The organism is Pseudomonas sp. GT1P32 (assembly GCF_054897805.1).
In genome coordinates this window covers 3860607-4091292 of sequence record NZ_CM142704.1, presented here as the reverse complement: position 1 = coordinate 4091292, position 230686 = coordinate 3860607, and the positions used below count along the sequence as shown (strand labels likewise).

193 protein-coding genes, 1 tRNA gene, 4 pseudogenes and 1 riboswitch (2 of these 199 only partly in view) are annotated in these 230686 nt (G+C 60.2%); of the genes and pseudogenes, 112 read left to right on the top strand and 86 right to left on the bottom strand.

Features of this window, described 5'->3' with window-relative positions; all coding sequences use genetic code 11:
- The 4 genes from ACYZUC_RS18675 to ACYZUC_RS18660 all read right to left on the bottom strand — a co-directional run.
- A protein-coding gene (locus ACYZUC_RS18675) for a hypothetical protein (protein ID WP_461989621.1) crosses the window boundary here: on the bottom strand, positions 1-385 show its 5' portion. Its footprint begins 68 nt before the window's first position; 385 of the gene's 453 nt are visible here — the first part of the coding sequence; its start codon is at positions 383-385; its stop codon lies beyond the left edge, outside the window.
- Positions 386-391: 6 nt separating this feature from the next.
- A complete protein-coding gene (locus ACYZUC_RS18670; protein ID WP_008041027.1) occupies positions 392-808 on the bottom strand; it encodes a hypothetical protein in 417 nt (138 codons plus the stop codon).
- 19 nt (positions 809-827) lie between these two features.
- A complete protein-coding gene (locus tag ACYZUC_RS18665; protein ID WP_461989620.1) occupies positions 828-1796 on the bottom strand; it encodes an alpha/beta hydrolase family protein in 969 nt (322 codons plus the stop codon).
- 69 nt (positions 1797-1865) lie between these two features.
- Positions 1866-2924 carry a PDDEXK nuclease domain-containing protein gene (locus ACYZUC_RS18660; RefSeq protein WP_461989619.1) on the bottom strand — a complete coding sequence of 353 codons (1059 nt, stop codon included), beginning with the start codon at positions 2922-2924 and terminating at the stop codon, positions 1866-1868.
- Positions 2925-3185: 261 nt separating this feature from the next.
- On the opposite strand from ACYZUC_RS18660, the gene ACYZUC_RS18655 reads away from it, so the two are divergent.
- Entirely contained in the window at positions 3186-3635 is a 450-nt protein-coding gene (locus tag ACYZUC_RS18655) for a carboxypeptidase regulatory-like domain-containing protein (RefSeq protein ID WP_461989618.1), read from the top strand.
- 81 nt (positions 3636-3716) lie between these two features.
- Here the strand turns inward: ACYZUC_RS18655 and ACYZUC_RS18650 are convergent, their stop codons facing one another.
- The 6 genes from ACYZUC_RS18650 to ACYZUC_RS18625 all read right to left on the bottom strand — a co-directional run bounded on the left by ACYZUC_RS18650 (position 3717) and on the right by ACYZUC_RS18625 (position 8709).
- Positions 3717-4178 carry a hypothetical protein gene (locus tag ACYZUC_RS18650; RefSeq protein ID WP_461989617.1) on the bottom strand — a complete coding sequence of 154 codons (462 nt, stop codon included), beginning with the start codon at positions 4176-4178 and terminating at the stop codon, positions 3717-3719.
- Between the two features lie 318 nt (positions 4179-4496).
- Positions 4497-4572 (bottom strand) — tRNA-Phe (locus ACYZUC_RS18645).
- Positions 4573-4675: 103 nt separating this feature from the next.
- Complete coding sequence (locus tag ACYZUC_RS18640; RefSeq protein WP_008024947.1) at positions 4676-4948, bottom strand: oxidative damage protection protein; 273 nt, start codon at positions 4946-4948, stop codon at positions 4676-4678.
- Complete coding sequence (mutY, locus tag ACYZUC_RS18635; protein ID WP_461989616.1) at positions 4945-6012, bottom strand: A/G-specific adenine glycosylase; 1068 nt, start codon at positions 6010-6012, stop codon at positions 4945-4947. Before mutY ends, ACYZUC_RS18640 begins: the two co-directional genes overlap by 4 nt.
- Positions 6009-8234 (bottom strand): AsmA family protein, encoded by a 2226-nt coding sequence (locus ACYZUC_RS18630; protein WP_461989615.1) that lies wholly within the window; start codon positions 8232-8234, stop codon positions 6009-6011. The genes mutY and ACYZUC_RS18630 overlap by 4 nt, the downstream gene beginning before the upstream one ends.
- Before the next feature lie 70 nt (positions 8235-8304).
- Positions 8305-8709, bottom strand: coding sequence for an acetyl-CoA sensor PanZ family protein (locus ACYZUC_RS18625; RefSeq protein WP_461989614.1), 405 nt, complete (start codon positions 8707-8709; stop codon positions 8305-8307).
- A 224-nt stretch (positions 8710-8933) separates the two neighbouring features.
- Here ACYZUC_RS18625 and ACYZUC_RS18620 point away from each other — a divergent pair, with 224 nt between their 5' ends.
- From ACYZUC_RS18620 to ACYZUC_RS18590, 7 genes are all read left to right on the top strand, one after another.
- Positions 8934-10598 carry an OFA family MFS transporter gene (locus ACYZUC_RS18620; RefSeq protein ID WP_461989613.1) on the top strand — a complete coding sequence of 555 codons (1665 nt, stop codon included), beginning with the start codon at positions 8934-8936 and terminating at the stop codon, positions 10596-10598.
- A gap of 264 nt (positions 10599-10862) precedes the next feature.
- The gene (gene hisB, locus ACYZUC_RS18615; RefSeq protein ID WP_003218037.1) at positions 10863-11456 is read left to right on the top strand and encodes an imidazoleglycerol-phosphate dehydratase HisB; all 594 of its coding nucleotides are present in this window, start codon (positions 10863-10865) and stop codon (positions 11454-11456) included.
- A complete protein-coding gene (gene hisH / locus ACYZUC_RS18610; RefSeq protein ID WP_008024932.1) occupies positions 11456-12094 on the top strand; it encodes an imidazole glycerol phosphate synthase subunit HisH in 639 nt (212 codons plus the stop codon). Before hisB ends, hisH begins: the two co-directional genes overlap by 1 nt.
- A complete protein-coding gene (locus tag ACYZUC_RS18605) occupies positions 12095-12352 on the top strand; it encodes a DUF2164 domain-containing protein (RefSeq protein ID WP_008024930.1) in 258 nt (85 codons plus the stop codon).
- A gap of 42 nt (positions 12353-12394) precedes the next feature.
- Entirely contained in the window at positions 12395-13132 is a 738-nt protein-coding gene (gene hisA, locus ACYZUC_RS18600; protein WP_017336056.1) for a 1-(5-phosphoribosyl)-5-[(5-phosphoribosylamino)methylideneamino]imidazole-4-carboxamide isomerase, read from the top strand.
- Positions 13133-13141: 9 nt separating this feature from the next.
- The gene (gene hisF / locus ACYZUC_RS18595; protein ID WP_007972752.1) at positions 13142-13912 is read left to right on the top strand and encodes an imidazole glycerol phosphate synthase subunit HisF; all 771 of its coding nucleotides are present in this window, start codon (positions 13142-13144) and stop codon (positions 13910-13912) included.
- A gap of 77 nt (positions 13913-13989) precedes the next feature.
- The gene (locus ACYZUC_RS18590; RefSeq protein ID WP_461989612.1) at positions 13990-14745 is read left to right on the top strand and encodes a substrate-binding periplasmic protein; all 756 of its coding nucleotides are present in this window, start codon (positions 13990-13992) and stop codon (positions 14743-14745) included.
- 113 nt (positions 14746-14858) lie between these two features.
- Here the strand turns inward: ACYZUC_RS18590 and ACYZUC_RS18585 are convergent, their stop codons facing one another.
- From ACYZUC_RS18585 to gpmI, 4 genes are all read right to left on the bottom strand, one after another.
- A complete protein-coding gene (locus tag ACYZUC_RS18585; RefSeq protein ID WP_461989611.1) occupies positions 14859-15626 on the bottom strand; it encodes a divergent polysaccharide deacetylase family protein in 768 nt (255 codons plus the stop codon).
- A gap of 1 nt (position 15627) precedes the next feature.
- Positions 15628-16947 (bottom strand): S41 family peptidase, encoded by a 1320-nt coding sequence (locus ACYZUC_RS18580; RefSeq protein ID WP_461989610.1) that lies wholly within the window; start codon positions 16945-16947, stop codon positions 15628-15630.
- Between the two features lie 34 nt (positions 16948-16981).
- Positions 16982-18280 (bottom strand): murein hydrolase activator EnvC family protein, encoded by a 1299-nt coding sequence (locus ACYZUC_RS18575; protein ID WP_461989609.1) that lies wholly within the window; start codon positions 18278-18280, stop codon positions 16982-16984.
- A 230-nt stretch (positions 18281-18510) separates the two neighbouring features.
- Positions 18511-20040 (bottom strand): 2,3-bisphosphoglycerate-independent phosphoglycerate mutase, encoded by a 1530-nt coding sequence (gpmI, locus tag ACYZUC_RS18570; RefSeq protein ID WP_461989608.1) that lies wholly within the window; start codon positions 20038-20040, stop codon positions 18511-18513.
- A 153-nt stretch (positions 20041-20193) separates the two neighbouring features.
- Between gpmI and ACYZUC_RS18565 the strand changes: the two genes are divergently transcribed.
- Genes ACYZUC_RS18565 through secB form a run of 3 tightly spaced genes read left to right on the top strand, consistent with a single transcriptional unit; the run spans position 20194 to position 21390 of the window.
- Positions 20194-20607 carry a rhodanese-like domain-containing protein gene (locus tag ACYZUC_RS18565; protein ID WP_392893444.1) on the top strand — a complete coding sequence of 138 codons (414 nt, stop codon included), beginning with the start codon at positions 20194-20196 and terminating at the stop codon, positions 20605-20607.
- A gap of 1 nt (position 20608) precedes the next feature.
- Entirely contained in the window at positions 20609-20863 is a 255-nt protein-coding gene (gene grxC / locus ACYZUC_RS18560) for a glutaredoxin 3 (protein ID WP_008024917.1), read from the top strand.
- 41 nt (positions 20864-20904) lie between these two features.
- Positions 20905-21390: a protein-export chaperone SecB gene (gene secB / locus ACYZUC_RS18555; RefSeq protein ID WP_007897410.1), complete on the top strand. Its 486-nt coding sequence runs from the start codon at positions 20905-20907 to the stop codon at positions 21388-21390.
- A 122-nt stretch (positions 21391-21512) separates the two neighbouring features.
- On the opposite strand, the gene trmL is transcribed toward secB, so the two are convergent.
- A complete protein-coding gene (gene trmL / locus ACYZUC_RS18550) occupies positions 21513-21968 on the bottom strand; it encodes a tRNA (uridine(34)/cytosine(34)/5-carboxymethylaminomethyluridine(34)-2'-O)-methyltransferase TrmL (protein ID WP_008040998.1) in 456 nt (151 codons plus the stop codon).
- Between trmL and ACYZUC_RS18545 the strand changes: the two genes are divergently transcribed.
- Positions 21967-22407, top strand: coding sequence for a hypothetical protein (locus tag ACYZUC_RS18545; protein WP_280162712.1), 441 nt, complete (start codon positions 21967-21969; stop codon positions 22405-22407). The genes trmL and ACYZUC_RS18545 overlap by 2 nt on opposite strands.
- A gap of 525 nt (positions 22408-22932) precedes the next feature.
- On the opposite strand, the gene ntrC is transcribed toward ACYZUC_RS18545, so the two are convergent.
- The 5 genes from ntrC to glnA all read right to left on the bottom strand — a co-directional run bounded on the left by ntrC (position 22933) and on the right by glnA (position 28514).
- Complete coding sequence (gene ntrC, locus ACYZUC_RS18540) at positions 22933-24369, bottom strand: nitrogen regulation protein NR(I) (RefSeq protein ID WP_064675450.1); 1437 nt, start codon at positions 24367-24369, stop codon at positions 22933-22935.
- A complete protein-coding gene (gene glnL / locus ACYZUC_RS18535) occupies positions 24366-25451 on the bottom strand; it encodes a nitrogen regulation protein NR(II) (RefSeq protein ID WP_008024908.1) in 1086 nt (361 codons plus the stop codon). Before glnL ends, ntrC begins: the two co-directional genes overlap by 4 nt.
- A 230-nt stretch (positions 25452-25681) precedes the next feature.
- Positions 25682-26302 (bottom strand): DUF4124 domain-containing protein, encoded by a 621-nt coding sequence (locus ACYZUC_RS18530; RefSeq protein WP_461989607.1) that lies wholly within the window; start codon positions 26300-26302, stop codon positions 25682-25684.
- Complete coding sequence (locus ACYZUC_RS18525) at positions 26299-26808, bottom strand: DUF4124 domain-containing protein (protein ID WP_461989606.1); 510 nt, start codon at positions 26806-26808, stop codon at positions 26299-26301. Before ACYZUC_RS18525 ends, ACYZUC_RS18530 begins: the two co-directional genes overlap by 4 nt.
- Before the next feature lie 299 nt (positions 26809-27107).
- Positions 27108-28514: a type I glutamate--ammonia ligase gene (gene glnA, locus ACYZUC_RS18520; protein WP_192417192.1), complete on the bottom strand. Its 1407-nt coding sequence runs from the start codon at positions 28512-28514 to the stop codon at positions 27108-27110.
- A 330-nt stretch (positions 28515-28844) separates the two neighbouring features.
- Between glnA and thiI the strand changes: the two genes are divergently transcribed.
- Entirely contained in the window at positions 28845-30299 is a 1455-nt protein-coding gene (gene thiI / locus ACYZUC_RS18515) for a tRNA uracil 4-sulfurtransferase ThiI (RefSeq protein ID WP_008040995.1), read from the top strand.
- Between the two features lie 139 nt (positions 30300-30438).
- Entirely contained in the window at positions 30439-32259 is a 1821-nt protein-coding gene (typA, locus tag ACYZUC_RS18510) for a translational GTPase TypA (RefSeq protein ID WP_461989605.1), read from the top strand.
- Between the two features lie 188 nt (positions 32260-32447).
- Here the strand turns inward: typA and ACYZUC_RS18505 are convergent, their stop codons facing one another.
- Positions 32448-32888, bottom strand: coding sequence for a YkgJ family cysteine cluster protein (locus tag ACYZUC_RS18505; protein ID WP_085988407.1), 441 nt, complete (start codon positions 32886-32888; stop codon positions 32448-32450).
- A 259-nt stretch (positions 32889-33147) separates the two neighbouring features.
- On the opposite strand from ACYZUC_RS18505, the gene ACYZUC_RS18500 reads away from it, so the two are divergent.
- From ACYZUC_RS18500 to ACYZUC_RS18480, 5 genes are all read left to right on the top strand, one after another.
- On the top strand, positions 33148-35598 hold the full coding sequence (locus tag ACYZUC_RS18500; RefSeq protein WP_461989604.1) for a glycogen/starch/alpha-glucan phosphorylase: 2451 nt from the start codon (positions 33148-33150) through the stop codon (positions 35596-35598).
- 219 nt (positions 35599-35817) lie between these two features.
- On the top strand, positions 35818-39411 hold the full coding sequence (locus ACYZUC_RS18495) for a DUF2339 domain-containing protein (RefSeq protein WP_461989603.1): 3594 nt from the start codon (positions 35818-35820) through the stop codon (positions 39409-39411).
- Positions 39408-40781, top strand: a complete 1374-nt coding sequence (locus ACYZUC_RS18490) for a DUF3999 domain-containing protein (protein WP_461989602.1) — start codon at positions 39408-39410, stop codon at positions 40779-40781. Before ACYZUC_RS18495 ends, ACYZUC_RS18490 begins: the two co-directional genes overlap by 4 nt.
- A 271-nt stretch (positions 40782-41052) precedes the next feature.
- The gene (locus tag ACYZUC_RS18485) at positions 41053-42063 is read left to right on the top strand and encodes a class 1 fructose-bisphosphatase (RefSeq protein ID WP_008028035.1); all 1011 of its coding nucleotides are present in this window, start codon (positions 41053-41055) and stop codon (positions 42061-42063) included.
- A 2-nt stretch (positions 42064-42065) separates the two neighbouring features.
- The gene (locus ACYZUC_RS18480) at positions 42066-42668 is read left to right on the top strand and encodes a DUF924 family protein (RefSeq protein ID WP_461989601.1); all 603 of its coding nucleotides are present in this window, start codon (positions 42066-42068) and stop codon (positions 42666-42668) included.
- Between the two features lie 122 nt (positions 42669-42790).
- Here the strand turns inward: ACYZUC_RS18480 and ACYZUC_RS18475 are convergent, their stop codons facing one another.
- Together ACYZUC_RS18475 and ACYZUC_RS18470 are read right to left on the bottom strand one after the other, a co-directional pair.
- Positions 42791-43555 (bottom strand): methyl-accepting chemotaxis protein, encoded by a 765-nt coding sequence (locus ACYZUC_RS18475; protein WP_371927683.1) that lies wholly within the window; start codon positions 43553-43555, stop codon positions 42791-42793.
- Between the two features lie 93 nt (positions 43556-43648).
- A pseudogene (locus ACYZUC_RS18470) lies at positions 43649-44671 on the bottom strand (HAMP domain-containing protein); the annotation flags it as partial.
- Positions 44672-44966: 295 nt separating this feature from the next.
- Here ACYZUC_RS18470 and ACYZUC_RS18465 point away from each other — a divergent pair.
- Together ACYZUC_RS18465 and ACYZUC_RS18460 are read left to right on the top strand one after the other, a co-directional pair.
- Positions 44967-45221 carry a hypothetical protein gene (locus tag ACYZUC_RS18465; protein ID WP_008028040.1) on the top strand — a complete coding sequence of 85 codons (255 nt, stop codon included), beginning with the start codon at positions 44967-44969 and terminating at the stop codon, positions 45219-45221.
- Positions 45222-45252: 31 nt separating this feature from the next.
- Positions 45253-45822: a lipocalin family protein gene (locus ACYZUC_RS18460; protein WP_461989600.1), complete on the top strand. Its 570-nt coding sequence runs from the start codon at positions 45253-45255 to the stop codon at positions 45820-45822.
- 113 nt (positions 45823-45935) lie between these two features.
- On the opposite strand, the gene ACYZUC_RS18455 is transcribed toward ACYZUC_RS18460, so the two are convergent.
- Positions 45936-47300 carry a formimidoylglutamate deiminase gene (locus ACYZUC_RS18455; protein ID WP_008036578.1) on the bottom strand — a complete coding sequence of 455 codons (1365 nt, stop codon included), beginning with the start codon at positions 47298-47300 and terminating at the stop codon, positions 45936-45938.
- A 200-nt stretch (positions 47301-47500) separates the two neighbouring features.
- On the opposite strand from ACYZUC_RS18455, the gene hutC reads away from it, so the two are divergent.
- From hutC to ACYZUC_RS18355, 20 genes are all read left to right on the top strand, one after another.
- The gene (gene hutC, locus ACYZUC_RS18450; RefSeq protein ID WP_231987162.1) at positions 47501-48169 is read left to right on the top strand and encodes a histidine utilization repressor; all 669 of its coding nucleotides are present in this window, start codon (positions 47501-47503) and stop codon (positions 48167-48169) included.
- Positions 48166-48735 (top strand): HutD/Ves family protein, encoded by a 570-nt coding sequence (locus ACYZUC_RS18445; protein ID WP_461989599.1) that lies wholly within the window; start codon positions 48166-48168, stop codon positions 48733-48735. The genes hutC and ACYZUC_RS18445 overlap by 4 nt, the downstream gene beginning before the upstream one ends.
- A 451-nt stretch (positions 48736-49186) precedes the next feature.
- The gene (gene hutU, locus ACYZUC_RS18440; RefSeq protein ID WP_461989598.1) at positions 49187-50875 is read left to right on the top strand and encodes a urocanate hydratase; all 1689 of its coding nucleotides are present in this window, start codon (positions 49187-49189) and stop codon (positions 50873-50875) included.
- A 142-nt stretch (positions 50876-51017) separates the two neighbouring features.
- Positions 51018-52487, top strand: a complete 1470-nt coding sequence (locus tag ACYZUC_RS18435) for a purine-cytosine permease family protein (protein ID WP_461989597.1) — start codon at positions 51018-51020, stop codon at positions 52485-52487.
- 69 nt (positions 52488-52556) lie between these two features.
- On the top strand, positions 52557-53525 hold the full coding sequence (locus ACYZUC_RS18430) for an ABC transporter substrate-binding protein (RefSeq protein WP_461989596.1): 969 nt from the start codon (positions 52557-52559) through the stop codon (positions 53523-53525).
- A 70-nt stretch (positions 53526-53595) separates the two neighbouring features.
- Entirely contained in the window at positions 53596-54447 is an 852-nt protein-coding gene (locus ACYZUC_RS18425; RefSeq protein WP_461989595.1) for an ABC transporter permease, read from the top strand.
- Positions 54444-55274 carry a quaternary amine ABC transporter ATP-binding protein gene (locus ACYZUC_RS18420; protein WP_461989594.1) on the top strand — a complete coding sequence of 277 codons (831 nt, stop codon included), beginning with the start codon at positions 54444-54446 and terminating at the stop codon, positions 55272-55274. Before ACYZUC_RS18425 ends, ACYZUC_RS18420 begins: the two co-directional genes overlap by 4 nt.
- A 144-nt stretch (positions 55275-55418) precedes the next feature.
- Entirely contained in the window at positions 55419-56942 is a 1524-nt protein-coding gene (gene hutH, locus ACYZUC_RS18415) for a histidine ammonia-lyase (RefSeq protein WP_461996731.1), read from the top strand.
- A gap of 131 nt (positions 56943-57073) precedes the next feature.
- Positions 57074-58606 (top strand): histidine ammonia-lyase, encoded by a 1533-nt coding sequence (gene hutH, locus ACYZUC_RS18410; protein WP_461989593.1) that lies wholly within the window; start codon positions 57074-57076, stop codon positions 58604-58606.
- Positions 58607-58700: 94 nt separating this feature from the next.
- Positions 58701-59906, top strand: coding sequence for an imidazolonepropionase (hutI, locus tag ACYZUC_RS18405; protein WP_192226838.1), 1206 nt, complete (start codon positions 58701-58703; stop codon positions 59904-59906).
- A 10-nt stretch (positions 59907-59916) separates the two neighbouring features.
- Entirely contained in the window at positions 59917-60720 is an 804-nt protein-coding gene (gene hutG / locus ACYZUC_RS18400; RefSeq protein ID WP_461989592.1) for an N-formylglutamate deformylase, read from the top strand.
- A 267-nt stretch (positions 60721-60987) separates the two neighbouring features.
- On the top strand, positions 60988-61935 hold the full coding sequence (locus ACYZUC_RS18395; protein ID WP_461989591.1) for a choline ABC transporter substrate-binding protein: 948 nt from the start codon (positions 60988-60990) through the stop codon (positions 61933-61935).
- A 147-nt stretch (positions 61936-62082) separates the two neighbouring features.
- A complete protein-coding gene (locus tag ACYZUC_RS18390; RefSeq protein WP_461989590.1) occupies positions 62083-63012 on the top strand; it encodes an alpha/beta hydrolase in 930 nt (309 codons plus the stop codon).
- A 104-nt stretch (positions 63013-63116) separates the two neighbouring features.
- On the top strand, positions 63117-64088 hold the full coding sequence (gene pip / locus ACYZUC_RS18385; protein ID WP_017336093.1) for a prolyl aminopeptidase: 972 nt from the start codon (positions 63117-63119) through the stop codon (positions 64086-64088).
- The gene (dtd, locus tag ACYZUC_RS18380) at positions 64085-64522 is read left to right on the top strand and encodes a D-aminoacyl-tRNA deacylase (RefSeq protein WP_008025248.1); all 438 of its coding nucleotides are present in this window, start codon (positions 64085-64087) and stop codon (positions 64520-64522) included. Before pip ends, dtd begins: the two co-directional genes overlap by 4 nt.
- 321 nt (positions 64523-64843) lie before the next feature.
- Positions 64844-66661 (top strand): glucan biosynthesis protein G, encoded by a 1818-nt coding sequence (locus ACYZUC_RS18375; RefSeq protein ID WP_461989589.1) that lies wholly within the window; start codon positions 64844-64846, stop codon positions 66659-66661.
- Positions 66654-69224 (top strand): glucans biosynthesis glucosyltransferase MdoH, encoded by a 2571-nt coding sequence (mdoH, locus tag ACYZUC_RS18370; RefSeq protein WP_461989588.1) that lies wholly within the window; start codon positions 66654-66656, stop codon positions 69222-69224. Before ACYZUC_RS18375 ends, mdoH begins: the two co-directional genes overlap by 8 nt.
- A gap of 189 nt (positions 69225-69413) precedes the next feature.
- Positions 69414-70211 (top strand): transporter substrate-binding domain-containing protein, encoded by a 798-nt coding sequence (locus tag ACYZUC_RS18365; RefSeq protein ID WP_461989587.1) that lies wholly within the window; start codon positions 69414-69416, stop codon positions 70209-70211.
- A 160-nt stretch (positions 70212-70371) separates the two neighbouring features.
- Entirely contained in the window at positions 70372-71331 is a 960-nt protein-coding gene (locus ACYZUC_RS18360; RefSeq protein ID WP_008025242.1) for an amino acid ABC transporter permease, read from the top strand.
- Positions 71324-72058: an amino acid ABC transporter ATP-binding protein gene (locus tag ACYZUC_RS18355; RefSeq protein WP_008025241.1), complete on the top strand. Its 735-nt coding sequence runs from the start codon at positions 71324-71326 to the stop codon at positions 72056-72058. Before ACYZUC_RS18360 ends, ACYZUC_RS18355 begins: the two co-directional genes overlap by 8 nt.
- 101 nt (positions 72059-72159) lie before the next feature.
- Here the strand turns inward: ACYZUC_RS18355 and ACYZUC_RS18350 are convergent, their stop codons facing one another.
- The 11 genes and pseudogenes from ACYZUC_RS18350 to ubiE all read right to left on the bottom strand — a co-directional run bounded on the left by ACYZUC_RS18350 (position 72160) and on the right by ubiE (position 80220).
- A complete protein-coding gene (locus ACYZUC_RS18350; RefSeq protein WP_461996730.1) occupies positions 72160-72873 on the bottom strand; it encodes a methyl-accepting chemotaxis protein in 714 nt (237 codons plus the stop codon).
- Between the two features lie 144 nt (positions 72874-73017).
- Positions 73018-74076 (bottom strand): annotated as a pseudogene (locus tag ACYZUC_RS18345) (methyl-accepting chemotaxis protein); the annotation flags it as partial.
- A gap of 80 nt (positions 74077-74156) precedes the next feature.
- Positions 74157-74864 (bottom strand): 16S rRNA (uracil(1498)-N(3))-methyltransferase, encoded by a 708-nt coding sequence (locus ACYZUC_RS18340; protein WP_223452997.1) that lies wholly within the window; start codon positions 74862-74864, stop codon positions 74157-74159.
- The gene (gene tatC / locus ACYZUC_RS18335; RefSeq protein ID WP_461989586.1) at positions 74861-75655 is read right to left on the bottom strand and encodes a twin-arginine translocase subunit TatC; all 795 of its coding nucleotides are present in this window, start codon (positions 75653-75655) and stop codon (positions 74861-74863) included. The genes ACYZUC_RS18340 and tatC overlap by 4 nt, the downstream gene beginning before the upstream one ends.
- Positions 75652-76110, bottom strand: a complete 459-nt coding sequence (tatB, locus tag ACYZUC_RS18330) for a Sec-independent protein translocase protein TatB (RefSeq protein WP_461989585.1) — start codon at positions 76108-76110, stop codon at positions 75652-75654. Before tatB ends, tatC begins: the two co-directional genes overlap by 4 nt.
- Before the next feature lie 10 nt (positions 76111-76120).
- A complete protein-coding gene (locus ACYZUC_RS18325) occupies positions 76121-76393 on the bottom strand; it encodes a twin-arginine translocase TatA/TatE family subunit (RefSeq protein ID WP_008025233.1) in 273 nt (90 codons plus the stop codon).
- A gap of 25 nt (positions 76394-76418) precedes the next feature.
- On the bottom strand, positions 76419-76751 hold the full coding sequence (locus tag ACYZUC_RS18320; protein WP_008025232.1) for a phosphoribosyl-ATP diphosphatase: 333 nt from the start codon (positions 76749-76751) through the stop codon (positions 76419-76421).
- Positions 76744-77145 (bottom strand): phosphoribosyl-AMP cyclohydrolase, encoded by a 402-nt coding sequence (hisI, locus tag ACYZUC_RS18315; protein WP_007899278.1) that lies wholly within the window; start codon positions 77143-77145, stop codon positions 76744-76746. Before hisI ends, ACYZUC_RS18320 begins: the two co-directional genes overlap by 8 nt.
- Before the next feature lie 80 nt (positions 77146-77225).
- The gene (gene ubiB, locus ACYZUC_RS18310; RefSeq protein ID WP_461989584.1) at positions 77226-78830 is read right to left on the bottom strand and encodes a ubiquinone biosynthesis regulatory protein kinase UbiB; all 1605 of its coding nucleotides are present in this window, start codon (positions 78828-78830) and stop codon (positions 77226-77228) included.
- Complete coding sequence (locus tag ACYZUC_RS18305; RefSeq protein ID WP_008025228.1) at positions 78827-79450, bottom strand: ubiquinone biosynthesis accessory factor UbiJ; 624 nt, start codon at positions 79448-79450, stop codon at positions 78827-78829. The genes ubiB and ACYZUC_RS18305 overlap by 4 nt, the downstream gene beginning before the upstream one ends.
- Positions 79450-80220, bottom strand: coding sequence for a bifunctional demethylmenaquinone methyltransferase/2-methoxy-6-polyprenyl-1,4-benzoquinol methylase UbiE (ubiE, locus tag ACYZUC_RS18300; protein ID WP_007948968.1), 771 nt, complete (start codon positions 80218-80220; stop codon positions 79450-79452). Before ubiE ends, ACYZUC_RS18305 begins: the two co-directional genes overlap by 1 nt.
- A gap of 155 nt (positions 80221-80375) precedes the next feature.
- Between ubiE and ACYZUC_RS18295 the strand changes: the two genes are divergently transcribed.
- The 3 genes from ACYZUC_RS18295 (at position 80376) to ACYZUC_RS18285 (ending at position 82184) form a co-directional block, all read left to right on the top strand.
- Positions 80376-80651 carry a polyhydroxyalkanoic acid system family protein gene (locus ACYZUC_RS18295; RefSeq protein ID WP_461989583.1) on the top strand — a complete coding sequence of 92 codons (276 nt, stop codon included), beginning with the start codon at positions 80376-80378 and terminating at the stop codon, positions 80649-80651.
- 251 nt (positions 80652-80902) lie between these two features.
- Entirely contained in the window at positions 80903-81325 is a 423-nt protein-coding gene (locus tag ACYZUC_RS18290) for a phasin family protein (protein WP_008025226.1), read from the top strand.
- A gap of 10 nt (positions 81326-81335) precedes the next feature.
- Entirely contained in the window at positions 81336-82184 is an 849-nt protein-coding gene (locus tag ACYZUC_RS18285; RefSeq protein ID WP_461989582.1) for a phasin family protein, read from the top strand.
- A gap of 172 nt (positions 82185-82356) precedes the next feature.
- Here the strand turns inward: ACYZUC_RS18285 and ACYZUC_RS18280 are convergent, their stop codons facing one another.
- The 10 genes from ACYZUC_RS18280 to ACYZUC_RS18235 all read right to left on the bottom strand — a co-directional run bounded on the left by ACYZUC_RS18280 (position 82357) and on the right by ACYZUC_RS18235 (position 95471).
- Positions 82357-82977, bottom strand: a complete 621-nt coding sequence (locus ACYZUC_RS18280) for a TetR/AcrR family transcriptional regulator (RefSeq protein ID WP_461989581.1) — start codon at positions 82975-82977, stop codon at positions 82357-82359.
- 165 nt (positions 82978-83142) lie between these two features.
- A complete protein-coding gene (phaC, locus tag ACYZUC_RS18275; protein WP_461989580.1) occupies positions 83143-84825 on the bottom strand; it encodes a class II poly(R)-hydroxyalkanoic acid synthase in 1683 nt (560 codons plus the stop codon).
- 114 nt (positions 84826-84939) lie between these two features.
- A complete protein-coding gene (gene phaZ / locus ACYZUC_RS18270) occupies positions 84940-85794 on the bottom strand; it encodes a poly(3-hydroxyalkanoate) depolymerase (protein WP_008025220.1) in 855 nt (284 codons plus the stop codon).
- Positions 85795-85938: 144 nt separating this feature from the next.
- On the bottom strand, positions 85939-87618 hold the full coding sequence (phaC, locus tag ACYZUC_RS18265; protein ID WP_461989579.1) for a class II poly(R)-hydroxyalkanoic acid synthase: 1680 nt from the start codon (positions 87616-87618) through the stop codon (positions 85939-85941).
- 258 nt (positions 87619-87876) lie between these two features.
- On the bottom strand, positions 87877-88254 hold the full coding sequence (locus tag ACYZUC_RS18260; RefSeq protein ID WP_461989578.1) for a gamma-butyrobetaine hydroxylase family protein: 378 nt from the start codon (positions 88252-88254) through the stop codon (positions 87877-87879).
- A 119-nt stretch (positions 88255-88373) separates the two neighbouring features.
- Complete coding sequence (gene hslU, locus ACYZUC_RS18255; RefSeq protein WP_461989577.1) at positions 88374-89711, bottom strand: ATP-dependent protease ATPase subunit HslU; 1338 nt, start codon at positions 89709-89711, stop codon at positions 88374-88376.
- 55 nt (positions 89712-89766) lie between these two features.
- Entirely contained in the window at positions 89767-90297 is a 531-nt protein-coding gene (gene hslV / locus ACYZUC_RS18250; protein ID WP_007899242.1) for an ATP-dependent protease subunit HslV, read from the bottom strand.
- Between the two features lie 289 nt (positions 90298-90586).
- A complete protein-coding gene (locus tag ACYZUC_RS18245) occupies positions 90587-91285 on the bottom strand; it encodes an SPOR domain-containing protein (RefSeq protein ID WP_461989576.1) in 699 nt (232 codons plus the stop codon).
- Position 91286: 1 nt separating this feature from the next.
- Positions 91287-93023 carry an arginine--tRNA ligase gene (argS, locus tag ACYZUC_RS18240; protein ID WP_032832667.1) on the bottom strand — a complete coding sequence of 579 codons (1737 nt, stop codon included), beginning with the start codon at positions 93021-93023 and terminating at the stop codon, positions 91287-91289.
- A 228-nt stretch (positions 93024-93251) separates the two neighbouring features.
- The gene (locus ACYZUC_RS18235; protein WP_461989575.1) at positions 93252-95471 is read right to left on the bottom strand and encodes a primosomal protein N'; all 2220 of its coding nucleotides are present in this window, start codon (positions 95469-95471) and stop codon (positions 93252-93254) included.
- Between the two features lie 286 nt (positions 95472-95757).
- Between ACYZUC_RS18235 and rpmE the strand changes: the two genes are divergently transcribed.
- From rpmE to ACYZUC_RS18220, 3 genes are all read left to right on the top strand, one after another.
- Complete coding sequence (rpmE, locus tag ACYZUC_RS18230; protein ID WP_461989574.1) at positions 95758-95988, top strand: 50S ribosomal protein L31; 231 nt, start codon at positions 95758-95760, stop codon at positions 95986-95988.
- 64 nt (positions 95989-96052) lie between these two features.
- A complete protein-coding gene (locus ACYZUC_RS18225; protein WP_461989573.1) occupies positions 96053-96802 on the top strand; it encodes a thermonuclease family protein in 750 nt (249 codons plus the stop codon).
- 183 nt (positions 96803-96985) lie between these two features.
- Positions 96986-98254 (top strand): malic enzyme-like NAD(P)-binding protein, encoded by a 1269-nt coding sequence (locus ACYZUC_RS18220; RefSeq protein ID WP_008025204.1) that lies wholly within the window; start codon positions 96986-96988, stop codon positions 98252-98254.
- Between the two features lie 281 nt (positions 98255-98535).
- Here the strand turns inward: ACYZUC_RS18220 and ACYZUC_RS18215 are convergent, their stop codons facing one another.
- Positions 98536-100971 carry a penicillin-binding protein 1A gene (locus ACYZUC_RS18215; protein ID WP_461996729.1) on the bottom strand — a complete coding sequence of 812 codons (2436 nt, stop codon included), beginning with the start codon at positions 100969-100971 and terminating at the stop codon, positions 98536-98538.
- Positions 100972-101189: 218 nt separating this feature from the next.
- Between ACYZUC_RS18215 and ACYZUC_RS18210 the strand changes: the two genes are divergently transcribed.
- The 23 genes from ACYZUC_RS18210 (at position 101190) to gspM (ending at position 128272) form a co-directional block, all read left to right on the top strand.
- On the top strand, positions 101190-102254 hold the full coding sequence (locus tag ACYZUC_RS18210; protein WP_461989572.1) for a pilus assembly protein PilM: 1065 nt from the start codon (positions 101190-101192) through the stop codon (positions 102252-102254).
- Positions 102254-102820 carry a PilN domain-containing protein gene (locus ACYZUC_RS18205; RefSeq protein WP_461989571.1) on the top strand — a complete coding sequence of 189 codons (567 nt, stop codon included), beginning with the start codon at positions 102254-102256 and terminating at the stop codon, positions 102818-102820. The genes ACYZUC_RS18210 and ACYZUC_RS18205 overlap by 1 nt, the downstream gene beginning before the upstream one ends.
- Positions 102817-103440, top strand: a complete 624-nt coding sequence (gene pilO, locus ACYZUC_RS18200) for a type 4a pilus biogenesis protein PilO (protein WP_461989570.1) — start codon at positions 102817-102819, stop codon at positions 103438-103440. Before ACYZUC_RS18205 ends, pilO begins: the two co-directional genes overlap by 4 nt.
- Positions 103437-103964 carry a pilus assembly protein PilP gene (locus tag ACYZUC_RS18195; RefSeq protein ID WP_461989569.1) on the top strand — a complete coding sequence of 176 codons (528 nt, stop codon included), beginning with the start codon at positions 103437-103439 and terminating at the stop codon, positions 103962-103964. The genes pilO and ACYZUC_RS18195 overlap by 4 nt, the downstream gene beginning before the upstream one ends.
- Before the next feature lie 13 nt (positions 103965-103977).
- Positions 103978-106062 (top strand): type IV pilus secretin PilQ, encoded by a 2085-nt coding sequence (gene pilQ / locus ACYZUC_RS18190; RefSeq protein WP_461989568.1) that lies wholly within the window; start codon positions 103978-103980, stop codon positions 106060-106062.
- 4 nt (positions 106063-106066) lie between these two features.
- A complete protein-coding gene (gene aroK / locus ACYZUC_RS18185; RefSeq protein WP_032828585.1) occupies positions 106067-106585 on the top strand; it encodes a shikimate kinase AroK in 519 nt (172 codons plus the stop codon).
- Between the two features lie 151 nt (positions 106586-106736).
- Complete coding sequence (aroB, locus tag ACYZUC_RS18180; RefSeq protein ID WP_214380306.1) at positions 106737-107837, top strand: 3-dehydroquinate synthase; 1101 nt, start codon at positions 106737-106739, stop codon at positions 107835-107837.
- Positions 107838-107847: 10 nt separating this feature from the next.
- Entirely contained in the window at positions 107848-109449 is a 1602-nt protein-coding gene (locus ACYZUC_RS18175; protein ID WP_461989567.1) for an AAA family ATPase, read from the top strand.
- A gap of 350 nt (positions 109450-109799) precedes the next feature.
- Positions 109800-114245, top strand: a complete 4446-nt coding sequence (gene gltB / locus ACYZUC_RS18170; protein ID WP_461989566.1) for a glutamate synthase large subunit — start codon at positions 109800-109802, stop codon at positions 114243-114245.
- A 33-nt stretch (positions 114246-114278) separates the two neighbouring features.
- Positions 114279-115697 carry an FAD-dependent oxidoreductase gene (locus ACYZUC_RS18165; protein WP_192226859.1) on the top strand — a complete coding sequence of 473 codons (1419 nt, stop codon included), beginning with the start codon at positions 114279-114281 and terminating at the stop codon, positions 115695-115697.
- A 254-nt stretch (positions 115698-115951) separates the two neighbouring features.
- A complete protein-coding gene (gene hemE / locus ACYZUC_RS18160; protein ID WP_008025187.1) occupies positions 115952-117019 on the top strand; it encodes a uroporphyrinogen decarboxylase in 1068 nt (355 codons plus the stop codon).
- 291 nt (positions 117020-117310) lie between these two features.
- Positions 117311-118777 (top strand): N-acetylglucosamine-binding protein GbpA, encoded by a 1467-nt coding sequence (gbpA, locus tag ACYZUC_RS18155; protein WP_461989565.1) that lies wholly within the window; start codon positions 117311-117313, stop codon positions 118775-118777.
- A gap of 76 nt (positions 118778-118853) precedes the next feature.
- Entirely contained in the window at positions 118854-119426 is a 573-nt protein-coding gene (locus tag ACYZUC_RS18150) for a type II secretion system protein N (RefSeq protein WP_461989564.1), read from the top strand.
- Positions 119427-119433: 7 nt separating this feature from the next.
- Positions 119434-121362, top strand: a complete 1929-nt coding sequence (gene gspD, locus ACYZUC_RS18145; RefSeq protein WP_461989563.1) for a type II secretion system secretin GspD — start codon at positions 119434-119436, stop codon at positions 121360-121362.
- A complete protein-coding gene (gene gspE, locus ACYZUC_RS18140) occupies positions 121359-122840 on the top strand; it encodes a type II secretion system ATPase GspE (RefSeq protein ID WP_461989562.1) in 1482 nt (493 codons plus the stop codon). Before gspD ends, gspE begins: the two co-directional genes overlap by 4 nt.
- A 3-nt stretch (positions 122841-122843) precedes the next feature.
- Positions 122844-124052 (top strand): type II secretion system inner membrane protein GspF, encoded by a 1209-nt coding sequence (gene gspF, locus ACYZUC_RS18135; RefSeq protein ID WP_461989561.1) that lies wholly within the window; start codon positions 122844-122846, stop codon positions 124050-124052.
- Positions 124053-124055: 3 nt separating this feature from the next.
- Positions 124056-124511: a type II secretion system major pseudopilin GspG gene (gene gspG / locus ACYZUC_RS18130; RefSeq protein ID WP_461989560.1), complete on the top strand. Its 456-nt coding sequence runs from the start codon at positions 124056-124058 to the stop codon at positions 124509-124511.
- A 3-nt stretch (positions 124512-124514) separates the two neighbouring features.
- Positions 124515-124982: a type II secretion system minor pseudopilin GspH gene (gene gspH / locus ACYZUC_RS18125; RefSeq protein ID WP_461989559.1), complete on the top strand. Its 468-nt coding sequence runs from the start codon at positions 124515-124517 to the stop codon at positions 124980-124982.
- The gene (gspI, locus tag ACYZUC_RS18120; RefSeq protein ID WP_461989558.1) at positions 124975-125358 is read left to right on the top strand and encodes a type II secretion system minor pseudopilin GspI; all 384 of its coding nucleotides are present in this window, start codon (positions 124975-124977) and stop codon (positions 125356-125358) included. The genes gspH and gspI overlap by 8 nt, the downstream gene beginning before the upstream one ends.
- Positions 125351-125893: a type II secretion system protein GspJ gene (locus ACYZUC_RS18115; RefSeq protein ID WP_461989557.1), complete on the top strand. Its 543-nt coding sequence runs from the start codon at positions 125351-125353 to the stop codon at positions 125891-125893. Before gspI ends, ACYZUC_RS18115 begins: the two co-directional genes overlap by 8 nt.
- Positions 125890-126741, top strand: a complete 852-nt coding sequence (locus ACYZUC_RS18110) for a type II secretion system protein GspK (RefSeq protein WP_461989556.1) — start codon at positions 125890-125892, stop codon at positions 126739-126741. Before ACYZUC_RS18115 ends, ACYZUC_RS18110 begins: the two co-directional genes overlap by 4 nt.
- Complete coding sequence (gene gspL, locus ACYZUC_RS18105; protein ID WP_461989555.1) at positions 126738-127844, top strand: type II secretion system protein GspL; 1107 nt, start codon at positions 126738-126740, stop codon at positions 127842-127844. The genes ACYZUC_RS18110 and gspL overlap by 4 nt, the downstream gene beginning before the upstream one ends.
- Positions 127841-128272 (top strand): type II secretion system protein GspM, encoded by a 432-nt coding sequence (gene gspM / locus ACYZUC_RS18100; RefSeq protein ID WP_461989554.1) that lies wholly within the window; start codon positions 127841-127843, stop codon positions 128270-128272. Before gspL ends, gspM begins: the two co-directional genes overlap by 4 nt.
- On the opposite strand, the gene ACYZUC_RS18095 is transcribed toward gspM, so the two are convergent.
- A complete protein-coding gene (locus ACYZUC_RS18095) occupies positions 128265-129497 on the bottom strand; it encodes an MFS transporter (RefSeq protein ID WP_461996728.1) in 1233 nt (410 codons plus the stop codon). The two genes, gspM and ACYZUC_RS18095, sit on opposite strands and share 8 nt — an antisense overlap.
- A 167-nt stretch (positions 129498-129664) precedes the next feature.
- Here ACYZUC_RS18095 and ACYZUC_RS18090 point away from each other — a divergent pair, with 167 nt between their 5' ends.
- A complete protein-coding gene (locus ACYZUC_RS18090; RefSeq protein WP_461989553.1) occupies positions 129665-130567 on the top strand; it encodes a LysR family transcriptional regulator in 903 nt (300 codons plus the stop codon).
- A gap of 249 nt (positions 130568-130816) precedes the next feature.
- Here the strand turns inward: ACYZUC_RS18090 and ACYZUC_RS18085 are convergent, their stop codons facing one another.
- The 20 genes from ACYZUC_RS18085 to ACYZUC_RS17990 all read right to left on the bottom strand — a co-directional run bounded on the left by ACYZUC_RS18085 (position 130817) and on the right by ACYZUC_RS17990 (position 149084).
- Positions 130817-132043: a beta-ketoacyl-ACP synthase gene (locus ACYZUC_RS18085; RefSeq protein ID WP_461989552.1), complete on the bottom strand. Its 1227-nt coding sequence runs from the start codon at positions 132041-132043 to the stop codon at positions 130817-130819.
- Complete coding sequence (gene fabG / locus ACYZUC_RS18080; protein ID WP_461989551.1) at positions 132043-132771, bottom strand: 3-oxoacyl-ACP reductase FabG; 729 nt, start codon at positions 132769-132771, stop codon at positions 132043-132045. Before fabG ends, ACYZUC_RS18085 begins: the two co-directional genes overlap by 1 nt.
- Positions 132768-133256 (bottom strand): hotdog family protein, encoded by a 489-nt coding sequence (locus ACYZUC_RS18075; RefSeq protein WP_461989550.1) that lies wholly within the window; start codon positions 133254-133256, stop codon positions 132768-132770. Before ACYZUC_RS18075 ends, fabG begins: the two co-directional genes overlap by 4 nt.
- A complete protein-coding gene (locus ACYZUC_RS18070) occupies positions 133253-134449 on the bottom strand; it encodes a beta-ketoacyl-[acyl-carrier-protein] synthase family protein (protein WP_461989548.1) in 1197 nt (398 codons plus the stop codon). Before ACYZUC_RS18070 ends, ACYZUC_RS18075 begins: the two co-directional genes overlap by 4 nt.
- A complete protein-coding gene (locus ACYZUC_RS18065) occupies positions 134446-134961 on the bottom strand; it encodes a hypothetical protein (RefSeq protein ID WP_461989547.1) in 516 nt (171 codons plus the stop codon). Before ACYZUC_RS18065 ends, ACYZUC_RS18070 begins: the two co-directional genes overlap by 4 nt.
- On the bottom strand, positions 134961-135686 hold the full coding sequence (locus tag ACYZUC_RS18060) for a class I SAM-dependent methyltransferase (RefSeq protein WP_461989546.1): 726 nt from the start codon (positions 135684-135686) through the stop codon (positions 134961-134963). The genes ACYZUC_RS18065 and ACYZUC_RS18060 overlap by 1 nt, the downstream gene beginning before the upstream one ends.
- Positions 135683-136930: an NAD(P)/FAD-dependent oxidoreductase gene (locus ACYZUC_RS18055; RefSeq protein ID WP_461989545.1), complete on the bottom strand. Its 1248-nt coding sequence runs from the start codon at positions 136928-136930 to the stop codon at positions 135683-135685. The genes ACYZUC_RS18060 and ACYZUC_RS18055 overlap by 4 nt, the downstream gene beginning before the upstream one ends.
- Positions 136917-138074 (bottom strand): cation:proton antiporter, encoded by a 1158-nt coding sequence (locus ACYZUC_RS18050; protein ID WP_461996727.1) that lies wholly within the window; start codon positions 138072-138074, stop codon positions 136917-136919. The genes ACYZUC_RS18055 and ACYZUC_RS18050 overlap by 14 nt, the downstream gene beginning before the upstream one ends.
- The gene (locus ACYZUC_RS18045; protein WP_461989544.1) at positions 138074-140413 is read right to left on the bottom strand and encodes an MMPL family transporter; all 2340 of its coding nucleotides are present in this window, start codon (positions 140411-140413) and stop codon (positions 138074-138076) included. The genes ACYZUC_RS18050 and ACYZUC_RS18045 overlap by 1 nt, the downstream gene beginning before the upstream one ends.
- Positions 140397-141101, bottom strand: a complete 705-nt coding sequence (locus ACYZUC_RS18040) for an outer membrane lipoprotein carrier protein LolA (protein ID WP_461989543.1) — start codon at positions 141099-141101, stop codon at positions 140397-140399. Before ACYZUC_RS18040 ends, ACYZUC_RS18045 begins: the two co-directional genes overlap by 17 nt.
- On the bottom strand, positions 141098-141523 hold the full coding sequence (locus ACYZUC_RS18035; protein WP_223480700.1) for an acyl-CoA thioesterase: 426 nt from the start codon (positions 141521-141523) through the stop codon (positions 141098-141100). The genes ACYZUC_RS18040 and ACYZUC_RS18035 overlap by 4 nt, the downstream gene beginning before the upstream one ends.
- A complete protein-coding gene (locus ACYZUC_RS18030; protein WP_461989542.1) occupies positions 141516-143060 on the bottom strand; it encodes an HAL/PAL/TAL family ammonia-lyase in 1545 nt (514 codons plus the stop codon). The genes ACYZUC_RS18035 and ACYZUC_RS18030 overlap by 8 nt, the downstream gene beginning before the upstream one ends.
- Positions 143041-143988: an LpxL/LpxP family acyltransferase gene (locus ACYZUC_RS18025; RefSeq protein ID WP_461989541.1), complete on the bottom strand. Its 948-nt coding sequence runs from the start codon at positions 143986-143988 to the stop codon at positions 143041-143043. The genes ACYZUC_RS18030 and ACYZUC_RS18025 overlap by 20 nt, the downstream gene beginning before the upstream one ends.
- Entirely contained in the window at positions 143985-144719 is a 735-nt protein-coding gene (locus ACYZUC_RS18020; RefSeq protein WP_008025129.1) for a glycosyltransferase family 2 protein, read from the bottom strand. The genes ACYZUC_RS18025 and ACYZUC_RS18020 overlap by 4 nt, the downstream gene beginning before the upstream one ends.
- Positions 144720-144847: 128 nt before the next feature.
- The gene (locus ACYZUC_RS18015) at positions 144848-146530 is read right to left on the bottom strand and encodes an AMP-binding protein (protein ID WP_461989540.1); all 1683 of its coding nucleotides are present in this window, start codon (positions 146528-146530) and stop codon (positions 144848-144850) included.
- On the bottom strand, positions 146527-147072 hold the full coding sequence (locus ACYZUC_RS18010) for a COG4648 family protein (RefSeq protein WP_008025126.1): 546 nt from the start codon (positions 147070-147072) through the stop codon (positions 146527-146529). Before ACYZUC_RS18010 ends, ACYZUC_RS18015 begins: the two co-directional genes overlap by 4 nt.
- The gene (locus ACYZUC_RS18005) at positions 147069-147323 is read right to left on the bottom strand and encodes an acyl carrier protein (protein WP_008025124.1); all 255 of its coding nucleotides are present in this window, start codon (positions 147321-147323) and stop codon (positions 147069-147071) included. Before ACYZUC_RS18005 ends, ACYZUC_RS18010 begins: the two co-directional genes overlap by 4 nt.
- Before the next feature lie 9 nt (positions 147324-147332).
- Positions 147333-147593, bottom strand: coding sequence for a phosphopantetheine-binding protein (locus ACYZUC_RS18000; protein ID WP_461989538.1), 261 nt, complete (start codon positions 147591-147593; stop codon positions 147333-147335).
- Complete coding sequence (locus ACYZUC_RS17995) at positions 147574-148383, bottom strand: lysophospholipid acyltransferase family protein (protein WP_461989537.1); 810 nt, start codon at positions 148381-148383, stop codon at positions 147574-147576. Before ACYZUC_RS17995 ends, ACYZUC_RS18000 begins: the two co-directional genes overlap by 20 nt.
- Complete coding sequence (locus ACYZUC_RS17990; protein WP_461989536.1) at positions 148359-149084, bottom strand: beta-ketoacyl synthase chain length factor; 726 nt, start codon at positions 149082-149084, stop codon at positions 148359-148361. Before ACYZUC_RS17990 ends, ACYZUC_RS17995 begins: the two co-directional genes overlap by 25 nt.
- Before the next feature lie 355 nt (positions 149085-149439).
- Between ACYZUC_RS17990 and ACYZUC_RS17985 the strand changes: the two genes are divergently transcribed.
- The gene (locus tag ACYZUC_RS17985) at positions 149440-150210 is read left to right on the top strand and encodes a ParA family protein (protein WP_461989535.1); all 771 of its coding nucleotides are present in this window, start codon (positions 149440-149442) and stop codon (positions 150208-150210) included.
- Between the two features lie 141 nt (positions 150211-150351).
- On the opposite strand, the gene trxC is transcribed toward ACYZUC_RS17985, so the two are convergent.
- Positions 150352-150792, bottom strand: coding sequence for a thioredoxin TrxC (gene trxC, locus ACYZUC_RS17980; protein WP_461989533.1), 441 nt, complete (start codon positions 150790-150792; stop codon positions 150352-150354).
- 265 nt (positions 150793-151057) lie between these two features.
- On the opposite strand from trxC, the gene mazE reads away from it, so the two are divergent.
- Positions 151058-151327: a type II toxin-antitoxin system antitoxin MazE gene (gene mazE, locus ACYZUC_RS17975; RefSeq protein ID WP_461989532.1), complete on the top strand. Its 270-nt coding sequence runs from the start codon at positions 151058-151060 to the stop codon at positions 151325-151327.
- The gene (gene mazF / locus ACYZUC_RS17970) at positions 151327-151689 is read left to right on the top strand and encodes a type II toxin-antitoxin system toxin MazF (RefSeq protein WP_461989531.1); all 363 of its coding nucleotides are present in this window, start codon (positions 151327-151329) and stop codon (positions 151687-151689) included. The genes mazE and mazF overlap by 1 nt, the downstream gene beginning before the upstream one ends.
- A 6-nt stretch (positions 151690-151695) precedes the next feature.
- Here mazF and selO read toward each other — a convergent pair whose 3' ends face one another.
- From selO to ACYZUC_RS17945, 5 genes and pseudogenes are all read right to left on the bottom strand, one after another.
- Entirely contained in the window at positions 151696-153159 is a 1464-nt protein-coding gene (gene selO / locus ACYZUC_RS17965) for a protein adenylyltransferase SelO (RefSeq protein ID WP_461989530.1), read from the bottom strand.
- Between the two features lie 48 nt (positions 153160-153207).
- Positions 153208-156558 (bottom strand): mechanosensitive channel MscK, encoded by a 3351-nt coding sequence (gene mscK, locus ACYZUC_RS17960; RefSeq protein WP_461989529.1) that lies wholly within the window; start codon positions 156556-156558, stop codon positions 153208-153210.
- A gap of 34 nt (positions 156559-156592) precedes the next feature.
- Positions 156593-158335, bottom strand: coding sequence for a potassium/proton antiporter (locus tag ACYZUC_RS17955; RefSeq protein ID WP_461989528.1), 1743 nt, complete (start codon positions 158333-158335; stop codon positions 156593-156595).
- 252 nt (positions 158336-158587) lie between these two features.
- The gene (locus tag ACYZUC_RS17950; RefSeq protein ID WP_407013414.1) at positions 158588-159451 is read right to left on the bottom strand and encodes a methyl-accepting chemotaxis protein; all 864 of its coding nucleotides are present in this window, start codon (positions 159449-159451) and stop codon (positions 158588-158590) included.
- Positions 159443-160198: pseudogene (locus tag ACYZUC_RS17945) on the bottom strand (MCP four helix bundle domain-containing protein); the annotation flags it as partial. The gene ACYZUC_RS17950 and the pseudogene ACYZUC_RS17945, both read right to left, overlap by 9 nt.
- Before the next feature lie 404 nt (positions 160199-160602).
- Between ACYZUC_RS17945 and ACYZUC_RS17940 the strand changes: the two are divergent.
- The 3 genes from ACYZUC_RS17940 (at position 160603) to ACYZUC_RS17930 (ending at position 163167) form a co-directional block, all read left to right on the top strand.
- Positions 160603-160833 carry a hypothetical protein gene (locus ACYZUC_RS17940; protein WP_077045075.1) on the top strand — a complete coding sequence of 77 codons (231 nt, stop codon included), beginning with the start codon at positions 160603-160605 and terminating at the stop codon, positions 160831-160833.
- The gene (locus ACYZUC_RS17935; RefSeq protein WP_461989527.1) at positions 160830-161132 is read left to right on the top strand and encodes a cell division protein ZapA; all 303 of its coding nucleotides are present in this window, start codon (positions 160830-160832) and stop codon (positions 161130-161132) included. Before ACYZUC_RS17940 ends, ACYZUC_RS17935 begins: the two co-directional genes overlap by 4 nt.
- Positions 161133-161232: 100 nt before the next feature.
- The gene (locus ACYZUC_RS17930) at positions 161233-163167 is read left to right on the top strand and encodes a methyl-accepting chemotaxis protein (RefSeq protein ID WP_461989526.1); all 1935 of its coding nucleotides are present in this window, start codon (positions 161233-161235) and stop codon (positions 163165-163167) included.
- A gap of 138 nt (positions 163168-163305) precedes the next feature.
- On the opposite strand, the gene ACYZUC_RS17925 is transcribed toward ACYZUC_RS17930, so the two are convergent.
- Together ACYZUC_RS17925 and putA are read right to left on the bottom strand one after the other, a co-directional pair.
- Positions 163306-165108 (bottom strand): acyl-CoA dehydrogenase, encoded by a 1803-nt coding sequence (locus ACYZUC_RS17925; RefSeq protein WP_461989525.1) that lies wholly within the window; start codon positions 165106-165108, stop codon positions 163306-163308.
- A 267-nt stretch (positions 165109-165375) separates the two neighbouring features.
- Positions 165376-169329, bottom strand: a complete 3954-nt coding sequence (gene putA, locus ACYZUC_RS17920) for a trifunctional transcriptional regulator/proline dehydrogenase/L-glutamate gamma-semialdehyde dehydrogenase (RefSeq protein ID WP_461989524.1) — start codon at positions 169327-169329, stop codon at positions 165376-165378.
- 463 nt (positions 169330-169792) lie between these two features.
- On the opposite strand from putA, the gene putP reads away from it, so the two are divergent.
- The 11 genes and pseudogenes from putP (at position 169793) to ACYZUC_RS17865 (ending at position 183414) form a co-directional block, all read left to right on the top strand.
- Positions 169793-171277: a sodium/proline symporter PutP gene (gene putP, locus ACYZUC_RS17915; protein ID WP_461989523.1), complete on the top strand. Its 1485-nt coding sequence runs from the start codon at positions 169793-169795 to the stop codon at positions 171275-171277.
- A gap of 356 nt (positions 171278-171633) precedes the next feature.
- Positions 171634-173550, top strand: a complete 1917-nt coding sequence (locus ACYZUC_RS17910) for a type VI secretion system Vgr family protein (RefSeq protein WP_461989521.1) — start codon at positions 171634-171636, stop codon at positions 173548-173550.
- 4 nt (positions 173551-173554) lie between these two features.
- The gene (locus tag ACYZUC_RS17905) at positions 173555-174277 is read left to right on the top strand and encodes a DUF4123 domain-containing protein (RefSeq protein ID WP_461989520.1); all 723 of its coding nucleotides are present in this window, start codon (positions 173555-173557) and stop codon (positions 174275-174277) included.
- A pseudogene (locus ACYZUC_RS17900) lies at positions 174277-179064 on the top strand (RHS repeat-associated core domain-containing protein). Before ACYZUC_RS17905 ends, ACYZUC_RS17900 begins: the two are co-directional and overlap by 1 nt.
- Positions 179064-179423, top strand: a complete 360-nt coding sequence (locus tag ACYZUC_RS17895; RefSeq protein WP_461989519.1) for a hypothetical protein — start codon at positions 179064-179066, stop codon at positions 179421-179423. The pseudogene ACYZUC_RS17900 and the gene ACYZUC_RS17895 overlap by 1 nt, the downstream one beginning before the upstream one ends.
- A 165-nt stretch (positions 179424-179588) precedes the next feature.
- Positions 179589-179885 carry a contact-dependent growth inhibition system immunity protein gene (locus ACYZUC_RS17890; protein WP_461989518.1) on the top strand — a complete coding sequence of 99 codons (297 nt, stop codon included), beginning with the start codon at positions 179589-179591 and terminating at the stop codon, positions 179883-179885.
- 45 nt (positions 179886-179930) lie between these two features.
- A complete protein-coding gene (locus ACYZUC_RS17885; protein ID WP_461989517.1) occupies positions 179931-180239 on the top strand; it encodes a contact-dependent growth inhibition system immunity protein in 309 nt (102 codons plus the stop codon).
- A 524-nt stretch (positions 180240-180763) separates the two neighbouring features.
- Positions 180764-181222 (top strand): hypothetical protein, encoded by a 459-nt coding sequence (locus ACYZUC_RS17880; protein ID WP_461989516.1) that lies wholly within the window; start codon positions 180764-180766, stop codon positions 181220-181222.
- Positions 181223-181639 carry a hypothetical protein gene (locus ACYZUC_RS17875; RefSeq protein ID WP_461989515.1) on the top strand — a complete coding sequence of 139 codons (417 nt, stop codon included), beginning with the start codon at positions 181223-181225 and terminating at the stop codon, positions 181637-181639.
- A gap of 497 nt (positions 181640-182136) precedes the next feature.
- Positions 182137-182460: a hypothetical protein gene (locus ACYZUC_RS17870; protein WP_461989514.1), complete on the top strand. Its 324-nt coding sequence runs from the start codon at positions 182137-182139 to the stop codon at positions 182458-182460.
- A 117-nt stretch (positions 182461-182577) separates the two neighbouring features.
- On the top strand, positions 182578-183414 hold the full coding sequence (locus ACYZUC_RS17865) for a 23S rRNA (adenine(2030)-N(6))-methyltransferase RlmJ (protein WP_008025084.1): 837 nt from the start codon (positions 182578-182580) through the stop codon (positions 183412-183414).
- Positions 183415-184049: 635 nt separating this feature from the next.
- On the opposite strand, the gene msrA is transcribed toward ACYZUC_RS17865, so the two are convergent.
- From msrA to aceE, 5 genes are all read right to left on the bottom strand, one after another.
- Positions 184050-184697, bottom strand: coding sequence for a peptide-methionine (S)-S-oxide reductase MsrA (gene msrA, locus ACYZUC_RS17860; RefSeq protein ID WP_461989513.1), 648 nt, complete (start codon positions 184695-184697; stop codon positions 184050-184052).
- A gap of 124 nt (positions 184698-184821) precedes the next feature.
- The gene (locus ACYZUC_RS17855) at positions 184822-187515 is read right to left on the bottom strand and encodes a putative bifunctional diguanylate cyclase/phosphodiesterase (protein WP_461989512.1); all 2694 of its coding nucleotides are present in this window, start codon (positions 187513-187515) and stop codon (positions 184822-184824) included.
- Positions 187516-188302: 787 nt separating this feature from the next.
- On the bottom strand, positions 188303-189697 hold the full coding sequence (locus ACYZUC_RS17850; protein ID WP_461996726.1) for an alkaline phosphatase D family protein: 1395 nt from the start codon (positions 189695-189697) through the stop codon (positions 188303-188305).
- Between the two features lie 271 nt (positions 189698-189968).
- On the bottom strand, positions 189969-191933 hold the full coding sequence (gene aceF / locus ACYZUC_RS17845; protein WP_461989511.1) for a dihydrolipoyllysine-residue acetyltransferase: 1965 nt from the start codon (positions 191931-191933) through the stop codon (positions 189969-189971).
- 11 nt (positions 191934-191944) lie between these two features.
- Positions 191945-194590, bottom strand: a complete 2646-nt coding sequence (aceE, locus tag ACYZUC_RS17840) for a pyruvate dehydrogenase (acetyl-transferring), homodimeric type (protein ID WP_461989510.1) — start codon at positions 194588-194590, stop codon at positions 191945-191947.
- A gap of 384 nt (positions 194591-194974) precedes the next feature.
- Here aceE and glnE point away from each other — a divergent pair, with 384 nt between their 5' ends.
- The 16 genes from glnE to ACYZUC_RS17760 all read left to right on the top strand — a co-directional run bounded on the left by glnE (position 194975) and on the right by ACYZUC_RS17760 (position 213993).
- Complete coding sequence (gene glnE, locus ACYZUC_RS17835) at positions 194975-197914, top strand: bifunctional [glutamate--ammonia ligase]-adenylyl-L-tyrosine phosphorylase/[glutamate--ammonia-ligase] adenylyltransferase (RefSeq protein ID WP_461989509.1); 2940 nt, start codon at positions 194975-194977, stop codon at positions 197912-197914.
- A gap of 282 nt (positions 197915-198196) precedes the next feature.
- On the top strand, positions 198197-199231 hold the full coding sequence (gene waaF, locus ACYZUC_RS17830; protein ID WP_461989508.1) for a lipopolysaccharide heptosyltransferase II: 1035 nt from the start codon (positions 198197-198199) through the stop codon (positions 199229-199231).
- Position 199232: 1 nt separating this feature from the next.
- Positions 199233-200294, top strand: a complete 1062-nt coding sequence (gene waaC / locus ACYZUC_RS17825; protein WP_461989507.1) for a lipopolysaccharide heptosyltransferase I — start codon at positions 199233-199235, stop codon at positions 200292-200294.
- Positions 200294-201418 carry a glycosyltransferase family 4 protein gene (locus ACYZUC_RS17820; protein ID WP_461989506.1) on the top strand — a complete coding sequence of 375 codons (1125 nt, stop codon included), beginning with the start codon at positions 200294-200296 and terminating at the stop codon, positions 201416-201418. Before waaC ends, ACYZUC_RS17820 begins: the two co-directional genes overlap by 1 nt.
- Positions 201415-202221: a lipopolysaccharide core heptose(I) kinase RfaP gene (rfaP, locus tag ACYZUC_RS17815; RefSeq protein ID WP_461989505.1), complete on the top strand. Its 807-nt coding sequence runs from the start codon at positions 201415-201417 to the stop codon at positions 202219-202221. The genes ACYZUC_RS17820 and rfaP overlap by 4 nt, the downstream gene beginning before the upstream one ends.
- On the top strand, positions 202221-202955 hold the full coding sequence (locus ACYZUC_RS17810) for a lipopolysaccharide kinase InaA family protein (protein WP_461989504.1): 735 nt from the start codon (positions 202221-202223) through the stop codon (positions 202953-202955). Before rfaP ends, ACYZUC_RS17810 begins: the two co-directional genes overlap by 1 nt.
- Positions 202952-203704 (top strand): lipopolysaccharide kinase InaA family protein, encoded by a 753-nt coding sequence (locus tag ACYZUC_RS17805; RefSeq protein WP_461989503.1) that lies wholly within the window; start codon positions 202952-202954, stop codon positions 203702-203704. Before ACYZUC_RS17810 ends, ACYZUC_RS17805 begins: the two co-directional genes overlap by 4 nt.
- Positions 203704-205155 (top strand): lipopolysaccharide kinase InaA family protein, encoded by a 1452-nt coding sequence (locus ACYZUC_RS17800; RefSeq protein ID WP_461989502.1) that lies wholly within the window; start codon positions 203704-203706, stop codon positions 205153-205155. Before ACYZUC_RS17805 ends, ACYZUC_RS17800 begins: the two co-directional genes overlap by 1 nt.
- A 206-nt stretch (positions 205156-205361) precedes the next feature.
- Positions 205362-205697, top strand: a complete 336-nt coding sequence (locus ACYZUC_RS17795; RefSeq protein ID WP_461989501.1) for a YceK/YidQ family lipoprotein — start codon at positions 205362-205364, stop codon at positions 205695-205697.
- A gap of 174 nt (positions 205698-205871) precedes the next feature.
- Positions 205872-207629, top strand: coding sequence for a carbamoyltransferase family protein (locus ACYZUC_RS17790; protein ID WP_008027860.1), 1758 nt, complete (start codon positions 205872-205874; stop codon positions 207627-207629).
- Positions 207613-208743, top strand: coding sequence for a glycosyltransferase (locus tag ACYZUC_RS17785; protein ID WP_461989500.1), 1131 nt, complete (start codon positions 207613-207615; stop codon positions 208741-208743). The genes ACYZUC_RS17790 and ACYZUC_RS17785 overlap by 17 nt, the downstream gene beginning before the upstream one ends.
- Positions 208743-209639, top strand: a complete 897-nt coding sequence (locus ACYZUC_RS17780; RefSeq protein WP_008040364.1) for an antimicrobial resistance protein Mig-14 — start codon at positions 208743-208745, stop codon at positions 209637-209639. The genes ACYZUC_RS17785 and ACYZUC_RS17780 overlap by 1 nt, the downstream gene beginning before the upstream one ends.
- An 8-nt stretch (positions 209640-209647) precedes the next feature.
- Positions 209648-211078: a PIG-L deacetylase family protein gene (locus tag ACYZUC_RS17775; protein WP_461989499.1), complete on the top strand. Its 1431-nt coding sequence runs from the start codon at positions 209648-209650 to the stop codon at positions 211076-211078.
- The gene (locus ACYZUC_RS17770) at positions 211075-212031 is read left to right on the top strand and encodes a glycosyltransferase family protein (protein WP_461989498.1); all 957 of its coding nucleotides are present in this window, start codon (positions 211075-211077) and stop codon (positions 212029-212031) included. Before ACYZUC_RS17775 ends, ACYZUC_RS17770 begins: the two co-directional genes overlap by 4 nt.
- 38 nt (positions 212032-212069) lie before the next feature.
- Positions 212070-212837, top strand: a complete 768-nt coding sequence (locus ACYZUC_RS17765) for a glycosyltransferase family 2 protein (protein WP_461989497.1) — start codon at positions 212070-212072, stop codon at positions 212835-212837.
- A 4-nt stretch (positions 212838-212841) separates the two neighbouring features.
- Positions 212842-213993, top strand: coding sequence for an O-antigen ligase family protein (locus tag ACYZUC_RS17760; protein ID WP_461989496.1), 1152 nt, complete (start codon positions 212842-212844; stop codon positions 213991-213993).
- 43 nt (positions 213994-214036) lie between these two features.
- On the opposite strand, the gene ACYZUC_RS17755 is transcribed toward ACYZUC_RS17760, so the two are convergent.
- Positions 214037-214678: a BUD32 family EKC/KEOPS complex subunit gene (locus tag ACYZUC_RS17755; protein ID WP_461989495.1), complete on the bottom strand. Its 642-nt coding sequence runs from the start codon at positions 214676-214678 to the stop codon at positions 214037-214039.
- Positions 214679-214793: 115 nt separating this feature from the next.
- Here ACYZUC_RS17755 and msbA point away from each other — a divergent pair, with 115 nt between their 5' ends.
- The 4 genes from msbA (at position 214794) to hldE (ending at position 219608) form a co-directional block, all read left to right on the top strand.
- The gene (gene msbA, locus ACYZUC_RS17750; protein ID WP_461989494.1) at positions 214794-216593 is read left to right on the top strand and encodes a lipid A export permease/ATP-binding protein MsbA; all 1800 of its coding nucleotides are present in this window, start codon (positions 214794-214796) and stop codon (positions 216591-216593) included.
- Positions 216594-216778: 185 nt separating this feature from the next.
- Positions 216779-217483 carry a sulfotransferase family 2 domain-containing protein gene (locus tag ACYZUC_RS17745; protein ID WP_461989493.1) on the top strand — a complete coding sequence of 235 codons (705 nt, stop codon included), beginning with the start codon at positions 216779-216781 and terminating at the stop codon, positions 217481-217483.
- A complete protein-coding gene (gene cysC, locus ACYZUC_RS17740; RefSeq protein WP_461989492.1) occupies positions 217476-218081 on the top strand; it encodes an adenylyl-sulfate kinase in 606 nt (201 codons plus the stop codon). Before ACYZUC_RS17745 ends, cysC begins: the two co-directional genes overlap by 8 nt.
- A gap of 102 nt (positions 218082-218183) precedes the next feature.
- Positions 218184-219608 carry a bifunctional D-glycero-beta-D-manno-heptose-7-phosphate kinase/D-glycero-beta-D-manno-heptose 1-phosphate adenylyltransferase HldE gene (gene hldE / locus ACYZUC_RS17735; protein WP_131058771.1) on the top strand — a complete coding sequence of 475 codons (1425 nt, stop codon included), beginning with the start codon at positions 218184-218186 and terminating at the stop codon, positions 219606-219608.
- A gap of 135 nt (positions 219609-219743) precedes the next feature.
- Here the strand turns inward: hldE and ACYZUC_RS17730 are convergent, their stop codons facing one another.
- The 4 genes from ACYZUC_RS17730 to ACYZUC_RS17715 all read right to left on the bottom strand — a co-directional run bounded on the left by ACYZUC_RS17730 (position 219744) and on the right by ACYZUC_RS17715 (position 223216).
- On the bottom strand, positions 219744-220712 hold the full coding sequence (locus ACYZUC_RS17730; RefSeq protein ID WP_461989491.1) for a metal ABC transporter ATPase: 969 nt from the start codon (positions 220710-220712) through the stop codon (positions 219744-219746).
- A 33-nt stretch (positions 220713-220745) separates the two neighbouring features.
- Positions 220746-221558 carry an aldo/keto reductase gene (locus ACYZUC_RS17725; RefSeq protein ID WP_461989490.1) on the bottom strand — a complete coding sequence of 271 codons (813 nt, stop codon included), beginning with the start codon at positions 221556-221558 and terminating at the stop codon, positions 220746-220748.
- Positions 221555-222730 carry an NAD(P)/FAD-dependent oxidoreductase gene (locus ACYZUC_RS17720; protein WP_192226910.1) on the bottom strand — a complete coding sequence of 392 codons (1176 nt, stop codon included), beginning with the start codon at positions 222728-222730 and terminating at the stop codon, positions 221555-221557. Before ACYZUC_RS17720 ends, ACYZUC_RS17725 begins: the two co-directional genes overlap by 4 nt.
- Positions 222731-222883: 153 nt before the next feature.
- Positions 222884-223216: a DMT family transporter gene (locus tag ACYZUC_RS17715; RefSeq protein WP_008027887.1), complete on the bottom strand. Its 333-nt coding sequence runs from the start codon at positions 223214-223216 to the stop codon at positions 222884-222886.
- A gap of 102 nt (positions 223217-223318) precedes the next feature.
- Between ACYZUC_RS17715 and ACYZUC_RS17710 the strand changes: the two genes are divergently transcribed.
- Complete coding sequence (locus ACYZUC_RS17710; RefSeq protein WP_008040402.1) at positions 223319-224239, top strand: LysR family transcriptional regulator; 921 nt, start codon at positions 223319-223321, stop codon at positions 224237-224239.
- The gene (gene waaA / locus ACYZUC_RS17705) at positions 224232-225509 is read left to right on the top strand and encodes a lipid IV(A) 3-deoxy-D-manno-octulosonic acid transferase (RefSeq protein WP_461989489.1); all 1278 of its coding nucleotides are present in this window, start codon (positions 224232-224234) and stop codon (positions 225507-225509) included. The genes ACYZUC_RS17710 and waaA overlap by 8 nt, the downstream gene beginning before the upstream one ends.
- 217 nt (positions 225510-225726) lie before the next feature.
- Here the strand turns inward: waaA and ACYZUC_RS17700 are convergent, their stop codons facing one another.
- Positions 225727-227166, bottom strand: a complete 1440-nt coding sequence (locus ACYZUC_RS17700; RefSeq protein WP_461989488.1) for a TolC family outer membrane protein — start codon at positions 227164-227166, stop codon at positions 225727-225729.
- A gap of 192 nt (positions 227167-227358) precedes the next feature.
- A riboswitch (TPP riboswitch) is annotated at positions 227359-227464 on the top strand.
- Positions 227465-227627: 163 nt separating this feature from the next.
- Here ACYZUC_RS17700 and thiC point away from each other — a divergent pair.
- Both thiC and cytX read left to right on the top strand, forming a co-directional pair.
- On the top strand, positions 227628-229517 hold the full coding sequence (gene thiC, locus ACYZUC_RS17695) for a phosphomethylpyrimidine synthase ThiC (protein WP_461989487.1): 1890 nt from the start codon (positions 227628-227630) through the stop codon (positions 229515-229517).
- A 159-nt stretch (positions 229518-229676) separates the two neighbouring features.
- On the top strand, positions 229677-230686 hold the 5' portion of the coding sequence (cytX, locus tag ACYZUC_RS17690) for a putative hydroxymethylpyrimidine transporter CytX (protein ID WP_461989486.1). The gene runs 283 nt beyond the window's last position; only the first 1010 of its 1293 coding nucleotides appear in the window; the start codon lies at positions 229677-229679; its stop codon lies beyond the right edge, outside the window.

The following is a 230686-nucleotide window of genomic DNA, read 5'->3' as shown; positions in this document are numbered from 1 at the left end:
TGATGAATTGCGGGTCGGTCAGCCATGCCTGGGCGGTCTCGCGATCCATGCCGTCGGCCCACATGCGGTAGTCGATCAACATGTCGGCGGCCAGGTGAGTGGCGGCCATGCCTTCGTCGTCGGCGTTTTCCATGTCCAGCAGTTCTGGATGGTCAATGATGATAAAGGCGAGGTTCGTCAGCAGCACGGAGAGCATTTCACTGCGGCTGACAGCTTCGGCGTCGCGCATCTTGCTGAACATCGCCAGGGTGTATTCCGGGATCGGCTCGCCGATTTCACCCAGATCGTCATCCAGCGCGGCGGGTTTTCTGCCGTGGATGTTGATCTGCTTGGCTTTGATCTTGGCGCGCTTGGCGCGTTTCTGTTGCTTGTTCAGGGAGGCCATGGGAACTCAGTTCGGTTTCTGTTGGGTTTGGGCTGCGATGATGTCGGAGGCCGCTACATAGTCGGCCTGGAAGGCCGGGGATTCGATCCATGCCAGGGCGCCGGCTTCATCGACCTCGGTGGACCATTGGCGGTACTCGATCAGCGCGGCGAGGATGAAGTCCATCGCGCCTTCTTCGCCTTCCTGCTCGTACACCAGTTCCAGCAATGGGTCTTCAAGGAAAGCGATGCACATGGCTTGCTGACTGGTTTTTTCAGCGTCGATCATTTTCTTGAACAGCTCGGTGAGGTCCACCGATTCGAAGTCGATGCGATCATCGTTCGGGTCCAGCTCGACCGGCGCGGCAGCCCGTTGGGTGCGGTTCTGCTTGGCCTTGGCTTTGGCGCGGGTGGCGCGTTTTTGCTGCTTGTTGGCGGAGGCCATGGTTTTGATCCGTCGTGCGTTAAAAGGACTCGCTGCGCGGTACTGTCCGCCCGGGGGTATCGGGGGGCAGTTCACCGCTCTGCAGCCAGGACAATGCAATGGGCCATAGTGTGGCTTGGTATGCGCTGCGAAAAAAGGCGAAATGTCCGACTTCTGCTTCGCCGATGTCATCGGGGGCGATTCGCCAGTGGGTGTTCGTACCGCCGCTGAAGTAGCCGAGCAGGCGTTCGATGGCCGGGATTGTGCCGTAAGGATCGTCTGTGATGCTGATGGCCAGGGTTTTGGCATTCATCGTCGCCCCTGGTTTTGCGGCAAGCGTGCGACCGCTGGGCCGCGTTTCATATCGGCGGGTGGGCGTGCTCCAGTCCCGAACTACACCGGCGGGCGTGTCTTCCAGCCAGCCAAGACGCTTTCCGGGGAAGTAGCCATAGATCATTGTGATCAGCGGCATCACCACATGCCACTTGCCGAACATCCTCCAGCGATGAGCGGGCGCGTAGTCGCGCCAGTAGGCGAATTGTGCACCGACGGTGACCAGGCGCCGAATCAGCTGCCCTGAGGCTCCCAGGCCCGCCGCACAGCCGCCAAAGCTGTGGCCGACGACGTCGATGGGCTGGCCAGGAAATTCGCGCTGAGCGCGCTTGAGCATCGCCTCGAAATCCAGCGCGCCCCAGTCTGACCAGGAGGCTTCAAATCCTTTCAAGGATTCGGGGCGCGACTCGCCGATGCCACGGTAGTCATAGGTGATGACATCGAAGCCGTTGGCGAACAGGTAGTCGGCGAAGCGCGAATAGTGACGGCAGCGGACTGACGTGGCGGCGTTGATGATGACGACCGGGCGCACGAGGTCCTGAAAGGCGTGCCGCCAGGTGAAACCGCCGAGGATGAAGCCGTCTGCGGCGGGCTCTTTGAACGGTTCGCCGGAAACGGGAGTTGGCAGCGGCAACTCGATTTGAGTGGGGGCCAGTGACATGTCCTGCAAATTCATCGGCTTCAGACCTTTGCGGGTAGCTGCCAACGATAGTCTTCGTGCGGCTGGTGGACAATCCATCTGTGTTCACAGGGGGATCTGATCGAGCAGTCGCTCCTCGATTGCCGCCTGCTCCCGGTCCAGTTCAGTGCGGAGTTCGTCTTCGCTGGGCAGGACTGTTTTGTATTTGCTGGCGAAGAGTTGTTCGTTGTCTTTCAGCACTGAATAGCGCACCACTGATTCATCTTTTTTCGCACAGAGAATGATGCCGACGGTGGGGCCATCTTCCGGTCCGCGCTTGAGGTCGTCGTACATGCGTACGTACATGTCCATCTGGCCAACATCCTGATGAGTCAGTTCGCCGCGCTTCAGATCGAAGATGACGAAGCACTTGAGTACGTAGTTGTAAAACACCAGATCGATGTAGAAGTCTTTGCTCTCGGTACTGATGCGTTGCTGGCGAGCGAGGAAGGCAAAGCCTCTACCCAGTTCCAGCAGGAAGGCTTGAAGTTGATGGATCAATGCTTGCTCCAGATTGGTTTCTTGAGTCAAACCTGCGTTGGTTGAGCCAAGAAACTCCAGCATCACTGGATCCCTGATGAAGTCTCGTGGGTGTGCTTTCATTTTCTGGATGTTGGTGGCGGCTTCCTGCCGCACAGCAGGTCGATCGCGGCTTGTGAGCAGGCGCTCGTAATAGAGGGTGTCGATCTGGCGTTCCAGGGCGCGGCTTGACCAGTTTTGGTTGGCGGCTTCGTCCATATACCATTGGCGTGCCGTGTCACTATCGACGCGCAGCAGCCTGCGGTAGTGGGTCCAGCTCAATTCGTGACGCAGTGCGTCACGAATTGGGAATGCTTGGTAAAACAGGCGCATGTAGCGAAGATTAGAGTTATCAAAGCCCTTCCCGAATTCTGCTGTCAGGCTCTGCGCCAGCGTTGCCAGCAATTGCTTTCCGTAACCCGCCCGTCGAGCCCCTTCCTGCTCGAACACGACAATATGCCTCCCAATCTGCCAGCAAGTTTGTACCTGGACCGTATCGACCGTGCGTAGCACTTTCTGCCGCGCATCACGAATCAGTTCCCCAAGATTGCCGAGTAGTGAGGCGAGTTGTGCATCCTGAGTGTTACCGGGTTTGAGTGAGCTCATGGAGTCTTCTGCAAAGGAATGAACAGGCAGAAGAGGATGGCAGCGGAGGTGGGGGCGGCGATGTCGGGCGTGGCTGGTAAGCCGGAAGGAAAGCCCGATTGGGTTTGCGGGATCGCTCCGACGGCAAGTCGTGCTTCAGGAATACAACGCGTAGTCCATTTCGCAGTGAGCCCAAGTACCAATCAATCTAAAACCCGGGCGTTCGACAGGAAATCTAAAAGGCATGACAAATGGGTTCCATGGAGCCCGGGAGGCGTGATCATGAAGTACGTGCATTCCCTTGCGTTGCCCATCGCCGCGGTGGGTATGTTGATGTTCCCGGTGATGTCATCTGCCGCCAGTCTTGAACCAATCGACAGCGCTGGCGTGCAAGTTCAACCGCAGGAGCAAAACGGAATTACTTATCTGTCCGGCGGTATCGGCGAGGATGAGTCGAAGGCCATCCAGCAAACGACTGGCTATAACTTGCACATGACGTTTTCGGTCGGGCCGGAGAATAAGTACATTCCCGATGTCGACGTGGTCATTCAGAAAGCCCAAGGGCAAACCGTGCTGACGCTGAACGAGGCTGGCCCGCTGGTTTATGTCCAGCTACCGCCCGGCAAGTACACCGTGGTTGCTACGCGAAATGGAGAAGTGCGGCGTGACAGTGCCGAGGTGGGAAGTGGCCCTGCGCGTAATCTGGTCTTTCACTGGGCCGGTGAAAGCTAGCAGTTTGCCGGAGTTGACCGGCCGATGCCTTTGTTCCAGCAATGGGCGGCAGAGAATCATCTGTCCGCCCATTGCGTGGCTTTAGGCTTGAGCGGTCTGGCCTCTCAGGATCTGCTGCTTACGCTGTTCTTCCGGCAGATCGTTGATGCAGTAGTTGATGTAGTACACGTTGAACAGGAACGTGTAGAAGGCGTTCATTCGCAGGTCGATCTTGTGCTCGCTGAGGGCATATTCCGTCAGTGCCGTTTTGGCTTTGAATGCCCATACGATGTACAGCACGCCGCTGGCAAGGCCGAGAATTGCGGACGTAAAATCCAGAGCAACGTTGCCCAGATTGGAGAACGTGCCACTTAAGCCGGCGCATACAGCGATCCAGATAATGTAAACGTCATCTACCAGCCGGACTTTGGTGGTGTCGCTGATGATTTTGCTGTTTTTGTATAGCCACAAAATAAGATAGATCCCTGCAGTGGCGATGGAGAGCAGCACCAGGTTCCAGGTCTTCGTGTTGATCTTGTCTTTTAGTTCGTTGATTGTTGACATAACTTTTCCATGTCCTTTGGCTTAAGGGGATGTGTAGCGCTGGTGTTTACTGCGGGGGGAGGCATTCCTTGCGTTGTTACCTGTCCTTTTGGGTGCGTATTCCAACTGCGCCGTAGGGCAGTGGATTGCATTGATATCAGCCGGACGAATTTCCGTGGCACCGGTTGAATTTGTGGCACAACGCTACTACAGAGCTCTGCTAGAGGCGAGTGTTGTTTTCGGATCGTCGATCCGTCGTTCCCGCTGCCGAATGCCGGGCTTCATTAAATCGCAGGCATAAAAAAACCCTGAATCTTGCGATTCAGGGTTTTCGGTATTTGGTGCCCAGAGACGGAATCGAACCGCCGACACGGGGATTTTCAATCCCCTGCTCTACCGACTGAGCTATCTGGGCAACGGGGCGCATTAAACTGGTTTTTCAGGGGGTCGTCAAGCAAGTTTTCAAAAAATATTTAATTATTACCGTCGCTTACGATCCGACCCCCGATAAAGCGGGATTATTCTGCAGGCGGAACGTAGCCTTCAGCCTTGGCGTATTCCTCGCCGGAGAAGTACTTGTCCATCTCGCCCTGCAGATATTTGCGGTCTTCGGCGTTCATCATGTTCAGGCGTTTTTCGTTGATCAGCAGGGTTTGGTGTTTCTGCCAGTCGGCCCAGGCCTTCGCCGAGACGTGGTCAAAAATGTCCTGACCTTTGGCGCCCGGGAATGGAGCGCGCTCCAGGGCTGGCAATTCTTCTTTGTACTTGCGGCACATGATGGTGCGGGTCATGACGACTCTCCTGCGTTCAATACGGCGGCCGCGCGTTCGAGCAAGGTTTTGACCGGGGCGGCAAGGCCCAGGCGCGGCGGGGTGGCGAGGTTATACCAGAGCCAGTCGGCCTCGGCCACGTGATGGCCGGCCTCCTGGACCTGAACCAGCCAGGGTTCGATGGATAACTGAAAATGGCTGAAGGTATGTACGAGGCTCGGCAGCGCTTGTTGGCTGCCCAGCTCCAGCGAGTGCTGCGAGGCCAGATGCTGCAGGTCGTCGAGGTCGTCGAGTTCCGGCAGGCTCCACAGGCCGCCCCACAAGCCCGTGGAAGGGCGACGGTAAAGCAGAATCGCGCCTTCACCGTTGGCGAGCATCGGCATCAGCGTGCGCTTCTGTGGCACGGCTTTGCGTGGCTTCGGGATCGGGTAGCGGGTTTCCAGGCCGAGCATGTGCGCTTCGCAGCCCTTTTCCAGCGGGCAGAGCAGGCAACTCGGTTTGCTGCGAGTGCAAAGCGTAGCGCCCAGATCCATCATCGCCTGGGTGTAGGCGTTGACCCGATCATGCGGCGTGAAGCGCTCAGCGTTGGCCCACAGCTGTTTGGCGACCTTCGGCTCGCCCGGATAACCCTCTTGCGCCGTAAAGCGCGCCAGGACGCGTTTGACGTTGCCGTCGAGGATCGGTGCCCGCAGGCCCATGCTCAGGCTGGCGATGGCGCCCGCCGTGGACAGGCCGATCCCCGGCAGCTCGACCAGCTTTTCCACATCCCGCGGAAATTCGCCGCCGTACTCAGCGACGACGATCTTCGCGGTCTTCTGTAAATTGCGCGCGCGGGTGTAGTAACCGAGGCCGGTCCACAGGTGCAGCACTTCGTCTTCCGGCGCGGCGGCCAGGGCTTCGACCGTCGGCAGCGAGGCAATGAACCGGTCGAAGTAATTCAGCACGGTGCTGACCTGGGTTTGCTGCAACATGATCTCCGAGACCCACACCCGATACGGTGTGATGCCTTGCTGCCAAGGCAAATCGTGGCGGCCGTGGCGGTCGTACCAGTCCAGCACCGCCGATGAAAACTGCTCGGATCTCATCGCTTGAACAGCCCCTTCAGTGCGTTTTTCAGCTCGGGACTGACTTTGTCGCCAAGCTTCTCGTCGATTTTTTCGCTGATTTTGTCGCCCGCCAGTTTGGTCGCGACCTGGCCCATACGTTCGTTGTCGAGGCGGCAAGCCTTGGCGCCGAGCTCCAGCGGACCACGGCAGCGCAGCGGCCATTCGATGCCGACAAATTTGTCGCCGACCTGACAGGCCGGATCCGGCATGGCGCTCGTATCGCCTTCGACGATGATGCCAACGCGGTAGTCCATGCCCAATACCCGCAGGTCGACGTCGCCGTCACCATTCACTGTCATGCCCGGGATGCGCACTTTCAGGTCCGGGTTGCTGGCCACGCCGTTACGGAAGGTCAGGTTGCCCTTGAGCTCCTGGAACGGCGTGTCCTTGCCGCGTGGTTCGCCGCTGAGTGATTTACGATTGAGCGTGGCGATGCCTTTGCACAGTTGCTGTTCGAGGTTGGCATTGAGCAGCACGCCGTTGTTGATGGCGAAACTGGCATTGCCGTTGAGGGTTTCGATCAGCGCTTTCTGGCTGTTGCCATTGCCGGTCAGATTGCTGTCGAGCGTGACCAAGCCTTTGACCGGTGGATTTTTACCCTGGCTTTCGAGGATTTTTTCCACAGGCACTTTGCTGATGCGCGTCTGCATGTTCAGCGCCGGTGTCTGCTGGCGCACGTCGAGGGTGCCCTTGGATTCGAAGGTGCCGTCGTACAGGTCGCCACGCAGGTTCTCAAGCGTCAGCAGACCTTCCTTGCCAGTGGCCTTGAGCGCCGCGTTCTGGATCGGCAGCTTGTCGAGGGTCAATTGGCCAAAGGTCAGGTCAGCATCCACGTCGAGTTTGCTCAGGCGTTCCACCGGCAGCAGGCGCTCGTTGCTCCACGCATCTTTGGTGGGCTTGTCCGGCAGCGGTGTGCTGCCTGCGCCGGCCATGGCATCGGCTTCGGTGCTGGCCACTTCGGCCTGGCGCACTTGCGTCGCGCTATTGGCTTCGGCGGATTTTGGCGGCAGGTAGCGGTCGACGTTGAAGGTGTCAGCCTTGAGTACGGTGCGCAGCGATTGCTTGGCGAAATCCTCGACGGCGATACGACCGCTGAAGGTGCTGTCATCGATTTTCAGGTTGATGTTGTCGAGCACCAGACTGGTCGGCGTACCGGCAATGCGGCTGACCAGTTCAACTTTGCTCAAACTGCCTTCAGCCATCGCCGGGAGTTTCTGGCCGATGCTGTCGACGAATTTCGCCAGGTCGAATTGGGCAATCGAAAGGCCGCCGTTGATTTGCGGCGTTTTGTCGAGGTCGTTGATCTTAAGTTCGCCCAGGGCACGCAACTGGTTGGCGGAAATCTTGATGCCAGTCCATTCGGCAACGTTCGCTGCTTTATCCAGCAGCAACTGGCCTTGGGCGGCGAAGGTCACGGTCTTGCCTTGCAGCGGATCGCCGGCGACTTCGCCGGACAGCTTCATGTCTTCGAACTTGTAGCGTTGCAAGGCGCGTTCAAAACGCAGCTCGCCATTGAGCTCGGTGCGGACCCGCAGAACTGGCTGATTGGTGCCCAGGAACGCGGTGAGCTTGACCGGGATGTTGGTCGAATCGTGGACCGGCCCGGTGCTCAGCTGGATGCTTTCGGCGCTGAAATGCTGGCCGGTCTTTTCGTCGCTGTATTCAACGCGGGCGTTGTTGACGGTCAGGCTGTCGATGTCCAGGCGGATCGGCTGCGCCGGTTTTTCCACTTGAACGGTGGTTTGCGGTGCAGGTTCGCCAGGAGTGACCGCAGGAGCAGTCGAGTTGGCAGTCGCCGGCACCTTGCCGATGTCTTCCCAGTTGCCGTGACCGTCCTTGTCGCGGTTCAGGCGCAGGTTCAGGCCTTCGACGCGCACGTCGCTCATCTGCACTTCACGGCGCAGCAGCGGCAGCACGCGTACCGACAGGCCGAGCATCTGCAAGTCAGCGAACGGTTCGGTGGGCTTGGCCAGGGTCGCGACACTGGCTTCGTGCAATTCCAGGCCCAGCCACGGGAACAGGCTCCAGCCGATGTCGCCATTGAGCGTCAGCTCGATGTGGGCCTTGTCGCGGGCAATCTGGCGAATCTCGTCTTTATAGTCGTTGGGATCGAAGAGGTGGGTCAGGGCAAAGCCCAGCGCCACAATGATCAGCAACAGCCCGAGAAGTACCAGACCCAGGATTTTGCCGAACGCTTTCATGGGCGAGTCCTTGTAGTTAGTCGATTTAGCCGGGGAGTATAGCGCTCAGAAGTGGACGACCGGTCAGCGATCAACCCGGCAGCACATCCAGTGGCACTTTCAGTTTGGCCGCCAGCGCCTGGGACTCAAGGTGCCCGGCAGGCGCCAGCAGGCGCAATGTCGCACCCGATTGCGACGCCAGTTTCTGCGCTTCGTTCACCATTCGCTCGGCAACCCCACGACGACGGGTGATTTTTCGTACGCATAGTTGGGACAGATGCCAGACGTCCTGGTGCCTTTGCAAGCGTGCCGCACCTAGCAGGCGATCATTGAAACGCCCGGCGATCAACGAGCCGTCCCGCAGGCAGCCTTCGATCAACTGCGCATCATCGGCAAACGGCGCGAACAGCCAATCCGGCGCATCGCGGTAAATCTTCTGCAAATCCTGCTGGTCCTGATAGGTGGCTTCGTTCAGCGGCTCGACGATGACGGGCATGGCGGTTCCTTCAGTGGTACGAGAACAGATGACTTGCAAAAACGTGATATCAGTTTGGTTTTTCTGTCACGTGCAAATGGTAACCTCTGCCCGTTCGTCCGTCCTTCTGCGACGTGATGTCGCACCAAAATGGAGCTTTACCTCAAAAAAACAGTCATGCGTGCGCATAAAGGCTGGAGGTGAGCAGTGGCTGGCGAACCATACTAATAATTGGGGGATACACAATGACCACGAGCATTACGGCGGACGGCCTCAGCGCCGATCAGCCTGCGTTCCTGTCCAAGGAGCGCATCATCGCCAAGCCCGGTTTCAACCGTTGGCTGGTGCCACCGGCCGCACTGGCCATCCACCTCTGCATCGGCATGGCCTACGGTTTCTCGGTGTTCTGGTTGCCGTTGTCCAAAGCCCTGGGCGTGACCAAGGCGGTGACCTGTGCGCCGGACATGAGCTTCATCTCGCAAGTGTTCTCGTCGCAATGCGACTGGCCGATCTCGATGCTCGGCTGGATCTACACCCTGTTCTTCATCTTCCTCGGCTGCTCGGCCGCGATCTGGGGTGGTTGGCTGGAACACGCCGGGCCGCGCAAGGCTGGCGTTGTGTCGGCACTGTGCTGGTGTGGTGGTCTGCTGATTTCAGCACTGGGTGTGTACACGCACCAGATCTGGCTGATGTGGATCGGCTCCGGGGTCATTGGCGGTATCGGCCTGGGCCTGGGTTACATCTCGCCGGTCTCGACCCTGATCAAGTGGTTCCCGGACAAGCGCGGCATGGCGACCGGCATGGCGATCATGGGGTTCGGCGGTGGCGCGATGGTCGGTGCTCCGCTGGCCGCAGCCTTGATGGGGCACTTCGCTTCGGCAGACAGCGTGGGCGTGTGGCAGAGCTTCCTGGTGATGGCCGCGATCTACTTCGTGTTCATGATCGGCGGCGCACTGTCCTACCGCGTTCCGCCAACCGGCTGGAAGCCTGAAGGCTGGACCGCTCCGGCGAAAAAAGCTTCGAACGCAATGATCACCCATCGTCACGTGCACGTGAATGTGGCGTGGAAAACTCCGCAATTCCGTCTGGTATGGCTGGTGCTGTGCCTGAACGTGTCCGCCGGCATCGGCATCCTCGGCATGGCTTCGCCGTTGTTGCAGGAAGTGTTCGCCGGCAAATTGCTCGGCACCGACCAGACGTTTGGTCAGCTCGACGCGGGCCAACTGGCCTCGATTGCCGCGATTGCTGCCGGCTTCACCGGTTTGCTGAGCCTGTTCAACATTGGTGGCCGATTCTTCTGGGCATCGTTCTCGGATTACCTGGGCCGTAAAAACACCTATTTCGTGTTCTTCGCCCTCGGTTTTGCGCTGTACGCGTTGATCCCGAACCTTGGTCACCTGGGCAACGTTGCGCTGTTCGTGGCGGCGTTCTGCATCATCCTGTCGATGTATGGCGGCGGTTTTGCGACGGTTCCGGCTTACCTGGCGGACCTGTTCGGTACGCAAATGGTCGGTGCGATCCATGGTCGTCTGTTGACCGCCTGGGCGGCAGCGGGTGTGTTGGGTCCGGTGTTGGTGAACTACCTGCGTGAGTATCAGCTGAGCATCGGCGTTGAACGCGCTGCGGCTTACGACATCACGCTGTACATCCTTGCGGGCCTGCTGGTGCTGGGTTTCATCTGCAACCTGCTGGTGCGTCCGGTGGCCGACAAGTACTTCATGACCGACGCTGAACTGGCCGCCGAACAGGCGCTGGGCCACGACAAGGGTGCTGATGCCAGCACCTCGCTGGAGTGGAAAGCGGCGTCGGGCACCAAGCCGTTGGCGGTTGCCGCGTGGCTGGTGGTGGGGATTCCGTTGGCGTGGGGTGTTTGGGTGACGCTTCAGAAGACTGCGGTCCTCTTCCACTAAGTAAGCGCATTACCCCTTGTGGGAGCGAGCCTGCTCGCGAATGCGGTCTGACCGTCGACAGAGATGTTGAATGTGCAGCCCCTTTCGCGAGCAGGCTCGCTCCCACATTTGTTTTGTGGTGCCTGAAAATGGCTTGTATGGACATGTCTATCGCTGACGTCACGCAATTCACTCCGTCAGCGATATCACCTCTCGTGTTTCTGTTTCCCGCCCGCGCCCCTATAATGGCTGCCTTTTTCGCCCAATGATTTTGCGGAGCTGGTGATGGCCGAACGTAAGGCGTCAGTCGAGCGCGACACTCTGGAAACCCAGATCAAAGCCTCGATCAACCTGGATGGCACCGGAAAGGCCCGATTTGATATCGGTGTTCCTTTTCTTGAGCACATGCTGGACCAGATCGCCCGTCACGGGCTGATCGACCTAGATATCGTCAGCAAGGGCGACCTGCATATCGACGACCACCACACCGTGGAAGACGTTGGTATCACTTTGGGTCAGGCTTTCGCCAAAGCCATCGGCGACAAGAAAGGCATCCGTCGCTACGGCCACGCCTACGTGCCGCTCGATGAAGCGCTGTCGCGCGTGGTGATCGACTTCTCCGGCCGTCCTGGCCTGCAGATGCATGTTCCCTATACCCGCGCCACCGTCGGCGGTTTCGATGTTGACCTGTTCCAGGAATTCTTCCAGGGCTTCGTCAACCACGCGCTCGTCAGCCTGCACATCGACAACCTGCGTGGCACCAACACCCACCACCAGATCGAAACCGTGTTCAAGGCTTTCGGCCGCGCACTGCGCATGGCCGTAGAGCTCGATGACCGCATGGCCGGTCAGATGCCATCGACCAAAGGCGTTCTGTAATGCAGACGGTCGCGGTTATCGATTACGGCATGGGCAACCTGCACTCGGTGGCCAAGGCCCTCGAGCACGTCGGTGCCGGCAAGGTCTTGATCACCAGTGATGCCGACGTGATTCGCGAAGCTGACCGGGTGGTTTTCCCTGGCGTCGGCGCGATTCGCGATTGCATGGCGGAGATCCGTCGCCTTGGTTTCGACTCACTGGTGCGTGAAGTCAGCCAGGACCGTCCGTTCCTCGGCATCTGCGTCGGCATGCAAGCCTTGCTCGACAGCAGTGAAGAGAACGACGGCGTCGACTGCATCGGCCTGTTCCCGGGCGCGGTGAAATTCTTCGGCAAAGGCCTTGTTGAAGACGGCGAACACCTGAAAGTCCCGCACATGGGCTGGAACGAAGTGAAGCAGACGGTGAGTCACCCGCTGTGGCACAACATTCCGGACCTGGCGCGTTTTTACTTCGTGCACAGCTACTACATCGCTGCCGGCAACGCGCGGCAGGTGGTCGGTGGCGGTCACTACGGTGTCGATTTCGCTGCGGCGCTGGCCGATGGCTCGCGTTTCGCCGTGCAGTTCCACCCGGAGAAGAGCCATACCCATGGCCTGCAATTGCTGCAGAACTTCGCTGCGTGGGATGGTCGCTGGTAAATGGCCGTCAAGAAGAAGCCGCCGATCCTGACCCTCACTCCCGAGCAGGAGAACGAGGCCAATCACAAGATCAAACGCTTCATGGAGGATCGCTTCGAACTGGACCTGGGTTCGTTCGAAGCGGCCGAAATCCTTGAGTTGTTTACCCGTGAAATTGCGCCGCACTATTACAACAGGGCGATTTTCGATGTGCAGACGCACCTTAAAGAAAGGTTCGAAAGCATCGAAAGCGACTTGTGGGCGCTCGAGAAAAACTGATTTCCGAGCGAAGCTGAACACTCGAATTTGAAGGTTTGCCAGATGCTGATTATTCCCGCTATCGATCTCAAAGACGGTGCCTGTGTTCGTCTGCGCCAGGGCCGCATGGAAGATTCCACGGTGTTCTCCGATGACCCGGTGAGCATGGCCGCCAAGTGGGTGGAGGGCGGTTGCCGTCGTCTGCATCTGGTCGACCTGAACGGCGCCTTCGAAGGCCAGCCGGTCAACGGCGAAGTGGTCACCGCCATCGCCAAGCGCTACCCGAACCTGCCGATCCAGATCGGCGGTGGTATCCGCTCGCTGGAAACCATCGAGCACTACGTCAAAGCGGGCGTGAGCTACGTGATCATCGGCACCAAAGCCGTGAAAGATCCGGCTTTCGTTGCTGAAGCCTGCCGCGCGTTCCCGGGCAAAGTGATCGTCGGCCTGGATGCCAAGGACGGTTTCGTCGCCACCGATGGCTGGGCTGAAATCAGCACCGTTCAGGTCATCGACCTGGCCAAGCAATTCGAAGCCGACGGCGTGTCTGCAATCGTTTATACCGACATCGCCAAAGACGGCATGATGCAGGGCTGCAACGTGCCGTTCACCGCTGCGCTGGCCGCTGCCACGCGCATTCCGGTGATCGCTTCCGGCGGTATCCACAACCTGGGTGACATCAAGTCGCTGCTCGACGCCAAGGCACCGGGCATCATCGGCGCGATCACCGGCCGGGCGATCTACGAAGGCACCCTCGACGTCGCTGAAGCGCAAGCTTTCTGCGATTCGTACAAAGGCTGAGGACTGACCATGGCGCTGGCCAAACGCATCATCCCTTGCCTGGACGTGGATAACGGCCGGGTCGTCAAAGGTGTGAAGTTCGAAAACATCCGCGATGCCGGCGACCCGGTGGAAATCGCCCGTCGTTACGACGAGCAGGGTGCCGACGAGATTACTTTTCTCGACATCACTGCCAGCGTCGACGGTCGCGACACCACGCTGCATACCGTTGAGCGCATGGCCAGCCAGGTGTTTATTCCGCTGACCGTTGGCGGCGGCGTGCGCACCGTGCAGGACATTCGCAACCTGCTGAATGCCGGCGCGGACAAGGTCTCGATCAACACCGCAGCCGTTTTCAACCCGGAATTCGTGGGTGAGGCAGCGCAGCATTTCGGTTCGCAGTGCATCGTGGTTGCCATCGACGCGAAGAAGGTCTCCGGTCCGGGCGAAACCCCGCGCTGGGAAATCTTCACTCACGGCGGGCGCAAGCCGACCGGTCTCGACGCCGTCGAGTGGGCGAAGAAAATGGAAGGCCTAGGTGCCGGCGAAATCCTGCTGACCAGCATGGACCAGGACGGCATGAAAAACGGCTTCGACCTGGGCGTTACCCGTGCGATCAGCGATGCGCTGGGGATTCCGGTGATCGCCTCCGGCGGCGTCGGCAACCTGCAGCATTTGGCCGACGGCATTATCGAAGGTCACGCCAGCGCCGTTCTGGCCGCGAGTATTTTCCATTTCGGCGAATACACCGTGCAGGAAGCCAAGGCCTACATGGCCCATCGCGGCATCGTGATGCGCTAAACAAACGATACAGGCCAGTGGACATCATGGCGGGCTCAAGGCACTCTTGGGTACGCCATGGATCTCGGTAGCCAGACATGCTCAAACGCCTTCTTCTTGCCCTCGCCAGCGCTTCTCTATTGCAGATCAGTGGCGTGCACGCCGTCGAAAATCCCGACGCCGACCTGGTGCTGCTGACGGAAAACTTCCCGCCTTACAACATGGCCAAGAACGGCAAGAACTTCGCTCAGGACGAGAACATCAACGGCATCGCCGTGGACATCGTCCGCGAGATGTTCAAGCGCGCCGACATTACCTACAGCCTGACCCTGCGTTTCCCTTGGGAGCGAATCTACAAACTCGCCCTCGAGAAACCCGGGTATGGCGTGTTTGTGATGGCGCGGTTGCCGGATCGCGAAAAGCTCTTCAAGTGGGTTGGCCCGATTGGTCCGGATGACTGGATCATGCTGGCCAAGGCAGACAGCAAGATCAGCCTGGAAACGCTGGAAGATGCGCGCAAATACAAGATCGGTGCGTACAAGGGCGACGCGATTGCCGAGACACTGGCCAAGCAAGGGTTGAAGCCGATTGTCGTGCTGCGGGATCAGGACAACGCGAAGAAACTGACCAGCGGCCAGATCGACTTGTGGGCCACGGGCGACCCGGCCGGGCGTTACCTGGCGCGTCAGGACGGTGTCACCGGGCTCAAGACCGTGCTGCGCTTCAACAGTGCGGAGTTGTATTTGGCGCTGAACAAAGACGTGCCGGATGAAACCGTCGCCAAGTTGCAAGCTGCGCTGGATCAGCTGCGTAAGGAAGGCGTGGTGGACGAGATCATGGGGCGGTATCTCTAACCGTCCACCCAATCCTTGTAGGAGCCGGCTTGCTGGCGATAGCGGCAGTGAAATCGATGCATGATTCGAGGCCGCCATCGCCAGCAAGGCGGCTCCTACAGTGGTTCCGTTGATTAGCGGTAAACGCCGTCCTTGCCATGCGCAGTCGTTGCGCGGTTACTGCGTACGCTGATCATCAACTTGATATCAATCCAGTCAATGCCCTGAACTTTCAGCTTCGGCAATTCGCGCTCCAGTACTGCCAGCGTCTGCGGATACGGATGCCCGATCATCACTGCCGAACCCTGTTTGTGCGCCAGATTGATCGCGGTCTGTAGCTGAGTGAAGATCGCCGCTTCCGTGCGCTCATCATCCAGAAACACATCCCGGGAAACACTCGCCAACCCGATCTTCTGCGCTTCGGCCGCTGCCACGGTTTGCGCGCTGGTGCGGCTGTCGACGAAGAACTTGTGCCGCCGCTGCAACTCCGCCATCAACCAGGCCATGGCGGGTTGCTGTGCGGTCATGCGACTGCCCATGTGATTGTTGATGCCACTTGTGTACGGGACCATTTTGAACGCCGCGTCGAGGCGCTTCTCCAACTCTTCGATGGGCAGGTCGGGATGCCAGGCGAACGGCCCTGTGGCGGGGTCCATCGGCATGTGCAGGATGACGATTTTTCCGGCGCGATGAGCTTCGCGAGCGAATTCGGTGGCGTGGGGGGTGTCGGGCATGATCGCCGTAGTCACCGGGCCGGGCAGGGCCAGCACGCGGCGATCCCGGGGCAGGTTCTGCCCCAGGTCATCGATGATCAGGCTGATATAGGCTTTTTGAGGGGCGGGCGCCGCATGAGCAACACCCGCCAGACAGCACAACAGACCGAGAACTAACCGCAGGCGCATCTCAGCGGCCGGAGGTGATGCTCAACCCTTTGAGCAGGCTCAGGGCCTGGGCCAACTGGTAGTCATCGTCCTGCGGCATCGCCTTGGCCTTGGCGCTGGACCCGGTCGGTTTGTCGGCGCCGCCGTTGCCATTGCCCAAGTGACCTTGCAGATCGGCTTCCTTGAAGTATTCGCTGTCCTGCTCGCTGGTGATCTTGGCCTTGCGTACTTCGATATCCGGGACGATGCCCTGGGCCTGGATCGAGCGGCCGTTCGGCGTGTAATACAGCGCCGTGGTGATCTTCAGCGCGCGGTCGTTGTTCAGCGGCAGCACGGTTTGCACCGAGCCCTTGCCGAAACTGGTGGTGCCCATGACCACCGCGCGTTTCTGATCCTGCAGGGCGCCGGCCACAATTTCCGAGGCCGAGGCGCTGCCGCCGTTGATCAGCGCAACCATTGGCACCGCTTCGCTTTCGTCTTTGCCGGTAGCGGAGAAGCGCAGCTCGGAGTTGGCGATGCGGCCCTTGGTGTAAACGATCAGGCCCTTGGTGATGAAATGGTCGACCACTTCCACCGCTGCCTGCAGCACGCCGCCCGGGTTGTTACGCAGGTCGAGGATGATGCCTTTGAGCTTCTTGCCGTTGTCCTTGCGCAACTTGGCCAGTGCCTTGGAGACTTCTTCGCCGGTCTTGACCTGGAACTGGGTGATGCGGATGTAGCCGTAGCCGGACTCCAGCAGCTGGCTCTTCACGCTCTTCACCTGAATGATGGCGCGGGACAGGGTCACGTCGAACGGCGTGCCGCCATCGCGAACCAGGGTCAGGGTGATTTTCTGGCCGATCTTGCCGCGCATCTTGTCGACGGCTTCGGTCATGCTCTGGCCGCGAGTCGGCTGGCCGTTGATCTTGACGATGAAGTCGCCGGCCTGAATGCCGGCCTTCGAGGCGGGTGTGTCATCGATAGGCGAAACCACCTTGATGAAACCGTCTTCGGCGCCGACTTCGATGCCCAGGCCGCCAAATTCGCCGCTGGTGCTTTCCTGCAATTCAGCGAAGTCTTCCGGGCCCAGGTAGGCGGAGTGCGGGTCGAGGTTGCTGAGCATGCCTTTGATGGCGTTTTCCAGCAGGGTCTTGTCGTCCACCGGTTCGACATAGGCTGCCTTGATCCGGTCCATGACCTCGGCAAAGGTGCGCAACTCTTCCAGCGGCAGCGGCGCCTTGGTAGTCGCAGCAGTGCCCGCAGGCGCGACCGCCGGAGCCGGTTGAGCAGCGAACGCCAGAGGCGCGCCGATCACCAGGGCGATCGTCAGGGCCAGCGAGGTAAGACGGGACAAATGCAGCATGTCGAACGAACTCCTAATGTAGGTGACTCAACGCCTATCCTTGCGCGCGGCACCATTGCGCCGGATCACTCGGGTGACCCTGCTGACGAATTGCGAAATACAGTGCTGGAGTGTCCTGCCCGCCGCTGTTACCGACAGTGGAGATGGACTCACCGGCTTTCACCACGTCACCCGCAGACTTGAGCAGCGTCTGGTTGTGACCGTAAAGACTCAAATAACCGTTGCCGTGGTCAAGGATCACCAGCAAGCCGGCACCGCGCAGCCAGTCGGCAAACACCACGCGACCACCGTGCACGGCGTGCACCTGGCTGCCGGCGGAGGCGCTGATCATCACGCCGTCCCACTTCGTGCGGGCGTCGTCGCCACGGGTTTCGCCAAAGCGTGCCAGCAGTCGACCATCAACCGGCCATGGAAGTTTTCCCCGGCTGGAAGCAAACGGGCCGCCAAACGTCTCGCCTGAGCTTGATACCAGGGCGCCGGGTGTCGATTTAACGGGTTTGCGTGGGGCGTCAGTGGCGTCTGCATCTGCTGCCGCCTGAGCCTCACGTAAACGCTTTTTTTCGGCTTCCTGCTGGGCAATCAGCGCTTTTTGCCGCGCTTCTTCTACCTCACGAGCCTGGCGGGCCAGGGTTTCTTCGATGGTTTTAAGGACTTTAGACAGGTCTGCCTGATCTTGCTCGCGGGCGGCCAGCTTCTGATCGCGAGCCTTTACGTCATCGCTCAGCTTGGCGAGGACTTGCTGGCGTTCCTGACGGACTTTGTCGAGTTCATCGCGCTGGCTGTCGAGGCTGCTCTTTTGCACCAGCAACTGCGCTTGTTGCAGGGCGATGTCTTTTTCGACATTGGCCAGTTGACGCAAGGTTTCGTTGAAACTCTTCAACTGCTCCAGGCGAGCCTGGCTCAGGTAATCGTAATAGGTGAGGGTGCGGGCGAATTTTTCCGGATTCTGCTGGTTGAGCAGCAGCTTCAAATACTCCTGACGGCCGTTCTGATAGGCCGCGCGGGCCTGAATGGCGATCAGTCTTTGCTGTTCAATGCGCGCGCTCTGGAGTTTTTTTTTCTCACCATCGAGACGCTGCAGCTCGGATTCGCTTTTCTTCAGCTCTTTTTGCAGGGCTTCAACCTGCTTCTCGAGCTTGCCCATCTCGGTCTCGGTGCCCTTGAGGTCTTTCTGCACGCCGGATTTTTCTTCCTGGAGCTTGCCCAGCAGTTTTTTCAGCTCGGCGATGTCCTGACGCGTGGCGTCCAACTGTTGTTGGGTTTGCGCGCGCTCGTCAGCAAAGGCCGGTTGGAGCAGGCAAGTCAGGGCAAGGGCTATCAGGACGCGAAGCATAGAGGCGGGCGACACCAGGGAAAGGGACGGCCTAGTATGCCCGCCCCACGCTGCAAAAAAAACGCCCAATTGGGGCTGTGTGATAACCGGCCCGAAAAACCACGCAAAACCAATGTGGGAGCGGGCTTGCTCGCGAAAGCGGTGTGTCAGTCGACATCAACGTTGACTGACACACCGCTTTCGCGAGCAAGCCCGCTCCCACAGGGTTTTTCGGTGTTTGGAGGAGCGGGTTACACCAGAATCGAAGTCCCGGTCATTTCAGCCGGTTTTTCCAGGCCCAACAGCTTCAGCATGGTCGGCGCCACATCGGCCAGCACGCCGCCTTCACGCACCTTCAAGTCGCGCTTGCCGACATAAATGAACGGCACCGGCTCGGTGGTGTGCGCGGTATGCGCCTGGCCGGTGGTTTCGTCGGACATTTGCTCGACGTTGCCGTGGTCGGCCGTGATCAGCGCTTCGCCGCCGACTTTGTCCAGCGCATCGACGATGCGACCAACGCACAGGTCCAGGCATTCCACGGCTTTCACCGCTGCTTCGAACACGCCGCTGTGGCCGACCATGTCGCCGTTGGCGTAGTTGACCACGATCACGTCGTAACGCTGGTTTTCGATGGCATCGACGATGCGGTCGGTGACTTCCGGCGCGCTCATTTCCGGCTGCAAGTCATAAGTGGCGACTTTCGGCGACGGGATCAGGATGCGTTCTTCGCCCGGAAACGGTTCTTCACGACCGCCGGAGAAGAAGAAGGTCACGTGGGCATACTTCTCGGTTTCGGCGATGCGCAGCTGCGTCTTGCCGTTTTTCGCCAGGTAGTCGCCGAGCACGTTGTCCAGGCTGCCGGCGGCGAAGGCTGATGGCGCAGGAATGCTGGCGGCGTACTGGGTGAGCATGACGAAGCCGGCCAGTTTTGGCTGGCGCGCACGTTCGAATTCCTTGAAACCGTCTTCGACGAAGACGCGGGTCAGTTCGCGGGCTCGGTCGGCGCGGAAGTTCATGAACACTACGGCGTCGCCGTCTTCGACTTTCACCGGCTCACCGATGGAGGTGGCTTTGACGAATTCGTCGCTCTCGCCACGCTCGTACGCGGCCTGCAGGCCTTCCTGGGCGGTGGCGGCGTTGAATTCGCCGTTGCCGTCGACAATCAGGTTGTAAGCCTGGGACACGCGGTCCCAACGGTTGTCGCGGTCCATGGCGAAGTAACGGCCAATGATGCTGGCGATCCGGCCTTTGCCGAGGGCCTGGAAAGACGCGTCGAGCAGTTCGATTGACGACTGGGCGCTTTTCGGTGGCGTGTCGCGGCCATCGAGGAAGGCGTGCAGGTAGATTTTTTCCGCGCCGCGTTTGGCAGCCAATTCAGCCATGGCAACCAGGTGATCCTGGTGGCTGTGAACGCCGCCATCGGACAGCAGGCCCATGAAGTGCACGGCTTTGCCGGCGGCAACGGCTTTATCCACAGCCGCGCAGATGGTCGGGTTCTCGAAGAACTCGCCGTCGCGGATCGATTTGGTCACGCGAGTAAAGTCTTGATACACAACACGGCCGGCACCGAGGTTCATGTGGCCGACTTCGGAGTTGCCCATCTGGCCATCCGGCAGGCCGACGTCCATGCCACTACCCGAGATCAGACCGTTCGGCACGGTGGCCCACAGACGGTCCAGTACGGGCTTCTTCGCCGCATAGATAGCGTTGGATTCAGGGCTCTCACTGTGACCGAAGCCGTCGAGAATAATCAGGACCAAAGGTTTAGGCGTGGTAGTCATGGATTCCACTCGTGGCTGAGTTAAAAGAGGGCAATGGAAAAGGGAGTGGCAGTTTAAAGCGAAGTTCCGACGGCGTCACCGCCGGACGGGGTTTGGCCCACCATAGTGGCTGTGTATACTGGCCGACATTTTAACGCCCTGGAACCTCCTTCGATGGTTGCTCACCTGATTGAATTTGCCACTAACCACTATCTGCTCGTCGGTATCTTCGTGGTACTGCTGGCGTTGCTGATCGCCTATCAGATGCAAGGCGGCGGCCGCAGCCTGAGCACCGGTGAACTGACCGGCCTGGTCAACAAGGACGCGGGCGTTGTGATCGACATTCGTCCAACCAAGGATTTCGCCGCCGGTCATATTGTCGGTGCAGTGAACATTCCTCACGACAAACTGGCTGCACGCGTCGGTGAACTGGAAAAGCACAAGGCCAAGACCATTATTCTGGTCGACGCCATGGGCCAGACCGCCGGCACTCACGCTCGCGAACTGATGAAGTCCGGCTTCACCGCCGCCAAGCTGTCCGGCGGTATTTCCAGCTGGAAAGGCGACAACCTGCCGCTGGTGAAGTGATATGAGCAACGTCGTCGTCTATTCCAGCGATTACTGCCCTTACTGCTCGCGAGCCAAGTACCTGCTCGAGAACAAAGGCGTGGCCTTCGAAGAGATCAAGGTCGATGGCAAGCCGCAGGTGCGCGCCGCCATGGCCCAGAAGGCCGGACGCACGTCCGTGCCGCAGATCTGGATCGGTGAGCGCCACGTTGGCGGTTGTGATGATTTGTTTGCCCTTGAGCGCGCCGGCAAGCTCGACGCCATGCTCAAGGCCTGAATGCCTTCCCTATAAGACCCCAAGATCAGAAAGGATCTGAGATGACTGACCAACAGAACACTGCAGCTAGCGAAGAAGAAACCGCACCGCAATTCTCCTTGCAGCGCATCTACGTACGTGACTTGTCGTTCGAAGCCCCGAAAAGCCCGGCGATCTTCCGCCAGCAGTGGGAACCAAGCGTCGGTCTGGATCTGAACACTCGCCAGAAGGCACTGGAAGGCGACTTCCACGAAGTCGTGCTGACCCTGTCCGTGACCGTGAAAAACGGTGAAGAAGTAGCGTTCATCGCTGAAGTGCAACAGGCCGGGATCTTCCTGATCAAGAACCTGGACGACGCTTCGATGAGCCACACCCTCGGCGCGTTCTGCCCGAACATCCTGTTCCCGTACGCTCGCGAAACCCTGGACAGCCTGGTGACCCGTGGTTCGTTCCCGGCCCTGATGCTGGCTCCGGTCAACTTCGACGCGCTGTACGCGCAAGAACTGCAACGCATGCAGGCGGCTGGCGAGACTCCGACCGTTCAATAAGCAGTGCAGCGACACCCATGTGGGAGTGAGCCTGCTCGCGATGGCGGTGTGTCAGATGACATCAATGTCAGCTGACACACCGCCATCGCGAGCAGGCTCACTCCCACATTTGTTATGGGGTGTTATTTGAAGTCGTTCTGCCGCCACGCTTCGTAGACGGCAACCGCCACAGTGTTCGACAGGTTCAGGCTGCGACAGCCTTCGCGCATCGGCAAACGCAGGCGTTGTTCGCCGGGCAGGGCATCCAGCACTTCCGCCGGCAAGCCTCGGCTTTCCGGGCCGAACAGAAAGGCATCGCCTTCGGCGAAGCTTGCGTCGTGGAATGGCCGCGAACCCTTGGTGGTAAACGCGAACACCCTTGGATGACCAAGGCTCTCCAGACAACTGGCGAGGTCCGCATGGCGTTGCAGGGTGGCATACTCGTGGTAATCGAGGCCGGCCCGGCGCAGGCGCTTGTCGTCCATCTCGAAGCCCAGCGGTTCGATCAAATGCAGGTGGCAGCCACTGTTGGCGCACAGCCTGATAACGTTGCCGGTATTCGGCGGAATTTCTGGTTGAAAAAGGATGACGTGAAACATGCACGGCTCCGAAGGTAAAGATGACGGGCATTCTACGCCGCAAGCGGATCCCCGTTCGAAACTATTCCCGCGCGTGATGGGTTCGCTGGCGATTGTCGGGGTAATGGTGGGGCTGATGATCGGTCGCCTGACCACGCCCGACCCCAGTGAATTGCAGCAGATCGAGGTGACGAACGACGGCCTGGTGGTGTGGTTCAACAACGAACCCAAGTCCCACGGCGAGTTTGTCGACGGCAGCCTGGCGTTGCTGTTCGAGGCGGAGGGCAAGACGCAGAAAGGCCAGCTCAAGCTCAACGACAAGAACGTGAACTGGCGGGTGCGTTTGAGTGATGGGGGGTTGTTGCTGTCGGTGGTGGCGGCCCGGCCACTGCAAGGTGAGTGGGCCGGTAGTGAGGTCGATGACCGCTGGCGGCTGGAGATCCATCTCCGGGAGCAATAAAAGAGGGAATCCCCGGCCTGCCTGTACCAAGGCTCCCAAAACGGCAGGGCTCGCGCATTGCGTCGTGAGCCCGGTGTAAAGAAGGAACCCCTGACCTGCCTGTATCAAGGGCCCCAAAACTGTTTGGGCTCGTCGCAAGTGCGGTGTGAGCCCGATGTAAAGAGGGGAATCCCCGGCCTGCCTGTACCAAGGTCCCCGAAACCGGGTAGTGAACTGAATCACTGAATGGACTATTGCAGGGGGCGTGCCAGGTTTTAACAGCTTGAAACAATCACGCGCTCTGAAACGCCAAAAGCCCCGTAATACGGGGCTTTCGTGTTTTTTCGCCAGGGGTTCGATTGCGAACGCAGGCGGGGTTTTGGATCAGTTGGTGTGCGCGATTGCGGTTCACGGTGCATTCAGTCGGTGCACGTTGGCCCCAAAAGCTTCGCGGGCAAGCCTCGCTCCTACAGGTTCATAAAAATCCTGTAGGAGCGAGGCTTGCCCGCGAATGGATCTATGCAACGATGATGATCTAAAGGCTAATTAACCCTCTTCCCCCTCATCATCATCCCCACCATCCACCTTCATCCCCAATTCCTTGATCTTGCGCGTCAGGGTATTACGCCCCCAACCCAGCAAAACCGCAGCATCGCGACGACGGCCAGCGGTGTGCTTGAGCGCAGTCTCGATCATGATCCGCTCAAACGCCGGCACCGCGCTGTCGAGCAGGCTCGACTGACCACGCGCCAACGCCTGATCGGCCCACTGGCGCAGTGCTTGCTCCCAGTTGGTCACCGGCGCCGAATCCTGCGGCAGGCTCAGCAGCTCTGGCGGCAGGTCGCTGATGTGCACTTCGCGACCCGAAGCCATCACCGTGATCCAGCGGCAGGTGTTCTCCAACTGACGGACGTTGCCGCCCCACGGCAGGTTCTTCAGGTACTCCTCGGTTTCGCTTTTCAACAGCTTCGGCTCGACCGCCAGTTCTTGCGCGGCGCGGCTGAGGAAGTGCTTGGCGAGGGTCGGGATGTCTTCGCGACGGTCCGACAACCGTGGAATATGAATGCGGATTACGTTGAGGCGGTGGAACAAGTCTTCACGGAATTTCCCGGCGTGTACCAGGGTTTCCAGGTTCTGGTGGGTCGCGGCGATGATTCGCACGTCGACTTTGACCGGAACGTGGCCGCCGACGCGGTAGAACTCGCCGTCTGCCAGCACGCGCAGCAAACGGGTCTGCGTGTCCGCCGGCATGTCGCCGATTTCATCAAGGAACAGCGTGCCGCCATCCGCCTGTTCGAATCGTCCGCGACGCAGGTTGGCCGCACCGGTGAACGCGCCTTTTTCATGGCCGAACAGCTCGGATTCCATCAGGTCTTTCGGGATGGCCGCCATGTTCAGCGCAATGAATGGCGAGGCCGCCCGTGGACTGTGACGGTGCAGGGCATGGGCGACCAGCTCTTTACCCGTACCCGATTCACCGTTGATCAGCACGGTAATGTTGGAGTGGCTCAAGCGCCCGATGGCGCGAAACACTTCCTGCATCGCCGGCGCTTCGCCAATGATTTCGGGGGTGCGGGTCAGGGCGACCGGGACTTCCAGGCCTTGCTGTTCCTGAGCGTGCTGGTTGGCGCGTTTGACCAGGGACACCGCTTCGTCGACATCGAACGGCTTGGGCAGGTATTCGAACGCGCCGCCCTGATAGGACGCGACAGCGCTGTCCAGATCGGAGTGCGCAGTCATGATGATCACTGGCAGCCGTGGGTGTTGCTCGCGAATCCGCGCCAGAAGGTCCAGACCGCTGGCACCCGGCATGCGAATGTCGGAGATGATCACGTCCGGCTGCTGGCGCGCCAGGCGGCTCATCACGCCATCGGCGCTGTCGAAGCTTTGCGTGGTCATGCCTTCCTGCTGCAAGGCTTTTTCCAGGACCCAACGGATAGAACGGTCGTCATCGACGATCCACACGGTTTCACTACGGCTCATGTCGATGTGGCTCCTTGTTCCAGTGGCAGAAAGATCGAGAAGGTGGTGTGGCCTGGATGGCTGTCACATTCGATCAGGCCCTGGTGCTGGCTGATGATGTTCTGGGTAATGGCCAGGCCGAGCCCGGTACCGTCCGGGCGTCCGCTGACCATGGGAAAGAAGATGGTTTCCTGAAGTTCCGCAGGAATGCCGGGGCCGTTGTCGATGATTTCGATCTTGGTCACCAGGCGATGGCGCACGTGGCCGATGGTGAACTGGCGCATGGCGCGGGTGCGCAGGCTGATGCGGCCCAGGCGCAGCTCGTTCTGGCTGCTGATGGCCTGCATCGCGTTGCGCACGATATTCAGGACGGCCTGAATCATCTGTTCGCGGTCGATCAGCACGTCGGGAATGCTTGGGTCGTAGTCGCGCACCAATGTGATGCAGCCCTGGCTTTCGGCCTCGACCAAGTGGCAGACGCGTTCCAGCACTTCGTGGACGTTGCACATGGCCAGCGATGGCAGCTTGTTGGAGCCGAGCATGCGATCGACCAGGTTTCGCAGGCGGTCGGCTTCTTCAATGATGACGTTGGTGTAGTCGCGCAGGCTTTCTTCCGGCAGTTCGCGGGCGAGCAACTGGGCCGCACCGCGAATCCCGCCGAGCGGATTCTTGATCTCGTGAGCGAGGCCGCGCACCAGCATCTTGCTGGTTTCCTGCTTCGACAGCTGCGCCTCTTCCTTGGTGATCCGCAGCAAGCGGTCGCGCGGGTGGACTTCCAGCAGCAGCATGGTGGCGCCGTTGGCCAGGATCGGTGTGACCGCGTAATCGACGGTCAGCGTCTGGCCGGTCAGGGCGGTGAGCATCGCTTCGCGTTTGGTGAATGGATGCGCCTGCTCGACCGCCTGACGCAAGGAATTCAAGGCTTCAGTGGATTCGGTAAACAACTCACTGATGAACTGCCCATGGCTGCGCTGGCCGCTGATGGCCAGCAGCATCTCCGCCGCCGGGTTCATGTACTCGAGGCGCAGTTCGGCGTCGAGCAGGATGGTGGCAGTGGTCAGGTTGTCGAGCAGCAATCGATGCAGTGCGTCGCTAATGGTCATCAGGACCTCTTTTGGAGCAGGGCATGCGCGTGAATAACGCGCCGATATGAGGAAAATGCAAAAACCAAACCAAGGCTCCGAAAAGAAGCGCTAAAGGCCTGAAACGGGCGTTTGACGCTCGATTGCGTGGCGTTCTGCCAGCTTTTGCGGGTACTTTCGAACCAAAATGGGTTGATATGTGGGTACGGTGCAACCTATTGCACCAATATAGTGCGCAAAGCTGAACGAGGTTAGAAGAAACGCAGGAAGGGATTTTTTGGTTCGATGAGCTTGTCCTTGAGCGGACATTCCGGTCGTTGACCGTAGTCGGTCAACGCGCAGGGTTTGACCTGGCGTTTTTGTGCGAGGGAGATTCGCAGCATGTGGAACGGTTGATTGGCGGTGCGCTCGACGATGCGGCCTTGTTCGTCGAGGATTTCCACGGACAAGTTGTGGCTGCCACGATCAATGTTGCTCAAAGCGAACACCGGGCTCGGACCAGGTTCAGCCGTGGGCTGCCCGTCCAGCAACAAACGGTAGCGATGGCCTCGTTGCAGGCCGGGCTCGCTGGTGACGCTGACGATCAGCTCGCCGGCACTGCTGCGGATTGTGGCGTCGGGCTCGGGCACCAGCACTCGCAGCATGTCGTAGCGGAACAGGGGTTTGGTTTCGGTTCGCTTCTCGGCAATCATCGGCGCTGCGCCGGTCGGGTTGGCGGACATGCGGTTGCTCGTCGCCAGCGGTACGCGTTTGGCGTTGCCAGTGCCAGGCTGGTCGGTGAAGACCCGATTGCCCTGGGCATCGATGTAGGTGAAGACTTCGGCCGATGCGGACAACGCGATCAGGCATGCGGCCAGCAGCCATAACCTCATGGCTTGTGCACCCGCTGTACCGTGAAGGTCACGGTCGGACTCTGCTGCACGATGTCTTCCCCTTCGATCACCTGCACCGCGAGGCTGTGAGTGCCGCGATCAATATTGACCAGTTGCAGGATCGGCACGTTGCTTGGTTGGCCGTAAGGCTGGTCGTCCAGCAGCAGCCTGAAGAGATGCGGACCTTGCAAGCGCGGTTTGATCAACACGTTGACGGTGAAGGTGCCGTTGTTGGCCCGCAGCGCTTCGGTGGTGGGCAAGTTGGTCAGCTCCAGCACCTCGTAGGCGCTGCGCGACTGTTCGCGGCTGGTGGCTTCTGCGGGTGGGACAGGAGGCGCCTGGCGCTCGACGCTGTTGAGCGGCGGCAGTTCGACCGGCTGAGCCTTCACACCGTCGGGTGGTTGATTGCTGTAGGCGGTGTTGCCGGCGGCGTCGGTGTACTTATAAATCTGCGCGGCGACGGGCAGGGCGATCAACAACAGGATGAACGGAAAACCACGACCCATAAAATCGACCAGAAACGAAAGCGTTGGGTTGCAGCATAGGTCAGGGCTGGCGATTGACCCAAGTTGTAAACATTCGGGCATGATTTCCTGCAATGCATCAGGCGGCGCAAGTCCCTGTGGGAGCGAGCCTGCTCGCGAAAGCGGTGCGTCATTCAAAATCAATGTTGGATGTGACGACCCCTTCGCGAGCAGGCTCGCTCCCACAGAAAAGCGGGGCCATCCGCGGAATCGCGGGCATAAAAAAGGCCTCCCGAAGGAGGCCTCTTTTTTGTCACGCCGCGTGCCGCGGCGCTACCGGATCAGCAGCTGTAGTACAGCTCGTATTCCAGTGGGTGTACGAAGGTACGTACCTTGATTTCTTCTTCGCTTTTCAGAGCGATGTAAGCGTCGATGAAGTCATCGGAGAACACGCCGCCTTTGGTCAGGAACGCACGACCTTTGTCCAGCTCTTCCAGGGCTTCTTTCAGGCTGCCGCAAACTTGTGGGATCTCTTTCGCCTCTTCAGGCGGCAGGTCGTACAGGTTTTTGTCAGCCGCGTCGCCAGGGTGGATCTTGTTCTGGATACCGTCCAGGCCAGCCATCATCAGTGCTGCGAAGCACAGGTATGGGTTGGCAGCCGGATCCGGGAAGCGCGCTTCGATACGGCGGCCTTTCGGGCTCGACACGTAAGGAATACGGATCGAAGCGGAGCGGTTACGGGCCGAGTAGGCCAGCATCACTGGAGCTTCGAAGCCTGGAACCAGACGCTTGTAGGAGTTGGTCGCCGGGTTGGTGAAGCCGTTCAGGGCCTTACCGTGTTTGATGATGCCGCCGATGAAGTACAGAGCGGTGTCGGACAGACCGGCATAGCCTTCGCCAGCGAAGGTGTTCTTGCCGTCTTTCCAGATGGACATGTGCACGTGCATGCCCGAGCCGTTGTCGCCGTACAGAGGCTTAGGCATGAAGGTAGCGGTGCGGCCGTAGGCATCGGCCACGTTGTGCACGACGTACTTCAGGGTTTGGGTTTCGTCGGCTTTCTTCACCAGGGTGTTGAACTTGACGCCGATTTCGTTCTGGCCGGCAGTTGCCACTTCGTGGTGGTGAACTTCTACGGTCAGGCCCATTTCTTCCAGTGCGTTGCACATGGAGGTACGGATTTCGTGGTCGTGGTCGAACGGTGGAACAGGGAAGTAACCGCCTTTGACGCCTGGACGGTGGCCACGGTTGCCGCCTTCCACGTCCTGGTCGGACATCCACGAGCCTTGTTCAGAGTAGATCTTGAACATGGAACCGGAGATGTCGGACTTGAACTTCACTTGGTCGAAGATGAAGAACTCTGGCTCCGGACCGGCATACACAGTGTCGCCGATGGCGGTGGACTTGAGGTATTCCTCTGCGCGCTTGGCGATCGCACGTGGGTCGCGATCGTAGCCTTGCATGCTCGAAGGTTCGATGATGTCGCAGACCAGGATCAGGGTCGGCTCTTCGGTGAACGGGTCCAGTACGGCAGTGCTGTCGTCCGGCAGCAGGATCATGTCGGAGGCTTCGATGCCTTTCCAGCCAGCGATGGAGGAACCGTCGAACATCTTGCCGACTTCGAAGAAGTCTTCATCCAGCGCGTCGCGAGCCGGCATGGTCACGTGGTGCTGGGTGCCTTTGGTGTCCGTGAAGCGCAGATCAATCCACTTGACGTCATGATCTTTGATGAGTTGAACCGACTTCGACATAGTGTCCTCCGGGTGGCTTCGGGCTTAGTAGTGGATGCCCTTAGAATGTGGGTGATGCCGGCGCGAATACTCTGCCAAGGCAACCTGCCTCACAAGGGAGCAAATTGCATGCCAGTGCCCCACCATGGGTTTTTTGCCCCAATATCACGCTTATAAAGGTGCGTAGCGCATTAATGGAGAAAATCCCGCCCTACAATGTGGCGTAAAAATTGGTAAATGACCTGTTTTGGTGCGCGAAAAACCTTCTGCACATTAACTGGTTAAACCTTGAGCAATTTCCGCTATAATCCGCGCCCCCCTTTTTCGGCAGGCCTCGCGCGCGCTGTTTCCATGAAATTAATCGTAAAAGTCTTCCCAGAGATCACCATCAAGAGCCGCCCGGTACGGATGCGTTTCATCCGCCAGTTGGCCAAGAACATCCGTGCCGTGCTCCGCGATCTGGATCCGGCTGTGGTGGTGAACGGCGTGTGGGACAACCTCGAGCTGGAAACCCGCGTCAGCGATCCCAAGGCTCTGAAGGAGATGGGCGAGCGTCTGAGCTGCATGCCGGGCGTCGCGCACTTCCTGCAAATCGATGAGTACCCGCTGGGTGATTTCGACGACATCGTTGAAAAATGCAAGCAGCACTACGGTGATGCACTGGCCGGCAAGATTTTCTCGGTGCGTTGCAAACGCGCCGGCAAGCACCCATTCAGCTCGATAGATATTGAGAAATACGTCGGCAGCCAGTTGCGCCGCCAGTGCGGTGCCGCCGGGATCGACCTGAAAAAACCTGAAATCGAAGTCCGAATCGAAGTTCGCGACCAACGGTTGTTCGTGATCCACAGTCAGCACAACGGCATCGGCGGTTATCCGCTGGGTGCACTGGAGCAGACACTTGTGCTGATGTCCGGCGGCTTCGACTCCACTGTGGCGGCCTACCAGATCATGCGTCGCGGCCTGATGGCCCACTTCTGCTTCTTCAATCTGGGCGGAAGGGCCCACGAACTGGGCGTGATGGAAGTCGCGCACTTCATCTGGAAGAAGTACGGCAGCTCCCAACGCGTGTTATTTGTCAGTGTGCCGTTCGAGGAAGTACTGGGAGAAATTCTCGGTAAAGTCGATAACAGTCATATGGGCGTAGTATTGAAGCGTATGATGTTGCGCGCTGCGACCCAAATTGCCGATCGACTGCAAATCGAAGCGCTGGTGACCGGGGAGGCGATCTCCCAGGTGTCGAGCCAGACATTGCCGAATCTGAACGTGATCGACTGCGTGACCGAGAAGCTGGTGCTGCGCCCGCTGATCGCCAGTCACAAGCAGGACATCATCGATCTGGCCAACGAAATCGGTACCGCCGATTTCGCCCGGCACATGCCGGAGTATTGCGGGGTCATTTCAGTCAACCCGAAGACGGCTGCCAAGCGCCACCGGGTGGAGCATGAAGAGAAAGAATTCGACATGGCAGTCCTTGAGCGTGCGCTCGAGAACGCCAAACTGGTGCCGATCGATCGCGTGATCGACGAATTGGGCCAGGATTTGCAGATCGAAGAAGTCAGCGAAGCACTGGCGGGGCAGATCATCATCGACATCCGTCACCCGGATGCCGCTGAAGACGAGCCGCTGGAACTCGGTGGCATTGAGGTGCAGACGATGCCGTTTTATGCATTGAACGCTCGTTTCAAGGAACTGGACCCTACTCGCCAGTACCTGCTGTATTGCGACAAAGGCGTGATGAGTCGCCTGCATGCCCACCATTTGCTCAGTGAGGGGCATGCCAATGTGCGCGTTTATCGACCGAGCTAAGAGCCCGGGGCTGTTTGCCTGTGGCCTGCGTCATCGGCCCCCCGACTCTGCCGTCAAGCTGTAACGGCAAGGCCTGACTCTACTGTTAATCGCTGCCAAGACTTGTCAGCACACCGAATCCTCTGATCGAGATACACAAGTGATCGAAAATCTACGCAACATCGCCATCATTGCTCACGTTGACCATGGTAAAACCACCCTGGTAGACAAACTCTTGCGTCAATCCGGCACCCTGGAGCGCAACGAGCTCAACGACGAGCGCGTGATGGACTCCAACGACCAGGAGAAAGAGCGCGGTATTACCATTCTGGCGAAAAACACCGCCATCAACTGGAACGGCTACCACATCAACATCGTGGACACCCCGGGCCACGCCGACTTCGGCGGCGAAGTTGAACGCGTAATGTCGATGGTTGACTCCGTTCTGCTGCTGGTTGACGCTCAAGACGGCCCTATGCCGCAAACCCGTTTCGTGACCAAGAAGGCTTTCGAAGCCGGCCTGCGTCCAATCGTGGTCATCAACAAGGTTGACCGTCCAGGCGCGCGTCCGGACTGGGTTCTGGACCAGATCTTCGACCTGTTCGACAACCTGGGTGCCACCGAAGAACAGCTGGACTTCAAAGTCGTCTACGCCTCGGCCCTGAACGGTATTGCCGGTCTGGACCACACCGACATGGCTGAAGACATGACCCCGCTGTACCAGTCGATCGTCGACAACGTACCTGCGCCGCAAGTCGACCGTGACGGTCCGTTCCAGATGCAAATCTCCGCTCTGGACTACAACAGCTTCCTGGGTGTTATCGGCGTTGGCCGTATCGCTCGTGGTCGCATCAAGCCGAACACTCCGGTTGTCGCTATCGACGCCGACGGCAAGAAGCGTAACGGCCGTATCCTGAAGCTGATGGGTCACCACGGTCTGCACCGTATCGACGTTGAAGAAGCAGCTGCCGGCGACATCGTCTGCATCAGCGGCTTCGACCAGCTGTTCATCTCCGACACTCTGTGCGATCCACTGAACGTCGAAGCGATGAAGCCGCTGACCGTTGACGAACCAACCGTTTCCATGACCTTCCAGGTAAACGACTCGCCTTTCTGCGGTAAAGAAGGCAAGTTCGTGACTTCCCGTAACATCAAGGAACGTCTGGACAAAGAGCTGCTGTACAACGTTGCCCTGCGCGTTGAAGAAGGCGACTCCGCTGACAAGTTCAAAGTCTCCGGCCGTGGTGAGCTGCACCTCTCGGTACTGATCGAAACCATGCGTCGCGAAGGCTTCGAAATGGGTGTTGGTCGTCCGGAAGTGATCATCCGTATGGTTGACGGCGTTAAGCACGAACCGTACGAAAACGTGACCATCGACCTGCCGGAAGAATCGCAAGGTTCGATCATGGAACAGATCGGTATCCGTAAAGGCGACCTGACCAACATGGTTCCGGATGGCAAGGGCCGTGTGCGCCTTGAGTACAACATCCCGGCGCGTGGCCTGATCGGTTTCCGTAACGAGTTCCTGACCCTGACCTCCGGTGCAGGCATCCTGACCTCGATCTTCGACCGTTACGACGTGATGAAGTCCGGCGACATGTCCGGCCGTCAGAACGGCGTGCTGGTTTCGGTTGCTACCGGTAAGGCTCTGACTTACTCGCTGGAAACCCTGCAAGCTCGCGGCAAACTGTTCCTGGGTCACGGTGAAGACGTGTACGAAGGTCAAATCGTCGGCATCAACAGCCGCGACAACGACCTGGGCGTCAACCCAACCAAAGGCAAGAAGCTCGACAACATGCGTGCTTCGGGTAAAGACGAAACCATCGCTCTGGTTCCGCCTATCCGTTTCACCCTGGAACAAGCTCTGGAATTCGTTCAAGAAGACGAATTGTGCGAAGTCACTCCTAAGTCCATCCGTCTTCGCAAGAAGATCCTGGGCGAAAGCGAGCGTACCCGCGCTGCCAAGAAGTCCGGTAACTAAGTCACTTAGTTAGCAGACAAAAAAACGCCCCCGACCGCAAGGTCGGGGGCGTTTTTGTTTGTCTGGGGTTTATGCGGTGATTGTTCGGGCCCCTTCGCGGGCAAGCCTCGCTCCTACAGATGATGTGCCGCCCTTGTAGGAGCGAGGCTTGCCCGCGAAGGCGCCCGTTCAGGTACCGATATTCTGGATCAAAACTTCTCGAGGGGGCGACGGCTGCTGCTCGTCTCGCGCGCCACTTCTTTCGGCTTGTAAGCGCAATACCCCGGTCGCGGCCCGATCTTCGGGTGGTTGCGGCAAGTATCCGGGCGCTTTTCATAAATAGTGCACAGACGGCTCTTACGATCCAGGTACAGGCAATCGTTGTTGCTCATGCGCTGGAGGGTGAAGATCTCGGTCTTCTGGCTGTAACGCTCGACGATCCCTTCCTTCTGCAAACGCTTGGCGATGTTCTTCGCCGGTTCGCCGCGCTCGAACTCGTCGACGATGCCAATGCGGATCAGATCCTTGATCTTGACCTCGACCGGCAGGGTGCAGCAGCTGGATATGCAAGAACCGCACATCGGCGCAGAGTATTTGGCCCAGGTATCGAGACGATCGATCTCTGCGGCGGCGATCAGGTTGGGCTTCATCATCGGTTGTTACCAGCGTGTGCATCAGGGCGCGCGATCATACCGGGACTGGTGGATTTTTGAACAACCTTTCGCCAGATTTTTTTAACTGTGGTCAACAACCCTTGAATTCCGGCACGGCCCCTGCATTGATTCAGGTACACGACAAGGTAATGCCGACCTATCTCGCACTAACAGGAAAAACTGCCGAACCAGAGCCTCTACCGCCTGTCAGACCGTCTAGGCTCAGACAACTCAAAGCTCGCTCGAGGTCTTATCGATGACTCAAGAACCACTTGTTCGCGAAGCAGAGGTGGCCGCATTCCGCGACGCCGTCTTGACCAAACTCACCTACGCGGTGGGTAAAGACCCGGATCACGCCTTCGACCACGACTGGTTCGAAGCCATTGCGCTGGCAGCGCGCGATCACATGGTCGAGCACTGGATGGATCACACCCGGCAGATCTACCGCAAAGGTCAGAAGCGGGTTTATTACCTCTCCCTGGAATTTCTCATCGGCCGGCTGCTCTACGACAGCCTGAGCAACCTCGGCCTGCTCGACGTCGCCCGTGAAGCGCTGACCGAGCTCGGCGTCGACCTCGAACGCATCCGCCTGCTGGAGCCCGACGCCGCCCTGGGCAACGGCGGCCTCGGTCGTCTGGCGGCGTGCTTCATGGAAAGCATGTCGACCCTCGGCATCGCCGGCCACGGCTACGGCATTCGTTACGAGCACGGCTTGTTCCGCCAGGCAATTGTCGATGGCTGGCAGCAGGAGCAGACCGAACACTGGCTGGATTTCGGCAACCCGTGGGAATTCGAACGGCCAGAAGTGGTTTACCCGATCGGCTTCGGCGGCAGCGTCGAAACCGTGACCGACGCAAACGGCAAGTCCAAGCAGGTCTGGTCCCCGGCGGAAACCGTGCGCGCCATTGCTTATGACACTCCGGTAGTCGGCTGGCGCGGGGCGAGCGTCAACACGCTACGCCTGTGGCGTGCCCGCGCGATGGAAGACTTGCACCTTGAGCGCTTCAACGCCGGCGACCACCTCGGCGCAGTCGCTGAAGTGGCGCGGGCAGAAAGTATCTCCCGCGTGCTGTACCCGGCGGACAGCACCGAAGCCGGCCAGGAATTGCGCCTGCGCCAGGAATACTTCTTTGTCGCGGCATCTCTCCAGGATTTGCTGCGCCGTCATCGCAACATGCACACCTCGGTGCTGACCCTGGGCGATCACGCGGCAATCCAGCTCAACGACACTCACCCCTCGATTGCCGTGGCCGAGCTGATGCGTCAATTGGTCGATGTCTACGACGTGGCGTGGGACGCCGCGTGGCAGGTCACCGTCGACACGCTTTCGTACACCAACCACACGCTGTTGCCGGAAGCGCTGGAAACCTGGCCGGTCGGTTTGATGGAGCGGATGCTGCCGCGGCACATGCAGATCATTTACCTGATCAACGCCCAGCACATCGACTCGCTGCGCGCCAAAGGCATTCACGATTTTGACGTGCTGCGCGCGGTATCGCTGATCGAAGAGGACAACGGTCGCCGTGTGCGTATGGGCAACCTCGCGTTTCTCGGCTCCCACAGCGTCAACGGCGTGTCCGGGCTGCACACGCAACTGATGCGCAAAACCGTGTTCTCGGAACTGCACAAGCTCTATCCGGAGCGGATCAACAACAAGACCAACGGCATTACTTTCCGCCGCTGGTTGTATCAGGCCAACTCGGAATTGACCTCGATGCTGGTTGATGCCCTCGGCCCTGATCTGTTGGATAACCCGGAAGAGCGCTTGCTCGATCTGGAACCGTTCGCGGAAAAAGCCGCGTTCCGCAAGGCCTTCGCCGAACAGCGCCTGCACAGCAAAAAAGCGCTGGCGTACATCATTCACGAGCGCCTTGGGGTCGCGGTCAACCCGGCGGCGATGTTCGACGTGCAGGTCAAACGGATCCACGAATACAAACGTCAGTTGCTCAACTTGTTGCACACCGTCGCGCTGTATCAGGCGATTCGCGCCGAACCGGAAATCGACTGGGTGCCGCGGGTGAAGATCTTCGCCGGCAAGGCCGCCGCCAGTTATCACCAGGCCAAGCTGATCATCAAACTGACCAACGACATCGCCCGGGTGGTGAATAACGACCCGACCGTGCGCGGCTTGCTCAAAGTGGTGTTCTTGCCCAACTACAACGTCAGCCTGGCGGAGAGCATCATTCCGGCGGCGGATTTGTCCGAGCAGATTTCCACCGCAGGCTTCGAAGCGTCGGGCACCAGTAACATGAAGTTCGGCCTCAACGGCGCGCTGACGATTGGCACGCTGGACGGCGCCAACGTGGAAATGTGCGAGCGCATCGGCGCCGAGCACATGTTCATCTTCGGCCTCAGCGCGCAGCAGGTGGAAGCGCGCAAGCAGAACCATGAGTTCAGCGCGGTGCCCGACATTGCCGCGTCCCATCGGCTCAATGACGTGCTGCAAGCGATTCGTGGCGGGGTGTTCTCGCCGGATGATCCGTCCCGTTACACCGGCTTGATCGATTCGCTGATCGACTACGACCGCTTCCTGGTCTGCGCCGATTTCGATTCCTACTGGGACGCGCAGATGCGTGTTGAGGCGCATTGGCACGATTCGAACGAGTGGTGGCGTTCGGCGGTGCTGAACACGTCCCGGATGGGCTGGTTCTCCTCGGACCGGACCATTCGCGAGTACGCGACGGATATCTGGAAGGCATTGGAGTAACTTTTAGCCACAAATGTGCGCAAGGTCCGACGGTTGTTGGGCCTGGCCGATATACTAAGCACCAGTTTCAGTGAGTGCTGCGCGCTCATTCGCGGGCAAGTCGGATCGCCGCACCGCTCGCTCCTACAGGATTTACGCATAACCTGTAGGAGCGAGGCTTGCCCGCGAAAGCATCAGCGCAGACACCACAAGGCAATGGGCCGCTTAGGGATATCGACCATGCAATGGATGTTCATGCTGATTGGGCTGGTGCTGGGCTGGATACTCGACGAGTCGTTCAGCGACGCGCTGTTGGGTGCGTTACTCGGGTTGGGTATCGGCCAGACCATTCGCATCGGCCGTTTGGGTTCACAGGCAGTTGAGCAACGCGCTCTGCTGGAGCAGGCGCAGGTGGCGCTGAATGCGGTCCAGCAACGTCTGGCATTGCTGGAGGTGTCTGGGGTCAAGGCGTCCGAAACCAGCGAGCCACTTGCCGAGGAACCGCTTGCCAGCGAACCGGCCCCGTCCCCTGTATTCATTCTCGAAGAAGTCCCTGTCTCGACCCCGGAGATGGTCTGGGAACTCCCGCCCGAACTCGAACCGATCACCGCGACAGCGACGCAAACCAGCCGTCCGCTGCCCGACGATGCCTGGAAGCCCGAGCCGGTTGCCCGAGAACCCGCCGTCCCGCGTGGCCCTAACTTCATCGAGCGCGCCATCAGCGGCGCCCGTAACTGGCTGTTCGGTGGCAACACCGTGCTGCGGGTCGGTGTGGTGCTGCTGTTCCTCGGTCTGGCGTTTCTGCTGCGTTATGCCACCGAAGGCATGGTGGTGCCGATCGAACTGCGTTACGCCGGGGTGGCGGCGGCTGCGTTGGCCCTGCTCGGTCTGGGCTGGTGGCTGCGTCATCGCAACACTAACTATGCGTTGATGCTGCAAGGCACCGGGATCGCCGTGTTGTACCTGACGGTGTTCGCGGCCATGCGTTTGCATCCGCTGCTTGATCCGACGGCGGCGCTCGGGCTGCTGGTGGCGGTGACGGTGTTCTCGGCCATTCTGGCCATCACTCAAGACTCACTGGCACTGGCCTGCGCCGCAGCGTTGGGCGGTTTCGCCGCGCCGATCCTGACGTCCACCGGCGCCGGCAACCATGTCGCGCTGTTCAGCTATTTCGCCTTGCTCAACGCCGGCATCCTCGCCATCGCCTGGTTCAAGGCCTGGCGGCTGCTCAATCTGATCGGTTTTGTCGGCACCTTCGGCATCGGTTTCGCTTGGGGCCTGCGCTCCTACACGCCGGACCTGCTGTGGAGCACCGAGCCGTTCCTGATTGTGTTTTTCCTGATGTACCTGGCCATCGGGCTACTGTTTGCACGGCGCAAGTTGCTGGAAATGAGCGACGCGCCCGAGGACGACAGTCGCGAGGCGCTGCTGCACTGGTCGGCGCGCAAAGGCGACTACGTCGACGGCACGATGCTGTTCGGCCCGCCGCTGGTGGGTTTCGGTTTGCAGTTCGCGCTGGTCCAGCATCTGGAGTTCGCTGCCGCTTTCAGTGCATTGGCGCTGGGCATGATTTACATGGGCCTGGCCCGCCTGCTGATGGGTGGCCGAGCGTTGTTGCTGGCGGAAACCTGTCTGGCGCTGGGTGTGATCTTCGCCAGCCTGGCGATCCCGTTGGGGCTTGATGCGCGCTGGACAGCGGCCGCTTGGGCCGTGGAAGGCGCCGGGATTTTCTGGCTCGGATTGCGTCAGCAACGACCGCTGGCGCGCGCCTTTGCATTGCTGCTGCAACTGGGCTCGGCGCTGGCGTTCCTCAGTGAGCTGCGGTTTGGCGAAAGCAGCTTGCTGGAAGGTGCGCCGCTGGGCGCGTTGATGCTCGGCGTGGCGCTGCTGTTCAGTTTCTACCAATTGCGCAACGCCTTGCCTGAGCAGACGTTGGCGTGGGAGCGCAAAGGCTTGCCGGTGCTGGCCTGCCTCGGTTTGACCTTCCTCTATCTGCTGGCGCCGCTGTTCTTCTTTACCCACGGCACGGCGATCAGTTGGGCGCTGGCCGGTCTGGCGACGTTGTTTGTCGGTCTGCGTCTGCAATCGCGCACCTTCCTCTTCACCGCGTTCGCTGTGCAATTGCTGGGCGGCGCGCTGTTCCTGCTGCGGCTGCAAGGTGCGAGCGGTGAGTCTGGCGCGGTGTTCAGCGCGGGTTGGAGCGGTTTGCTCAGCGCGTCGCTGATCGGCCTGGCGTTGATCGCCGGTATGTTGTTGGCCGCCCGCGATGACATGGTGCGCAGCGATGTTCGGCTGTTACGCGGTTTGTCGGTGGTGTTGCTGGCCGGCCTGGTGCTGATCAACCTCGCCGTTCTGTTCGTGCTTCCGTGGCAAACCGCAAGTGCGGTGTGGGCGGCCAGTGGTCTGTTCATTATCTGGCTGAGCCTTTACCTGAAGCAGCGCGTGAGTTTCGTCTTCGGTCTGCTGTTGCAGGTGATTGGCGGGGCGGCGTTCCTGTTCGCCGGGCCGGAACTGCTGGGGCCGCTGGCCAGCGAAGGGCTCAAACCATTGGCGCATAGCGGTTTCTGGACGCCGTTGGTGCTGGGCCTGGCGGCGCTGGTCGGCGCCTGGCGCTTGCAGCTCGGCAACCATGCATCGGCGTTCGATGTCCTGAGTTTGCAGCGTTTGTCCGAAGTGCTGCTGGTGTGGGGCGCGGGTTGGTGGGCGCTGGCGTGGATCAGTGAAGTGCTGCGCTTTGCACCGATGAATCTTCAGACGACGTTGTTGCTGGCAGTCGCGGCGCTGAGCGTCGCAGTGTGGGCCGTGTTGGCGTTGCGCCTGAAATGGCCGTCGCTGGGTTTGCTCTGCACCTTGTTGATCCCTGCGGCTGGCGTGGTATTGCTCGGGGCATGGCACGCGCGTTACCACCCGGCGGCCGACTTCGGCTGGCTCGTCTGGGCGGCGGTGTTCGTCGTGCATTTCGTCTCGCTGCGGCGTCTGGCGCCGATGTTGCCGGCTCGTGCCTTGAGTACGGCTCATGTGCTCGGTTGCTGGTTGTTGATCGGTGTACTGGCGCTGGAGTTGCGTTACGGCTTGCTGCTGTTGTCCGAGCAATACAACGCCTGGCGTTGGTTGGGTTGGGCGATTCTGCCGAGTGTTTATCTGGTGTTGATGGCCGCACCGCGTGCCTGGCCGTGGCCGGTGTCGGCTTATCCGCGCGAGTATCGACTGTACGCGGCGGCACCGCTGGCCTTGCTCATGCTCGGCTGGTTCTGGCTGGCGAACATTGTCAGCGACGGCACCGCCGAGCCGCTGCCCTATGTGCCGCTGATCAATCCGCTGGAGTTGGGGCTGCTGTTTGCGCTGTTCGGCGTTTATGTGTGGGCCCGCAGCGCCGTAACGCAATTGGCGATCCGCAAGGACATCTTCGATCACGCCACGCAGCTGATTGCGGGGGTTTCGCTGTTCGCGTTTTTCACCGCGCTGGTGAATCGCACGGCTCACCATTGGGGCGGCGTGCCGTTCGAGCTGGATTTGCTGCTCGCGTCGATGCAGGTGCAGGCCGGTCTGTCGATCGTCTGGACCTTGATGGCGCTGAGTCTGATGATCGGTGGCCATCTGCGTCATCGTCGCGAAGTCTGGCTGATTGGCGCGGCGCTGATCGGCGTGGTGGTCGCGAAACTGTTCTTTGTCGAATTGAGTAACCGTGGCGGACTCGCCCGGATCGTCTCGTTTATCGGTGTTGGCGTGTTGCTGTTGGTGGTGGGCTATTTCGCCCCGTCGCCGCCCAAGCGCGTCGATGCTGCGCCGGAATCTGAAAAACCGGCCCCGGAAACCGAAGGAGTGTCGTCTTGAGTCAGAAGCTGAACCTGGTCTGGTTGGGCGCTGTTGCGTTGGGCGTGGCGCTGTCGGCCAACGCGCAGGAAAAACCGGCGGATTTCGCCACGCAAGTGCCGTTGACCGTGAGCGGCGAAGGTCCGTGGTATCGCCTTGAATTGCCTTTGGCCGTGCAACTGAATGCGCGACAAACCGACCTCAGCGATGTGCGCGTGTTCAACGCGGCCGGTGAGGCTCAGGCCTACGCCGTGGCGCGGGAGACCGCGAAAACCGGCGAAACCCCCACCCTGACCGACGTGAAATGGTTCCCGTTGTACAACTCGGCGGACGCCACCGAGCGCGCGCCGAGTGTGCGGGTGCAATCGAGCGCCAACGGCACGCTGGTCGAGGTGCAGCCATCCAGTCAACTGGAGGCGGGCGAAGAAGTGCTGCGCGGTTGGCTGCTCGACGCCAGCGGCATCAAGGCGCCGTTGCAGCAACTGATCCTCGACTGGACCAGCGAGCGCGATGGCTTCCAGCGTTTCAGCATCGAAGCCAGCGACGATTTGCAGCATTGGCAGTCGTGGGGTGACGGGCAGGTGGCGCGATTGACGTTTGCCGACGAACGGGTCGAGCAGCATGAAGTCGGCTTGCCGGGACAATCGGCGCGTTATCTGCGTTTGTTGTGGAACACGCCACAATCGGCGCCGATATTGACCTCGGCGCAAGTGCAAAGCGCCAGCACGCGCAGCCTGCCGCTGCCATTGGTCTGGTCGCAGCCGTTGGCGGGCACCAGCGTGAAGGCGGGTGAATACACCTGGCAATTGCCGATGGGATTGAACGTCGAGCGCTTGCAGGTCGAGCTGAATCAGCCGAACAGCCTGGCGCCGGTGACGCTGTCCGGTCGCCGGGAAAGCAGCCTGCCGTGGCAGCCGTTGAGCAGTGGTTTGCTCTACCGCCTGACCCAGAGTGGCCAGGACGTGGTGCAGAATGAATTGCAGCTGTCGGGGCAAACCGTGCAGCAGTTGAAGTTGACGGTGGACGAGCGCGGCGGTGGCTTGGGCGCTGAGGCGCCGACGGTGCGTTTCGCTGTGCGTTCGACGCAACTGGTGTTCCTGGCGCGCGGCGCCGGGCCTTATACGCTGGCGCTGGGCAATGCGACGGTGAAAGCGGCGAACCTGCCGCTGGCAACGCTGATTCCGGATTACAGCGCGGCGAAGTGGGCGGCGTTGGGCAAGGCGACGGTGTCGGGCGGGGTGGTAGAGACGCCGACCTCGCCAGTCACGTCGACTGCGCAGGTTGAACCCAACTGGAAGAAGTTCGGGTTGTGGGCGGTGTTGTTGCTGGGTGTTCTGTTTTTGGCGGCGATGGCGTTCAGCTTGTTGCGTAAACCCCCGGCCAATTCCTGAGAATGGCTGGCGCTGCGCGCCATTCGCGGGCAAGCCCGCTCCCACAGATGCGTAAACCTGTAGGAGCGAGGCTTGCCCGCGAAGACGGACTGTCAGGCAGCAAAAATCTCAAAACTGCCACCTGTCGCCGGCCCACATCCGGCCTGTTTCGAACTACGCTAAACCCGGCACATGAACTCTGTGGGACGTATCACGTCTGATAGGAGGAAATGCGCCCCGACTCGCGTTAAACTGCGCGGGTTTTTAGCCCCCCATTCCACCGGAGCCTTCCATGTCCCGCGTTACCCTGAGTCGCTATTTGATTGAGCAGACCCGTAGCAACAACACCCCTGCCGATCTGCGTTTCCTGATCGAAGTGGTGGCGCGCGCCTGTAAAGAAATCAGCCACGCCGTCTCCAAAGGCGCCCTGGGTGGTGTTCTGGGCAGCATGGGCACTGAAAACGTCCAAGGTGAAGTGCAGAAGAAGCTGGACGTGATGTCCAACGACATCCTGCTCGAAGCCAACGAATGGGGCGGTCACCTGGCCGGCATGGCGTCCGAAGAAATGGACAATGCCTACCAGATCCCGGGCAAATACCCGAAGGGCGCGTACCTGCTGGTATTCGACCCGCTGGACGGTTCGTCGAACATCGACATCAACGCGCCGGTCGGTACGATCTTCTCGGTGCTGCGTTGCCCGAACGAATACCTGACCCAGAACGAGCCTTTGAACGAAAAGGCCTTCCTGCAGCCAGGCGCTCAGCAGGTTGCCGCCGGTTACGCGATCTACGGTCCACAGACCATGCTGGTGCTGACCCTGGGTAATGGCGTCAAAGGCTTCACCCTGGACCGTGAAATGGGCAGCTTCGTACTGACCCATGAAGACATCACGATCCCTGAGTCCACTCAGGAATTCGCGATCAACGCCTCCAACCAGCGTCACTGGGAAGCCCCGGTACAGCGTTACGTCAGCGAATTGCTGGCTGGCGATGAAGGCCCGTTGAAAAAGAACTACAACATGCGCTGGGTTGCCGCGATGGTTGCCGACGTGCACCGCATCCTGACCCGTGGCGGTCTGTTCATGTACCCACGCGACAGCCGCGAGCCGTCGAAGCCGGGCAAACTGCGCCTGATGTACGAAGCCAACCCGATGTCGTTCCTGGTTGAACAGGCGGGCGGCGCGTCCACCGACGGCCATCAGCGCATCCTCGACATTCAACCGGAAGGCCTGCACCAGCGCGTAGCGGTGTTCCTCGGTTCGAAAGAAGAAGTCGCACGCGTCACGGCTTACCACCAGGAGTAAACATGACCGCGCCCTGGCAGCCGTTGCTCGAATGGTGGTTCGGACACTCTGAATCACCGAAAGAAGTAGCGGCTGAGAAGGGCAGGTTATGGTTCGGCAAGCACGACAGCCAGGACCTCGAAGCGCAGACGCGTTTCGGGGACTGGGTCGAGCAGGCACTGGCCGGCGGATTGACTGACTGGGCGCAACGCCCGGAAGGTTGGCTGGCCTTGGTGCTGCTGCTCGATCAACTGCCGCGAATGATCTTTCGCGAAACACCCAAATCCTTTGCAGGCGATCCCAGGGCTCAGGCTCTCGTAGCGCAAGGCATTGCTGCGGATTTTGAAAGGCAATTGCGGCCGATTCAGCGGGTGTTCATCTATCTGGTGTTCGAGCACTGCGAGAATCTGGCGGTGCAGAATGAGGCCGTCTCACGCTATATCGATCTGGTGGGGCAACAGCCGGAGGGCGACCGGGCGCTGTTCGGCGATTATCTGAATTATGCCGAGAAGCATCAGCAGGTGATTGCGCGGTTTGGACGGTTTCCGCATCGCAATGCGGTGTTGGGGAGGGAGTCTACGGCGGAGGAGTTGGTGTTTCTTTCGCAGCCTGGGTCAAGGTTCTAAATCTTTATCGCGTCTGAAGCCGTCTTCGCGGGCAAGCCTCGCTCCTACAGGGGTAGCGTGAACCCGTAGGAGCGAGCGGTGCGACGATTCGACTTGCCCGCGAAGGGGCCCGCAAGAGCGCCTTAAATTCTGAAACTGCCGACCAATTGCTTAAGACGCGCTGCCTGTTGCTCCAGATCGGAACACGCACGCAACGTCGCCTGCAGGTTCTCCACCCCTTCCTGGTTCAGCGTGTTGATCTCGGTAATGTCGACATTGATCGACTCCACCACCGCAGTCTGCTCCTCCGTCGCCGTTGCCACGGACTGGTTCATCCCGTCGATCTCACCAATGCGCTGCGTCACGCTACCCAGGCGCTCGCCCGCCTGATTGGCGATGCCGACGCTGCTTTCGCTCTGACGCTGGCTGTCGGTCATGGTGCTCACCGCTTCACGGGCGCCGACTTGCAGTTCTTCGATCATCTTCTGCACTTGCTGCGCCGAGTCCTGGGTGCGGTGGGCGAGGTTGCGCACTTCGTCGGCGACCACGGCAAAACCGCGACCGGCTTCACCGGCACGGGCGGCTTCGATGGCGGCGTTCAGGGCCAACAGGTTGGTCTGCTGCGAGATGCTGGTGATCACTTCCAGAATCTGCCCGATGTTCACCGTGTTGCTGTTGAGCGTTTCGATGTTGCCGCACGAATCGCTGATCTTCGCCGAGAGCTGCTGCATCGCCGCGATGGTTTTATCCACCACTTGCTGACCGTCTTCGGCCAATGCGCGCGCATCGCTGGAATGCTGCGAGGCGAGGGCGGCGTTCTGGGCAATTTCCTGGGCGGCGGCGCCCAGTTCATTGATGGCGGCGGCCACGCTGCTGGTGCGCGAGGCTTGCTGGTCGGAGTTGAACATCGACGAGTTGGACGCGGCGACAACACGCAGGGCGACCTCGTTGACCTGGCCGGTGGCCGAGGACACTTCGCGGATCGAGGTGTGAATACGCTCGACAAAGCGGTTGAACGAAGTACCCAGCGCGCCGAATTCGTCGTGACCGTGAATGGTCAGGCGTTTGGTCAGGTCGCCTTCACCTTCGGCGATGTCATGCATGGCGCGGCCCATGGTCAGCAGCGGCTGCATCAGGAAACTGATCAGCATGCCCAGCAACGCGATGATGATCACTACCGCGATAACCATGGCAATGAACGCGGAAGTGCGGAATTCGCTGAGCATCGAGAACGCGGTGTCCTGATCCAGCACCAGCGCCACGTACCAGTTTGCCGACGGCACGCCGTTGACGTGGGTGAAGGAGATGAACTGGCGCTTGCCGTCGATCTCGACTTCTTTCATCCCCGGGCTGACTTGCGGCGCGCCGTTCGGGTAGGCGTCGGCCAGATTTTTGAGGACCAGTTTGCTGTCCGGGTGAATCAGGATCTTGCCGTCGGCGCTGACGATGAACGCATGGCCGTGACCGCCGAAGTTCAGCGAGTTGATGATCGCGCTGACGCTGGACAGGTCAATGTCGGCGCCGGCGACGCCGATCATTTGGCCCTGGCGCTGCACCGGTGTGGCGACGGTGATCACCAGTTTGCCGGAGGACGCGGCAATGTAGGGCTCGGTGACGATGGTCTGTTGTGCGCTGTTTGCTGCCTTGTACCAGCCGCGTGCGCGAGGGTCGTAGTCCGCAGCACGATTGCCGGCCGGGATCGAAAACATCACGCCATCAGTGCCGCCGAAGTAGCTCAGCTGGAAATTGCTGGTGTAGGCCGGCAGGTCGATGGCGCGCTTGAGGCTGGCCTGGGCGCTGCCGTCCACGGCGATCTGTTGGGACAACGATTGCAGCAGCTGGATGCGGCTTTCCAGCCAGGTTTGAATGTTGCTGGTGGTCAGGCTGCCGAGTTCCTGCATCGACGATTCGGTACTGCTGCGCAAGGTCTGGCGCTGGCGGTAGTCGTTGAACAGGATAAAACAGGCGAATGCAACGGCCACCACGAGGGCAGCAGCCAACAGGATTTTGTGGCTGAACTTCATGTTTCTGGTCATTAAATGAACTACCGCGGAGGTGCTGGTCGACAAGGGGCGTCAATTTGCCACAGGAACGGGCTTTGCGCTGCCTTTTATGTCGACTGAGCGGCGCCAAAGATTAGGCGGATTCTGTCAAAACCGACGAAATGCTCAACAACGCGAGAAAGTGGCTGATTTTTCGGCAAAAGGCAGACGAGCGGCCCGATAAATAGGCGCTCGGTCAGGGAACCAGACAGGGGTTTTCTCTTCTAAGCTTCAGCTTGGCAGTCATGCCATTCCCCTTTGTCCCAGGAGCTACACAATGTCGCTGCGTTCCATCGCCCTGCTTTCGTTCTGCGTGTTGCTGGCCGCGTGCGGCAAAATCAATCAGGAAAACTACTCCAAGTTGTCGACAGGCATGGCCAAGGCCGAGGTTGAAACCTTGCTGGGCAAACCTACCGACTGCGCGGGCGCGCTCGGCATGTCCAGTTGCACCTGGGGCGACAAGAACAGCTTTATCAGCGTGCAGTACGCCGGTGACAAAGTGTTGATGTTTTCCGGCCAAGGCCTGAAGTAAACCGGGGCGATACGCCCACGGGAGAAAAACAATGAAGCGGTTATTGATCCTCCTTTTTGCCAGCCTGGTATTGGCCGGCTGCGCCACTTCTGGTGAAGATCCGTTGGCGCCGAAAACGGTCAACAGCGTCAATCTCAAGAAGTACCAAGGGACCTGGTACGAGTTGGCGCGTCTGCCGATGTATTTCCAGCGCAACTGTGCGCAATCCGAAGCGCATTACACGCTCAAGCCGGACGGCAACATCCTGGTGCTGAATCGCTGCCTGACGGCGGATTGGCAATGGGAAGAGGCCAAGGGCACGGCTTATCCACAGGTGCCGGGCAAGACCGACAAGTTGTGGGTCGAGTTCGATACCTGGTTTTCGCGGTTGATACCGGGCGTGGCGAAGGGCGAATACTGGGTGTTGTTCGTCAGCGACGACTACAAGACCGCAATCGTCGGCGACCCGAGCCGCCGCTATCTGTGGTTGCTGTCGCGAACCCCGACGGTCAACGGTGTAGTGCGCGAAGAACTGCTGAGCAAGGCGCGTCAGCAGGGGTATGACACCACGCGGTTGATCTGGCGTGCGACGGATACGCAGATGGCCAAGACCTCGAATTGATTACATATCCCGTGTAGGAGCCGGCTTGCCGGCGATGGGGCCGTCATGTTCAACATCACTGTTGATAGACAGTCCGCCATCGCCAGCAAGCCGGCTCCTACAGGTGGTTTGTGTCAGCCCAAGAGATCGCGCAGGACTTGGGTGAACGCGCGGTTACTTTCTTCTTCTGCGGCATGTCGCCCATCGCGCACAACCCACTGGCCATTGACCAGCACATCGCGCACCTGGCGATCGCCGCCGGCAAACAACCAACGATTGAGAATCCCGTCGCCACTGGCGGTCGCCAGGTACGGATCGTTGCCGTCCAGCACCAGCCAATCTGCCCGTTTGCCCACTTCCAGCGCACCGATCGGCTGTCCCATCGCCTGCGCGCCGCCATCGAGTGCTGCGTCGTACAGCGTACGGCCGACCATCGGCTGATCTGCGCCATACAACCGGTTACGCCGCTGATCGCGCAGGCGTTGGCCGTATTCCAGCCAACGCAATTCTTCCACCACGCTCAGCGACACATGGCTGTCAGAACCGATGCCCATGCGCCCGCCTTGAGCGAGGAAGTCCACCGCCGGGAAAATCCCGTCGCCGAGGTTGGCTTCGGTGGTCAGGCACAAACCGGCAATGGCGCGACTCTTGGCCATCAGCGTCACTTCTTCCGGGTTGGCGTGGGTCGCGTGGACCAGGCACCAGCGTTGGTCGACTTCAGTGTTTTCGTACAGCCATTGCAGCGGCCGGCGACCGCTCCAGCTCAGGCAGTCGTCGACTTCCTTCTGCTGCTCGGCGATGTGAATGTGCACCGGGCACTGCTTGTCGCTGGCCGCCAGCACTTCGCTGATCTGCTGCGGTGTTACCGCACGCAACGAGTGGAAACACAGGCCCAGCGATTGCGCCGGTTGCTGCGCCAGGATCGGCTGCAAGCGCGATTGAAGCTTGAGGTAGTTTTCAGTGCTGTTGATAAAGCGCCGCTGACCGTCGTTCGGCGTCTGGCCGCCGAAACCGGAATGGCTGTAGAGCACCGGTAGCAGAGTCAAACCGATGCCGGCGGAGCTGGCCGCCTGGCTGATGCGCAGCGCCAGTTCGGCCGGATCTGCATACGGTTGGCCACTTGTGTCGTGGTGCACGTAATGAAATTCCGCCACCGAGGTGTAGCCGGCCTTGAGCATTTCGATGTACAGCTGACGGGCGATTACGCCGAGTTGATCCGGGCTGATTTTTCCGACGAGACGGTACATCAAATCGCGCCAGGTCCAGAAACTGTCGTTCGGATTGCCTGCCACTTCCGCCAGCCCGGCCATCGCTCGCTGGAACGCGTGGGAGTGCAGATTCGGCATGCCTGGCAGCAGCGGACCGCTTAGCCGTTCGGCGCCATCTGCGTGGGAATCGGCCTGGATATGGGTCAAAACGCCGTCGGCGCTGACCTCAAGACGTACATTGTTGGCCCATCCACTAGGCAGCAGCGCGCGTTCGGCAAAGAAGGCGGACATGGTTCAGCACCCCATCGTGTGTTATTTGTATATACATATACAGACGTTTGCCTGCCCGGTAAACTCCGGCAAGCTAGTAGCCCTCAACAAATGAACAAGGATTAACCGTGCCAACTCCGTCTGCCACATTGCCGCCGAATGCCAATCTGAGCGCCAATCTGGGCGACAGTCCGGCGCCCTTGTACGCCCGCGTCAAACAGATGATCACCCAGCAAATCGACAGTGGAAACTGGCCGCCGCACTACCGCGTTCCGTCGGAAAGCGAGCTGGTCAGCCAACTCGGTTTCAGCCGCATGACCATCAACCGCGCGTTGCGCGAGATGACTGCCGACGGTCTGTTGGTGCGTATGCAAGGCGTCGGCACGTTCGTCGCCGAACCGAAAAGCCAGTCCGCGCTGTTCGAAGTGCACAACATCGCCGACGAAATCGCCTCCCGTGGCCATCGCCATACCTGCAAGGTCATTACCCTTGAAGAAGAGGCCGCCGGTTCCGAGCGCGCTTTGGCGCTGGACATGCGTGAAGGTCAAAAGGTCTTCCACTCGCTGATCGTGCATTTCGAAAACGATATTCCGGTACAAATCGAAGACCGTTTCGTCAACGCGCTGGTCGCCCCGGACTACCTCAAGCAGGACTTCACCCTGCAAACGCCTTACGCCTATCTGAACCAGGTCGCGCCGCTGACCGAAGGCGAGCATGTGGTCGAGGCGATTCTGGCCGAGGCCAGCGAATGCAAGTTGCTGCAGATTGAGAAAGGCGAGCCGTGCCTGCTGATTCGTCGCCGCACCTGGTCTGGTCGTCAGCCGGTGACCGCCGCCCGTTTGATCCACCCCGGTTCCCGTCATCGTCTGGAAGGTCGGTTCCATAAATGAATGAGCTGAAAGTTTTACGTGCCAAAGATTACCCGCGCATGCCGTGGAAAAACGGCGGCGGCAGCACCGAAGAAATCACTCGCGATGCGGGAACAGGCCTCGACGGTTTCGGCTGGCGCCTGTCGATTGCCGATATTGGTGAGTCGGGCGGGTTTTCCACCTTCGCTGGTTACGAGCGGATCATCACCGTGCTGCAAGGCGACGGCATGACCTTGTCGGTTGATGGCCAGATCACGCGTTCACTGTTACCGCTCGATCCATTTGCCTTTAGTGGCGAGAGCCAGGTGTCCTGCACCTTGCTCGGCGGGGCGATCCGAGATTTCAACCTGATTTATGCTCCGCAGCGTTACAGCGCACGGCTGCAATGGCTGAGCGGTGAACAGCGGTTTTTCAGCGAAGCGGGGACTGTGCTGGTTTTCAGCGTTAGCGATACGCTGGAAGTGAAGGTCGGTAACAATGCCCAGCAATTGGGTCGCCATGATTGCCTGCAACTTGTTGGTAACGCCGGCCTGCTGGAAGTTTCCAGCAGCGGCGCGTGCTGCGTGATTGAGCTGACTGCACGCTGATCCAGAACTCAAGCGACACTATCGCGGGCAAGCCCGCTCCCACAGGTCCGGTGAATATCCTGTGGGAGCGGGCTTGCCCGCGATGCTTTTCGGCACCATAAATTCGTTCCCCAACGCGCACCAACTTGTTACCGAACGCCCCAGCGTGGCGCAAAACCACGCTCAAGTAACAACAGTCCTCCCCTCCGCAAAATCCTCCCGAAAAATTTCATCTTCTCCAAAACCCTTGATCCAAGGGCCTTCCAGCCTTCAAAAAACTTTTCTTGAACACCCATCCAACAAGTTGGCCGCTTGATTGCATATGCTTGTATGTACAAGTAAAGACGTATGCGTATGAGTCGATCGAGACTCTCCGCAGCGTCCACTGATTCGCTTGTGTCGCTTTCACGCGCACAGGCTGGCTTGCCCACCGCCAGGGTTGGTTTGAATTGATCGCTGAGGAGTCTTTTTCGTGACTGACAATACCCAGAAACCTACTAAGTTTCGTGACGTTGAAATCCGTGCCGCCCGCGGTAATAAGCTGACCGCCAAGAGCTGGCTGACTGAAGCGCCGCTGCGCATGCTGATGAACAACCTCGACCCGGAAGTCGCCGAGAACCCTAAAGAGCTGGTGGTTTACGGTGGTATCGGTCGTGCGGCACGTAACTGGGAATGCTACGACAAGATCGTCGAAAGCCTGACCAACCTGAACGACGACGAGACCCTGCTGGTGCAATCCGGCAAGCCGGTCGGCGTGTTCAAGACCCACACCAACGCCCCGCGCGTACTGATCGCCAACTCCAACCTGGTGCCACACTGGGCGAGCTGGGAACACTTCAACGAACTCGACGCCAAAGGCCTGGCCATGTACGGCCAGATGACCGCCGGCAGCTGGATCTACATCGGCAGCCAAGGCATCGTTCAAGGCACCTACGAAACCTTCGTCGAAGCCGGTCGCCAACACTACAACGATGACCTCAAAGGTCGTTGGGTCCTGACCGCAGGCCTCGGCGGCATGGGCGGCGCTCAGCCTCTGGCTGCAACTTTGGCCGGCGCTTGCTCGCTGAACATCGAATGCCAACAGGTCAGCATCGACTTCCGTCTGAACAGCCGTTACGTCGACGAGCAAGCCAAAGACCTCGACGACGCTCTGGCCCGCATCGAGAAATACACCAAGGAAGGCAAAGCGATTTCCATCGCCCTGCTGGGTAACGCCGCTGAAATCCTGCCGGAACTGGTCCGCCGCGGTGTGCGCCCGGACATGGTCACCGACCAGACCAGCGCCCACGACCCGCTCAACGGTTACCTGCCGGCCGGCTGGACCTGGGAAGAGTATCGCGCTCGTGCCAAGACCGAGCCTGCTGCCGTGGTGAAAGCCGCCAAGCAATCGATGGCCGTGCACGTTAAAGCGATGCTGGATTTCCAGAAAATGGGCATCCCGACTTTCGACTACGGCAACAACATCCGTCAGATGGCCCAGGAAGAAGGCGTGGAAAACGCATTCGACTTCCCAGGCTTCGTACCGGCTTACATCCGTCCACTGTTCTGCCGTGGCATCGGCCCGTTCCGTTGGGCTGCACTGTCGGGCAACGCCGAAGACATCTACAAAACCGACGCCAAGGTCAAAGAGCTGATCCCGGACGACGCCCACCTGCACAACTGGCTGGACATGGCGCGCGAGCGCATCAGCTTCCAGGGTCTGCCGGCGCGTATCTGCTGGGTTGGCCTGGGTCTGCGCGCCAAGCTCGGTCTGGCATTCAACGAAATGGTACGCAGCGGTGAATTGTCCGCGCCAATCGTTATCGGTCGCGACCACCTGGACTCCGGTTCGGTGTCGAGCCCGAACCGCGAAACCGAATCGATGCAAGACGGTTCCGATGCCGTGTCCGACTGGCCACTGCTCAACGCCCTGCTGAACACCGCGAGCGGCGCGACCTGGGTTTCCCTGCACCACGGCGGCGGCGTCGGCATGGGCTTCTCCCAGCACTCCGGCATGGTGATTGTCTGCGACGGTACTGACGAAGCGGCCGAGCGTATTGCTCGCGTTCTGCACAACGACCCGGCCACCGGCGTTATGCGTCACGCCGATGCGGGTTACCAGATCGCGATCGACTGCGCCAAGGAACAAGGGCTGAACCTGCCGATGATTACCGGTAAATAAAACAGCCTTAGGCACTACGCAAAACCTGTAGGAGCGAGGCTTGCCCGCGAAGGCGTCTTTACTGACCCACCGCGGTTCGCGGGCAAGCCTCGCTCCTACAGGAGATCACCAACCCGGAAGAACAATCCACAGAGGTTGAATCATGGCTGTTAACAACGATCGTGCAGGCAGCAAACCGTTGATCGAGAAACGCTCGATCGACTACATCCCGGAAGCGGAAAGACACGGTCGTCTGTTCAGCCAGTTCACGCTGTGGATGGGTGCCAACCTGCAAATCACCGCGATTGTCACCGGGGCCCTGGCCGTGGTGCTGGGCGGTGACGTGTTCTGGTCGTTGATCGGTCTGTTGATCGGTCAACTGCTCGGCGGCGGGGTGATGGCGCTGCACGCTGCGCAAGGGCCCAAGCTTGGGCTGCCGCAGATGATCTCCAGCCGTGTGCAGTTCGGCGTTTATGGCGCGGCGATCCCGATCGTGCTGGTGTGCCTGATGTACCTGGGTTTCACCGCAACGGGCACCGTGCTGTCCGGTCAGGCGCTGGGCCAGTTGTTTGGCGTCAGTGACACCGTCGGTATCCTCATCTTCGCCAGTGTCATCGTGCTGGTCACGGTGCTGGGCTATCGGGTGATCCATTGGATTGGTCGTATTGCCAGCGTCATTGGTGTGATTGCCTTCGTTTACCTGTTCAGTCGTTTGATGAGCCAGACTGACGTTGGCGCTCTTCTGCAAATCCGCCACTTCAGCTGGAGCAGCTTTCTGCTTGCGGTGTCGCTCGCGGCGTCCTGGCAGATCGCCTTCGGTCCTTACGTGGCTGACTATTCACGCTACTTGCCGAGCAAGACTTCCTCGGTGAAAACCTTTTTCGCCGCGGGTGCAGGTTCGGTCATTGGCGCGCAGGTGGCGATGATCCTCGGCGTGTTTGCCGCCGCTTCGGCCAATGGGCAATTCGCCGGTCACGAAGTGGCCTACATCGTGGGTCTGGGTGGTACCGGTGCCACCGCGGCGCTGCTGTATTTCAGCATTGCGTTTGGCAAGGTCACCATCTCCACGCTGAACTCCTACGGCAGCTTCATGTGCATCGCGACCATCATCAGCGGTTTCCGTGGTGACCTGAAAGTAACGCGCTTGCAGCGTCTGCTGTTTGTGCTGGTCATCGTCGGTACGGCGACCCTGATGGCGTTGCTCGGCCAGCACTCGTTCCTCGGTGCGTTCAAGTCCTTCATCCTGTTCTTGCTGGCGTTCTTTACCCCATGGAGCGCGATCAACCTGGTGGACTACTACTGCATCACCCGCGAGCGCTATGACGTGCCGGCGCTGTCCGATCCGAACGGTCGTTACGGTCGTTGGAACGTTCTGGGTATCAGCGTCTATGTTTTCGGTGTGCTGGTTCAGCTGCCGTTCATCTCCAGCAAGTTCTATACGGGTCCGCTGGTGGCCGCTCTGGGTGATGTGGATATCTCCTGGATCATCGGCCTGGTGATTCCCGCCGCCCTGTATTACGTGTGTGCAAAAAAATGGCACGGCACAGTGCCCGATCAACTGATCCTGCCGGTCGAGCAGGACGTTATCACCGAACAAAAGCTGAATGTCGGTCGCGCTGCGGCGCAGGCCTGATTGGACGTGGACAGGGCTGGATGCCTCTTGACTGCCGTAAGCCAATTCATGATTAGGAGCGTCACAACAATGAAATCGAACAAGACCCTGCTGACCACATTGCTTTCCATGGGCCTGCTGGCCAGCGCCGGCGCCACTCAGGCAGCCGGTTGGTGCGAATCGGGCAAACCGGTGAAATTTGCCGGCCTGAACTGGGAAAGCGCCATGCTCCTGACCGACGTGCTGCAAGTCGTGCTGGAGAAAGGCTACGACTGCAAGACCGACAGCCTGCCAGGCAACTCCATCACCATGGAAAACGCCCTTAGCAGCAACGACATTCAAGTGTTTGCCGAAGAGTGGGTCGGCCGCAGTGAAGTCTGGAACAAGGCCGAGAAGGCCGGCAAAGTTGTCGGTGTTGGCGCTCCGGTTGTCGGCGCTGTCGAAGGCTGGTACGTGCCGCGTTACGTGATTGAAGGCGATGCCAAGCGCAAACTGGAAGCCAAGGCGCCGGACCTGAAAAACATTGCTGACCTCGGCAAGTATGCCGCTGTGTTCAAGGACGCCGAAGAGCCAGCCAAGGGCCGTTTCTACAACTGCCCGGCGGGTTGGACCTGTGAGCTGGACAACAGCGAAATGCTGAAAAGCTACGGCCTGGAAAGCAGCTACACCAACTTCCGTCCGGGCACCGGCCCGGCACTGGATGCCGCAGTGCTGTCGAGCTACAAGCGTGGCGAGCCGATCCTGTTCTACTACTGGTCGCCAACGCCGCTGATGGGCCAGGTTGACCTGGTGAAACTCGAAGAGAAGCCGGGCGTGGACAAGCGCGTGACCATCAAAGTCGGCCTGTCCAAGACCTTCCACGAGCAAGCCCCGGAACTGGTGGCCGTGCTGGAAAAGGTCAACCTGCCGATCGACCTGCTGAACCAGAACCTCGGGCGTATGGCCAAAGAGCGGATCGAGTCACCAAAACTGGCCAAGATCTTCTTGAAGGAACATCCTGAAGTCTGGCACGCATGGGTGAGCGACGACGCAGCCAAGAAAATCGACGCGGCCTTGTAGGTTAAGCCTCTCCGACTGCCGTCAGCGGCAGTCGGACGCTTGATCGCAACCCCTTGATTGAGAGTCTCTTATGTTTCCCGAAAGCTTTACCTTTTCCATCGCCGACTGGGTCAACGGTTGGGTCGATTCGCTGGTCACCAACTACGGCGACGTGTTCCGGCACATCTCCGACACCCTGTTGTGGGCCATCGTCAATCTTGAAGGGCTGCTGCGTGCGGCGCCCTGGTGGCTGATGCTGGCGATCGTGGCGGGCGTTGCCTGGCACGCCACCCGCAAGGTCGTCACCACCGCCGTGATCGTTGGTTTGTTGTTCCTGGTGGGCGCGGTCGGCCTCTGGGACAAGCTGATGCAGACTCTCGCGCTGATGATGGTGGCGACGGTCATTTCGGTGTTGATCGGCATTCCGCTGGGCATTCTCTCGGCACGCAGCAATCGCCTGCGTTCGATACTGATGCCGTTGCTGGACATCATGCAGACCATGCCGAGCTTCGTGTACCTGATCCCGGTACTGATGTTGTTCGGTCTGGGCAAGGTCCCGGCGATTTTCGCTACCGTGATCTACGCCGCGCCGCCGCTGATCCGCCTGACTGATCTGGGTATCCGCCAGGTCGACGGTGAAGTGATGGAAGCGATCAACGCCTTCGGTGCCAACCGCTGGCAGCAGTTGTTTGGTGTGCAACTGCCGCTGGCCCTGCCGAGCATCATGGCCGGGATCAACCAGACCACCATGATGGCCCTGTCGATGGTGGTGATTGCCTCGATGATCGGTGCCCGTGGCCTGGGTGAAGATGTGTTGGTGGGGATTCAGACCCTCAACGTCGGACGTGGCCTTGAAGCCGGTCTGGCGATCGTGATTCTGGCAGTGGTGATCGACCGCATTACACAGGCGTACGGTCGTGCACGGCATGAGGTGAGCAAATGAGCAACGAAGCCATCAGCAAAATCGAAGTCAAAAACGTCTTCAAGATTTTCGGCAACCGTTCCAAGGAAGCGCTGGGCATGATCGGCCAGGGCAAAACGAAGGATCAGGTGCTGGCCGAAACCGGCTGCGTGGTCGGCGTGAACGACCTGTCGTTGAGCATCGGCAGCGGCGAGATCTTCGTGATCATGGGCCTGTCCGGTTCCGGCAAATCGACCCTGGTGCGCCACTTCAACCGCCTGATTGACCCGACCAGCGGCGCGATCCTGGTGGATGGCGTGGACATCCTGCAATACGACATGGAAGCCCTGCGCGAATTTCGTCGTCGCAAGATCAGCATGGTGTTCCAGAGCTTCGGCCTGTTGCCGCACAAGACCGTGGTGGACAACGTCGCCTACGGCCTGAAAGTGCGCGGCGAGAGCAAGCAGATGTGCACTGAACGCGCGCTGCACTGGATCAACACCGTGGGCCTCAAGGGCTACGAAAACAAGTACCCGCATCAGCTCTCGGGTGGTATGCGTCAGCGTGTAGGCCTGGCGCGTGCGTTGGCGGCGGACACCGACATCATCCTGATGGACGAAGCCTTCAGTGCGCTCGATCCGCTGATTCGCGCCGAGATGCAGGACCAGTTGCTGGAGCTGCAAAAGACCCTGCACAAGACCATCGTCTTCATCACCCACGACCTCGACGAGGCCGTGCGCATCGGCAACCGCATCGCGATCCTCAAGGATGGCCGCCTGATTCAGGTCGGCACGCCGCGAGAGATCCTGCATTCACCGGCGGATGAGTATGTCGACCGGTTCGTACAGCGACGGGCGGCAGTGGTTTAAAGAGATTTGCGGTGCTTGTGCTGGCCTCTTCGCGGGCAAGCCTCGCTCCTACAGGTCTGCGCTGAACCTTGTAGGAGCGAGGCTTGCCCGCGAAGGCGCCGGTGAAGCTGCATCAATATTCAGGTTGTACGCATGAGGTTAATGATGTCCCAGGCTGAAAAAATCGTTATCGCCGATGCCCCGCTGCGTTGGCAGGATGTGGTCGCGGTAGCCCGTCACGGCGCACAACTCGAGCTGTCGGCCCAGACCTGGGCACGCATCGACAATGCCCAGGCGATCGTCCAGCGCATCGTCACCAGCGGTGAACGCGCCTATGGCGTCAACACCGGTCTGGGCGCACTTTGCAACGTTTCGCTCAAAGACGAACAGCTCAGCCAACTGTCGCGCAATACTTTGCTCAGCCACGCCTGTGGCGTCGGCGCACCACTGACCGACGAGCAGACCCGCGCGATCATGTGCGCAGCGATCCGCAATTACAGCCACGGTAAATCCGGCATTCATCGCCGGGTGGTCGAAGCGCTGCTGGCGCTGCTCAATCGCGGCATCACCCCGCAAGTGCCGTCCCAGGGTTCGGTCGGTTACCTGACCCACATGGCACACATCGGCATCGCACTGCTGGGTGTCGGCAATGTCAGCTATCGCGGGCAAATTGTTTCCGCTCAACAGGCGCTGGCTGAAGAAGGCCTGCAACCTGTTCAACTCGGTGCCAAGGACGGTTTGTGCCTGGTCAACGGTACGCCGTGCATGAGCGGCCTCAGCTGCCTGGCGATTGCCGATGCGACGCGTCTGGTGCAATGGGCCGACGTGATAGGCGCCATGAGCTTCGAAGCCCAGCGTGGTCAGATCGCTGCGTTCGACGCCGAGATCATCGCCCTGAAACCGCACCCGGGAATGCAACAGGTCGGGATCAACCTGCGCTCGCTGCTCGATGGCAGCGAAGTGATTGCCAGCAGCAAAGGCATTCGTACGCAGGATGCGCTGAGCATCCGGTCGATCCCGCAAGTCCACGGCGCCGCACGGGATCAACTGGCCCACGCGATTCAACAGATCGAAACCGAGCTCAACGGCTGCACCGACAACCCGTTGCTGCTGGGCACGCCGGATGACTTCCGCGTCATGTCCCAAGCCAACCCGCACGGTCAGTCCGTGGCCATGGCAGCTGATTTGCTGGCCATCGCCATGGCCGAAATCGGTTCCATCGCCGAACGACGTCTGGACCGTTTGATCAACCCGCACGTCAGCGGTCTGCCGGCGTTCCTGGTGGCCAATCCGGGGGTGAATTCCGGGATGATGATCGTGCAATACGTCGCCGCTTCGCTGTGTGCGGAAAACCGCCAGTTGGCGCAACCGGCGGTGCTCGACAACTACGTCACTTCCGGCTTGCAGGAAGACCACCTGAGCATGGGCACCAACGCCGCGCTGAAGCTGCACCGCGCGCTGGAAAACTGCACGCAGATCCTCGCCATCGAGTACTTGCTGGCGGCCCAGGCGTTTGAGTTCCTCAAAGAGCAACGCTTCGGCGCCGGCACCGATGCGGCGTGGCGTCTGCTGCGTGAGCGTGTTCCGGCCTACGACCAGGATCGCTGGCTGGCGCCGGACATCGCCGCCGCTGCCGGCGTATTGAAAGACTCGAATTTGCTGCACAAGGCTTTACCGAATCTGAACTGATTTCCACACAACACCAACGTGCCAAGGCGCGGCTCCCAAAAAGCGAGTCGCGACGGACAACGGATATCTCCGGAGCGTCTGGTGAGTCTTCTTCGTTTATGAAGAATAAAAACTCTCAAAAGGAGCACAAAATGACTGCACTAAACCTGATCCCCGGCCAACTGAGCCTTGCCCAACTGCGTGATGTCTATCAGCAACCGGTCAAAATCACCCTCGATAACAGCGCTGCTGCCCAGATTGAAGCCAGCGTTGCCTGCGTGGAACAGATCCTCGCCGAGAACCGCACCGCTTACGGCATCAACACCGGTTTCGGCCTGCTGGCCTCGACCCGCATCGCCAGCGAAGACCTGGAAAACCTGCAGCGCTCGCTGGTGCTGTCCCACGCCGCTGGCGTCGGCGAGCCGATCAGCGACGCGTTGGTGCGTCTGGTCATGGTGCTCAAGGTCAACAGCCTGAGCCGTGGTTTCTCCGGTATTCGTCGCGTGGTCATCGACGCGCTGATCGCCCTGATCAACGCTGAGGTTTACCCGCACATTCCATTGAAAGGTTCGGTCGGTGCCTCCGGCGACCTGGCGCCATTGGCCCACATGTCGCTGGTGCTGCTGGGTGAAGGCAAGGCTCGTTACAAAGGCGAGTGGATGGAAGCGACCGAAGCGCTGAAAGTCGCCGGTCTGACCCCGCTGACCCTGGCCGCGAAAGAAGGCCTGGCGCTGCTCAACGGTACTCAGGTGTCCACCGCTTACGCATTGCGCGGTCTGTTTGAAGGTGAAGATCTGTTCGCGGGCGCCCTGGCGCTGGGCGGCCTGACCGTCGAAGCGGTGCTGGGTTCGCGCTCGCCGTTCGACGCCCGTATCCACGCCGCCCGTGGCCAGAAAGGCCAGATCGACGCCGCTGCCGCTTACCGCGACCTGCTGGGCGAGCGCAGTGAAGTGTCCGATTCGCACGAGAACTGCGAAAAGGTCCAGGACCCGTACTCCCTGCGCTGCCAGCCGCAAGTCATGGGCGCCTGCCTGACCCAGTTCCGTCAGGCTGCCGAAGTGCTCGCCGTCGAAGCCAACGCCGTTTCGGATAACCCGCTGGTGTTCGCTGCTGAAGGTGACGTGATCTCTGGCGGTAACTTCCACGCCGAACCTGTCGCGATGGCCGCCGACAACATGGCCCTGGCCATCGCTGAAATCGGCTCGTTGAGCGAACGCCGCATCTCGCTGATGATGGACAAGCACATGTCGCAACTGCCGCCGTTCCTGGTGGCCAATGGCGGCGTGAACTCCGGTTTCATGATCGCCCAGGTGACCGCTGCGGCACTCGCCAGCGAGAACAAGGCGTTGTCCCATCCGCATTCGGTGGATAGCCTGCCGACGTCGGCGAACCAGGAAGACCACGTGTCGATGGCTCCGGCTGCCGGCAAGCGTCTGTGGGAAATGGCGGAAAACACCCGCGGCGTTCTGGCGGTGGAATGGTTGGCCGCGGCTCAAGGCCTGGACCTGCGTGAAGGTCTGAAGACCTCGCCAAAACTGGAAAAGGTTCGGGCGATTCTGCGTAAAGAAGTGCCGTTTTATGAGAAGGACCGCTTCTTTGCGCCGGATATCAATGCGGCGACTGAGTTGTTGGCGACGCGTTGCCTGAATGAACTGGTGACGGCGAAGTTGCTGCCTAGCCTGTAAGGGCGCCATCGCCAGCAAGCCGGCTCCTACAGTATTGACCCTGTAGGAGCCGGCTTGCTGGCGATACGATTTTGAACATTGTGGAGATTACGGGATGAAAACTCTCTGGCAACACTGCCACGTCGCAACCATGGCGCAAGGCGTCTACTCGATCATCGAGGACGCGGCCATCGTGACGTCCGGTGCGCACATTGAGTGGATCGGCCCACGTGCTGAACTGCCGGCGGGTGAATACCCGGCCGTCAACGATTTGAACGGGGCCTGGGTTACGCCGGGCCTGATCGACTGCCACACCCACACGGTGTTCGGCGGTAACCGCAGCGGTGAATTCGAACAGCGTCTGCAAGGCGTCAGCTATGCGGAAATCGCCGCGGCCGGCGGTGGTATCGCCAGCACCGTGCGCGCCACGCGGGCGGCCAGTGAAGACGAGTTGTTCGCCAGCGCCGCCAAGCGGTTGAAGAGTTTGATGCGCGATGGCGTGACCAGCATCGAAATCAAATCCGGCTACGGTCTCGACCTGGCCAACGAACGCAAGATGCTGCGCGTGGCCCGCCGTCTCGGGGCCGAACTGCCGATCAGCGTGCGCAGCACCTGCCTGGCAGCCCACGCCTTGCCACCGGAATACAAGGATCGCGCCGACGACTACATCGATCACATCTGCGCCGAGATGCTCCCGGCCCTGGCCGCCGAAGGGCTGGTGGATGCGGTGGACGCGTTTTGCGAATACCTGGCGTTCTCGCCCGCACAGGTCGAGCGCGTGTTCGTCACTGCGCAAAAACTGGGCTTGCCGGTGAAGCTGCATGCCGAGCAACTGTCGTCGTTGCACGGTTCGAGCCTGGCGGCGCGTTATCACGCTCTGTCCGCCGATCACCTGGAATTCATGACCGAAGAAGACGCCATCGCCATGGCCGCGTCCGGCACGGTCGCCGTGTTGTTGCCCGGCGCGTTCTACTTCCTGCGCGAAACCCAATTGCCGCCGATGGATGCGTTGCGCAAACACGGGGTGAAAATCGCCATCGCCAGCGACCTCAACCCCGGCACGTCACCGGCGTTGTCGCTGCGTTTGATGCTGAACATGGCTTGCACCTGTTTCCGCATGACCCCGGAAGAAGCCCTGGCCGGTGCGACGATTCATGCCGCCACCGCGCTGGGCATGGCCGACACCCATGGTTCGCTGGAAGCCGGCAAGGTTGCTGACTTCGTCGCCTGGCAAATCGATCGTCCCGCCGACCTGTCGTACTGGCTGGGCGGTGACCTGGAAAAACGCGTCGTGCGTCACGGCGTCGAAACAAGCGTTTAGGAGAGCAGTTGTGGATAAGGTTCTGAACTTCAAACAAGGCCGCGTGCCGCTGCTGATCAGCATGCCTCACGCTGGCGTGCGCCTGACCCCGGCGGTTGAAGCCGGGTTGATCCCCGACGCGAAAAGCTTGCCGGACACTGACTGGCACATCCCGACACTCTACGAATTCGCTGCCGAACTGGGCGCCAGCACCCTGGCTGCCGAGTACTCGCGGTTTGTCATCGACCTGAACCGACCGTCCGACGACAAACCTTTGTATGTCGGCGCCACGACTGGTCTGTATCCGGCGACGCTGTTCGACGGCATTCCGTTGTTCCGTGAAGGCATGGAACCGTCGGCGGCTGAGCGCGCGACATATCTGGAGCAGGTCTGGACGCCGTATCACAGCACGTTGCAGAACGAGCTGGCGCGTATGAAAGCCGAATTCGGTTATGCACTGCTGTTTGATGCGCACTCGATCCGCTCGATCATCCCGCACCTGTTTGATGGCAAGCTGCCGGACTTCAACCTCGGCACGTTCAACGGCGCCAGTTGCGATCCACAGTTGGCGACTCAACTGGAAGCGATCTGCGCCAGCCACACCGATTACAGCCATGTGCTGAACGGACGCTTCAAGGGCGGCCACATCACCCGGCACTATGGCAATCCGGCGCAAAACATCCACGCCGTGCAACTGGAGTTGGGCCAGTGCACCTACATGGAAGAGTTCGAGCCGTTCCGTTATCGCCCGGATCTGGCAGAGCCGACACAAGTGGTGCTCAAGGAGCTGCTGCAAGGGCTGCTGTCCTGGGGCCAAAAACACTACAACGCTTAACCCTGGTGGGAGCGGCGGTGCGACGATTCGACTTGCTCGCGAAGGCGGTGTGTCAGACACCATTGATGTCGACTGACACACCGCCTTCGCGAGCAAGTCGAATCGTCGCACCGCCGCTCCCACAGGTGAAGCGTTCACTTTAGTCGCCACCGTGCAAATCTCGGTCGCTACAGTTCGCTTTTGGTCTCTCACTGCTGCGTAATGTTCTGGACACGGTGCATCAAGACACCGGACTCATAATAATTCTGCCGCACGAGATCATTCCCAATGAAAAGACTGTTGACCTGCTGTCTCTCAATCCTCTGCGGTACCGCTCTCCTGAGCACCCCTGTCCTGGCCAGTGAGGACGCTTCCTGCAAAGCCGTGCGCATGGGTGTGGTCAACTGGACCGACGTCATCGCCACCAGCGGCATGGCCGACGTGCTGCTCAACGGCCTTGGCTACGAAAGCAAGCAAACCAGCGCCGTGCAGCAAATCATCTTCGCCGGCATCCGCGATAAGCGCCTGGACATCTTCCTCGGTTACTGGAAACCGGCGATGGACAAGAACATCGCGCCGTTCCTGGCCGCCAATCAAGTGAAGGTCCTGGAAAAACCGAGCCTGGCCGACGCCCAGGCAACCCTCGCCGTGCCGGAATACGTGGCCGAGGCAGGGCTGAAAACCTTCGCCGATATCGCCAAATTCAAAGATCAGCTCGGCGGCAAAATCTATGGCATCGAGCCGGGCAGTGGCGCCAACACCACGATCAAAACCATGATCGAGTCCAATCAGTTCGGCCTGAAGGATTTCAAACTGATCGAGTCCGGTGAGGCCGGCATGCTTGCCGCTGTGCAACGGGCGGTGAATCGCAAGGAGTTCGTGGTGTTCGTCGGCTGGACTCCGCACCCGATGAACATCAACATGAAAATCGCTTACCTGACCGGCAGCGAAGACGTTTACGGGCCGAACGAAGGCGCGGCGACGGTCTCCACCGTGACGTCTCCGGACTACGCCGAGCGTTGCCCGAACGTGAACCGCTTGCTGGAAAACCTGACCTTCACCGCGTCGCAGGAAAGTCAGCTGATGGTGCCGATCATGGAGCGCAAGACGCCGCAGGATGTGGCCAAGCAGTGGCTGCGTGATCATCCGCAAGACCTGCAGCGCTGGTTGGCCGGTGTCAGCAGTTTTGATGGCAAGGATGGTGTTGCAACCGTCCAGGCCAGCCTGAAAAACTGACCATCACCGCAAAAAAACTGTGGGAGCGGGCTTGCTCGCGAAGAGGGAGTGTCAGGCAGCATTAATGTTGCCTGACACTCCCTCTTCGCGAGCAAGCCCGCTCCCACAGGGTTATCCCACTCTCCACAAAACCGCGGCGGCAGATCCATGGAAACTTATCCCCTTTCTGACGCGATGACGGCATTCGTCGAGAAAACCGTCAGCTTCAACGCCACCGACACCAGCCTCGCCGGACTGCGCCAGGCCTACAGCGAGATGTGCCGGGCGTTCACCCCGCCGCGTCCCGCCGGGCTATACGTAGTGGATGTTGTATTGGCCGGTGTACCGATTCGGTCCTATCAGCCCGCAGCTTTGCCTTCGACCGACGGTAGCCCGTGCATTGTGTATCTGCACGGCGGCGGTTGGGTGGTGGGGGATCTGGATTCCCACGACTTCATCTGCGCCGAACTGGCGTCGACGCTCGGCGTGTTGGTGATCGCGGTGGACTATCGTCTGGCACCGGAGCATCCGTTTCCAGCGGGGTTCGATGACTGCCTGAAGGTCTGGCGAGCGCTGCGCTCCGGGCCGTTTCAGCTGGACCCCGCACATACGCTGGTGGCGGGCGACAGCGCCGGTGGCAATCTCGCCGCCGCGCTATGCCTGGCACTGCGCGATGCGGGCGAACCACTGCCGGCGGCGCAAGTCCTGATCTATCCCGGCCTCGGTGGCGATCACCGTTTGCCTTCACGCAGTGAATGCAGCGACGCCCCGCTGCTCAGCAGCAGTGACGTGGATTGTTATCACGCCTTGTATTTGCGCGGCACTCAAACGCCTGGCACCTATGCCATGCCGTTGCTCGCCGGGGATTTGCGCGGATTGCCGCCGGCATTGATCGCGGTGGCGCAGTTCGACCCGCTGCGCGATGACGGCGTGCTGTACGCCGAGCGCCTGAACGCTGCGGGCGTGGCCGCGACGCTTTATTACGGGGAAGGGCTGGTTCATGGCTGTCTACGGGCGCGGGGTCAGGTCGCGGAGGTCGATGCGCTCTACGAAACGCTGCTCGGTTATTTGGCAAAAAAACGGGTGGCAAAACTCTGACTCTGCATGGGCATGCTCATTGACGTAAATCGGGTTTATGATGCCCAACGGCAGAATAATAGAAGTCCCCCCAGGGATGACCTCGACCCCTTACGGAGCGCGCAATGCAGACTTTGTACCCGCAGATCAAACCCCACGCCCGGCACGATCTGGCTGTCGATGAAACCCACACCCTGTATGTAGACGAAAGCGGTTCACCGGAAGGTTTGCCGGTGGTGTTCATCCACGGCGGCCCCGGTGCCGGGTGTGATGCTCAGAGTCGCTGCTTTTTTGATCCGAACCTGTATCGCATCGTCACCTTCGACCAGCGCGGTTGTGGTCGCTCCACGCCCCACGCCAGCCTGGAAAACAACACCACCTGGGATCTGGTCGCCGATCTTGAGCGGATTCGCCAGCATCTGGGCATCGATAAATGGGTGCTGTTCGGTGGTTCGTGGGGCTCGACCCTGGCGCTGGCCTACGCGCAAACCCATCCGGAGCGTGTGCACGGTCTGATCCTGCGTGGGATTTTTCTCTGCCGTCCGCAGGAAATCGAGTGGTTCTATCAGGCGGGCGCCAGTCGTCTGTTCCCTGATTACTGGCAAGACTACATTGCGCCGATCCCGCTGGATGAGCGCGAAGACTTGCTCAGCGCTTTCCACAAGCGCCTGACCGGCAACGATCAGATCGCCCAGATGCACGCGGCCAAAGCCTGGTCCACCTGGGAAGGGCGGACCGCGACCTTGCGTCCGAACCCGTTGGTGGTCGATCGTTTCTCCGAACCGCAACGCGCGTTGTCCATCGCGCGCATCGAATGTCACTACTTCACCAACAATGCGTTCCTCGAGCCGAATCAGTTGATCCGCGACATGGGCAAGATCGCCCATCTGCCGGGCGTGATCGTTCACGGTCGCTACGACGTGATTTGCCCGCTGGATAACGCCTGGGAACTGCATCAGAACTGGCCGAACAGTGAGCTGCAGGTCATCCGTGATGCCGGGCATGCCGCCTCCGAACCCGGCATTACCGATGCCTTGGTGCGCGCCGCCGATCAGATGGCCCGGCGCCTGCTCGACCTGTCCCCAGAAGAAGCATGAAGGGCCTGTTGCAGCGCGTGCGTGGCGCGCGCGTCGAGGTAGCGGGGGAGGTGGTCGGTGCCGTCGATCAGGGTTTGTTGGTATTGGTGGCGGTCGAGCCCGAGGACACTCGGGCCAGCGCCGACAAACTTCTGCATAAGCTGCTTAACTATCGTGTGTTCAGTGACGCCGAGGGCAAGATGAATCTGTCCCTGGCGGATGTCGGGGGCGGGTTGCTGCTGGTCTCTCAGTTCACCCTGGCCGCCGACACCAAAAACGGGTTGCGCCCGAGTTTTTCAACCGCTGCCCCTCCGGCGCTGGGCGAGGAGCTTTTCGACTATCTATTAGAGAAAGCGAAACAGGTGCATGGCACAGTGGCATCAGGTAGATTCGGCGCGGATATGCAGGTGCACCTGGTCAATGATGGCCCGGTAACCTTCCTGTTACAGACCTGAAAGCGCTTGAAACAAGTTTTTAAGCGCTTTTTCACTGAAAACAGGGGTTTTTCGCGAGAAATACTTTGTTGCGCCTGATGCGTTGTAACGCGGCCTACTAGATAATCGCGCGCTACGGGGATCAGCGTTCGTTGGTCCGTTTTGACTTAGGTAGAGACTTGTCCTGGGCCTGTTGGGGAATCATTTAGCCCCATAGGAGTCGGAACAATGCTCGCCAACTTGGCAAGAGTGGTTTGTAGGGACGGGTTTTTCATCCCGTTTACCTCACAGGCCCTTTAACTGGCCGTTGGTTTTTTGATCTGTTTTCGGCGAGGGTTGCTCGTGATTGTTAGTCCCTGTAATGCACCAAGATTGTCAGCCAAACGGCTACGAAACGCACTGGTAGCGGGCTCTGCACTGCTCTGCCTGTTCAGCGCCGGCCAGCTTTGGGCATTCAATCTGGATGATGTATCGGTCAAGGCAAAAGAGCTGGCCGGGCAGAAATTCGAAGCCCCGCGCAGTAACCTGCCGAACGAATTCCGTGAGATGAAATTCGCGGACTATCAAAAAATTCGTTTCCTGACCGAAAAAGCCGAATGGGCCGATCAGAAAACCCCGTTCAAGCTTTCGTTCTATCACCAGGGTATGCATTTCGATACGCCGGTGAAAATCAACGAAATCACGGCCAACACCGTCGAAGAGATCAAATACGACCCGTCTCGTTTCGATTTCGGCGACCTGAAATTTGATCCTAAAGCCACCGAACAACTGGGTTATGCCGGTTTCCGTGTGCTGTACCCGATCAACAAGGCCGACAAGCAAGACGAAATCATGACCATGCTCGGCGCGAGTTACTTCCGCGTTGTCGGCAAGGGTCACACGTATGGCTTGTCCGCTCGCGGCATGGCAATCGATACCGCGTTGCCGTCCGGCGAAGAATTCCCGCGTTTCCGTGAGTTCTGGATTCAACAGCCGAAGCCGGGCGACAAGCACCTGGTGATCTTCGCGCTGCTGGATTCGCCACGCGCCACCGGTGCCTATCGCCTGACCCTGCGTCCGGGCAGCGACACCATTGTCGACGTCAAGGCGCAGATGTTCCTGCGTGACAAAGTCACCAAGCTTGGCGTTGCGCCGCTGACCAGCATGTTCCTGTTCGGCGCCAACCAGCCGTCGAAAGTGCTGAACTACCGCCGCGAACTGCACGACTCCAGCGGCCTGTCGATCCATGCCGGCAACGGCGAGTGGATCTGGCGCCCGCTGAACAACCCGAAACACCTGGCGGTGAGCAACTTCTCGATCGAGAACCCGCGCGGTTTCGGCTTGCTGCAACGTGGCCGTGACTTCAGCCACTACGAAGACCTCGATGACCGCTACGACAAGCGTCCAAGTGCCTGGATCGAGCCAAAAGGCGATTGGGGCAAGGGTTCTGTCGACCTGGTCGAAATTCCGACTGCCGACGAAACCAACGACAACATCGTTGCCTTCTGGAGCCCGGAAAAACTGCCTGAGCCTGGTCAGCCGCTGGAGTTCGGCTACCGCCTGCACTGGACCATGGACGAAGCGGCGATTCACGCACCGGACAGCGCCTGGGTCAAACAGACCTTGCGTTCCACCGGCGACGTCAAGCAGTCCAACCTGATTCGTCAGCCGGACGGCAGCGTTGCCTATCTGGTGGATTTCGAAGGTCCGTCCCTGGCGGCGTTGCCGGCCGATGCCGACGTTCGCAGTCAGGTCAGCGTGGGTGATAATGCCGAGCTGGTCGAGAACAGCGTGCGCTACAACCCTGAAACCAAGGGCTGGCGCCTGACCCTGCGGATGAAAATCAAGGATCCGGGCAAGTCCACCGAAATGCGTGCCGCACTGGTGCAGAACATCGTGCCTGAAGACCTGGCCAAGACTTCGATCCCATCGTCCACCTCTTCCGTTGCCAAGGCCGACAAGGTCGCTGCCAAGCAAGCGGAGAAAGCGGACAAGGAAGCGAAGGCCGCCGAGGCCAAGCAGGCCGAAGCCAAGCCAGTTGCAGATGCCAAGGACAAGGCGAACAACAAAGACGCCAAGCAGCCTGTTGCTGCCGACGCGGCCCCAGCCACACCGGAATCGACAGCGACTGAAGAAGTCCTGACCGAGACCTGGAGCTATCAGTTGCCTGCCGATGAGTAATTCTCAAGTTCAGCCAGAAACTCTTGCCGAGTATCTGGCGCATCTGCCGATGACCGACGAGCAGCGCGCGGAACTCGCGGGCTGCAAGTCGTTCAGCGAACTCCACGAGCGTCTGTCGTCCTCGACGTTCGATGCACCGGTCGAGGCGGCTCAAGCCTCGGTCGGCCGTCGTTTGACCCTGAACACCGCTGAAGAGCTGGAAGAAGCGGAAATGCTGGTGCTCGACGCCAGCGGTCGTGTTTGCCTCAAGGCAACCCCGCCGATCCGCCGGACCAAAGTCGTACCGGAGCCGTGGCGCACCAACATTCTGGTGCGTGGCTGGCGGCGTCTGACCGGTCGCACCAATCCGCCGGCCCCGCCGAAAGACGAGAACGTGCTGCCGGCGGCCCGCTGGCGCACTGTGGGTTCGATCCGCCGTTACATCTTGCTGGTACTGATGCTCGGTCAAACCATCGTCGCCGGCTGGTACATGAAAGGCATCATGCCGTACCAGGGCTGGTCGTTCGTCGACCTCAACGAAGTCCTGCATCAACCCCTGATGCAAACCGTCACGCAAGTGCTGCCGTATGCGCTGCAGACCACCATCCTGATCATGTTCGGGATTCTGTTCTGCTGGGTCTCGGCCGGTTTCTGGACCGCGCTGATGGGCTTCCTCGAGTTGCTCACCGGTCACGATAAATACCGTATCTCCGGTAAAAGTGCCGGCAACGAGCCGATCCCCAAAGACGCTCGCACCGCACTGGTGATGCCGATCTGCAACGAAGACGTGCCACGGGTGTTCGCCGGTCTGCGCGCGACGTTCGAGTCGGTCGCTGCCACGGGTGACCTGGACCGCTTCGACTTCTTCGTCCTCAGCGACAGTAACGATGCGGACATCTGCGTCGCCGAACAGCAGGCCTGGCTGGACGTCTGCCGCGAAGCCAAGGGTTTCGGCAAGATCTTCTATCGCCGCCGTCGCCGTCGCGTAAAACGCAAAAGCGGCAACCTCGACGACTTCTGCCGTCGCTGGGGCGGTGACTACAAGTACATGGTCGTGCTCGACGCTGACTCCGTGATGAGCGGCGAATGCCTGACCAGTCTGGTGCGCCTGATGGAAGCCACGCCGGACGCCGGGATCATCCAGACCGCGCCGCGTGCGTCGGGCATGGACACTCTTTATGCGCGTATGCAGCAGTTTGCGACCCGCGTGTACGGTCCGCTGTTCACTGCCGGTCTGCACTTCTGGCAGTTGGGCGAATCGCACTACTGGGGCCACAACGCGATCATCCGCATGAAGCCGTTCATCGAGCACTGCGCCTTGGCGCCGTTGCCCGGTAAAGGCGCGTTCGCCGGTGCGATTCTGTCCCACGACTTCGTTGAAGCCGCGCTGATGCGCCGTGCCGGTTGGGGCGTGTGGATTGCCTACGACTTGCCGGGCAGCTACGAAGAATTGCCGCCGAACCTGCTGGACGAACTCAAGCGTGACCGTCGCTGGTGCCACGGTAACCTGATGAACTTCCGCCTGTTCCTGGTCAAGGGCATGCACCCGGTTCACCGTGCGGTATTCCTCACCGGCGTGATGTCTTACCTGTCGGCGCCGTTGTGGTTCTTCTTCCTCGTGCTGTCGACGGCGCTGCTGGCGGTCAACACGTTGATGGAGCCGCAGTACTTCCTTGAACCGCGCCAGCTCTATCCGCTGTGGCCACAATGGCACCCGGACAAGGCCATTGCGCTGTTCTCGACCACCATCGTGCTGCTGTTCCTGCCGAAGCTCTTGAGCATCATCCTGATCTGGGCCAAGGGCGCGAAAGAGTTCGGTGGCAAGTTCAAGGTGACCCTGTCGATGCTGCTGGAGATGTTGTTCTCCATGCTGCTGGCGCCGGTGCGGATGATTTTCCACACCCGTTTCGTACTCGCCGCGTTCCTCGGCTGGGCCGCGACCTGGAACTCGCCGCAACGTGACGACGACTCCACGCCATGGAGCGAAGCGGTCAAGCGCCACGGCCCGCAAACCCTGCTGGGCTTCTTCTGGGCCCTGTTGGTGATCTGGCTGAACCCGAGCTTCCTCTGGTGGCTGGTGCCGATCGTCGGTTCGTTGATGCTGTCGATCCCGGTTTCCGTGATCTCCAGTCGTGTTGGCCTGGGCCTGAAGTCCCGTGACGAGAGCCTGTTCCTGATCCCTGAGGAATACAATCCGCCACAGGCGTTGCTGGCGACTGACCAGTACACCCATGAAAACCGTTGGCATGCGCTGAAAGACGGCTTCGTCCGGTCGGTGGTCGATCCACAGCAGAACGCTTTGGCGTGCTCGCTGGCGACATCGCGCCACGGTCAGGCCGAGCCAATCGAGTGGCTGCGGATCGAGCGGGTTCGTCATGCGTTGAAAGTCGGGCCTGAAGGTCTGACCAACAATGAGCGTGTGCAACTGCTGAGCGACCCGGTAGCACTGGCTCGTTTGCATGAGCAGGTCTGGAGCGAAGGTCACCCCGAGTGGCTGGAAGCCTGGCGCAAATCGGTGAAATCCGATCCCCATGCGCCGTTGCTGCCGCTCAAGCCGCTGAGTGCGCAACCGCAGTTGGCATAACAAAGAGAACCCCGCGAAAGCGGGGGTTTTTTTGCGTCATCGCTCCCAAACACTTGTGCAAACGAGCGAGTGCGTTAGCATCCGTCCCCGAATTGGTGCGCCCGGATAATTTTTGTCCGTATCGATGCGTTTCCTGAGGGGAGCCGCCGTTTGCGCGCCTCATAACGCACTGGGTTTGGGGACATGAAGATGAAGAAGTATCTCTCGATGCTGCTGGTCGGCGTCACGGCATTGGTTGCAGTCAGCGCGGCGCAGGCCGGTGCCATCGATGACGCGGTCAAGCGCGGCACGCTGAAAGTCGGCATGGACCCGACCTACATGCCGTTCGAAATGACCAACAAGCGCGGCGAGATCATCGGCTTCGAAGTCGACATCCTCAAAGCCATGACCAAGGCCATGGGCGTCAAGCTGGAGCTGGTGTCCACTGGCTACGACGGCATTATCCCGGCCCTGCTCACTGACAAGTTCGACATGATCGGCAGCGGCATGACCCTGACTCAGGAACGCAACCTGCGCCTGAACTTCAGCGAACCGTTCATCGTGGTCGGCCAGACGCTGCTGATTCGCAAAGAGCTGGAAGGCACCATCAAGTCCTACAAAGACCTGAACACCGCCGACTACCGCATCACCTCCAAGCTCGGCACCACCGGCGAGATGGTCGCCAAGAAGCTGATCTCCAAAGCCAAGTACCACGGCTACGACAACGAGCAGGAAGCAGTGCTCGACGTGGTCAACGGCAAGGCCGACGCCTTCATCTACGACGCCCCGTACAACGTCGTGGCGGTGAGCAAGGTCGGCAATGGCAAACTGGTGTTCCTCGACAAGCCGTTCACCTACGAGCCGCTGGCCTTTGGTCTGAAGAAGGGTGACTACGACAGCATCAACTTCATCAACAACTTCCTGCACCAGATCCACGAAGACGGCACCTACGATCGCATCCATGACAAGTGGTTCAAAGACACCGCTTGGCTCAAGGATATGGAATAAGGCCCGGTCAGATAGACCGCGTCGCTCCCATTCGCGGGCAAGCCTCGCTCCTACAGGCGGGATTGGGGTTATCCCAATCCCGCGCAAACACGATCCCTTGTAGGAGCGAGGCTTGCCCGCGAAGGCGGCCTCCCTGGCGACACAGAATCCGGAACCTGCAATGAAACAGAAAAAAGCCCAATGGCCCTGGCACGTGTTGACCGTGCTGGTGCTGATCGGCCTGGCCGGCGCGTTGTACTACGCCACCTCGCTGATGTCCTACGAATGGCGCTGGAACCGCGTGCCGCAGTACTTCGCCTACCACGCCGAAGAATCCCAGCGCGCTGCCGACATCTCCACCGTCAGCGAACTGGTGCGCAAAGGCGACAAGGCTGAAGTTACCTTGCGCAACGACGCGGGTGACGAGCAACGCGTGACCGTCGACGACAACAGCCTGCAAGTCGCCCAAGGCGATGATGTGGCCGAAGGCGACGTGATCGGCGTGACTCGCCATTGGGCTGCCGGACCGCTGATGTGGGGGCTCTGGACCACCCTGTGGTTGTCCGTGGTGTCTGGCGTGCTCGGTCTGCTGATCGGCCTCGCCACGGGCTTGTGCCGTCTCTCGAACAATCCGACTCTGCGCGATCTCTCGACGATTTACGTCGAACTGGTGCGCGGTACGCCGCTGCTGGTGCAGATTTTCATTTTCTACTTCTTCATCGGCACCGTGATGAACCTGTCCCGGGAGTTCGCCGGGATCGCCGCACTGTCGCTGTTCACCGGCGCCTACGTGGCGGAAATCATCCGCTCCGGCGTGCAATCCATCGCCCGTGGCCAGAACGAAGCCGCGCGCTCCCTGGGTTTGAGCGCGGGTCAGTCGATGCGCCACGTGGTGCTGCCGCAAGCGTTCAAACGCGTGCTGCCGCCGCTTGCCGGGCAGTTCATCAGCCTGGTCAAAGACACCTCGCTGGTGTCGGTGATTGCGATTACCGAGCTGTTGAAAAGCGGCCGCGAAGTCATCACCACCTCGTTTTCGCCATTCGAAATCCTGTTCTGCGTGGCTGGCCTGTATTTGTTGATCAACCTGCCGCTGTCGAAAATTGCCAGCCGGCTTGAGCGGAGGCTCGCGCAAAGTGATTGAAGTCCGCGATCTGGTAAAAGTCTTCGACACCCGTGGCCACGTGGTGCGTGCGGTGGATAACGTCTCCACCCAAGTGGCGAAGGGCGAAGTATTGGTGGTGATCGGTCCGTCCGGCTCCGGCAAATCGACCTTCCTGCGCTGCCTCAATGGCCTGGAAGAGTTCGATTCGGGCTCGGTGAGCATCGACGGCCTGCAACTGGCCGATCCGAAAACCGACGTGAATGCCTACCGCCGCGAAGTCGGCATGGTGTTCCAGCATTTCAACCTGTTCCCGCACATGACCGTGCTGGAAAACCTCTGCCTCGCCCAGAAAGTCGTGCGCAAGCGCGGCAAGAAAGAGCGTGAAGCCAAGGCCTTGGCGTTGCTGGAAAAGGTTGGCATTGCGCAGAAGGCCAACGAGTTTCCGTCACGCCTGTCCGGCGGTCAGCAGCAGCGCGTGGCGATTGCACGGGCGCTGGCCATGGAGCCGAAGGTCATGTTGTTCGATGAGCCGACCTCGGCGCTCGATCCGGAAATGGTCGGTGAAGTGCTGGATGTGATGAAAACCCTGGCCGTGGAAGGCATGACCATGGTCTGTGTCACCCACGAAATGGGCTTTGCGCGGGAAGTGGCGGATCGGGTGCTGTTTTTCGATCACGGCAAATTGCTGGAAGACGCCTCGCCGGCGGAGTTCTTCGATGCGCCGAAGGATCCGCGGGCGCAGGCTTTCCTTCGTCAGGTCCTCTGACGCCTTCGCGGGCAAGCCTCGCTCCTACAGGGATCTGCGATTAACTGTAGGAGCGAGCGATGCGGCGACCCGACTTGCCCGCGAAGGGGGGCGACTCGGTTTTAAACCTTGAACTTGCCCACCAGCATCTGCAAATGCGTCCCCAGCCGCGCCAGCTCGACGCTGGACGCCGCGGTTTCTTCACTGGCTGCCGAGGTCTGCTCGGACACATCGCGCACGTTCAGTACGCTGCGGTTGATCTCTTCCGCCACCGCGCTTTGCTGTTCGGCAGCGGCGGCAATCTGCTGGTTCATCGACTGAATCGCCGACACGGTGCGAGTGATGCTTTCCAGCGAGCCACCGGCGCGGCGGGTCAGTTCGACGCTGCTGTCGGTCAGGGTGCGGCTGTTGTCCATGATGGTCGCGACTTGCTGGGTGCCGCTCTGCAGGCCGACGATCAACTCTTCGATTTCTTCGGTGGACTTCTGGGTGCGCTGCGCCAGGCTGCGGACTTCGTCGGCGACCACCGCAAAACCACGTCCGGCTTCACCGGCGCGAGCGGCTTCAATGGCCGCGTTGAGCGCCAGCAGGTTGGTTTGCTGAGCCACGGATTTGATCACGTCGAGCACACTGCCGATCTTGTCGCTTTCGCGTTTGAGATGCCCCATGGCTTCAGTGGAGTTGCCGACTTCCTTGGCCAGGCGTTCGATTTGAGCGATGGCTTCGCCGACCACCTTGTCGCCTTCGCGGGCCTGCTGATCGGCGGCGAGCGCGGCTTCGGAGGCTTCTTCGGCGTTACGTGCGACTTCCTGCACGGTGGCGGTCATTTCGTTCATCGCGGTCGCCACCTGGTCGGTCTCGACCTTCTGGCTGTTGACGCCGGCGCTGGTCTGCTCGGTGACTGCGGACAACTCTTCAGCAGCGCTGGCGATTTGCGTGACGCCGTCGCTGATGCCGCCGATCAATTCGCGCAGGCCCAGGGTCATGCTCTGTATCGCCCGCTGGAGCTGACCGAGTTCGTCCTGACGCTCGGAAACGAGGTTCTGAGTCAGGTCACCGGCGGCGATGCGCTCGGCCACTTTCAGCGTCTGGCCCAGTGGAACGACGATCTGCCGGGTGATAGCCCATGCCGCGAACAGGCCGAAGACCAACGCCAGGGCGGTGGCCAGCAACAGCATGTTCTTGGCGTGCGCGGCGTCAGTGTCACGGATGACGGTTTGCGAGGCAGTGAGCTTTTTGCTGACGTCGAACAGGATGTCGCCTTGAGCGGCCATGCGTTTCAACGCGGCGGCGCTGGCGACCTGAGAGTCACGGAACTGGCTGACGGCGGCGCGGTAGGCTTTGAGTGAATCGCTGGCTTGTTGCAGGTTGGCGATGTGCTGTTGCGGCAATCTGGACGGCAGGCTTTCGAGGTTTTTCAACGCATTGTCGATGGCGTCCAGCGCTGGTTGTTCGGCTTCGGTCTTGCCGCTGTAGGTATAGCCGCGCACCTGGAAGCGAGCTTGCTGGATCAGCTTGCTCAGGTCGATAACGCTGTTGAAATCGGCGACGCTGTCGCCTTGCAGCATGGATTTCTCGACTTCACCCACGCGTAACACGGCGTTATCGGCCGTGGCGCCGAGTTTGCTGCGAGCATCTTCGCGGTTGGCGCCGGCCTGGGTCATGGCGGCGAAGGCTTGTTTGTACTCGCTGACCGCGGCCAGTTGCTGATCGACCATGGCCGCGTCGGCAGGTTGCTCGATCAGTGTGCGGGCGGTTTTCAACCCGGTGTCGAGTTGGCCGAGCAGGTCGTTGACGGCGCCCGGGCCTTGTTCGCCACGGCGCATTTCGTAGTCCAGGCGGGCCAGGCGCAGGTCTTTGGTCAGTTCATTGAGGCTGGCAATGAACCCGAGCTTGTCGCCGCGATTCACCACGTCACTCAGGCCGGTCCAGCCCGTGACGGTGATCAACAATGTCAGCAGCAGCACCAGACCGAAGCCGACACCCAGTTTGCGATTGACGCTGACGTTCCCCAGTTTCTCGGCTAGCCATCGGTACATGCTGCAACTCCCACGGACCACAAGTTGGTTTTATGGGAACTGTATCGGCAGGCGGGCAGGATTCTGTAGGAGCGTAATGGCTAGAAGAGGCGGGCGAGCAGCGCGGTGACGGCGGTCTCGACGCGCAGGATACGCTCGCCGAGCTGCACCGGTTGCAGGCCAGACTTGGCCAGCAGGTCGATTTCGTAGGGAATCCAGCCGCCTTCCGGGCCGATGGCCAACGTGACCGGCTCGTCGAGGCCACGGGGGCAGGGCGGGTAATTGCCCGGATGGCCGACCAGGCCGAGGGTGCCTTCGGCAATCGCTGGCAGTCGATCTTCGACAAACGGCTTGAAGCGCTTCTCGATGACAATTTCAGGCAACACGCTGTCACGAGCCTGTTCGAGGCCGAGGATCAGTTGCTCGCGAATCGCTTCCGGTTCCAGGAACGGGGTCTGCCAGAAGCTCTTCTCGACGCGATAGCTGTTCACCAGCACGATCCGCGGCACACCCATGGCCGCCACGGTCTGAAACACCCGACGCAGCATTTTGGGGCGTGGCAGGGCCAGCACCAGGGTCAGCGGCAGCTTGGCCGGTGGCGGTTGGTCGAGGGTGACGCGCAGTTCGGCTTCATCGGCGTCCAGGCGCAGCACTTCGGCCGAACCCATCAGGCCGCCGATACGCCCGACGCGCATGCTGTCACCCACTTCACAGCGGTGGACTTCCTGCATGTGCGTCAACCGGCGATCACGCAGGATCACCCGGTCGGCCGCAATAAAATCGGCCTCTTCGAGGAGCAGCAGGTTCACGCTTGGGTCGCTGGCGGCTGGTCGTTGTGATCGTCAACCGGTTGGTCGTCCGGATGGTCGCCGCGCTTGCTGATCAGGCCGCCGAACAGGATGCCGATTTCAAACAGCAGCCACATCGGTACGGCCAGCAGCGTCTGCGAGAAGATGTCCGGCGGCGTCAGGATCATGCCGACCACGAAGCAGCCGATGACCACGTACGGACGGATTTTCTTCAGGTATTTGACGTCGACCACGCCGATCCACACCAGCAGCACCACGGCCACCGGAATCTCGAACGCCACGCCGAAGGCGAAGAACAGCGTCATGACGAAGTCGAGGTAGCTGCTGATATCGGTCATCATTTCCACGCCGGCCGGGGTGGCGGCGGCGAAGAATTTGAAGATCAGCGGGAATACCAGGTAATAGGCGAATGCCATGCCGGCGTAGAACAGCATGATGCTCGATACCAGCAACGGCACCGCGATGCGTTTTTCATGCTTGTACAGGCCCGGCGCAATGAAGCCCCAGATCTGATGCAGGATCACCGGGATCGCCAGGAACAGCGACACCATCATGGTCAGCTTCAGTGGCGTCAGGAAAGGCGACGACACGTCGGTGGCGATCATCGTCGCGCCCACAGGCAGATACTGGCGCAGCGGCGTGGAGACGAAGGTGTAGATCTGCTGGGTAAACGCAAACAACCCGGCGAAGATGATGAAGATCGCCGCTACGCAGCGCAGCAGACGGGTACGCAACTCGGTGAGGTGCGAAACCAGCGGCATGTGCTGGTCGTTTTCTGGGAGATCGCTCATGAGGCTCGCGGCGGCAAAGTGGTGTCGTGAGGAGCCGGCGTTGTCGGCGCGGCGGCAGGAGCAACGGGTTCTACGTGCGCCACGACCGGCGCCGCTTCAACCGTTTCCACCGCTTTCACGGTTTCCGTCGGCGCAGCAGGCGCGGATTCTGTCGTCGATGCAGGGATCGTCTGCTCCGCCACCGGCTGAACCGGAGTGGCTTCCTGCTGGGTCGGCGTGAAAATCTTCCGCGCCTCCTGTTCCAGCGACAGAATGTGCTCGTTGTGCAGTTGCCGACGAATCTCGTCGGCACCGATTTCACGCTCAACTTCCTGTTTGATCGCATTGAAGCTGCGCTTCAGGCGACCGACCCACAGGCCGGCGGTGCGCGCAGCACCCGGCAGACGCTCGGGGCCCAGCACCAGCAGGGCCACGAGGCCGACGAGCAGCAGTTCAGAGAAGCTGATACCAAACATTAGTCAGTGCTCACACGTCTTTGCGGATCGGCTCTTCGACTTTTTGCGCCTGCACGTCGATGGTGTGCGGCTGGTTCACGGACTGCGTGGTCTGTGGCTGAACAGGTGGAACCGGTTGTGCCGCTGCCGGATCGGCCGGTTTTTCGTCGTCGTTCATGGCTTTCTTGAAGCCCTTGATCGATTCGCCGACGTCAGTGCCGAGGTTTTTCAGTTTCTTGGTGCCGAACACCAGCACGACAACAACCAGGATGACGATCCAGTGTTTCCAGTCAAAAATGCCCATGTTGCTGCTCCTCTCTAATAGTTGTTCAGGCGGACGGGCGCGAGGCTTTCTCTGCGTGTCCGGACAGACCGAAACGACGGTCCAGTTCATCGAGTACAGCCTGTGGATGCTGCCCCAGTTGGGCGAGCATGACCATGCTGTGGAACCACAAATCGGCGGTCTCGTAGATCACATCGCTGCAGTCGCCGCTGATGGCGGCATCCTTGGCGGCAATGATGGTTTCGACCGACTCTTCGCCGACTTTTTCCAGAATCTTGTTCAAGCCCTTGTGGTACAGGCTGGCGACGTACGAGCTGTCGGCGGCGGCGCCTTTGCGCGCTTCCAGTACCTCGGCCAGTCGGGTCAGAGTGTCACTCATGTGTGTGTCCTGCGGAATAGATGGCGTGCGGATCTTTGAGAACCGGGTCGACGGTTTTCCAGTCGCCGTTCTCGAAGACGCGATAGAAGCAGCTCTGCCGACCGGTATGGCAGGCGATGTCGCCGATCTGCTCGACCATCAGGATGATCACGTCGGCGTCACAGTCCAGGCGCATCTCATGCAGCGTCTGCACGTGGCCGGACTCTTCGCCTTTGCGCCACAACTTGCCACGGGAACGTGACCAGTAAATGGCGCGGTTTTCGGCAGCGGTCAGTTCCAGCGCTTCGCGGTTCATCCAGGCCATCATCAGGACGCGCCCGGTCTTGTGATCCTGGGCGATTGCCGGCACCAGGCCGTCGGCGTCCCACTTGATCTCGTCCAGCCAGTTTTTCATCTTCGACTCCGACAGCGGGCTCCGCACTTCATGAGCAGAGTCCAACGTTGAAACAGTGTGCCAGTGGATCACACAACTGGCTATCGGCGAACGACCAGATACAAACCGACCGCCATCATGATTCCCGCCGGCCAGTAGGCCAGTTCGTTCAACGGCCCGGCCATGGCCAGTATTGCGCCGCCGGCCAGGTGCGCGGTACCGAGCAGGCGCAGAAACCAGTCGTCCCGGCGTCGATGCCACGGTGGCGGCTGGTCGTAAGCGTGGGGATGCGACATGCGTTCGAGCAGATCGCGCGCCATGTTGGCCAGGTGCGGCAGTTGTTCGAACTGGCTCTGCACGTTGCCGAGCAAGGCTTTGGGGCTGACGCGCTCGCGCATCCAGCGTTCGAGGAACGGCTGGGCGGTGTTCCACAGATCGAGGTCCGGGTACAGCTGACGGCCCAGGCCTTCGATGTTCAACAGGGTTTTTTGCAGCAAAACGAGTTGTGGCTGCACTTCCATGTTGAAGCGTCGAGCGGTCTGGAACAGGCGCATCAGCACCTGACCGAAGGAAATATCTTTTAACGGTTTTTCGAAGATAGGCTCGCAAACGGTACGGATCGCCGCTTCGAATTCGTTGAGTTTGGTTTCCGCCGGCACCCAACCCGAATCGATGTGCAGTTGCGCCACACGCCGGTAATCGCGTTTGAAGAACGCGAACAGGTTGCGCGCCAGGTAATCCTGGTCTTCCGGGGTCAGGCTGCCGACGATGCCGCAGTCGATCGCAATGTACTGCGGGCTCCACGGGTTGACGGTGCTGACGAAGATGTTGCCCGGGTGCATGTCGGCGTGGAAGAAACTGTCGCGGAACACCTGGGTGAAAAAGATCTCGACGCCGCGCTCGGCGAGCATTTTCATGTCGGTGCGCTGGTCGGCCAGGGTTGCGAGGTCGGTGACCTGAATGCCGTAGATGCGCTCCATCACCAGCACTTTCGGCCGGCACCAGTCCCAATAGACTTGTGGCACGTACAGCAGCGGCGAACCGTCGAAGTTACGCTTCAACTGGCTGGCGTTGGCCGCCTCGCGCAACAGGTCGAGTTCGTCGTAGATGGTTTTTTCGTAGTCGCTGACCACGTCCACCGGGTGCAGCAGACGCGCGTCGGCAGAGAGTTTTTCCGCGGCGCGGGCGAGGATGAACAACCACGCCAGGTCTTGCGCGATGATCGGTTTCAGTCCGGGGCGGATAACTTTGACAACGACTTCTTCACCGGTTTTCAACTGTGCGGCATGCACCTGCGCCACCGAAGCCGAGGCCAGCGGTTCGACGTCGAAACGGCTGAATACTTCACTGATCTTTTTGCCGAGCTGTTCTTCGATCAACTTGACCGACACTTGCGAATCGAACGGCGGCACGCGGTCCTGCAGCTTCATCAGCTCATCGGCGATGTCTTCCGGCAACAGGTCGCGGCGGGTGGACAGGATCTGCCCGAACTTGATGAAAATCGGTCCGAGGTCCTGCAGCGCCAGGCGCAATCGCGCGCCACGGCTCAGGTCCAGCGGCTTGCGCGGGAACCAGCGCCACGGCAACGCGTAGCGCAGCGCCAGCAGAAACCACGGCAGCGGCAGGGCGAACAGCAGGTCATCGAGGCGGTAGCGAATCACAACGCGCTGGATGCGCAACAAACGGCGGACGGCAAGCAGCTTCATGCGTTATCGCTTGGGTCGAGGGATCGGGAAAGGCGCTCGAAACGCGCCTCGAGACGTTCCAGATCGAGTTTGATCTGGTCCAGTTCACTGAATCGGGCTTCGGCTTCGCGCTGACCGACGAGGGTGCGCGATTCTTCGGCCAGGTATTCGCCCAGGTTCTGGCCCAGGCTGGCAAATCCTTGCTGATACCAGCGTGCGCGACTGCGCAGGTGACCGCCGACCAGTTGCGTGGCCACGGGTCCCAGCCAGCGCGAAAGTTCGTATTCCCAGTCCAGCTCCAGGTCCTGGAGGATCGCGGCCAGTTCCAGCAGCACGCCGCTGTCGCCGTCGAGTTCGACTTCAGGGGCATGCAAAACGGAGGTCTTGTCCTTGCTCATCGCCAGTTTCAACAGGCTGGAAGCCGGTGCACGCAAGGTGCAGTCGGCGCCGGTTTCCCAGTGGGTCGCCAACATCAAGCCTTCGTCGCTGGGCAGGATGAACAGTTGCAGTGCCGGGCTGCGGCAATCGACGGCAATCACCCGGCCGCTCAAATGCGCCAGCCGCGGCAGCGCCGTGCTGTCGAGACGCAGCACCCGGTTCAGGCCGAGTTCAATGCTGGCGAGCAGACCGGCCAGCAACATCAGGGTTTGATGCCACGGTGCAGGGCCACGATGCCTGCGGTCATGTTGTGGTAGGTCACGCGGTCGAAACCGGCCTCGACCATCATCGACTTTAGGGTTTCCTGGTTCGGGTGCATGCGGATCGATTCGGCCAGGTAGCGATAGCTTTCCGAGTCGTTGGTGATCAGCTTGCCCATCAACGGCATGAAGGCGAACGAGTAGGCGTCATAGGCTTTGGACATCAGCGCGTTGGTCGGCTTGGAGAATTCCAGCACCAGCAAACGGCCGCCCGGCTTGAGTACGCGCAGCATCGAGCGCAGTGCGTCTTCTTTATGCGTCACGTTGCGCAGGCCGAAAGCGATGGTCACGCAGTCGAAATGGTTGTCCGGGAACGGCAGCTTTTCAGCGTCGGCCTGAACGAATTCGACGTTGCCGGCCACACCCAGGTCCAGCAGGCGGTCACGACCGACCTTGAGCATGGATTCGTTGATGTCGGCCAACACCACCTGGCCGGTCGGGCCCACGAGGTGCGAGAATTTTTTGGTCAGGTCGCCGGTGCCGCCGGCAATGTCCAGCACGCGGTTGCCGGTGCGAACGCCCGACAGCTCGATCGCAAAACGCTTCCACAAACGGTGCATGCCGCCCGACAGGAGGTCGTTCATCAAGTCGTACTTGGCGGCTACCGAGTGGAAAACCTCAGCGACTTTTTCCGCTTTTTGGCTTTCCGGAACGTTTTTGAAACCGAAGTGCGTGGTGGGTTCGGCATCGCTGCCTTTGCGCTGATCAGTCATATCGCTGTCACCAGAAGAGAATGCGGGACATTCTAATCCCGGTGGCCTGCTTTGTCTTGGCAAGGCTGAAGGTAAGATGTAGAACCGCCGGGACGTTTTGCCGCAGGCGCGGTCAAGATGCTTCAGGAAAGTATTCATAAAGCAGGAGTCATTCGATGGCCCGTATTAGTGTTGAACGTGCCCACGGCCTGGGCAAGGAAGCGGCCCGCGAGAAGGCCGACCAGTTGGCGCAGAAACTGTCCGATCAATATGGTCTGGAGCCGCAGTGGTCCGGCGACACCCTGAACCTCAAGCGTTCCGGGGTGAAAGGCGCGGTGCATGTGGGAGAGGATTCGATCAAGGTCGATGTAGAACTTGGCCTGATGATGTCGGCCATGAGTGGCATGATCAAATCGGAAATCGAAAAGGCCCTCGATAAAGCGTTGTCCTGATTCGCACTGAATTTGTGAGTGCATTCCCTGTGGGAGCGAGCCTGCTCGCGAAGACGGAGTGTCAGTCGACATCGAAGTCGGATGATGTACCGCTATCGCGAGCAGGCTCGCTCCCACAGTTTTTTGTTGTGGTGCGCCCGAGGTTTTATGTCAGTTGTTAGGGTGCCGTTTCTAATTTTTCTCCCTACTTTGTGCATGAGCCCGACACTTTCGCGGGCAGTTCCTCAAACCTTCTGCGCGTGAGGTGCACCATGGCCAAAGTTATTTTGAAGAAAAAAATCGACGCTTCGACAACCGCTCTGAGCGACGTCAAATCCTATGCCCGCAAGATCTGGCTGGCAGGCCTGGGTGCCTACGCCAAGGTCGGCCAAGAGGGCAGCGATTACTTTCAAGAGTTGATCAAGGCTGGTCAAACTGTTGAAAAGAAAGGCAAAAAGGTAGTTGCCGAGAAACTTGAAGCAGCTAACGCCGAGATCGATGAAGCCAAGAGCGAAGTAAGCACTTTCAAAGGCAAGGTCGAAGTTCAACTCGACAAGGTCGAGAAGGCTTTTGACTCGCGTGTCGCAAGTACCTTGAATCGTATTGGCATTCCGTCTAAACATGACGTTGAGGCACTCTCTGCTAAGCTCGATGAGCTGACGGCATTGCTCGAACGCGTCGCGCGTAAATCTTAAGGAGAACGGGATGGCTGGTAAAAAGAACACCGAAAAAGAAGGCAGCTCGTGGATCGGGAAAGTCGAAGACTACTCCCGCAAAATCTGGCTTGCTGGTTTAGGCGTGTACTCGAAGATCGACACTGACGGCAGCAAGCTCTTCGATACATTGGTCAAAGACGGCGAGAAAGCCGAGAAGCTAACCAAGAGCGCTGTCGGCAAGAAAGTCGATGCCGCCAAGGACTCCGCTACCTCTGCCAAATCGCGCATCACTGGCGTGAAAGATCGTGCGCTGGGCAAGTGGGATGAGCTGGAAGGGGCTTTCGACAAGCGCCTGAACAGCGCCATTTCGCGCCTGGGTGTCCCGAGCCGTAACGAAGTGAAAGCGCTGCACAGCAAGGTCGATACCCTGACCAAGCAAATCGAAAAACTCACCGGTGCCAAGGTTGCGCCTGTTGCGGCGAAAACCGCAGCAGCCAAACCAGCGGCTAAAACCGCTGCCAAGCCACTGGTAAAAGCTGCCGCTAAACCGGCTGCAAAACCCGCCGCGAAAGCAGCGGCCAAGCCAGCTGCCAAAACGGCCGCCGCAAAACCTGCCGTAGCCAAGCCAGCGGCAAAACCGGTTGCCGCCAAAGCCGCCGCTAAACCGACTGCCAAAACTGCAGCAGCCAAGCCTGCGGCAAAACCTGCCGCCGCGAAAAAACCAGCAGTGAAAAAACCGGCAGCGCCGAAAGCTGCTGCTCCAAAACCAGCAGTGGCTGCCGCCAAACCGGCAACCCCGTCGACTCCGGTGAGCAGCTCGAACTCTGCTACCGCGCCGACCCCTGCTGTAACCCCGACTGCCGCGCCAGCTCCATCGACGCCAACCAGTCAGTCCTGATTTCAGGGCTCAAAAAAACGCCCGGCCTGCAAAGGTCGGGCGTTTTTGTTTGTGCACGATCCTGCAAACACCGCCGCCCTTGTAGGAGCAAGCTTGCTCGCGATGGCATCAACGCGGTGAAACTGAAATACCGAGGAGCCTGCATCGCGAGCAAGCTTGCTCCTACAAAAAGCTATTCGTGTTCCTCAAGATATTGGAGTGCCAACTGCTCCGTCGCCACCTTGATTGGCGGCAGCAGATGCGGCGCCACCAGCATCATGATCTGATACACCACCAGCCTCACTTCGCCCTCGCGATCCAGAATCCGCTGATAATCCAGCGAAAACAGCAGCGTCATGGTGATCTGTTCCACCAACTGCCCCAACGCCTGCGTGTCGCTGACCAACTGCCCCCGAGCCTTCAACCGCGCCAGCAATGAAGCCAGTGTGCGCTTCAGCGCATTGAGCAGGTTGCGTATCCCCTTGGCCAGTTTCGGCAGGCGCCCGGCGAGGTTCGACAGGTCCTGAAAGAGAAACCGATAGTGCGACAGGCGCTCGACGATCAGGTGCAGGAACAGCCAGTAATCTTCCGGTGCCAATTCCACATCGGACGGCGGATCGAGCAGCGGCGCAAGCTCTGCCTGGAAGCGCTCGAACAACCCGAGAATCAGCGGTTCCTTGCCGTGAAAGTGGTAGTAGAGGTTGCCCGGGCTGATGCCCATTTCGTTGGCAACTTCCATGGTGGAGACGTTCGGTTCGCCCTTCTGATTGAACAACTGCAGGGCACATTCGAGGATCCGGTCGCGGGTTTTCATCCAGTCTTCTTAATGATCATTCCAATCCAACCTCCTCCCTGTAGGAGCGAGCCTGCTCGCGATGGACGTTAACGATAGCGCGTGCTGCCTGGATGAACGCGTTGCCTAAACGTTTTTCGCGAGCAGGCTCGCTCCTACAGGGGGAAGACCGTGGTGTGTTGGGTGTCAGCGTACGCGCACGTAAGTACCGGGCGCGGCCTCCATCGGTGGATAGTTCTGGTTGCCAAGGGCCATGTGGGTTTCTTTCTGCGCGCCCGAGCGTTCCTGAATCCAGCTCAGCCATTGCGTCCACCAGCTGCCATCGACTTGCTTGGCGTCGTAATACCAGGCCCGCGGATCGCTGCTCAGTTTTGTGCTTTCGATGAAGTTGGCTTTCGGGTTGGACGGCGGGTTGAGGATGCTCTGCACATGACCGCTGTTGGACAGCACGAAGCGTCGCTCGCCCCCCAGGAGCAGCGTCGAGCGATACACCGCATCCCACGGCGTGATGTGGTCGTTGATGCCCGCCACGCTGAAGCTGTCGACGGTGACTTTCTGCAAGTCAATCGGCGTGCCGCACACTTCCAGGCCCCCCGGATGACTCAGCGGGTTGTGCTTGAAGAAGTCCAGCAGGTCGCCGTGAAAGGCGGCCGGCAGGCGTGTGTTGTCGTTGTTCCAGTAGAGGATGTCGAACGCCGGCGGCTCTTTGCCCAACAGGTAGTTGTTGACGAAGTAGCTCCAGATCAAATCGTTGGGGCGCATCCAGGCGAAGACCTTGGCCATGTCGCGACCGTCCAGCACGCCCTTCTGATAGGACCGACGCTTGGCCGCTTCCAGGGTCTGTTCGTCGGCGAACAGGGTCGCGGGACTCTCCATCTGGCTGTCGAGCAGGCTCACCAGATAGGTTGCGCTGGATACACGGCGCAGTTGCCGCTTCGCCTGCAAATGACCTTGCAGCGCGGCAATGGTCAGCCCGCCGGCGCAGGCACCCATCAGATTGACTTCCCGGGCGCCGGTGATCGCCCGGCATACATTCATCGCTTCCTCGACGGCTTCGACGTAGGTCGAAAGGCCCCATTCGCGATGGCGCACATCGGGGTTGCGCCAGCTGATCATGAAGGTTTGCAGGCCGTTTTTCAGGGCGAACTGGACGAAGCTGTTGCTCGGGCTCAGGTCAAAAATGTAGTACTTGTTGATCTGCGGCGGCACCACCAGCAGCGGTTTGGAATACTGCTTTTCGCTCATCGGCTTGTACTGGATCAGCTCCAGCAGCTCATTGCGAAACACCACGGAGCCGGTGGTGGTGGCGACCGTCTTGCCGACCTCGAAGGCCTGTTTGGTCACTTGCCTGGGCAGGCCGTCGTTGTGCAGGAAATCATCGACCAGGTGACTGATGCCACGCACCAGGCTGTTGCCGCCGGAGTTGAAGATTTCCTTGATCGCCAACGGATTGAGCAGGGTGTTGGACGGTGACACCGCGTCATTGAGCAACGCGAACGCGAAGTGGGCGCGGGCGCGATCGTCCGGGTCCATGTTGCTCTCGTCGATCCAGCTTTTGACCTGTTTCTGCCAGCTCAGGTAGGCCTGCAAACTGCGGCGATATAACGGGTTGAGGCTCCATGCGGGGTCGGCAAAGCGATTGTCGTTGGGGTTGGTCGGGTGCAGGGTTTCGCCCAGCAACACGCGCCCCAGTTGACCGCCCAGCTTCAACGCATGGCGGGCGCTGTGCACGGGGTTGCGCAAACCATGGGCGGCAACGCTGCGCAGGGTCGAAAACAGATCCCGACCACGCAGGCCGGTAATCGCACTCTGTGCGTTGATGAACGCTGCGGGAGTCGGTAAAGATTCCCTCGCTGGCTTGTCGCGCATGACTCAACACTCCTTCGTCTTCAGGCCAAATACAAACACACCGAACCAGAACACCATAGACGCTGTAACGGGTTGTTGCGCGGCGCGGCGTCCTGCCGACCGACGATAAGTCGGTTAACCGCCTGATGGCGCCGGATGCGGATGCATCACGGCGCGCTGCCGTTCTTCCTCGAGAAACTTCATGATGATCGGCGCCACGGCCTCGGCGCGGGTGATCAGGAACAGGTGCCCGTCATCGATGATGTGCAACTGGGCATTGGGAATCCGCCAGGCCAGCAAGCGCATGTTGATCAGCGGGATCAGCGGGTCATCGTCGCCGGCCAGCACCAGCGTCGGCTGGTGGATCTTGTGCAACCAGTGAATGCTGGTCCAGCCGAGCCCGGCGAACAGCTGCCAGTAATAACCGAGCTTGCCCGCCGAGCGCACCTTCGCCGCATGGCTGGCCGCCAGTGTCGGATCGCGACGGAACGAGCCGCCGTAGATCATCGGCGCAATGCGGATCACGTGCGATGGCTGGATGTAGCGCCGTGGGCTGGCCATCATCCATAGCACTTTCGGTTTGCCCGGCACCATCACCGCGCCCGCCGCCGTCGCTGCCAGCACCAGTTTCTTGCAGCGCTCGGGGTAGTCGTATGCAAACTGTTGGGCGAGGGCGCCACCCCACGACACACCGATCACGTTCACTTGCCCGTAATCGAGATAATCGAGCATGCGCGCTGTGAGTTTGGCCAGGCCCGGAAAACGATACGGACGGTTCGGCGTCGACGAACCGCCGACACCGGGCACGTCGAACGCGATGACTTCGAGGTCCGGGTCCAATGCGGCGACGAACGGAAACACCAGCTCCAGGTTGGCGCCGATGCCGTTGAAAATCAGCAAGGGCGTCAAGTGAGGCTTGCCGGGGCGTACTGCCGTGCGGAGGGTTTGGCCATCCAGGTCGACGGTACGAAAAATGAACGGTTGCGGCATGCTTCAAGCCCTGTGGGTTAATTATCCCGGTCCTCTGTAGGAGCGAAGCTTGCTCGCGAAGGCGTCAGATCAGTCGAAATCTACGTTGAATGAATGACCGCTTTCGCGAGCAAGCTTCGCTCCTACGGGGGGCGGGTGTGTCAGTTACCGTTCGTGTACGTAAGTGCCCGGTGCTGCTTCACCTTCGGGATAAGCCTTGTTGCCCAGTTTTGTCGGGGCTTTTTTCAATTCGCCCGAACGTTCCGCTTGCCAGGCTTGCCAGTGCAGCCACCAGGAATCGGTGTGCTTGGTGGAGTTTTCCTGCCACTCCTCAGCCTTCAATGGCATCTCGGCGCTCGTCATGTAGCGCGATTTCGGGTTGCCCGGCGGGTTCAGAATGCTCTGGATATGCCCGCTGCTGGACAGCACGAACTCAACCTTGCCGCCGAACAGTTGCGCCGACTTGTAGCAGGACTTCCACGGGGTGATGTGGTCGTTGGTGCCGGCCAGGGAAAAGATGTCGGCCGTGACCTGCTTCAGGTCGATCGGCGTGCCGCACACTTCCAGTGCATCCGGGCGGATCAGCGGATTGTTTTTGAACATCTCGATCAGGTCGCCGTGGAACGCGGCGGGCAACCGGGTGGTGTCATTGTTCCAGAACAGAATGTCGAACACCGGCGGCTCGTTGCCGAGCAGGTAGTTGTTGACCCAGTAGTTCCAGATCAGATCGTTGGGGCGCATCCAGGCGAACACTTTCGCCATGTCGCGGCCTTCCAGTACACCGGCCTGATAGGAATGGCGTTTGGCGGCTTCAAGCGTCTGCTCGTCGACGAACAGTGCCACGTCGCTGTCCAGGGTGGTGTCCAGCACGCTGACCAGCAGTGTCAGGGCGTTGACCTTGTTTTCGCCAATCGCCGCGTAGTGACCCAGCAACGCGGTGCAGGTGATGCCGCCGGAGCAGGCGCCGAGCATGTTCACGTCTTTACTGCCGGTGATCGCGGTGACCACATCAACCGCTTCCTTGAGCGCTTCGATGTAGGTCGACAGACCCCATTCGCGTTGCTCCTTGGTCGGGTTGCGCCAGCTGACGATGAAGGTCTGCACGTGATTGCGCAGGCAGAAACGCGCCAGGCTTTTGTCCGGGCTCAGGTCGAAAACGTAGAACTTGTTGATCTGTGGCGGCACCACCAGCAATGGACGCTCATGCACTTGCTCGGTGGTCGGCCGGTACTGGATCAGCTCCAGTACGTCGTTACGGAAAACCACCGCACCTTCGGTCACGCCCAGGCTCTTGCCGACTTCGAATGCGCCCATGTTGACCTGGCTCGGCATGCCGCCGTTGTGCACCAGATCCTTGGCCAGGTGCGAGAGGCCGTCGAGCAGGCTCTTGCCACCGGTTTCGAAGAAGCGTTTGACCGCTGCCGGGTTGGCCGCCGTGTTGGTCGGGGCCATGGCTTCGGTCATGAGGTTGATCACGAAATGCCCGCGTGCCGTATCCTTGGGCCCGAGGTTACTGTCGTCGATCCAGTCGTGGAGTTCCTTGCGCCACGCCAGGTAGGTTTGCAAATAACGTTTGTAGAGCGGGTTCTGGCTCCAGGCCGGATCGGCGAAACGACGGTCATCGCTAGTCGGTAGCAGCTCGGATTTGCCGAACAGCACGTTCTTCAGTTCAAGACCGAAATGAGCGACATGCTTCGCACTGTGAATCGGTTGTTTAATGGCCTGCCTGAGCACCATTCGAGCAGAAGCCAGTAGATCCTTTCCACGCAGCCCAACGACAGGATTAAGCCCCAAGGTGTTTTCCGAGGCTTGATACTTCAAGTCATCGTTATTCTTGTTACTCATCTACGACGCTCCATTGTCCTGAGACGAGTACCTGAGTCCAGCCGTGTAGTCACACAGCCAATGCCAGGTACTACTGCTCGGGTGACCGATAATTCTGCATCGCTGCTTTTTAGTTCAGAGAGCACTGCAGGTAACTTGCCAGCTCCATTGGTTACCCGAGTTTAATTTTTTTCGCAAGCAGGCTAATGACTGACCTTGCGGCCAAGCATTCAAACAGATGAAATTAGAAAATGCCTTCTAATGCGCAAGAGGCGCGGGTTAGAGCATCAGCTTGACGACAGATTCGTTAGGGTCGCGGGTCTTTCCGGCCGCTTTCAGTTCGGCAAGATAATCGTTCCAGAGATCCTCTTGGCGCACGCCCAACTGGTACAGATATTCCCAAGTGAACAGGCCGCTGTCGTGGCCGTCGTCGAAGGTCAATTTCAGTGCGTACTGACCGGCCGGTTCTACTTTGGTCAGGCCTACGCCGATCTTGCCAAATTGCAGGATAGGTTTGCCGTGGCCCTGGACCTCGGCGGAAGGAGAGTGCACGCGCAGGAACTCTGCGGGCAGGTGATATTCCTCGCCGGACGCGTATTTCAGCGACAGGGTTTTCGAGGCTTTGTGCAGTTTGATGTCGGTGGGGAGTTGGGTCATGACCTGATGTCCGTCAATGTGGAACTCTCGCGGTCCCTTGTAGGAGCCGGCTTGCCGGCGATGGGGACCTTGAGATCGCCATCGCCGGCAAGCCGGCTCCTACACAGGTCTCACATGACCTACAGGATATAACGGGACAGGTCTTCGTTCTGCGCCAATTCGCCGAGGTGGCTGTTGACGTAGTCGGCGTCGATCAGGATCACCTTGCCGTCGTGAGCGCTGGCCAGGTCGCCGGCGCTGAACGACACCTCTTCAAGCAGACGCTCAAGCAGCGTGTGCAGGCGACGGGCACCGATGTTCTCGGTTTTCTCGTTGACCTGCCAGGCGATCTCGGCGATGCGCTTGATGCCGTCCGGCTGGAACTCGATGGCCAGGCCTTCGGTTTTCAGCAGTGCGCAATATTGCTCGGTGAGCGATGCGTGCGGTTCGCTGAGGATGCGTTCGAAGTCTTCCGGCGTCAGCGCCTTCAGCTCGACACGAATCGGCAGACGGCCTTGCAGCTCAGGCACCAGATCGCTCGGCTTGCTCAAGTGGAACGCGCCAGAAGCGATGAACAGGATGTGGTCAGTCTTGACCATGCCCAGTTTGGTGTTGACGGTGCAGCCTTCGATCAGCGGCAACAAGTCGCGTTGCACGCCTTCACGGGACACGTCGACGCCACCGGAGTTACCGCGCTTGGCAACCTTGTCGATTTCGTCGATGAACACAATGCCGTGCTGCTCGACCGCTTCCAGCGCCTTGGCCTTCAGCTCTTCATCGTTGACCAGGCGGCTGGCTTCTTCGTCGCGGACCAGTTTCAGCGCTTCCTTGACCTTGAGCTTGCGGCTCTTGCGTTTGCCCTTGCCCATGTTGGCGAACAGGCTCTGCAACTGGTTGGTCATTTCTTCCATGCCCGGTGGCGCGGAGATATCGACGCCGGACACTTCGGCGACTTCGATTTCGATCTCCTTGTCATCCAGCTGACCTTCGCGCAGGCGCTTGCGGAACAGCTGGCGGGTGTTGGAGTCGGTCGACGGGGCGTCATCGTTGTTGAAGCCCATGCGCGCCGGTGGCAGCAGGGCGTCGAGGATGCGCTCTTCGGCGGCGTCTTCGGCACGGTGGCGAACCTTGGTCATTTCCTGTTCGCGCAGCAGTTTGATGGCGGCGTCGGCCAGGTCACGAATGATCGATTCGACGTCGCGGCCAACGTAGCCGACTTCGGTGAACTTGGTCGCTTCGACTTTGATGAACGGTGCGTTGGCCAGTTTCGCCAGGCGACGGGCGATCTCGGTTTTGCCGACACCGGTCGGACCGATCATCAGGATGTTCTTCGGCGTTACTTCAACGCGCAGCTCTTCCGGCAGTTGCATCCGGCGCCAGCGGTTACGCAGAGCGATGGCGACGGCGCGTTTGGCATCGTCCTGGCCGATGATATGGCGGTTGAGTTCGTGGACGATTTCACGGGGAGTCATGGACATAGTAATTGGCGGTCCTCAAGCAAAAGTGAGCCGTGGCGCTAAGGCCGGAACAGGCTTACTCGGCGAGGTCCTGCTCCTCAATGGTGAAGGTGTGGTTGGTGAATACGCAGATGTCGCCGGCGATGCCGAGCGCGGTTTCGACGATTTCGCGGGCTGACAGATCGGTTTTCTTCAGCAGCGCGCTGGCAGCAGCCTGTGCGTAACCGCCACCGGAACCCATGGCGATCAGGCCTTCTTCGGGTTCGACCACGTCGCCGTTGCCGGTGATGATCAGGGACGCGTCTTTGTTGGCGACCGCGAGCATGGCTTCGAGGCGGCTGAGGGAGCGGTCGGTGCGCCATTCTTTGGCAAGTTCGACGGCGGCACGAACCAGATGGCCCTGATGTTTCTCGAGCTGGCCTTCGAAACGCTCGAAGAGGGTGAAGGCGTCAGCGGTGGCCCCGGCAAAACCGGCGATCACCTGGCCGTGGTACAGGCGACGAACTTTCTTCGCATTGCCTTTCATCACGGTATTACCGAGAGAAACCTGGCCGTCGCCGCCCATGACGACTTTGCCGTGGCGGCGAACTGAAACGATGGTGGTCAAGGGAGAGTCTCCACGCAGCGGGGCGAAAATGCCTTATGCAAACTCATATGGGGGTGGTGGAGCGTTTTTCAACTGCGGGGCGGGAGAGGGGACGAGTGGTGTTGCGCGGGGGAATGTGTGTTGTCTGGTCTGACGCCTTCGCGGGCAAGCCTCGCTCCTACAGGTAATGCACCGTTCACAAATACGGCGAACGGTGCATTTTACGGCGTTCGCAATATCGCAAACGCCCCGTTACCTGTAGGAGCGAGGCTTGCCCGCGAAGAACGATAACGCGGTCTTGCGGACGGGATCAGCGGTTCTGGCGTTGTTGTAACAACAGGTTGCTGAACCCGGCGCCGGACAGTTGTTTCTGCGCGGTGGTCAGTTGTTCGCGGTTGCTGAACGGCCCGACCAACACCCGATACCAGGTCTCGTCCTTCACCGTGCCGGACTCAACCGCCACAGCCTGACCGAGCAGGATGATCTGCGCGCGCACCTTGTCTGCATCAGCCTCCTTGCGGAACGAACCGGCCTGCAGGAAGAACTTGGTCACCGGTGCCGCCTTGGCCACGGGTGGCGGTGGCGGCGGGGTGATGCCAGCCAATGCCGCTTGAGCCCGCGCCGTGTCGATCTTCGCCGCTTCTGCCGGGGTTACCGGCGTGGTCGGTACAGCCGGCGTCGGCGGGGTTTTCTCCGGCACGGCATCCGGCGGCACGATAACTTCCGATTCCGGCAGCAAGGTGTAGAAGTCGTACTTCGGCTTCACCGGTTGCGTCGGGCTCGGCGGGGTCTTGTTGGCCTCGGCGACCTTGGTGGCTTTCTGCTGCTCGATCTTCTCGCGCTTGACGCTGTCGCTGCCCTTGCCCGGTTCCAGCTTCATCAGGAACACAATGAACGCGCCGACCGTCAGGCCGATGGCCATCCACAGCCAGCCCGGGATCGGTTGCTTTGCAGGAGCTTGGTAACGGCTGGCGCCACGCTTGGGTGCAGGTTTTTTCTTGGCAGCCAACTTACATACGCTCCAGAGTTTCCAGACCCAAGAGTTCCAGGCCTTGCTTGAGAGTGCGACCGGTCAGCGCGGCAAGACGCAGGCGGCTTTGCATTTGCGCCGGGGTTTCGGCGCTGAGGATCGGGCAGTTCTCGTAGAAACTGGAGAACAGGCCGGCAACGTCGTACAGGTAGGTGCAGAGGATGTGCGGCGTGCCTTTCTCGGACACGTTGTTCAGGATTTCGCCGAATTGCGCGAGTTTGGCCGCCAGCTCATGTTCATGCGCGGCTTCCAGGACGATCTGGCCTTCGACTTCGCTGAAGTCCTTGCCGAGCTTGCGGAACACGCCCGCCACGCGGGTGTACGCGTACAGCAGGTACGGCGCGGTGTTGCCTTCGAAGTTCAGCATCAGGTCGAAGTTGAAGCTGTAGTCGCTGGTACGGTGCTTGGACAGGTCGGCGTATTTCACTGCGCCGATGCCCACGACCTTGGCGATGTTGCGCAGCTCGTCTTCGGCCAGCTCCGGGTTTTTCTCTTTGACCAGGTTGTAGGCGCGCTCCTGGGCTTCGGTCAGCAGGTCGATCAGCTTCACGGTGCCGCCGTCGCGGGTCTTGAACGGACGGCCATCGGCGCCGTTCATGGTGCCGAAGCCCATGTGTTCCATTTCCATCGGGTGCGTCACGAAGCCGGCCTTGCGGGCGACAGCGAACACTTGCTGGAAGTGCAGGGCCTGGCGCTGGTCGACAAAGTACAGCGCGCGATCAGCCTTCAGTTTGCCACTGCGATAACGCACGGCCGCCAGGTCGGTGGTGGCGTAGAGGTAGCCGCCGTCCGCCTTGACGATGATCACCGGCAGCGGGTCGCCGTCAGCGTTCTTGAACTCGTCGAGGAACACGCACTGCGCGCCATTACTCTCGACCAGCATGCCCGCAGCCTTGAGGTCGTTGACCACGTTGATCAGGTCGTCGTTGTAGGCGCTTTCGCCCATCACGTCGGCCATGGTCAGTTTGACGTTCAGCAGTTCGTAGATTTTCTGGCAGTGCGACAGCGAGATGTCCTTGAACTTGGTCCACAGCGCCAGGCAATCCGGGTCGCCGGCTTGCAGCTTGACCACCAGGCCACGGGCGCGGTCGGCGAACTCTTCGGATTCGTCAAAGCGTCCCTTGGCGGCGCGGTAGAAGTTTTCCAGGTCCGACAGCTCGTCGCTGGTGATCGGGTTTTCTTGCAGGTACGCCATCAGCATGCCGAACTGGGTGCCCCAGTCGCCCACGTGGTTCTGACGGATCACTTCGTCGCCGAGGAACTCCAGCACGCGAGCCACGCCGTCGCCGATGATGGTCGAACGCAAGTGGCCGACGTGCATCTCCTTGGCGAGGTTGGGTGCCGACAGGTCGACCACGGTGCGTTGCGCCGGGCCGGCCTTGCGCACGCCGATGTGCTCGTCGGCCAGTGCGGCGTCGAGGCGGGTGGCCAGGGCGTCGGTGTTCTGGAAGAAATTCAGAAAGCCAGGACCGGCGATTTCGGTCTTGGTGACGTTTTCGTCAGCCGGCAGCGCGGCGATGATTTTCTCGGCCAGATCGCGCGGCTTCATGCCGGCCGGCTTGGCCAGCATCATGGCGATGTTGCTGGCGAAGTCGCCGTTCTTCTTGTCACGGGAGTTTTCCACCTGGATCGCCGGCGTCAGGCCTTCAGGCAACACACCTTCGTTGACGAGTTGGGTGATGGCTTGTTGGATCAACTGGCGAATGGTGTCTTTCATGGTCTTCTCTTTCGACCGCAAGCGCGGCGGCGCTTCGATGCGCTGGTGGAAAAACTGGGCATTATCCGTTGCGAAGGCGGGCTTGCCAACTATAGCGGGCAGGTTGTGGATATGTGGTGACAAATAGACCGCCTTCGCGGGCAAGTCGGATCGCCGCACCGCTCGCTCCTACAGAGGCCAAGCGCATACCTGTAGGAGCGAGGCTTGCCCGCGAAGGCAATATTGAAATCAATACAAATCGACCGGGTCGACATCCAGAGACCAACGCACCGCCCGCCCACTCGGCATCTGCTCCAGCACCAGCAACCAACTGGCCAGCAACCGGTGCAGCGGCGCCCGAGCCGTCGCCTGCAACAACAATTGCGCGCGATAACGCCCGGCCCGACGTTCCATCGGAGCGGGCACCGGCCCGAGCAATTCGATCCCGGTCAGGTTCTGTTCGGCTAGTAAACGCTCGGCCTCGTTGCACGCCTCGTCGAGAAACCCTTCCGCCTGCCCCGGTTTGTGCGCTTCGGCCCGCAGCAGCGCCAAATGCGCAAACGGCGGCAAACCGGCGGCGCGTCGTTCGCTCAGCGCCTGCTCGGCGAACGCGAAGTAGCCCTGTTCGGTCAGTTGCACCAGCAGCGGATGGTCCGCCAGATGGGTCTGGATAATCACTTTGCCCGGCTCTTCGGCCCGCCCCGCGCGGCCGGCGACCTGCACGATCAGTTGCGCCATGCGCTCACTGGCGCGGAAGTCGCCGGAGAACAATCCGCCGTCGGCATCGAGAATCGACACCAGCGTCACCCGGGGAAAGTGATGCCCTTTGGCAAGCATTTGCGTGCCCACCAAAATGCACGGGTGACCCTTCTGAATGGTCGCGAACAGCTGATTCATCGCGTCCTTGCGCGACGTGCTGTCGCGGTCGACTCGCAGCACCGGAACATCCGGGAACAAAATGGCCAGGCGTTCTTCGGCGCGCTCGGTGCCGGCGCCCACCGGTCGCAAATCCACTTTGCCGCACTTCGGGCAGTGCCGGGGCACGCGTTCGACGTAGCCGCAATGGTGGCAGCGCAGTTCGCCGGAGCGCTGGTGCACGGTCATTCGCGCATCGCAGCGCTGGCATTCGGACATCCAGCCGCAGTCGTGGCACAGCAGCGTCGGGGCGAAACCTCGACGGTTGAGGAACACCAATACTTGCTGGCCGGCCGCGAGTGTCTGACCGATGGCTTGGTGCATCGGCCCGGAAATGCCGCTGTCGAGTGGGCGACTTTTCACATCCAGGCGCAGGAAGCGCGGCTGCTTGGCGCCGCCAGCACGCTCATTGAGGCGTAGGAGGCCGTAACGCCCGGTGTAGGCGTTGTGCAGGCTTTCCAGCGAAGGCGTGGCGGAACCGAGCACGATCGGGATGTTTTCCTGCCGTGCGCGCACCAATGCCAGGTCTCGGGCGTGATAGCGCAGGCCTTCCTGCTGTTTATAAGAGCCGTCGTGCTCTTCGTCGATGATGATCAGGCCGGGATTTTTCATCGGCGTGAACAGCGCCGAACGGGTGCCGATAATAATGTCGGCGTCGCCATCACGCGCGGCGAGCCAGGCTTCGAGGCGCTCGCGATCGTTGACCGCCGAGTGGATCAGCGCAATCCGCGCATTGAACCGTTGTTCGAAGCGCGCCAGGGTTTGCGGGCCGAGGTTGATCTCCGGGATCAACACCAGTGCTTGCTTGCCGGCTTCGAGGGTTTCGCGGATCAACTGCAAATAGACTTCGGTCTTGCCGCTGCCGGTGACCCCGGCCAGCAGGAACGCGTGATAACTGTCGAACCCGGCGCGAATTGCTTCATAGGCGGCGCGTTGTTCAGGGTTGAGCGGTAATTCGGGTTGCGCCAGCCAATGCTCGTGACGGGCGCCGGGGGCGTGCTTGCGGATCTCCACTTGCACCAGATCCTTGGCCAGCAGCAGATCCAGGCTGTCCTTGCTCAGCATCAACTTGCTCAGCAATTGATGGGCGACACCATGAGGATGCTGCGCCAGGGTCGCCAACGCCTCGCGCTGACGCGGGGCCCGGGCGATGCGCGGGTCATCGAGGCTGGCGCCAGGCGCGGCGGACCAGAAACGTTCCTGGCGCGCTTCGGCCAGCTCGCCTTGACGCAACAGCACCGGCAGCGCCCAGCTCAAGGTGTCGCCGAGGCTGTGCTGATAATACTGAGAGGTCCACAGGCACAGCTTGAACAGCGCTGGCGGCAAGGGCGGCGTGGCGTCGAGCAGGGCCAGGGCCGGTTTGAGCTTTTCTGCTGGCACTTCGCTGGTGTCGGTGACCTCTACCAGAATCCCGATCATCTCCCTTCGGCCGAAAGGCACGCGCAGGCGCATGCCCGGTTGCAACTGGGCGCGCAGGACACCGGCCGGGGCACGGTAATCGAACAGGCGGCGCAGGGGCGAAGGCAGGGCGAGGCGCAAAATGGCGTCGGGCACGCGGGGGGGTCTCGATCAACAAACAATAGGGGGCGTGACATATAACCTGTGGGAGTGAGCCTGCTCGCGATAGCAATCTTGCAGTCAACATTGCGGCGACTGGCAGACCGCTATCGCGAGCAGGCTCACTCCTACAGGGGATCGCGTATTGGGTCGGGAGCCTAGCAGACGGTCGGTCTAAGCGACAGCTTGCGTGATTGAGATTGTCTGGTAGAATCCGCGGCCTAATTACGTGCGGTATTCAACAATAGTGTTGGGTGGCGGCACGCAGCCCGAGGAAGACACCATGAAAGCTGATATCCATCCAGAATACCCAGCCATTGCTGTTACTTGCAGCTGTGGCAACAAGTTCGAAACCCGTTCGACCTTCGGCAAAGCCCTGGCGATCGACGTTTGCAACGAGTGCCACCCGTTCTACACCGGTAAGCAAAAGACTCTGGACACTGGCGGCCGCGTTCAGCGCTTCGCAGACCGTTTCGGTGCTTTCGGCAAGAAACCTGCTCCAGCAGCAGAGTAAGGTTCGAAAGCCCCATGGGCTTTTCCTTGCTAATAAAAAGGCGTCCCTTGCGGGCGCCTTTTTTGTGTCTGCGATTTGGCTGTCCGGCGCCCAGGCCTTCTGTCCAGTGCCAAGTGGCCTGACGCAAGTCGCGGTGCAGCGCGTGGTCGATGGCGACACGCTGCGCCTGAGCGATGGACGCAGTGTGCGCATGATCGGCCTGAACACGCCTGAGCTGGGCAAGCAGGGCCGTTCCGACGAGCCCTTCGCCGTGGCAGCGCGCAAGCGACTGGAAGCCTTGGTCGCCGCCAGCGGCGGGCGGGTCGGTGTGCTGCCGGGTAAAGAGAGCAAGGATCACTACGGTCGTACCCTTGCGCATCTTTATGGTGCCGATGGCGCCAACCTCGAAGCGCAGATGCTCGCAGAAGGGCTCGGTTTCCAGGTGGCGGTCGCCCCGAATGTTGATCTGGTGGCCTGTCAGCAAGCAGCGGAACGCAGTGCGCGGCAAGCCGGGCTCGGTGTGTGGCGCCAGTCGCCTGTACTGAAAGCGGAGCAGATCAACACGTCCGGCTTCGCGGTGGTCAGTGGGCGTGTGAGCAAGGTTCAGCGCAATCGCGGTGGTGTTTGGATCGAGTTGCAGGATTCTCTTGTACTGCGTGTTGCGCCCAATGTGCTGGGGCAATTTGATGGTGCGGCGCTGGAGCGCCTGAAAGGCAAGCAGGTCGAGGCCCGTGGCTGGATCGTGGACCGTTCGCGCCGTGGCGGATTGCAAGCGGGGCAAGCGCGCTGGCTCCTTCCATTGACCGATCCGGCGATGTTGCAAGCGGCGCCTTGATAAAAAAATTGTAGACATTTTTACTGTTGATTGTGAACAGTCTATCCCTTGTGTTCCGTGGCTCTTGGCCCAAAGTCGTAGGGCGGGGCGCTTGACAGGGGTGACTGGTCAGTCTTGTGGGGACTTTGCGAGGCGCGTATCCTCGCTGACCAGTCTGTCCAACAGTAAAAGCGGAATGCCCCCATGTCTGATCTGAAAACTGCCGCTCTCGAATATCACGCCCATCCTCGTCCAGGTAAGCTGAGTGTCGAGCTCACCAAGGCCACCGCTACCGCCCGCGACCTGTCGCTGGCCTACAGCCCCGGCGTAGCCGAACCAGTACGCGAAATCGCCCGCGATCCTGAACTGGCCTACAAATACACCGGTAAAGGCAACCTGGTTGCAGTCATTTCCGATGGCACCGCGATTCTGGGCCTGGGTAACCTCGGCCCATTGGCTTCCAAGCCAGTGATGGAAGGTAAGGGCGTGCTGTTCAAGCGCTTCGCCGGCATCGACGTTTTCGACATCGAAGTCGACTCCGAAAGCCCGCAAGCCTTCATCGACACCGTCAAGCGCATCTCCATCACCTTCGGTGGCATCAACCTGGAAGACATCAAGGCGCCTGAGTGCTTTGAGATCGAACGCGCTCTGATCGAGCAGTGCGACATTCCGGTATTCCACGATGACCAGCACGGCACCGCAATCGTGACCGCCGCCGGCATGATCAACGCCCTGGAAATCGCTGGTAAAACTCTCGCCGACGCCAAGATCGTCTGCCTGGGTGCCGGTGCGGCCGCCATCTCCTGCATGAAATTGCTGGTGAGCATGGGCGCCAACATCGAAAACATCTACATGGTTGACCGTACCGGCGTGATCCACTCCGGCCGTGACGACCTGAACCAGTACAAGGCTGTCTTCGCTCACGCGACCGACAAGCGCACCCTGGCTGACGCCCTGCAAGGCGCAGACGTGTTCGTCGGCCTGTCCGGTCCGAACCTGCTGAGCGCTGAAGGCCTGCTGTCCATGGCGGCCAACCCGATCGTGTTCGCGTGCTCGAACCCGGATCCGGAAATCTCCCCGGAACTGGCACACGCCACCCGTAACGACGTGATCATGGCGACCGGCCGTTCGGACTACCCGAACCAGGTCAACAACGTACTGGGCTTCCCGTTCATCTTCCGTGGCGCCCTGGACGTTCGCGCCAAGCGCATCAACGAAGAAATGAAAGTGGCAGCAGCCAACGCCCTGCGTGAACTGGCCAAGCTGCCGGTTCCTCAGGAAGTGTGCGACGCCTACGGCGGCATCAAACTGGAATTCGGTCGTGAGTACATCATTCCGAAACCAATGGACAAGCGTCTGATCACCCTGATCTCCGATGCCGTGGCCAAGGCTGCAATCGAGACCGGCGTGGCAACCCTGCCGTATCCGAAGAACTACCCGCTGAAAAGCGTGGATGATGTGTTCAACGGCTAAGCCGTTGTAGCGCTTCAACCGAAGCCCCGGCTCTTGTGAGTCGGGGTTTTTTATTGCCTGTGGTTTGTGTGTTGACTGTGCGGGCCTCTTCGCGGGCGAGCCTCGCTCCTACAGGTTTTGTGTTGTACGCAGTTTTCGCGACCGGCACAAAATCCGTAGGAGCGAGCGGTGCGGCGATCCGACTTGCCCGCGAAGAGGCCGGGTAATACAACCTATAAATCGCAGACAACAAAAAGCCCCGCACTTCTCTCGAAGGCGGGGCTTTTCGGGTGGTGCTGCGATCAGAACAAATCGATCGGCGCCGCTTCATCCGCTGGCAGCGGGCTGCCCGGCGCATTGCCGTTGCCCAGCTCATTCACCGACGGTGGCGTATCTTCGGCCTTGAACAGTTCGAAGTACGCTCCAGGCGTGCCTGGGGTGGCTGCCCGGCCGCTGACCGGGTCAACCCGCAGGCTGAGGATGCCTTCCGGCTCCGGTTGCGTGTGTGGCGGCTTGTCTTTGAGCGCGGCGCCCATGTAGTTCATCCAGATCGGCAGGGCGACGGTGCCGCCGAACTCGCGTTTGCCCAGGCTTTCCGGTTGGTCGAAACCGGTCCAGACGGTGGTCACGTAATCGGCGTTGTAGCCCGAGAACCAGGCATCTTTCGATTCGTTGGTCGTACCGGTTTTGCCTGCAATGTCGGGGCGCCCCAAGGCCAGTGCGCGACGGCCGGTGCCAAGTTTGATCACGTCCTCGAGCATGCTGTTGAGTATGTAAGTGGTGCGACCATCGACAATGCGTTCGGCCACGGCCGGTGCCTGAGGTGTTGGCAGCCCCGGAGCTTCGCCCGGCGTCGCATTGACCGTAAAGGCCTCGGCGGTCGGCGCGGCGATGCCGTCGGTGGCCACATCGCCTTTCGGCACGCTTGGCGGATTGGCGACGAACAGCGTGTCGCCATTGCGGCTTTCGATCTTGTCGATGATGTACGGGGTGATCTTGAAGCCGCCGTTGGCGAACGTGCTCCAGCCGGTGGCGATTTCCATTGGCGTCAGGGTCGCGGTGCCCAGGGCCAGCGACAGGTTGCGCGGCAGGTCCTGCTTGTTGAAGCCGAACTTGCTGATGTAGTCGATGGTGCGATCGACGCCCAGCGCCTGCACCAGGCGGATCGACACCAGGTTGCGCGACTTGTACAGCCCTTCACGCAGACGGATCGGGCCGAGGAAAGTGTTGGTGTCGTTCTTCGGACGCCAGACCTTGTCCAGGTATTCGTCGACGAACACGATCGGTGCGTCGTTCACCAGGCTGGCGGCGGTGTAGCCGTTATCCAGCGCGGCGCTGTAGACGAACGGTTTGAAGCTCGAACCTGGCTGGCGCTTGGCCTGCAGGGCGCGGTTGTAGTTGCTCTGCTCGAAGGCGAAACCGCCGACCAGCGAGCGAATCGCGCCGTTCTGCGGATCAAGGGAGACCAGTGCGCCCTGAGCTTGCGGGATCTGGCTGAATTTCAGCGAATTGTCCGGCTGACGCTGTACGCGAATCAGATCACCGACCTGAGCCACATCCGAGGGCTGCTTCGGATTGGCGCCCATGCTGTTGGTGTTCAGGAACGGCCGCGCCCATTTCATGCTGTCCCAGCCAATGTGTTCGTCGCCGGTACGGGTCAGCACTTGCAGGCCGTTCTTCTCGACCTGTGTGACGATGGCCGGCTCAAGGCCGCTGATGGTGCGCTGCTTGGTCAGCTCAGAGATCCAGGCCTCGCGGGTCTTGCCCGGCAGGCGCGACTCGGGGCCACGATAGCCATGACGCTGATCGTAGGTCATCAGGCCTTCGTGGACGGCAGTGTTGGCCATTTCCTGCAGGTTGCTCGGCACGGTGGTCGTGACGCGGAAACCCTCGGTGTAGGCATCGCTGCCGTAGCGGCCGACCATTTCGGCGCGGGCCATTTCAGCAATGTACGGCGCGTTCACTTCCGGGGTCGGCACGTGATAGCTGGCGTTCAGCGGCTCGTTGATCGCTACGGTGTAATCGCTCTCGGTGATCTTGCCGAGCTTGTACATGCGGCCAAGGATCCAGTCGCGACGCTCCTTGCTGCGAGCCGGGTTGGCCAGCGGGTTGAAGCGCGACGGAGCTTTCGGCAGGCCGGCGATCATCGCCATCTGCGCCAGGCTGACGTCACGAATCGACTTGCCGTAGTAAACCTGCGCCGCGGCCTCGATGCCGTAGGCACGGTTGCCCAGATAGATCTTGTTGACGTACAGCTCCAGGATCTCGTCCTTGGTCAGCTGCCGTTCGATCTGCAGGGCCAGGAGAATTTCAGTGGTCTTGCGCGAGAAGCTGCGTTCGCTGGTCAGGAAGAAGTTCTTCGCCACCTGCATGGTGATGGTGCTGCCGCCGGACTGGATGTGTCCGCTTTTGACCAATTGGGTGGCGGCACGCATCAGGCTGCTGGGATCGACGCCGTAGTGGTTGGCGAAATTGTCGTCTTCAGCACTTAGTAACGCATTAATGAAATTGGGGGGAATGTCGGCGAAACGGATCGGTGTACGGCGCATTTCGCCAAACTCTGCGATCAATTTGTTGTCGCTGCTGTAGACGCGCAATGGAATCTGCAACTGGATGCTTCGCAGAGCCTCCACAGATGGCAATCCCGGACTAAGGTAAAGAAACGCGCCGCTCAGACCAAGGAGCAGTCCGCAGAAAACGGCGACGATGGACCAACCGAAGAATTTCAGCAGACGAATCAAGGCTTTGGGATATCCAGGGCAAAGAATGAATTAGGCAGCAGGGTTCAGATAAACAGGGAACGACCCGCGCTTGCAGTAAAAACCGGAAAAAAACGCTGGGCATTATAAGCATTTTTACGTCGAGAGCGTCATTTGCGCTGCTGTCAAGACGGGTGGTTTGAACGCAACGGACATTACAGAGTCCGTAAGACACGGATAGTCATAGGGAATTGGTAGTGCTAGGACTCTTCAATAAAAAAGCCAATACGCTTTTGGGGATCGACATCAGCTCCACGTCGGTGAAGCTGCTTGAGCTCAGTCGCCAGGGTGACCGCTATCGGGTCGAGGCTTATGCGGTAGAACCGCTACCCGCCAACGCGGTGGTCGAGAAAAATATCGCCGAGCTCGAAGGCGTGGGTCAGGCACTTTCACGCGTGCTGCTCAAGGCCAGAACCAACCTCAAGAATGTGGCCGTAGCCGTGGCCGGTTCTGCCGTCATCACCAAAACCATCGAAATGGATGCAGGTCTTTCCGACGACGAGATGGAAAACCAGCTGAAGATCGAGGCCGATCAATACATCCCTTATCCACTGGACGAAGTCGCCATCGACTTTGAAGTACAGGGCGTGTCGGCACGTAACCCGGAACGGGTCAGTGTGCTGCTGGCAGCGTGTCGCAAGGAAAACGTCGAAGTCCGTGAAGCGGCGCTCGCACTGGCCGGCCTGACGGCGCGCGTGGTCGATGTCGAGGCTTACGCGCTGGAGCGCTCCTTCGGCCTGCTGACCGGGCATCTGGCGGCGTCTCGCGAGGATCTGACGGTCGCCGTGGTCGACATCGGCGCGACCATGACCACTCTGAGCGTGCTGCGCAACGGGAAAATCATCTACACCCGCGAACAGTTGTTCGGCGGTCGTCAACTGACGGAAGAAATCCAGCGGCGTTATGGCTTGACCGTAGAGCAAGCGGGGCTGGCGAAGAAGCAGGGCGGTTTGCCGGACGATTACGTCAGCGAAGTGTTGCAACCCTTCCGTGATGCGCTGGTGCAGCAAGTGTCGCGTTCGTTGCAGTTTTTCTTCGCTTCCGGCCAGTACACCTCGGTCGACCATATCCTGTTGGCTGGCGGCACCGCTTCGGTTCCGGGGCTGGACCGATTGATCGAGGAGCGACTGGGCACTTCGACGCAAGTGGCCAATCCATTCTCCGACATGACCCTGGGCAGCAAAGTCAACGCCGGTGCCCTGGCCAGCGATGCGCCGGCGCTGATGATTGCCTGCGGGTTGGCCCTCAGGAGCTTTGACTGATGGCGCGGATCAACCTTTTACCTTGGCGCGAAGAGCTGCGGGACGCACGTCGCAAACGCTTTTTGCTAACGCTGGTCGGCGTGCTGGTGGCCGCTGTGGCGGTGGTGCTGGTCGCGGATCAGGCCATCAACGGCGCCATCGACCGACAGGTCGCCCGAAACGATTACATCGGTAAACAGATTGCGGTGGTCGACGAACGGATCAAGCAGATCAGCGACCTCAAGGCCCGGCGTCAGCAACTGGTCGAACGCATGCGCATCATTCAGGACCTGCAAGGCAATCGTCCGATCAGCGGGCGGATCTTCGATCAGTTGGCGCGCACCCTGCCGGACGGGGTCTATTTCACCGAGGTGAAAATGGAAGGTAAAACCCTGTCCATCACCGGCGCGGCAGAATCCAACAACCGTGTTTCCGACTTGATGCGCAATCTGGATGCATCGGACTGGTTCGATGCGCCCACCCTGACAGAGGTCAAGGCGACCACCGCTGGCCAACTGGATCAGGCCAACGTCTTTCAGTTGACCGTGCGCCAGACCCAGCCTGCTGCCGTGGAGGCCGTTCAATGAGGCCGGCCGAATGGATCGAAGGGCTGCGCAAGATCGACATCAACGATCTGGACACCAACAACATGGGGTCCTGGCCGCCCGCCATCAAGGCGCTGGCGGGTCTTCTATTGATGATTCTGGTGTTGGCGCTGGGCTATAGCTTTTCCATCAGCGACCTTGAGAGCCAGCTTGAACTCAAGCGCGAGGAAGAGTCGACCCTCAAGGAGCAATTCGCCACCAAGGCCCACATGGCGGCGAATCTTGAGCTGTACACCCAGCAGATGAAGGAAATGGAGAACTCCTTCGGCGTGCTCCTGCGGCAACTGCCCAGCGACACCGAAGTGCCCGGCCTGCTCGAGGACATCACCCGTACCGGTCTCGGAAGCGGGCTGGAGTTTGAAGAGATCAAACTGCTGCCAGAGGTGACCCAGCCGTTCTACATCGAACTGCCGATCCAGATCACCGTCACCGGTGCCTATCATGACCTCGCCACGTTCGTCAGTGGCGTGGCCGGGCTGCCACGGATCGTCACCCTGCATGACTTCGACCTGGCCCCGGCCAGCCCCGAAGGCGGCTCGAAATTGCGCATGAGCATCCTCGCCAAGACTTACCGCTACAACGACAAGGGGCTGCAAAAATGAGCCCGAGTCGTATTTTTCCGATGATCGGGATGTTGGCCGCCCTGGCCGGTTGTGGTGGCAGCAACGACTTCAGTGATCTCGACGCTTACATGAACGAAATGCGTCTGCGTGCGCCCGGCAGGATTGAACCAACGCCGACATTCCGGTCTTACCCAACGTTCACCTACAGCGCCGCTAACTTGCGAAGCCCGTTTTCCCGGCAGCTCAGAGTTGATCTGGCCGGCCAGAAGCATGGCGCACGCAATGTCAAACCAGACCCCGGTCGGGTCAAGCAGTACCTCGAAGGTTTCAACATCGAGCAGTTTGAAATGGTCGGCACGATCTCCAATGCGGCTGGCTCCTTTGCGCTATTGCGCGGGGCGGGCGGTGTGCATCGGCTGAAAGTCGGCGATTACCTGGGACGCAACGATGGCCGGATCGTCGCCATCAGCGGCTCGCAAGTCGATGTGGTCGAAATCGTTCCTGACGGCGAAGGCGCCTGGCTGGAGCGGCCACGGACTATCCCTTTGAAAGAGCACTCATAGTGGAACTCGAATAATGAACAGGATTTTCGCAACCTTCGGAATGTCGCTATGGATAGCGTTGCTGTCGCCGATGGTAGAAGCGGCCAACCTCAAAGCGCTGGATGTCGCTGCGCTGCCGGGAGACCGCGTCGAGTTGAAGTTGTCATTCGATGGCGCGCCGCCGGCGCCCCACGGTTACACGACGGAGCAGCCTGCGCGGATTGCGCTGGATCTGCCTGGCGTGGTCAGTCAGTTGGCGAGCAAGACCCGTGATCTTGGCGGCGGCAACGCCCGCAGCGCCACAGTGGTGGAGGCCAAGGATCGCACGCGGCTGATCATCAACCTGACTCAGTTGACCCCGTACACCGCACGGGTCGAAGGCAACAACCTGTTCGTTGTGGTCGGGCGGGGAGGCAGTAACGCTGCCGCGCCTGCCGCCAGGCCTTCACGGGTCGCCACGGCAACTGCGGCGCCGGCCAAGGCTTATGCGCCGGTGAGCAAGGCCATTCGCGGCGTGGATTTCCAGCGTGGAACCCAGGGCGAAGGCAACGTGGTCATCGACCTGTCGGACCCTTCAATCGCCCCGGACATTCAGGAGCGCGATGGCAGGATCGTCCTTAACTTTGCCAGAACCCAATTACCAGAACCTCTGCGAGTCCGCCTGGACGTCAAGGATTTCGCCACGCCGGTGCAGTTCGTCAACGCCAGCGCCACCGGTGACCGGGCGACCATCAGCATCGAGCCCAGCGGCGCCTTCGATTACTCGACCTACCAGACCGACAACAAGCTCACCGTCAGCATCCGTCCGATGACCGTCGATGACCTGCAAAAGCGCAACGCCGAACGTTTTGCCTACACCGGTGAAAAGCTCTCGCTGAACTTCCAGGACATTGACGTGCGCTCGGTGCTGCAACTGATCGCCGACTTCACCAACCTCAATCTGGTGGCCAGCGACACGGTGCAGGGCGGCATCACCTTGCGTCTGCAGAACGTGCCATGGGATCAGGCGCTGGACCTGGTGCTGAAAACCAAGGGGCTGGACAAGCGCAAGATTGGCAACGTGCTGTTGGTGGCGCCGGCCGACGAGATTGCTGCGCGCGAACGTCAGGAGCTGGAGTCGCAGAAGCAGATTGCCGATCTGGCGCCATTGCGTCGTGAGCTGCTGCAAGTCAATTACGCCAAGGCGGCGGATATCGCCAAGTTGTTCACGTCGGTGACCAGTGCCGAGGCGAAAGTGGACGAGCGGGGTTCGATCACTGTCGATGACCGGACCAACAACATCATTGCCTATCAGACCCAGGATCGCCTCGACGAACTTCGCCGGATCGTCGCGCAACTGGACATCCCGGTGCGTCAGGTGATGATCGAGGCGCGAATCGTCGAAGCCAACGTCGACTATGACAAAAGCCTCGGCGTACGCTGGGGCGGCTCTTTGCAGAACCGGGGCAACTGGAACACATCCGGGGTCAGCAACGGCGCCAACGCTTCGTCGACCATTGGCACGCCCGGCAGCACCAGTACCAACTCGCCGTTCGTCGACATGGGTACCGCTTCCAACACCTCGGGGCTCGGCATCGCGTTCATTACCGACAATGTGCTGCTGGATCTCGAGCTGACCGCGATGGAGAAAACCGGCAACGGCGAAATCGTCTCACAACCCAAGGTGGTCACGTCCGACAAGGAAACCGCAAAAATCCTCAAGGGCACCGAGATCCCGTACCAGGAAGCCAGCTCCAGCGGCGCCACTTCGGTGTCCTTCAAAGAGGCCTCGTTGTCGCTGGAAGTGACGCCGCAGATCACCCCGGACAACCGGATCATCATGGAGGTCAAGGTCACCAAGGACGAACCGGACTACCTGAACAAGGTCCAGGATGTACCGCCGATCAAGAAAAACGAGGTCAACGCCAAGGTCCTGGTCAATGACGGCGAGACCATCGTAATTGGTGGTGTTTTCTCAAATACTCAGAGCAAGGTTGTAGATAAGGTGCCATTTCTCGGTGATGTGCCGTATCTTGGCCGCCTTTTCCGGCGTGACGTGGTTTCGGAGAAAAAATCCGAGCTGCTGGTATTTCTCACTCCGCGTATCATGAACAACCAGGCGATTGCTGTGAGTCATTGATTCTGTGCGAAATTTGATTCTTGTTGGACCGATGGGGGCTGGAAAAAGCACCATCGGCCGGTTGCTGGCCAAAGAGCTGCGCCTGCCATTCAAAGATTCCGATAAGGAAATTGAATTGCGCACGGGCGCCAATATCCCATGGATTTTTGATAAGGAAGGCGAACCGGGCTTTCGTGACCGCGAGCAGGCGATGATTGCCGAGCTGTGCGATTGCGACGGCGTGGTGCTGGCGACCGGTGGCGGTGCAGTAATGCGCGAAGCCAATCGTCGGGCGCTGCGTGCCGGTGGTCGGGTGGTTTATCTGCACGCTTCCGTGGAGCAGCAGGTCGGCCGCACTGCCCGTGATCGCAATCGGCCACTGTTGCGTACCGCCGACCCGGCCAAGACCCTTCGGGATTTGCTGGAGTTGCGCGATCCGCTTTATCGGGAAATCGCCGACCTGGTGGTTGAAACGGATGAGCGGCCGCCGCGTATGGTGGTGCTTGATATTCTCGAGCGCTTGCAGCAGCTGCCTCCCCGTTAAAGCGCAGCGCGAAATGCGCTATCCTCGGCGTCCTGCCACGACCGCTCAAGGTTGTGGCGGATGGCTACCGAACGGCGTCACACCATCAGATGCCCTGGATACTCGATAACTCAAGGCGGGACGCCTGATTTCATCTTCACTGTGGGGACACATGCAGACACTCAAGGTCGATCTAGGCGAGCGCAGCTACCCGATTCATATTGGCGAAGGTTTGTTGGATCAGCCTGAGCTGCTGGCCCCGCATATTCGCGGACGGCAAGTGGCGATCATCTCCAACGAAACCGTTGCGCCGCTCTATCTTGAACGTCTGACCCGCAGTCTTGCGCAGTTTTCGGTGATTTCCGTGGTGCTGCCCGACGGCGAAGCCTTCAAGACCTGGGAAACCCTGCAACTTATTTTCGACGGCTTGCTGACCGCACGACACGACCGTCGCACGACCGTGATCGCCCTCGGTGGCGGCGTGATTGGCGACATGGCCGGGTTTGCCGCCGCCTGTTACCAGCGTGGCGTCGATTTCATCCAGGTTCCAACCACTCTGCTGTCGCAAGTCGACTCCTCGGTGGGCGGCAAGACCGGGATCAATCATCCGCTGGGCAAAAACATGGTCGGCGCCTTCTATCAGCCGAACGTGGTGCTGATCGATACCGCCTCCCTCAATACCCTGCCGGCCCGCGAGTTGTCCGCCGGGCTTGCTGAAGTCATCAAATACGGTTTGATCTGCGACGAGCCCTTCCTGACCTGGCTCGAAGAAAACGTTGATCGCCTGCGCGCCCTGGACCAGGTCGCCCTGACCTATGCCATCGAGCGCTCCTGCGCGGCGAAGGCAGCGGTGGTCGGCGCCGATGAAAAGGAAACCGGTGTTCGCGCCACGTTGAACCTGGGTCACACGTTTGGCCACGCCATCGAAACCCACATGGGATATGGTGTCTGGCTGCATGGTGAAGCGGTCGCTGCCGGTACGGTAATGGCGTTGGAAATGTCCACGCGTCTGGGCTGGATCAGTGAGCAAGAACGTGATCGCGGCATTCGCCTGTTCCAGCGTGCCGGCCTGCCGGTCATCCCGCCTGAAGAGATGACTGAAGCCGATTTTCTCGAACACATGGCAATTGACAAGAAAGTGATCGACGGTCGTTTGCGCCTGGTGCTGCTGCGCCACATGGGCGAAGCAGTGGTGACCGACGATTATCCGAAAGAGGTTCTACAGGCCACGCTGGGAGCGGATTACCGCGCCCTGGCTCAGCTTAAAGGTTAATAAGATCCCGATGACTAGTTTGCACGCCGACGAGGCTTTCCTCGGCCATTACCAGTTGAGTCATGACCCTTTTGCTCCACGGGTGCCTGGCTTCAAATTCTTCCCGGCCCAGCGCAAACCTGTGCTGGGTCAGCTGCACCACCTGGCCCGTTACAGCCAGTTGCTGCTGGTGGTCACCGGCCCGCAAGGCAGTGGCAAGACCCTGTTGCGTCAGGCCCTGGTGGCCAGCACCAACAAACAGTCCGTTCAAAGCGTGGTGGTTTCCGCCCGTGGTGCCGGTGATGCGGCGGGCGTGCTGCGTCAGGTGGCTCAGGCGCTGAACGTCGCTCAAGCAGAGATTGGCCCGATCCTGGCTCAAGTGGTGCAACTTGCACTCACGGGGCAGGAAGTCTATTTGCTGGTGGACGATGCCGAGCAGCTCGACGAGTCTGCGCTCGAAGCCTTGATGGAGTTGGCCGCCGGTGCGCCGGAAGGCCGCCCGCACGTGTTCCTGTTCGGCGAATCCTCGCTGATCGCTCAACTTGAGGCGCTGAGCCTTGAAGAAGAGCGCTTCCACGTCATCGAGCTGCAGCCTTATACCGAAGAAGAAACCCGCGAATATCTGGACCAGCGGCTCGAAGGCGCTGGGCGGGGTATCGAACTTTTTACCGCAGAACAGATCTCTGATATTCACGAAAGCTCCGACGGCTGGCCTGGCAACATCAACCAGGTTGCCCGCGATGCAATGATCGAAGCCATGATTGCCAGCCGCTCAGCGGTCAAGCGTCCAAGTATGGGGTTCAACATGCCGAAGAAACACGTATTGGCGATTTCCGCCGTCGTCGTGGTCGCGGTAGCCGCCGCCTGGTTGATGCCGGGTCGCAGCAAAGCACCGACCACCGGCGCACCTGCCAACGAACAGGCGCAACTGCCGCTCGGCCAGGGCACGCCAAAACCTAACAGCGGCGGCGCACCTGCCGTGGAATTCGCCGGTAATTCGCAACCGATGCCATTGCCGTTGGTCGGCAACTCGCAGCCGGTCATGCGTGGTCCGTTGGCTGAAGCGGCCGGTGGCATCACCGAAGGCGACGATGGCGTGCCGGTTGAGGGTTCCAGCGCTACACCACCGACCGTGACCACCATCGCGCCTCCTGCGGGCATCCAGGCCGGTCCTGCGCCGACGCCAGCCGCCAAGCCGACGCCAGCGCCGACTCAGGTCGCGACGGCCAAGCCGGTTCCGACGGCACCTGCAGTGAAGCCGGCACCAGCGCCTGCGCCAGCCAAGCCAGCGGTCGTCGCAACCGCCAAGCCTGCCGAGAAACCAGCGGCTGCGGCCAAGGCTGCCGGCGGTACCTGGTACGCCGGTCAGGCTCCGGGTAACTACGTGGTGCAGATCCTCGGCACCAGCTCCGAGGCCACCGCGCAAAACTTCGTGAAAGAGCAGGGCGGCGAGTACCGTTATTTCAAGAAAGTCCTCAACGGCAAGCCGCTTTACGTCATCACTTACGGTAACTTCGCCAACCGCGATGCAGCCGTTACCGCCATCAAGGCCTTGCCAGCGAAGGTTCAGGCTGGTAAACCTTGGCCTCGCACTGTCGCCAGCGTCCAACAGGAACTGGCAACAACTCGCTGAAGATTCGGCGGCCTTACCCAGGCCGCCTCTCCCGGCACCTCAAAATTTCTACAAGCGCATGCCGCCTCTACAGGCCGCGTGCCTTGTGGTGTCTGCGTCACAGTAGTCTTTGAGTCGTTGCAGTCAAAATTAAAAAAGTTTTGACTAGCACAGCAGATCGCTTTAAACCTTTCACAAATGCGACATAGATTTGCGACATTTCGTCGTCAAATTTGTGAGCCTCTGTGTCGGTGTGTACAATGACCTCCCTTTTGCCCCCGCAAAGCTGGCGTACGTTCGGCGCGGATGGTAAGTGGTTGAATTGAAAAGAAATTTGCCTCGATAAGAGGCAGCCTGGTGAGAAAGTGTCTATGAAAGCAGGTCTGTACCAACCAGATGAATTCAAGGATAACTGCGGTTTCGGCCTGATAGCCCATATGCAGGGCGAGCCCAGTCATACCCTTTTGCAAACGGCCATCGAGGCCCTGACCTGCATGACCCACCGCGGTGGGATCAACGCCGACGGCAAGACCGGTGACGGTTGCGGTCTGCTGATTCAAAAGCCGGACGTGTTCCTGCGAGCCATCGCCCAGGAAACCTTCGGCGTCGAACTGCCCAAGCAATATGCGGTGGGCATGGTCTTCTTCAACCAGGACCCGGTCAAAGCCGAAGCCGCTCGCGAGAACATGAACCGCGAGATCCTGGCCGAAGGCCTGACCCTGGTCGGCTGGCGCAAAGTGCCGATCGACACCAGCGTCCTCGGCCGCCTGGCCCTTGAGCGCCTGCCGCAGATCGAGCAGGTCTACATCGGCGGTGAAGGCCTGAGCGATCAGGACATGGCGATCAAGCTGTTCAGCGCCCGTCGTCGCTCGTCCGTGGCCAACGCCGCCGACGTCGATCACTACATCTGCAGCTTTTCGCACAAGACCATCATCTACAAAGGCCTGATGATGCCGGCGGATTTGACCGCCTTCTATCCAGACCTCAGCGATCAGCGCCTGCAAACCTCGATTTGCGTGTTCCACCAGCGCTTCTCCACCAACACCCTGCCGAAATGGCCGCTGGCCCAGCCATTCCGCTTCCTCGCCCACAACGGCGAGATCAACACCATCACCGGCAACCGCAACTGGGCCCAGGCCCGTCGCACCAAGTTCACCAACGATCTGATGGATCTGGAAGAACTCGGCCCGCTGGTGAACCGCGTCGGTTCCGACTCCTCCAGCATGGATAACATGCTCGAGCTGATGGTCACCGGTGGCATCGACCTGTTCCGTGGCGTGCGGATGATCATTCCGCCTGCGTGGCAGAACGTCGAAACCATGGACCCGGACCTGCGTGCGTTCTACGAATACAACTCGATGCACATGGAGCCGTGGGACGGCCCGGCCGGCGTGGTTATGACCGACGGTCGTTACGCGGTGTGCCTGCTTGACCGTAACGGTCTGCGTCCGGCGCGTTGGGTCACCACCAAGAACGGTTTCATCACCCTGGCGTCCGAAATCGGTGTCTGGAACTACCAGCCTGAAGACGTGATCGCCAAGGGCCGCGTTGGCCCGGGTCAGATCTTTGCCGTGGACACCGAAACCGGCCAGATCCTCGACACCGACGCGATCGACAACCGCCTGAAATCCCGTCATCCATACAAGCAATGGCTGCGCAAGAATGCCCTGCGCATCCAGGCGACCATGGAAGACAACGACCACGGTTCGGCGTTCTACGATGTCGATCAGCTCAAGCAGTACATGAAGATGTATCAGGTCACGTTCGAAGAACGCGACCAGGTGCTGCGTCCGCTCGGCGAGCAAGGCTACGAAGCCGTTGGCTCCATGGGCGACGATACGCCGATGGCCGTGCTGTCCCAGCGCGTGCGCACGCCGTACGACTATTTCCGTCAGCAGTTCGCGCAGGTGACCAACCCGCCGATCGACCCGCTGCGTGAAGCCATCGTCATGTCGCTGGAGATCTGCCTCGGTGCCGAGCGCAACATCTTCCAGGAGTCGCCGGAACACGCCTCGCGCGTAATCCTCAGCTCGCCGGTCATTTCCCCGGCCAAGTGGCGCTCGCTGATGAACCTCGATCGTCCGGGCTTCGAGCGCGCGATCATCGACCTCAACTACGACGAAAGCGTCGGCCTCGAAGCTGCCGTGCGCAACGTCGCCGATCAGGCTGAAGAAGCCGTTCGCGCCGGTCGCACCCAGATCGTCCTGAGCGACCGTCACATCGCCCCGGGCAAGTTGCCGATCCACGCTTCCCTGGCCACCGGCGCGGTACACCACCGCCTGACCGAAAAAGGCCTGCGTTGCGACTCCAACATCCTGGTGGAAACCGCCACCGCACGCGACCCGCACCACTTTGCGGTGTTGATCGGTTTCGGCGCCTCGGCGGTCTATCCGTTCCTGGCTTATGAAGTGCTGGGCGACCTGATCCGCACCGGTGAAGTCCTGGGCGACCTCTATGAGGTGTTCAAGAACTACCGCAAAGGCATCACCAAAGGGCTGCTGAAGATCCTGTCGAAGATGGGTATCTCGACCATCGCTTCTTACCGCGGTGCTCAATTGTTCGAAGCCATCGGCCTGTCCGAGGAAGTCTGCGACCTGAGCTTCCGTGGCGTGCCGAGCCGCATCAAGGGCGCACGTTTCGTCGACATCGAAGCCGAGCAGAAAGCCCTCGCCGCCGAAGCCTGGAGCCCGCGCAAGCCGATCCAGCAAGGCGGTCTGCTGAAGTTCGTCCACGGTGGCGAATATCACGCGTACAACCCGGACGTGGTCAACACCCTGCAAGCCGCTGTGCAGCAGGGCGACTACAGCAAGTTCAAGGAATACACGTCGCTGGTGGACAACCGTCCGGTGTCGATGATCCGCGACCTGTTCAAAGTCAAAACCCTGGATACGCCGCTGGACATCAGCGAGATCGAACCGCTGGAATCGGTGCTCAAGCGCTTCGACTCCGCGGGCATCTCCCTTGGTGCTTTGTCGCCGGAAGCTCACGAAGCCCTGGCCGAAGCCATGAACCGCCTCGGCGCGCGTTCCAACTCCGGCGAAGGCGGCGAAGACCCGGCGCGCTACGGCACCATCAAGAGCTCGAAAATCAAGCAAGTGGCGACCGGCCGTTTCGGTGTGACCCCGGAATACCTGGTCAACGCTGAAGTGCTGCAGATCAAGGTCGCTCAGGGCGCCAAGCCCGGCGAAGGCGGTCAACTGCCAGGTGGCAAGGTCAACGGTCTGATCGCCAAGCTGCGTTACGCAGTGCCGGGCGTGACCCTGATTTCGCCGCCGCCGCATCACGACATCTATTCCATCGAAGACTTGTCGCAGCTGATTTTCGACCTGAAACAAGTCAACCCGAAAGCGCTGGTTTCGGTGAAGCTGGTGGCAGAAGCAGGCGTCGGCACCATCGCCGCCGGTGTGGCCAAGGCCTACGCGGACTTGATCACCATCTCCGGTTACGACGGCGGCACCGGCGCATCGCCGCTGACCTCGATCAAATACGCGGGCGCTCCGTGGGAACTCGGCCTGGCCGAAACCCACCAGACCCTGCGTGGCAACGACCTGCGCGGCAAAGTCCGGGTACAGACCGACGGCGGCCTGAAAACCGGCCTCGACGTGATCAAGGCGGCCATCCTCGGCGCTGAAAGCTTCGGTTTCGGCACCGCGCCAATGATCGCGCTGGGCTGCAAATACCTGCGTATCTGCCACCTGAACAACTGCGCCACCGGCGTCGCGACTCAGAACGAGAAGCTGCGCAAGGATCACTACATCGGCACCGTCGACATGGTGGTGAATTTCTTCACCTACGTCGCCGAAGAAACCCGTGAGTGGCTGGCCAAGCTGGGCGTGCGCTCCCTCGAAGAGCTGATCGGTCGCACCGATCTGCTGGAAATTCTCGAAGGCCAGACCGCCAAGCAGAACCACCTGGACCTGACCCCGTTGCTGGGCAGCGATCACATCCCGGCAGACAAGCCTCAGTTCTGCCAGGTCGACCGCAACCCGCCGTTCGATAAAGGCCTGCTGGCCGAGAAAATGATCGACATGGCCACCTCGGCCATCAACGACATGAGCGGCGCTGAATTCGCGCTGGATATCTGCAACTGCGACCGTTCGATCGGCGCGCGGATCTCCGGTGAAATCGCGCGCAAGCACGGCAACCAAGGCATGGCGAACGCGCCGATCACCTTCCGCTTCAAAGGGACGGCCGGTCAGAGCTTCGGTGTGTGGAACGCCGGCGGTTTGAACATGTACCTGGAAGGCGATGCCAACGACTACGTCGGCAAAGGCATGACTGGCGGCAAACTGGTCATCGTTCCGCCGAAGGGCAGCGCCTACAAGACTCAGGACAGTGCCATCATCGGCAACACCTGCCTGTACGGCGCCACCGGCGGCAAGCTGTTCGCTGCCGGCACCGCGGGCGAGCGTTTTGCGGTGCGTAACTCCGGTGCTCACACCGTGGTGGAAGGCACGGGCGATCACTGCTGCGAATACATGACCGGTGGTTTCGTCTGCGTTCTGGGCAAGACCGGTTACAACTTCGGCTCAGGCATGACCGGCGGTTTCGCCTACGTGCTCGACCAGGACAACACCTTCGTTGACCGGGTCAACCACGAACTGGTGGAAATCCAGCGGATCAGCGGCGAAGCGATGGAAGCCTACCGTAGCCACCTGCAACGCGTGCTGAACGAGTACGTCGAGGAAACCGACAGCGAGTGGGGTCGTGAACTCGCGGAAAACCTCGATGACTACCTGCGCCGTTTCTGGTTGGTCAAGCCCAAGGCTGCCAGCTTGAAAACGTTGCTTTCCAGCACCCGTGCCAACCCGCAGTGATATGCGCCTGAAGAGTTTGATGAGGTTTTAACAATGGCTGAACGTCTGAATAACGACTTCCAGTTCATCGACGTCGGGCGCAAAGATCCGAAGAAGAAACTGTTGCGTCAACGCAAGAAAGAGTTCGTGGAGATCTACGAACCCTTCAAACCCCAGCATTCGGCCGATCAGGCCCACCGCTGCCTGGGTTGCGGTAACCCGTATTGCGAATGGAAGTGCCCGGTGCACAACTTCATTCCGAACTGGCTGAAACTGGTGGCCGAGGGCAACATCCTCCAGGCCGCCGAGCTGTCGCACCAGACCAACACCCTGCCGGAAGTCTGCGGCCGGGTGTGCCCGCAGGATCGTCTGTGCGAGGGTGCCTGCACCCTCAACGACGGCTTCGGCGCGGTGACCATCGGTTCGGTCGAGAAATACATCACCGACACCGCCTTCGCCATGGGCTGGCGCCCGGACATGTCCAAGGTCAAGCCGACCGGCAAACGTGTCGCGATCATCGGCGCAGGCCCGGCCGGCCTCGGTTGTGCCGACGTGCTGGTGCGCGGCGGCGTGACTCCGGTGGTGTTCGACAAGAACCCGGAAATCGGCGGTCTGCTGACCTTCGGCATTCCCGAGTTCAAGCTGGAAAAGACCGTGCTGAGCAATCGCCGCGAAGTCTTCACCGGCATGGGCATCGAGTTCCGCCTGAACACCGAAGTGGGCAAGGATGTGTCCGTCGAGCAACTGCTCGAAGAATACGATGCCGTGTTCATGGGCATGGGCACCTACACCTATATGAAGGGCGGCTTTGCCGGTGAAGACCTGCCGGGCGTGCATGACGCGCTCGACTTCCTGATCGCCAACGTCAACCGCAACCTGGGCTTTGAAAAGTCGCCGGAAGATTTCGTCGACATGAAAGGCAAGAAGGTTGTGGTACTGGGCGGCGGCGACACGGCGATGGACTGCAACCGCACGTCGATCCGCCAGGGTGCCAAGTCGGTGACCTGTGCGTATCGTCGTGACGAAGCGAACATGCCGGGCTCGCGCAAAGAGGTGAAGAACGCCAAGGAAGAAGGCGTGAAATTCCTCTACAACCGACAGCCGATCGCCATCGTGGGTGAAGACAAGGTTGAAGGCGTGAAGGTGGTCGAGACCCGTCTCGGCGAGCCGGACGCCCGTGGCCGTCGCAGCCCCGAGCCGATCCCGGGCTCCGAAGAGATCATCCCGGCCGACGCCGTGGTCATCGCTTTCGGTTTCCGTCCAAGCCCGGCGCCGTGGTTCGAGCAGTTCAGCATCCAGACCGACAGCCAGGGCCGCGTAGTTGCGCCTGAACAAGGTCAGTTCAAGCACCAGACCAGCAACCCGAAAATCTTCGCCGGTGGCGATATGGTTCGCGGTTCCGACCTGGTGGTGACGGCGATCTTCGAAGGCCGTAATGCGGCTGAAGGGATCCTGGACTACCTGGGCGTCTAAAACCCGATCCCAAGCTGAAATGCAGTAAAAATGTGGGAGCGAGCCTGCTCGCGATAGCGGTGAATCAGTCACAAGATGTATTGGCTGACACTCCGCCATCGTGAGCAGGCTCGCTCCCACAGTTGTTTCGCGGTGTTGCGAAAACCGCAGTTCCACCGCGACAAATTGACCCGATAGACAAAAGGCTGACCTGCATCCGTGCCTTTTGCGTCGAGCTCTGAGAAAATGCCCGCACTTTTTTTCCGGATGCCGACATGACTGCCCTGAAGAACGACCGTTTCCTTCGCGCCCTGCTCAAGCAACCTGTAGACGTCACCCCTGTGTGGATGATGCGTCAGGCCGGTCGCTACTTGCCTGAATACCGCGCCAGCCGTGCCAAGGCCGGCGACTTCATGAGCCTGTGCATGAACCCGGCGTTCGCTTGCGAAGTCACCATGCAACCGCTCGACCGCTATCCGCAACTGGATGCGGCAATCCTGTTCTCCGACATCCTCACCATCCCGGACGCCATGGGCCAAGGCCTGTACTTCGAAACCGGTGAAGGCCCACGCTTCAAAAAAGTCGTCAGCACGATGGCCGACATCGAAGCCCTGCCGATCCCTGATCCGCACAAAGACCTCGGTTACGTGATGGACGCGGTCAGTACCATCCGCCGCGAACTGAACGGCCGTGTACCGCTGATCGGCTTCTCCGGCAGCCCATGGACCCTGGCCACCTATATGGTCGAAGGCGGCTCGTCGAAAGACTTCCGCAAGACCAAAGCCATGCTCTACGACAATCCGCAAGCCATGCACCTGCTGCTGGACAAGCTGGCGCAGTCGGTGACCTCGTACCTCAACGGCCAGATCATGGCCGGCGCGCAAGCGGTGCAGATTTTCGACACGTGGGGCGGCAACCTGTCGGCGGCGGCGTACCAGGAATTCTCCCTGGCCTACATGCGCAAAATCGTCAGCGGCCTGATCCGCGAACACGAAGGCCGCAAGGTTCCTGTCATCCTGTTCACCAAGAACGGCGGCCTGTGGCTGGAAAGCATCGCTGATGCCGGTGCTGATGCGCTGGGCCTGGACTGGACGTGCGATATCGGCAATGCCCGGGCTCGCGTTGGTGACAAAGTTGCCTTGCAAGGCAACATGGACCCGACCGTGCTTTACGCCAAACCGGAAGCCATTCGTACCGAAGTCGGACGGATCCTCGCCAGCTACGGCAAAGGTAGCGGCCACGTGTTCAACCTGGGTCATGGCATCACGCCGGAAGTCGATCCGGAACATGCGGGTGCGTTCCTGCGCGCGGTGCATGAGCTGTCGGCGCAGTATCACGAGTAGTCCTTGCAGGTTCCATCAAGCCTGTCCGGCCAACGCCGGACAGGCTTTTTTTTGTCTGAAATACCGTGTGCCAGCCTAATCCGTTTCATCCTGTAAGAATGTTTTCCCTCTTTGTCAGACAAGTGAAGAGAGAGAGTAATCCCCATGTAAGCGGAGACTTGTCCTACATAGAATTCGTGTCCATCTCAGTAAGGTTTCAGACCTTCGTCCGGTGCAGCTCACCGAACGAGATTACGAACAGCGGCGTCCTTATGGCGCCTTAATTTTCGATAAGTAGTCTGGAACACACTCATGAAAAAGACCTTCTACAAGGGAGGTGCGCTAACCGCATGCTCCTCTCCAATGATCCTGTTATCGGCAATGTTGGCGTCTCAAACTGTTTCGGCCCATGGCTATATGGAAGTGCCACCTTCGCGCGCACTGCTGTGCCAGAAAGGGGTGAACACCAACTGTGGCAACGCGCAGTACGAACCACAAAGTGTCGGTGAAACGTTCAAAGGTTTTCCGGCTGGTACAGGCGGTGCGGCTTTGCAAGGGCCGATCGATGGCAAGATTCCGAGTGGCGGTCATCCATCGTTCTCCGCTATGGATGCTCAGTCCGCTACCCGTTGGCAGTTAACGGAAATCAAAGACCGCAACATCGATTTCCAATGGCGCTATACCCAGTCTCACCCGGCCACCAAGCATGAGTACTTCATCACTCGCAACGGCTGGAACGTTAACGAATCCCTCAAGCGCGCCTCGTTCGAAAGCACCCCGTTCTGCGTCGTCGAGGGGAATCATCAGCTGCCGGTGTCCGGCGCCAAACACAACTGCAACATTCCTGAAGACAAATCAGGCCAGCACGTCATCCTCGGGATCTGGACCGTCGGTGATACCGACGCGGCGTTTTACAACGCCGTCGATGTGAACATCCTCGGCGAACCGTCGTTGCCCGGTGGCTGGACCTCTGTTGGCGGCATCGCGCCATCGGCCCAATTGCTGATCGGCGACAAGGTCAAGGCCCGTGCATTCTCTGCCAGCGGTGTCAGCCCGGATTACGACGTTGAAATCGCCATCGACACTGCCGAGGAAGGCTCGCCGAACAACTGGGCGTTCAAACTCGCAGAAAAAACCAACACCACCCACTCGCTTATCCGCGCCGGCATTCGTGATGAGAACGGCAGCATCGAACCGGTCCGGGGTAACAACACCCTCTACGCCCAGAAAGAAAGCGGCGTAACCCGTTACGAAGTTCAGCTGGACATGAAGGAAGACACCGCCGCGCGCATGTCGGTGGCCTCCCAGCAAGCCGAATACGTTCTGGACAAAGGCCTGGCCAACGTCCAGTTCAGCATGATCTCGAACCGTGCGATGAACGTCGAAGCGACCTTGTTCGACGAGAACAACAAGCCGGTTGGCTCTGTCGCGAAGCAGGTAGACAGCGGTCCGACCTGGCTGACCATGGATGTTCGTAGCAATCCCGGCAAACACACCCTGACGCTGGTCGGCACCACGCTGGATGGCCGCACCACTCGCCAGGACACCCAGCCCACCCACATGACTGGTGAAGGCGCGGGCATCGAGCACGACTTCGTGTTCCCCGAAGGCATCAGCGAGTACACCGCCGGCACCAAAGTGCTGCAACCGAAGACCAATGAAGTCTTCGAATGCAAGCCATTCCCCGCGTCCGGTTACTGCAAGCAATACACCCCGACGGCCAACGGCTTCGAGCCCGGTGTAGGGGCGCACTGGCACATGGCGTGGGACAAAATCTAAGTCTCTCGTAACACTTCAGGCGATCCGGAACAGGATTGCCTGAAGGCTCATCTCCCTGTTGAAAGTCGAGTTGAAAATGACGGTTTTGGGTTACTCCACCCAACGCGTATGGCTGCACTGGGTGTCGGCGGCGGTGATCATCTGGAGGCGACTCTGCACCCTCTGCCTGCTGCTGGTGACAGTCGCGTACGGATCCTTTCTGGTGTGGCAAGAGTGGGGATTTCGTCAAAGCCGTGTCGCACCGATGCCTGTCGTTTCAACGATAGCGACGCCACCGTCCCATGCCCCTCTGGATACCACTGCGGTGGCGACGGTGCTCGGCCTGACAGCGGGAACCACGTTGTTGGCCAGCGCGGAGCCGCTGACCCTGCAGGCCAGTTTTGTCCTTGCCGCAGGGTTGTCCAGAGCGCTGCTGGCAGACGCTCAAGGCTCGCGGATTTATCAGGTGGGCGATCCGTTGCCGGGCGGCAGCGTCCTGCGTCGCGTCGAGGCGAATCGGGCGGTGTTGTGGAACAAGGGGCGAGAAGAAGTGCTGACGCTGCAGACGTCTGCCACGCAGCTCTTGCGTCGATTAGACGCGCAAACCAAGGCTCCGGAGCCCGCGACTCCTGCGCATTTTCTACGCCCGCTCTCCGGGCCGTCAGAGTGATCAAGCCATGAACTTTTCCATCAGCGCGCAGGCGTTGCGCACCCTGCTTTTTCTCGCTGTGTTGGCGCTGTCACTCTTTCATGGCGCGACGCGGGCCGAGGAAGAAAAATGGCAACTGGCGATGAACAATGCCGAGCTGCGCGACATCGTCGAGGAAATCTCCACCATTCTCGGGACGACGGTGGTGCTTGATCCCAGAGTCTCCGGGCGCATCACCGTCATGTCCCGTCAGGCCCTCGACCGCGAAGGTGTTCGCCGATTGTTTTATTCGGTGCTGGATGCCCACAACTTCACGGTCATCGACGAGGGTGACCGGATCCTGATTACGCCAGTCACCGAAGCGAAAACCCGCGCCGGCCAAGGCATTGCAAAAAACGCCACGGCTTCGCAATTCATCACCCGGGTCGTCGAACTGAACACCAGCAGCGCTTCCGACATCGCCGGCCTGGTTCGGCCGCTGGTGTCGGCCAACGGCTATGTCGGTCCTTCGGTGTCAGCCAATGCGCTGGTGGTCACCGATACTGCGGCCAATGTGAACCGTATCGCGCAGGTGGTCCGGCAACTGGATTCTGGGCAGAACAACCAGCATGCCGTGGTGCAAATGCAGCACGCACAGGCTGCTGATGTAGCGACTGTCATGGAGTCCTCGCTGGGCAAACGCAGCGCTGATACGGCGATCCAGGTACTGGCCGACGCCAGAACCAATCGGCTGATCCTCATTGGTCCACCGTCGGTTCGCCAACGCCTGATCGACCTCGCACGCCGTCTCGATACCCCCGCGACTGCCACCCTCGACAACGCGCGGGTGATTCGCCTGCGTCACAGCGATGCCAGGCAATTGGCCGAAGTCCTCGAAACGATGGGGCAGGGCCGAAAGCCGGCAACGGCCGTCGGTGGCGCCCGGGATAACTCACCCGGCACGACGTTCATGATCAAGGCCGACGAAAGCCAGAATGCGCTGGTGCTGATCGCCGAACCGGCGCAAATCCGCACCATCGAGGACATCGTGCGTCAGTTGGACCAGCCTCGGGCGCAGGTGCTGATCCATGCCGCCATCGTCGAGATTTCCGGGGACATCGCCGAGGCCGTGGGTGTTCAGTGGAGCGTCAGCGGCGGCGATGCAAAAGGCTTCATCAACTTCCCCGGCACCGACATTCCGATCATCGGCGGGCTGAACTTTGACGAGAAAAAATCCGCGCCGGAAGGGGCCATCCTGCAACTGGGCAATGACCGCTTCGGCGCGTTGGTTTCGGCGCTGGCCAGCAACACCCGCAGCAACCTGCTGTCCACGCCGAGCCTGCTGACCCTCGACAATCAGGAGGCAGAAATCATCGTCGGCCAAAACGTCCCGTTCAAGACCGGCTCCTACGCCACCAACAGCAACGGCGCGGAGAATCCGTTTACCACGGTCGAGCGCAAGGACGTGGGCATCAGCCTGAAGATCAAGCCGTACATCAACGAAGGCTCGACGTTGCGCCTGGAGGTCGCGCAGGAGGTGTCGGACATCGCGCCTTCGGTATCGGGCATCGATTCTTCGGACCTGATTACCAACAAACGTGCGCTCAAGAGCACGATCCTGGCGGACGATGGCGAAATCATCGTGATCGGCGGGCTGATCAGGGACAGCGTCCGCACCCAACAGAGCGGGGTGCCGTTGCTGCGCGACATTCCTTACCTCGGTGCGCTGTTTCGCTGGACTCGCGACACCCAGACCAAAAGCAACCTGATGGTGTTTTTGCGGCCGACCATCGTGCGCAGCAAGGAAGACCTGTCAGACGTCAGCCAGCAGCGTTACAACGCGCTGCGTGAATTGAGCAAGCCCGGCGCGCGAGGGAACAATTCCTTGCTGCTGCCGGCCGAGGCGCGTCAATTGTTCGACCCCGCGCCCGACGCCCCCGTGTTCGATTTGCGTAAGCAAGCGGCGGAATCGCCATGAGCGAATCGCGTGAATCCCTCCAACAATTGCCCTTCGGTTTCGCCCGGCGTTTCGGCGTACTGCTGGAGCACGACGGGTCGGGGTCAAGCCTTGTACTGCGTACCAATACGCCGCTCACGGCCCTGTCGGAAGCTCGTCGGGTAAGTGCTCGGGATCTGCCGATGCGGGTGCTGGACGCCGATGCGTTCGCAGCACGCTTGGCCCTCGCTTATCGCGAAGGTCAGAGCGCAGCCGAGCAAGTTGCACAAGGTCTGGACGAAGAGCTGGACCTGCTCAGCCTGGTCGATCAAGTCCCGCAAACCGCCGACCTGCTGGAGCAGCAGGGCGATGCGCCGATCATCCGGTTGATCAACGCACTGCTCAGCGAAGCGGTGCGTGAGCGCGCGTCGGACGTGCACCTGGAAACCTTCGAGCAGTACCTGTCGGTACGCATGCGCGTCGACGGGCAATTGCGCGAAATGCTCAGGCCCCGACGTGAACTGGCCACCCTGCTGGTGTCGCGGATCAAAGTCATGGCGCGCCTGGACATTGCTGAAAAACGGGTCCCGCAGGATGGTCGAATGGCCCTGCGACTGGCCGGGCACGAAGTCGATGTGCGGGTCTCCACGCTGCCTTCGGCCCATGGCGAACGGGTGGTGTTGCGCCTGCTCGACAAGCAGGCCGGGCGCCTGGAATTGCCGCGACTCGGTATGCCTGCCGATACCCTCGCCGCGTTGCGCCAGTTGCTCGCAAAACCTCACGGCATTCTGCTGGTAACCGGGCCTACCGGTTCCGGCAAGACCACCAGTTTGTATGCCGCGCTGAGCAGCCTGAACGATCAGACACGCAACATTCTCACGGTCGAAGACCCCATCGAATATCACCTGCCGGGTGTGGGGCAGATGCCGGTCAATCCGAAAGTGGACATGACGTTTGCCCGCGGCTTGCGGGCGATTTTGCGTCAGGACCCGGACGTGGTGATGGTCGGCGAAATCCGTGATCGCGAGACGGCGGAAATCGCCGTCCAGGCATCGCTGACCGGGCATCTGGTGCTCTCGACGTTGCACACCAACAGTGCCGTCGGTGCAGTGACGCGGCTGGTGGACATGGGCGTCGATGCCTACCTGCTGGCGTCGTCGCTGGTGGGCATTCTGGCCCAGCGTTTACTGCGCACGTTGTGCCCCCATTGCAAGACGGCGTACAGCGCCGATGAGGCCACGTGCGAGCGCCTCGGGCTCGATTCGGCAGCGTCGGCGCAGCTGTTCAGGGCGGTGGGATGCGACCAGTGCCAGCACGGTTATCGCGGGCGGATCGGAATCTACGAGCTGATCAGCGTGACGCCCGCCGTCTCGGCTCTGATTCATCAAGGTGCGAGTGAACAGGCGTTGATAGAAGAGACGCGCAAGGTCTCCCGCAGCCTGTTTCAGGACGGTCGCCAGCGGGTACTGGAGGGCGCGACCAGCCTCGACGAATTACTGCGCGTGACGCAGGAGGACTAGCGAGTGCCAACGTTCGATTACCGTGCTGACGACGCCCGGGGCCGACGCTGCAAAGGCCGACTGGAGGCCGACGGCCCACGTCATGCCCGGCAGCTGATGCGTGAACGCGGCTTGTGGCCGCGAGAGTTGAGCGAGGTCAGGGCAGGTGGCGACACGGGAACGCAGCCTCGCAGCGGACGTCTGAGTGCGGCGGATCTGGCTCTGTTGACCTTGCAGCTGTCCACCCTCGTTCAGGCGGGGCTGCCTCTGGAGGAAGCCCTTGAAGCAGTGACGAAGCAAAGTGCGAAGCGCAAGGTTGCCGGTTTGTTGTCGGCAGTCAGGAGTCGGGTGATGGAAGGTCATGCCCTGTCGACGGCGCTGGCTCAATTTCCCAAGGCGTTTCCCGAATTGTTCCGCGCCACCGTCGCGGCTGGCGAACGTTCCGGTCACTTGGGGCATGTGCTGGAACAACTGGCCGCTTACACCCAGGCCCGCCAGGCGTCGCGGCAGAAAATTCAGATGGCCCTGGTGTACCCGTTGATCCTGATGTTGGCCAGCGTCGCGATTGTTGGTTTTCTGCTCGGCTACGTGGTGCCGGACGTGGTGAAGATCTTCGTCGACAGTGGCCAGCCGTTGCCCTGGCTGACGCAGGCACTGATCGCCCTCAGCAATGGGCTGCGCAATCACTTTCTGCTGTTGATGGGCGTGCTGACGACGTTGCTCGGCCTCTGGCGCTGGAGCCTGCGCCAGCCGGCCTGGCGCCTGCGCTGGCATCGTCTCGCGTTGAAACTGCCGGTCATGGGCGAGGTGTTGCGGGCGATGGAAGCCGCGCGGTTCGCCAGCACGCTGGCAATCCTCGGCAAAAGTGCAGTGCCGTTGGTGGACGCGCTGGAGATCGCGGCGGCCGTCATCGGCAACCTGACCATCCGCAACCGCATGGCCGATGTCGCGCGCTCGGTCCGTGAAGGTGGAACGCTGACCCGCGGCCTGGAACTGAGCGGCGACATCCCGCCGATGATGCTGCACATGATCGCCAGCGGCGAACGCGCCGGTGAACTCGATCGCATGCTGGTGCGGGCCGCCGAGCAACAGGAAAGCAGCCTGGCGGCGCGTATCGCATTGGTCGTGAGCCTTTTCGAACCGGCCATGCTGGTGCTGATGGGCGGCGTGGTGCTGCTGATCGTCATGGCCATCCTCCTACCGATTCTCAGCCTCAACCAATTGGTGAATTGACCCATGAATGCTGCACAGAGAAACAGTCCTCGCGCTCAGCGTGGTTTTACCCTGATCGAAATCATGGTGGTGGTCGTCATCATCGGTGTGCTGGGGGCCATCGTGGTGCCGCAGTTCATGAGCCGTCCCGACCAGGCCAAAGTCACCGCCAGCAAAATTGATCTCCAGGCCATCGCCACGGCCCTCGAAATGTATCGCCTCGACAACTTCAACTACCCCTCGACGCAGCAGGGGCTGGAAGCCTTGAGCAAACAACCTTCCGGCCTGCCGGCGGCGAGGAACTGGAACCCTCAGGGTTATCTGAAAAGCCTGCCGGTCGATCCGTGGAACACGCCCTATCAGTACCTCAATCCCGGTGTGCATTCGGTGGACGGCAGCTATGACTTGTACTCCCTCGGTTCCGATGGCGTGAAGGGTGGCGAAGGGCATGCGGCCGATATCGGCAACTGGGTCGACTGAATCATGCGCCAGCGTTGTCGGGGATTCACCTTGCTCGAACTGATGATCGTGATCGTTTTGATCGGCGTGCTGTTGGGCATGGTGAGCTTTGCCGCCGGGCCGAATCCGGCGCGTCAGGCCCGGCAGGAAGCGCATGGGATCGTGGGCGTGATTCAACAGTTGCGTGAACGCGCAGTGCTCGATGGCCAGGAGTTCGGCCTGCGGCTGAGTGTCGAGGGTTATCGGGTGATGAGGCTTGATGTTCAGGGCTGGGAACCGATGGCGGCTTTTTATCGATGGCCCGAAAACGTGCGGCTACGACTTGAGCAGGACGGTCATCCGGTAACCCTCGGCGCCGACGATGGACCTCCTCAGTTGCTGATGTTCAGCAACGATGAAACCAGCGTCTTTACACTGACGTTTGGCAACGACAAAAAGACGTGGTTCAGCCTGTCCAGCGATGGCCTTGGCCAGGTGGTGATCGATGGCTAGCCGGCCGTTTGCTTCACGCATGCGTGGCTTCACCTTGCTGGAAATCATGGTGGCCCTGGCAATCTTTTCTACGCTGGCGGCCGCCGTGCTGTCGGCGAGCCAATACGTGGTCAGGCAAACCGGCGCGGTCGAAGAACGACTGTTCGCCGCGTGGCTGGCAGACAACCATCTGAATGAACTGCGCCTGCAAACCGGGTGGCCCCTCGACCAGCAACAACGGGTCGTGTCGATGGATCGCCGCGACTGGTTGTTGCGCCAGCGGATCAGCGCTTCGCCTGACCCGCGCCTGCTCAAGGTCGATGTTGACGTCAGCCTTTCCGGGCGCGAGCAAACCGTACACCGCGCCAGTGGCTGGATACCTCATCGTGATGAATAAGCAGAGCGGTTTCACCTTGCTGGAACTGGTCATCGCCATGGCGATCTTCGCGTTGCTGGGCCTGGCCAGTTGGGGGCTGTTCGATGGCGTGGTGCGCGTGCAACGAGGGACGACGGAGCATGAGCGTGAGTTCCGAAGCCTGCAACGGGCGGTGGCGGTGATTGAGCGGGATGTGCTGCACGTCACCGATCAACCCGTCCTGCTCCAGCAATCGGTGTTGCAGTTGCAGCGCAGCCATTGGCGCAACCCTTTGGATCAACCGCGTAGCGAGCGCCAGACACTGACCTATCGACTCGATAACGGCACGCTGTGGCGTGAAAGTCAGGGGGAGGGAGTGCCGATCGTGCAGCGGCAAAAACTGCTGGTTGATGTTCGAGACTTGAGCTGGCGGTTGTTCGACGCACAGTCCGGTTGGCGCAGCGATTGGCCATCCGGGCGGGGCGTGAAGCCGCCGATGGCGGTGGAAGTGCAATTCTCGACGGGGCGTTTCGAGGCGATTCGTCGGGTATTGCTGTTGCCCGGTGCGTTGCCATGAGGAGGCATCAACGCGGCATCGCGTTGATCAGCGTGTTGCTGGTCATGAGTCTGGCGCTGTTGATCACCAGCGGCTTGCTGCGCAGTCATCGCCTGTCGCTGCACAGCAGCGGCCAGGCCCTGCAGCACGCTCAATTGCGCCAACTCGCCGTTGCGGGGGAAAGCTGGGCGCTTTTGCGCTTGCGGGACGCGGCGCAGGGCTCGCAAAAAACCGTCGACCTGACCCAGGACTGGGCGCGGATGACTCCCGACTTCGACGTCGAAGACGCGCAGATCCGCGTTGATATCGAGGACCTCGCCGGGCGCTTCAATCTCAACTCATTGTTGAGCCAGGGGCAGATCGATCAAGTCACCCTCAACCGCTGGGCGCGCTTGCTCGACGTGCTGGATCTTCCACCGCTGCAACTTGCTCAGGTGGGGGCGTTACGAGAACTGAGCCAACTGCGCCTGTTGCCGGGGGTTGATGCTCATGTGCTGCGTCAACTTGAACCCTGGGTGGCGATGTTGCCCGGCCACGCAACGCTGAACGTCAACACGGCCCCGGCATTGGTGCTGAGGACGCTCGATGACGTAGACGCGACCATGGCTGCGGCGCTGGTTCGTCAGGCTTCGACGACGGGATGGGCCAGCGTACAGGCCTTTACGCAAGACCCGCTGCTCTCCGGTGCAGGCCTGAGCAGTCATGGACTTGGCACCGGCAGCCGCTGGTTCCGCATCACGGTGCAGGTCACTCAGGGACAGCGCCGTTTGCGGCTGGCCACGGATGTCGAACGCGACGCCGACACGCACCAACTCAACGTTCTGCAACGACGCCTTCTTCCTTCGACTGCCCACGAGATGCCGCGATGAATACCTGGCTTTACCTGACCGCCGAGGGCCTGGGCGAACCGTCGACAGACTGGCCTTGCTGCGTCTGGTCCTCGACTCGGCAACGCCAACTCATGCCCTTGAATCAAGCGGCGCAGTTGCTGAACGGGCAGGCGGTTGACCTGCTGTTGCCCATGGAATTGTGCAGCTGGGTGCGTAGCGATCCGTGGCCTTCCAAACGCCAGCCCGGCGCGCAAGCCATCGCGTTTGCCGTGGAAGATCAATTGAGCGAAGCGCTGGAAACGTTGCACTTGAGCATCGGCGCTCGCGATCAGGAAGGACGTTATCCGGTCATGGTGATCGACCGCCAGCGGTTTGCCGCGATGCTCGCGTTACTGGCCGAAGAGGGCGTCGAGGTGCGTTCGGTATTCGTCGATGCCGATGTCTTGCCCCTGGATCAGGCTCTCGGTGTTTGGTGGTTCGGTCGATGGCTGGTCGGCGGAGGGCTGCCGGCCCGCCTGGCGTTAACGGAGGACGGGTTGACGTTGCTGGGACCGGCCTTGCCTGCGGGGATTCAATGGGTCGACGAGCGACAGGGCGCGACGGATATCGATCAATACCTGACCCGCCGTCCAATGCAGGCCATCAATCTGCTGCAAGGCGAATTCGCCCTGCGCAACAAACGTCTGCCCTGGCGCCTCGGCGGTTTGACGATCCTGACGCTGCTGTTGCTGACCTGGGGCGCCAGCGCTGCGCGAATCCATTTTCTGGAGAGTGAAACACGCAGGCTCTACAGCCAGAACGAGCAACGGTTCAAAACGCTTTACCCCGAGCAGAGCCGCATCGTCGATCTGGCAACGCAGCTCAACGCACTTCAACAGCAGACCGCCGAGCCGCAGCGCACACGCGTCGCCGAGCTGGTGACACTGGTCGAGCAGGTGATCGGCGCAAGCAATGTCGAGGTCCGGCGCATCGAGTTTCGTGCCGGCGATGGCTGGAAAATCCAGCTGAGCGCCAACAGCTTTGCCGAGCTGGAACAACTGCGCGAGCGCGGGCGACAACAAGGCGTGCCACTGCGGCTCGACAGTGCAAGCAAAGAGCGCGACCGCGTGCAGGCGACCCTGACAGTGGAGGACCGCGCATGAAAGCGGCCTGGCAACGCCTGTCCCTTCGCGAGCAACGACTGTTGCTGGCCATGGGCGCATTATTATTGGCTGTCGTGGCGTTCAGCCTGATCTGGCAACCGACACGCCAGCGCCTGGAAACCATGGAGCGCCAGCACCAACAGCAACTGGCCGTGTCTGCGCAACTGCAACGGGCACAACCGCGAAGCACCCCGCCTGTCGTCACTCATCAGTCGTTGTCGCTGCGTGTCAGCGAAAGCGCCACAGAAGCGGGGCTTGAGATCCATCAGATGGACACCGACAACGACGTGTTGCGCCTGACCCTCAGCGGCGACGCGAAGGTGTTGCTGCAATGGCTGGACCGCACCGAACGTGACGGCGTCGCCTTGCAATCGCTGACCCTGGAAAAGCGTGACGCGGTGCTTGAGGCGCGGGTGGTGCTCAGGTAGTCGAACCATTCCCCGGCAGCAGTGGCAGGCGGGCCAGTTTCAACGCAATCAGCAACGCCACCACCAACAGCGTACCGATGAACACGCCAATCCCGTTCCATCCGCCGAGGTGCCAGAACACACCGCCCGCCGTACCGGCAATGCTCGAGCCGGCGTAGTAACTGAACAAGTACAACGACGATGCCTGACCCTTGGCCTTCGTGGCGCGGCGGCCGATCCAGCTGCTGGCCACCGAGTGCGCACCGAAGAAACCGAAGGTGAAAATCAGCATGCCGATGATCACCACGGGCAGCGGCGTGAACATGGTCAGGGCGAGGCCGGCGAGCATCAGCACGATGGTCGACCAGAGCATTTTGCGGCGTCCGAGTTTGTCGGCCAGCGAACCGATTTTCGCCGAGCTGTAGATGCCCGACAGGTACACCACCGACAGCAGCCCGACAAAGGCCTGGTCCATGTGGTACGGCTCGGCCAGCAGGCGATAGCCGATGTAGTTGAAGAGCGTGACGAACGCGCCCATCAGTACGAACGCTTCTAAGAACAGCAGCGGCAGACCGGCGTCGCGAAAGTGCATGGTGAAACCGTCGAGCAGGCTGCGCGGGTGCAGCGAACGGGCGCGGAAGTTGCGCGATTCGGGAAGGATTTTCCAGAACACCGCCGCCGCGATCAATGCCAGGCCGCCGATCACCAGCATCGCCGTGTGCCAGCTGACGAAGTCGATCAACACCCCGGTAATCAAGCGCCCGCACATCCCGCCAATCGCGTTGCCACCGATGTACAGGCCCATCGCCAGGCCGATGTGTTGCGGGTGGATTTCTTCGCTCAGGTAGGTCATGGCGACCGCCGCCAGGCCACTCAACGACAACCCGATCAACGCGCGCATCACCAGCACGCCGTGCCAGCTCGGCATCATGGAGCTGGCGATGGTGCACAGCGCCGCGGCAAACAGCGCCGCCACCATCACCGGTTTGCGTCCGACCCGGTCGGAGATCGGCCCGGTGATCAGCAGGCCGATGGCGAGCATACCCGTGGCCACCGACAGAATCAGGCTGCTCTGCGCCGCGTTAATCGAATATTCGTGGGACAGCAGCGGCATCATCGGTTGCACGCAATACAGCAGCGCGAAGGTCGCAAAGCCGCCGGAGAACAGCGCCAGTACCGTGCGCATGAACATCGGCGTGCCCTTTTCGATGTAGATCTCCTTCAGTTCAGAGACGGCATCGTCCAGCGCGGCGGGCGGAACTTCATGGGCGAGTGGGGCGACAGCAGTTTTCACTTCAGACCTCGGGGGAGCGCAGCCGGTCAGGCAATGAAAAAAGCATATAGCTGCCTAATGATTCAATCCAATATATTGTTCGACCTGTTTGAGAGGTTTTACGACCTAATGGAGTTTTCATGGAATTGCGTCACCTGCGCTACTTCATTGCCGTCGCCGAAGAACTGCACTTCGGCCGCGCCGCCCAGGTGCTGGGCATCTCGCAACCGCCGCTGAGCCAGCAGATACAGGCGCTGGAGCAGGAAGTCGGTGCGCGATTGTTCGAGCGTACCAATCGACGGGTCGAGCTCAGTGAGGCCGGGCGATTGTTTCTGGAAGAAGCTCGGTTGGTGCTGGCGCAGGTCGACAAGGCGGCGGATGTCGCGCGGCGGGCGCAGCTCGGTGAGCTGGGGGAATTGAAGATCGGATTCACTTCATCGGCGCCATTCAACTCGACCATTCCCCAGGCGATTTTTTCATTCCGCCAGCGGTTCCCGGCGGTGCACCTGAACCTGCGGGAAATGAGCAGCACCCAGGTGGCCGAAGCGCTGGTGGACGAGTCGATCGAAGTCGGGATCATGCGGCCGTTGGGTTTGCCGGATTCGCTCAGCGTGGTGGAGTTGATGCGCGAGCCGCTGGTGGCCGTGCTCAGTTCCAAGCATCCGCTGGTGCAGGATAGTGAAGAGGGATTGTTCCTGTCAGCTCTGGCCCTGGAACCGTTCGTATTTTTCCCACGCAGCTATGGCAGTGGTCTGTACGCGCAATTGCTCAGCCTGGCGCGGGACGCCGGTTTCAGCCCGCACTTCGCGCAAGAGGCGGGCGAGGCGATGACCATTATCGGGTTGGTGGCTGCGGGGCTCGGCGTGTCGGTCCTGCCGGCGTCTTATCAGCGGATGCGGATTGATGGCGTGGTCTATCGGCCGCTGCTCGACCCTGAAGCGGTTTCGGCGGTGTGGCTGGTGCAGCGCAAGGATCAGAAATCCCCGATGGCCAAGGCGTTTGTGGACCTGCTGACGCGCAAGGTCGAACCCCTCAAGTCATGAACGACACAAACCTGTAGGAGCCGGCTTGCCGGCGATGGCGGAATATCAGGCGGCATCGATGTTGAATGATCCACCGCTATCGCCAGCAAGCCAGCTCCTACAGGTTTTGCATTTTTTCAGTAGCAGTTGTGGGACGTCACACCCGCAAACCTGTAGGAGCCGGCTTGCTGGCGATAAACGATAACGCGGTGCACCTGATACACCGCGTCGTCTGGATCGCCGGCAGGCCGGCTCCTACAAGGGATTGTGTTACGACCAGCGCTTGAAGATCAGCGAGGTGTTGACGCCGCCAAACGCGAAGTTGTTGTTCATCACGTACTGATTACTCATCTGCCGAAACTCGCCGCGCAGGTAATCGAGCTTGCCGCAGTGCGGATCAACTTCATCGAGGTTGAAGGTGTGTGCGTACAAATCGCTGTTCATCATTTCGATGCTGAACCAGGATTCCAGTGCACCGCAGGCGCCCAGGGTGTGGCCGAGGAAGCTCTTCTGTGAGCTGATCGGCATGTGTTCGCCGAACAGGCTGCTGGTCGCCAGTGTTTCAGCGATGTCGCCCTGTTCGGTCGCGGTGCCGTGACCGTTGACGTAGCCGATGTCCGATGGCTGTAAACCGGCGTCTTCCAGGGCCAGCTCCATGGCGCGGCGCATGGTGGCCTGCTCTGGACGGGTGGTGTGCTGGCCGTCGGCGTTGCTGCCGAAGCCGACGAGTTCGGCGTGAATGTGTGCGCCACGCGCCAATGCGTGTTCGAGCTCTTCCAGCACCAGCATGCCGCCGCCTTCACCGATCACCAGGCCATCGCGACCGCTGTCGTAGGGGCGTGGGGAGGTCTGCGGTGCGTCGTTTTTCAGGCTGGTGGCGTAGAGCGCGTCGAAGACCATGGCTTCGGTGGGGCACAGCTCTTCGGCACCGCCGGCGAGCATCAATGGCAAACGGCCGAACTTGATCGATTCGTAGGCATAACCGATGCCCTGACTGCCGCTGGTGCAAGCACTGGAGGTCGGGATCAATCGGCCGGTGAGGCCGAAGAAGATGCTGATGTTCGCCGCCGTGGTGTGCGGCATCATGCGCACGTAAGAGTTGGCGTTCAGGCCTTCGGCCACCGAGTTGAGCAGCATGTTGCCGAATGCCTTGATTTCGTCGGTGCTGCCGGTGGACGAGCCGCAGGCAACGCCCATGCGCCCGTCCTTGATCGAAGGGTCACCGAGCAAACCGGCATCGGCCAACGCCTGTTCCGCCGCGCCGACGGCCAGGCGCGAGACGCGGCCCATGCTGCGCAGTTGCTTGCGGGTCCAGTGGCTCGGCACTTTGAAATCATCAATGGGACCTGCCAGGCGCGTGTTGAGCTCGGTGAAACGATCCCACTCGTCCATGCGGCGGATGCCGCTGCGGTTGGCTGCGAAGTTGCCGGCGATGGTTTCCCAATCGCTGCCCAGTGAGGTGATGCCGGCCATGCCGGTGACGACGACGCGCTTCATCAGCACAGGCCTCCGTTGACGGCCAGAACCTGCCGGGTGATGTACGACGCTTCCGCCGACATCAGGAAATTCACCGCGCCGGCCACCTCTTCCGGGGTGCCCATGCGCTGTGCGGGAATCATTTTCATCAGTTCTTCCACTGGCACGTTTTCGTCGAGCATGGCGGTGTCGATCAGGCCGGGTGCGACGCAATTGACGGTGATTTTGCGCTTGCCCAGTTCAATCGCCAACGCTTTTGCCGCGCCGATCAAACCGGCCTTGGAGGCACTGTAATTGACCTGCCCGCGATTGCCGATCAAACCGGAAACCGAGGTGATACAGACAATTCGCCCGGCGGCGCGACGACGGATCATCGGCATCATCACCGGGTGCAGCACGTTGTAGAAACCGTCGAGGTTGGTGCGCATCACCACGTCCCAATCATCCTCGCTCAGCGCCGGAAAAGCACCGTCACGCGTCAGGCCGGCGTTGAGCACTACGCCGTAATAGGCGCCGTGGGTTTCCACGTCGGCTTCGAGAATGGCTTTGCAACTGGCGCGGTCGGACACGTCGAATTGCAGGATGCGTGCGTTGCGGCCCAAGGCCTCGATTTCGGCCTTCACCCCTTCGGCGTCCGCCAGGCCGCTGCGGCAATGCAGCACGATGTCATGCCCGGCCTGAGCCAGACGCAACGCGATAGCGCGGCCGATGCCACGGCTGGAACCGGTGACCAGTACGGATTCAGTCATGCCTGCGTTCCTTGTGAAAAGCCTTGTGAAGAGCTTTGTGGAGTTTCATGAAGATATTGAGCGGCCTGCGGCGGGCGAAACACGTTCAGACGGGCGGTAGCGTGAATGCCGGCGGCGTTGATGTGGCATTCGAACACGCCCATGCCGTTGTCGTCTTCCAGCGAACGCAGCCCATGGATAGTCAGCTCGGTGCCGGCGGGAAAGTGGTCGACATTGCATTCGAATTTGCGGGTGCCGAGCAGGAAGCCCAGCTCCACCGCATCGCCTCGTTGGCGCGCATGGCAGCCGGCGAAGGCGGCGACGCTCTGGGCCATCAGTTCGATGCCGACCCACGCCGGCAGGCTGCCGTCGGGACGATTGAACAGGCCATCGGGCTTGACGGTGAGGCGGGTGTGAATCTGCTCGTCATCGAACGCGAGGATCTGATCGATGAGGATCATGTCGCCAGCGTGCGGCAGCAGTTCGGCGAGCGGCCAGTCAATCATGGGGCGTCTCCGATAATCAGGCTGACGTTATTGCCACCGAAGGCAAAGGAATTGCTCATCAGGCAGCGAGGTGCAATGGACGCCAGGCGATCGGTCGGGGTCACCCAATTCAGGGCTGGCAGTTGCGGGTCAGGCTGGCCGTCCCAGACATGTGGCGGCAACGTATGTGTTTGATTGTCAGCGCTCAGGCTCAACCAGCAGAACGCTGCTTCCAGCGCGCCGGCCGCGCCGAGGGTGTGACCGGTCATCGGTTTGGTCGAAGAACACGGCACACCGGCCGGGAACAAGGCCGACACCGCGAGGCTTTCCATGGCGTCATTGTGTTGCGTGGCGGTGCCGTGCAGGTTCAGGTAACCGATCTGTTCGGGTTGCAGGTTCGCGCGGCCCAGGGCTTTGCGCATCGCTTGCAGGGCGCCACGGCCGGTCGGTTCCGGCGCTGAAATGTGGTGCGCATCTGAGCTGGCGCCACTGCCGAGCAGTGCAATCGATGGTTTATCGCCAGCCACTTTGGTCATCAGGAACAGCACCGCCGCTTCACCGATGTTGATGCCGTTACGGTTGACCGAGAACGGATTGCAGCGTTGTTCGGACACCGCTTCCAGCGCCGAGAAGCCATTGAGGGTGAGCTTGCACAAGCTGTCGACGCCGCCGCACAACACTGCATCGCACAGGCCCAGATCCAGCAGGCGCTGGGCACTCATCAACGCCCGGGCGCTGGAGGTGCAGGCGGTGGAAATCACATAGGCCGGGCCGCTGAGTTGCAGCCAGTCGGCAAGGAAATTCGCCGGTGCGCCGAGTTCCTGTTGCTGATAGTCGTAATAGTCCGGGAACTGATGTTCGCGGATGTAATGAGCCAGGCCGCGACTGGCTTCATCGATGCCGGACGTGCTGGTGCCGAGGATCACGCCGATGCGGTCGCGGCCGTAGGTCTGGATCGCTTGGTCGATGTCGTCGCGGATTTGCAGCGCCGCTTCCAGCAACAACTGATTGTTGCGGGTGCTTTGCTTCACCAGTTCCGCCGGGATCGGCGCCAGTGCGCCGCGCACTGCGGCCACCGGCAACGAACGTTCCGGCACCCAGCCAGACTCGCTGCGCATGCCGGAGCAATCGCCGGCAAACAGGTTGCGCGCGACTTCGTGCTTGTCGCGGCCCAGGGCGCAGATCACCCCGAGGGCGTTGAGGTAGGCGGTCATGGTGTCTCACCGGACAGGGGCGTGACTTGGTACGTCGGACCTTTGGGCAGGTTCAATTCAAAGCTCATCGGTTGTGAATAACGGACTTCCCAGTACTCGGGCAGGGAGCGTTGTGCGCCATGCTGCCAGGCCGTTGGGTAGTTGCCGCGCAATTCATCCTTGGGCGTCAGCGCAAACACCAAAGCCGCGAACAGCTCACGGGCTTCCGGGTTGGGCGGCAACAGGCCGTCCGCTTGCCATTGACCGTCGATCAGTTTCTGACGTGCCTGTGGAATGCCCAGCAGGTCCATCATCGACCAGCGAATGCCCGGGCCTTCACGCGCAATCACCAGTACCCAGTCCTGACGCTGGCCGTCCGCCAGGCGCTGGATGTGCAATTGCTGCGGCAGCGGCAGGTTCGGGGTTTGCTCGGGCAGCGGTGCCTTGCTGGCGCAGGCGCTGATCAGCAGGACCGCGCCAATGAGCAAAAATCTCAACACCGCCGCATACCCTGTGGGAGTTGCACTAGACATCACACAGCACCTTCAAGCGGTTTGCGCGCCACCACATTGACCAGGGTTTCTTCCCGTTGGCCAAAGGGTTTTGGCTTACGCAGACCAAAACGTTCAAGCAGGCCGAAATCCTTGGCGCGACTCCACCACAAGTAGGGATAAGACACGTTGTGCGGGCCGAATTCGAAACCCTGGCGACGAATCATTTCAAGGTACCCGGCGGCGCTCTTCTGCACGTGCATCGGATGGCGGAACAACCAGCGGATCACCCAAGTATCAATGTAAGCCTCGGTGGATTCGGCGAACAGCAGATAACCACCGGGCTTGAGCACACGGTAGAACTCGGCGAGCGCTTTGTCCTGTTCCACCAGATGATGGAAGGTCTGGTGGCAGAACAGCAGATCGACGCTGGCATCCGGCACGGCCAACGTGGCGCAGTCGCTGCCGATCAACTCCACGTCCATGCCCTGACGGGTGGCTTCTGCGCCGCTCAGGTCGAGGCTGTGCGGGTCGGCGTCCACGCCGATCAGGCGCTGCGGGGCAAAGGCCTGGCGCAGGTACTGGAACGACTTGCCCTGGCCGCAACCGGCATCCAGCAACACTGGATGGACGGGCAATGCTTCGCTGAACAGGCTGCGCAGGTCATTGATCGCCACACGCAGCACATGGTGCTGCCAGGTGTGGCTGCGCAGGAACCAGAACCCGAAGCGCGTTTCCTCAACGTAGTTGTCGCTCAAGTAGCTCATGTGGCATCCCTTGCACAGAGTTCCGACAGCATCCGCAGCCGGCGTTTCGGTTCGGCGACGAACGGATTGCGTTCGTCCCAGGCATAACCGGCGAGGATCGAGCTGATCATGCGGCGTATGTCCGGCGAGCTGTCCGGATGGAAAATCACGTCCTGGAACGTCCCGGCATACCAGCCTTCAACGTAGCAGCGGAAGGTGTCGACACCGCGCTTGAGCGGTGTGGCGAACTCGGTTTGCCAGTCGACACGTTCACCTTGCAGTTGGCGATGTAGAACACCGGCGGCCATGCTCGCCGAACGCATGGCGATGGTCACGCCGGAGGAGAACACAGGATCGAGAAATTCTGCCGCGTTACCCAACAGGGCAAAGCCCGGGCCGTGCAGGGTTTTGACGTTGGCCGAGTAGCCGCCGATGGTGCGCGCCGGTGTATCCCACACGGCGTTGTTCAGCACGCTGGAGAGGCTTGGCGTCTCGGCAATGAAACCGCGCAGGCAATCGTCCAGGTTCTCGGCGCGACCGGCGAAATGCTCCGCCGCCGCGACCACCCCCACCGAGCAACGGCCGTTGCTGAACGGGATGGTCCAGAACCAGACATCGCGTTGGGTCGGATGCGTGGTGACGAGGATTTTCGTGCGGTCGAAACCCGGGTGGTCGATGTGGTCTTCGACGTGGGTGAATACCGCCTGTCGCACCGGGAAATTCGAGGGTGCCTCAAGGTCGAGCAGGCGCGGCAGGACGCGGCCGTAGCCGCTGGCATCGAGCATGAAATCAGCCTCGACGCGGTACTCGCTGCCGTCCTCGCGCTGCACGCCGAGCAGCGGTTTTTCCCGTTCGACATCGACGCTGATGATCGCTTCACTATAGCGAATCTCCGCGCCTTGCAGCGCGGCCTGATCGGCCAGCAGTTTGTCGAAATCGGCGCGCTGGACTTGAAACGTGGTCGGCTTGCCGTTGCTGAAGGTGTCGCCGAAATCGAAGGCGCTGTACTGCTCGCCCCAGGCGAATGCCGCACCGGTTTTCAACTGGAAGCCAGCCGCATTGACCGCTTCGAGCATGCCGGCTTCTTCGACGAAATCCAGGCAGTGCGACAGCAGGCTTTCACCGATGGAGAACCGTGGGAAATGCTGGCGCTCGATCACCAAAACATCGTGGCCCTTGCGCTTGAGCAGCGCGGCGGCGATGGCGCCCGATGGACCGGCGCCGATGATCACTACCTGACGACGTTCCATTTCAACGATTGGCATGGGGGCTCCTTGCCGGGACGGCAGCTTTCAAAGGGATTCGGTGCATGCCGGCCAATGCCGGCAGCAATGTCGCGATAAGACCCATCAGCATCAGCGCAAAGTACAGCGGCGGGCTGATGAGGTGTTGTTGCAGCAGCAGGTTGAGAAAGACGATCTCGCTCAAGCCGCGAATATTCAGCAGCACGCTTTCGCGCCAGCGGCTGGCGCCCGCAAACGAAGCGCCGGCCCAGCCAAGTCCCAGCCAGTTGCCCAGCAATTTGCTGGCAATCGGGAACAGCAGCAGCGCAGCCAGTTGCGCCCAGCTCAGGCTGTCCATGGCGCTGTGGACGTTGATCTGCACGATGCCGAACGTCAGGATCAACGGGATCGCGATCCAGGTCTGCAGGCGATTCATCCACGCTGCCGGCATTGGCAGCACCAGCGGTACCTTCAGCGCGGCCATGCACAACAAGTAACCGATGCCGAAAATCAGCGCATTGAGCTTGTAGTGCTCGGCCACCACCAGCAACGCGAAGAAACACCCGCTGTAGAGCCGTGGTTGGCGCAAGCCGAGTACCCACAGCAGCAAGGGCACGCATGCGCAGACCAAGGGCAGCAGCAAACTGCTCAGGTGCAGGCTGCCTTGGGCGATGGCGAACACCGTCCAGCACGTGAGGTCGATGAGGATCGCGGTTTGTACCAGGCGCCGGGTCGCGGCGACCGGGTAATCGATATGCCGAAGGTACAGGTACAACACGGGAATCGCGGTAATGGCGAACAGCAGGCCGACCGCCAAAGAGCTGATCCACGGCTGTGGCGGCAGCAGCCAGATCGCTGTCGCGAGCCCGCCGGCGAACGGAATGCAGAAACTCGGCAGGGCGATTTTCAGGCTCTGGAGGTCCAGGCGCAGGTCGATCACGTCGCTGAGGATGTAGCCCAGCAACAGCGCGAAACTCAGGCTGTAGAGGTTTTTCAGCCAGATCGGTGCGACCAGCGTCGCGCCGCTCAAGTGCCATTGAGGTTCGATCCAGAAATACATCAGCAGCGGCAAACCGACGGTGGCCAGCAACAATTGGCTGACGATCGGGATCAAACCGAAGTGGCGCCCGACACGCGTGGCCACGGCGAACAGCGCCAGGGCCATTGCCCAGAACAACACGACCATCACGCTGCCGACTCCGCGACCGTGGCGGTCTGCACGTGCCGTCCGGCCCACGGCGCGAGGATGAAGCTGAACGCCAGGCCGAGGCTCACCGACAACCCGAAGTTGCTCACCGCGGGAGTGCTGGACACGGCCAGTAATCCGAACGACAGCCACGTGGTCAACGCCGCCAGCAAGGTGCCCAGCAGGCTGACGGCGGCGCCGCCGACCTGTTCGCGCATGAGGATAGCGTAATCGACGCTGATCGCCGTCACCAGCAGCAGGCCGAACAGGCTGAACAACGTCAGCGGCTGTCCGAGCCAGCCGAGACTGGCGAGGCTGCACAGCGCCGCCAGCAGCGGCAGGGCGACGATGCGCAAGGCACCGCCGAGGCCGAACGGCAGGATCAGCACCAGCACGATCAGCACGCAGGAGGCGAGTTTCAGTTCCGCAGCGCTGATCTGGGTTTTGGCAAACACGTTGTTCAATTCGCCCAGACGATCCACCAGTTCCACTCCCGGCAGATCCAGCGCTTGCACCCGCAGCAGTGCAGGGTTGTTCAGGCCTTGCAGGCTGACCATCGCCGCTACGCCGTCCTCGGTCGGGCCCAGCCATAACGTGCGATAGGGTTCGGCCAGCGGACCGGTCAGTGCGCTGTCGATGTCTTCAACCGGCAGTGCCTGCAACTTCGCCAATTCGGTTTTCAGTGCCTCGACGGGCACGCCGACGTCGAGCAGCGGTTGCCAGAACGCCGGCAACTTGTTCAGCGCTTCGCGCACTTGCAGTTGCACGCTGGGCTGGCTGACCAGTTGATTCAGCGACAGATAGCCTTGAAGCTTGTTCAGATTGACCAACTGATCCAGCCGCTCGCTCAACGCGGTTTGGCGTTCGAGCAATGCTTGTTGATTGGCCGCTCGCACCAGGAAGAACTGGCTGGTGGGTTGGTAGCCGGTGATGCGCGCAATGGTCTGGGCTTCGTCGGTCAATTGCTGCGGTGCGCCGACCCATTGGCGAATATCGTTTTTGGTATCGAGCTGCAACAGACCGCCCACGCAGAAGGCAATCAACAGCGCCAGCAGCACGGGCGTACGGGCGAATTTCAACAGCCTTTCGCGCAGTGCCAGCAAATACTCGGCGACGCGCAATGGCCATTGCGCCGGGCGCAAATCCGAACCCTTGAGCAGCGCAGGCAACAGGCACACCGCCGACAGGTAGGCGCCGAGCAGCCCGGCGGCGGAGAACACGGCGATCTGGGTCAGGGCCGGGAACGGGGTCCAGGCCAGCGCGAGGTAACCGATGCAACTGGTGATCAGGCTCAGCGTCAGCCCCGGCAAGGTCAGGCGCAACGCTGGCCAGCTGTGCCAGGGTTTCAGGCTCCAGCTCTTGGACAAATAGTGCAGCGGATAATCGACCGCGACGCCGATCAGGCTGGAGCCGAGCACCAGCGTCATCACATGCATATGGCCGAACAGCGCCACGCACGCCACCGCGCCGAACAGCATGCCCACCAGCACCGGGACGAATGCCAGCAATACGCGCAAACGGCGGAAGGCCAGTAACAACAGCAACAGAATGCCGACGGTGGCACCGCCGCCGACCCAGGTTATCTCGCGTGTGGCTTGCCGCTGCCCGTTGGCCGCGTAGAGCAAACCGCTGGCGGCCAGCAGTTGCACCTCAGCCTGGGCCGCTTCTTCACGGCTGTGCTTGAGCAGATCGGCCACTTGCAGCGGCAGGTTCATGTCGAAAGCATTGCCGGTGGTGCGCGCTCGCAGCAGCACCCAGCTCTTGCCGTCGGCATCGGCAACCAGTGCGCCGCTGCCAATGTCCAGTTGCACCGAACCGTGTTGCGGCTGGCTGTTCTGGATGCGCCCGGTCAGGCCCAGCCAGTCATCCTGGCTCGGCACCAGGCTGAACCCGGTGAACGGGTCAAACAGTGCCTGCACCCGTTGCTGGATGAACACGTCGGGATGCTCGATCAATTGCTGGCGATCCGCTGCCGAGAGCATCGCCAACCGGCCTTGCAGCAATTGCGTGCGCAGCGCCGGTAAGTCGGCTTGCAAGGTCCACTGGACCTTTTCGAACAAACCGCTGGCCTGCCATTGCTCGCCCAGTTTCTGCGCCATGGTGACGGCTTGCTGGCGATCGGTGTGACCGACCAGCACCAGCATTTCGCGGTTCAGCGGTTCTTGCATGCGTTGTTCGGCGCGCAGTTCCAGCGCGTCCGGCGCCGTGCCCGGCACCAGTTCCATCAAGTTGGCGGACAGCGGCGCGCCGTCGCGCCATTGCCAACCGGCGAGCGCGAGCACCGCCAGCAGCAGGATCAGAAACAGCCGTGGAAGCGCGCGTTCACTCGGCAAAGTCATGTTGCTCCGCGTCGCTCAACGGTTGGGTGCTGGTGCTGTCCTGCATGCGCAGCAAGGTGCTGTCGCCCTGGGTTTCCAGCAGTTCGATGGTGTTCACCAATTCGCCGCCGGTAATGTTGATCTGATTGAACACCTGCTTGAGCAGTAGCGAGCGCGGGGTCAGCGTCAGTTTCCAGTTCTGCGCCTCGCCGCTCAGCGACAGTTCGAAGTCCCGTTGCAGCCCGCTGCTGTCGCCTTGCAGCACGGCAAGGAACAAGCGGTTCTGCTCGGCGCCGGCGCTCTTGCCGGGCAGCATTTGCCAGCCGCTGGCGTCACGTCGCGCGATGCCTTTGCCGGTGATGCGGTAATCCTGTTGCAGCGGAGTTTTCAGTAACCACAGCAGGCCATGATTTTTCGCGAGGACGAACGTGCCCTTGCTGGTCAGTGGCTGGGGCAGGGCGCGCAGGTGTTTTTCCTGGATGAAGTAGCCGTGGATCACATCGGGTTTGGCCAGTTGATCGCTGAGCTGTTGCAGATCGAAGGCATGGGCCAGGCCTGGAATGCCCAGCAACAGACACAACACTGTAGGAGCGAGCTTGCTCGCGAAAAACCTGAGAGCGCCGCGGAGTGTCAGGTGTCCAGCGTCATCGTTAACGACCATCGCCGGCAAGCCGGCTCCTACAGGGGAACGGGGGTGGCAGAAAATCATGACAGGGCCCTTGCGACGGCATCGGTGAAGATTTTTGGCGAGGCCAATTGCATCTCACGGCTGCCCATGTCGACTGCAACCTGCACGGAGACGGCGCGGGTCAAGCGTTCGCCGGTTTCCAGGTCGCTGATCAGGTAGTTGATCTTCAGCCGGTTCTCCCACTCCACCAGATTGGCGCGCACGTTCAGCTTTTGGCCGAACACCGCACCACGCACATAGCGCAATTGCAGGTCGATCACCGGCCAGGCGTAACCCGACTCGGACATGGCCGTGTAGTTGTGGCCGATTTTATCCAGCAGCGCACAACGGGCGATTTCCAGGTATTTGATGTAATGGCCGTGCCAGACCACGTTCATGCTGTCGACGTCAAAGAACGGCACGAGGATTTCCGTATCGGTGTGAAGCACTCCCTTGCTACGCATGCAGCCTCCAGTGTTGCTCGGCAATCCGTTTCAGGCACAGGCGCAATTCGCCTTCCAGTGCGCGGTCTTCGATGACCGGCGGGAAGTCCTTGGCCAGCTCTTCATGCATGGCAGCAAGGGCCGGTGGCAACGGGCGTGCGTCCTCGGCCTTGCTACGCAGCCACACGCCCTGATTGGCGGCGAGCAGTGTGGCGGCGGCGACCTGTTCGGTCAGCTCCAGCACACGAATGGCATCGCGGGCAGCGATGGTGCCCATGCTCACTTTGTCCTGGTTGTGGCATTCGGTGGAGCGTGAAAACACGCTGGCCGGCATGGTGTTTTTCAGCGCTTCGGCGGTCCAGGCGCTGGTGCCGATCTGCACGGCTTTGAAGCCGTGGTTGAGCATCGCTCGATCTGCCGTGGCACCGGACAAATTGCTCGGCAAGCCATGGTTGTAGCGTTCGTCCACCAGCAACGCGAGTTGACGGTCGAGCAGGTCAGCCACGTTGGCCACCAGGTTTTTCAGGCTGTCCATGGCGAACGCGATGTGGCCGCCGTAGAAATGCCCGCCGTGCAGCACGCGCTCGGCTTCGGCGTCGATGATCGGGTTGTCGTTGGCGCTGTTGAGTTCGATCTCGATGAACGAACGCAGCCAGTTCAGACTGTCGGCCAAGACGCCTAGTACGTGCGGCGCGCAGCGCAGGGAATAACGGTCTTGCAGGCGATGCAGCGGCGCGGTCGGAGCGTCGATCGCCAGGTCCTTGCGCAGCCACGCGGCGACTTGCATTTGCCCTGGATGCGGTTTGGCGGCGAACAGGCGCTCGTCGAAGTGCTCCGGATTGCCTTGCAGTGCGACCACGTTCAGCGCGGTGATGCGCGTTGCCAGTTGCAGCAGGTAATCGGCGCGGGCATAGGCCAGGCAGGCGAGGCCGGTCATGACGGCGGTGCCGTTCATCAGCGCGAGGGCTTCTTTCGGGCGCAGCACCAGCGGCTCCCAACCGAGTTCGCGGTGCACATCGGCGGCCTGGCGGCGTTCGCCACGGAACATCACTTCGCGCTCGCCGGACAATGTCGCCGCGACGTAGGACAGCGGCGTCAGATCACCGCTGGCGCCCACCGAACCCTCTTCCGGGATCAGCGGCAGGATGTCGTGTTCGAGGAACGCTTGCAGGCGTTCCAGCAGCTCAATGCGAACCCCCGACACGCCGTGGCACAGCGACTGCAAACGTGCAGCCAGCACCGCGCGGGTGGCTTGCGCGTCGAGCAGTTTGCCCAGGCCGCAACCGTGGAACGTGTACAGATGACGCGGCAACGCTTCGACGTGATGCAGCGGCACCGCGACCACGCAGGAATCGCCGTAACCGGTGGTCACGCCATAAATCACGCCTTCCTTGTCCAGCAGGGAATCGAGGAATCGTGCGCCCTTGGCGATGCGCTCGCGGTACGCAGGGTCAGCCTGCAACTGCGTCGGCACCTGACGGTTGGCCAGGGCCAGCACGTCTTCGATGCGCAAAGGGAGTTCGCCGAAGGTTACCGGCTCAAGCGTTGGCGTCGTCATCGGTCTTCCAGAAAGGGTAAAAGTTGAACCATTGTTGAGGTGCTTCGAGGCAATAGTGACCCAGGCGCTCGGCGTAGCGGGTCGCCCACTGATGAATGACCTGCTCGCGGTCGCTGCGCTTCCAGGTGATCGCATCGGCGAACGGTTCGAGGGTCAGTCGATAATCGCCGTCGGGTTTCTTCAGGCACAGCATCAGGTTGACCGGGCATTTCAACAGGCCGGCCAACAACCACGGCCCCTGCGGAAATTTTGCCGGATGGCCAAGGAAATCCACGGTCACGCTGCGACCGCCGTGCAACGGCACGCGATCACCGGCAATCGCCAGCCATTCGCCGCGCTCCAGGCGCTCGTGCAGTTGCAGCATGATCACCGGGTCCAGTTCGCTGACCTGAATCAGCCGCAGATTGGTGGCTCCGGCTTCGCCCAGCAGGCGGTTGAACTGCTCGGCGTGCTTGGTGTGCACCAGCACGTTCATCGTGACCTTTTCGCCGATCTCCGCCAGCGCGCGGCAAACTTCGAGATTGCCCAGGTGTGCGCCCACCAGCAGTTGCCCGCGGTTGCCACGCAACTGATTGCGCAACAGCGCCGGGTCGACGATTTCGATCTGCTCGATGCTCAACTTACCGTTCCACACGTCGAGTTTGTCGAGCATCGAATCAGCGAAGGCCATGAACTGGCCAAATACCCGCCAATGGGTCGGGCGCAATTCAGCGCGAGCGCTCCAGTCGGCGAGGCGTTGCTGGTATTGCCAGGCACTGCGGCGGGCGCTGCGACCGAACAGGAAAAAGTACAGAACGATGCCGTACAACAGCGGGCTCAACAGTCGGCGGCCGAGGACTTTGGCGCCGAACGCAGTGAGCTTCATCAGCCAGAAACTACCGCGCTCCTCGCGGTCGGCCCAATGCTTTTTGTCTACGTTGCTGCTCATGCTCGCCACCGTCGCCAGAGGATCACCGGCGCCCGCAGCAACATGCCGAAGAACAACCGGGTGTGCATGCTCGAAATCAGCACATTGTCGTGGAACATGCGGAAATGCGAGACGCCGTCCAGCGGGTAATGCACCTTGGTGGGCAGCCACTGCATCGGCTGATTGCGCCAGGACAGGCGCACCAGAATGTCCGAGTCGAAGTCCATGCGCTTGCCGACTTTGGCCGATTCGATCACGGCCAGGGTCGGTGACAATGGATAGACGCGGAAACCGCACATGGAATCGCGAATCTGCAACGACAAGGTGTTGATCCACACCATTACGTGCGTCAGGTAGCGGGCGTACAACCGACCTTTCGGCACACTGGCGTCGTATTGCGGATAGCCGCAGATCACTTCGCGCGGATGGGTGCGTGAGTGTTCGATGAACGTCGCGACGTCTTGCAGGTCGTGCTGGCCGTCGGCGTCCACCTGCAAGGCGTGGCTGAAGCCCAGGCGTGAGGCTTCGCGCAGACCGGTCATGACCGCGCCGCCCTTGCCCTGGTTGGCGGCGAGGCGGATCAGGTAGACCATCTCGCGCTCAGCCAGGCGATCGAGCACCTTTGCGCAGGCCGGGCTGCTGGCATCGTCCACCAGAATGCACGGCAGGCCGCAGGTAATCAGGGCGTCGACCACCGTGGTGATGGCGGTTTCGTGGTTGTAGACGGGCACGACGGCGCAGGGGTTATGCATGTTGGCGTACACCTGAAAAACCGCGTTGATTCCATCGCGAGCAGGCTCGCTCCCACAGGGGGCCGTTTTGCACAATTCCAATGTGGGAGCGAGCCTGCTCGCGATTGAGTGCGCAGCACTCACCAAATTTATGCATCACTCGAAGCCTCCAGCAAAATCCGCCCGCTGGAACACGTAGCGGTCTCATTGCGATAGGCGAAATACAACTTGCTGCGTACCGGATCGAAACGCAGGTGTAACTGGATTTCATCGCCGGGGCGCACCAGTTGCTGGAACTTCAGCACTTCCATGCCGGCGAATTTTTCCGGCAGGTTCATCAATTGCTGGCCAAGGCTCAACGCCCAATCCACTTGCACCACGCCGGGCAATACCGGCGCCTGAGGGAAATGACCGCTGAAGTACGCGAGGTCCGGTGGTACCGCCAGTTGCAGGCTCCATTCGCCATCGGCTTCGACCTGCTCCAGCACTTGCGGTGCCTTTGGACGCGGCGCCAGCAGTTGCGCTTCGACGTCGGCCTGAGGCAGTTTGCCCTGAGCGTTCAGCGGCAACTGCCGCAGTAAACGCCAGCGTCGAGGCAAGGCAAGGGCTTCGCAATGCTGGCTCAGGTGTTGGCGCAATGTCTGAGTGAGGGTGCGTCGACCTTGATTGCGCAAGGCGTGCAATCCTTGCTCGCTCAGCACCAGCAATGCACCCAGTGAAGCGCGATTTTCCTGAACCACGCCCAGGCGCGCTTCGGCGACCCAGTCGTGGGCCATCAGTGCGTGTTCCAGCATCGGCAGCGAGATACGTTTTTCTTCCAGTTTTACGATCCGGTCCAGACGGCCCAGCAATTCGAAGCGGCCGTCGACAGCGATTCGCGCGGCATCCGCGGTGTGTTCAATATGGCCCGGTGGCAGGTACGGCGAGGCAATGAGCAGCGCGCCATCGCTGTCCTGGTTCAATTCGATGCCGGCAAACGGCTGCCACAAATCAAGTCCCTGGCGCCAGCCAATGCCGCCGGTTTCCGAACTGCCGAAGATTTCCGTCGGCCACTGTTGCAGGCGTTGCTGCAGGCTTTGAGCCGCCTCGGCCGGCAATGCGCCGCCCGAGGAAAACACCCGACGAACCGCACTCAAGGCCGGCCAGTCGAGGTTGTCGCCCATGCGCTTGAGCAGCGCCGGGCTGGCGACCCAGGCAAAGGCCGGGTGTTCGCGGCTGGCGCGCTGCAAATCTTCCGGAAAGGCCAGTTGCTTGCGCACGAACGAGCGACCGGCACACAGCGGCCACAACACCCGAAACAGCAAACCGTAGATGTGTTGGGTGGCGACGCTGCCGATGATGCAGGCTTCAGCCAGATATGCGCCCCAGAGGTGTTCCAGCGCTTCGACTTCATTGGCCAGTTGGCGCAGGTTTTTGTCGATGCGTTTGGGCGCGCCGCTGGAGCCGGAGGTGCACAGGCTAAGCGTGCAGCGATCCAGGTCCAGCGCTGCGCCACTCAGCGGCGCATGGCGATAGTCGCTCAACTGCGCGTCATCGGCCTGATCCGTCAGCCACAGATCGACTTCGCTCGACCAGCGCTGGCGCGTCTGGGGTTGCAGGTCGGCAGGCAGCAACACGCTGACCCCGGCACGCCAGGCGCCAAGCAGGGCAATCGCCAGGTCGGCGGCGTCTTCCAGATGCACGGCAATGCGCCGCACACCCTGCGCTTGCAGGCCGGCGGCCAGGCTCAGGGCCTGTTCGCACAACTGTGCGTGATTCAGCACCGGCCCGGCCGTCACGGCGCGTTCCGGTTGAGCCTTGAGCAACAGTTGCTCAAGTTTTATCCAATTCATGGGTGGCCTCGTACCCGTTGTCGTATAAGCCATTCAATGGCAAACATCAGGCCGATCAATCCATAGGAGATCAGGCCGGTGTACAACATCCACCAACTCAGCGGCGCCCAGAGGGTCAGGGCGGCGGCGCACAAACCGTTGCAAAGAAAAAACCAGCACCAGGCAATGGTGACCTGGCGGGTGTAGCGAATGGCCTTGGCCGGCAAGCGTGGCTCACGCAGGCGGGCCAGACGCTCGATCATCGGCGGGCCGAATTTCAGGCTCAACCCGAACAGCACCAGCATGAAGCCGCTGATTAGCACGGGGTACCAGCGCAGCATGGCGGGGCTGTCGAAGAGTGCGAGCAACAGGCAAAACACGATGGCGACGATGGCCATCCACAGGCTCCCTGGTCGACGCACGCCCGTCACTGCTCGCGCCAGCCACAGGCTGCCCAGCAGCAGGCCAAACTGCCACGGGGCGAAATGCTCCATGCCGAAATACACCGCGAAAGGGTACAGCAGCCCCGCGAGCAGCAGGCCGAGGCCGATCAGTCGACTCATGCGGCCGGCTGAACCAGACGGTAGACCGCCTCGACGACGTCGCTGACGGTACGCACCGATTTGAATTCTTCGGCGGCGATTTTCTTGCCGGTCTGGCGTTTGATGTGATCGATCAGGTCGACCGCGTCAATGCTGTCGATTTCCAGGTCCTGGTACAGGTTGGAGTCGAGGCTGACACGTTCGGGATCCAGCTCGAAGAGTTCGACCAGGGCATCGCGCAAGGTGTTGAAAATGTCGTCACGAGTTTGCATGGTCCGGTCTCAAGCTGCCTGTTTTGCAGTGACGAACGCCGCAAGGCTCGCCACGTTGCTGAAGTGATTACGGGTGTCCTTGGCGTCGGCGTCGATTTTGATGCCGTACCTTTTCTGGATCGCCAGGCCGAGCTCCAGGGCGTCGACGGAGTCCAGGCCCAGGCCTTCACCAAACAGCGTCTGGTCGTTGCCGATGTCTTCGACGCTGATGTCTTCGAGGCCAAGGGCGTCGATGATCAACAGTTTAATTTCACGGTGCAGATCGCTCATCTTCGGCGAGCTCCTTAATAAAGTAGTGATGCAGGTAATCATTGAGCTTGCGCGAGGCTTGAGGCGCGGGGCCTTGCGCGGCGAAGGCCTGTGGGTCTATATCGGCGCCGACACGGAAACTGAAGTGCACGCGACGTTTTGGGATCCGATACCAGGGTTCGGCCTTGGTCAAGGTGGTCGGGCTGACCTTGATGACCACGGGAGTGAGGATTTTCGCACCGCGCAGTGCGATCGACGCCGCACCTCGATGGAAGGCGGGTGCTTCGCCGGGCTGGGTGCGGGTGCCCTCCGGGAAAATGATCAGAGTCTGACCGCTTTTCAGCGCGTCGGCCGCAGCGTCGAGCATGTCCATGCTGCCGTCGTTGCTGATGTATTCGGTGCAGCGTAATGGGCCACGGGTGAAGGGGTTTTCCCACAGGCTGCTTTTGACCACGCAGTTGGAATGGCGCACCAGGCCGATCAGGAACACCACGTCGATCAGCGACGGGTGATTGGCGATGATCATTTGCCCGGGGCGGCCGAGTTTTTCCGCGCCCTCGATGTCGTAGGTCAGCACGCCGGTGCGGGCCATGAACCGGACGAAAAACCAGAAGCAGCGGCTGACGGTTTGCCGTGCACGCAAGCGGTGCGTCTGCGCATCGCCAGGCAGACAGCCCAGCACCGGGAATATCACCAGGCGCAGGCAAAGCCCGCCCAATCCGAAGAGGGTGAAGCTTGCGGCGGTGGCCAGCAAACGCCAGTAATAGGCGTCGCGGTTTTTTTCGGTTACCGATTGCGTTGCCAGTTCCATACACGATTTTTCCAGGCATGTTGGCAGGTAGTCTGCTGGCCCAGCAGGGTACGCAAGAGATTCAGGGCATGGGGCCAGTGAGCTTTGGACAACTCATCCGAAGTGCTGTTCAGGGACAGTTGCCAGTCATTGCCCGGCGTGAGTAACAAAGCCACCGCGTAGGGGAGGGGCACGTCGTCGATCCAGGTCGAGTAAGCTTCGGGTGGCTGCTCTTCGGTGACCACCAGCAGGACTGCGGGCGCTCCTTCGCCAAGCAGCGCCGCAGCCTCTAGCATGCCGTGTTCAAGACCATCGCCGGCCGCAGCCAGAGCGGTCATTTCGCTGGTTTCGCCGCGCATGATCGACCACAGGCCGATGACTGCGTTGTGCACAGACAGGCTGAACTGGGTCGGCGACAGGGGCTGATCGGCGGCCAGGTCGCTGAGGATATCGAAGGTGCGCGGGGTTTCGCCGTGACGGGAAATAAAGACCAACGGTAGGTCAGGGCGACCATCGGCCAACGGCCAGCCGACACTGAACGCCATCCGCGCCAGACGGCTGAGCCGCCGCCGTTGCATGGCCGGCAGAAACGAGACGTCGGGGGCGGCATCGCAGCTTGGCAGCACGACCGGTTGTCGGCTCCAGGCCTGCCAATCGTCCACGCTTTCGAGCCCAGGGGCCCACGCGCGCCATTGGGCGATGTTGAAGTTGATCACAGACATTCATCCCGCCCCTGCGGGCTTTCTTGACGCGGCAAGTCGCGAAATCGGCGATTTACCTGACGTGACGCTGAGCGTCGAGTGGCGCGCATTATCCCGGTGCGGCGAGCGCGTAGCAAATGTTGGTTACATTTTGCTCAGCGAAATGTACCGATTGGTTCGTGAAAAGCTGTCGTTTGGCCATTATCCACATCGAGTAGCGTATGTCTGTCGGCTACGGGCGCATTTTTCCAGACGAGATGGCAGCTTTTTCAGTGAGTGTTTGCACCTGACTGCGTAGTCCCTGTGCCGGCGAGGTAGCTAAGCGACGCCGTGGACTACTACACTCGGTCATTCTTTGATACACGGAGGTTTTGACATGCGGCGCGTGGTTTTCAATCAGAAAGGCGGCGTGGGCAAATCCAGCATTGCCTGCAATCTGGCGGCGGTCAGTGCCAGCGAGGGCTATCGCACCCTGTTGGTGGATCTCGATGCTCAGGCCAATTCGACCCAGTACCTCACCGGGCTCACCGGTAATGACATTCCGATGGGTATTGCCGACTTCTTCAAGCAAACGCTGTCTTCGGGCCCGTTCTCGAAGAAAAACCAGGTCGATATCTACGAAACCCCGTTCGACAACCTCCACGTCATCACCGCCACCGCCGAACTGGCGGACTTGCAGCCCAAGCTTGAGGCGAAACACAAGATCAACAAGCTGCGCAAACTGCTCGACGAGTTGGCCGAAGATTACGACCGGATCTACCTCGATACGCCGCCAGCGCTGAATTTTTATGCGGTGTCTGCCTTGATTGCCGCCGATCGTGTGCTGATCCCCTTCGACTGCGACAGCTTCTCGCGTCAGGCACTGTACGGCCTGCTGGCGGAAATCGAAGAATTGAAGGACGACCACAACGAAGGGCTGGAGGTCGAGGGTATCGTCGTCAACCAGTTCCAGGCCCGCGCCAGCCTGCCCCAGCAAATCCTCGACGAGCTGATTGCCGAAGGTTTGCCGGTGTTGCCGGTGTATTTGGGCAGTTCAGTGCGAATGCGTGAATCGCATCAGGCCAACACGCCGCTGATCCACCTCGACCCACGGCACAAACTGACCCAGCAATTCGTCGAGCTGCATAGCCTGCTCGAAAGCGCCTGATTCCACAGAATCACCGCGGATCAAATGTAGGAGCGAGACCGGCTTGCCGGCGATAGTGGCGTTACAGTCAAAACTGATGTCGACTGACACTCCGCCATCGCCGGCAAGCCGGTCTCGCTCCCACATTAGAAACGGGGGGCTTCAGATCCCCTGGCTACGCAACCAGCTCATCAACTGCGGCAACGGAAACGCCCCGCTCTGGCGTGCCACTTCCCGGCCGTTCTTGAACAGAATCAGGCTCGGAATCGAGCGAATCCCCAACTGCGCCGACAACTGCTGATTCGCCTCGCTATCCAGCTTGGCCAGCCTGCATTTGCCCGCCAACTGACTGGCCGCCTGCTCGAACACCGGCGCAAACGACTTGCACGGCCCGCACCAATCCGCCCACACGTCCACCAGCAACGGCAGATCGCCCTTTATCTGACTGGCGTAGTCACCTTGTTTCAATTCGAAAGGCTTGCTCAGCAAGACCTCGGCTTTGCAGCGACCGCATTTCGGCTGATCGCCGAGGCGCTCGGCGGGGATGCGGTTGAGGCCGTTGCAGTGGGGGCAGGGGATGAGGATGAGGAGTGGGTCGGACATAATCGGGCTCTGAATAAATGGGTAATCCATGACACTGATCTGGAGTCGAATACAGCTTTTATCAAGCAGGAAAAGGTTTTAGTGGGACGCTGCAATGTCGCAAATGCTCACATATTTCAGGCTTTCAGTTTGGGTTCCGTGGCTACGCTGGAGGCAGCCACAACCACCCCTGATGAGGAATTCGCTTTTGTCTTTTACCACGTGCTACTTTTGTTGCACTCATCGAGAAGTCGATATCTTTAAATTGTCGGATAGGAGTGATCCCATGTCCGTGACATCGAAAATCCGCCGTCAAGGTGGTGCTGCCGTTATTACTCTCCCGCCTACACTACTGAAGCTTTTGCACTTGGAGGTAGGGGCGCAGTTGGAACTTGACGTGGTCGACGGGGAGTTGATCGCACGTCCGGTCAGACAACCACTTCGCAAACGCTACAGCCTCGCCGAATTGCTTGAAGGTTCTGAAGAAGTAGCCAAGCTGAACGCGCAGACAGCATTTGCACGAGAGGGCGATCCAGTCGGCCGGGAGCTAGGCTGATGGTTAGGCGGCAAGCCCCGCAGCGGGGTGACGTCTACTGGATTGATCCAAATCCGGTTGCGGGCCGGGAGATGATGAACCGGCATCGCTTCGTGGTGATTACGCCCAGGGAGATAAACTCGCTCGGAGTGAGCATGACCGTGCCGATAACCAGTGCTGGGAGCTTTAGCCGAAACTCCGGATTGGCGGTCATAGTTTCTGGTCACGAAACGAACGGCGTCGCAGTGTGCAACCAAGTGCGCAGCTTCGACATTGAACAAAGAGTCCGTGATGGCTCGGCCAAATTCATCGAGCGACTGGATGACGTCACGATGGCCGATATCGTCGCTCGTGTTGTCAGTGTCATCGATCCTTTGGATTGAACCCCCTCAAGAGGAACAACTGATCTCCAAATGCTTCCCCCACTCCGGCGGCCGTTCGGCATAACCCTCCATCCCCGGTTGTTCCTCGAACGGATTGCTCAGCACCGCATGCAGCCGGCGAACCTCTGAATAGTCGCCGCTTTCCGCCGCATCGATGGCTTTCTGCGCCAGGTAGTTGCGCAGGATGTAGAGCGGATTGACCGCGTGCATCCGTTGGCGACGTTGTTCCTGGTCAACTTCACCTTCGCGGGCAACACGGGCGACATAGCGCTCGGCCCAGGCATCAAAGCCCTTGATGTCGACGAAGTCGTCGCGCAAGCGGGCGACGGCCAGCTCGGGAGACTCGTCGCCGAGGCGGCGGAAGAACAGGCTGTAATCGACGCCACTGTTCTGCATCAGTTGCAGCAGCTGTTCCAGCAGTTTCTGGTCATCGTCTTCGGCGGTGGTGAGGCCGAGGCGGCGGCGCATCAGGTCAAGGTAGTGAGCCTGGAACAGCGGCAAATACAGGCCGAGGGTTTCGCGCAGGGCTTCGACGCTGATGAACGGCGTCAGTGCCTGGGCCAGCGCGCTGAGGTTCCACTGGCCGATCGGCACCTGGTTGCTGAAGGAATAACGGCCCTGATCGTCGGAGTGGTTACAGATGAAGTTGGCGTCGAAGTCATCGAGGAAGGCGAACGGGCCGAAGTCGAAGGTGATGCCGAGGATCGACATGTTGTCGGTGTTCATCACGCCGTGGCAGAAGCCATAAGCCTGCCATTTGGCGATCAGCTCGGCATTGCGCTCGACGATTTCGCGGAACATCGCCAGGTACGGTTCTGGCTGTTCGAGGCATTCCGCGAAATGCATGGCCAGCACGTGCTCGCCGAGTTCTTTCTGCTTTTCGGGGCGTTTGGTGTAGTAGAAATACTCGAAATGCCCGAATCGCACATGGCTCGGTGACAGGCGCAGGATCATGGCTGCGCGTTCCTGTTTTTCGCGCCACACCGGCGTGTCGGAGCCGATCACGCACAACGCGCGGGTGGTCGGGATGTTCAGGGCATGCAGCGCTTCGGACGCAAGGAACTCGCGGATCGACGAGCGCAGCACCGCACGGCCATCGCCCATGCGCGAAAAAGGCGTCTGGCCTGCGCCCTTGAGGTGCAGGTCCCAATGCTCGCCGGCCTCGTTGTAGACCTCGCCCAGCAGCAGGCCGCGGCCATCGCCCAACTGCGGGTTGTAGGAACCGAACTGATGCCCGGAATACACCATCGCACGCGGCACCGCGTCGGCCCAAAGCTTGTGGCCGCTGAACAGCTCGGAGAACTCCGGGGTTTCGGCCACGGCCGGGTCAAGGTCGAGCAGCGCCATGGCGGCAGGGCTCGCGACGACCAGGCGCGGGTTGTCGATGGGCTCGGGCAGTACGTGGGCAGAAAACGTATCGCCCAGGCGATCGAAGCGATTATCGAAGGTCAGTTCGTCGAGGGCTTTCACCGGCCATCTCCAGCAGAATGTCCGAGCATTCTGCTAGGGATAGGGCGGTTAGTCGAGTTTGGCGGGCGGCGGCTCTTGCAGCGGTTTGCCATCGGCCATCGGCACGATGGTTTTGGTTTCCGGCTCGATGGGGACCATTTTGTATTCCTGGCCGTGCAGGTTCTTCAGGTAAACCTCCATCTGCCGGAACGAAATGTTGATGTGCTGCTTCTTGAACTCGCGGTTGATGAAGCGGTTGACCTCATCGAGTACCGGGTTGCGGTCACCGAGGTCACGCACATGCATGCGCAGCTCGTGGTCGAGGGTGCTTTCGCCGAAGTTCAGGAAGTACACATGCGGTTCCGGATCCTTCAGCACGCGCGGGTTGTCCCGGGCGGCTTTGAGCAGCAGTTCTTTCACCAGGTCCAGGTCTGAACCGTAATCGACGCCGAGCTTCAAGGTCACCCGGGTAATGGTGTCGGTCAGCGACCAGTTGATCAGTTGCCCGGTGATGAACGTCTTGTTCGGGACGATGATGTCCTTGCGGTCGAAGTCGGTGATGGTCGTGGCGCGGATGCGGATCTTGCTGACCGTGCCCGACAGGTTGCCGATGGTGATCGTGTCGCCGATCCGCACCGGGCGTTCGAACAGGATCATGATCCCGGAGATGAAGTTCGCAAAAATCTCCTGCATCCCGAAACCAAGTCCCACCGAAAGCGCCGCCACCAGCCACTGCAACTTGTCCCAACTCACGCCGAGCGTGGACAGGGTCGAGACGAAACCAATGCCGGCGATCACGTAAGACAGCAGCGTGGTCGTGGCGTAGGCACTGCCCTGCGCCAGGTTCAGCTTCGACAATACGAACACTTCCAGCAGCCCTGGCAAGTTGCGCGCGAGGGCGAAGGTTATGCCGATGATGATCAGCGCCCCCAGCATGTCGCCGATGCTGATCGGCACCATGCTCATGTTGGCGCCGGTGCCGCTGGTGTATTCGTAGAGGGTGATGTTGTCGAGGTACGAGAACACCGAAATCAGATCGGACCAGACCCAGTACAGCGCAGCGATGAAACCGCCGAGCAGCGCCAGGCGAATCAGGCGCAGCGACTGCTCGTTGACCTTCTCGATGTCCAGGGTCGGCTCTTCGATCACCGCTTCGCCATCGCCGGCCTCTTTCGCGGCCTGACGTTTGGCCAGGGCGCGCTGGTACGCGAGACGGCGTGCCGCAACGCTCAGGCCGCGGACGAACGTGGCTTCGATCACCAGCCAGAACATCAGCAGGTAAAGCGTGTTGATCAAGCGGTCGCTGAGCTTCAGCGCGGTGTAGTAGTAGCCGAAGCACACCGCCACGAACAGCGCGACAGGCAGGACGGTGAACAGGACCCCGACCGCTTTGCGGAATAACGAGGCGTTTTCGTGCGTCGGGCTGCTGATCAGCAATCGGCTGAGCAGCCAGGTCATCAACGCGTAGCAGATCAGTACGACCGGCATGCCCAGCACGTCATCGGCCAGCCCCGCCGGTTGCAGCTCGGCAACGGCCACCACCGCGACCAACGCCATGACCACCAGCCCGAGACGACGGACCCAGCCCTGGAGGAATTCGACCTGAGGCTTTTCCCAGCGGAAATGCAGTTCGGCGACGCCGCCCGGCGCGAGGATCCGGTAGGCGGTGTAGAACACCAGCCAGGCCTGAGCCATTTGCAGCAGCGCCGCGCCCATGTTGGCGTTTTGCCCCCGAGCGTCGATTTGCAGGGCCAGGCCACACAGGGCCAGGCCCAGCGCAACCGGCAATGCCAGCAGGATATTGACCAGAATCGCCTGCGGCGTGTGCAACTGGCTGTCACGCTTGAAGTGGCCGATGTCCTGGTGAACCTTGTTCAGTCGGGCATATAGGCTTTTACGCCGCCACAGCAGGGCACCGATCACCAGTACCAACGGTAGAAACAGCAGCGGTCGCTGAGTCAGGCCGTCAATCAATTCACTCACGCTCGACGCCAGCGGCAGGCTCGCCACCTGGCGTTGCAGACGCTCCGGCACGCTGCGTATCCATTCAGGGTCCAGCGGCTTGTTGCTGGGAATCCAGAACATCTGTTCGTCTAGGGTCGCCCGCAGGCTTTGTGCGGTGCTGAGCAGTTGCTTCTGATTGAGTTGCAGCGTGATCGATTCGTTGAGCACCGCGCTGAGTTCGCGGCTCAGCCGCTCCAGCAGATCGGCGCGGGTCGTGGCCAGTTCCAGCAGGCTCTTGCGCAGTTGCGGGGTGACTTGCTCGGGCGGCTGAGTCGACAGCAGGTTGTCGACATAGGTCGCCGGGTTGCTGAGCAATTCCCGTTGCTGACTGACTTCGAACTGATACAGGCGAATGTCGGCGATCTGGTCGGCCAGGTTGCGGTCGACCTTGAGGCGCGGCAGACCCTGTTTCTGTTTGTAGAGGATTTTCGACAGCAGCAGGCTGCCCTTGAGTACGCTGATTTGCTCGTCGAGGGCCGAATCGCTCTGGGTTACGTTATCGAGTTGCTGCTTGGTTTGCAGGTTCTGCTGGGTGACTTCGTTGAGACGGTCGGTGCTCTTGAGCAGGTAGTCCGAAAGCTTCAGGTTTGCCGCACTTTCGGTGGCCAGCAGGGTGCTGCTGCCGGACTTTTGCGCCTCGATCGACTGCTGTGTCACCGTCTCCTGGGACTGGGCCAGGCGTTTCTGGTTGATCAGGTTTTGCAGCTCCTGGATTTCGCGATCCAGGCGGTCGGATTTTTCCGAGAGCAAGTCATGCTGGCTGTTGCCCAGGTCCTGCAACTGGCTGTTGCCGGCCAGTTCCTGGCGACGCAGCGGGATCAGCGCATTCAGTGCCGCGAGTTCGGCATTGAGCAGGTCACGTTGTTCACTGCTCAAGGTCTTGCCGTTGTCTTTGCCGGCCTTGAGGATGTTATTGATCTGCTGGATGCGCGTCTGGCTGGTGGAAATTTCGGCCTGGGCGCGCTCAGGGCGGGTCTGGGCGGTAATGACCAGGCTGTTCGCATCGGCGAGGGCTTTTTGCAGATCGCTTTGCTGGGTAGCGCGCTCGGTCAGCATTTGCTCGAGCTGCTGCACGGATTCTTTGCTATAGCGTTGCGCCACAGGGATGGCGCTGGTGGCTTTGAGGCGCGTCAGCTCGCGCTGGTTCTCGATGTTCTGCTTGGGCGCGGTAGCGAGTTGCTGCTTGAGATCGGCCAGCTTGCGCTCGTAATCACGCTTGTTGTTGAGCTGGGTCAGCGTGCTTTGCAGCAGCGTTTGCAGGGCTTTCTGATCGGCTTCCGGCAGTTTGCGGTCGGCGATCTTGTCCAGGCTCGCCTGCACGGCTTCGCTGGACGGCGGTTCCGCCGCTTGCAACGTGCCGACAGACAGACTCAAGCCCAGCAGGGCCATGATGAAAAAGGTGCGCAGGGTTGACATAGAGACCGATCGAAAACGAGACGAAGAATGAAGTTTAGAGGAAGAGTCCCGGACCCGGGCGACTTCCTTCGGGGAATCTGACGCCCACTTTGCCGATCTTGTTCCCTTCCATGACCGCGACGGTCCAGATGGTGTTGTTCCACTCCACCTGGTCACCCACGACTGGCGCACCGCCCACTTTGTGAGCAATGAAACTGGCCAGAGTCATGTCCGGATCGATGTCTTCGACTTTCAACCCGTACAGGGCAGCAACCGCCGCCAGCTGGGCATCTCCTTCGAGTACGAAGTCGCCGAAGAAACGCAAATCGAGGCCTCGTTGAGGCGCCTGGCTAAACAGTTTTCCAAGGGCCGGCAGGTTGTGTTCGTGGCCGATTACGCAGAGCAAATCATCGACTTCGAGCACTGTACTACCCGACGGATGGAGCAGTTGCTGGCCACGAAACAGTGCGGCGATGCGTGTGCCTTCGGGCATTTTCAGTTCGCGAAGGGGCGAACCGATGCACCATTTTTCGGCACCGAGGCGATAAACGAACAGCTCCCACTCGCTGGTGACATGCACTTCCAAGGCTGAACGCGAGATCGGCGCAGGTTCCGGTGGCACCGTCACCTTTAACAGTTTGGCGATCCACGGCAGGCTCGTCCCCTGTACCAGAAGCGACACCAGCACAATAAAGAAGGCGAGGTTGAAGTAGAGCTGGGCGTTGGGCAGGCCGGCCATCAGCGGGAACACCGCGAGAATGATCGGGACCGCGCCGCGCAGGCCAACCCAGGAAATGAAGGCTTTTTCGCGACCGTGGAAGGCCTTGAATGGCAGCAGGCCGACCAGCACCGACAGTGGCCGTGCGAACAGGATCATCCACAGCGCCAGGCCCAGCGCGGGCAAGGCGATCGGCAGCAAGTCGTGCGGCGTGACCAGCAGGCCCAGCACAAGGAACATGCCGATCTGCGCCAGCCACGCCATGCCGTCGAGCATGTGCAGAATCCCGTGGCGGCTGCGTACCGGACGGTTGCCGATCACCAGGCCGCACAGGTAAACCGCGAGGAAACCGCTGCCATGCAGGGCGTTGGTCAGGGCGAACACCACCAGGCCGCCGGCGATCACCAGAATCGGATAGAGGCCGGTGGCCAGATTGATCCGGTTGACCAATTGCAACATCAGCCAACCGCCACCGAGCCCGATCACACCGCCGATGCCGAACTCGCGCAGCAGGTGGGTCAGCAGGCTCCAGTGCAGGCCGGTCTGGCCGCTGGCGAGCATGTCGATCAGGGTGACGGTGAGGAACACCGCCATCGGGTCGTTGCTGCCGGATTCGATTTCGAGACTGGCGGTGACCCGTTCGTTCAGGCCTTTGCCGCCGAGCAGCGAGAACACCGCCGCAGCATCCGTGGAGCCGACGATGGCGCCGATCAGCAGGCCCTGAATCAGGTTCAGATCGAACAACCACGCCGCGGCTATGCCGGTCAGCCCGGTGGTGATCAACACCCCGACCGTGGCCAGCGACAGCGCCGGCCATAACGCCACGCGAAAACTCGACACCCTGGTGCGCAAACCGCCATCGAGCAGGATCACCGCCAGTGCGAGGTTGCCGACCAGATAGGCCGTTGGGTAGTTATCGAAAATAATCCCGCCGCCATCGACGCCGGCGGCCATGCCCACGGCCAGAATGATCACCAGAATCGGGATGCCGAGGCGGGACGAAAGTGAGCTCACCAGAATGCTCGCACCTACCAGCAACGCGCCGATCAAGAACAGGCTGTTGATGGTCGTCGCATTCAAAGGCAGTACTCCAGAAAGCTGAAAGGCGGGCGCAAACTGACCATGCAGTCTGCGTGCCAGCGATTCTAACCTGTTGAAATGTGATGCTGTCAAAAAGCTTTTGCAGATCAAAAGCCCGACACATGATCCGTCCACACGCGATCCCTTGTAGGAGCCGGCTTGCCGGCGATGGGGCCCTCAAGTTTTGCGATGATCTTGAGACCGCCATCGCCAGCAAGCCGGCTCCTACAAGGGATTTGTGGTGTTAGCGGATCAGAGGCTGAACCGTCCAACCATTGTGTTCAGGTCCACTGCCAATCGCGACAGCTCGTTGCTCGCGGCGCTGGTCTGATTGGCGCCGGTGGCCGATTGCACCGACAGATCACGAATGTTCACCAGGTTACGGTCCACTTCACGGGCCACTTGGGCCTGTTCTTCGGCCGCGCTGGCGATCACCAGGTTGCGTTCGTTGATTTCGACGATGGCGCTGTTGATCGTGTCCAGCGACATCCCTGCGCCGCGAGCGATATTCAAGGTCGACTCGGCGCGCTCGGTGCTGTTGCGCATCGAATCCACCGCGTGCTCGGTGCCGGTCTGAATGCTGCCGATCATGCGTTCGATTTCGCTGGTCGATTGCTGAGTGCGGTGCGCCAGGGCACGCACTTCGTCCGCCACCACCGCAAAACCGCGCCCGGCTTCACCGGCACGGGCCGCTTCAATGGCGGCGTTCAAGGCCAGCAGGTTGGTCTGGTCCGCCAGGCCACGGATCACGTCCAGTACCTTGCCGATGTCGCGGGATTCATTGGCCAGATCGCCGATCAACGTTGCCGTGCTCTGCACATCGGCGCTCATGCGTTCGATGGCGCTGACGGTTTCCTGCACCAGATCACGACCGTCACCGGCCGACGTGGTGGCGTTTTTCGACGCTTCCGAGGTGCTCACCGCGTTGCGTGCGACTTCTTCCACGGCGCTGGTCATTTCGTTGACAGCGGTGGCGGCCTGTTCGATTTCATTGTTCTGTTGGGTCAGGCCACGGGCGCTTTCGTCGGTGACACTGTTGAGCTCTTCAGCGGCGGAGGCCAGTTGCGTGGCCGAGCCGGAAATCCGCTGCAGGGTGTCACGCAGCTTGTCTTGCATCTTCGACATGGCCAGCAGCAAACGGCCGGCTTCGTCTTCGCCATCAACGGTGATCGGGCGAGTCAGGTTGCCTTCGGCGATTTGTTCGGCAGCGCTCAAGGCATTGGCGATTGGCTTGGTGATGCTGTTGGTCAGCAGCCAGGCAAACAGCACGGTCAGGCCGGTAGCGATGACCAGCAAGGTGATCACCAGATTGAAGGCCGAATCGTATTGATCGGCGGCGCGCTGATTGGTGTCGAGGGTCTGCTGGGTGTTGATCTCCAGCAAGCGATTGAGCACCGCGTTGACGGCTTCGGAGTTGGTCAGCAGATCAGTGTTGAGCAGCGTGCGCAGTTCATCGACCTGATTGTTGCGCGACAGGGTTTTCATCCGGTCTTCGATCTGACGGTATTGCCCCAGCAACTGTATGTATTGATCGTAGGCTGCACGTTCCTGCGGGCTGGCGATCAGTTTTTCGTAGGTGGCTTGAGCCGCACGAATCTGTTGGTTGCGCGTGTCCAGCAGCTCCATGGTTTTCTGCTGAACATCGGGCTCGCGGTTCACCAGCAAACGGTAGGACAGCACCCGCAAGCGCAAGGTGAGTTGAGTGAACTCGTCGAGGCTTTTGATACTCGGCACGCTGCTCAAGGTGATCTCCTCGGCAGCACCGCGAATCTTGCTCATCTGGTTCAAGGCAAACACCCCCAGAACCAGCATCAGACCGCCAATCAGGGCGAAACCGAGGAACGCCCGCGGAGCGATATTCATATTACGAAGAGACATGGTGTTTACCGAAAAGAGCGCACCTGTGCGGCGCTGAGACTGACGTATGGATGACTTATCGGTCATACGACTAAAGTCTTGAGGGGCTGCGCGTATTTGTCGCAGTCAGACCGTTTCCTGTAGGAGCGAAGCTTGCTCGCGAAGGGCGTTAACGGTAACGCGTGCAGTCTGGATGAACGCGTTGTCTGGACGTCCTTCGCGAGCAAGCATCGCTCCTACAGAAACTATGGCGACGAAGTGCAGGAACCAGATCCGCCAATCACAGTCTTTAAAGTTCGCGAGGAAGGTCGCCCGCCATGAAAATCAAGGCCTTGCGCCCCAATAACCCTGGCATCCGTGGTGACTTTTCTTTATCGTACGCGCCCCTTGAAAATGCTTGGAAAATCAAAATGTTGGAAGCATCCCTAAGCCAATTGGAACAACTGGTCAGCGACCTTGTTCAACAGAACCAGAGCCTGCTCGGCACCAACCAGGCCCTGAGTGCAGAACTGGCCCAGGCCAAGGATGAAAACGAAAGCCTGCAACTGAGCCTGATGGAACAGGAAGAGAAACAAGGTGCGACCGCCGCTCGCATTCAAGCCCTGGTTGAACGCGTCAGCGCCGGCCCGGTCAGCGCATGAGTGTCGGCGCCGCAGGGGTAAAAGTCGTCTCGATCCTGGGGGAGGACTATTCGATCAAGGCGCCGGCCGGGGAAGAGCAAACCCTGCTGGACGCCGCATTGATGTTGAAGGCTGCTTTGGCCGACACCAAAAGAAAGTACCCGGCTCTGATCGGTGACCGCCTTCTGGTACTGGCCGCGATGAATCTGTGTTCTCAGCAGATCGAAATGAAAAAGCAGCACAAGCTCGAACTCGACCGTTACCAAGAGCAAGTCAGCGCCACGGTTGAAGTGATCTCCAAGACGATCAATCAGGCCTGATCGGCTTTGCGCACAACCAAAGAATAAATTGTCGTTTGTGTTGTATACAATCGGCGCGGCTGTTGCAGTGTTTCAGCCTCTTATTCTTTGGGGGTGCTCCATGCAGTTCTGGCGTCGAAGTATTCAGTGGCAGTTGATCCTCAGTATGGGCACCGCCCTGCTGGTCAGTATTCTGATCGTGGTTGGCGTTTATACCCTCGTGGTCAACCGTCTCGCCCAGAGCTACCTGGTCGAACAAGCGCTGCCGTCGAGCATCGAAGCGATGCGCAACGACATCGAGCGCATCCTCGTGCAACCCCTCACCGCCGCCAAGGACATCGCCAGCAACAGCATGGTGCGCGACTGGTTGGCCGGGGGTGAAAACAGTGCCCAGACCGCCGCGTTCGTGCAGTATCTGGAAGGTATCCGCGCCGAACACAAAGCCTTTACCGCGTTAATTGTCGGTACGGCTTCAAACCACTATTTCACTGAAAAAGGCCTGGACCGTAGCCTCAGCCGTTCCAATCCCAAAGACGCCTGGTTCTATTCGTTCCTCGACAGCAACCAGCCGCGCACCCTCAATATCGACAACGACACAGCCACCGGAGAATTGGCGCTGTTCATCGACCTCAAGGTCGAGCAGGCCGGCAAAGTCGTGGGCGTTGCCGGGCTTGGCCTGAGCATGAAAGAGTTGTCGGAGCTGATTCACAGCTTCACCTTCGGTGAGCGCGGCAAGGTCTATCTCGTGCGTTCCGACGGTTTGATCCAGGTTCACCCCGAAGCGCAATTCAGTGGCAAACGCACCTTGGTCGAGCAAATCGGTGAGTCGGCCGCGCAGGCAGTCATGGGTCAAAAAGCTGCCAGCAGCAGCTTCGTGCGTGATGGCGAAGACTTCCTGGCGTTGAGCCTGCCGCTGAGGGACTTGGGCTGGACCCTGGTGGCCGAAGTGCCACAGTCGCAGATTTACGCCGAAGCCCGCCGCGCCATGTGGATGAGCAGCGGCATTGGCCTGGCGGTGGCGTTGGTGTGCCTGTTGCTGGTGGTGTTGCTGGCCCGTGGGTTGGTGCGGCCGATCCGTCAGGTAACAGCAGCGTTGGTTGCCATCGGTAGCGGTGGTGGAGATTTGACCCACCGGTTAGATTCCAGCCGCGCCGATGAACTGGGTGACCTGGCGCGCGGCTTCAATCGATTCCTCGACAGTCAGCGCGAGATGATCGGCGAAGTGCTGACCACCAGTGAGCGTTTGCGCACAGCAGTCAGCCAGGTGGCGAAGGTTGTGGACAACACCGCCGAACGCTCCGGGCGTCAGCAGGAAATGACCGACATGGTCGCCACCGCCGTCCACGAAATGGGCCTGACCGTGCAGGAAATCGCGCAGAACGCCGGTAACGCGGCGGTTGCCTCGCAGGATGCTCGCGATGAGGCGATGCAGGCGCGGGAAGTGGTCGGTGGGTCGATCCGACATATTGAAAGCATGTCCGATGAAATCGGTCTCGCCGCCAGTGCCGTGGGCGAACTGGCTGATCAGGTGGCGTCGATCGATCAGGTGTTGGCGGTGATTCGCGGGATTTCCGAGCAGACCAACCTGTTGGCGTTGAATGCGGCTATTGAAGCAGCGCGGGCTGGAGACATGGGCCGTGGGTTTGCGGTAGTTGCCGATGAGGTGCGGACGCTTGCACGGCGAACTCAAACGTCCACCGATGAAATTCAGCAAATCATCGGCAGCCTCAAGCAAGGCGCGGAGAACGCGGTGTCGTCGATGCACACCGGTCAAGCGGCGACGGGCACCGGTGTCGAATCGAGTCAGCGCACCGGGACGTCGCTGACCGCGATTACCGGGCAGATCGAGCGTATCAGCGACATGAACCACCAAGTCGCGACCGCGACGGAAGAACAGTCGGCGGTGACCGAAGAGATCAACCGCAACGTGCAGGGGATTTCCGATCTGGCCCGGGCGACGGCAGGGGAGGTCAGGGCTTGCCGAGAGGATTGCCAGACGTTGCAGCGGTTGGCGGATGATTTGGCGCGGCAGATGGGTGGGTTCAAACTGAGTTGATGTGTTGTCTTCGCTGACGCCATCGCCGGCAAGCCGGCTCCTACACAGTTGTGGTCGAGCACGATCCTGCGCTCAACACGGACCCCTGTAGGAGCTGGCTTGCCAGCGATTGGATTTCAGCAGCGCTACAGGGTGTGATCAGAACCACTCATCCTGCATGTTCAAACACACATCATCCCGCGCCTCAAGAATCGCCAATTCATGGTGGCAACCCGGCACTTCCCAGGTCAGGAAATACCGCGCCGCCTGCAGCTTGCCTTTATAGAAGCTCACATCCGCCGCATTCCCCTTGGCCAACCCTTCCTCAGCACGAATCGCCTGCTCCAGCCAGCGCCAGCCAATCACTGTGTGCCCGAACACTTTCAAGTACAGCGCCGAATTCGCCAGGCTGCTGTTGACCTTGCCTTGAGCCAGGTCGGTCAGCAAACCGAGGGTTACGGTTTGCAGGCGGGCCACCAGCTTCTCCAACGGTTCACGCAGCGCATTCAACGATTCGTACGCTTGCGCCCGCTCGGCAGTGTCGGCGATCAGGCGGATCAATTGCTTCAGTCCCGCACCACCGTTCTGTGCCAGTTTGCGGCCCAGCAAGTCCAGTGACTGAATGCCGTGGGTGCCTTCATGAATCGGGTTCAGACGGTTGTCGCGGTAATACTGCTCAACCGGGTATTCGCGGGTATAACCGTGGCCGCCGAGAATCTGGATCGCCAGTTCGTTGGCCTTCAGGCAAAACTCCGACGGCCAGGATTTGACGATTGGCGTCAGCAAGTCCAGCAGCTCATGGGCCTGTTTGCGCTCGGCTTCGGTCGCAAGCGTCGTGGTGTCATCGAACAATCGCGCCGCGTACAGCCCGAGGTCGAACGAGCCTTCGACGTAGGCTTTTTGCGTGAGCAACATGCGTTTGACGTCGGCGTGCTGAATGATCGCCACCGGCGCGGTGTTCGGGTCTTTGCTGTCCGGCACGCGGCCCTGCGGACGCTCGCGGGCGTACTCCAGCGAATACAGGTAACCGGCGTAACCGAGCATCACCGCGCCCATGCCGACGCCGATCCGTGCTTCGTTCATCATCTGGAACATGTAGCTCAAACCGTGGTGCGGCTTGCCCACCAGATAACCGACGCACTCACCGTTATCACCGAAGTTCAGTGCCGTGGATGTCGTGCCGCGCCAGCCCATCTTGTGGAACAGCCCGGCCAGCAACACGTCGTTGCGCTTACCGAGGCTGCCGTCATCGTTGACCAGGAACTTGGGCACGATAAACAGCGAAATGCCTTTCACTCCGGCCGGTGCGTCCGGCAACTTGGCCAGCACCATGTGCACGATGTTTTCCGACAGCGGGTGATCGCCGCCGGAGATGAAGATCTTGTTGCCCTTGAGTCGATAGGTGCCGTCAGAAGCAGGCTCTGCGCGAGTACGAATATCCGACAACGACGAACCGGCATGGGGCTCGGTCAGGGCCATGGTGCCGAAGAAACGGCCGTCGATCATCGGTTGCAGGAAGCGCTGTTTCTGTTCCTCGGTGCCGAAGCTTTCGATCAGGTTCGCCGCGCCCATGGTCAGGAACGGGTACGAAGTCGAAGCTGCGTTGGCTGACTGGAAGTGTGCGAAACAAGCCTGGGACAACAGCGTAGGAAGTTGCATGCCACCGGCGTCGAAACTGCGCGCAGCATTGAGGAAACCGGCTTCAAGGAAGGCATCCACCGCTGGTTTCACTTCCGGAATCAGAATCGCCTGACCGTCCTCAAAGCGCGGCTCGTTCTCGTCGCCCTTGCGGTTGTGCGGGGCGAAAAACTTCTCGGCGATGCTGCGCGCGGTGCCGATGGCGGCGTCGAAGGTCTCGCGATTGTGCTCGGCGAAACGCTCACGCTGGGTCAGGCCTTCGGCGTCGAGGACTTCATACAGCTCGAAAGCCAGATTGCGGGAACTGAGCAACGTCTCGGACATGGCGGCCTACCTTTTTTTGGAATGGACCGAGTCTAGGCGTGGGGCGGTTTGGGCGAAAGGAAGATAGATAACGGTGATAGACAGGCCAAACACGACCCCTGTAGGAGCCGGCTTGCTGGCGATGAATTCACCTCGGTGTATCTGATGCACCGCTATCGCCAGCAAGCTGGCTCCTACAGGGCCTGTGGGGTATTCCGGTTTAGTGGTTCAGGTAAAAAAAATGGGCGCCGGTGAGGGCGCCCATTTTTGCAGCTGACACTCGGCGGTTTAGCCGATGGTCATCAAGCTCGCATTACCACCCGCCGCAGCGGTGTTAACGCTCAACGCACGCTCGATCACCAGACGCTCCAACGCAATGTTGGTCTCGCCCAGCGACAACCCATGAACCCCGACAATCGCCCCGGCACGCTTGGCCACTTGCTGGCAAACCGCGCGCAGTTGATCGGAATGGCCGTGATGCAGAACCGCATCAAACAACACTTCATCCTTGTTCCAATCGGCAACCAGCTTGATGCGCGCCTGAACTTCCTTCGGCAGGCGTGCGAACAAGGCTTTGGTCAGGTCAGCTTCCGGCCATACCGCTGAGCCACCGACAGCCAGTACCGCCGCCAGTTGCGTCAGCAGGTCGCCTTCAGCTTCGGCCAGGCACAGCACGTGTTCGCGCGGCAGAATGGCGTAGCTGTTGCGCTCGCCGGTCGGGCCCGCCAGCACGCGAGTGATGCCGCTTTGCGATTGCGCCGCGAACTGCACGCACAAGGCGCTCAGGTCGGCAAACGTGTTGCTGTCGGCCCAGGTTTGCAGGGCGGTCAGCGGTTTGCTCATGGCATCGCGCAGACGAACATCCGGTGCAGTGGCTGCGTCGCCACGAGCGAAGGATTGTTCGATTGCATCGGCAGGACGCGTCGACAGCAGGCGGTACAGGTACAACGGACCACCGGCTTTCGGGCCAGTGCCCGACAGGCCTTCGCCACCAAACGGTTGCACGCCCACCACAGCACCGACGATGTTGCGGTTCACATAGACGTTGCCGGCATTGACGTTGTCGATCACCTTGGCGATGGTCTCGTCGATGCGCGTATGCACGCCCAGCGTCAGGCCGTAGCCGGAAGCGTTGATCTGGCCGATCAACTGGTCGATGTCTTTGCGCTTGTAGCGCACCACGTGCAGCACCGGGCCGAAGATTTCGCGTTGCAGCTCATCGAAGCTTTCCAGCTCGATCAGCGTCGGCATCACGAAGGTGCCGCGTTTGACTTCTTCGCTGTTGGCGATGGCCACTTGATACACGTTGCGACCTTTGTCGCGCATGGCCTGGATGTGCTTCTCGATGCCCGCCTTGGCTTCGGCGTCGATCACCGGGCCGATGTCCACGGACAGGCGCTCAGGGTTGCCGAGACGGCATTCAGCCATGGCGCCCTTGAGCATTTCGATGACACGGTCAGCGGAATCTTCCTGCAAGCAAAGTACACGCAGAGCCGAGCAGCGTTGACCGGCGCTGTCGAAGGCCGACGACACCACGTCGATCACGACTTGTTCGGTCAGTGCCGAGGAGTCGACGATCATCGCGTTCTGGCCGCCAGTTTCAGCGATCAGCGGAATCGGACGGCCCTGTGCATCCAGGCGGCCAGCGACGTTGCGTTGCAGCAAACGAGCGACTTCGGTGGAGCCGGTGAACATCACGCCTTTGACCCGATCGTCACCGACCAAGCGGGCGCCAACGGTTTCGCCACGGCCCGGCAGCAGTTGCAGCACGCCTTCCGGAATCCCGGCTTCGAGCATCAGGCGCACGGCCTGGGCGGCGACCAGCGGGGTTTGTTCCGCAGGCTTGGCCAGTACCGGGTTACCGGCGGCCAATGCAGCGGCAACCTGACCGCTGAAGATTGCCAGCGGGAAGTTCCACGGGCTGATGCACACCACCGGACCCAATGGGCGGTGGGCGTCGTTGGTGAAATCGTTGCGAGCCTGCACCGCGTAATAACGCAGGAAGTCCACGGCCTCACGCACTTCGGCGATGGCGTTGGCGAAGGTCTTGCCGGCTTCGCGAGCCAGCAGGCCCATCAGCGGCTGGATCTCGCCTTCCATCAAATCGGCGGCGCGCTCCAGAATCGCGGCACGTTCGGCGGGCGGGGTGGCCTGCCAGATCGGTGCAGCGTTCAGGGCGCACTGGATCGCGTTGTCGACGTCTTCGACATTCGCTTCCTGTACGTGACCGACCACGTCACGCAGATCGGACGGGTTCAGAACAGGCGCAGGGGTTTCGGTGCTGGAGACGCAACCGAGCATCGGCGCGGCTTTCCAGCTGTTGTGAGCGGTGGCCAGCAGGGCGCACGACAGCGAAGCCAGGCGATGTTCGTTGGCCATGTCGATGCCGCTGGAGTTGGCGCGCTCGGCACCATAAAGATCTCGCGGCAGCGGGATACGCGGGTGCGGCAGGCCGAAGCCGCCTTCCAGCGTCGCCATCTGCTCGATGCTGGCCACTGGATCGGCCACCAGCTCCTGAATCGAAATGGACTGGTCGGCGATACGGTTCACGAACGAGGTGTTCGCGCCGTTTTCCAGCAGACGACGTACCAGGTACGCCAGCAGGGTTTCGTGAGTACCGACCGGTGCGTACACGCGGCATGGACGGTTCAGCTTGCCTTCGGAAACTTTACCTACAACCTGTTCGTACAGCGGTTCGCCCATGCCGTGCAGGCACTGGAACTCGTACTGGCCCGGGTAATAGTTCTGACCAGCGATGTGGTAAATAGCCGACAGAGTGTGGGCGTTGTGCGTGGCGAACTGCGGGTAGATGACTTCCGGCACCGACAACAATTTGCGTGCGCAAGCGATGTAGGAAACGTCGGTGTACACCTTGCGGGTGTAGACCGGATAGCCTTCCAGGCCTTCGACCTGGGCGCGCTTGATTTCGCTGTCCCAGTACGCGCCTTTCACCAGGCGGATCATCAGGCGATGACGGCTGCGGCGAGCCAGATCGATCACGTAATCGATCACGTACGGGCAACGCTTCTGATACGCCTGGATCACGAAACCGATGCCGTTCCAGCCGGTCAGTTGCGGCTCGAAGCACAGGCGCTCCAGCAGATCCAGCGACAGCTCAAGGCGGTCGGCTTCTTCGGCGTCGATGTTCAGGCCGATGTCGTATTGCTTGGCCAGCAGAGTCAGCGACAACAGGCGCGGGTACAACTCGTCCATCACACGCTCGTACTGCGCACGGCTGTAACGCGGGTGCAGTGCCGACAGCTTGATGGAAATGCCCGGGCCTTCATAAATCCCACGACCGTGGGACGCTTTGCCGATCGAGTGGATGGCTTGTTCGTACGACGCGAGGTACTTCTGCGCGTCGTGCTCGGTGAGGGCGGCTTCACCGAGCATGTCGTAGGAATAGCGGAAACCCTTGGCTTCGAACTTGCTCGCGTTGGCCAGGGCTTCGGCAATGGTTTCGCCGGTGACGAACTGCTCGCCCATCAGGCGCATGGCCATGTCGACGCCCTTGCGGATCATCGGCTCGCCGCTCTTGCCGATGATGCGGCTCAGGGACGAAGTCAAACCCGCTTCATTATGGGTGGCGACCAGTTTGCCGGTCAGCAGCAAGCCCCAAGTGGCGGCGTTGACGAACAGCGACGGGCTGTTGCCCAAGTGCGGCTGCCAATTACCGGTGCTGATTTTGTCGCGGATCAGTGCGTCACGAGTGCCTTTGTCCGGGATGCGCAACAGCGCTTCGGCCAGGCACATCAGTGCCACGCCTTCCTGGGACGACAGGGAAAATTCCTGCAGCAGGCCCTGAACAATTCCGGCACGGCCACCGGCGCTCTTCTGATTGCGCAGCTTCTCGGCAATCGAGGCGGCGAGCTTGTTGGTGGCGTCGGCCATGGCAACCGGCAGGCGAGCCTGTTCGATCAGCATCGGCACCACTTCCGGCTCGGGGCGACGGTAAGCAGCGGTGATGGCGGCGCGCAATACCGATTGCGGCAAGATGCTTTCGGCGAACTCAAGGAAGCACTGGTGCGCGTGGTCGACGTGGACGTCGCCACTGTCGTCGGCTTCTTTGGCGGTCAGGCCGTTGAGCTCGGTCAGGGTTGCACCACCCTCGAGTTTTTCCAGGTAATTGAAAATTGCCTGCTTGATCAGCCAGTGCGGCGTGCGATCAATCGAAGTCGCGGCGGCCTTGAGGCGCTCGCGGGTCGGGTCGTCAAGTTTGACCCCAAGGGTGGTGGTAGCCATATTTTTATCCTCATGTTTGCCACGACCGCGTGGCATCAGCTGGCGGCAAGATTAGCTGCGCGCTCTCCGAGGTGCAACCGGGTGCAACCCTTTTTTTGTCGGAATAATAGGCAGCTCGTCAGGAATTAAATTCCGGTACGAACGTACCGCTCCTGCTTGGTGCTTTTGCTTCTAGTAAACTGCCATGACTGCTCTAAAAGGGAGCAAAAACAGACCTTTTCAAGCTAATTCCGATTAGGTGCAACTTATTCTCAAGAAATGGGTTGCACCTTATTTGCGTTGTTGAATAGGATTCGCGCCCAAGGTGCAACCGGTCAAAAAGACAGGTGCACCGGCTGATGGCTTTCCTGGGGAAACATCAGTCCTAAATGCGCGGACCCGCAAATCGTCTGATCAAACATTGTCGTTTGTCGGCGTTTTCACACTCTGCCGCTACATAAAAACAAAGCCAGGGCATCACTTAATGAGCGTTAGCAATCCAACCCTGATCACGTTCGTGATCTACATCGCAGCAATGGTGCTGATCGGCTTCATGGCCTATCGCTCCACCAACAACCTTTCTGACTACATTCTGGGCGGTCGCAGCCTGGGCAGCGTCGTGACTGCATTGTCCGCTGGCGCCTCCGACATGAGCGGCTGGTTGTTGATGGGTCTGCCGGGCGCCATCTACATGTCCGGTCTGTCCGAAAGCTGGATCGCCATCGGCCTGATCGTCGGTGCTTACCTGAACTGGCTGTTCGTCGCCGGCCGTCTGCGCGTGCAGACCGAGCACAACGGCGATGCGCTGACGCTGCCGGACTACTTCTCCAGCCGTTTCGAAGACAAAAGCGGCCTGCTGCGGATCATCTCGGCGGTTGTGATCCTGGTGTTCTTCACCATCTACTGCGCGTCCGGCATTGTCGCTGGCGCCCGTCTGTTCGAAAGCACCTTCGGCATGTCCTACGAGACCGCGCTGTGGGCCGGTGCTGCGGCGACGATTGCCTACACCTTCGTCGGTGGTTTCCTGGCAGTCAGCTGGACTGACACCGTACAAGCCACGCTGATGATCTTCGCCCTGATCCTGACACCGATCATCGTGTTGCTGGCGACCGGCGGCGTCGATACCGCGTTCCTGGCCATCGAAGCGCAAGATCCAGCCAACTTCGACATGCTGAAAAACACCACCTTCATCGGCATCATCTCGCTGATGGGCTGGGGCCTGGGCTACTTCGGCCAACCGCACATCCTGGCGCGTTTCATGGCGGCGGATTCGGTCAAGTCGATCGCCAATGCCCGTCGCATTTCCATGACCTGGATGATCCTGTGCCTGGGCGGCACCGTCGCTGTAGGCTTTTTCGGTATTGCCTACTTCTCGGCGAACCCTGCCGTGGCGATGCCCGTCAGCGAAAACCACGAGCGCGTGTTCATCGAACTGGCCAAAATCCTGTTCAACCCATGGATCGCCGGTATTTTGCTGTCGGCCATTCTGGCTGCAGTCATGAGCACCCTGAGCTGCCAATTGCTGGTGTGCTCGAGCGCCCTGACCGAAGACTTCTACAAAACCTTCCTGCGTAAAACCGCCTCCCAGGTTGAACTGGTCTGGGTCGGCCGCGCCATGGTGCTGCTGGTTGCCCTGATCGCCATCGCATTGGCCGCCAATCCGGAAAACCGTGTGCTGGGTCTGGTCAGCTACGCTTGGGCCGGTTTCGGTGCTGCGTTCGGTCCAGTAGTCCTGATCTCCGTGATCTGGAAAGACATGACCCGCAACGGCGCACTGGCAGGCATCCTGGTCGGCGCGATCACCGTGATCGTGTGGAAACACTTCGAACTGCTGGGCCTGTACGAAATCATCCCTGGTTTCATCTTCGCCAGCCTGGCGATCTACATCGTCAGCAAGCTGGGCGCGCCGACGCACGGCATGCTGCAGCGTTTCGCTGCTGCCGAGGCTGATTTCCGCCTGAACAAGTGATCGCGATGAGCTGAGGCTCAAACCCTTCGCTGAACATGAAAACGGCCCGCTTCCTTTGGATGCGGGCCTTTTTTTGGTCTTTGGTTTGTGTTGGAGATCCCTGTGGGAGCGAGCCTGCTCGCGATGGCGTCGTGCCAGTCGACATCAATGTTGAATGATCGGTCGCTATCGCGAGCAGGCTCGCTCCCACAGTAGGGCGGTGGTGTGTCTGACGGGAATGTCTGTAGCCAAACATCCCGATTTTTGAAGGAAAAATCTTTAAAAAAGCACGACAAATCTGAGTTTCCTGTCCCTCCCTCAACACCGCTTGTCCCTCATGCAGAATCGCCCGCCTTCACTCTGCAGAGACACATCGGATGTTCGCTCTTGCTAATCAACCGCGCTTCACGCTGACCGTCGACGGTGACCCGCATGACCTCAAGGTGCTTGAGTTCACCGGCAAGGAAGCCATCAGCCAGCCTTATCGCTTTGACCTGGAACTGGTCAGTGAACGGCCGGACATCGAGCTCGAAAGCCTTCTGCATCGTCAGGCATTTCTGAGTTTCGATACACAAGGTAGCGGTATTCACGGTCAGATTTTTCGGGTTGGCCAGGGCGATTCCGGTAAGCGTCTGACGCGCTATCAAGTCAGTCTGGTCCCGCGTTTGACCTACCTCGACCAGCGCATCAATCAGCGGATTTTCCAGCACAAAAGCGTGCCGCTGATCATTGCGCAAATCCTTGAAGATCATGGCATCCAGCGCGATGCGTTCGCCTTTCAGCTCGGCAGCGATTACCCCGATCGCGAGTACTGCGTGCAATACGCGGAAAGCGATCTGGCGTTCATCCAGCGCTTGTGCGCCGAGATCGGCATTCACTACCACTTTCAGCACAGCCCTGACGGGCATCTGCTGGTGTTTGGTGATGACCAGACGGTTTTCCCCCTGATCGACAAACCGACACTTTTCTCGCCTGACACCGGAATGGCGGCCGACGCGCCCGCGATCAATCGCTTCAACGTGCGGCTGGAAACCCGCACTACTTCGGTCGCCCGTCGCGACTACGACTTCCACAAACCCGGGCTGCAACTTGAAAGCCGAAGCGGCAACGGGCAACTGCCGACGCTTGAGGATTATCACTTTCCCGGCCAGTTCACGGATCGCGAATCTGGCAGGGCGCTGGCTCAACGAACACTGGAGCGCCACAACGCGGACTACCGTCAGGCTGAAGGTCGCAGCGATGAGCCCGCTCTGGTGACAGGTCACTTCCTGGCGTTGTCGGAACATCCACGCCAGGCCTGGAATGACCTGTGGCTGATCACCCAAATCGAACACCATGGCCGTCAGCCGCAAGTGCTCGAAGAGTCAGTCAGCAGCGACGGGGCGGATGATTTTCAGGGCTATCGCAATACCTTTCTGGCGACGCCGTGGGATGTTTCGTTTCGCCCACCCCTGATCGGGAAACCCTCTTTCACCGGTTACCAGACCGCCGTAGTCACTGGCCCGACCGACAGTGAAGTCCACTGTGACGAGTACGGCCGCGTCAAGGTTCAGCTCGCCTGGGATCGTGACGCAAAGCGCAATGAACATTCCAGTTGCTGGCTGCGCGTCGCCACCGGCTGGGCGCATGACGGCTACGGCATCGCACTGATTCCTCGGGTCGGCATGGAAGTGTTGGTGGGGTTCCTCGATGCCGACGTCGATAAGCCGATGGTCATGGGCTGCGTGCCCAATGGCGCCAACTCGATACCACTGAATCTGCCCGCCGACAAAACCCGCAGCATTTTCCGCAGCCAAAGCAGTCCCGGTGGCGGCGGTTACAGCGAATTACGCATCGAGGATCGCAAAGGCGCCGAGGAAATCTACCTGCGGGCCCAGCGAAACTGGACTCAACACGTGTTGAACGACCTGCACGTCCAGGTCGGAAATCAGCGCAGCGCGGTGATTGGTGCCAACGATAACCTGCACGTTCACGGTGATCGGTCCATCACCGTCAGCAACCAGACCCTCAAGGCGAGCGGGCAATTTCACGCCAGCGCCGGCCAGCAAATTGTCATCGACGGTGGCGCAAACGCAACCATTCAGGCGGGCGGCCACTGGATCAACATCGGCCCCGCCGGGATCTTCAGCAGCGTTCCGATTGAATTGGGCGGTGCACCGATGCCGGCCGTGGGCGCCGCGACCACTCAACGAACACTTCTGGCACTCAGCGCAGCACAGATTCTGACCCTGAAAAGCGACGCCCCATTCTGCGAAGAATGTGAACGCTGCAAGGGTGGTGTCTGTGCAGCCTGAGAGCATGTCACCCCTCACTTGGCTGGAGCGCCAACCACTCGACCCTTCCGAGCAGTTGTTCGCAGTGTTCGGCAATGCCAGTTCCGCTGAGCCGTTCAAAGCATGGCAGAGATCAAGTCCGTTGCATGCGCCGAGCCCAATCTGGGCGGACACCGCTTACGCCGAGTGGGAACCGGTCATGCCCTATGTCGGAATCGTCGCTGCTGGCAGTGAGTTTCTGGACTGGGTCGCCACTACCGAGTCTCGCGATTGGGGTTGGCTGGCGGTTTCTTCTTCGTCTCAAGACGTGTTGATCGAGCATCTGCGCAGCCTCACGCAAGTGTTTTTGCCCAATGGCAACGCGGTGTTTTTCCGCTTTTGGGACGGGCATTACTTGCTGCCGATTCTTCAGTCTGCGGATGTCGAAGTTGCTCAACTGCTACCGGTCGTGGGGCGGTGCCTGATCAATGGTCAACCGCTCGACATCGGTGGAACTGCGCTGAAAACCGCCAGGGTTTTTCCATGGTGGGAAATCTCCACAACGCTGTTGAAGCAACTCTGCGAACACTCAAACACCACTCGGCTGAACAACTTGCTCACGTGGTTGAGCGAGGACCGTCCTGATCTTTTCGAGGCGTTTTCCGAAAGTGTTTTGCGGCACAAAGTCGCGATCTTTCTGGAAGAGCCGGGCCTGCCGCCAGCCCCGAAATCAGCCTTGGTGGATTATCTGTTGATGGAGCTGGACTGATGGATCAGATCGTACGGATCGAGCAGGAGCTCGACGGTTTCAAGGACACGCTGAGTGTGTATCGCCAGCAACTCAAGGGCTTTTTAAGTCGCAATGCCGACAAGGTCAGCCGGGCAATGGACCTGCCCTCGCTGATGGACATGGACCGGCAGATCAAACTGGGCAATGTCACTACGTCGGTGAGCCGCAGTGATGACGACTTTTTCTCCAGTGTTGCGCAGTGTCCGTTAAACGGAATTCTGCAGATCGAGAGCAAATTCGAATCGGTTTATGACGTTCCGCTGGGGAACATTGATGTTGATGTGATTGCCGTTGATGGCGGCGAAAAAACCACCGTCACGCTCGATGAAAACGGCAAGGGACAATTCGAGGGTAAGCCCGGCAAGTTCTACCGCGTGCATGTCCACAGCGCGGTGACTTCGGATCAGGTTGATGAGCTTTTCAAGTCTTACGACGGCCTGACCGGACAGCTGGAAGGCTGGCTGCGCAATGAGTGGCAAGGCTTCAAACCGCAGTGGTCGCAGCAATCCGCATCCGCTTCGCTGGCCGCAGCGGGTAACGGAACACTGGCGGGCGGTTGGGCGGCGATTCAGGCGGTTTGGGATGGCATCGGTGAACTCACCGACATTCTGAAAGACCCCAATGCCTTTGCCGAGAAGCTGGGTGAAAGCGCTGGTGAACTGGCCGAACTCGCGAAAAGCGCGCCAGACATGATGGAAAAAGCCATGTTGCTGGCCAGTGACGAGGCCGCACTGTGTTTGCTGGTGCGCACCGCGACGCTGTGGCTGGAGATGCTCCCGCCGACGCAACTGGCCGAGTCATCGGCCGAGGCCATTTCCAAAGTTGTCGTCGGGCTGGTCATCGACCTGCTGATTGGTCTGGTGTTGAGTGTGGTCGGGGTTGGCGTTGCCTGGTTGGCAGTGCGCCTGGCCAAGTACAGCGCGCAGATTTTTCAGGCTGCGATGGCATTCGTGAAGTCGATGGTCACGATCATCAACAACTTCATGGGCTATGTAGGCCGCTACAAAAAAGTCGCTGCGCGGGGCGTCGCGGCCGGACCGAAAAATGGCGCCATGCACTTGCGCTGGAATGCTCGCAAGAACACCACACTCAAACAAAACGAACACCACGACGACGCTTCAAAGCAGGCCACAAATCCCAACGGCGACAGCGCCGATGCCGCCGATAAAACCGCGACCAACAAATGCCCGGTATCGATGGTCACCGGCGAAGAACTGCTGACCCTTACAGACGGTTCACTGGATGGAATCCTGCCGTTCGATTTCACGCGGCTCTATCGCACCAGCGCCGTCGAGATGGATTGCGGCCTCGGTTTCGGCTGGAGTCACAGCCTTGCGCACCGACTGGAAATCGACGGCGATGGCGTCGTCTGGATCGACCATGAAAACCGTCGCACCACCTTTCCGCTGCCTGGCAATGAGCGCCCGGCGATCCACAACAGCCTCTCGCGTGCAGCGATTTACCTGGGCGACGCCCCGGAAGAACTGATCCTCGCTCAGGCCGGCGACGACACGCGTTTCTATCATTTCATCAACGGTCGATTGACTGCGATCAGCGACGGTTACGACAACCGGCTGCGCGTCACTCACGACCGCCGCGAGCGTATCCAGCGCCTCGACAACGGTGCCGGCCGCGCCTTGTTGTTGCGCTATGACCAGCACCATTTGATTGCCGTCGACTATCAGCGTTTTGTCCCGGCAGACACGTCGGACGAAGCCTGGATAACCGAACAGTCGCTGGTCAGTTACCGCTACGACGAACGCGCCCGTTTGATCGAAGCGACCAACGCCGCCGGGGAAAGCGAGCGCTACGACTACGATGACCAGCACGTCATCCAGCAGCGGCAACTGGCCGGTGGGGCGAGTTTCTTCTGGGAGTGGGAAAGGTCCGGCAAGGCTGCGCGATGCGTCCGGCATTGGGCGTCGTTTGCGCAGATGGAAGCGCGCTATGTCTGGGATGACGAGGGCAGTGTCACCGTCCACAACATCGACGGCAGCGAAGAGGTTTACCAGCATGACGACCGGGCGCGACTGGTGCGCAAGGTCGAGCTGGATGGCGGTGAACACCTCAATGCCTACGACGATAAAGGGCGGTTGATTGCCGAGCAGGATCCACTCGGCGCCGTCACTGAATACCACTACGACGAAGTCGGACGCTTGGTGGCGCTGATTCCGTCGGAAGATGAGCCCACGTCCTACGAGTATCGCAACGGTTTCCTGCATGCCCGGTATCGCGGCAAAGCGGTCTGGAAATATCAGCGCAACGCTCAGGGCGACATCACCGAAACGACTGATCCCGACGGCCAGGTCACCCATTATCACTACGATGAAAAAGGCCAGTTGCTGTCGATCCGTTACCCGGATAGCAGTCGTCATCTCTTCGTCCGCAATGCTTTAGGGCAACTGGTTGAAGAAACTCTGCCGGACGGTGGGCTGCGGCGGTTTTTCTACGACGCGCTGGGTCGACGGATTACCGATCAGGATGAACACGGAGCACTCACCCGCTACGCGTGGGATGCCGTTGGACGACTGGTCCAGACGACACTTCCCACAGGTGCCACCCGCGCCTTCAGCTACAACGCCTACGGCAAAATCACCGCCGAACGCGACGAGCTTGGCCACGTTACCCGCTACGAATACGTCGATGGTTTGCACTTGGTCAGCCGCCGGATCAATCCCGACGGCACGCAGCTCAACTATCGCTACGACAACGCGCAGCTGCTGCTCACAGAAATTGAAAACGAGTCCGGCGAACAATATCGCCTGGACTACACGCCCGGTGGATTGATCCGACAGGAAACCGGCTTCGACGGCCAGCGCACGGCGTACACCTACGACCTCAATGGAAACCTGCTGGAAAAAACCGAGTTCGGCGACGACGGCTCGCAGCGGGTTACCGCTTATGAGCGAGATTCGGCAGGGCGGTTGCTGGTCAAAACGCTGCCCGACGACACCAAGGTCGAATACCGCTACGACAACCTCGGCCGACTGATCAGCGTCGATGACGGTCACGATCATCCGCTGGAATTCGAGTACGACCGACAAGGCCGTTTGATCACCGAGCACCAAGGCTGGGGCACCTTGCGCTACGGCTACGACACCTGTGGCCAGCTCAACCGCATGCGCCTGCCGGACGGCAGCAAGCTCGATTACCACCACGCCAAGGGCGGCGCGCTGACCGCCATCGACCTCAACGGTGCGCCGCTCACCACCCACCAATTCACGTTTGGCCGCGAACAACAGCGCCAACAAGGCCAGCTCACCAGCCGCTACCACTACGACGAACAGGGCCGCCTGCAAGCACACGCCATCAATCAACAAACCCGGCCGCTGTACCTGCGCCACTACACCTACGCGGTCAACGGCAACCTGGCGACCGTCGCCGACAGCCGCCACGGCCAGCGCAGTTATTACTACGACGCCCTCAATCGCCTGACCCGCGTGCGCCACACCCGCGACGACCCACCGGAAAGCTTCGCCCACGACCCGGCCGGCAACCTGCTGATGCAAAACCGCCCTGGTATGCCTGCCGTAAAAGGCAATCGCCTGCTCATGCAAGGCGACCGCCACTACGACTACGACGCCTTCGGCAACCTCATCCGCGAACGTCGCGGCACCGGGCAAAAACTCGTCACCGAATATGCCTACGACTGCCAACATCGCTAGGTCAGCGTCACGACCCCGGACGGCCGTTGCGCGAGCTATCGCTACGACGCCTTCGGCCGCCGCATTGCCAAAACCGTTGACGGAAAAACCACCGAATTCTTCTGGCAAGGTGACAACCTCGTCGCTGAAAGCAGCCGCGAGCATTACCGCAGCTATGTTTACGAACCGGACACCTTCCGCCCGCTGGCCATGCTCGACGGCAAAGGCCCGCGCAAGGCGTGCCCGTTCTACTACCAACTCGATCACCTGGGCACGCCGCAGGAACTGACGGACTACGGCGGCGAGATTGTCTGGTCGGCGAAGTACAACGCCTACGGAAAAGTTACGCGGTTGGCGTTCGGTGGGGGCGAGCAACTTGAGCAACCATTGCGGTTTCAAGGGCAGTACTTCGACGCCGAGAGCGGCCTGCACTACAACCGGCATCGGTACTATGATCCGGAGGTGGGGCGGTACCTGACGCCGGATCCGGTCAAGTTGGCGGGTGGGCTGAACCAGTACCGGTACGCGCTGAACCCGACGGGGTGGGTTGATCCGTTAGGGTTGAGCGGGAATTGCCCGCAGTCGGGGAAGCCTGGGTGTAAGGCGCCGGATGATGCCTCTGGCGCTAAGGTTGATGAGGGTGAGCCGCCGCTGCCGAAAATGACGGCTGATCAGCGGCGGGCGAGAATTGATGAGTTGGCGGAGGCGAATGTATATAGGCGTCTGAAGGAAATGGAGGAGTCGATTGAAGGTGCCCACTTTCTGCAGAAACATGGCGCGCAAACCACCCTTCAATCCCAGCGCTTGCGAGTGGAGGAAGGCAGGAATCCCACGACGGGAGAAATAGATAGGTATGAGAGAGGAAGACGAAGAGGTGAGCCGGTCATACCCTCCGCTGCAACACATTTCCTGAGTCATCGTGATCAATTCAACGCAATACAACGTGCGCAGTTAATTTTTAGGCAGAGCGGCATAGATGCTTCACGAAAACCAATTGAAATGGGTAGAAAAATAGGTGAAGGATTTAAAAGAGATGGGTTGGAGTATGGTGAGCAGACTAGAGCGGTCGTCATACTGGATGGAAATGGTGACGCTAAAACTTCATTCACGGATTTTGACTGATGAATAGGCCTTATTCGCTGTGGAGTATACGTGGTCTGCTTTTTGTATTTGATATTGAAAATACGCGTGATTTGGAGCGGGAGGAAATTATTGTTTCGAAAAATGTGAATGATAATATTGAGCTTGCCGAGCTTTTTGATGTGTTGCTACAGCCGGAATTTTTTATATATAGTGAGAAAGAACGAATATTATTGATAGAAGCCTTGTCTTATTTTTTAGAGAGGGGGGAGAGTTTTGACGAGATTTTTTTAAAAATGGATACGTATTTTGATGATGAAGTTAGAGATCAGAGGCAATTTATGACAGTTCTCCTTAATTGTTTGGAACGGTATCAGATTCAAGGAAGTGACAGTCAATGATTCCTACGAAATAGCAAGGCGGAGCGAGCGAGGGTGGGCGGAAAGCAAAGGGCGCGGACATATTTTTCTGCTAACTTCAGAGTTATGGTTCTCATTAATAGTGGGGCAAAATGATTTCGTCCCCTTTTAGCCCGTCTGGCTACACAATATTAACGGGGTATGCAAATGACCGATAATTCGTATTCGCAGCTTTTTCAATTTTTGGGTGCCTACTTTAACGAGGACTGGATGTGCGAATCCGAATTGGCGGATGATATTGTCCGATCTTTCGTAAATGATTCAACAGCAGAGACGATTGCAGAGGTAAATCGGGAAATCACAATGTTGTTAGAAATGCATATGGTTGAGCCTGAGCTAAGAGAGTTTCTGCAAAAAAACATGTCATGTTGTTACTGTTACTGGCACGAATGGGCGTCAGGGGAGGCATGGTTAAATCATGTTCTTAATGTTTTTGGTGAGTGAGATGAGTTTGGTTTTCAATTTAGACATTTATCTTGATTGATAGATATGGTCGTACACCGTTCCGAGCTGCACGATTTTTTTGGCGCGTACTTTCATCAGGATTGGATGGTCGAACACGGGACGGCTGAGCAAGTTATAGATGCTTTTGTGGCTGACACTGACCCCGGGGATTTGATGTTGGTCCGGGAAGAACTCAATTTTCTACTTGATCAGCGGAGGGGCGAAGTGGAGTTAAGGGAGTATCTATTGAAAGAGCTGAGCTGTTACTACTGCTACTGGAGCGTGTGGGAATCAGGCGAATTATGGTTGCGTCATATTGCTAGCAAATTTGATAACAAAACTGATGAAAATTAAAATTTGTTCCGTTTTGGGCGCCAGTCTTGAAGATCAATAAACCTGGTAAGGCTCGCTATCTCTGAGGCAGATAGATTTTATGACCGCTTCGCGCTCAATTCGCGGGCAAGCCTCGCTCCTACAGTATTGGAGTCGTTCCGGTTTTTGGCGGCGTGCCTCGATTCTGTAGGAGCGAGGCTTGCCCGCGAAGGCGGTCTTACAGGCTGCGAAATTTCTGTAGCAGCAAAGGGGACGGACATATTTTTGCTGTTAGCTTCGAAGGTGTTTTTGTTAGTAATAGGAGTAGAAAATAAATCCGTTCACTTTTTTCGCCCTCTAGTCTGGCTTGGTTGGAACATGTTTTCGGCATGCTTTAGCTATGGAACATATCCGCTTTGCTGTGCGTGTTGGTTTATGGTCGTTGCTAATCTTAGATGAGGGAATTGTGTTGGATTATTGTTTATTTATGTTAAATGGTATTTGAGTTTTCAGCGTTATTTAAGTTTCGTTCGATGAGATAGATCTTTGTTTTGGAGGTGAGGCGTTTGAAAAAAATAGTGATTATGTTGATTCGCAAGTTTATGAAGATTAGTGTTTTTAGTAAATGGAAAGAAAGGATGGCCGTGGTGCGAGGTCCTGGAAATGGTGGAGCGAAGAGTTTGGTCTCCGCTGCTGAACAGCAAACCATTGCTGGCGAGCTTCATGGTGAAAGCAAGAAGTGGAGAGCCGTTCCCAGTTCAAAATTTTTAAGCTATGAAGCGCAGTTAAATTCATACAATGAGGCGATGACAAGGGAAGCCAGAAATATGTCACGTTTTACCGGGGAGGATAGTAAAGGGAATTTGGTAGTGCGAATGGAAGCTGAAAATATAGGGCGTGGATATGAGCCTAATGCTTTAGATCCGGCCAACCCGCGCTACATTCCGAAGATGAATGCATTTGAGATGAAATTCGATTTTGAGACGTTGCAGCCTATAGCGCTTTACCCGATAGAGAAAGTTTAAATGTTGATGCATCCTTTTCTTGATATTCCATATGATCCAAGCTTAGGGCACTTTCTTGGTGGGTTCGATATATATGATCGCGAGGAGAGTCTTGGAGTTGAGTTGTCGGAGTACGATCCTGGCTGTCCTTCAGATAGAGAGTATTTAATATCTCGGTTTGTAGTGAAGCGCTTCGCTGGATTGAGCTACCGACATAAGTTTGTTTTGTTTTTTATGTTGGGAGAGGCTCTTGATGGAGATTCGAAAGTTTTTGCTGAGGTACTTGAGCATGATCCGATATCGCCTTCATTACTTCCTCTTGGTTGGGATGAAATGAAAGATCCCAAGGCGTTTTTTGAAGACGTTTACGTTAAATTATCCGAAGCTTGGGTCGAAGATTTGTACAAGGCGAGTCAGGAGGACTTTTCAACCTGGTGAAAGGCTATTCCTGTAGCGAGAGGTGCAAAAATTCGCAGTGTTTGTTCCGGCCTTTTCGCGGGCAAGCCTCGCTCCTACAGGATTGGGGTTGTTCCCATTTTTGGCGGTGTGTCTCGATTCTGTAGGAGCGAGGCTTGCCCGCGAAGGCGGTCTTACAGGCTGCGAAATTTCCGGGCAAGGTCGTCGGAAGTTTCCTTCAAGTTGTAGCGGTTTGCATGAACTGGTGGGAAGTGCGTTCCATCGATAGTCTCTGGTGGTCACTGAAAATTCAGTGGCAGGGTGTAGGAACCCTTCAAGACTAGAGAGGACGCTTTGGCGTCGTCACCTGTATTTGCGGCCGGCAACGTGCGTCCGTAAGATCAGTTGCGGCGGCTCTGCGCGGGCACGCTTCGGTGTGGTCGAGTTCTCTGGTCTCGATATTCCTACCCCGCGTATAGCTGCCACCCAAGCCTGTAGGAAGGCCGATGGTAGCTTCCCTTCTTACCAGAGGTTTAAAAATGACAAATCTTCACCCCGATCCACCCTACGAAAAACCAACTCCTCCACCCAAAAGCCGTTTCATGGCACTGACCAGCAACTGCGACGACATGCCCACCTTGTTCGTCGATACCCTCGCACCACTCGACGTTTTATACGACGCAGCCAGCTATCGAATCCGCGCCGTCACCCAAGTAATGGAAAACCTGTCGATGCGCGGCTCTATCGAGTGCGAGTCCTTCATCCTCAGTGACTTTGCCCTGCTCTGCGCCATTCCGTTGCGGGACGGGTGTGATGTGCTGGATGTGTTGGGGCGGCGGTTGAAGGCTCGGCCTTCTGCGTAGCGCCGCTGAATGATCGTTTCCACGTGCTGCGTGGGAACGATCACTGCCCGCTCAGCCGCGAAGCCCTGACGTTCGCCTCGGTACAAGGTAAACTTCCCGGCCTTCGCAGGAGCAATCATGAATTATCGTCACGCCTTCCATGCCGGCAATCACGCCGATGTGTTCAAACACCTGACCTTGACCCGCCTCATCGCCCTGATGTCGCGCAAGGAGCAGCCGTTTGCCTATCTCGACACTCACGCCGGCATTGGTCTGTATGACCTGCAAGGCGATCAGGCGAGCCGTACCGGTGAGTACCTGGAAGGCATTGCGCGGTTGTGGGATCAGCCGGATCTGCCGGAACTGACCGCCGATTACATGAAGGTGCTGCACGACATGAACCCGGATGGCCAGTTGCGCTATTACCCGGGGTCGCCGGAGCTGGCGCGCCGTCTGACGCGGCCGCAGGATCGGGTGATGCTCAACGAGAAGCACCCCGAAGACGGTGTGTTGCTCAAGGACAACATGGCCGGCGACCGTCGGGTGAAGGTTCACTTGGGCGAAGGCTGGCATGTGCCGCGTGCGATGTTGCCGGTGCAGGAGAAGCGGGCGGTGATGTTGATTGATCCGCCGTTTGAACAGCTCGATGAGATGCAGCGTTGTGCGGCGTCGCTGAAAGAAGCGATTGGCCGGATGCGTCAAACCGTGGCGGCGATCTGGTACCCGGTGAAGGACCAGCGCATGTTGCGTCGTTTTTATCAGGATCTGGCCGGCACGGGCGCGCCGAAATTGTTGCGGGTGGAGTTGCTGGTGCATCCGCTGGACACGCCGAACAGTCTGAACGGTTCCGGGTTGGCGATCGCGAACCCGCCCTGGGGGCTGGAAGAGGAATTGCGTGAGCTGCTGCCGTGGTTGTCCAAGAAGTTGGGACAGACCCAGGGTGGTTGGCAGATGGATTGGTTGATCGCCGAATAACCACGGCAAACGAAAACCCCTGTAGGAGCCGGCTTGCTGGCGATGGCGGCCGGGAGATCCGCGCTGGATTTTCCGCCGTCATCGCCAGCAAGCTGGCTCCTACAATTGGATCTGCGTCAGATCGGATTGGGTGGATGACGCCGGTCCCGCCAATCAGTCGTGTGCCGAGCGCAATATCGTGGCTGACACACAACCTGTAGGAGCCGGCTTGCTGGCGATGGCGTCCGGGAGATCAACGCTAGACTTCCCGCTGCTATCGCCAGCAAGCCGGCTCCTACAATTGGATCTGCGTCAGATCGGATTGGGTGGATGACGCTGGTCCCGCCAATCAGTCGTGTGTCGAGCGCAATTTTGTGACTAACACATAACCTGTAGGAGCCGGCTTGCCGGCGATGGCGGCCGGGAGATCCGCGCTGGATTTCCCGCCGTCATCGCCAGCAAGCCGGCTCCTACAATTGGATCTGCGTCAGATCGGATTCGGTGGGTGACGCTGGTCCCGCCAATCAGTTGCAATATCGTGACTGACACATAACCTGTAGGAGCCGGCTTGCTGGCGATGGCGTCCGGGAGATCAACGCTAGACTTCCCGCTGCTATCGCCAGCAAGCCGGCTCCTACAATTGAATCTGCGTTGGGTCAGATTGGGCAGGTGACGCCGGTGCCGCCAATCCCGCAGTAGCCTTCAGGGTTCTTGGCCAGGTACTGCTGGTGATAGGCCTCGGCGAAGTAGAACGTCGGCGCTTCTTCGATTTCTGTGGTGATGGTGCCTTTACCTGCCTTGGTCAGTTCGGCCTGGAACACTTTTTCGCTGTTCTTTGCCGCTTCCAGTTGCGTTGGGTTGGTGGCGTAGACCACCGAGCGGTACTGCGTGCCGATGTCGTTGCCCTGGCGCATACCCTGGGTCGGGTTGTGCAGTTCCCAGAACATTTTCAGCAGTTCTTCATAGCTGACTTTCGCCGGCTCGTAGACCACCAGTACCACTTCGCTGTGGCCAGTCAGGCCCGAGCAGACTTCTTCATACGTCGGGTTCGGGGTGAAGCCGCCGGCGTAACCCACCGCCGTACTCACCACGCCGTCACGCTGCCAGAACTTGCGTTCCGCGCCCCAGAAGCAGCCCAGACCGAAGATCGCAAAATCCACGTCCATGGCGAACGGGCCCAGCAGCGGGGCGTCGTGGACGAAGTGTTTTTCCGGCACGGTCATCGGGGTTTCGCGGCCAGGCAGAGCTTGTTCTTTAGTAGGGAGCACGTTTTTGTTCACCAGAATTTCCGAGCGCAGAACCATGATCAGTCCTCTCAGTCAGGTTTAAATGTAGGTAGTCAGACCGCCAGTTTGCCCAATGCCGCCTGGTTAAGCACTACCCAATGTGGGAGCGAGCAGGCTCACTCCTACAGGGAATGCGGTGTGCTCAGGCGAGTGGGCCGCGTGGGTAGCGCTTGAGCTTTTCGATCAGCTCGGAGCCCGGGATCGGTCGGTCGAACAGGTAGCCCTGGCCGACGTCGCAGCGGTGGCGGCGCAGGAAAGCCAGCTGTTCGGCCGTCTCGATGCCTTCAGCCACGACCTTGAGTTTCAGGTTGTGGGCCATGGCGATCACTGCGGAGGTGATTTCCATGTCGTCCTGGTTGTCCGGGATTTCGTGAATGAAGCTTCGATCAATCTTAATGATGTCGATGGGGAATTTTTTCAAGTAACTCAGCGACGAGTAACCGGTGCCGAAGTCGTCCATGGCCAGGGTCAGGCCCAGACGCTTGAGCTGGTCGAGCTGCAAGTGGGTGTCTTCGGTGGCTTCCAGCAGCAGGCCTTCGGTCAGTTCCAGCTCCAGCAGGCTCGGCGGCAGCGCTTCTTCCTTGAGGATGTTGGCAATCGACGACACCAGGTCCGGGTCGGAGAACTGCTTGGGCGACAGGTTGATCGCCACTTGCAGATTGCCCAGGCCGGCGGCCGTCAGGTCTTTGCTCATGCGGCAGGCCTGGCGTGCGATCCATTTGCCGATCGGGATGATCAACCCGGTTTCTTCGGCGACGCTGATGAACTGGTCCGGGCGGATCATGCCTTTTTCCGGATGGTTCCAGCGCAGCAGCGCTTCCATGCCCAGCAGGCGACCGCTGCGCAGGCACAGCTTGGGCTGGTAGAACACGTCCAGCTCGTTCTGCGTCAGGGCGCGGCGCAGGTTGTTCTCGACGAACAGTTTGTAACTGGCCTCGGCGTTCAGCGCTTCGGTGAACACCTGGACCTGATGCTTGCCGTTGGCCTTGGCCTTGTGCAAGGCGAGCCCGGCGTTACGCATCAGGGTTTGCGGGTCGCGGCCGTGCAGCGGCGCACAGGCCAGGCCCACGGAGCCAGTGACGCTGATCAGCTGGTTATCGACGAACATCGGTTTGTCGAGGGTCGCCAGCAGTTGGTTGGCGACTTGCTGGCCCATCGCGAGGTCGGTGTTGTCCAGCAGCACGGCGAATTCGTTACTGGCGAAGCGCGCCAGGCTGCCGCTAGGGATCAGGCTGTTGCGCAGGCGCCGGGCCAGGCTGATCAGCAGTTTGTCGCCGGTCTGGTGGCCGAGGCTGTCGTTGATCCGCTTGAAGTTGTCGATGTCCACCAGCAGCAGGCTGATCGGGGTATCGCTGTCTCGGGCGAAACGTTCATCCAGATTTCGGATAAACGCCGGGCGGTTACCGAGGTTGGTCAGGTTGTCGGTGTAGGCCAGGCGCTCGATGCGCTGCTGGGCGAGTTTGGTCTGGGTGATGTCTTCGTAGATGCCGATGTAGTGCGTCAGCTCACGGTTGTCGCCGTACACCTTGGAAATCGACAACTGGCCCCAGTAGGGTTCGAGGTTTTTGCGGCGGCTCTTGAATTCGCCCTGCCAACTGTTGCTCTTGGCCAGCGCCGAGGGCGCGTCGAACAGCAGTTCGCTGAGGTTTTCCAGGGCCGGCAGTTCCGACAGCCGCTGGCCGTGGACTTCTTCGGTGGTGTACTGGGTGATCGCGGTGAAACTCGGGTTGACGTATTCCACCACGCCGTCGCAATTGACCAGCAAAAAGGCGTTGGCACTTTGCTCGACCGCACGCTGGAACAGGTGCAGGGCGCTGGTGGCGGTGCGACGGTTGTGGTTGTTGATGACCTGGGCGAATTGGTCGGCCAGCTCGCCGGCGAAGGCGATTTCGTCGGACTGCCAGGCGCGGGTCGCACCGGTCTGCTCCAGACAGAGCACGCCGACCACTTGGCCATCGACACGAATGCTGGCGTCGAGCATCGCGTTCACATCACGCGGGCGCAGGCTTTCGGCCATTTCCCGGGTGCGCGGATCACGAATCGCATTGTGGGCATCGATTGCACGGCTGCCGTGCAGCGCGTCCATGTAATCGGGGAAGCCACTGATGTCGATCGGCGCCGGTAGGGCGTATTCCTGGGTGGCGCGGTGATACGCCGAGATCGGCACCAACATCGAACCGTCGAGGTTCCACAGGCTGGCACAGTCGATTTCGTAGATGTCACAGGCGCTGCGGGTGATCAGCTCGGCGGCTTCTTGCAGGGAATTGCCGGTGCTGTAGCGCTGACGGGTCAGCAGCAGGATCAAGTCTTGCTGGGCGCGCACGCGGTCCAGGTGCAGGAGCTGTTCCTGTTGGGCGCGCTGATTGAGTTCCAGGGCGATCTGCAGGCGCGAATTCTGGGTTTCCAGGTCCAGCGCCGGCAGCAGCGGCTCGCCTTCGAACATGCCATCGACCACCAGCAGGTAGCCGCGCAGCAGGTGTCGATTGTGTTGTTTGTAGGCTTCGCCCAGTTCCAGCAGGCTCAAGGTGCCTGCGGCGGTGTGCAAGGTATAGCGGATCAGGTAATGCGGGCTGTCGGTGAGTTGGTGCTGGACCGCGTCATGCAGCTGATAGCGCGCTTCGGGCTCCATCAGGCTGGCGTAGGGCGAACCGACCAGCGCACAGAGCTCCACCGCGGGCAGGCCGAACTGTCGCTCGCAATTGGGATCGAGAAACAGCAGCGCCCAGCTGGGTTCATTCAGCCGTTCGAAACGCAGCATGCCGAGCCGCGAGGGCACCGGTAACTGCGTCACTACCTCGGCCACCATACGGCTGGCGGCATCGGGTTGGCTTTTCATGGAGGGAAACTCGCTTCGAATGTGCTGATCGCGCCGGGCTCTCGCCCTCTTTACTGTTGCCTGCGGCAAGGTTGCATCATTGCGACACCGACTGACAAGAGACATGAAGGCCAAGTGCTATAAGAATATGTCGGCCGGCGTGAGCATTTCTTCAGTAATGACTGAAAACTAACGTATTTCGCTGGAAAAAGCGTTGCGGCTGATCGCCAGCAAGCCGGCTCCTACAGGGAGGTGGGGTAATTCACAACCGGCGGAGCGATACCGGACCTGTAGGAGCCTGGCTTGCCAGCGATGGCGGTCTGAAGGGCGGCGCAAAATTTGAGGCCGCCATCGCCAGCAAGCTGGCTCCTACAGGGGAGGTGGAGTAATTCTCGATCTGCGGAGCGACACCGGACCTGTAGGAGTCTGGCTTGCCAGCGATGGCGGCCTTGAGAGTGGCGCAAAATTTGAGGCCGCCATCGCCAGCAAGCTGGCTCCTACAGGGGAAGGTGGAGTAATTCTCGATCTGCGGAGCGACACCGGACCTGTAGGAGCCTGGCTTGCCAGCGATGGCGGTCTGGAGGGCGGCGCAAAATTTGAGGCCGCGATCGCCAGCAAGCCAGCTCCTACAGGGGGTTGCGTGATTTCTCGATCTGCGGGGCGATACCGGACCTGTAGGAGCCTGGCTTGCCAGCGATGGCGGCCTGAAGGGCGGCGCAGAGTTTGAGGCCGCCATCGCCAGCAAGCTGGCTCCTACAGGGGGTCGCGTAAATTCTGTAGGAGCCGGCTTGCTGGCGATGTTCTTGCGTCACCGCAACGTAATGCTCGTCGACTGTAAAAATTTGCCGTCGCGGTCGTGATAACGGACGTGGATCTGATCGGGCTCAACGATCAGGTGCGCAAAATTGTCCTGGCTGATCACCTCGCTGGTCAGTTCATGCCGATAATCTCCGGCGGCAGTCCGCACCAATGGCTGATCAAGGATGAAGGTGGAGGCTTTGGCGTAGGGCAGCAATTTGCTGTTGCACAGCGGCGAGGAGACGATGGTGTGCACCTCGAAATCCGGGTCTTCGCTATGGGTCAATCGACTGGTCAGGGAGCCGTGCACGTCACCGGACACGAAGAACACGTTCTTGATGCGGCGTGTACGAATAGTCTCCAGCAACCGTAGTCGTTGCTCCGGAAAGGCTTTCCAGGCGTCATCGCCCAGGCGTTTTCGGTCGGGGTAGAACATCACGCTGGTGACCACGAATTTGACCCGGGCCGGGCTGTGGATCAGCCATTCGCACAGGGCCTGCTCCTGCTCTTCGTCGAGAATGCGCCGGTCGCCGGCCGACAGGTTGCGCCGGGTCCGGCTGTCGGTGACAAACCACTCGATATCCCCGTTGGTGAATTGATACCAATAGCGCTTCAGGTGTCGATCGATGTTTCCATCTTTAAGCAACTCATGCGCCGGGCTATGGCTGGCTTGATATAACTCATAAGCGGCGATGGCATTGTTATAGAGAAGGTCATCGTTTTTGTTTTTATTGGCGGGCCAGTTGTCTTCGATTTCATGGTCGTCAAGGATCATGTAAGTCGGCGTGCCAGACATCAACTTTGAAATGTGTGGCTGGGAAAAAGCCATTCGGTACTTATTGAGTATTTCCTTGTATTCCCGATCAGGGGCGATGATGTTCAAGTCATCGATATAGACTTGGTCGCCGGTCATCAACAGGGCGCTGATGGGCGTTTCGGCGCGCTGCACCAGATTCGTGATGGTGGCAAAGATCCGGTCGCCCAGATGCGGGAACGAAGGTGCGCCGACCGTCATCCGCAGGTAACGGCATGACCCGACGATGTAAGCCCGTGACGCTGCCGGATTGCCAGACTGGGTGCTGAAACGGTAAACATGCCTGGGCCATTGCAACGGCAGTTCCTGAACCGTCTCCACGGTGTGCACGGGGCTCATGGGGCTGAACCAGCCTGCCTGGTATTCGTACTCGGTATCGGTGGCGAGATCGTTGAGGGCAAAGACGTCGCACATGTCTCGCGCGCTTGTCAGTTGTTTGAATATTGCTTTGGACCACGGCGTATCACCGCTGCGTCGATAACGAATTCCACCAAATACCAAAGTGTCTTCTTGTAACTCGCCACGTAAAAAGATACGGGCATGTTGAGTTGTAGTGTGGCCAATAATCGGGCCGACTGTAGGTTTAAACATATTCGAATCCATTCGAAGAGGTACTGACTTTTCAAGTAAGTTGACTGAACTTTTTGTCAGTCATTTGTGTAACTAAGCCTAGTGGGAGGCCAGCAAAAAATATCGTGCCGAAGTGGACTCAAGTTGTGGGCTAACTCAACCACGAACGTAGGAAAGTGACTTTCTTCAAGTCAAAAAAAGCCCCGCCAAATTGGCGGGGTTGAGGTACGAGCGTGGCGCTCGGAAAACGTGAAACGCGAACGGCCCTCCAGTGAAGGAGGGCCGGCCGGTGTTACAGCAAGATGGTGCGGATGTCCGCCAGCAGGCTGCTCAGACGCTGGGTGAAGCGTGCAGCAGCGGCGCCGTTGATCACACGGTGATCGTAGGACAGCGACAGCGGCAGCATCAGTTTCGGCTGGAAGGCTTTGCCGTCCCAGACTGGCTGGATAGTTGCCTTGGAAACACCGAGGATCGCCACTTCCGGCGCGTTGACGATCGGCGTGAAGCCGGTGCCGCCAATGTGGCCGAGGCTGGAAATGGTGAAGCAGGCGCCTTGCATGTCGTCAGCGGTGAGCTTCTTGTCGCGGGCTTTGGCAGCCAGCGCAGCGGCTTCGGCTGCCAGTTGCAACAGGCTCTTCTGGTCGACGTTCTTGATGACCGGTACCAGCAGGCCTTCAGGGGTGTCGACGGCGAAGCCGATGTTCACGTACTTCTTGCGGATGATTGCTTTGCCGCTTGGTGCCAGCGAACTGTTGAAGTCCGGCAGTTCCTTGAGCAGGTGCGCGCAGGATTTGAGCAGCAGCGGCAGGATGGTCAGCTTGACGCCAGCCTTCTCTGCAACGGCTTTCTGAGCGATACGGAACGCTTCCAGCTCGGTGATATCAGCCGAATCGAACTGAGTCACGTGCGGGATGTTCAACCAGCTGCGGTGCAGGCTCGACGCACCGATTTGCATCAGGCGAGTCATCGGCACTTCTTCGGTTTCACCGAAGCGGCTGAAGTCCACGACCGGAATCGGCGGGATGCCCGCGCCACCGGTTGCGCCGGCAGCAGCGGCCGGTGCTTCCTTGGCCTTCTGCATCATGGCTTTGACGTAAACCTGCACGTCCTCTTTCAGCACACGACCGTGCGGGCCGCTTGGGCTGACCGCGCTCAGCTCGACGCCGAATTCGCGGGCCAGTTGGCGTACTGCAGGGCCTGCGTGAACCTTGGCGCCCGATTTGGCCGGGGCCGCCGCAGGTGCTGGAACAGCAGGAGCAGCGGCGGCTGGCGCAGGAGCGCTCGGTGCCGCAGCGGCTGGAGCCGATGCCGGAGCCGGGGCAGCGGCAGGCGCAGCGCCTTTGACTTTCAGTTTCAGGATCAGGTCGCCGGTACCGACTTCGTCATCCAGCTTGATGGAAACGCTTTCCACCACGCCAGCGGCAGGCGATGGGATTTCCATGCTCGCCTTGTCGGATTCCAGGGTGATCAGCGACTGGTCGGCGGCGACGGTGTCACCGGCCTTGACCAATACTTCGATGATCTTGGCCTTGCCTGCCGAACCGATGTCCGGGACGTGAATGTCCTGAACGCTGTCGGCAACCGGTGCGGCCGGGGCGGCAGCGGCTGGCGCAGGTGCAGCGGCAGGAGCAGCCGCCTGAGCTGGCGCGGCCGCAGCCGGTGCCGCAGCACCTGCCACTTCCAGGTCCAGAATCAGGTCGCCGGTGCCGACTTCGTCGTTGAGCTTGACGCTGATGGCTTTGATCACGCCAGCGGCAGGCGATGGAATTTCCATGCTCGCCTTGTCGGATTCCAGGGTGATCAGCGACTGATCAGCCTCGACGGTGTCGCCGACCTTGACCTGGATCTCGATGATCTGGGCCTTGCCCGCCGAACCGATGTCCGGCACGTGCACTTGCTGAACCGAAGCGGCAGCAGGCGCAGCAGCAGGAGCGGCCGGCGCTGGAGCAGCGGCCGGTTTCTCTGCGGCTTTGGCTGCTGGCGCGGCAGCCGCAGGGGACGATGCAGAGGCTGGGGCAGCGGCACCTTCGACTTCCAGCTCCAGCAGTTCGTCGCCTTCTTTCAGGCGATCGCCCAGCTTCACTTTCAGGCTCTTGACGATACCGGCCTTCGGCGCAGGCACTTCCATGCTCGCCTTGTCCGACTCAAGTGTCAGGATGCTCTGGTCGGCTTCGATACGGTCGCCGACCTTCACAAACAGTTCAATTACTTCACCTTCACCGCTGCCGATGTCAGGTACGCGAATGAGTTCGCTCACAGAATCTCTCCTCAGCAGTCCAGTGGGTTGCGTTTTTCCGGGTTGATACCGAACTTGGCGATGGCTTCAGCCACCACTTTAGGTTCGATGTCACCACGGTCAGCCAATGCTTCCAGGGCTGCCAACACCACGAAATGACGATCGACTTCGAAGAAGTGACGCAGCTTTTTGCGGCTGTCACTGCGGCCGAAACCGTCGGTGCCCAGGACTTTGAATTCCTTGGACGGGACCCACTGACGAATTTGCTCAGCGAACAGCTTCATGTAGTCGGTAGACGCGATGACCGGACCTTGACGGCCGTTCAGGCACTCTTCGACGTAGCTCAGTTTAGGCTTCTGGCCAGGGTGCAGACGGTTGGTGCGCTCGACGGCCAGGCCATCGCGACGCAGTTCGTTGAAGCTGGTAACGCTCCACACGTCGGCGCCAACGTTGAACTGCTCACGCAGGATCTTCGCCGCTTCACGGACTTCACGCAGGATGGTGCCGGAGCCCATCAGCTGAACGTGGTGCGCCGCTTCGCGGGTGTCTTCTTCGAGCAGGTACATGCCCTTGATGATGCCTTCCTCGACACCGGCCGGCATGGCTGGCTGCTGGTAGGACTCGTTCATCACGGTGATGTAGTAGAAAACGTCCTGCTGCTCTTCGGTCATCTTCTTCATGCCGTCCTGAATGATCACCGCCAGCTCGTAGCCGTAGGTTGGATCATAGGTGCGGCAGTTCGGGATGGTGGCAGCCAGGATGTGGCTGTGACCGTCTTCGTGTTGCAGGCCTTCGCCGTTCAGCGTGGTCCGGCCGGCGGTGCCGCCGATCAGGAAGCCACGGGTACGGCTGTCGCCGGCAGCCCAGGCCAGGTCGCCGATACGCTGGAAGCCGAACATCGAGTAGAAGATGTAGAACGGCAGCATTGGCTGGTTGTGGCTGGAGTACGAAGTACCGGCAGCGATGAAGGAGCTCATGGCGCCCGCTTCGTTGATGCCTTCTTCGAGGATCTGGCCCTTCTTGTCTTCCTTGTAGAACATCACCTGGTCTTTATCGACTGGCTCGTAGAGCTGGCCGACGGACGAGTAGATGCCCAACTGACGGAACATGCCTTCCATACCGAAGGTACGGGCTTCGTCCGGGATGATCGGAACGATGCGCGGGCCGATTTCCTTGTCCTTGACCAGCTGCGCGAGGATCCGCACGAAGGCCATGGTGGTGGAAATTTCACGGTCGCCCGAGCCGTCGAGGATCGCCTTGAGCGTATCCAGCGATGGCGTCGGTACGCTGAAGCTCTGCGCGCGGCGCTGTGGCACGAAGCCGCCCAGTGCAGTGCGGCGCTCGCTCAGGTAGCGGGCTTCGGCGCTGTTTGGCTCTGGCTTGAAGAACGGCAGGTTTTCCAGCTGGTCGTCTTTGACTGGAATGTCGAAACGATCGCGGAACAGCTTCAAGCTTTCAACATCAACTTTCTTGGTGTTGTGCGCAGTGTTTTTCGCTTCGCCGGCACCGGTGCCATAACCTTTGATGGTCTTGGCCAGGATGACGGTCGGTTGTTCTTTGTGGTTGACCGCTTCGTGGTACGCCGCGTAGACCTTGTACGGGTCGTGGCCGCCACGGTTGAGTTTCCAGATCTCGTCGTCGGACAGGTCTGCAACCATCGCCTTGAGTTCTGGCGTGTTGAAGAAGTGTTCACGCACGAACGCGCCGTCTTTGGCTTTGTAGTTCTGGTACTCGCCGTCGATGACTTCGTCCATGCGACGTTGCAGGATGCCGTCGACGTCTTTGGCCAGCAGTGGGTCCCAGAAACGGCCCCAGATGACTTTGGTCACGTTCCACTGAGCACCGCGGAACACGCCTTCGAGTTCCTGGATGATCTTGCCGTTGCCGCGAACCGGGCCGTCGAGGCGCTGCAGGTTGCAGTTGATGACGAAGATCAGGTTGTCGAGCTTCTCGCGGCCAGCCAGCGAGATCGCGCCCAGGGATTCCGGCTCGTCGCACTCGCCGTCGCCCAGGAAGCACCAGACTTTCTGCTTGCCTTCCGGAATGAAGCCACGGGCTTCCAGGTACTTCATGAAGCGCGCCTGGTAGATCGCCTGGATCGGGCCCAGACCCATGGATACAGTCGGGAACTGCCAGAAATCAGGCATCAGCCAAGGGTGCGGATAGGACGACAGGCCCTGACCGTCCACTTCCTGGCGGAAGTTGTTCATCTGGTCTTCGGTGATGCGGCCTTCCATGAACGCACGGGCGTAAACGCCTGGCGAGGTGTGACCCTGGAAGTAGATCAGGTCGCCGCCGTGTTCGTCGGTCGGGGCCTGGAAGAAATAGTTGAAGCCGATGTCGTACAGGGTGGCGCTGGAGGCGAAGCTGGAGATGTGACCGCCCAGGTCAGAATCTTTCAGGTTCGTACGCATCACCATGGCCATCGCGTTCCAGCGTACCAGCGAGCGAATGCGGCGTTCCATGAACAGGTCGCCAGGCATGCGTGCTTCGTGGGTAACGGGAATGGTGTTGCGGTATGGCGTGGTGATGGCGTAAGGCAATTGCGAACCGCTGCGGGTTGCGAGTTCGCCCATACGGGTCATCAGATAATGAGCGCGGTCTTCGCCTTCTTTGTCGAGAACCGATTCCAGGGCGTCCAGCCATTCCTGGGTTTCGACGGGATCGAGGTCTTGCATGGCTTGCTCCAGGGCGGAAAGGCTTCCAGAATCGGTTGCCTGAGTTTGCGACTGGCCTTGTGGGCAGACGATATAAATTCTTGGATTGCCGAGAGGTAGGATTCGGCGGCGTGTAGTTTTACTACAAATCATCGGGCATTTCAGCAATTCGAATGTATATACGAGTAGTAAAACTACAGATGAGCGGCTTGTGGCCTCCGGCTGCGTTGTGAGAATAATCGTTAAGGTTGGTCTTTTGCCAACCGAAAAAGGTGAAAGCTTGATGCTGCCTGCCAAAAATAAAGAAATTTCAGCTATTTCTAACCTTTGTTCGACAGTCGATCAGGTAGTGCAATTTGAAAATTCACTACATGCAGCCTCCTACACGCCGATCAAGGATAGACCATGAGCCTCCCTACGCTTGCCGAACTGCCCGGCATTCTCCTGCCGTTTGTCACCCGCGCCGAGCAGTCGTTCCGTACGGCCGTCGAGGCACTCGATGACGATCATGGCCTGTCCGGCTGGACGCCTGAGCGCTGGGCGCAATTCGCCCGCGTCACCGCCGCCAGCGACTTCGTGATTGAACAGAGCGTTCGTGACCCTTTGATGTTGCTGGCGTTGGTACAGTCCGGTGAGCTGGACCGTGGCTATGCTCCCGGCGAACTGTGTGCGCAGATTGCGGCAGCGGTGAACGCGGCTGAAACCGAAGACGAGCTCGGTCGCGCCCTGCGCCGTCAGCGCACTCGCCATCAAGTGCGGATCATCTGGCGCGACCTGACCCGTCAGGCCGATCTGGTCCAGACTTGCCGCGACCTCTCGGACATGGCCGATGCCAGCATCGATCAGGCCTATCAGTGGTTGTACTCGCGGCATTGCCAGCAGTTCGGCGTGCCCACCGGCCGGCGCAGCGGCGAGCCGCAGCAGATGGTCATTCTCGGCATGGGCAAACTCGGCGCGGTCGAGCTGAACCTGTCGTCGGACATCGACCTGATCTTCGCCTACCCCGAGGGCGGCGAAACCGTCGGCGTGAAACGCTCGCTGGATAATCAGGAATTCTTCATCCGCCTCGGTCAGCGCCTGATCAAGGCGCTGGACCCGATGACCGTCGACGGCTTCGTGTTCCGCGTCGACATGCGCCTGCGCCCTTACGGTTCGTCGGGTGCGCTGGTGTTGAGCTTCAACGCGCTGGAGCAGTATTACCAGGATCAGGGCCGTGACTGGGAGCGCTACGCGATGATCAAGTCGCGGGTGGTGGCCGGCGACCAGGTGGCCGGCGCGCAGCTGCAAGACATGCTGCGCCCGTTCGTTTATCGGCGTTACCTGGACTTCTCTGCCATCGAAGCGCTGCGCACGATGAAGCAGCTGATTCAGCAGGAAGTCCGGCGCAAGGGCATGGCCGACAACATCAAGCTCGGCTCCGGCGGCATCCGCGAAGTCGAGTTTATCGCCCAGGCGTTCCAACTGATCCACGGTGGCCGCGACCTGAGCCTGCAACAACGTCCTCTATTAAAAGTACTGAGCACGCTGGAAGGTCAGGGTTACCTGCCGCCGGCGGTGATCAGCGAGCTGCGCGAAGGCTACGAATTCCTGCGTTACACCGAGCACGCGATCCAGGCGATTGCCGACCGCCAGACCCAGATGTTGCCGGACGGCGCGCAGGATCAGGCGCGCATTGCCTTTATGTTGGGCTTCGCCGATTGGGAGGCCTTCCATGAGATGCTGATGTATTGGCGCGGTCGCGTGGCCTGGCACTTTGGCCAGGTGATCGCCGACCCTGATGAAGAGGAAGGCACCGAAAGCGAAGTGGTGGTCGGCGGTGAATGGCTGCCATTGTGGGAGGAGGCGCAGGACGAAGAGGCCGCCTGTCGCCAGTTGGAGGAGGGCGGTTTCGCCGATGCCACCAAAGCGCTGAAAGCCTTGGCCAGCCTGCGCAGCAGCCCGCAATTGCGCGCGATGCAGCGTTTGGGTCGCGAGCGCCTTGATGCGTTCATTCCACGGTTGCTGGCCCAGGCGGTCGAGCACGCCAACCCAGATCTGGTGCTGGAGCGCGTGCTGCCGCTGGTCGAAGCGGTGGCCCGACGCTCCGCGTACCTGGTGCTGTTGACTGAAAACCCTGGCGCTCTACGACGTTTGCTGACCTTGTGCGCCGCGAGCCCGTGGATCGCTGAACAGATCACGCGCTTCCCGCTGCTGCTCGACGAACTGCTCAACGAAGGCCGGTTGTTCAAGCCGCCGTTGGCGCCGGAACTGGCCGCCGAGTTGCGCGAGCGCCTGACGCGAATCCCCGAGGATGACCTCGAACAGCAAATGGAAGCCCTGCGCCATTTCAAACTGGCGCACCGTTTGCGCGTCGCCGCGTCGGAAATCGCCGGCAGCCTGCCGCTGATGAAAGTCAGCGATTACCTGACCTGGCTCGCTGAGGCGATCCTGGAACAAGTGCTGGCCCTGGCCTGGCGCCAGACCGTGGCCAAACACGGCACGCCGCAGCGCACCGATGGCACTTTGTGCGATCCCGGCTTCATCATTGTCGGTTACGGGAAAGTCGGCGGGCTGGAATTGGGGCATGGTTCGGACCTGGACCTGGTGTTCATTCACGATGGCGATCCGCAGGCAGAAACCGACGGGCCGAAACCGATCGACGGCGCGCAATTTTTCACCCGGCTGGGGCAGCGGATCATTCACTTGCTCACGGCCCAGACCAACTCCGGTCAGCTGTATGAAGTGGACATGCGCCTGCGGCCGTCCGGTGCATCCGGTCTGTTGGTGAGTTCGCTCGGGGCGTTTGCCCGTTATCAGGAAAACGAAGCCTGGACCTGGGAGCATCAGGCGCTGGTACGGGCGCGGGTGCTGGTGGGCAGTCAGGATGTCGGCCAAGCGTTCGAGAAGGTTCGCGCGGCGATATTGGGCAAAGTTCGGGATTTGCCGACCTTGCGTCAGGAGGTCAGTGAGATGCGCGCGAAGATGCGCGATAACCTTGGCAGCAAGAGCACCGCGGCCGGCACCGGGGCGAATGCCTTCGAAGCCACGGCGCCGTTCGATCTCAAGCAGGACGCGGGAGGTATCGTCGATATTGAATTTATGGTGCAATACGCGGCTCTGGCGTGGTCCGAAACACACCCGCCATTGCTGCGCTGGACCGACAATATCCGCATTCTGGAAGAGCTGGAACACGAAGGGCTGATGCCCGCCGAAGACGCCAGCCTGTTGCGCGAGGCCTATAAAGCCTACCGCTCCGCCGCGCACCGGCAGGCCTTGCAGAAGGACGCCGGGGTGATACCGGGCGACCAGTTCGCGGACGAACGGCGGCAGGTGTTGCGGATCTGGAAAGAGTTGGGGTTAAGCTGAAACCGGATACTTGAAACGATAGATACCCCTGTGGGAGCGAGCCTGCTCGCGAAGGCGACGTGTCAGGCAGCATAGATGTTGAATGTTATGTCCCCTTCGCGAGCAGGCTCGCTCCCACAGTAGAGCAGCGTTGTTTTGTAGATTGAGGCAGCTAAGCTGCACCGCACTGGATGTGCACCAATACCCAATGTGGGAGCAAACTCCCACAGTAGATCTGCAGTGTTTTGTAGAATTCTCGAGGCGGGGAGGCGTATGCCTCCCCGGTTCGTTTTTGGAAACCACATGAAAATTCTGATCGTTGGGCCCAGTTGGGTCGGTGACATGGTGATGGCGCAGACACTGTTTCAGTGTCTCAAGCAACGCCACCCGCAATGCGAAATCGACGTGCTGGCCCCCGAGTGGAGCCGGCCGATTCTTGAGCGCATGCCCGAAGTTCGCCAGGCCTTGAGCTTTCCGCTCGGCCACGGCGCGCTGGAACTGGCGACGCGTCGGCGCATCGGCAAATCCCTGGCCGGTCAGTACGACCAGGCGATCCTGCTGCCCAATTCCCTGAAGTCGGCGCTGGTGCCGTTCTTCGCCGGTATCCCGAAACGCACCGGCTGGCGTGGCGAGTTCCGCTACGGCTTGCTCAATGACGTGCGCACGCTGGACAAAGAACGTTACCCGCTGATGATCGAGCGCTTCATGGCGCTGGCGTACGAGCCCGGCCTTGAACTGCCGAAACCGTATCCGCGCCCGACCTTGCAGATCGATCCGGTCACCCGTGAAGCGGCGCTGGCCAAATTCGGCCTGAGCCTCGACCGTCCGGTGTTGGCGCTGTGCCCCGGTGCCGAGTTTGGCGAGTCCAAGCGCTGGCCGTCCGAGCATTACGCCAAGGTCGCCGAGGCGAAGATTCGCGAAGGCTGGCAAGTCTGGCTGTTCGGTTCGAAAAACGATCACGCTGTGGGCGAAGACATTCGCGCGCGACTGATTCCCGGGCTGCGTGAAGAGTCGGTGAACCTCAGTGGCGGCACGTCCCTGGCCGAGGCCATCGACCTGATGTCCTGCGCGGACTCGGTGGTGTCCAACGATTCCGGCCTGATGCACGTCGCGGCGGCGCTGAACCGTCCATTGGTGGCGGTGTACGGCTCGACGTCGCCGGGCTTCACGCCACCGCTGGCCGAACATGTCGAGATCGTGCGCCTGGGCATCGAATGCAGCCCGTGCTTTGATCGCACGTGCCGCTTTGGTCATTACAACTGCCTGCGCCAGCTGATGCCGCAAGCGGTGAACGAAGCCTTGCAGCGGTTGCAGGGCACTGTGGTCGAGGTCAAATAGTTTGCGGGTTCTGCTGATCAAGACTTCTTCGCTGGGCGACGTGATTCATGCGTTGCCGGCGTTGACCGACGCATCCCGGGCGATTCCCGGCATCACGTTCGACTGGGTGGTGGAAGAAGGTTTCGCCGAGATCCCGACCTGGCACCCGGCCGTGGGCAAGGTGATTCCGGTGGCGATCCGTCGCTGGCGCAAGAACATCTGGCAAACCATCAAGAGTGGCGAGTGGAAGCGCTTCAAGCAAAGCGTTCGCGCCACGAAATATGATCTGGTGATTGACGCTCAGGGCCTGTTGAAAAGCGCCTTGCTGACCCGCTACGTCAAGGCCCCGGTGGCGGGCCTCGATAAAGGTTCGGCGCGGGAGCCGATCGCTGCGCGTTTCTATGATCGACGCCTGGCGGTCGCCCGTGGTCAGCACGCGGTGGAGCGAGTGCGTCAGTTGTTCGCCATCGCCCTGGGCTATGACTTGCCAAAAGGTCTGGGCGATTACGGCTTGAACGTCGAGCGCCTGGTGGAATTGCCGCGCAAGAATCCTTACGTGCTGTTCCTGCACGGCACCACGTGGGACACCAAACACTGGCCTGAAGCCTATTGGCGCGAACTGGCCGAGCGCGTTGGTTATCTGGGCGTCGGCGTGAAGCTGGCATGGGGCAATCCGGCCGAGAAGGCCCGGGCTGAACGCATCGCCAAGGACATGCGCCACGTTGAAGTGCTGCCCAAGTTGAACCTGGCGGGCATCGGCAAAGTGCTGGCCGGCGCGCAGGCGTGCGTGGCGGTGGACACCGGTCTTGGTCACCTCGCGGCCGCACTCGATGTGCCAACGCTGTCGCTGTTCGGTCCGACCAACCCTGGCCTGACCGGCGCGTATGGCAAGGCACAGATTCACATGGCCAGCGATTTCCCCTGCGCACCGTGCCTGCAAAAGAAATGCACCTATCAACCGACGGCCGAAGATGCCCGCCGGTTTGACCTGAAACGCGAGTTGCCGCTGTGCTTCACGCGTTTGAATCCCGAGCGTGTCGCGACCCGACTGAGCACGTTGTTACTGGCTGAGGAGCTGCGCTGATGCAATTGGCATTCGTCTTGTACAAGTACTTTCCGTTCGGGGGCTTGCAGCGCGATTTCATGCGCATCGCCCTGGAATGTCAGCAGCGCGGTCATCAGATTCGTGTCTACACGCTGATCTGGGAAGGCGACATCCCGCCGGGTTTCGAAGTGCTGGTGGCGCCGGTCAAGGCGTTCTTCAATCATCGTCGCAACGAGAAGCTCAGCGAGTGGATGGAGGCCGATCTGGCCAAGCGTCCGGTGGACCGTCTGATTGGTTTCAACAAAATGCCAGGCCTGGACGTCTACTACGCCGCCGACGGCTGCTTCGAAGACAAGGCGCAGAACCTGCGCAACTCGCTGTACCGTCGTTGGGGCCGCTACCGGCACTTCGCCGAGTACGAGCGCGCGGTGTTCGCCAAGGACGCCAAGACAGAAGTGCTGATGATCTCCGAAGTCCAGCAGCCGCTGTTCATCAAGCATTACGACACGCCGTTGGAACGCTTCCATTTGCTGCCGCCGGGCATTTCTCAGGACCGTCGCGCGCCACCGAATGCGGCTGAGATTCGTGCCGGGTTCCGTCGTGAATTCAACCTGCAGGACGACGAGTTGCTGCTGGTGCAGATCGGCTCCGGGTTCAAGACCAAGGGCGTGGATCGCAGCCTCAAGGCGCTGGCCGCGTTGTCCGCTGACCTGAAGAAACGCACTCGGTTGTTTGTAATTGGCCAGGATGACCCCAAGTTATTCCAGGTGCAGAGTGCCACTTTGGGGCTCGGCGACAACGTGACGTTCCTCAAGGGCCGCAGCGATATCCCGCGTTTTCTGCTTGGCGCCGACCTGTTGATCCATCCGGCGTACAACGAAAACACCGGGACCGTGTTGCTCGAAGCCCTGGTGGCCGGGTTGCCGGTACTGGTCAGCGCCGTGTGCGGTTATGCCCATTACATCGCTGAAGCCGACGCCGGCCTGGTGCTGGACGAACCCTTCGATCAGGCGCAACTGACGCAATACCTGACCAGCATGTTGAACGACGCTCAAGCACGGGCGGCCTGGAGCCGCAACGGTCTGGCTTTCGCCGAGACGGCCGACCTCTACAGCATGCCGCAACACGCGGCCGATGTGATTCTGGCGGAGCACGCTAAATGAAGTTGATGCTGGCTGAACCGTTCAAGAGCCTTTGGGCCGGACGCGACCCGTTCGCCGAAGTCGAAGGCTTGCAGGGCGAGGTTTATCGCGAGCTGGAAGCGCGCCGGACCTTGCGCACTGAAGTGAACGGCAATGGTTTTTTCGTGAAGATCCACCGTGGCATTGGCTGGGGCGAGATCTTCAAGAACCTGCTGACCGCCAAACTGCCGGTGCTTGGTGCGGGCCAGGAGTGGAAAGCCATTCAGCGCCTGCAGGAAGTCGGTGTGCCGACCATGACCGCTGTCGCCTACGGTGAAAAGGGCAGCAACCCGGCGGATCAGCATTCGTTCATCGTTACCGAAGAGCTGGCGCCGACCGTCAGCCTCGAAGATTTCAGTATCGACTGGGTCAAGCAACCGCCGGAGCCAAAACTCAAGCGCGCGCTGATCGCCGAAGTCGCGCGCATGACCGGCATGATGCACCGCGCCGGGGTCAACCATCGCGACTGCTACATCTGCCACTTCCTGTTGCACACCGACAAACCGGTGACTGCCGACGATTTCAAACTCTCGGTGATCGACCTGCACCGCGCCCAGACCCGCCCGGCCATCACCCAGCGCTGGCGTAACAAGGATCTGGCGGCGCTGTACTTCTCGGCCCTGGACATCGGCTTGACCCAGCGCGACAAATTGCGTTTCCTCAAGGGCTACTTCCAGCAACCGCTGCGCCAGGTTCTGTCGGAAGAAGCGGGGCTGCTCGCCTGGCTGGAAGGCAAGGCCAACAAACTCTACGACCGTAAACAGCGATACGGGGATGCGCTCTGATGTCGGGCTGGAAACTGGAACCTGCCTACAGCGATCTGACCGAAGACTTCGGCAGCCTCGATGCGGTATTTGCGCTTCAGGGTGAACGTCTGACTCACGACCTGCTGTCCGAAGTCATTCGTGTCCAGCGCAATGGCGTCAACTATTACGTCAAGCGCTACGTCGGCGCGGGCAAGGGCTTGCGCCGCTACCTGGGCAAGCCACGGGTGAAAATGGAATGGCAAAACCTCAAGCGCTTCGCCAAGTGGGGCATTCCCACCGCTGAAGTGGTGGCCTGGGGGCTGGAGCGGCGCGGTGCGGCCTACAATCGCGGGGCGATGATCACGCGTGAACTGCCGCGTACCGAAGACCTGTCCGTGCTGGCTGAGCGGCATGATCCAAAGCTGGCGGACCGCGCCTGGGTCGATCATGTCAGTCGACAATTGGCCGATTACACCCGGACCATGCACGACCACCGCTTCACCCATAACGATCTGAAGTGGCGCAACCTGTTGATCGACGATCAGGCGCGTCTGTTCCTGATCGATTGCCCCAATGGTGATTTCTGGCGCGGTTTCTGGCTCAAGTACCGCATCACCAAGGATCTGGCGTGCCTGGACAAGGTCGCCAAGTATCAGCTGTCGGCCACCCAGCGCCTGCGCTTTTACTTGCAATACCGCCAAAGGACACGACTCAATGCCGCCGACAAAAAACGGATCCGGCACGTGGTTAGATTTTTCGAGGGACGCGAATGACTGATTTTCTGGCTGCTGAAGACCGTGCGCTACTGGAGCGCCACGGCCTCGGCAACTTCGATGCGCTTTGGGCTCGGCAGCTCGATGCTGTGGATGAGCCCAACACCGTGCGCGGTGGCTGGAGCAGCGTGTTTCGGCTGGATCTTGAAGGTCACGGCTTCTACCTCAAACGGCAAAGCAACTACCAGATGCGCACGCTGCATGCGCCGTTTGGCGAACCCAGTTTTGCCCGGGAATTTCGCAATATCAGTCGTTATGAAAAGCTCGGCATTCCAGCGCTGAAAGCGGCGTTCTTCGGTGAACGCAAGGTCGAGGGCGAAGTCCGCGCGATTCTGCTGACCCGTGCGCTGGACGGTTGGGATGACCTGGATTCGCTGTTGCAGCGCTGGTCGGAGTTGAGTGGTGCGCAGCACTCGGCGATTTTGCAGGCGTGTGGCGAGCTGGCTCGGCACCTGCACGCGGCGGCTCAGGTTCATGGCTGCTTCTATCCCAAGCACATTTTTCTGCGGGCCACCGGCGACGGTTACCAGGCCCAATTGATCGACCTGGAGAAAACCCGGCCGCTGCTGTGGGGCCGGCGTGACCGGGTCAAGGATCTGGAGCCGTTGACGCGGCGGGCGCCCGAGTGGAGCGATGCGCAGGTGCGTGAATTGCTGGCCGCTTACCTGGATCAATCGAAGGACAGTTCGCTGATCGACAGCTGGCTGGCGCGGCTGACTGCGCGGCGCAGCCACAAGGAGGCGCGCTGATGCGTTTGTCCGAACTGAAAAACGCCGGCCGTAGCCCGGCTCTGCCGCTGAGCGTTTCACTGGCCGATGCCGCCGGCCCTGCCGAGTTGCAATTGTTGAGTCTGTTGCGGGTGTTGCCGGGGCAGCGCTATGTCGGCGCCGGTGTCTGGCGCGGTCGGCCGGTGCTGGCCAAGTTGTTGGTCGGCAACAAGGCGCCCCGGCATTTCCAGCGAGAACTGGACGGTGTGCGCTTGCTCGCCGCTCAAGGTCTGACCACGCCGCAGCTGCTGGCCGACGGCTTGAAGGACGGCGAGGGCGGCTGGCTGCTGTTCGATTTCCTTGAAGGCGCCGAGAGCCTGGGGGATACCTGGAAACAGGTCGAGCACTTGCCGGTGCTCGCGGATGGGCAAGGGGCCGTGTTGGCCGAGGCGTTGGGCGCGATCGGCCAGATGCACCGCAAAGGGCTGTGGCAGGAAGACCTGCACCTGGACAACCTGCTGCGCCAGGGCGGTCGACTGTATCTGATCGACGGCGCGGGGATCTGCAGCGAAACCCCCGGCCAGCCATTGTCGCGGCAGAAAGTCCTGGAAAACCTCGGGGTGTTTTTCGCCCAGTTGCCCAAGGCGCTGGAGCCCTTCACCGAAGAATTGCTGGTGTATTACCTGTTGAGCAATGGCGAGCATGCCTTGCCCATGGAAGCGTTGCAGAAGCAGATCGACAAGGTCCGCAGCTGGCGCCTCAAAGACTTCCTGATCAAGGTCGGACGCGAATGCACGCTGTTCAGTGTGCAGCGCGGGGCCTTCGGGTTGCGGGCGATTCGCCGCGAGGAAGAAGCGGCGATGCTGCCGGTGCTGGAGCAGGCCGATGCATTGCTCGATCAGGGCCATCTGTACAAGACCGGCGGCGCGGCGAGTGTCGGAAAAGTCGTGGTGGACGGTCGGACGCTGGTAATCAAGCGCTACAACATCAAGGGCTTTGCCCACTGGCTCAAGCGCTTCTGGCGCCCGAGCCGTGCCTGGCACTCATGGCGCGAAGGCAATCGGCTGGCATTCCTCGGTATCGCCACGCCGAAACCGCTGGCCGTGCTGGAACAGCGGTTTCTCTGGTTGCGCAGCCGGGCGTATCTGGTGACCGAGCATTTGCCGGGGCCGGACATCATCGAGCGGTTTGCGCCGTACGTTGAAAGCGGTGAAGCGCCCGAGGCAGAGCTGGTGGCACTGGATCAGTTGTTTGCAGAGCTGATTCGCGAGCGGATCAGTCACGGCGACTTCAAGGGCCACAACCTGTTCTGGCAGGAAGATCGCTGGGCACTGATCGATCTGGACGCGATGCGTCAGCACGGCTCGCTCGCCAGCTTCGCTCCCGCGTATGCGCGGGACCGGGCGCGGTTCATGCGCAATTGGCCTGAGAGCAGCGCGCTGTATCAGGTCATCGATCAGCGGCTGCCCAAAGATATCTCCAGCGCTGCCTGAATTTCCTGCAGGGTCTGCGGCAAACACACATTCTGTGCTCGCTGCAGATCCTGTAGGAGCAAGCTTGCTCGCGATGGGGCCGGAACAGTCCCCCCGAGATTGGCGGACAAATTCTTATGAAATGTCCTACATGATCTCCGGACCCCATGAACTGTGCCCTGAATAGCCGCAATGCTAGTTTGCCTGACGTTCATGGAGGGCAAATCTTGACGATTAAAACGGCTGTTCTGCTCGGCACATTCTCGCTGGCGCTATCTGGCTGCGGCACCGCCGTCACGGTCCTGCAAAATGACGAAGACGCGGCGCGTGACCTGCGCAAACAAAAAACCTACTGCCAATCCATCCCGCGAATCTACAGCGGTCTGGCCTACGATTTCTGTGTGCTGAATGCACCGCCGGACCCCACGGGTTTTCTTGTACCGCTGGTTTTGCTGGACCTGGCGTTGTCCGGTGCGCTGGACACCGTTGCCTTGCCGTACACGATTTACCGGCAGGGGGTAGATGGCAATCTCAGGATTTACTGGCGGCCGGGGCGCGGATGATCCTGGCCGTGCGCCCTGGCCTTGGGTCATGTTTACGTCGCTGATAACCGTAGGGTCATTCCCGGCATGTTTACGCTATAATCCCGCCCTTTAGCTGTCTCTCGCCCCTTGCGAGGGCACATTAATTTTTGAGGCGCGTTGCGCCTGCATGCAGACTAAAGAGGCTAGACCCCTGTGGCATTGACGATTCTTGGCCTGTCCGGCGCCCTTAGCCATGATCCTTCCGCAGCCTTATACATCGACGGCAAGCTGGTCGCGGCGGCTGAAGAAGAGCGCTTTGTGCGCGATAAACATGCAAAGAACCGCATGCCTTACGAATCGGCGAAGTTCTGCCTCGAGCAGGCGGGCATCAAGCCGTCCGACGTTGACGTGGTTGCGATTCCGTTCGCACCGATCAGCCTGTTCGGCAAGGCGCGCTGGCACTACGCCAAGCGTTACTGGTACGCCCCGGACCGCGCTCTCGACGCGATCCTGATGGGCAATCGTCGCTACAAGCGCTATCGCAACAAGATCGTCTGGTGCCTGGAGCAACTGGGCTTCGATCCGAAGAAAATCAAGATCGAGCCCGTCGAGCATCACCTGGCCCACGCTTCCAGCGCTTACCACTGCTCCGGTTTCAAAGAGAAAACCGCGATCCTCGGCATCGACGGCAAGGGTGAGTACGCCACGACCTTCTTCGGTTACGGCGAAAACGGCAAGATCCACAAGATCAAGGAATTCTTCGATCCGGACTCCCTGGGCGGCCTGTACGGTGCGATCACCGAGTTCCTCGGTTTCGAGATGCTCGACGGCGAGTTCAAGGTCATGGGCATGGCGCCGTACGGCGACGCCAGCAAGTACGACTTCTCGCGTCTGGCCTCGTTCGAGAACGGCGAGCTGGTGATCAACACCGACTACGCCAACGTCATCGGCCTGCGTCGTTATAAAGAGAAGGGCAAGGGTTTCTACTTCTCGCCGAAGCTGATCGAGTGGCTGGGTCCCAAGCGCGAAGGCGACATCGCCGACGAACCGTACATCCACTACGCCGCGAGCATGCAAGCGCTGTTCGAGAAACTGGCGTTGCAGATGATCGACCATTACCTGGGCGACGTGCTCAAGGAAACCGGCAAGCTGGCCTTCGCCGGCGGCTGTGCGTTGAACGTCAAGCTCAACCAGAAAATCATCGCCCGTGACGACGTCAAAGAGCTGTTCGTCCAGCCTGCGTCCGGCGACGCCGGCACTGCGGTCGGCGCGGCGGCTTACGTGTCTCACGCCCGTGGCGTGCCGGTCGAGAAGATGGAACACGTCTACCTCGGCCCGTCGTACAGCAACGAAGACGTGCTGGCAGCATGCGCCCGTCACCCGAGCAAGCCGGTATGGCGCAAGCTCGAGAACATGCCGGAAAACATTGCCAAAATCATGGTCGATGGCAACCCGGTCGCGTGGTTCCAGGGTCGCATGGAGTTCGGTCCGCGTGCCTTGGGCGGTCGTTCGATCATCGGTTGCCCGAGCGCGACCGGCGTGGCTGACCGCATCAACCACCAGATCAAGTTCCGCGAGCGCTGGAGGCCTTTCTGCCCGTCGATGCTCGACACCGTTGCACCGCAGATGATCAAGATCGATCACCCGGCGCCGTTCATGACCTTCACCTTCGAAGTGGCTGAAGAGTGGAAAACCCGCGTGCCGGAAGTGGTCCACGAAGACGGCACGTCCCGGGCCCAGGTGCTCAAGCGCGAATACAACCCGCGCTACTACGACATGATGAAGGCGCTGGAAGTGCTGACCGGCAACGGCGTGTCGCTGAACACTTCGCTCAACCGCCGTGGCGAGCCGATGATCTGCTCGCCGACGGATGCCCTGAACATGTTCTTCGGCTCCGACCTGCAGTATCTGATCATGGAAGACATCCTGGTGGTCAAAGAGGGCGCGGACGCATATGACACGCTCGGCTGAACGCCATGTGCTGCAGTTCTGTCACGGCTATGACGGCCCGTTTCTGGACTGCGCCCGGCAGTACGCCAGCCTGTTTGCGGGGACCGGTTATCGAGTGACCACGGTGTTTCTGACCGGGGTTGCAGACAGCGAGGTTGCCGCGGGCTGTGCTTCCGATGAAGTGTTGTTCATGGAATACAGCTCCAAGGCCATTCGTGGCCTGAAGCTGGGTGCCATCGGCGATCTGCGCAAGATCGCCGCTTCGCGCAACTTCAGCTTCTGCATTGCTCATCGTTTCAAGCCGATCTACATCGCCTTGTTGGGCACTTCGTTGCCGGTGATCGGTGTGCATCACGCGTTTGATGACTACAAGCGCGGCACTCGCAAACTCTTCGCCCATATTTTCCGCAAGCGCCTGAGCCTGCTCGGGGTTTCCGACGCGGTGCGCGATGACATGCGCGGTTGCTTGCCGAAATGGCCGGCCGGGCGGATTCAGACGCTCTATAACCGCATTGATGTGCAAACCTTGCAAGACAGCCAGGTGTCCGTTCGTGAAGCCCGGGAAACCCTGGGGTTGTCGATGGATGCCTGGGTTGTCGGCAACGTCGGGCGGCTGCATCCGGACAAGGATCAGGCCACGTTGCTGGAAGGTTTTGCGACGGCTCTGCCGGGTTTGCCGGCTAACAGCCAACTGGTCATTTTGGGTGCCGGTCGGCTGGAGCAGGACCTCAAGGCCCAGGCCCGCGAACTGGGCATTGGCGATCGCGTACTGTTCCTTGGGCAGGTGCCCGAGGCCCGGCGTTATTTCCGTGCCTTCGATGTGTTTGCCCTGAGTTCCGATCACGAGCCGTTCGGCATGGTGCTGCTGGAGGCCATGGCCGCCGGCGTACCGTTGCTCGCCACGGCGTGTGGCGGTGCGAAGGAAGTGGTGGAAGGCGTTGGCATTCTGTTCCCGTTGGGCGATGCCGGGCACCTGGCTCAAGGGCTGCACCATCTGGCCGCGATGGATGAGCAACAACGTCGCCAGTGCGCCGAGCTGATGCTCGACCGCTTGCGTGAGCGCTTCTCCGACCGTGCCGTACGCGATGCTTTCTGGCGTTTGCCACACGTTACCGAACTGGCGCCGAGGGGCTGATGCTCAACCGACTACAAGGCTGGCGCGAGCGTGGCTGGGCGGTGGTCGATGCCTCGACATACGCCGAGGCCTGGCACCGTTATGGCGGCAGCGTCGCGACGCACCCGATGGTCGTCGAACGACTTGCTCATTTGGCCGGCATTCCCGTGCGCTATCTGGCCTGGGCGCAAAACGGTGACGTCCAGGCAGCCATTCCGACCTGGGGCCGCGACCTTGCCTTGTCCAAGGACGTGCTCAAGCGCAACGGTAAAAAAGGCCTGTTCGACCTCGGCAATGCCGAGCTAATCCTGCCGGCCGCTGCTGATACGCAAGCGCCCCTGCGCCATCGCGCTCGTTATCTGTCAGCACTGAATGAAGGCCGGTTTGCAGGCATCAGGTTGCAGACTGAACAATTGGCCATGGCCCGTACTCCGGAAGAACTGTCGAAGAAGTTTCGCTACAACCAGCGCCGCGAATTGCGCTTGCTGGAGGAGGCGGGCGGCGTGGTGCGGCCGGTCAGCGAGTTTTCCAGCCGCGAACTGGCCGCGATTTATTGTGACCTGTTCCAGCGTCGCTGGGGTTTTGCGGCCACTGGCGCCGAGCGCATGGGCGAAGTGATCGAGTTGTTGCGTGATTTGTTGATCGGCTCGGTGATTTTCCTCAACGACGCGCCGATCGCGATTCAACTGGTTTACCGCGTCGAAGCGCCGCAATGGATCAGTGTCGAGTACATCAATGGTGGCGTAGACCCGCAAACCCGTGAATTCAGCCCTGGCAGCGTGCTGAGCTTTCTCAATACGCAAAGTGCCTGGGAGCATGCGCGAGCGCTGGACAAGCCCCTGCGCTTCTCCTTCGGTCGCGCCGATCGTGAATACAAGGATCGCTGGTGCAATCCTGTGCCAGTCTTCACCGTATGAGCCAATCCATGAGCCGTAAACAGCAATTGCTCAAGCGCCATCGGCGCCAGAAACGCATCGGCCTCCTGATTGCGCTGGTGCTGTTGATTGCCATCGGCGTGCTGGTGGCCTGGTGGTTGCCGCTGATTCTGGCGGTCCTGGGCTGGATCGCTCACGAAGCATGGTTTGCCGACCATTTGTTTTATTCGCCCAAAGACGATTACGAGTACAGCTTCCCGCCCTATACCCAACAACCCAAGGTTCATCTGGACGGTGAGCATTTGCGGCTGGATGACGGCGTCATGCTGGTGGACGACGCGACCCTGGTGCTGGCGTTACGGATCAAAAGCACCTGGCTGGGGCGCTTTCTCGACCCGATAGTGGAGTTGTCGGGTGGCGACAGTCCGGACCGGCAAGTCTTTGAGCGTGGTGTGAACGGTCTGCGTTACCTCAACCTCAGCGGCCAGGCGCAGGTTCTGTCCAAAGGCGATTTGCGTTTGCGCGGGCGTTTCTGCCGATTGCTCGGCGAACCGGTACTTTGGGCGTTCGAACATCCGGATTACAGCAGTCGGCGGGTGATGGTGATCGCACCCCATGCCGACGATGCCGAATTGGCCGCGTTCGGCTTGTACAGCAGTGCCAGCGAAAGCTGGATCGTGACGTTGACCGCCGGTGAAATCGAGGCCGAACACTATCAGCAGATGGGGCTCAAAGGCGTCGAAGCATCCCGGTTGAAAGGTTCACTTCGCGCCTGGGACAGTATCAGCGTGCCATTGTGGGGCGGCGTACCCCAGGAACGCTGTGTCCAGCTGGGCTACTTCTGTCTGCAGTTGCCTGCCATGCAAAACGCGCCGGCCGAGGCCGTGTTGTCCCGCGAGGCGCAACTGGGCGATACCCGCTACTTTCGCCGATTCAATCCGTTCACCCTGGGCAGTGACGTGGATGGCGTGCCGTCCTGGAACAACCTGCTGGCCGACCTGAAAGAACTGATCGAGCGCATTCAGCCTCAGGTCATTGTCTTGCCGCATCCGCGCTTCGACCCGCACCCGGATCATCTGTGCTCGCAACAAGCGGTGATGCAGGCGCTGGGCGGTACAGCCTGGCAGCCCGAGACTTTGTTGCATTACGCCAATCACCTGCATGATAACGATCGCTGGCCAATGGGCGATGCCGGTGCGGGTGTGGCGATGCCTCCGCAGATCAGTTCCGAAGAGCCGTTGCGCCCCTGGGCGCTTTGTCTGTCGACCGAAAAACAGTGGCACAAGGCCATGTCGTTAGGCATGATGCACGACCTTCAGCCGCGACTTCCCCTCAAGCGTTTACTCCGCCGGGCGATACAACGTTGTCTGGCTGCCAGGCAATGGCCGGCTTTCGGCGAAAACGAGTTCTTCCGTAAAGCAGTGCGACGCCATGAATTGTTCTGGGTCCATGAGCTGTCGGGAAAGAGAGAGACCAATTGAAAGTTCTGTTTCTGGTGCAGAAAGAGCAGCGAGCGATCCTCGATCGGCTGTATGACGGTATCGCCGAGCAGTGCGAGTGTGACAAGCGCGAATTGACCAGTGAGGAACAGGACGACTTGCGTGGCTACTTTCGCAAGCACGTAGATGTCTCTCGCTATGACCGGATCGTGTTCTTCCTGCGCTTCAAAAAAGAAATCAGACAGGTGAGGTTCATACAGACCCTGCCCAATCTGGTTATTCTGGAACACGATGCTTACCAGAATTACATCCCGTGCAAGTACACCGGAAAGTTCAGCGCCCATTACCGCAAGTTGCCCTGGGCGCGGGTGATCAGCTCGGGTTACATGGTCAGCCAGCGCTTGTGCGATGAAGGCTTTGACGCGCATTTCGTGCCCAAGGGCTACGATCAGGCGCTGTTGCAGAACCGTCAGCGCGAACGTGACATCGAGCTGGGTTTCGTCGGCAGCCTGAACAGTGTTGCCTATGCTGGACGCAGGGCGATGCTCGAGTCCGTGGCCGAAGTCGAAAACCTGCTGATCACACGCACCAAGTCGGGTGAGGAATACTGCGAGACGTTGAGCCGGATCCGTTATTTCGTGAGTGCCGATGTCGGCATGGGCGAATACATGATCAAGAATTTCGAGGCCATGGCCTGTGGTTGTGTGTTGTTTGCTTACGATCAGGGCGAAGAAGAGAATCGCGCACTGGGCTTTGTCGATATGCACAACATTGTGCTTTATCGAACGCGCGATGAACTGAGGGAAAAACTCGCGGTGTTGCGTGAGTCCCCGCAGCTGACCGAGTCCATTTCATTGGCCGGGCAGGCTCTGGTAGAGCAGCGTTACACCTTCCGCGCCGTTGGGCATGCGATTGTCGACGCCCTGCGCGCGCCGCTACGCGAGCACGTTCCGCTGGGCTGGAAAGAAAAAATACGTTTGTCGCTCGGGCTGTGAAGCCGGCGGTCAAATCACTAATGGAGCGGTGTAAATAAATGCTGTTCAGCGAGACTAGCGATATTTCGGTCGTCATCACCAGTTGCGGTCGCTTCGATCTGTTGAAGCGAACCCTGGAGACGTTTGACCGGTTCAATACGGCTCCCATCCGCAAGGTATTCATTACCGAGGACTCCGGCGACAGCGCCGTCGAGGCCTGCATTCCGGAGCACTGGCGGGCGCATACCCGTTTCTTCATCAACAATCCGCGACTGGGTCAGCTACGATCCATCGATGCGGCCTATGCCGAGGTGCAGACGTCGTGGATTTTCCACTGTGAAGACGACTGGGACTTCTACCGCGAAGGGTTTATCGAAGAATCCCAATGCTTGCTGGAAGAAGATCCGCAAGCCTTGCAGGTGTGGCTGCGCAGCTTCAATCATGACCTCAAGGTTCACAGTCCTTATGTGTTTTTGAATGAGCGCAAAGTCAGCCACGGCATTCCTTTCTATGTGCTGGGCTCGCACAAGGCCGACTGGCAGGGCTTCTCCCTGAACCCGGGCTTGCGACGCCGTGCCGATTACCTGATTCATGCACCGTATTCCGCTTTTTCCGGAGAGAAAGACCTGTCGCGTCTGTATGCCGGCGAAAACCGCTATGCGCTGATTCTGGAGAACGACGCCGTACTGCACACCGGTTTCGGTGAGCATGTGGTGGTTCCACAGGAACGGAAAAACAAGTTGCGACGTAAACGTCTCGATCGGATCAAGCTGGTCGTGGCCCTAATTCTCGGTGTGGCAATAGGTTGGGTAGTCAATGGAATTTAGCGGCATGAAGCCAGGAAAAATCACCGTCACGTCGTATTTCGGGGCCGCACTCTGCGTGTTCCTGTTGAGCTTCGTGGTGGGCTGGTCTTCGAAGTGGACCAACAACCTTTATTACGGCCTGATGGTTTTGCCAGGGGTGGTCTTTCTGATCAAGGAGCGCGGGGCAGGCCTGTTCAAGCTGCCGTTGGCGCTGGCGTGGCTGGCGTTCCTGTTGTGGTTTCTGGTTCCGGCGACGATTGCCGGGCATGCGCAGTTCTTCAAGCACATTTTCTATGTGCTGATGTTCGTGATGCTCGTGGGCGCCTTCACCGATCCACAATTTTTCCGCAGCTCGGCCTTCGTTCGTGCGCAGTTCTGGGTCCTGACGTTGTACGTGTTCAGCTCGGCGATCTACGCCTGGGTGACCGGTGAGTATGCCGTCGGCATCCGTGTCGGACTGCTTCCAGGGCGTCTGGAAAATGTCATCTACGCCAGTATCTGGCTGTTCTGCGCATTGGGGCTGGCACTGCCGATGTGGGTCAAGGAGCGGAGGCTGATCGAAGGTGGCCTGGCTGTCTTTCTGGCGGTGTTCGCCGTGGTCTTTGTCATGCAGACACGCACCGCATTGGTGGGTGGAGCCTTCCTGCTGGGCGCCTGGCTGCTTTACGCGCTTTACAAAAAGCCGCGGCTGGTGGGCAGTGCGATGGCGGTTGGCCTGGTGATTCTCGGTCTGTTGTTCTGGATGGTGCACAACGAGCTCTGGTTCCTGTCCCTGTGGAACCGGGGTGATTCGTACCGCATCGAAATCTTCCACATCATGATCGGCGAGTGGCGCAACTGCGGTTGGGCGCTGGGCTGCGGCATCGGTTTCCATACTGAACAGTTGCTCGATGGCACGATGCCGATCCAGCATCCGCACAATATTTTCGTGGCCATGGGGCTTTACGGCGGTGCGGTGGCGCTGCTGCTGTTTGTCGGGTTGATGGTGGCTTCGCTGTGGCAAGCCTGGCGTCTGCGCGATGCGTGGGGTGTGTACCTGGCGTGTGCGTTGGTGATGCTGAACTTCGATGGAAGTTTGCTGATCGGCAACCCGGACGAGCTGTGGCCGCTGGTGTTGCTGCCTGCGGCGATGATCCTCTCCAGGGTACTGAAGGCTCAGCGCGCCACACAGGCGTAAGCGGTTCGCCTTCGCCTCCTCCCCGGAGGCGAAGGTGTCCAGATCATTTTTGCAGGGCGATGCTCAATTCTTCCGCAGAGCAAACGCTCTGGGTCTGGCCATAATTCTGCATGAACACTTCACCGCGATCGTCGAGCAACCACTGGCGATCCTGCGGGTAACGCACCATATGCTTGAAGTTGCGCAGCCGCAGGGTCTTGCGCAGCGGACGGCGATAGACCCGCATATCGGCAATGTCGATCAAACCCAATTGATGCTCGGGCGTCAGCACGATGTTGCCCAGGTGCGCCGAGCGGAAATAGATCCCGCGCTCATGCAAGGTCGCCATGAAGGCCCCCAACTGGCCGCGCAGCGGATCAGCGTCGCTTTCATCGTCCAGCAACTGGCGCAGGGTCTGACCCGGTAACGGATCGTAGTGCACGGCATCGCGCTCGATACTCGCGATGCGATAGACCTGACGAATCGACGGGCAGGGAATGTGCCGTTCACGCAATGCATCACAATTGTCGGCAAAACGTTTGGCGTACGGATACCAGGCGGCCGACGTCAACAGACGCTTGCGGCGGAACAGCTTGAGGATCGAGCCGTCCGTCAACCGCAGCACCTTGTCTCCCGAACCATCCGCTTCAAGGACTTGTGCGCCCTCGCGCAGGGCGAGGTATCGGGTGTGGTCAAGCGCTTGCATCAATACTCCGGGGTCGACGCCGTGAGGCATGGATAGCCGGCCATATTACCGCAGCTCAGCGACTAAAATGGCCTGTGTTACACTCGCGGGCTCTTTTCTCATACAACGGGTTCTCATGACTAGCCCTGATTCGCCTGCGCCGTCGAGCTTGAAGATTTACCTGCGCCTGCTGTCGTATGTGCGCCCGTACTGGGGCCTGTTTGCCATCAGTATCATTGGCTTCGTGATTTTTGCCTCGACACAGCCGATGCTGGCCGGGATTCTCAAATATTTCGTCGACGGCTTGAGCAACCCGGAAGCGGTGCTGTTCCCGAATGTTCCCTACCTGCAAGACTTGCAGTTGCTGATGGCCGTGCCGCTGCTGATCATCCTGATCGCGGCATGGCAAGGCCTGGGGTCGTTCCTGGGTAACTATTACCTGGCCAAGGTCTCCCTCGGTCTGGTTCACGACCTGCGCGTTGAACTGTTCAACAAATTGCTGGTGTTGCCCAACCGCTATTTCGACACCCATAACTCCGGACACCTGATTTCGCGCATCACTTTTAACGTGACCATGGTCACCGGTGCTGCCACGGATGCCATCAAAGTGGTCATTCGCGAAGGCCTGACCGTGGTGTTCCTGTTTGCCTACCTGTTGTGGATGAACTGGCAACTGACCCTGGTGATGCTGGCGATCCTGCCGATCATCGCGGTCATGGTCAGCAGCGCCAGCAAGAAATTCCGCAAGCAAAGCAAGAAAATCCAGGTGGCGATGGGCGACGTGACACACGTGGCCTCCGAAACCATTCAGGGCTATCGCGTTGTGCGCAGCTTCGGCGGTGAAAGCTATGAAGAGCGGCGCTTTGCCGAAGCCAGTCAGGGCAACACCGACAAGCAATTGCGCATGACCAAGACCGGCGCGGTCTACACGCCAATGCTGCAGTTGGTGATCTACACCGCCATGGCGGTGCTGATGTTCCTTGTGTTGTTCCTGCGCGGTGACGCCACCGCAGGTGACCTGGTGGCCTACATCACCGCCGCCGGCCTGTTGCCGAAACCGATTCGCCAGTTGTCGGAAGTCAGTTCGACCATCCAGAAAGGCGTCGCCGGTGCCGAAAGCATTTTCGAGCAACTGGACGTCGAGCCTGAAATCGACACCGGCACCGTCGAGCGCGATCGCGTCAGCGGTCACCTGGACGTGCGTAACCTGAGCTTCACCTACCCAGGTACCGACCGTGAAGTGCTGAAGAACATCAGCTTCACCGCGGCGCCGGGGCAAATGATCGCGTTGGTGGGGCGTTCCGGCAGCGGCAAGTCGACCCTCGCTAGCCTGATTCCGCGTTTCTATCACCATGAAACCGGCGAAATCCTGCTCGATGACGTAGAAATCGAAGATTACCGTCTGCGTAATCTGCGTCGGCATGTGGCACAAGTGACGCAGCATGTGACCCTGTTCAACGACTCCATCGCCAACAACATTGCCTACGGCGACCTCGCCGGCGCGCCGCGTGCCGACATCGAAAAGGCCGCCACGGACGCTTATGCGATGGACTTCATCTCGCAAATGCCGCAAGGCCTGGACACTCAGGTCGGCGAAAACGGCGTGTTGCTGTCCGGTGGTCAGCGTCAGCGTCTGGCGATTGCCCGGGCCTTGTTGAAGAACGCGCCGTTGCTGATTCTCGACGAGGCGACCTCGGCACTCGATACCGAATCCGAGCGGCACATTCAGGCGGCGCTGGATCAGGTCATGAAAGGTCGCACCACGCTGGTGATTGCTCACCGTTTGTCGACCATCGAGAAAGCCGACCTGATCCTGGTCATGGACCATGGGGAAATTGTCGAGCGAGGCACCCACGCCCAGCTTCTGGCGCAAAACGGCTACTACTCGCGCCTGCATGCGATGGGGCTCGATGCGCCGGCAGAAAACATCGCCTGACCCGACGCGAGGGTGAGCCTGGCTCACCCTCGCGCTCATCGACGTGCAATGCGTCCGGTGAATTGTATCCAGACCTTTACCTTTCTTGACCAAACCTGAATAAATCTCGGCAACGCGCTTGTTAAGGTTCCTGAACGAACTTTGACTTCAATCGAGGGGGCCATCCCCTTCGCGCGGGTGCTGCAATGTTGCAACGTTATCTCTGGAAGCTGTTGCCCAAGGCGCAACGGCAATTCTTGCTGGGGCGTCTGTCGGTCGTGGACCGGCAGGTGGTGAATCGGTCGATGTCGGCCAACTTGTGCTTTCCCCAGCCTTTCACACAGCGTTCCTGTCTGTTCATTCACGTCCCCAAATGCGCCGGGAGCAGCGTCTGTGCGGCGCTGTTCGATGGCTGGAGCCCGGGGCACTTGCCCTTGTACTGGTACGAGCAGCAATTTCCCGAGCAGTTTGCCGACAGTTTCAAGTTTGCTTTTGTTCGCGATCCGCTGGAAAGGGCGTACTCGGCCTACGCTTTTCTGCGGGGCAACGAGCTGAGCCTGCGCGACCGACCCGCGCAAAAACTGGTCAGCCACTACCGCGATTTCGACGATTTCGTCGCTCGCTGGCTGCACCCGGAAACGATCCACCGGCAGCTGCATTTCGCTGCGCAAACGGATTTTCTCACCGACTCCCTCGGGCACCTGGCGCTGGATTTCATCGGTTATCAGGAACATCTGGAGCGCGACTTTCAGCGCGTGTGCGAGCAGGTGGGCGGCGCGGTGCCGCTGCCGCACATCAACAGCTCGCAGCAGCGGCGCACGGCGCCTGCCCGTGACTTCTGCTCGGTACGCACCCGTCGGCTGGTACGGCGGGTGTACCAGCGCGATTACGAGATGCTCGGTTATGAATGAGGCGCGGTCGATGTCAGTCCCCGGGATCAGGCCTTATGCGTTGTCGCTGTCGATCAACGACCGTGCCGCGATCAAATCGCAGCGGCCGCGCTGCCTCTGGCTGACGGGGTTGTCCGGCGCGGGCAAGTCAACGCTGGCCAATGCCCTGGAGTTGCAACTCAACGAGCTCGGGCTGCATACCTTTGTGCTCGATGGTGACAATCTGCGCGCCGGTCTGTGCCGTGACCTGGGGATGGGGGCCGAGTGTCGTCGGGAAAACATCCGGCGCATGGCTGAAGTGGCGCGGCTGATGGTCGATGCCGGCCTGATCGTGATTGTTGCGGCGATTTCGCCGTTTCGGGCCGAGCGCGACGCGGCGCGGCGCTTGTTCGCCGAGGGCGATTTTATCGAGGTGTATGTGAGTACCTCGTTCGCGGTGTGCGCGCAGCGCGACCCAAAAGGCTTGTACCGGGCGGCCCGGCAAGGACGGATCAAGGATTTCACGGGGATCGACAGTCCCTACGAGGCACCGTTGTGCGCCGAGTGTGAAATCGACACGCAAACGCTGGAGATGACGGACGCTTGCCGGCGGTTATCGGGTTTATTGCTCAATAAATGAGCAATAAACCCTGCAAAATCATCCCGTTGCAGCCGCCACACAAGCCCACGCCAACCCTGTGTTAATATCCCGCCCCTGTTCATTCTGTATGTGGGTTGCTCCATGAAGTTGTCCATGCCGCGATTCGATCAAGCCCCTGTCTTGGTGGTCGGCGATGTCATGCTCGACCGTTACTGGCATGGTGGTACCTCACGGATTTCCCCTGAGGCGCCGGTACCCGTCGTCAAGGTCGAGCAAATCGAGGACCGCCCGGGCGGTGCCGCGAACGTTGCCCTGAACATTGCCGCCCTCGGCGCACCGGCCTCGCTGGTCGGCGTGACCGGCGACGATGAAGCCGCCGACAGCCTGGCCAACAGCCTCAAGGGCGCTGGCGTACGGGCGTTGTTCCAGCGCATCGCGCACCAGCCGACCATCGTCAAGCTGCGGGTCATGAGCCGTCACCAGCAACTGCTGCGTATCGACTTTGAAGAACCCTTCGCCACCGACGCATTGGCGCTCGGCGAGCAAGTCGATGAACTGCTCGAAGGCATCAAGGTGCTGGTGCTGTCCGACTACGGCAAAGGCGCGTTGAAAAATCATCAAGTGCTGATCCAGGCCGCCCGTGCCCGTGGCATTCCGGTGCTGGCCGATCCCAAGGGCAAGGATTTCTCGATCTACCGGGGTGCGAGCCTGATCACTCCGAACCTCAGCGAATTCGAGACCATCGTCGGCGGTTGCGCCGATGAGCATGAACTCGTGAGCAAGGGCGCGCAGCTGATGCACGACCTCGACCTCGGCGCGTTGCTGGTGACCCGCGGCGAACACGGCATGACCCTGTTGCGCCCGGATCATCCGGCGTTGCACCTGCCGGCTCGGGCCCGTGAAGTGTTCGACGTGACCGGTGCCGGCGATACCGTGATTTCCACCCTGGCGGCGGCGATTGCGGCGGGCGAGGAATTGCCTCACGCCGTGGCCCTGGCCAACCTGGCGGCAGGCATTGTTGTCGGCAAGCTCGGTACGGCGGCCATCAGCGCCCCGGAACTGCGTCGCGCCATCCAGCGTGAAGAAGGTTCCGAGCGCGGTGTGCTGGGTCTTGAGCAGTTGTTGCTGGCGGTCGACGATGCGCGTGCGCATAAAGAGAAGATCGTCTTCACCAATGGCTGCTTCGACATTCTGCACGCCGGCCACGTGACGTACCTCGAACAGGCGCGCGCTCAGGGCGATCGTCTGATCGTTGCGGTCAACGACGATGCTTCGGTCAGCCGCCTGAAAGGGCCGGGTCGTCCGATCAACAGCGTCGATCGTCGCATGGCGGTACTGGCCGGTCTGGGGGCGGTGGATTGGGTGATCAGCTTCCCTGAAGGTACCCCGGAAAACCTGCTGCGTGAGGTCAAGCCGGACGTGCTGGTCAAGGGTGGGGACTACGGGATCGACCAGGTCGTCGGTGCGGACATCGTGACCGCCTACGGCGGGACCGTGAAAGTCTTGGGGCTGGTGGCAAACAGCTCGACTACCGCAATAGTCGAGAAAATCCGCAAGTCCGAGTGACACCAAACCCTGTAGGAGCTGGCTTGCCAGCGATGGACTCAAGGGCGCCGCGTTTACCCAGTAAACACGCGTCATCGTTAACGACCATCGCCGGCAAGCCAGCTCCTACACGGGCAGGTCTACACCTGCTGGGTTTTAAGAGCTGACCTTCTTGCGCGGCACGATCTTCTTCAGCAATTGCTTCGCCTTCCCGCGCAAACGCGCCAAACCTGAATCCTTCCCCGGCGGATTCAGGCCTTGCTGGCGCACCCAATCCTTCCAGCGAATCCGTTCATCGCGCACCAGCCAGCCTTGCTGCTGGGCAAAACTCTCTGCCAGATACAACCCGCGTGTGCTCGCCGGGTAAAGGTGATCCTTTTTCAGGGTGTACAACTCGGCCATCGGCTGGCCGTCCTGCAACGGCATCAGGTACAAGTCGGGGCGCTTGCGGTCGAGGCGGGCCACCAGTTGATCGCCCTCCAGTCGTTCGTCGACATGGAACAGGCTCAGGGATTTGGCTTCCTTGGGCACGTCCAGGCGCAAGTCATAGATCAGTTGCAGCGACGCCGTCGGCAGATGCACGTAGGCACGCGGGCGTTCGATCAACTGCATGTTGGCGCAGCGCACCGGCCGCGCCGAGCCGGATAGCGGCGTCAGCCGAAACGGCAATGCTTCACGATAGTGCAGCGCGGCGGAGTAGGGTGCTGGCAGCCAGGTGTCGTTGAAACGCCCACCGAGCCAGCCTTCCGGCGTTTCCAGCAGGCACTCTTCGGCAATCTCCTGGATGGCAGTGTGCAGCGGCAGGTTCAGTTCGTGGGCCGGCACGTAACCGGAGATCAGCTTGAGCACCACGTCGCCACGGTCTTGCCGACGTTGACGCACCAACACCCAGTAATCGCGGTTCTGCCAATGCAGGGTCAGGCGCACCGAAACCCCGAGATTGGCCAGCTCCACGGCGAACCGTTCGCTGTCAGCCACCGCCACCGGGCGGCGACGTTGCAGCGTCTGGGAAAAATTCAGCGGCATCCCGACGCTTTGATAACTCAGGCCTTCGGGAGTCGCTTCGACGAATAACGGCAGGGTCTTGAAGTTGCTCGGGTTCTTTCTAATGAGCGTACGCGGCATGTCGGCTCCTGCTTAAGGCCGCGTGGGGCGGCATCAGTTGCTACGTAGGACCTGGGCAACGGTCGCGACGTTGTGGGCGAGGTGCAGCGGATTGATGGTCCCGACAATAGCACTGGCCACACCGGGATGTTCAAACAACAACTCGAAACTGGCGCGCACCGGATCCACGCCTGGACTCAGGCAGACGTGACCGCTGGCGAGGGCTTTTTTGACCAGGATGGCTTTGCCGTGATCAGCAGCATAGTCAATGACCGGCTTCTCGTTCCGTTCGTTCAGATTGTAGGTGACCATGGCGCAATCACCTTGTTCCAGAGCCTTCAAACCGCCTTCGACGGTTTTACCGGAGAAACCATAGCCACGAATCTTGCCTTCGGCCTTGAGCGCAGCGAGGGTCGCGTAGACTTCGCTGTCGTTGAGGATCGCCAGGTCGTTGCCGTCGGAGTGCACCAGCACCAGATCGATAAAATCGGTTTCCAGGCGTTGCAGGCTGCGTTCCACCGAGAGCCGGGTATGCGCGGCGCTGAAATCGTGGCGGGACTGGCCGTCGGCAAACTCTTCGCCGACCTTGCTGACGATCACCCAATCCTGGCGTTGACCGCGCAACAACGGGCCGAGTCGCTCTTCACTGCGACCATAGGCCGGGGCGGTGTCGATCAGGTTGATGCCCAGGTCGCGCGTGAGTTTGAGCAGCATGCGCGCTTCGTCATCGTCGGGAATCTGGAAACCGTTGGGGTATTTCACGCCTTGATCGCGGCCGAGTTTGACCGTGCCCAAACCCAAGGGCGAAACGATCAGGCCGGTGCTGCCCAGCGGGCGATGCAAGTCGTGCAGGGTCGGTTGGCTCATGGCAGCAGTTGCTCCCAGGCCGGGACGCCCATCGGCGGCTTCGGCAACTCGGGCAGCGGCGCGGGATGGCTTGGCTGGATGCCGTCACGTTGCAATGAGCTGATGACACGGTCGGCAAAGTCCGGCGCCAGCGCCAGTTTGGTCGGCCAGCCGACCAGCAGACGGCCTTCTTCGGCCAGGAAGGCGTTGTCCGGTCGCGTCAGGCCCGATTGCAGCGGCTCGGCGCGGTCCACGCGCAAGGTCGCCCATTGCGCGGTGCTCAAGTCGATCCATGGCAGCAATTGGCCGAGTTCTTTTTGCGCGGTGGCGATTTGCTCGGCCGGTTCGCGGGCAACCCCTTCGGCCTCGGCGATATCGCCACCCAGGTACCAGACCCATTGGCCATCGGCGGCCGGATGGGTGGTCACGGTGATGCGCGGCTTGGTGCCGCCGCCCAGGCAATGGGCGTACAGCGGTTTGAGGCCGGGACCTTTGGCGATGATCATGTGCAGCGGTCGACGCTGCATGGCGGGCTTTGTCAGCCCCAGGGCTTCGAGTAGCGCGGCCGTCCCGGCACCGGCGCTCAAGATGATGCGTTGGGCGCGGATTTCACGCTCGTCGACCTTCAGGCCGACCAGAACGCCAGCGTCCAGCAACGGCTCGATCGTCTTCCCGGCGAGCAAGCCGTCACCGGCCAGGTCGGCGAGGCGCTGAATCAGGCTTGGCACGTCGATCACCAGTTCTGCCAGGCGATAGACCTTGCCCTTGAAACGCTTGTCTTGCAGGGCCGGCGGCAATTGGTCGCCCTTGACCTGATCGACGCGGCCGCGCACGGCTTTGCTGGCGAAGAAACTGGTGAGGTTGCCGGCGATCGTGCCGGGGGACCAGAGGTAATGGGCTTCGGACAACAGGCGCACACCGGACAAATCCAGTTCGCCGTCACCGGCCAGGGCTTCACGCCAGCGGCGCGGCATGTCGGCGATGGCTTCCGAGGCGCCGGTCAGGGCGCCATGCAGCGCGTACTTGGCGCCGCCGTGGATGATGCCTTGGGACTTCAGGCTCTGCCCGCCACCGAGGGTGGCGCTTTCCACCAGCACGGTTGAAAAACCCTGGCGGCGCAGGCGCGCGTTCAGCCAGAGGCCGGCGACACCAGCGCCGACAATCAAAACGTCGGTGGAAATAACGGATGGCATGCAGCGACCTCAGTGTTCAAGACGAGGGCGCAGTATACAAGGCATCTCAACGATCTGTTGTAGAGCGATCTGTAGGAGCTGGCTTGCTAGCGATAGCGGTGCGTCAGACACACCGCGCTGTCTGGATCGCCAGCAAGCCGGCTCCTACAATTGTCAGTGGCCGGCGGTTTTGGAGAAGAGTTGGATGACCACAACGCCCAGCACGATCAGCGCCATCCCCAGCATCGCTGGCACATCCAGCTTCTGCCCGTAGATAAACAGCGCCGCGACGCTGACCATCACGATCCCCATGCCGGCCCACACCGCGTACGCCACACCCACCGGCACGCTGCGCACCACCAGCGTCAGCATCCAGAAGGCAATGCCATAACCGACGATCACCAGAATCAGCGGCAGCGGCGTGCTGAAGCCTTTGACCGCTTTCATCGAAACAGTGGCGATCACTTCGGCGCAGATGGCGATGGCCAGGTAGTAGTAAGCGGTCATGGGTGCATCCTCGTGTGAAGTGTTGCTTTATGAGGTCGGCATTTTAGAGGTTGCTCAGATGGGGTAAAGTCATTACCTATCTGTATGGGAGATGGGTTGTCCATGAACATTCAATGGAATCTGGAGCAGTTGCGCTTGTTCGTCAGCGTTGCCGAGCAGCGATCGTTTTCCGCTGTGGCGCGGGACCAGCGCAAGGCGCAGTCGGCGGTCAGCAGTTCGATAGCGCTGCTGGAAGAAGACCTGGGTGTGAGCCTGTTCGACCGCAGCAGCGGCCGGCAGCCGAAACTCACTGAGGCCGGCAATGCGTTGCTGGATGAGGCGCGAGAAGTACTGCGTCAATGCGAGCGCCTGAATGGTCGGGCGCTGGCAATGACGCGTGGCCAGGAAGCTCGCCTGCGCGTGGCTCAGGATGAGGCGATGCCGTATCAGCCGATCATTGAAAGTTTCGAAGCCCTGGCGGAACAGTTTCCCAGCCTTGAAGTGCAATTGACCAGCGCTGCCCAGGGCGACGTGGCGCGCAAGCTGGTGGAGCGCCGGGCCGATCTTGGTCTGTTGTTTTATCACGATCAGATTCCCGAGGCGCTCGAACGGCGCGTGCTGGGCAGCGTCGAAATGGTCACGGTGTGCGGCGTCGGGCATCCATTGGCGACACAGGCTCCGGTCGATTGCCAGCAACTGGCGCAGCATCGGCAGTTGCTGATGTCGACCCAGTCCAGTGTGTATCCCGGCAGCGAGCCGGCCAGCCCGCAGGTCTGGCGGGCCGACAGTTTCTACGTGATGGCCGAATGGCTGGTGCGCGGCCTCGGCTGGGCCTGGCTGCCACGGCACGTGGTGCAGTATCCGGCGTATCAGGGGCTGATGGTCGAACTGGCCAGCGAATGGACGCCGCCGGCGCTGGTGGTGGAGCTGGTCTGGCGCCGCGATGAACCGCTCGGCCCGGCGGCCCGTTGGCTGGCGGAACGTTTTGCCGTGCACTTGCAGGCGATCGGCGAAAAAACCGATAAACTCCGCCGCCATGAATAGAACTCTCTACACCACGCTGTTTTACCTGGGGCTGCCACTGGTAGCGATTCGGCTGTGGCTGCGCTCGCGCAAGGCACCGGCGTATGCCAAACGCATCGGCGAGCGGTTCTCGCTCGGGCTGCCGGCGATGAAGCCTGGCGGCATCTGGGTGCACGCGGTGTCCGTGGGCGAGAGCATTGCCGCAGCGCCGATGATTCGCGCATTGCTGCTGCGTTATCCAGCACTGCCGATCACCGTGACCTGCATGACGCCGACGGGCTCGGAACGCATCCACGCCTTGTTCGCCAACGAGCCGCGCATCCAGCACTGCTATTTGCCTTACGACTTGCCATGCGCGGCGGCGCGGTTCCTTGATCGGGTCCGGCCAACACTGGCGGTGATCATGGAAACCGAACTCTGGCCCAACCACATTCACCAATGCGCCAAACGCGGGATTCCTGTGGCGCTGGCCAACGCACGATTGTCCGAGCGTTCCGCCAAAGGCTATGGCCGCTTTGGTAAATTGACTCAGCCGATGCTCGCCGAAATGAGCCTGTTCGCCGTGCAGACCGAAGCCGAGGCCCAGCGCTTCCGCGATTTGGGCGCCCGTGCGGAAACGGTTGAAGTGACCGGTTCAATCAAGTTCGACCTGACCATCGACCCACAACTGCTCCAGCGTGCCACCGAATTGCGTGGGCAATGGCGGGCGCAGGAGCGTCCGGTGTGGATCGCCGCCAGCACTCACGACGGTGAAGACGAAGTGGTGCTGGCGGCGCATCGTCAGTTGCTTGCCGGTCATCCCGATGCGCTGCTGATTCTGGTGCCGCGTCATCCGGAGCGTTTCAATTCGGTGTACGACCTTTGCAAGCAACAGGGCTTCGCCACGGTGCGTCGTTCCTCTGGCGAGCCGGTCACCGCTGATACGTCGGTGTTGCTCGGCGACACCATGGGCGAGTTGCTGTTTTTGTATGCCCTGGCCGACAGCGCTTTTGTCGGCGGCAGTCTGGTGCCGAACGGCGGTCATAATTTGCTGGAGCCCGCCGCGCTGGCGAAACCGGTGCTCAGTGGGCCGCACCTGTTCAACTTCCTCGAAATCGCCGCGCAGTTGCGCAGCGCCGGGGCGTTGCAGGAAGTGGAAGATGCCGAGGGTTTGGCGCTGGCAGTGCAGCGGCTGTTCGAATTGCCGCGCGATGCGCAGCGAATGGCAGACGCGGGGCTGAAAGTGATGCGCACCAATCAGGGCGCGTTGCAGCGGTTGCTGGATGGGTTGGATCGATTGATCAACCGCTGACCTGTAGGAGCCAGGCTTGCCGGCGAAGGCGGCATTGAAATCGCTTTCGCCGGCAAGCCTGGCTCCTACGGGTTTTGCGTGAACCCCAAAATCACCGTCATCCCCGATTCTGTAGGAGCCAGCTTGCTGGCGATGGCGTCTTCGGAATCGCCATCGCCGGCAAGCCGGCTCCTACAGGTTTTGCGTCCCCCTCTAAATCCCCGCCATCACCCGGCCATTACTGCCCCGGTTTTGCCTTTAACTGCTCAGCCGCAGCCTTGGCCAGGTCCGGTGGCAGGAAGTCCTTGTCCGGGTTGTAGTCAGCCTTGAGATAGCGCTTGAGGTCCTGCAAATCCCCCGGGTTCAGCGTGCCGGCGGCCTGCTTCAGGCGCAGGTTGTCGAGGATGTAGTCGTAGCGGGTGTTGTTGTAATTGCGCACCGAGGTGTACAGCTGACGCTGCGCGTCGAGTACATCGACGATGTTGCGCGTGCCCACCTGATAACCGATTTCGGTCGCTTCCACGGCGCTCTGGTTGGAGATGATCGACTGTTTGCGCGCCTGCACCTGCTCGACATCGGTGTTCACCGCGCGGTGCAGGTTGCGGGTGTTCTCCACCACTTGCCGACGCAGACTCTCACGCTGTTGTTCGGTCTGGTCCAGTTGCGAGTACGACTGGCGAACCTGCGAACTGGTCAGCCCGCCGCTGTAGATCGGGATGTTCAATTGCAGCGCCAGCGTGCGTTGCTCGACGGGGCCACCATACGGCTGGCCGAAGCCGTTCGGGTTGCTGAAGCCCAAGGCATCGTTGTCGCCTTTCTCATACTTGGCCACCGCATCCACCGTTGGTGCGTGGCCGGCCTTGCGCTGCTTCAGGGTTTCTTCGGCGGCGCTGACCGCGTAGTTGCTGGCCAGCAGATTCAGGTTCTGTTTGGCGGCGGTGTCGACCCAGGCCTTGGCGTCGTTCGGCGCCGGCGGCAGGATCGGCAAGGTGTGGACGATGCCCTGAATCGAGTTGTACTGACGGTTAGTCAGGGTGATCAACGCTTCAAACGCATCATCCACCTGACGCTGCGCAACGATCCGGTTGGCCCGTGCGGTGTCGTAACTGGCTTGCGATTGCAGCACGTCGGTCTTGTCCGACAGGCCGACATCGAAGCGTTCGTTGGACTGGTCGAGCTGACGCTTGAACGCCGCTTCTTCAGCCTTGGTCGAGGCCAGGTTGTCCTGGCTGCGCAGCACGTTGAAGTAGTCCTCGGCGGTTTGCAGGATCAGGTTCTGCTCGGTCGCCGAGAGTTGCAGGGCGGCTTGCTCATTGACGTCCTTGGCGGCCTGGTACTGGAACCAGCGATCGGCACGAAACAAAGGCTGAGCCAACGTTGCCTGATAGGAGTTGGCGCTGCGATTGGAAACGGCCGACGGTTGATCGATATCGGTGCGCACGTTGGCCAACTGGGCGCCGCCGGAAATATTCGGCAGCAAGCCGGCGCGCGCCTGGGGCACGACTTCTTTCTGCGCGCCGTATTGGGCGCGGGCGGCGGCCAGGTCGGCGTTGTTGTCCACCGCTTCCTGGTAGACGCTGACCAGATCGGTCTTGGTCGATAAGGGCGCTTCTGCTGCCCAGGCCATTCCATTGGAAGCACAAGACACGGCAAGGGCCAGTGAGAGTTTGCGCAGCATGAGGCCATCCCTAAAAATTACACTGATAATTTGAGCGCCAAAGGTACGGCGCAGCCCACTCAGCGTCAATGCGCGACATGGCCGTTGCGAGTGTAGTTGCGCATACGTGCGGCAACAATCGTCTGATTGCGCCATTCATCATGGTGTTTACTGCGGTGTTGGCGTTCTTTGTCAGTTGTGTCTAGACTGGCCGGGTTCTTGTCGGGGTGCCTTGCTATGAGGCTGAGATCGAATAATTTCGGATCCCGTTGAACCTGATCAGGTTAGCGCCTGCGTAGGGAACAAGATTTCTCGTCACCCGGCGAGTCCTCTTGTGCTTCGTCCGGGATGTTGTTCGACAATCGAACACCCCTCGAGCACTGAGCACAGCACAGCTGGTTTTCCCAGCGCCCGTGCGTCCATTCGATTACAGGTTCGCTCCGACAAAAATCCACTGCCTGGATGTGTTCGGAGAGCCCGTGATGACGATAAAACCAAAAAACATAACGAACCTGAGTGACTCGGCCCAAGTCGATCAACAATCGGTTCAGCCGTTTACCCGCTCGCAAAAAATCTACGTTCAGGGCTCTCGCCCGGACATCCTCGTGCCGATGCGCGAAATCAGCCTCGATGTGACCCCGACCGACTTCGGCGGCGAGATCAACGCGCCGGTTGTCGTGTACGACACCTCGGGTCCGTACACCGACCCCAACGTGATCATCGACGTGCGCAAAGGCCTGGCCGATGTGCGTTCGCCATGGATCGAAGGCCGTGGCGACACCGAACGTCTGCCCGGCCTCAGCTCGAACTTCGGCAAGGAGCGCCTCGCCGATCCGGAGCTGACCAAGCTGCGATTCGCTCACGTGAACAACCCGCGCCGCGCCAAGGCCGGTGGCAACGTCACGCAAATGCACTACGCGCGTCAGGGCATCATTACGCCCGAGATGGAATTCGTCGCCATCCGCGAAAACATGAAGCTTGAAGTCGCCCGTGCCGCTGGCCTGCTGGATCAGCAACATCCCGGCCACAGCTTCGGCGCCAGCGTGCCGAAAATCATCACCCCCGAATTCGTTCGTGAAGAGATCGCCCGTGGTCGCGCGATCATCCCGGCCAACATCAACCACACCGAACTGGAACCGATGATCATCGGCCGTAACTTCCTGGTGAAGATCAACGGCAACATCGGCAACAGCGCACTGGGTTCGTCCATCGAAGAAGAAGTGGCGAAACTGACCTGGGGCATTCGCTGGGGCGCGGACAACATCATGGACTTGTCCACCGGCAAGCACATTCATGAAACCCGCGAGTGGATCATTCGTAACTCGCCAGTGCCGATCGGCACCGTGCCGATTTATCAGGCCCTGGAAAAAGTCGGCGGCGCTGCCGAAGACCTGACCTGGGAGCTGTTCCGCGACACGCTGATCGAGCAGGCCGAGCAGGGCGTCGATTACTTCACCATTCACGCCGGCGTGCTGCTGCGCTACGTGCCGCTAACCGCCAAGCGTGTGACCGGCATCGTTTCCCGTGGCGGTTCGATCATGGCCAAGTGGTGCCTGGCGCACCACAAAGAGAACTTCGCCTACACGCATTTCGAAGAGATCTGCGAAATCATGAAGGCCTACGACGTCAGCTTCTCGCTGGGCGACGGCCTGCGTCCGGGCTCGATTGCCGATGCCAACGACGCTGCGCAGTTCGGTGAGCTGGAAACCCTCGGCGAGCTGACCAAGATCGCGTGGAAGCACGACGTGCAAACCATGATCGAAGGCCCGGGCCACGTGCCGATGCAGTTGATCAAAGAGAACATGGACAAGCAGCTCGAGTGCTGCGACGAGGCGCCGTTCTATACCCTCGGCCCACTGACCACTGACATTGCGCCAGGCTACGACCACATCACCTCGGGTATCGGTGCGGCGATGATCGGCTGGTTCGGTTGCGCCATGCTCTGCTACGTAACGCCGAAGGAACACTTGGGCCTGCCGAACAAGGATGACGTCAAGACCGGGATCATCACTTACAAGATCGCCGCGCATGCCGCCGATCTGGCGAAGGGACATCCGGGCGCGCAGATTCGCGACAATGCCTTGAGCAAGGCGCGATTTGAATTCCGTTGGGAAGACCAGTTCAACCTGGGCCTCGATCCGGACACCGCCCGTTCGTATCACGATGAGACGTTGCCGAAGGATTCGGCCAAGGTCGCGCATTTCTGTTCGATGTGCGGGCCGAAATTCTGCTCGATGAAAATCACCCAGGAAGTCCGCGAATACGCGGCCAACCAGCGCATCGAAACCATCGATGCCGAAGTCGCACGGGGATTGGCGGAACAGGCAGAGCGGTTCAAGCAGGAAGGCAGTCAGCTGTACAAGAAGGTTTGATCTGATCCGCAGCGTCAGTGCTTCTTGACTGGCGCATACCCTGTAGGAGCGAGGCTTGCCCGCGAAGGCGTTTTACCTGACACACCGCCTTCGCGGGCAAGCCTCGCTCCTACAGGTGCAGTTCAACACAACGACAAATGTTCCTCTGAGATAACACCCTTGAGCATTCAACCCAGCACTTATTCACCCGACATCGCGGTGCCGACCGACAAACGTGTCTTCGGCGGCCGTGATCTGTTTTCCCTGTGGTTCTCTCTCGGCATCGGCCTGATGGTTTTGCAGACCGGCGCATTGCTCGCGCCAGGTCTTGGTCTGTCCGGTTCGCTGCTGGCGATCTTCCTTGGCACGCTGGTCGGCGTTCTGCTGCTGGCCGCTGTCGGCGTGATCGGCAGTGACACCGGCCTGTCGTCGATGGCCGCGCTCAAACTCAGCCTCGGTGCGAAAGGCGCGAGCCTGCCAGCGGTGCTGAACCTGCTGCAACTGATCGGTTGGGGTTCGTTCGAAATCATCGTCATGCGCGACGCTGCCAGCCTGCTCGGCGCCCGTGCGTTCAGCGAAGGCAGCCTGTTCTCCAGTCCGCTGCTCTGGACGTTGTTCTTCGGTGCCTTGGCGACCCTGCTGGCCGTCAGCGGTCCGTTGACCTTCGTGCGCCAGATCCTGCGCAAATGGGGCATCTGGCTGCTGCTGGCCGCGTGCATCTGGCTGACCTGGAACCTGTTCGCCAAGGCCGATCTGGCCGCATTGTGGGCGCAGGTCGGGGACGGTTCGATGCCGTTCGCCGTGGGCTTCGACATTGCCATCGCGATGCCGCTGTCGTGGCTGCCGCTGATCGCTGACTACTCGCGTTTCGGCAAGCGTGCGAAAAACGTGTTCGGCGGGACGGCGATTGGCTTCTTTATCGGTAATTTCTGGCTGATGAGCCTGGGCGTGGCTTACACCCTGGCGTTCGCGCCGAGCGGTGAAGTGAATGCCTTGCTGTTGGCGCTGGCCGGTGCCGGCCTGGGGATTCCGCTGCTGCTGATTCTGCTGGATGAGTCGGAAAACGCGTTTGCCGACATTCACTCGGCGGCCGTTTCCAGCGGGATTTTGCTGCGCTTGAAAGTCGAACACCTGGCATTGGCCATCGGTGTGGTCTGCACCCTGATTGCCTTGCTGGCGCCATTGGCCCA

Bases quoted from the DNA above. Each gene is read 5' to 3' on its own strand.
- ACYZUC_RS18670 (WP_008041027.1), bottom strand. From the start codon at position 808: ATGGCCTCCGCCAACAAGCAGCAAAAACGCGCCACCCGCGCCAAAGCC.
- ACYZUC_RS18665 (WP_461989620.1), bottom strand. From the start codon at position 1,796: ATGAATTTGCAGGACATGTCACTGGCCCCCACTCAAATCGAGTTGCCG.
- ACYZUC_RS18660 (WP_461989619.1), bottom strand. From the start codon at position 2,924: ATGAGCTCACTCAAACCCGGTAACACTCAGGATGCACAACTCGCCTCA.
- ACYZUC_RS18655 (WP_461989618.1), top strand. From the start codon at position 3,186: ATGAAGTACGTGCATTCCCTTGCGTTGCCCATCGCCGCGGTGGGTATG.
- ACYZUC_RS18650 (WP_461989617.1), bottom strand. From the start codon at position 4,178: ATGTCAACAATCAACGAACTAAAAGACAAGATCAACACGAAGACCTGG.
- ACYZUC_RS18640 (WP_008024947.1), bottom strand. From the start codon at position 4,948: ATGACCCGCACCATCATGTGCCGCAAGTACAAAGAAGAATTGCCAGCC.
- mutY (WP_461989616.1), bottom strand. From the start codon at position 6,012: ATGAGATCCGAGCAGTTTTCATCGGCGGTGCTGGACTGGTACGACCGC.
- ACYZUC_RS18630 (WP_461989615.1), bottom strand. From the start codon at position 8,234: ATGAAAGCGTTCGGCAAAATCCTGGGTCTGGTACTTCTCGGGCTGTTG.
- ACYZUC_RS18625 (WP_461989614.1), bottom strand. From the start codon at position 8,709: ATGCCCGTCATCGTCGAGCCGCTGAACGAAGCCACCTATCAGGACCAG.
- ACYZUC_RS18620 (WP_461989613.1), top strand. From the start codon at position 8,934: ATGACCACGAGCATTACGGCGGACGGCCTCAGCGCCGATCAGCCTGCG.
- hisB (WP_003218037.1), top strand. From the start codon at position 10,863: ATGGCCGAACGTAAGGCGTCAGTCGAGCGCGACACTCTGGAAACCCAG.
- hisH (WP_008024932.1), top strand. From the start codon at position 11,456: ATGCAGACGGTCGCGGTTATCGATTACGGCATGGGCAACCTGCACTCG.
- ACYZUC_RS18605 (WP_008024930.1), top strand. From the start codon at position 12,095: ATGGCCGTCAAGAAGAAGCCGCCGATCCTGACCCTCACTCCCGAGCAG.
- hisA (WP_017336056.1), top strand. From the start codon at position 12,395: ATGCTGATTATTCCCGCTATCGATCTCAAAGACGGTGCCTGTGTTCGT.
- hisF (WP_007972752.1), top strand. From the start codon at position 13,142: ATGGCGCTGGCCAAACGCATCATCCCTTGCCTGGACGTGGATAACGGC.
- ACYZUC_RS18590 (WP_461989612.1), top strand. From the start codon at position 13,990: ATGCTCAAACGCCTTCTTCTTGCCCTCGCCAGCGCTTCTCTATTGCAG.
- ACYZUC_RS18585 (WP_461989611.1), bottom strand. From the start codon at position 15,626: ATGCGCCTGCGGTTAGTTCTCGGTCTGTTGTGCTGTCTGGCGGGTGTT.
- ACYZUC_RS18580 (WP_461989610.1), bottom strand. From the start codon at position 16,947: ATGCTGCATTTGTCCCGTCTTACCTCGCTGGCCCTGACGATCGCCCTG.
- ACYZUC_RS18575 (WP_461989609.1), bottom strand. From the start codon at position 18,280: ATGCTTCGCGTCCTGATAGCCCTTGCCCTGACTTGCCTGCTCCAACCG.
- gpmI (WP_461989608.1), bottom strand. From the start codon at position 20,040: ATGACTACCACGCCTAAACCTTTGGTCCTGATTATTCTCGACGGCTTC.
- ACYZUC_RS18565 (WP_392893444.1), top strand. From the start codon at position 20,194: ATGGTTGCTCACCTGATTGAATTTGCCACTAACCACTATCTGCTCGTC.
- grxC (WP_008024917.1), top strand. From the start codon at position 20,609: ATGAGCAACGTCGTCGTCTATTCCAGCGATTACTGCCCTTACTGCTCG.
- secB (WP_007897410.1), top strand. From the start codon at position 20,905: ATGACTGACCAACAGAACACTGCAGCTAGCGAAGAAGAAACCGCACCG.
- ACYZUC_RS18545 (WP_280162712.1), top strand. From the start codon at position 21,967: ATGCACGGCTCCGAAGGTAAAGATGACGGGCATTCTACGCCGCAAGCG.
- trmL (WP_008040998.1), bottom strand. From the start codon at position 21,968: ATGTTTCACGTCATCCTTTTTCAACCAGAAATTCCGCCGAATACCGGC.
- ntrC (WP_064675450.1), bottom strand. From the start codon at position 24,369: ATGAGCCGTAGTGAAACCGTGTGGATCGTCGATGACGACCGTTCTATC.
- glnL (WP_008024908.1), bottom strand. From the start codon at position 25,451: ATGACCATTAGCGACGCACTGCATCGATTGCTGCTCGACAACCTGACC.
- ACYZUC_RS18530 (WP_461989607.1), bottom strand. From the start codon at position 26,302: ATGAGGTTATGGCTGCTGGCCGCATGCCTGATCGCGTTGTCCGCATCG.
- ACYZUC_RS18525 (WP_461989606.1), bottom strand. From the start codon at position 26,808: ATGGGTCGTGGTTTTCCGTTCATCCTGTTGTTGATCGCCCTGCCCGTC.
- glnA (WP_192417192.1), bottom strand. From the start codon at position 28,514: ATGTCGAAGTCGGTTCAACTCATCAAAGATCATGACGTCAAGTGGATT.
- thiI (WP_008040995.1), top strand. From the start codon at position 28,845: ATGAAATTAATCGTAAAAGTCTTCCCAGAGATCACCATCAAGAGCCGC.
- ACYZUC_RS18505 (WP_085988407.1), bottom strand. From the start codon at position 32,888: ATGAAGCCCAACCTGATCGCCGCCGCAGAGATCGATCGTCTCGATACC.
- ACYZUC_RS18500 (WP_461989604.1), top strand. From the start codon at position 33,148: ATGACTCAAGAACCACTTGTTCGCGAAGCAGAGGTGGCCGCATTCCGC.
- ACYZUC_RS18495 (WP_461989603.1), top strand. From the start codon at position 35,818: ATGCAATGGATGTTCATGCTGATTGGGCTGGTGCTGGGCTGGATACTC.
- ACYZUC_RS18485 (WP_008028035.1), top strand. From the start codon at position 41,053: ATGTCCCGCGTTACCCTGAGTCGCTATTTGATTGAGCAGACCCGTAGC.
- ACYZUC_RS18480 (WP_461989601.1), top strand. From the start codon at position 42,066: ATGACCGCGCCCTGGCAGCCGTTGCTCGAATGGTGGTTCGGACACTCT.
- ACYZUC_RS18475 (WP_371927683.1), bottom strand. From the start codon at position 43,555: ATGTTCAACTCCGACCAGCAAGCCTCGCGCACCAGCAGCGTGGCCGCC.
- ACYZUC_RS18465 (WP_008028040.1), top strand. From the start codon at position 44,967: ATGTCGCTGCGTTCCATCGCCCTGCTTTCGTTCTGCGTGTTGCTGGCC.
- ACYZUC_RS18460 (WP_461989600.1), top strand. From the start codon at position 45,253: ATGAAGCGGTTATTGATCCTCCTTTTTGCCAGCCTGGTATTGGCCGGC.
- ACYZUC_RS18455 (WP_008036578.1), bottom strand. From the start codon at position 47,300: ATGTCCGCCTTCTTTGCCGAACGCGCGCTGCTGCCTAGTGGATGGGCC.
- hutC (WP_231987162.1), top strand. From the start codon at position 47,501: ATGATCACCCAGCAAATCGACAGTGGAAACTGGCCGCCGCACTACCGC.
- ACYZUC_RS18445 (WP_461989599.1), top strand. From the start codon at position 48,166: ATGAATGAGCTGAAAGTTTTACGTGCCAAAGATTACCCGCGCATGCCG.
- ACYZUC_RS18435 (WP_461989597.1), top strand. From the start codon at position 51,018: ATGGCTGTTAACAACGATCGTGCAGGCAGCAAACCGTTGATCGAGAAA.
- ACYZUC_RS18430 (WP_461989596.1), top strand. From the start codon at position 52,557: ATGAAATCGAACAAGACCCTGCTGACCACATTGCTTTCCATGGGCCTG.
- ACYZUC_RS18425 (WP_461989595.1), top strand. From the start codon at position 53,596: ATGTTTCCCGAAAGCTTTACCTTTTCCATCGCCGACTGGGTCAACGGT.
- ACYZUC_RS18420 (WP_461989594.1), top strand. From the start codon at position 54,444: ATGAGCAACGAAGCCATCAGCAAAATCGAAGTCAAAAACGTCTTCAAG.
- hutH (WP_461996731.1), top strand. From the start codon at position 55,419: ATGTCCCAGGCTGAAAAAATCGTTATCGCCGATGCCCCGCTGCGTTGG.
- hutH (WP_461989593.1), top strand. From the start codon at position 57,074: ATGACTGCACTAAACCTGATCCCCGGCCAACTGAGCCTTGCCCAACTG.
- hutI (WP_192226838.1), top strand. From the start codon at position 58,701: ATGAAAACTCTCTGGCAACACTGCCACGTCGCAACCATGGCGCAAGGC.
- ACYZUC_RS18395 (WP_461989591.1), top strand. From the start codon at position 60,988: ATGAAAAGACTGTTGACCTGCTGTCTCTCAATCCTCTGCGGTACCGCT.
- ACYZUC_RS18390 (WP_461989590.1), top strand. From the start codon at position 62,083: ATGGAAACTTATCCCCTTTCTGACGCGATGACGGCATTCGTCGAGAAA.
- pip (WP_017336093.1), top strand. From the start codon at position 63,117: ATGCAGACTTTGTACCCGCAGATCAAACCCCACGCCCGGCACGATCTG.
- dtd (WP_008025248.1), top strand. From the start codon at position 64,085: ATGAAGGGCCTGTTGCAGCGCGTGCGTGGCGCGCGCGTCGAGGTAGCG.
- mdoH (WP_461989588.1), top strand. From the start codon at position 66,654: ATGAGTAATTCTCAAGTTCAGCCAGAAACTCTTGCCGAGTATCTGGCG.
- ACYZUC_RS18365 (WP_461989587.1), top strand. From the start codon at position 69,414: ATGAAGAAGTATCTCTCGATGCTGCTGGTCGGCGTCACGGCATTGGTT.
- ACYZUC_RS18360 (WP_008025242.1), top strand. From the start codon at position 70,372: ATGAAACAGAAAAAAGCCCAATGGCCCTGGCACGTGTTGACCGTGCTG.
- ACYZUC_RS18350 (WP_461996730.1), bottom strand. From the start codon at position 72,873: ATGAACGAAATGACCGCCACCGTGCAGGAAGTCGCACGTAACGCCGAA.
- tatC (WP_461989586.1), bottom strand. From the start codon at position 75,655: ATGAGCGATCTCCCAGAAAACGACCAGCACATGCCGCTGGTTTCGCAC.
- tatB (WP_461989585.1), bottom strand. From the start codon at position 76,110: ATGTTTGGTATCAGCTTCTCTGAACTGCTGCTCGTCGGCCTCGTGGCC.
- ACYZUC_RS18325 (WP_008025233.1), bottom strand. From the start codon at position 76,393: ATGGGCATTTTTGACTGGAAACACTGGATCGTCATCCTGGTTGTTGTC.
- ACYZUC_RS18320 (WP_008025232.1), bottom strand. From the start codon at position 76,751: ATGAGTGACACTCTGACCCGACTGGCCGAGGTACTGGAAGCGCGCAAA.
- hisI (WP_007899278.1), bottom strand. From the start codon at position 77,145: ATGAAAAACTGGCTGGACGAGATCAAGTGGGACGCCGACGGCCTGGTG.
- ubiB (WP_461989584.1), bottom strand. From the start codon at position 78,830: ATGAAGCTGCTTGCCGTCCGCCGTTTGTTGCGCATCCAGCGCGTTGTG.
- ACYZUC_RS18305 (WP_008025228.1), bottom strand. From the start codon at position 79,450: ATGTTGCTGGCCGGTCTGCTCGCCAGCATTGAACTCGGCCTGAACCGG.
- ubiE (WP_007948968.1), bottom strand. From the start codon at position 80,220: ATGACTGATCAGCGCAAAGGCAGCGATGCCGAACCCACCACGCACTTC.
- ACYZUC_RS18295 (WP_461989583.1), top strand. From the start codon at position 80,376: ATGGCCCGTATTAGTGTTGAACGTGCCCACGGCCTGGGCAAGGAAGCG.
- ACYZUC_RS18290 (WP_008025226.1), top strand. From the start codon at position 80,903: ATGGCCAAAGTTATTTTGAAGAAAAAAATCGACGCTTCGACAACCGCT.
- ACYZUC_RS18285 (WP_461989582.1), top strand. From the start codon at position 81,336: ATGGCTGGTAAAAAGAACACCGAAAAAGAAGGCAGCTCGTGGATCGGG.
- ACYZUC_RS18280 (WP_461989581.1), bottom strand. From the start codon at position 82,977: ATGAAAACCCGCGACCGGATCCTCGAATGTGCCCTGCAGTTGTTCAAT.
- phaC (WP_461989580.1), bottom strand. From the start codon at position 84,825: ATGCGCGACAAGCCAGCGAGGGAATCTTTACCGACTCCCGCAGCGTTC.
- phaZ (WP_008025220.1), bottom strand. From the start codon at position 85,794: ATGCCGCAACCGTTCATTTTTCGTACCGTCGACCTGGATGGCCAAACC.
- phaC (WP_461989579.1), bottom strand. From the start codon at position 87,618: ATGAGTAACAAGAATAACGATGACTTGAAGTATCAAGCCTCGGAAAAC.
- ACYZUC_RS18260 (WP_461989578.1), bottom strand. From the start codon at position 88,254: ATGACCCAACTCCCCACCGACATCAAACTGCACAAAGCCTCGAAAACC.
- hslU (WP_461989577.1), bottom strand. From the start codon at position 89,711: ATGTCCATGACTCCCCGTGAAATCGTCCACGAACTCAACCGCCATATC.
- argS (WP_032832667.1), bottom strand. From the start codon at position 93,023: ATGAAAGACACCATTCGCCAGTTGATCCAACAAGCCATCACCCAACTC.
- rpmE (WP_461989574.1), top strand. From the start codon at position 95,758: ATGAAAGCTGATATCCATCCAGAATACCCAGCCATTGCTGTTACTTGC.
- ACYZUC_RS18220 (WP_008025204.1), top strand. From the start codon at position 96,986: ATGTCTGATCTGAAAACTGCCGCTCTCGAATATCACGCCCATCCTCGT.
- ACYZUC_RS18205 (WP_461989571.1), top strand. From the start codon at position 102,254: ATGGCGCGGATCAACCTTTTACCTTGGCGCGAAGAGCTGCGGGACGCA.
- pilO (WP_461989570.1), top strand. From the start codon at position 102,817: ATGAGGCCGGCCGAATGGATCGAAGGGCTGCGCAAGATCGACATCAAC.
- ACYZUC_RS18195 (WP_461989569.1), top strand. From the start codon at position 103,437: ATGAGCCCGAGTCGTATTTTTCCGATGATCGGGATGTTGGCCGCCCTG.
- pilQ (WP_461989568.1), top strand. From the start codon at position 103,978: ATGAACAGGATTTTCGCAACCTTCGGAATGTCGCTATGGATAGCGTTG.
- aroB (WP_214380306.1), top strand. From the start codon at position 106,737: ATGCAGACACTCAAGGTCGATCTAGGCGAGCGCAGCTACCCGATTCAT.
- ACYZUC_RS18175 (WP_461989567.1), top strand. From the start codon at position 107,848: ATGACTAGTTTGCACGCCGACGAGGCTTTCCTCGGCCATTACCAGTTG.
- gltB (WP_461989566.1), top strand. From the start codon at position 109,800: ATGAAAGCAGGTCTGTACCAACCAGATGAATTCAAGGATAACTGCGGT.
- ACYZUC_RS18165 (WP_192226859.1), top strand. From the start codon at position 114,279: ATGGCTGAACGTCTGAATAACGACTTCCAGTTCATCGACGTCGGGCGC.
- hemE (WP_008025187.1), top strand. From the start codon at position 115,952: ATGACTGCCCTGAAGAACGACCGTTTCCTTCGCGCCCTGCTCAAGCAA.
- gbpA (WP_461989565.1), top strand. From the start codon at position 117,311: ATGAAAAAGACCTTCTACAAGGGAGGTGCGCTAACCGCATGCTCCTCT.
- ACYZUC_RS18150 (WP_461989564.1), top strand. From the start codon at position 118,854: ATGACGGTTTTGGGTTACTCCACCCAACGCGTATGGCTGCACTGGGTG.
- gspD (WP_461989563.1), top strand. From the start codon at position 119,434: ATGAACTTTTCCATCAGCGCGCAGGCGTTGCGCACCCTGCTTTTTCTC.
- gspE (WP_461989562.1), top strand. From the start codon at position 121,359: ATGAGCGAATCGCGTGAATCCCTCCAACAATTGCCCTTCGGTTTCGCC.
- gspG (WP_461989560.1), top strand. From the start codon at position 124,056: ATGAATGCTGCACAGAGAAACAGTCCTCGCGCTCAGCGTGGTTTTACC.
- gspH (WP_461989559.1), top strand. From the start codon at position 124,515: ATGCGCCAGCGTTGTCGGGGATTCACCTTGCTCGAACTGATGATCGTG.
- gspI (WP_461989558.1), top strand. From the start codon at position 124,975: ATGGCTAGCCGGCCGTTTGCTTCACGCATGCGTGGCTTCACCTTGCTG.
- ACYZUC_RS18115 (WP_461989557.1), top strand. From the start codon at position 125,351: ATGAATAAGCAGAGCGGTTTCACCTTGCTGGAACTGGTCATCGCCATG.
- ACYZUC_RS18110 (WP_461989556.1), top strand. From the start codon at position 125,890: ATGAGGAGGCATCAACGCGGCATCGCGTTGATCAGCGTGTTGCTGGTC.
- gspL (WP_461989555.1), top strand. From the start codon at position 126,738: ATGAATACCTGGCTTTACCTGACCGCCGAGGGCCTGGGCGAACCGTCG.
- gspM (WP_461989554.1), top strand. From the start codon at position 127,841: ATGAAAGCGGCCTGGCAACGCCTGTCCCTTCGCGAGCAACGACTGTTG.
- ACYZUC_RS18090 (WP_461989553.1), top strand. From the start codon at position 129,665: ATGGAATTGCGTCACCTGCGCTACTTCATTGCCGTCGCCGAAGAACTG.
- ACYZUC_RS18085 (WP_461989552.1), bottom strand. From the start codon at position 132,043: ATGAAGCGCGTCGTCGTCACCGGCATGGCCGGCATCACCTCACTGGGC.
- fabG (WP_461989551.1), bottom strand. From the start codon at position 132,771: ATGACTGAATCCGTACTGGTCACCGGTTCCAGCCGTGGCATCGGCCGC.
- ACYZUC_RS18075 (WP_461989550.1), bottom strand. From the start codon at position 133,256: ATGATTGACTGGCCGCTCGCCGAACTGCTGCCGCACGCTGGCGACATG.
- ACYZUC_RS18070 (WP_461989548.1), bottom strand. From the start codon at position 134,449: ATGACCGCCTACCTCAACGCCCTCGGGGTGATCTGCGCCCTGGGCCGC.
- ACYZUC_RS18065 (WP_461989547.1), bottom strand. From the start codon at position 134,961: ATGTCTAGTGCAACTCCCACAGGGTATGCGGCGGTGTTGAGATTTTTG.
- ACYZUC_RS18060 (WP_461989546.1), bottom strand. From the start codon at position 135,686: ATGAGCTACTTGAGCGACAACTACGTTGAGGAAACGCGCTTCGGGTTC.
- ACYZUC_RS18055 (WP_461989545.1), bottom strand. From the start codon at position 136,930: ATGCCAATCGTTGAAATGGAACGTCGTCAGGTAGTGATCATCGGCGCC.
- ACYZUC_RS18050 (WP_461996727.1), bottom strand. From the start codon at position 138,074: ATGGTCGTGTTGTTCTGGGCAATGGCCCTGGCGCTGTTCGCCGTGGCC.
- ACYZUC_RS18045 (WP_461989544.1), bottom strand. From the start codon at position 140,413: ATGACTTTGCCGAGTGAACGCGCGCTTCCACGGCTGTTTCTGATCCTG.
- ACYZUC_RS18040 (WP_461989543.1), bottom strand. From the start codon at position 141,101: ATGATTTTCTGCCACCCCCGTTCCCCTGTAGGAGCCGGCTTGCCGGCG.
- ACYZUC_RS18035 (WP_223480700.1), bottom strand. From the start codon at position 141,523: ATGCGTAGCAAGGGAGTGCTTCACACCGATACGGAAATCCTCGTGCCG.
- ACYZUC_RS18030 (WP_461989542.1), bottom strand. From the start codon at position 143,060: ATGACGACGCCAACGCTTGAGCCGGTAACCTTCGGCGAACTCCCTTTG.
- ACYZUC_RS18025 (WP_461989541.1), bottom strand. From the start codon at position 143,988: ATGAGCAGCAACGTAGACAAAAAGCATTGGGCCGACCGCGAGGAGCGC.
- ACYZUC_RS18020 (WP_008025129.1), bottom strand. From the start codon at position 144,719: ATGCATAACCCCTGCGCCGTCGTGCCCGTCTACAACCACGAAACCGCC.
- ACYZUC_RS18015 (WP_461989540.1), bottom strand. From the start codon at position 146,530: ATGAATTGGATAAAACTTGAGCAACTGTTGCTCAAGGCTCAACCGGAA.
- ACYZUC_RS18010 (WP_008025126.1), bottom strand. From the start codon at position 147,072: ATGAGTCGACTGATCGGCCTCGGCCTGCTGCTCGCGGGGCTGCTGTAC.
- ACYZUC_RS18005 (WP_008025124.1), bottom strand. From the start codon at position 147,323: ATGCAAACTCGTGACGACATTTTCAACACCTTGCGCGATGCCCTGGTC.
- ACYZUC_RS18000 (WP_461989538.1), bottom strand. From the start codon at position 147,593: ATGAGCGATCTGCACCGTGAAATTAAACTGTTGATCATCGACGCCCTT.
- ACYZUC_RS17995 (WP_461989537.1), bottom strand. From the start codon at position 148,383: ATGGAACTGGCAACGCAATCGGTAACCGAAAAAAACCGCGACGCCTAT.
- ACYZUC_RS17990 (WP_461989536.1), bottom strand. From the start codon at position 149,084: ATGTCTGTGATCAACTTCAACATCGCCCAATGGCGCGCGTGGGCCCCT.
- ACYZUC_RS17985 (WP_461989535.1), top strand. From the start codon at position 149,440: ATGCGGCGCGTGGTTTTCAATCAGAAAGGCGGCGTGGGCAAATCCAGC.
- trxC (WP_461989533.1), bottom strand. From the start codon at position 150,792: ATGTCCGACCCACTCCTCATCCTCATCCCCTGCCCCCACTGCAACGGC.
- mazE (WP_461989532.1), top strand. From the start codon at position 151,058: ATGTCCGTGACATCGAAAATCCGCCGTCAAGGTGGTGCTGCCGTTATT.
- mazF (WP_461989531.1), top strand. From the start codon at position 151,327: ATGGTTAGGCGGCAAGCCCCGCAGCGGGGTGACGTCTACTGGATTGAT.
- mscK (WP_461989529.1), bottom strand. From the start codon at position 156,558: ATGTCAACCCTGCGCACCTTTTTCATCATGGCCCTGCTGGGCTTGAGT.
- ACYZUC_RS17950 (WP_407013414.1), bottom strand. From the start codon at position 159,451: ATGCAAGACAAGCTGCGTGACACCCTGCAGCGGATTTCCGGCTCGGCC.
- ACYZUC_RS17940 (WP_077045075.1), top strand. From the start codon at position 160,603: ATGTTGGAAGCATCCCTAAGCCAATTGGAACAACTGGTCAGCGACCTT.
- ACYZUC_RS17935 (WP_461989527.1), top strand. From the start codon at position 160,830: ATGAGTGTCGGCGCCGCAGGGGTAAAAGTCGTCTCGATCCTGGGGGAG.
- ACYZUC_RS17930 (WP_461989526.1), top strand. From the start codon at position 161,233: ATGCAGTTCTGGCGTCGAAGTATTCAGTGGCAGTTGATCCTCAGTATG.
- ACYZUC_RS17925 (WP_461989525.1), bottom strand. From the start codon at position 165,108: ATGTCCGAGACGTTGCTCAGTTCCCGCAATCTGGCTTTCGAGCTGTAT.
- putA (WP_461989524.1), bottom strand. From the start codon at position 169,329: ATGGCTACCACCACCCTTGGGGTCAAACTTGACGACCCGACCCGCGAG.
- putP (WP_461989523.1), top strand. From the start codon at position 169,793: ATGAGCGTTAGCAATCCAACCCTGATCACGTTCGTGATCTACATCGCA.
- ACYZUC_RS17910 (WP_461989521.1), top strand. From the start codon at position 171,634: ATGTTCGCTCTTGCTAATCAACCGCGCTTCACGCTGACCGTCGACGGT.
- ACYZUC_RS17905 (WP_461989520.1), top strand. From the start codon at position 173,555: ATGTCACCCCTCACTTGGCTGGAGCGCCAACCACTCGACCCTTCCGAG.
- ACYZUC_RS17895 (WP_461989519.1), top strand. From the start codon at position 179,064: ATGAATAGGCCTTATTCGCTGTGGAGTATACGTGGTCTGCTTTTTGTA.
- ACYZUC_RS17890 (WP_461989518.1), top strand. From the start codon at position 179,589: ATGACCGATAATTCGTATTCGCAGCTTTTTCAATTTTTGGGTGCCTAC.
- ACYZUC_RS17885 (WP_461989517.1), top strand. From the start codon at position 179,931: ATGGTCGTACACCGTTCCGAGCTGCACGATTTTTTTGGCGCGTACTTT.
- ACYZUC_RS17875 (WP_461989515.1), top strand. From the start codon at position 181,223: ATGTTGATGCATCCTTTTCTTGATATTCCATATGATCCAAGCTTAGGG.
- ACYZUC_RS17870 (WP_461989514.1), top strand. From the start codon at position 182,137: ATGACAAATCTTCACCCCGATCCACCCTACGAAAAACCAACTCCTCCA.
- ACYZUC_RS17865 (WP_008025084.1), top strand. From the start codon at position 182,578: ATGAATTATCGTCACGCCTTCCATGCCGGCAATCACGCCGATGTGTTC.
- msrA (WP_461989513.1), bottom strand. From the start codon at position 184,697: ATGGTTCTGCGCTCGGAAATTCTGGTGAACAAAAACGTGCTCCCTACT.
- ACYZUC_RS17855 (WP_461989512.1), bottom strand. From the start codon at position 187,515: ATGAAAAGCCAACCCGATGCCGCCAGCCGTATGGTGGCCGAGGTAGTG.
- ACYZUC_RS17850 (WP_461996726.1), bottom strand. From the start codon at position 189,697: ATGTTTAAACCTACAGTCGGCCCGATTATTGGCCACACTACAACTCAA.
- aceE (WP_461989510.1), bottom strand. From the start codon at position 194,590: ATGCAAGACCTCGATCCCGTCGAAACCCAGGAATGGCTGGACGCCCTG.
- glnE (WP_461989509.1), top strand. From the start codon at position 194,975: ATGAGCCTCCCTACGCTTGCCGAACTGCCCGGCATTCTCCTGCCGTTT.
- waaF (WP_461989508.1), top strand. From the start codon at position 198,197: ATGAAAATTCTGATCGTTGGGCCCAGTTGGGTCGGTGACATGGTGATG.
- ACYZUC_RS17820 (WP_461989506.1), top strand. From the start codon at position 200,294: ATGCAATTGGCATTCGTCTTGTACAAGTACTTTCCGTTCGGGGGCTTG.
- rfaP (WP_461989505.1), top strand. From the start codon at position 201,415: ATGAAGTTGATGCTGGCTGAACCGTTCAAGAGCCTTTGGGCCGGACGC.
- ACYZUC_RS17810 (WP_461989504.1), top strand. From the start codon at position 202,221: ATGTCGGGCTGGAAACTGGAACCTGCCTACAGCGATCTGACCGAAGAC.
- ACYZUC_RS17805 (WP_461989503.1), top strand. From the start codon at position 202,952: ATGACTGATTTTCTGGCTGCTGAAGACCGTGCGCTACTGGAGCGCCAC.
- ACYZUC_RS17800 (WP_461989502.1), top strand. From the start codon at position 203,704: ATGCGTTTGTCCGAACTGAAAAACGCCGGCCGTAGCCCGGCTCTGCCG.
- ACYZUC_RS17785 (WP_461989500.1), top strand. From the start codon at position 207,613: ATGACACGCTCGGCTGAACGCCATGTGCTGCAGTTCTGTCACGGCTAT.
- ACYZUC_RS17780 (WP_008040364.1), top strand. From the start codon at position 208,743: ATGCTCAACCGACTACAAGGCTGGCGCGAGCGTGGCTGGGCGGTGGTC.
- ACYZUC_RS17775 (WP_461989499.1), top strand. From the start codon at position 209,648: ATGAGCCGTAAACAGCAATTGCTCAAGCGCCATCGGCGCCAGAAACGC.
- ACYZUC_RS17765 (WP_461989497.1), top strand. From the start codon at position 212,070: ATGCTGTTCAGCGAGACTAGCGATATTTCGGTCGTCATCACCAGTTGC.
- ACYZUC_RS17760 (WP_461989496.1), top strand. From the start codon at position 212,842: ATGAAGCCAGGAAAAATCACCGTCACGTCGTATTTCGGGGCCGCACTC.
- ACYZUC_RS17755 (WP_461989495.1), bottom strand. From the start codon at position 214,678: ATGCAAGCGCTTGACCACACCCGATACCTCGCCCTGCGCGAGGGCGCA.
- msbA (WP_461989494.1), top strand. From the start codon at position 214,794: ATGACTAGCCCTGATTCGCCTGCGCCGTCGAGCTTGAAGATTTACCTG.
- ACYZUC_RS17745 (WP_461989493.1), top strand. From the start codon at position 216,779: ATGTTGCAACGTTATCTCTGGAAGCTGTTGCCCAAGGCGCAACGGCAA.
- cysC (WP_461989492.1), top strand. From the start codon at position 217,476: ATGAATGAGGCGCGGTCGATGTCAGTCCCCGGGATCAGGCCTTATGCG.
- hldE (WP_131058771.1), top strand. From the start codon at position 218,184: ATGAAGTTGTCCATGCCGCGATTCGATCAAGCCCCTGTCTTGGTGGTC.
- ACYZUC_RS17730 (WP_461989491.1), bottom strand. From the start codon at position 220,712: ATGCCGCGTACGCTCATTAGAAAGAACCCGAGCAACTTCAAGACCCTG.
- ACYZUC_RS17725 (WP_461989490.1), bottom strand. From the start codon at position 221,558: ATGAGCCAACCGACCCTGCACGACTTGCATCGCCCGCTGGGCAGCACC.
- ACYZUC_RS17720 (WP_192226910.1), bottom strand. From the start codon at position 222,730: ATGCCATCCGTTATTTCCACCGACGTTTTGATTGTCGGCGCTGGTGTC.
- ACYZUC_RS17715 (WP_008027887.1), bottom strand. From the start codon at position 223,216: ATGACCGCTTACTACTACCTGGCCATCGCCATCTGCGCCGAAGTGATC.
- ACYZUC_RS17710 (WP_008040402.1), top strand. From the start codon at position 223,319: ATGAACATTCAATGGAATCTGGAGCAGTTGCGCTTGTTCGTCAGCGTT.
- waaA (WP_461989489.1), top strand. From the start codon at position 224,232: ATGAATAGAACTCTCTACACCACGCTGTTTTACCTGGGGCTGCCACTG.
- ACYZUC_RS17700 (WP_461989488.1), bottom strand. From the start codon at position 227,166: ATGCTGCGCAAACTCTCACTGGCCCTTGCCGTGTCTTGTGCTTCCAAT.
- thiC (WP_461989487.1), top strand. From the start codon at position 227,628: ATGACGATAAAACCAAAAAACATAACGAACCTGAGTGACTCGGCCCAA.